174 protein-coding genes and 2 pseudogenes (1 of these 176 cut by a window edge) are annotated in these 230,686 nt (G+C 67.4%); 96 read left to right on the top strand and 80 right to left on the bottom strand.

Going from position 1 to position 230,686, the window contains the following annotated elements; all coding sequences use genetic code 11:
• From AB4Y92_RS00880 to AB4Y92_RS00850, 7 genes are all read left to right on the top strand, one after another.
• Positions 1 to 209: the end of a N(4)-(beta-N-acetylglucosaminyl)-L-asparaginase gene (locus AB4Y92_RS00880; RefSeq protein ID WP_441817926.1), read on the top strand. It extends 829 nt beyond the left edge of the window; 209 of the gene's 1,038 nt are visible here — the last part of the coding sequence; its start codon lies off the left edge, out of view; its stop codon occupies positions 207 to 209.
• Positions 210 to 213: 4 nt separating this feature from the next.
• Complete coding sequence (locus AB4Y92_RS00875) at positions 214 to 945, top strand: copper homeostasis protein CutC (protein ID WP_441817925.1); 732 nt, start codon at positions 214 to 216, stop codon at positions 943 to 945.
• Positions 946 to 963: 18 nt separating this feature from the next.
• Positions 964 to 1,287, top strand: coding sequence for a hypothetical protein (locus tag AB4Y92_RS00870; protein ID WP_441817924.1), 324 nt, complete (start codon positions 964 to 966; stop codon positions 1,285 to 1,287).
• A 519-nt stretch (positions 1,288 to 1,806) separates the two neighbouring features.
• On the top strand, positions 1,807 to 4,719 hold the full coding sequence (locus tag AB4Y92_RS00865) for a TonB-dependent receptor plug domain-containing protein (RefSeq protein WP_441817923.1): 2,913 nt from the start codon (positions 1,807 to 1,809) through the stop codon (positions 4,717 to 4,719).
• A gap of 75 nt (positions 4,720 to 4,794) precedes the next feature.
• On the top strand, positions 4,795 to 7,287 hold the full coding sequence (locus AB4Y92_RS00860) for a GH92 family glycosyl hydrolase (protein WP_441817922.1): 2,493 nt from the start codon (positions 4,795 to 4,797) through the stop codon (positions 7,285 to 7,287).
• A 213-nt stretch (positions 7,288 to 7,500) separates the two neighbouring features.
• Positions 7,501 to 9,915, top strand: coding sequence for a family 20 glycosylhydrolase (locus AB4Y92_RS00855; RefSeq protein ID WP_441817921.1), 2,415 nt, complete (start codon positions 7,501 to 7,503; stop codon positions 9,913 to 9,915).
• A gap of 165 nt (positions 9,916 to 10,080) precedes the next feature.
• Complete coding sequence (locus tag AB4Y92_RS00850) at positions 10,081 to 12,984, top strand: TonB-dependent receptor plug domain-containing protein (protein ID WP_441817920.1); 2,904 nt, start codon at positions 10,081 to 10,083, stop codon at positions 12,982 to 12,984.
• A gap of 281 nt (positions 12,985 to 13,265) precedes the next feature.
• Here AB4Y92_RS00850 and AB4Y92_RS00845 read toward each other — a convergent pair whose 3' ends face one another.
• A complete protein-coding gene (locus tag AB4Y92_RS00845) occupies positions 13,266 to 13,337 on the bottom strand; it encodes a DUF6053 domain-containing protein (RefSeq protein WP_441818263.1) in 72 nt (23 codons plus the stop codon).
• A gap of 139 nt (positions 13,338 to 13,476) precedes the next feature.
• Between AB4Y92_RS00845 and AB4Y92_RS00840 the strand changes: the two genes are divergently transcribed.
• The 5 genes from AB4Y92_RS00840 (at position 13,477) to AB4Y92_RS00820 (ending at position 23,153) form a co-directional block, all read left to right on the top strand.
• On the top strand, positions 13,477 to 16,152 hold the full coding sequence (locus AB4Y92_RS00840; protein ID WP_441817919.1) for a beta-mannosidase: 2,676 nt from the start codon (positions 13,477 to 13,479) through the stop codon (positions 16,150 to 16,152).
• A gap of 356 nt (positions 16,153 to 16,508) precedes the next feature.
• Positions 16,509 to 17,637, top strand: a protein-coding gene (prfB, locus tag AB4Y92_RS00835) for a peptide chain release factor 2 (protein WP_148648842.1) whose coding sequence is annotated in 2 segments (ribosomal slippage) — positions 16,509 to 16,583 and positions 16,585 to 17,637 — 1,128 coding nt in all. Because the reading frame shifts where the segments join, the coding sequence is not laid out codon by codon here.
• A gap of 404 nt (positions 17,638 to 18,041) precedes the next feature.
• The gene (gene lysS / locus AB4Y92_RS00830; RefSeq protein ID WP_441817918.1) at positions 18,042 to 19,559 is read left to right on the top strand and encodes a lysine--tRNA ligase; all 1,518 of its coding nucleotides are present in this window, start codon (positions 18,042 to 18,044) and stop codon (positions 19,557 to 19,559) included.
• Positions 19,560 to 19,897: 338 nt separating this feature from the next.
• Entirely contained in the window at positions 19,898 to 20,956 is a 1,059-nt protein-coding gene (locus AB4Y92_RS00825; RefSeq protein WP_057942810.1) for a response regulator, read from the top strand.
• Positions 20,957 to 20,960: 4 nt separating this feature from the next.
• A complete protein-coding gene (locus AB4Y92_RS00820) occupies positions 20,961 to 23,153 on the top strand; it encodes an ATP-binding protein (protein WP_441817917.1) in 2,193 nt (730 codons plus the stop codon).
• Positions 23,154 to 23,204: 51 nt separating this feature from the next.
• Here AB4Y92_RS00820 and AB4Y92_RS00815 read toward each other — a convergent pair whose 3' ends face one another.
• Positions 23,205 to 24,074 (bottom strand): crotonase/enoyl-CoA hydratase family protein, encoded by an 870-nt coding sequence (locus AB4Y92_RS00815; RefSeq protein WP_441817916.1) that lies wholly within the window; start codon positions 24,072 to 24,074, stop codon positions 23,205 to 23,207.
• A 180-nt stretch (positions 24,075 to 24,254) separates the two neighbouring features.
• Positions 24,255 to 25,934 (bottom strand): long-chain fatty acid--CoA ligase, encoded by a 1,680-nt coding sequence (locus AB4Y92_RS00810; protein ID WP_441817915.1) that lies wholly within the window; start codon positions 25,932 to 25,934, stop codon positions 24,255 to 24,257.
• 340 nt (positions 25,935 to 26,274) lie between these two features.
• Here AB4Y92_RS00810 and AB4Y92_RS00805 point away from each other — a divergent pair, with 340 nt between their 5' ends.
• On the top strand, positions 26,275 to 26,724 hold the full coding sequence (locus AB4Y92_RS00805; protein ID WP_441817914.1) for a hypothetical protein: 450 nt from the start codon (positions 26,275 to 26,277) through the stop codon (positions 26,722 to 26,724).
• Between the two features lie 263 nt (positions 26,725 to 26,987).
• Here the strand turns inward: AB4Y92_RS00805 and acnA are convergent, their stop codons facing one another.
• Positions 26,988 to 29,753, bottom strand: coding sequence for an aconitate hydratase AcnA (gene acnA / locus AB4Y92_RS00800; protein WP_441817913.1), 2,766 nt, complete (start codon positions 29,751 to 29,753; stop codon positions 26,988 to 26,990).
• A 375-nt stretch (positions 29,754 to 30,128) separates the two neighbouring features.
• Here acnA and acnB point away from each other — a divergent pair, with 375 nt between their 5' ends.
• The 3 genes from acnB to AB4Y92_RS00785 all read left to right on the top strand — a co-directional run bounded on the left by acnB (position 30,129) and on the right by AB4Y92_RS00785 (position 33,423).
• Positions 30,129 to 32,729 carry a bifunctional aconitate hydratase 2/2-methylisocitrate dehydratase gene (acnB, locus tag AB4Y92_RS00795; RefSeq protein ID WP_441817912.1) on the top strand — a complete coding sequence of 867 codons (2,601 nt, stop codon included), beginning with the start codon at positions 30,129 to 30,131 and terminating at the stop codon, positions 32,727 to 32,729.
• Positions 32,730 to 32,865: 136 nt separating this feature from the next.
• Complete coding sequence (locus AB4Y92_RS00790; RefSeq protein WP_441817911.1) at positions 32,866 to 33,099, top strand: hypothetical protein; 234 nt, start codon at positions 32,866 to 32,868, stop codon at positions 33,097 to 33,099.
• A gap of 33 nt (positions 33,100 to 33,132) precedes the next feature.
• Complete coding sequence (locus tag AB4Y92_RS00785; RefSeq protein WP_441817910.1) at positions 33,133 to 33,423, top strand: hypothetical protein; 291 nt, start codon at positions 33,133 to 33,135, stop codon at positions 33,421 to 33,423.
• 233 nt (positions 33,424 to 33,656) lie between these two features.
• On the opposite strand, the gene hflD is transcribed toward AB4Y92_RS00785, so the two are convergent.
• Genes hflD through AB4Y92_RS00765 form a run of 4 tightly spaced genes read right to left on the bottom strand, consistent with a single transcriptional unit; the run spans position 33,657 to position 36,511 of the window.
• Positions 33,657 to 34,268: a high frequency lysogenization protein HflD gene (gene hflD / locus AB4Y92_RS00780; RefSeq protein WP_441817909.1), complete on the bottom strand. Its 612-nt coding sequence runs from the start codon at positions 34,266 to 34,268 to the stop codon at positions 33,657 to 33,659.
• Entirely contained in the window at positions 34,265 to 35,416 is a 1,152-nt protein-coding gene (mnmA, locus tag AB4Y92_RS00775; protein WP_441817908.1) for a tRNA 2-thiouridine(34) synthase MnmA, read from the bottom strand. Before mnmA ends, hflD begins: the two co-directional genes overlap by 4 nt.
• A 5-nt stretch (positions 35,417 to 35,421) precedes the next feature.
• Entirely contained in the window at positions 35,422 to 35,916 is a 495-nt protein-coding gene (locus AB4Y92_RS00770) for an NUDIX hydrolase (RefSeq protein ID WP_057942826.1), read from the bottom strand.
• A gap of 1 nt (position 35,917) precedes the next feature.
• Positions 35,918 to 36,511 (bottom strand): hypothetical protein, encoded by a 594-nt coding sequence (locus tag AB4Y92_RS00765; protein ID WP_441817907.1) that lies wholly within the window; start codon positions 36,509 to 36,511, stop codon positions 35,918 to 35,920.
• A 157-nt stretch (positions 36,512 to 36,668) separates the two neighbouring features.
• On the opposite strand from AB4Y92_RS00765, the gene clpS reads away from it, so the two are divergent.
• Both clpS and clpA read left to right on the top strand, forming a co-directional pair.
• On the top strand, positions 36,669 to 36,989 hold the full coding sequence (gene clpS / locus AB4Y92_RS00760) for an ATP-dependent Clp protease adapter ClpS (protein WP_057942828.1): 321 nt from the start codon (positions 36,669 to 36,671) through the stop codon (positions 36,987 to 36,989).
• 90 nt (positions 36,990 to 37,079) lie between these two features.
• Positions 37,080 to 39,359, top strand: a complete 2,280-nt coding sequence (clpA, locus tag AB4Y92_RS00755) for an ATP-dependent Clp protease ATP-binding subunit ClpA (RefSeq protein ID WP_441817906.1) — start codon at positions 37,080 to 37,082, stop codon at positions 39,357 to 39,359.
• 344 nt (positions 39,360 to 39,703) lie between these two features.
• Here the strand turns inward: clpA and AB4Y92_RS00750 are convergent, their stop codons facing one another.
• Positions 39,704 to 40,048, bottom strand: a complete 345-nt coding sequence (locus tag AB4Y92_RS00750) for a DUF6491 family protein (protein WP_148648843.1) — start codon at positions 40,046 to 40,048, stop codon at positions 39,704 to 39,706.
• A 175-nt stretch (positions 40,049 to 40,223) separates the two neighbouring features.
• The gene (locus AB4Y92_RS00745) at positions 40,224 to 40,571 is read right to left on the bottom strand and encodes a hypothetical protein (protein WP_441817905.1); all 348 of its coding nucleotides are present in this window, start codon (positions 40,569 to 40,571) and stop codon (positions 40,224 to 40,226) included.
• Positions 40,572 to 41,007: 436 nt separating this feature from the next.
• On the opposite strand from AB4Y92_RS00745, the gene AB4Y92_RS00740 reads away from it, so the two are divergent.
• Both AB4Y92_RS00740 and AB4Y92_RS00735 read left to right on the top strand, forming a co-directional pair.
• On the top strand, positions 41,008 to 41,217 hold the full coding sequence (locus AB4Y92_RS00740; RefSeq protein ID WP_441817904.1) for a hypothetical protein: 210 nt from the start codon (positions 41,008 to 41,010) through the stop codon (positions 41,215 to 41,217).
• Positions 41,218 to 41,413: 196 nt separating this feature from the next.
• On the top strand, positions 41,414 to 41,602 hold the full coding sequence (locus tag AB4Y92_RS00735; protein WP_441817903.1) for a hypothetical protein: 189 nt from the start codon (positions 41,414 to 41,416) through the stop codon (positions 41,600 to 41,602).
• A 93-nt stretch (positions 41,603 to 41,695) separates the two neighbouring features.
• Here AB4Y92_RS00735 and infA read toward each other — a convergent pair whose 3' ends face one another.
• From infA to trxB, 5 genes are all read right to left on the bottom strand, one after another.
• Positions 41,696 to 41,914 (bottom strand): translation initiation factor IF-1, encoded by a 219-nt coding sequence (gene infA / locus AB4Y92_RS00730; protein ID WP_031372296.1) that lies wholly within the window; start codon positions 41,912 to 41,914, stop codon positions 41,696 to 41,698.
• A gap of 104 nt (positions 41,915 to 42,018) precedes the next feature.
• Positions 42,019 to 42,801: a leucyl/phenylalanyl-tRNA--protein transferase gene (gene aat / locus AB4Y92_RS00725; protein ID WP_441817902.1), complete on the bottom strand. Its 783-nt coding sequence runs from the start codon at positions 42,799 to 42,801 to the stop codon at positions 42,019 to 42,021.
• Positions 42,802 to 42,885: 84 nt separating this feature from the next.
• On the bottom strand, positions 42,886 to 44,058 hold the full coding sequence (locus AB4Y92_RS00720; RefSeq protein WP_441817901.1) for a GNAT family N-acetyltransferase: 1,173 nt from the start codon (positions 44,056 to 44,058) through the stop codon (positions 42,886 to 42,888).
• Entirely contained in the window at positions 44,058 to 44,654 is a 597-nt protein-coding gene (locus tag AB4Y92_RS00715) for a PIN domain-containing protein (RefSeq protein WP_441817900.1), read from the bottom strand. The genes AB4Y92_RS00720 and AB4Y92_RS00715 overlap by 1 nt, the downstream gene beginning before the upstream one ends.
• A 21-nt stretch (positions 44,655 to 44,675) precedes the next feature.
• Entirely contained in the window at positions 44,676 to 45,629 is a 954-nt protein-coding gene (gene trxB, locus AB4Y92_RS00710) for a thioredoxin-disulfide reductase (protein ID WP_235114946.1), read from the bottom strand.
• Between the two features lie 383 nt (positions 45,630 to 46,012).
• Here trxB and AB4Y92_RS00705 point away from each other — a divergent pair, with 383 nt between their 5' ends.
• The 5 genes from AB4Y92_RS00705 to lolA all read left to right on the top strand — a co-directional run bounded on the left by AB4Y92_RS00705 (position 46,013) and on the right by lolA (position 52,027).
• Complete coding sequence (locus AB4Y92_RS00705; protein WP_441817899.1) at positions 46,013 to 47,080, top strand: alanine dehydrogenase; 1,068 nt, start codon at positions 46,013 to 46,015, stop codon at positions 47,078 to 47,080.
• A gap of 135 nt (positions 47,081 to 47,215) precedes the next feature.
• Positions 47,216 to 47,992, top strand: a complete 777-nt coding sequence (locus tag AB4Y92_RS00700) for an SPFH domain-containing protein (RefSeq protein ID WP_441817898.1) — start codon at positions 47,216 to 47,218, stop codon at positions 47,990 to 47,992.
• Positions 47,993 to 48,230: 238 nt separating this feature from the next.
• Positions 48,231 to 48,686 carry a nuclear transport factor 2 family protein gene (locus tag AB4Y92_RS00695; RefSeq protein WP_441817897.1) on the top strand — a complete coding sequence of 152 codons (456 nt, stop codon included), beginning with the start codon at positions 48,231 to 48,233 and terminating at the stop codon, positions 48,684 to 48,686.
• A 134-nt stretch (positions 48,687 to 48,820) separates the two neighbouring features.
• Positions 48,821 to 51,184 carry a DNA translocase FtsK gene (locus AB4Y92_RS00690; RefSeq protein ID WP_441817896.1) on the top strand — a complete coding sequence of 788 codons (2,364 nt, stop codon included), beginning with the start codon at positions 48,821 to 48,823 and terminating at the stop codon, positions 51,182 to 51,184.
• Between the two features lie 207 nt (positions 51,185 to 51,391).
• Positions 51,392 to 52,027: an outer membrane lipoprotein chaperone LolA gene (lolA, locus tag AB4Y92_RS00685; protein ID WP_441817895.1), complete on the top strand. Its 636-nt coding sequence runs from the start codon at positions 51,392 to 51,394 to the stop codon at positions 52,025 to 52,027.
• A 92-nt stretch (positions 52,028 to 52,119) separates the two neighbouring features.
• Here the strand turns inward: lolA and AB4Y92_RS00680 are convergent, their stop codons facing one another.
• Together AB4Y92_RS00680 and AB4Y92_RS00675 are read right to left on the bottom strand one after the other, a co-directional pair.
• The gene (locus AB4Y92_RS00680) at positions 52,120 to 52,602 is read right to left on the bottom strand and encodes a GNAT family N-acetyltransferase (RefSeq protein WP_441817894.1); all 483 of its coding nucleotides are present in this window, start codon (positions 52,600 to 52,602) and stop codon (positions 52,120 to 52,122) included.
• 130 nt (positions 52,603 to 52,732) lie between these two features.
• Positions 52,733 to 53,269, bottom strand: coding sequence for a glycoside hydrolase family 108 protein (locus AB4Y92_RS00675; protein ID WP_441817893.1), 537 nt, complete (start codon positions 53,267 to 53,269; stop codon positions 52,733 to 52,735).
• 397 nt (positions 53,270 to 53,666) lie between these two features.
• Here AB4Y92_RS00675 and AB4Y92_RS00670 point away from each other — a divergent pair, with 397 nt between their 5' ends.
• Genes AB4Y92_RS00670 through AB4Y92_RS00660 form a run of 3 tightly spaced genes read left to right on the top strand, consistent with a single transcriptional unit; the run spans position 53,667 to position 55,596 of the window.
• Positions 53,667 to 54,950: a replication-associated recombination protein A gene (locus tag AB4Y92_RS00670; protein WP_441818262.1), complete on the top strand. Its 1,284-nt coding sequence runs from the start codon at positions 53,667 to 53,669 to the stop codon at positions 54,948 to 54,950.
• A 17-nt stretch (positions 54,951 to 54,967) separates the two neighbouring features.
• Complete coding sequence (locus AB4Y92_RS00665) at positions 54,968 to 55,198, top strand: DUF6053 domain-containing protein (RefSeq protein WP_441817892.1); 231 nt, start codon at positions 54,968 to 54,970, stop codon at positions 55,196 to 55,198.
• Positions 55,195 to 55,596: a fluoride efflux transporter FluC gene (locus AB4Y92_RS00660; protein WP_441817891.1), complete on the top strand. Its 402-nt coding sequence runs from the start codon at positions 55,195 to 55,197 to the stop codon at positions 55,594 to 55,596. The genes AB4Y92_RS00665 and AB4Y92_RS00660 overlap by 4 nt, the downstream gene beginning before the upstream one ends.
• Positions 55,597 to 55,766: 170 nt before the next feature.
• On the opposite strand, the gene AB4Y92_RS00655 is transcribed toward AB4Y92_RS00660, so the two are convergent.
• Positions 55,767 to 56,063, bottom strand: coding sequence for a hypothetical protein (locus AB4Y92_RS00655; RefSeq protein ID WP_215057941.1), 297 nt, complete (start codon positions 56,061 to 56,063; stop codon positions 55,767 to 55,769).
• A gap of 225 nt (positions 56,064 to 56,288) precedes the next feature.
• Between AB4Y92_RS00655 and AB4Y92_RS00650 the strand changes: the two genes are divergently transcribed.
• From AB4Y92_RS00650 to AB4Y92_RS00605, 10 genes are all read left to right on the top strand, one after another.
• Positions 56,289 to 57,038, top strand: a complete 750-nt coding sequence (locus AB4Y92_RS00650) for a SapC family protein (protein ID WP_441817890.1) — start codon at positions 56,289 to 56,291, stop codon at positions 57,036 to 57,038.
• Positions 57,039 to 57,328: 290 nt separating this feature from the next.
• Positions 57,329 to 57,625, top strand: a complete 297-nt coding sequence (locus tag AB4Y92_RS00645) for a hypothetical protein (protein WP_441817889.1) — start codon at positions 57,329 to 57,331, stop codon at positions 57,623 to 57,625.
• Between the two features lie 199 nt (positions 57,626 to 57,824).
• The gene (locus AB4Y92_RS00640; protein WP_441817888.1) at positions 57,825 to 59,417 is read left to right on the top strand and encodes a ShlB/FhaC/HecB family hemolysin secretion/activation protein; all 1,593 of its coding nucleotides are present in this window, start codon (positions 57,825 to 57,827) and stop codon (positions 59,415 to 59,417) included.
• Between the two features lie 145 nt (positions 59,418 to 59,562).
• Positions 59,563 to 61,398, top strand: coding sequence for a DUF2341 domain-containing protein (locus AB4Y92_RS00635; RefSeq protein ID WP_441817887.1), 1,836 nt, complete (start codon positions 59,563 to 59,565; stop codon positions 61,396 to 61,398).
• Complete coding sequence (locus tag AB4Y92_RS00630) at positions 61,395 to 61,799, top strand: ExbD/TolR family protein (protein ID WP_057942847.1); 405 nt, start codon at positions 61,395 to 61,397, stop codon at positions 61,797 to 61,799. The genes AB4Y92_RS00635 and AB4Y92_RS00630 overlap by 4 nt, the downstream gene beginning before the upstream one ends.
• A gap of 16 nt (positions 61,800 to 61,815) precedes the next feature.
• Positions 61,816 to 62,487 (top strand): TonB family protein, encoded by a 672-nt coding sequence (locus AB4Y92_RS00625; protein WP_441817886.1) that lies wholly within the window; start codon positions 61,816 to 61,818, stop codon positions 62,485 to 62,487.
• A 65-nt stretch (positions 62,488 to 62,552) separates the two neighbouring features.
• Positions 62,553 to 64,283 carry a putative porin gene (locus tag AB4Y92_RS00620; protein WP_441817885.1) on the top strand — a complete coding sequence of 577 codons (1,731 nt, stop codon included), beginning with the start codon at positions 62,553 to 62,555 and terminating at the stop codon, positions 64,281 to 64,283.
• Positions 64,284 to 64,299: 16 nt separating this feature from the next.
• The gene (locus AB4Y92_RS00615; RefSeq protein ID WP_441817884.1) at positions 64,300 to 64,983 is read left to right on the top strand and encodes a hypothetical protein; all 684 of its coding nucleotides are present in this window, start codon (positions 64,300 to 64,302) and stop codon (positions 64,981 to 64,983) included.
• Between the two features lie 80 nt (positions 64,984 to 65,063).
• Positions 65,064 to 65,411 (top strand): hypothetical protein, encoded by a 348-nt coding sequence (locus AB4Y92_RS00610; RefSeq protein ID WP_441817883.1) that lies wholly within the window; start codon positions 65,064 to 65,066, stop codon positions 65,409 to 65,411.
• A gap of 543 nt (positions 65,412 to 65,954) precedes the next feature.
• Entirely contained in the window at positions 65,955 to 77,963 is a 12,009-nt protein-coding gene (locus AB4Y92_RS00605; RefSeq protein WP_441817882.1) for a filamentous haemagglutinin family protein, read from the top strand.
• Positions 77,964 to 79,267: 1,304 nt separating this feature from the next.
• Here AB4Y92_RS00605 and AB4Y92_RS00600 read toward each other — a convergent pair.
• Complete coding sequence (locus AB4Y92_RS00600) at positions 79,268 to 79,474, bottom strand: hypothetical protein (protein ID WP_441817881.1); 207 nt, start codon at positions 79,472 to 79,474, stop codon at positions 79,268 to 79,270.
• Between the two features lie 562 nt (positions 79,475 to 80,036).
• Between AB4Y92_RS00600 and AB4Y92_RS00595 the strand changes: the two genes are divergently transcribed.
• Complete coding sequence (locus tag AB4Y92_RS00595; protein WP_441817880.1) at positions 80,037 to 81,353, top strand: substrate-binding domain-containing protein; 1,317 nt, start codon at positions 80,037 to 80,039, stop codon at positions 81,351 to 81,353.
• Between the two features lie 190 nt (positions 81,354 to 81,543).
• Here the strand turns inward: AB4Y92_RS00595 and AB4Y92_RS00590 are convergent, their stop codons facing one another.
• The 6 genes from AB4Y92_RS00590 to AB4Y92_RS00565 all read right to left on the bottom strand — a co-directional run bounded on the left by AB4Y92_RS00590 (position 81,544) and on the right by AB4Y92_RS00565 (position 86,852).
• The gene (locus AB4Y92_RS00590) at positions 81,544 to 81,684 is read right to left on the bottom strand and encodes a hypothetical protein (RefSeq protein WP_441817879.1); all 141 of its coding nucleotides are present in this window, start codon (positions 81,682 to 81,684) and stop codon (positions 81,544 to 81,546) included.
• Between the two features lie 166 nt (positions 81,685 to 81,850).
• Complete coding sequence (locus tag AB4Y92_RS00585; RefSeq protein ID WP_441817878.1) at positions 81,851 to 82,348, bottom strand: hypothetical protein; 498 nt, start codon at positions 82,346 to 82,348, stop codon at positions 81,851 to 81,853.
• A gap of 312 nt (positions 82,349 to 82,660) precedes the next feature.
• Entirely contained in the window at positions 82,661 to 83,446 is a 786-nt protein-coding gene (locus tag AB4Y92_RS00580) for an ABC transporter permease subunit (protein ID WP_215061212.1), read from the bottom strand.
• A gap of 26 nt (positions 83,447 to 83,472) precedes the next feature.
• Entirely contained in the window at positions 83,473 to 84,330 is an 858-nt protein-coding gene (locus AB4Y92_RS00575) for an ABC transporter permease subunit (protein WP_235115115.1), read from the bottom strand.
• 193 nt (positions 84,331 to 84,523) lie between these two features.
• Positions 84,524 to 85,699, bottom strand: coding sequence for an ABC transporter ATP-binding protein (locus tag AB4Y92_RS00570; RefSeq protein WP_057942857.1), 1,176 nt, complete (start codon positions 85,697 to 85,699; stop codon positions 84,524 to 84,526).
• Positions 85,700 to 85,703: 4 nt separating this feature from the next.
• Positions 85,704 to 86,852: a polyamine ABC transporter substrate-binding protein gene (locus AB4Y92_RS00565; protein ID WP_441817877.1), complete on the bottom strand. Its 1,149-nt coding sequence runs from the start codon at positions 86,850 to 86,852 to the stop codon at positions 85,704 to 85,706.
• A gap of 263 nt (positions 86,853 to 87,115) precedes the next feature.
• Between AB4Y92_RS00565 and AB4Y92_RS00560 the strand changes: the two genes are divergently transcribed.
• The gene (locus AB4Y92_RS00560; protein ID WP_441817876.1) at positions 87,116 to 87,904 is read left to right on the top strand and encodes a TorF family putative porin; all 789 of its coding nucleotides are present in this window, start codon (positions 87,116 to 87,118) and stop codon (positions 87,902 to 87,904) included.
• A gap of 1,129 nt (positions 87,905 to 89,033) precedes the next feature.
• Here the strand turns inward: AB4Y92_RS00560 and AB4Y92_RS00555 are convergent.
• Positions 89,034 to 89,960: a LysR family transcriptional regulator gene (locus AB4Y92_RS00555; protein WP_441817875.1), complete on the bottom strand. Its 927-nt coding sequence runs from the start codon at positions 89,958 to 89,960 to the stop codon at positions 89,034 to 89,036.
• Between the two features lie 92 nt (positions 89,961 to 90,052).
• On the opposite strand from AB4Y92_RS00555, the gene AB4Y92_RS00550 reads away from it, so the two are divergent.
• From AB4Y92_RS00550 to AB4Y92_RS00530, 5 genes are read left to right on the top strand one after another with little or no spacing between them, the layout of a single operon-like run.
• On the top strand, positions 90,053 to 91,300 hold the full coding sequence (locus tag AB4Y92_RS00550; RefSeq protein ID WP_441817874.1) for an acyl-CoA dehydrogenase family protein: 1,248 nt from the start codon (positions 90,053 to 90,055) through the stop codon (positions 91,298 to 91,300).
• Positions 91,297 to 92,145 carry an SDR family oxidoreductase gene (locus AB4Y92_RS00545; RefSeq protein WP_441817873.1) on the top strand — a complete coding sequence of 283 codons (849 nt, stop codon included), beginning with the start codon at positions 91,297 to 91,299 and terminating at the stop codon, positions 92,143 to 92,145. The genes AB4Y92_RS00550 and AB4Y92_RS00545 overlap by 4 nt, the downstream gene beginning before the upstream one ends.
• Entirely contained in the window at positions 92,142 to 93,227 is a 1,086-nt protein-coding gene (locus AB4Y92_RS00540) for a phosphotransferase family protein (RefSeq protein WP_441817872.1), read from the top strand. Before AB4Y92_RS00545 ends, AB4Y92_RS00540 begins: the two co-directional genes overlap by 4 nt.
• 1 nt (position 93,228) lies before the next feature.
• Positions 93,229 to 94,035, top strand: a complete 807-nt coding sequence (locus tag AB4Y92_RS00535; RefSeq protein ID WP_441817871.1) for a histidine phosphatase family protein — start codon at positions 93,229 to 93,231, stop codon at positions 94,033 to 94,035.
• A 14-nt stretch (positions 94,036 to 94,049) separates the two neighbouring features.
• Positions 94,050 to 94,805 (top strand): SDR family oxidoreductase, encoded by a 756-nt coding sequence (locus AB4Y92_RS00530; RefSeq protein ID WP_441817870.1) that lies wholly within the window; start codon positions 94,050 to 94,052, stop codon positions 94,803 to 94,805.
• 22 nt (positions 94,806 to 94,827) lie between these two features.
• Here the strand turns inward: AB4Y92_RS00530 and cueR are convergent, their stop codons facing one another.
• Positions 94,828 to 95,280 carry a Cu(I)-responsive transcriptional regulator gene (gene cueR / locus AB4Y92_RS00525; RefSeq protein ID WP_441817869.1) on the bottom strand — a complete coding sequence of 151 codons (453 nt, stop codon included), beginning with the start codon at positions 95,278 to 95,280 and terminating at the stop codon, positions 94,828 to 94,830.
• A gap of 23 nt (positions 95,281 to 95,303) precedes the next feature.
• A complete protein-coding gene (locus AB4Y92_RS00520; RefSeq protein WP_441817868.1) occupies positions 95,304 to 97,745 on the bottom strand; it encodes a heavy metal translocating P-type ATPase in 2,442 nt (813 codons plus the stop codon).
• Between the two features lie 202 nt (positions 97,746 to 97,947).
• On the opposite strand from AB4Y92_RS00520, the gene AB4Y92_RS00515 reads away from it, so the two are divergent.
• From AB4Y92_RS00515 to AB4Y92_RS00480, 8 genes and pseudogenes are all read left to right on the top strand, one after another.
• The gene (locus AB4Y92_RS00515; protein WP_441818261.1) at positions 97,948 to 102,393 is read left to right on the top strand and encodes a DEAD/DEAH box helicase; all 4,446 of its coding nucleotides are present in this window, start codon (positions 97,948 to 97,950) and stop codon (positions 102,391 to 102,393) included.
• Positions 102,394 to 102,815: 422 nt separating this feature from the next.
• Positions 102,816 to 103,199 carry a hypothetical protein gene (locus tag AB4Y92_RS00510; RefSeq protein ID WP_441817867.1) on the top strand — a complete coding sequence of 128 codons (384 nt, stop codon included), beginning with the start codon at positions 102,816 to 102,818 and terminating at the stop codon, positions 103,197 to 103,199.
• A pseudogene (locus AB4Y92_RS00505) lies at positions 103,196 to 103,612 on the top strand (low affinity iron permease family protein); the annotation flags it as partial. The gene AB4Y92_RS00510 and the pseudogene AB4Y92_RS00505, both read left to right, overlap by 4 nt.
• Before the next feature lie 295 nt (positions 103,613 to 103,907).
• Positions 103,908 to 104,768, top strand: coding sequence for a non-homologous end-joining DNA ligase (gene ligD / locus AB4Y92_RS00500; RefSeq protein ID WP_441817866.1), 861 nt, complete (start codon positions 103,908 to 103,910; stop codon positions 104,766 to 104,768).
• A gap of 224 nt (positions 104,769 to 104,992) precedes the next feature.
• A pseudogene (locus AB4Y92_RS00495) lies at positions 104,993 to 105,163 on the top strand (HupB); the annotation flags it as partial.
• Between the two features lie 113 nt (positions 105,164 to 105,276).
• Positions 105,277 to 105,645 (top strand): BON domain-containing protein, encoded by a 369-nt coding sequence (locus AB4Y92_RS00490; protein ID WP_441817865.1) that lies wholly within the window; start codon positions 105,277 to 105,279, stop codon positions 105,643 to 105,645.
• 214 nt (positions 105,646 to 105,859) lie between these two features.
• Complete coding sequence (locus AB4Y92_RS00485) at positions 105,860 to 106,474, top strand: GIY-YIG nuclease family protein (RefSeq protein WP_441817864.1); 615 nt, start codon at positions 105,860 to 105,862, stop codon at positions 106,472 to 106,474.
• A 70-nt stretch (positions 106,475 to 106,544) separates the two neighbouring features.
• A complete protein-coding gene (locus tag AB4Y92_RS00480) occupies positions 106,545 to 106,736 on the top strand; it encodes a hypothetical protein (protein WP_057942875.1) in 192 nt (63 codons plus the stop codon).
• A gap of 214 nt (positions 106,737 to 106,950) precedes the next feature.
• Here the strand turns inward: AB4Y92_RS00480 and AB4Y92_RS00475 are convergent, their stop codons facing one another.
• Complete coding sequence (locus tag AB4Y92_RS00475; protein WP_441817863.1) at positions 106,951 to 107,538, bottom strand: alpha-ketoglutarate-dependent dioxygenase AlkB; 588 nt, start codon at positions 107,536 to 107,538, stop codon at positions 106,951 to 106,953.
• A 117-nt stretch (positions 107,539 to 107,655) separates the two neighbouring features.
• The gene (locus AB4Y92_RS00470; RefSeq protein WP_441817862.1) at positions 107,656 to 108,945 is read right to left on the bottom strand and encodes an MFS transporter; all 1,290 of its coding nucleotides are present in this window, start codon (positions 108,943 to 108,945) and stop codon (positions 107,656 to 107,658) included.
• A 99-nt stretch (positions 108,946 to 109,044) separates the two neighbouring features.
• On the opposite strand from AB4Y92_RS00470, the gene AB4Y92_RS00465 reads away from it, so the two are divergent.
• A complete protein-coding gene (locus tag AB4Y92_RS00465) occupies positions 109,045 to 109,872 on the top strand; it encodes an AraC family transcriptional regulator (protein WP_235114912.1) in 828 nt (275 codons plus the stop codon).
• Between the two features lie 1,039 nt (positions 109,873 to 110,911).
• Here the strand turns inward: AB4Y92_RS00465 and AB4Y92_RS00460 are convergent.
• The 26 genes from AB4Y92_RS00460 to AB4Y92_RS00335 form a co-directional block, all read right to left on the bottom strand.
• The gene (locus AB4Y92_RS00460) at positions 110,912 to 111,604 is read right to left on the bottom strand and encodes an alpha/beta hydrolase (protein ID WP_441817861.1); all 693 of its coding nucleotides are present in this window, start codon (positions 111,602 to 111,604) and stop codon (positions 110,912 to 110,914) included.
• Positions 111,605 to 112,026: 422 nt separating this feature from the next.
• Entirely contained in the window at positions 112,027 to 114,294 is a 2,268-nt protein-coding gene (locus AB4Y92_RS00455) for a glycogen debranching protein (protein WP_441817860.1), read from the bottom strand.
• A gap of 213 nt (positions 114,295 to 114,507) precedes the next feature.
• Complete coding sequence (locus AB4Y92_RS00450; RefSeq protein WP_441817859.1) at positions 114,508 to 115,194, bottom strand: class I SAM-dependent methyltransferase; 687 nt, start codon at positions 115,192 to 115,194, stop codon at positions 114,508 to 114,510.
• The gene (locus tag AB4Y92_RS00445; RefSeq protein WP_441817858.1) at positions 115,191 to 117,941 is read right to left on the bottom strand and encodes a glycosyltransferase; all 2,751 of its coding nucleotides are present in this window, start codon (positions 117,939 to 117,941) and stop codon (positions 115,191 to 115,193) included. The genes AB4Y92_RS00450 and AB4Y92_RS00445 overlap by 4 nt, the downstream gene beginning before the upstream one ends.
• On the bottom strand, positions 117,938 to 121,114 hold the full coding sequence (locus AB4Y92_RS00440) for a phage tail protein (protein WP_441817857.1): 3,177 nt from the start codon (positions 121,112 to 121,114) through the stop codon (positions 117,938 to 117,940). The genes AB4Y92_RS00445 and AB4Y92_RS00440 overlap by 4 nt, the downstream gene beginning before the upstream one ends.
• A gap of 3 nt (positions 121,115 to 121,117) precedes the next feature.
• Positions 121,118 to 123,193, bottom strand: coding sequence for an ATP-binding protein (locus AB4Y92_RS00435; RefSeq protein ID WP_441817856.1), 2,076 nt, complete (start codon positions 123,191 to 123,193; stop codon positions 121,118 to 121,120).
• Positions 123,190 to 125,253 (bottom strand): hypothetical protein, encoded by a 2,064-nt coding sequence (locus AB4Y92_RS00430; RefSeq protein ID WP_441817855.1) that lies wholly within the window; start codon positions 125,251 to 125,253, stop codon positions 123,190 to 123,192. The genes AB4Y92_RS00435 and AB4Y92_RS00430 overlap by 4 nt, the downstream gene beginning before the upstream one ends.
• Positions 125,254 to 125,358: 105 nt before the next feature.
• Entirely contained in the window at positions 125,359 to 127,875 is a 2,517-nt protein-coding gene (locus tag AB4Y92_RS00425; RefSeq protein WP_441817854.1) for a vWA domain-containing protein, read from the bottom strand.
• Positions 127,876 to 127,889: 14 nt separating this feature from the next.
• Entirely contained in the window at positions 127,890 to 128,843 is a 954-nt protein-coding gene (locus AB4Y92_RS00420) for an IPT/TIG domain-containing protein (protein ID WP_441817853.1), read from the bottom strand.
• A 21-nt stretch (positions 128,844 to 128,864) separates the two neighbouring features.
• Complete coding sequence (locus tag AB4Y92_RS00415) at positions 128,865 to 130,220, bottom strand: hypothetical protein (protein ID WP_441817852.1); 1,356 nt, start codon at positions 130,218 to 130,220, stop codon at positions 128,865 to 128,867.
• 7 nt (positions 130,221 to 130,227) lie between these two features.
• Positions 130,228 to 131,667: a hypothetical protein gene (locus AB4Y92_RS00410; RefSeq protein ID WP_441817851.1), complete on the bottom strand. Its 1,440-nt coding sequence runs from the start codon at positions 131,665 to 131,667 to the stop codon at positions 130,228 to 130,230.
• A 57-nt stretch (positions 131,668 to 131,724) separates the two neighbouring features.
• Complete coding sequence (locus AB4Y92_RS00405) at positions 131,725 to 134,727, bottom strand: phage tail protein (protein ID WP_441817850.1); 3,003 nt, start codon at positions 134,725 to 134,727, stop codon at positions 131,725 to 131,727.
• Entirely contained in the window at positions 134,727 to 137,048 is a 2,322-nt protein-coding gene (locus AB4Y92_RS00400) for a hypothetical protein (protein ID WP_441817849.1), read from the bottom strand. Before AB4Y92_RS00400 ends, AB4Y92_RS00405 begins: the two co-directional genes overlap by 1 nt.
• Positions 137,049 to 137,058: 10 nt before the next feature.
• On the bottom strand, positions 137,059 to 137,454 hold the full coding sequence (locus tag AB4Y92_RS00395; RefSeq protein ID WP_441817848.1) for a GPW/gp25 family protein: 396 nt from the start codon (positions 137,452 to 137,454) through the stop codon (positions 137,059 to 137,061).
• On the bottom strand, positions 137,451 to 139,499 hold the full coding sequence (locus tag AB4Y92_RS00390; protein ID WP_441817847.1) for a hypothetical protein: 2,049 nt from the start codon (positions 139,497 to 139,499) through the stop codon (positions 137,451 to 137,453). The genes AB4Y92_RS00395 and AB4Y92_RS00390 overlap by 4 nt, the downstream gene beginning before the upstream one ends.
• 37 nt (positions 139,500 to 139,536) lie before the next feature.
• Complete coding sequence (locus tag AB4Y92_RS00385; protein WP_441817846.1) at positions 139,537 to 140,259, bottom strand: phage baseplate assembly protein V; 723 nt, start codon at positions 140,257 to 140,259, stop codon at positions 139,537 to 139,539.
• Positions 140,260 to 140,261: 2 nt separating this feature from the next.
• Positions 140,262 to 141,329, bottom strand: coding sequence for a phage late control D family protein (locus AB4Y92_RS00380; RefSeq protein WP_441817845.1), 1,068 nt, complete (start codon positions 141,327 to 141,329; stop codon positions 140,262 to 140,264).
• A gap of 31 nt (positions 141,330 to 141,360) precedes the next feature.
• Positions 141,361 to 141,528 (bottom strand): hypothetical protein, encoded by a 168-nt coding sequence (locus tag AB4Y92_RS00375; RefSeq protein ID WP_441817844.1) that lies wholly within the window; start codon positions 141,526 to 141,528, stop codon positions 141,361 to 141,363.
• A gap of 11 nt (positions 141,529 to 141,539) precedes the next feature.
• The gene (locus tag AB4Y92_RS00370) at positions 141,540 to 142,394 is read right to left on the bottom strand and encodes a CIS tube protein (protein ID WP_441817843.1); all 855 of its coding nucleotides are present in this window, start codon (positions 142,392 to 142,394) and stop codon (positions 141,540 to 141,542) included.
• Positions 142,395 to 142,404: 10 nt separating this feature from the next.
• Positions 142,405 to 142,869, bottom strand: a complete 465-nt coding sequence (locus AB4Y92_RS00365) for a phage tail protein (RefSeq protein ID WP_441817842.1) — start codon at positions 142,867 to 142,869, stop codon at positions 142,405 to 142,407.
• A gap of 1 nt (position 142,870) precedes the next feature.
• Positions 142,871 to 145,798: a hypothetical protein gene (locus tag AB4Y92_RS00360; RefSeq protein ID WP_441817841.1), complete on the bottom strand. Its 2,928-nt coding sequence runs from the start codon at positions 145,796 to 145,798 to the stop codon at positions 142,871 to 142,873.
• Between the two features lie 4 nt (positions 145,799 to 145,802).
• The gene (locus AB4Y92_RS00355) at positions 145,803 to 146,255 is read right to left on the bottom strand and encodes a phage tail protein (RefSeq protein ID WP_441817840.1); all 453 of its coding nucleotides are present in this window, start codon (positions 146,253 to 146,255) and stop codon (positions 145,803 to 145,805) included.
• A 15-nt stretch (positions 146,256 to 146,270) separates the two neighbouring features.
• Positions 146,271 to 148,181, bottom strand: coding sequence for a phage tail sheath family protein (locus AB4Y92_RS00350; RefSeq protein WP_441817839.1), 1,911 nt, complete (start codon positions 148,179 to 148,181; stop codon positions 146,271 to 146,273).
• A 54-nt stretch (positions 148,182 to 148,235) separates the two neighbouring features.
• Entirely contained in the window at positions 148,236 to 149,159 is a 924-nt protein-coding gene (locus tag AB4Y92_RS00345) for a hypothetical protein (protein WP_441817838.1), read from the bottom strand.
• A complete protein-coding gene (locus AB4Y92_RS00340; protein WP_441817837.1) occupies positions 149,156 to 149,740 on the bottom strand; it encodes a DUF4255 domain-containing protein in 585 nt (194 codons plus the stop codon). The genes AB4Y92_RS00345 and AB4Y92_RS00340 overlap by 4 nt, the downstream gene beginning before the upstream one ends.
• A gap of 1 nt (position 149,741) precedes the next feature.
• Positions 149,742 to 149,978: a hypothetical protein gene (locus AB4Y92_RS00335; RefSeq protein ID WP_441817836.1), complete on the bottom strand. Its 237-nt coding sequence runs from the start codon at positions 149,976 to 149,978 to the stop codon at positions 149,742 to 149,744.
• 11 nt (positions 149,979 to 149,989) lie between these two features.
• On the opposite strand from AB4Y92_RS00335, the gene AB4Y92_RS00330 reads away from it, so the two are divergent.
• Positions 149,990 to 150,268, top strand: a complete 279-nt coding sequence (locus tag AB4Y92_RS00330) for a hypothetical protein (RefSeq protein ID WP_441817835.1) — start codon at positions 149,990 to 149,992, stop codon at positions 150,266 to 150,268.
• Positions 150,269 to 150,416: 148 nt separating this feature from the next.
• Here AB4Y92_RS00330 and AB4Y92_RS00325 read toward each other — a convergent pair whose 3' ends face one another.
• From AB4Y92_RS00325 to cyoA, 8 genes are all read right to left on the bottom strand, one after another.
• Positions 150,417 to 151,850, bottom strand: a complete 1,434-nt coding sequence (locus tag AB4Y92_RS00325; protein ID WP_441817834.1) for a sigma 54-interacting transcriptional regulator — start codon at positions 151,848 to 151,850, stop codon at positions 150,417 to 150,419.
• A gap of 287 nt (positions 151,851 to 152,137) precedes the next feature.
• The gene (locus AB4Y92_RS00320; RefSeq protein WP_441817833.1) at positions 152,138 to 152,719 is read right to left on the bottom strand and encodes a response regulator transcription factor; all 582 of its coding nucleotides are present in this window, start codon (positions 152,717 to 152,719) and stop codon (positions 152,138 to 152,140) included.
• On the bottom strand, positions 152,712 to 154,094 hold the full coding sequence (locus tag AB4Y92_RS00315) for an ATP-binding protein (protein ID WP_441817832.1): 1,383 nt from the start codon (positions 154,092 to 154,094) through the stop codon (positions 152,712 to 152,714). The genes AB4Y92_RS00320 and AB4Y92_RS00315 overlap by 8 nt, the downstream gene beginning before the upstream one ends.
• Before the next feature lie 9 nt (positions 154,095 to 154,103).
• Positions 154,104 to 154,883, bottom strand: a complete 780-nt coding sequence (locus tag AB4Y92_RS00310) for an SURF1 family protein (RefSeq protein WP_441817831.1) — start codon at positions 154,881 to 154,883, stop codon at positions 154,104 to 154,106.
• Positions 154,884 to 155,059: 176 nt separating this feature from the next.
• Positions 155,060 to 155,467 (bottom strand): cytochrome o ubiquinol oxidase subunit IV, encoded by a 408-nt coding sequence (cyoD, locus tag AB4Y92_RS00305; RefSeq protein ID WP_441817830.1) that lies wholly within the window; start codon positions 155,465 to 155,467, stop codon positions 155,060 to 155,062.
• The gene (gene cyoC / locus AB4Y92_RS00300; RefSeq protein WP_057942884.1) at positions 155,464 to 156,099 is read right to left on the bottom strand and encodes a cytochrome o ubiquinol oxidase subunit III; all 636 of its coding nucleotides are present in this window, start codon (positions 156,097 to 156,099) and stop codon (positions 155,464 to 155,466) included. Before cyoC ends, cyoD begins: the two co-directional genes overlap by 4 nt.
• On the bottom strand, positions 156,092 to 158,098 hold the full coding sequence (gene cyoB, locus AB4Y92_RS00295) for a cytochrome o ubiquinol oxidase subunit I (RefSeq protein WP_441817829.1): 2,007 nt from the start codon (positions 158,096 to 158,098) through the stop codon (positions 156,092 to 156,094). The genes cyoC and cyoB overlap by 8 nt, the downstream gene beginning before the upstream one ends.
• A gap of 72 nt (positions 158,099 to 158,170) precedes the next feature.
• Complete coding sequence (gene cyoA / locus AB4Y92_RS00290) at positions 158,171 to 159,220, bottom strand: ubiquinol oxidase subunit II (protein ID WP_441817828.1); 1,050 nt, start codon at positions 159,218 to 159,220, stop codon at positions 158,171 to 158,173.
• A 439-nt stretch (positions 159,221 to 159,659) separates the two neighbouring features.
• Here cyoA and AB4Y92_RS00285 point away from each other — a divergent pair, with 439 nt between their 5' ends.
• From AB4Y92_RS00285 to AB4Y92_RS00275, 3 genes are all read left to right on the top strand, one after another.
• Positions 159,660 to 160,985, top strand: coding sequence for an MFS transporter (locus AB4Y92_RS00285; RefSeq protein ID WP_441817827.1), 1,326 nt, complete (start codon positions 159,660 to 159,662; stop codon positions 160,983 to 160,985).
• Between the two features lie 325 nt (positions 160,986 to 161,310).
• Positions 161,311 to 163,635: a hypothetical protein gene (locus AB4Y92_RS00280; protein ID WP_441817826.1), complete on the top strand. Its 2,325-nt coding sequence runs from the start codon at positions 161,311 to 161,313 to the stop codon at positions 163,633 to 163,635.
• Complete coding sequence (locus AB4Y92_RS00275) at positions 163,632 to 164,600, top strand: glycosyltransferase family 2 protein (protein ID WP_441817825.1); 969 nt, start codon at positions 163,632 to 163,634, stop codon at positions 164,598 to 164,600. The genes AB4Y92_RS00280 and AB4Y92_RS00275 overlap by 4 nt, the downstream gene beginning before the upstream one ends.
• Before the next feature lie 409 nt (positions 164,601 to 165,009).
• Here the strand turns inward: AB4Y92_RS00275 and AB4Y92_RS00270 are convergent, their stop codons facing one another.
• Positions 165,010 to 166,239: a pyridoxal phosphate-dependent decarboxylase family protein gene (locus tag AB4Y92_RS00270; protein WP_441817824.1), complete on the bottom strand. Its 1,230-nt coding sequence runs from the start codon at positions 166,237 to 166,239 to the stop codon at positions 165,010 to 165,012.
• 1,031 nt (positions 166,240 to 167,270) lie between these two features.
• The gene (locus AB4Y92_RS00265) at positions 167,271 to 168,872 is read right to left on the bottom strand and encodes an alkaline phosphatase D family protein (protein WP_441817823.1); all 1,602 of its coding nucleotides are present in this window, start codon (positions 168,870 to 168,872) and stop codon (positions 167,271 to 167,273) included.
• 498 nt (positions 168,873 to 169,370) lie between these two features.
• On the opposite strand from AB4Y92_RS00265, the gene AB4Y92_RS00260 reads away from it, so the two are divergent.
• From AB4Y92_RS00260 to AB4Y92_RS00225, 8 genes are all read left to right on the top strand, one after another.
• Positions 169,371 to 170,582, top strand: coding sequence for an MFS transporter (locus AB4Y92_RS00260; RefSeq protein ID WP_441817822.1), 1,212 nt, complete (start codon positions 169,371 to 169,373; stop codon positions 170,580 to 170,582).
• Positions 170,583 to 170,850: 268 nt separating this feature from the next.
• Positions 170,851 to 172,014, top strand: coding sequence for an efflux RND transporter periplasmic adaptor subunit (locus AB4Y92_RS00255; protein WP_441817821.1), 1,164 nt, complete (start codon positions 170,851 to 170,853; stop codon positions 172,012 to 172,014).
• A complete protein-coding gene (locus AB4Y92_RS00250; RefSeq protein WP_441817820.1) occupies positions 172,011 to 175,109 on the top strand; it encodes an efflux RND transporter permease subunit in 3,099 nt (1,032 codons plus the stop codon). Before AB4Y92_RS00255 ends, AB4Y92_RS00250 begins: the two co-directional genes overlap by 4 nt.
• Entirely contained in the window at positions 175,106 to 178,315 is a 3,210-nt protein-coding gene (locus tag AB4Y92_RS00245; protein WP_441817819.1) for an efflux RND transporter permease subunit, read from the top strand. Before AB4Y92_RS00250 ends, AB4Y92_RS00245 begins: the two co-directional genes overlap by 4 nt.
• Positions 178,316 to 178,323: 8 nt before the next feature.
• A complete protein-coding gene (locus AB4Y92_RS00240) occupies positions 178,324 to 179,724 on the top strand; it encodes an efflux transporter outer membrane subunit (protein WP_441817818.1) in 1,401 nt (466 codons plus the stop codon).
• Between the two features lie 485 nt (positions 179,725 to 180,209).
• Positions 180,210 to 180,617 carry a glycoside hydrolase family 16 protein gene (locus AB4Y92_RS00235; protein ID WP_441817817.1) on the top strand — a complete coding sequence of 136 codons (408 nt, stop codon included), beginning with the start codon at positions 180,210 to 180,212 and terminating at the stop codon, positions 180,615 to 180,617.
• A 95-nt stretch (positions 180,618 to 180,712) separates the two neighbouring features.
• A complete protein-coding gene (locus tag AB4Y92_RS00230; RefSeq protein WP_441817816.1) occupies positions 180,713 to 182,161 on the top strand; it encodes a hypothetical protein in 1,449 nt (482 codons plus the stop codon).
• A gap of 103 nt (positions 182,162 to 182,264) precedes the next feature.
• The gene (locus AB4Y92_RS00225) at positions 182,265 to 183,398 is read left to right on the top strand and encodes a M23 family metallopeptidase (RefSeq protein WP_441817815.1); all 1,134 of its coding nucleotides are present in this window, start codon (positions 182,265 to 182,267) and stop codon (positions 183,396 to 183,398) included.
• A gap of 10 nt (positions 183,399 to 183,408) precedes the next feature.
• On the opposite strand, the gene AB4Y92_RS00220 is transcribed toward AB4Y92_RS00225, so the two are convergent.
• Both AB4Y92_RS00220 and AB4Y92_RS00215 read right to left on the bottom strand, forming a co-directional pair.
• Positions 183,409 to 184,425 carry a transporter gene (locus AB4Y92_RS00220; RefSeq protein ID WP_441817814.1) on the bottom strand — a complete coding sequence of 339 codons (1,017 nt, stop codon included), beginning with the start codon at positions 184,423 to 184,425 and terminating at the stop codon, positions 183,409 to 183,411.
• Between the two features lie 231 nt (positions 184,426 to 184,656).
• The gene (locus AB4Y92_RS00215; RefSeq protein WP_441817813.1) at positions 184,657 to 184,986 is read right to left on the bottom strand and encodes a hypothetical protein; all 330 of its coding nucleotides are present in this window, start codon (positions 184,984 to 184,986) and stop codon (positions 184,657 to 184,659) included.
• Positions 184,987 to 185,156: 170 nt separating this feature from the next.
• Between AB4Y92_RS00215 and AB4Y92_RS00210 the strand changes: the two genes are divergently transcribed.
• Positions 185,157 to 186,233: a sterol desaturase family protein gene (locus AB4Y92_RS00210; RefSeq protein WP_441817812.1), complete on the top strand. Its 1,077-nt coding sequence runs from the start codon at positions 185,157 to 185,159 to the stop codon at positions 186,231 to 186,233.
• Here the strand turns inward: AB4Y92_RS00210 and AB4Y92_RS00205 are convergent.
• On the bottom strand, positions 186,190 to 186,879 hold the full coding sequence (locus tag AB4Y92_RS00205) for a helix-turn-helix domain-containing protein (RefSeq protein WP_441817811.1): 690 nt from the start codon (positions 186,877 to 186,879) through the stop codon (positions 186,190 to 186,192). The genes AB4Y92_RS00210 and AB4Y92_RS00205 overlap by 44 nt on opposite strands.
• 70 nt (positions 186,880 to 186,949) lie before the next feature.
• Positions 186,950 to 188,116, bottom strand: coding sequence for a benzoate/H(+) symporter BenE family transporter (locus AB4Y92_RS00200; RefSeq protein WP_441817810.1), 1,167 nt, complete (start codon positions 188,114 to 188,116; stop codon positions 186,950 to 186,952).
• 323 nt (positions 188,117 to 188,439) lie between these two features.
• Here AB4Y92_RS00200 and AB4Y92_RS00195 point away from each other — a divergent pair, with 323 nt between their 5' ends.
• From AB4Y92_RS00195 to AB4Y92_RS00125, 15 genes are all read left to right on the top strand, one after another.
• A complete protein-coding gene (locus AB4Y92_RS00195; RefSeq protein WP_441817809.1) occupies positions 188,440 to 189,951 on the top strand; it encodes an XVIPCD domain-containing protein in 1,512 nt (503 codons plus the stop codon).
• A gap of 128 nt (positions 189,952 to 190,079) precedes the next feature.
• Positions 190,080 to 191,318, top strand: a complete 1,239-nt coding sequence (locus AB4Y92_RS00190; protein WP_441817808.1) for a hypothetical protein — start codon at positions 190,080 to 190,082, stop codon at positions 191,316 to 191,318.
• Positions 191,315 to 191,941 carry a HupE/UreJ family protein gene (locus tag AB4Y92_RS00185; RefSeq protein WP_441817807.1) on the top strand — a complete coding sequence of 209 codons (627 nt, stop codon included), beginning with the start codon at positions 191,315 to 191,317 and terminating at the stop codon, positions 191,939 to 191,941. Before AB4Y92_RS00190 ends, AB4Y92_RS00185 begins: the two co-directional genes overlap by 4 nt.
• Positions 191,938 to 192,438 (top strand): hypothetical protein, encoded by a 501-nt coding sequence (locus AB4Y92_RS00180; protein WP_441817806.1) that lies wholly within the window; start codon positions 191,938 to 191,940, stop codon positions 192,436 to 192,438. Before AB4Y92_RS00185 ends, AB4Y92_RS00180 begins: the two co-directional genes overlap by 4 nt.
• Before the next feature lie 9 nt (positions 192,439 to 192,447).
• The gene (locus tag AB4Y92_RS00175) at positions 192,448 to 193,299 is read left to right on the top strand and encodes a DUF4198 domain-containing protein (RefSeq protein WP_441817805.1); all 852 of its coding nucleotides are present in this window, start codon (positions 192,448 to 192,450) and stop codon (positions 193,297 to 193,299) included.
• A 309-nt stretch (positions 193,300 to 193,608) separates the two neighbouring features.
• A complete protein-coding gene (locus tag AB4Y92_RS00170; protein ID WP_441817804.1) occupies positions 193,609 to 194,370 on the top strand; it encodes a response regulator in 762 nt (253 codons plus the stop codon).
• A gap of 15 nt (positions 194,371 to 194,385) precedes the next feature.
• Positions 194,386 to 195,789, top strand: a complete 1,404-nt coding sequence (locus AB4Y92_RS00165; RefSeq protein ID WP_441817803.1) for a sensor histidine kinase — start codon at positions 194,386 to 194,388, stop codon at positions 195,787 to 195,789.
• A complete protein-coding gene (locus tag AB4Y92_RS00160; protein ID WP_441817802.1) occupies positions 195,789 to 197,252 on the top strand; it encodes an efflux transporter outer membrane subunit in 1,464 nt (487 codons plus the stop codon). The genes AB4Y92_RS00165 and AB4Y92_RS00160 overlap by 1 nt, the downstream gene beginning before the upstream one ends.
• A complete protein-coding gene (locus tag AB4Y92_RS00155; RefSeq protein WP_441817801.1) occupies positions 197,249 to 198,388 on the top strand; it encodes an ABC transporter permease in 1,140 nt (379 codons plus the stop codon). Before AB4Y92_RS00160 ends, AB4Y92_RS00155 begins: the two co-directional genes overlap by 4 nt.
• The gene (locus AB4Y92_RS00150; protein WP_441817800.1) at positions 198,385 to 199,125 is read left to right on the top strand and encodes an ABC transporter ATP-binding protein; all 741 of its coding nucleotides are present in this window, start codon (positions 198,385 to 198,387) and stop codon (positions 199,123 to 199,125) included. The genes AB4Y92_RS00155 and AB4Y92_RS00150 overlap by 4 nt, the downstream gene beginning before the upstream one ends.
• Positions 199,125 to 200,063: an HlyD family efflux transporter periplasmic adaptor subunit gene (locus AB4Y92_RS00145; protein WP_441817799.1), complete on the top strand. Its 939-nt coding sequence runs from the start codon at positions 199,125 to 199,127 to the stop codon at positions 200,061 to 200,063. The genes AB4Y92_RS00150 and AB4Y92_RS00145 overlap by 1 nt, the downstream gene beginning before the upstream one ends.
• Positions 200,064 to 200,213: 150 nt before the next feature.
• Positions 200,214 to 201,107 carry an alpha/beta hydrolase gene (locus tag AB4Y92_RS00140; RefSeq protein ID WP_441817798.1) on the top strand — a complete coding sequence of 298 codons (894 nt, stop codon included), beginning with the start codon at positions 200,214 to 200,216 and terminating at the stop codon, positions 201,105 to 201,107.
• Positions 201,108 to 201,116: 9 nt separating this feature from the next.
• Entirely contained in the window at positions 201,117 to 201,476 is a 360-nt protein-coding gene (locus AB4Y92_RS00135) for a hypothetical protein (RefSeq protein WP_441817797.1), read from the top strand.
• Positions 201,473 to 201,856 (top strand): DMT family transporter, encoded by a 384-nt coding sequence (locus AB4Y92_RS00130; RefSeq protein ID WP_441817796.1) that lies wholly within the window; start codon positions 201,473 to 201,475, stop codon positions 201,854 to 201,856. The genes AB4Y92_RS00135 and AB4Y92_RS00130 overlap by 4 nt, the downstream gene beginning before the upstream one ends.
• Positions 201,837 to 203,102, top strand: a complete 1,266-nt coding sequence (locus AB4Y92_RS00125; protein WP_441817795.1) for a DegT/DnrJ/EryC1/StrS family aminotransferase — start codon at positions 201,837 to 201,839, stop codon at positions 203,100 to 203,102. The genes AB4Y92_RS00130 and AB4Y92_RS00125 overlap by 20 nt, the downstream gene beginning before the upstream one ends.
• On the opposite strand, the gene AB4Y92_RS00120 is transcribed toward AB4Y92_RS00125, so the two are convergent.
• Positions 203,095 to 203,961 (bottom strand): arginase family protein, encoded by an 867-nt coding sequence (locus tag AB4Y92_RS00120; RefSeq protein ID WP_441817794.1) that lies wholly within the window; start codon positions 203,959 to 203,961, stop codon positions 203,095 to 203,097. The two genes, AB4Y92_RS00125 and AB4Y92_RS00120, sit on opposite strands and share 8 nt — an antisense overlap.
• Complete coding sequence (locus tag AB4Y92_RS00115) at positions 203,942 to 205,012, bottom strand: GNAT family N-acetyltransferase (protein ID WP_441817793.1); 1,071 nt, start codon at positions 205,010 to 205,012, stop codon at positions 203,942 to 203,944. The genes AB4Y92_RS00120 and AB4Y92_RS00115 overlap by 20 nt, the downstream gene beginning before the upstream one ends.
• A 113-nt stretch (positions 205,013 to 205,125) precedes the next feature.
• Here AB4Y92_RS00115 and AB4Y92_RS00110 point away from each other — a divergent pair, with 113 nt between their 5' ends.
• Together AB4Y92_RS00110 and AB4Y92_RS00105 are read left to right on the top strand one after the other, a co-directional pair.
• Complete coding sequence (locus tag AB4Y92_RS00110; protein ID WP_441817792.1) at positions 205,126 to 205,410, top strand: acyl carrier protein; 285 nt, start codon at positions 205,126 to 205,128, stop codon at positions 205,408 to 205,410.
• Positions 205,411 to 205,437: 27 nt separating this feature from the next.
• On the top strand, positions 205,438 to 206,649 hold the full coding sequence (locus tag AB4Y92_RS00105; RefSeq protein ID WP_441817791.1) for a beta-ketoacyl-[acyl-carrier-protein] synthase family protein: 1,212 nt from the start codon (positions 205,438 to 205,440) through the stop codon (positions 206,647 to 206,649).
• 141 nt (positions 206,650 to 206,790) lie between these two features.
• On the opposite strand, the gene AB4Y92_RS00100 is transcribed toward AB4Y92_RS00105, so the two are convergent.
• Positions 206,791 to 208,272, bottom strand: coding sequence for an aspartate aminotransferase family protein (locus tag AB4Y92_RS00100; RefSeq protein ID WP_441817790.1), 1,482 nt, complete (start codon positions 208,270 to 208,272; stop codon positions 206,791 to 206,793).
• A complete protein-coding gene (locus tag AB4Y92_RS00095; protein ID WP_441817789.1) occupies positions 208,269 to 208,979 on the bottom strand; it encodes an MtnX-like HAD-IB family phosphatase in 711 nt (236 codons plus the stop codon). The genes AB4Y92_RS00100 and AB4Y92_RS00095 overlap by 4 nt, the downstream gene beginning before the upstream one ends.
• Before the next feature lie 717 nt (positions 208,980 to 209,696).
• On the opposite strand from AB4Y92_RS00095, the gene AB4Y92_RS00090 reads away from it, so the two are divergent.
• The 7 genes from AB4Y92_RS00090 to AB4Y92_RS00060 are packed head-to-tail and all read left to right on the top strand — an operon-like array spanning position 209,697 to position 217,955.
• Complete coding sequence (locus tag AB4Y92_RS00090; RefSeq protein ID WP_441817788.1) at positions 209,697 to 211,316, top strand: methyl-accepting chemotaxis protein; 1,620 nt, start codon at positions 209,697 to 209,699, stop codon at positions 211,314 to 211,316.
• Between the two features lie 47 nt (positions 211,317 to 211,363).
• Positions 211,364 to 211,828: a chemotaxis protein CheW gene (locus AB4Y92_RS00085; protein WP_441817787.1), complete on the top strand. Its 465-nt coding sequence runs from the start codon at positions 211,364 to 211,366 to the stop codon at positions 211,826 to 211,828.
• On the top strand, positions 211,825 to 213,105 hold the full coding sequence (locus AB4Y92_RS00080) for a CheR family methyltransferase (RefSeq protein WP_441817786.1): 1,281 nt from the start codon (positions 211,825 to 211,827) through the stop codon (positions 213,103 to 213,105). Before AB4Y92_RS00085 ends, AB4Y92_RS00080 begins: the two co-directional genes overlap by 4 nt.
• Positions 213,102 to 213,692 (top strand): chemotaxis protein CheW, encoded by a 591-nt coding sequence (locus tag AB4Y92_RS00075; protein WP_441817785.1) that lies wholly within the window; start codon positions 213,102 to 213,104, stop codon positions 213,690 to 213,692. The genes AB4Y92_RS00080 and AB4Y92_RS00075 overlap by 4 nt, the downstream gene beginning before the upstream one ends.
• Positions 213,689 to 215,929, top strand: a complete 2,241-nt coding sequence (locus AB4Y92_RS00070) for a hybrid sensor histidine kinase/response regulator (protein ID WP_441817784.1) — start codon at positions 213,689 to 213,691, stop codon at positions 215,927 to 215,929. Before AB4Y92_RS00075 ends, AB4Y92_RS00070 begins: the two co-directional genes overlap by 4 nt.
• Positions 215,926 to 216,945 carry a chemotaxis response regulator protein-glutamate methylesterase gene (locus AB4Y92_RS00065; RefSeq protein ID WP_441817783.1) on the top strand — a complete coding sequence of 340 codons (1,020 nt, stop codon included), beginning with the start codon at positions 215,926 to 215,928 and terminating at the stop codon, positions 216,943 to 216,945. The genes AB4Y92_RS00070 and AB4Y92_RS00065 overlap by 4 nt, the downstream gene beginning before the upstream one ends.
• Positions 216,942 to 217,955 (top strand): GGDEF domain-containing response regulator, encoded by a 1,014-nt coding sequence (locus tag AB4Y92_RS00060; protein ID WP_441817782.1) that lies wholly within the window; start codon positions 216,942 to 216,944, stop codon positions 217,953 to 217,955. Before AB4Y92_RS00065 ends, AB4Y92_RS00060 begins: the two co-directional genes overlap by 4 nt.
• Before the next feature lie 184 nt (positions 217,956 to 218,139).
• On the opposite strand, the gene AB4Y92_RS00055 is transcribed toward AB4Y92_RS00060, so the two are convergent.
• Both AB4Y92_RS00055 and AB4Y92_RS00050 read right to left on the bottom strand, forming a co-directional pair.
• Positions 218,140 to 220,368 carry a S8 family serine peptidase gene (locus tag AB4Y92_RS00055; protein WP_441817781.1) on the bottom strand — a complete coding sequence of 743 codons (2,229 nt, stop codon included), beginning with the start codon at positions 220,366 to 220,368 and terminating at the stop codon, positions 218,140 to 218,142.
• 365 nt (positions 220,369 to 220,733) lie between these two features.
• Positions 220,734 to 221,198 carry an Lrp/AsnC family transcriptional regulator gene (locus AB4Y92_RS00050; RefSeq protein ID WP_057942909.1) on the bottom strand — a complete coding sequence of 155 codons (465 nt, stop codon included), beginning with the start codon at positions 221,196 to 221,198 and terminating at the stop codon, positions 220,734 to 220,736.
• A 104-nt stretch (positions 221,199 to 221,302) separates the two neighbouring features.
• Here AB4Y92_RS00050 and AB4Y92_RS00045 point away from each other — a divergent pair, with 104 nt between their 5' ends.
• Together AB4Y92_RS00045 and AB4Y92_RS00040 are read left to right on the top strand one after the other, a co-directional pair.
• The gene (locus AB4Y92_RS00045) at positions 221,303 to 221,917 is read left to right on the top strand and encodes a LysE family translocator (RefSeq protein ID WP_441817780.1); all 615 of its coding nucleotides are present in this window, start codon (positions 221,303 to 221,305) and stop codon (positions 221,915 to 221,917) included.
• Positions 221,918 to 222,114: 197 nt separating this feature from the next.
• The gene (locus AB4Y92_RS00040) at positions 222,115 to 222,720 is read left to right on the top strand and encodes a LysM peptidoglycan-binding domain-containing protein (protein ID WP_441817779.1); all 606 of its coding nucleotides are present in this window, start codon (positions 222,115 to 222,117) and stop codon (positions 222,718 to 222,720) included.
• A 107-nt stretch (positions 222,721 to 222,827) separates the two neighbouring features.
• Here the strand turns inward: AB4Y92_RS00040 and AB4Y92_RS00035 are convergent, their stop codons facing one another.
• Positions 222,828 to 224,339 (bottom strand): discoidin domain-containing protein, encoded by a 1,512-nt coding sequence (locus AB4Y92_RS00035; protein ID WP_441817778.1) that lies wholly within the window; start codon positions 224,337 to 224,339, stop codon positions 222,828 to 222,830.
• Positions 224,340 to 224,597: 258 nt separating this feature from the next.
• Between AB4Y92_RS00035 and AB4Y92_RS00030 the strand changes: the two genes are divergently transcribed.
• Together AB4Y92_RS00030 and AB4Y92_RS00025 are read left to right on the top strand one after the other, a co-directional pair.
• A complete protein-coding gene (locus AB4Y92_RS00030; protein ID WP_441817777.1) occupies positions 224,598 to 224,744 on the top strand; it encodes a hypothetical protein in 147 nt (48 codons plus the stop codon).
• 237 nt (positions 224,745 to 224,981) lie between these two features.
• The gene (locus AB4Y92_RS00025; RefSeq protein ID WP_441817776.1) at positions 224,982 to 225,743 is read left to right on the top strand and encodes a metallophosphoesterase family protein; all 762 of its coding nucleotides are present in this window, start codon (positions 224,982 to 224,984) and stop codon (positions 225,741 to 225,743) included.
• 89 nt (positions 225,744 to 225,832) lie between these two features.
• Here the strand turns inward: AB4Y92_RS00025 and AB4Y92_RS00020 are convergent, their stop codons facing one another.
• The 3 genes from AB4Y92_RS00020 to AB4Y92_RS00010 form a co-directional block, all read right to left on the bottom strand.
• Entirely contained in the window at positions 225,833 to 226,795 is a 963-nt protein-coding gene (locus AB4Y92_RS00020) for an acyltransferase domain-containing protein (RefSeq protein WP_441817775.1), read from the bottom strand.
• Positions 226,796 to 227,135: 340 nt separating this feature from the next.
• Positions 227,136 to 227,411, bottom strand: coding sequence for a hypothetical protein (locus AB4Y92_RS00015; RefSeq protein WP_441817774.1), 276 nt, complete (start codon positions 227,409 to 227,411; stop codon positions 227,136 to 227,138).
• Positions 227,408 to 227,941: a hypothetical protein gene (locus AB4Y92_RS00010; protein ID WP_441817773.1), complete on the bottom strand. Its 534-nt coding sequence runs from the start codon at positions 227,939 to 227,941 to the stop codon at positions 227,408 to 227,410. Before AB4Y92_RS00010 ends, AB4Y92_RS00015 begins: the two co-directional genes overlap by 4 nt.
• A gap of 526 nt (positions 227,942 to 228,467) precedes the next feature.
• Between AB4Y92_RS00010 and AB4Y92_RS00005 the strand changes: the two genes are divergently transcribed.
• Positions 228,468 to 230,686: non-ribosomal peptide synthetase (locus AB4Y92_RS00005; RefSeq protein ID WP_441817772.1), on the top strand; the 2,219-nt coding region annotated here is incomplete at its 3' end.

Here is a 230,686-nt window from a genome sequence, read left to right as displayed (position 1 = left end):
ACGAAGCCTGCCGCGAGGCCATCGACCGCCTGGTGCGCAAGCGCCCGCAGGCCAGCAAGACCTTGCAGGTGTGCTTCCTGGCGATCAACAAGCACGGCGAAGTCGGCGCGCATGCGCTGCATCGCGGTTTCGTCTACGCGGTGTGCGATGCGAACAAGCGCGATGCGCTGCTGGATTCGCCGTCGGTCTACACCACGCAACAGACCTGACCCAATGACGACGCGAAAACTGCTGGAAATATCCGCCAATTCGCTGGCCTCGGCGTTGGCCGCGCAGGCCGGCGGCGCCGACCGGGTGGAGTTGTGCGAGAACCTGCGCGAGGGCGGCACCACGCCGTCGTACGGCACCATCGCGGTCGCGCGCGATCGCCTGCGCGTTCCGATGTACGTGCTGATCCGCCCGCGCGGCGGCGATTTCCTGTACGACGAAAACGATCTGACGGTGATGCGCGCCGACGTCGAGACCTGCGTGCGCCTGGGCTGCGACGGCGTGGTGATCGGTGCGCTGGACGCCGACGGCGCGGTCGATGCCGGCGTGTGCGCTGAGCTGATCGCGGCGGCGGGTTCGCTCGGCGTCACCTTCCATCGTGCCTTCGACGTCGCGCGCGATCGCGCCGCGGCGCTGGAAGCCGTCATCGCCCTGGGCTGCGAACGCATCCTGACCTCCGGCGGCGCGGTCGATGCCGAGCAGGGCGCCGACCACATCGCCGCGCTGGTGGCGCAGGCGGCCGGACGCATCGCGCTGATGGCCGGCGCCGGCGTCACCGTGCACAACATCGCCGGGCTGGCGCAACGCGCGCAGGTCGGCGAGTTGCATGCCTCGGCGAAAGCGCCACATGTGTCGGCGATGCGTTATCGCAACGACGGCCTGGCGGGTTTGTCGCCGGATTGGCTGCAAAGCGACGCCGACATCGTCCGCGCGTTGGCGCAAGCGCTGCACGCCTAGCAGCCGCGCAGCGCAGCGATGGGCTACGAATACGATGCGATCGCCGACGATGCCGGCGACTATCTGCGGCGGCGCGAGCGCCTGCTGCGCGAGGCCGCAGCTTTGCCGAGCTTTCGCCGTCAGGCCGGACCGCACGAAATCTGGCTGAGCGATCCGGCCGGCCCCGCGGACGGCTGGGACGAAGTGCAGTTGCTGTTCGGCGAGGCGCGCGTGCGCCTGACCTGCATGCGCCCGCTGAGCCCGGCGGTGCGCGCCGACCTGCGCGAACTGCTGCGCCTGATCGGCGGAGCGGGGCAGGCGCGCTATGTGGACGACGACGGTGAGCCGGCGCAGTTCTGGTGAGTCGCCGATAGTGGGCCCGGTGCGGACACGAGCGGCCGCGGCGAGTCGATCGCTGCCGGGATTCGCGCGCCCGCGCTCGCGGTCATGCGCTCGGCCCGCCACAAGCGCCGCCACCGCCACCGCAACGCAGCAAAGTCGCAGCCCGCCCCCGTTCCCCGTGCAACCGCGGATTTTCATCCGAACCCGATGCCGGGCCCGCCGATTCGCCGCCGCCGCACAAGCCGCGCCGCCAGATTCGGCAAAACAACCACTTAGCGTTCCCGCCCGCCGTCAGCACGCGGCCGGGAGCGGCCCGACTGTGCCGTAGCACAGGTGTATTGCTGCGCCGCGTCATGCAACGACAGGCCCGGTTGTGGTTAATTTAGATCGATCCAATTTGGGGATTGGATGTGCCGGAGAGGTCCTGAGGGGGGCGCTTCGGCGTTTGGCCTTAGATCGAGAGAAATCCGTTTCCAGTGTATTTCGGGACCACGGACCGGTCGCCATTGCAGTCCACTTTCCTTGGGGAGCACCGCGAAGATGAGAGATTCCACCCTGCAACGCAGCGCACTGACCTGCGCCTTGTTGTCGGCCCTGTTTGCGCCTTGGGGGGCGCAGGCGGCCGCTGCCGATCAGCCCGACCAGGCCGATCAAGCGCCGGCCGGCGCCGAAGCCGCCCAGGCCGCCGCCGCACGCAAGCCCACCGAGATCGACAAGGTCACCGTGACCGGTTCGCGCATCAAGCGCGCCGAGATCGAAGGCCCGGCGCCGGTGTTCACCATCACCGCCGCGCAGATCGAGAAAGAAGGTTTCAACACCGTCTACGACGCGCTGACCACCTTGACCGAAGCCATGGGCACGGTCGAATCCGATATCGCCTGGGGCCAGCACACGGTCAACGCCAGTCCGTTGAACCTGCGCAACATGGGCCCGGGCCGCAGCCTGCTGCTGATCAACGGCCGCCGCGTGGTCGATTACCCGCTGCCGTACCAGGGCAAGAGCAACTTCGCCAACTACAACAACATCCCGACCGCGATCGTCGAGCGCATCGAAGTGCTGGCCAGCGGCGCTTCGGCCATCTACGGCTCCGACGCGGTCGCCGGTGTGATCAACGTGATCTTGAAGAAAGATTTCCAGGGCGATCAGGTCAAGGTCCGCGGCGGCACCTCCACGCGCGGCGGCCGCGACGCGATCGATCTGTCCTGGGCCGGCGGCCGCAGCGGCGACAACTGGAGCGTCACCTACGCGCTGCAGTACTTCAAGCGCGAAGCGCTGCCGGCCGGCGAGCGCGAGTTCATGGATTCGGATTTCGACGCGCCGCCGCAGTCGCTCAATCCGCAGGACCGCAAGGTCGGCATCCTGCCCTCGGTCGGCATCCGCATGTTCAACGCCGACACCGGCGTGCGCATGGCGCCGCCGCCCGGCGCCTGCGACCAGTTCAACGGCGAGTTCTTCCTGCAGAACCGCCGCACCTACAACCGCAACACCAACACCATCAGCAACACCGGTTCGCAGTGCGGCCAGAGTGCGGTGTTCCAGCACTGGACCTTGCGCAACGGCAGCGAAGACCGCTCCGGCTACGTCTACGCCAACTACGATTTCGAAAACGGCATGCAGGGCTGGGCGACGCTGGGCGTGTGGAGCTCGCGCGGCACCAACATGACCTTCATGCCGGCGTGGAGCTCCAACGGCAGCTATTTCGACAGCGGCGTCGGCGCGAATCTGGACCTGGTGCGCTACTTCACGCCGCAGGAAATCGGCGGCGCCGAGAACGGCTACACCCATTCCGACGAATTGTCCTGGGACCTGTCGGCCGGCCTGCGCGGCAAGTTCGGCGAGCGTTTCGACTGGGACTTCAGCATCGGCCGCGCCGAGTACCGCGTCGATGAAAAATTCCCCGCGATCCTGACCGCCGAGGCCGATCGCTATTTCCTCGGCGCCAACCGCGACCGGATCGATCAGGGCCGCTTGTGGAACCCGATCTCGCCGCAGGACTACGCCTCCATCACCACCCGCGGCAAGAACCGCGCCGAATCCTGGTTGAGCTCGGCCAACTTCATCGTCAGCGGCGACCTGTTCGAAGGCTGGGCCGGACCGATCGGCTTCGCCGGCCAGCTCGAAGCAGCCAAGCAGGGCTACAGCCTGGCGCCGGACCCGAAGACGCTCGGCGACAACCGCCTGTACGACCAGACCGCCAACATCGATCTGGGCTCGGGCACGCGCAATCACTACGCCGCCGGCGTCGAGTTCAAGATTCCGCTGCTGAAGTCGCTGACCGCTTCGGTGGCCGGGCGCTACGACAAGTACGACGCGGTCTCCGGCGACGCCGCCAGCACCTACAACGCCGGCCTGGAATGGCGTCCCTTCAGCAACCTGCTGGTGCGCGGCACCTACGCCACCAGCTTCCGCGCGCCGGACATGCATTTCGTCTACGCCACGCCGAGCACCTCGGTCGCGGACCAGACCGATTACCTCAGCTGCCTGCGCGCGGGCCAGCAGGGCAATTGCACCTGGGACGCCGGCTTCAAGGTCGAGGACGCGGACATCTCGCGCCAGGGCACGCCGGATCTGAAGTACGAAACCGGCAGTTCGTGGACGGCCGGCTTCGTCTGGGACATCGCCGACGGCCTGTCGGTGTCCACCGACTACTGGCGCATCGAGCTTGAGGACGAGATCGACGACGTCGGCGCCAATGACGTGCTGCTGGACGAGGCCTACTGCCTGACCGGCAAGACCCCGACCGGCGAAACCCGTCTGAGCCCGCCCAGCGCCGACCGCTGCAAGCTGCAGCTGAGCCGCGTGACCCGCGGCGCCGATCCCGACGGCGCCGGCCCGCTGCTCGGCCCGGTCACCGAAATCCGCACCGGCCCAATCAACCGCGCCGCGCGCAACGTCGAAGGCATCGACGCGTCGCTGAAGTACCGCCTGAACACCCAGCGTTGGGGCGATTTCAGCTTCGGCTTGAACTACACCAACCTGCTCAAGCTGGAAACGCGCACCGACGACAGCGAACAGATGCAGGAAAAGCGCACCGGCGAGCCGCGCAGCAAGTTCCGCGGCAGCGTCAACTGGCAGCGCAACAAGTGGAACGCCACCGTCTACGCCGACCGCGTCGGCAGCGTGCCCAGCGTGCGCTTCGGCGGCTGCCGCGAGTTCGCCGACGGCTACGTGCCCAGCTCCGACAACTGCGTGGACAACGATACCGCCAGCCCGACCTACGGCCAGAAGACCGAGAAGTACTGGGGCCGCGTGGGACCGGCGATCACCTGGAACGTGAGCGCGGGTTATCAGATCACCGATAACGCCAAGATCAACGTTTACGTCAGCAACCTGTTCGACGAAGTCAACGAAGACAAGGACCCGTACAAGAAGGACTTCGCTTTCATCGCCGACCGCATCTTCAGCCCGGTCGGCCGCGAAATCGCCCTGGAATACGTGTTCGACTTCAAGTAAGCAACGCCGCGCCGCGGCGGCCGCATCGGGCCGCCGCGGCATTAGTTCACTCTTGCAGCAAGGACTCCACACACGATGGCTGGCACACCGGTTCGACGCAGGCGCGGTACGGTTTCCACGAAGGGCGCGGCGCGCTTGCTCGCCCGGATCGGGCCTCTCGCCGCGGCGTTGGGCCTGGTGCTGGTGTGCGGATCGGTCGCGCAGGCGGCACAGGCCGCGCGCGATCCGGTGCGCGAGGTCAACACCTTCATCGGCAGCAAGGACGACGGCAACACCTTTCCCGGCGCCTCGGCGCCGTTCGGTTTGATCCAGGTCAGCCCGATCGGCGATCACTACACCGGCTGGCGCTACGACGATCCGAAGATCCGCGGCTTCGGCCACTCGTTCCTGTCCGGCGCCGGTTGCTGGGAGCAGGGCGGCGTGTTGTCGGTGTTGCCGACCACCGGCGAGATCGGCCCGGGCAAGCGTTTCGACACGAAGGAATTCAAGTCCTTCGATCAGAAGACCTACGCGTCCTCGTACAGCCACGACGGCGAAGTCGGCCAGGCCGGCTATTACAAAGTGCGCCTGACCGGCGAAGCGGCCGGCGACATCGACGCGGAAGCCACCGCGCTCACGCGCGCGGCGGCCGAGCGCTACACCTTCCCGGCCGGGGCGAAGCAGGGCACGATCCTGGTCAACACCGGGCAGGCCAACGAGCGCCATCTGGTGGTCGGCAGCACCGTGCAGGTGGTCGGCGATCGCGCGGTCGAAGGCCGCATCACCACCAAGAGTTTCTGCGGCGGCCAGCAGTACACCACCTGGTTCCGCATGGAGTTCGACCGCCCCTTCGCCAGCCACGGCACCTGGGACGAAACCGGCGGCCATCCCGGCGGCAGCGACAGCATGCAGGGCGACACCCGTCCGCACGGCGCCTGGTTCACCTTCGATACCGCCGGCGGCCGCGCGGTGACCGCGATCAGCGCGATCTCGCACGTCGATGCCGAAGGCGCACGGCGCAATCTGCGCGACGAGGGCAGCAAGGCCGGCAAGCCGCTGAGCTTCGATGCGATGCGCAAGCAGGCGCAGGACATCTGGCGCAAGGAACTCGATTCGGTGCGCGTCACCGGCGGCAGCGGCGACGACCGCACCGTGTTCTACACCGCGCTGTACCACTCGCTGTTGCAGCCGTTGACCGGCAGCGACAGCGACGGCCGCTATCGCGGCTACGACACGCAAATCCACAAGGCCGAGGGCTGGACTTACTACGAGTATTTCTCGCTGTGGGACACCTATCGCTCGCAGAACCAGTTGCTGGCTATGCTGCGGCCGCAACGCGCGCGCGACATCGCCAACTCGGTGCTGAAGATCCATGAGCAAAACGGCTGGCTGCCGCGCTGGGGCTACGCCAACTTCGACAGCAACGTGATGACCGGCGATCCGGTCACTCCGTTCCTGGTCGATCTGTGGCGCTTCGGCGCGCTGGAAGGCCGCGAGCAGCAGGCCTACGCGGCGCTGCGCGAGAACGCCTACGGCACGCCGCCGGCGCTGGTGCGCAGCAACGGCCGCGCCGGCAATCCGAGCTATCTCAAGGACGGCTTCGTCCAGTACGACCGCGCGTTCCCGGCCAAGAGCATGGACGTGGACCCGCACCACGGCGGTTCGTCCACGCTGGAGTACGCGCTCGGCGATTGCTCGCTGTCGCAGATGGCGCAGGCGCTGAGCAAGAACGACGACGCCGCGACCTTGCGCGAACGCGGGCGCAACTGGCGCAAGGTCTGGGACAACGACGCCGCCGACGCCGAGCTTGGATTCAAGGGCTTTCCGCGTCCGCGCCTGGACGGCGGCAAGTTCTATTCGGAAACCGACGGCACCTACAGCCCGCGCTCGCACCATGGCTTCCACGAAGGCACCGCCTGGCAGTACCAGTGGCTGACCCAGCAGGACGTGCCCGGCGTGGTCGCGGCGATGGGCGGCGCCGAGCAGACCGGCAAGCGTCTGGATGCGTTCTTCGCTTACGACGCGTTGTTGGCCGATCCGCTCAATGCCGCGCGCAAGCAGTGGGTGGTCGGGCCGTACAGCTATTACAACCAGTATCGCTACAACCCCAACAACGAACCCGATCTGCACAGCCCGTGGATGTACACGCTGATCGGCCAGCCGTGGAAGACCGTGACCGTGCTGCGCTCGGCCCAGGCCTTGTTCACCAACGCGCCCAACGGCGTGACCGGCAACGACGATCTGGGAACCATGTCGGCCTGGTATCTGTTCAGCGCGATCGGCCTGTACCCGGCGGTGCCGGGCAGCGGCGAGCTGCTGCTGCACACGCCGCGTTTCGAGAAGGTCGAACTCGATCTGGGCCAGGGCAAGACCTTGACCATCGAGGCGCCCGGCGCGGACGGGCGCGGCCTGCAGTACGTGCAGTCGGCGAGTTTCGACGGCAAGCCGCAGGACAAGGTCTGGCTGGATTGGAGCGCGCTGCGCCAGGGCGGGACTTTGCGTTTCGCGTTGGACAAGACGCCGGCGGTGGGCGGGTGGGGGACCAAGGCGGAGGCGTTGCCGGTTTCGGCTTGCGCTTCGCCGAAGTGAGTAGGTGAGTAGACCCGCGCTGCCTCCCAGAAGCCGTCATTCCCGCGAACGCGGGAATCCAGCGACTTTCGGGCAGGACGCGGCAAGACACTGGATTCCCGCGTTCGCGGGAATGACGGTAGGAAAGAAGGTCACGAGGGTGAGGATCGTCAGCGTGCATCCAGGCAAGAACAGCAAGCGATTTATCGAAGCAGCAGAAAGGACCCAAGCCCGATGAAAGACGCACTGGCCAAATCAGGACGAACCAAACTGCATGCAGCGGTGCTCGGCCTGTTCGGCGCGGCGATCGGCGTGGTGCCGCTGGCGCAGAACGCGCACGCGGCGGCGACGACTACGCCCGCGGCCAATGCCGGCTCCGCCGTCCTCGCGCCCGAGCTGGTGCCGCTGCCGGCCAAACTGCAACGCGGCGAAGGCGAGTTCGCTCTCGACGCCGCGGTAACGATCTACGCCAACAACGCCGAAGCGCGCGCCGTCGCTCACTTGCTGCGCGATGAGCTGATCGCGACCCAGGGCCTGCAACTGCCGCTGCGCAGCGGCGCCCCGCAGGCGCGCAAGGGCGAGGCCGATCCCAGCCGCTACGTGCAGTTCGTCGCCGAGCCGGTCACCGCCAATGCCGATGCGCGTACCAAGGAACGCTATTCGCTGGAGATCACCGCGCTCGGCATCCGCCTGGCCGGCCCGCCGGCAGGTTTGTTCTACGGCTATCAAACCCTTCGCCAGTTGCTGCCGGCGACGCGCGGCGCGCAGCCGCTGCGCGTGCAGGCGCTGAGCATCGAAGACCAGCCGCGCTTCGTCTATCGCGGCATGCACCTGGATGTGGGCCGGCATCTGTATCCGCTGGCCTTCATCAAGCGCTATGTCGATCTGATGGCGCGCTACAAGCTCAATACCTTCCATTGGCACCTGACCGAAGACCAGGGCTGGCGCATCGAGATCAAGCGCTATCCCAAGCTCACCAGCGTCGGTTCCAAGCGCAAGGAAACCGTGCTCGGCCGCAACATCGAGCCCTATGTCGGCGACGGCCAGCCCTACGGCGGTTTCTACACCCAGGACGAAGTGCGCGAAGTCGTGGCCTATGCGCGCGCCCGTCACATCATGGTGATTCCGGAAATCGAGATGCCGGGCCATTCGCTGGCCGCGCTGGCCGCGTATCCGGAACTGGCCTGCACGCCGGGCCCGTTCGAGGTCGGCGGCAACTGGGGCGTGTACGACGACATCTATTGCCCGAAGGAAGAAACCTTCAAGTTCCTGGAGAACGTGCTGGACGAAGTCGTCGCGCTGTTCCCCGCGCCGTTCGTGCACATCGGCGGCGACGAAGCGCCGAAGACGCGCTGGAAGAGCAGCGAGGTCGCCCAGGCGGTGATGCGCCGCGAAGGCCTGAAGGACGAACACGAACTGCAGAGTTACTTCATCCAGCGCATGGAGAAGTTCCTGCATTCGCGCGGCAAGCGCATCATCGGCTGGGACGAGATCCTGGAAGGCGGACTGGCCGCGGACGCGACGGTGATGTCCTGGCGCGGCGAAGCCGGCGGCATCGCCGCCGCGCAGCAGGGCCACGACGTGATCATGACCCCGACCCAATGCTGCTACTTCGATTACGGCCAGGGCCCGGCCGTGCACGAGCAGTGGAACCTGGGCGGCGAACTGAGCCTGGACAAGGTCTACGGCTACGACCCGGTGCCGAAGGTGCTCGACGCCGCGCAGGCGCGGCATGTGCTGGGCGTGCAGGGCAATGTCTGGACCGAATACCTCAAGACCCCGGCGATGGTCGAGTACATGGTGTTCCCGCGCCTGCTCGCGCTGGCCGAGGTGGCGTGGACGCCGCAGCCCGATCGCGATTTCGGCGATTTCCAGCGGCGCCTGCGCGGCCAGTTCCCGCAACTGGATCGCGAGCACGTGGGCTATCGCATTCCCGCGCCGCAGGGCCTGACCGATGCGCTGCAGATCGAGCAGGGCGACGCGCGCGAGTACAAGCACCGCTTCACCCTGACTCCGGCCGTGCCCGGCGCCACCATCCGCTACACCCTCGACGGCAGCGAACCCGGCGATGCTTCGCCGATCTATCAGGGCCCGATCGAGATCGCCGTGCCGCTGGGCCAGTCGCGCGAACTGCGCACCGTGACCGTGCTCGCCGACGGCCGCCGTAGTGGGGTGCACAGCGCCAGCGTGCGTTATCGCAGTTATCTGCCGGCGATCTCCAAGCCGGCGCGCGCCGCAACCGGTCTGGGATATCGCGTGTACGAAGGTCTGTTTTCCAGCCTGGACGAATTCGAACGCGCCGACTCGCCGGTGGCGCAGGGCGCGGCCTCGTCGCTGGACGTGCAGGCCTTCGGCCGCAAGAACCGTTTCGGCGTGCGCTTCGATGGCTTCATCGAAGTGCCGGCCGACGGCGTGTATCGCTACGCCTTGCAGGGCGACGACCGCTCGGCCTTGTATATCGACGGCGAACCGGTGATCCGCAACGAAAGCTACGACCAGACCGTGGTCGCCTCGGTGCCGCTGCGGCGCGGTTGGCATCGCCTGCGCATCGACTGGTATCAGCGCGAAGGCGGGTTGGCGCTGAGTCTGCAATCGGCGGCGCCGGGCCAGGAACTGCGGCCGCTGGACGTGCGCGGGGCGGTGCATTGAACGGCTTCGCTCAAGCGCGCGAGTCAAGCCGCAACAGGTGTCGCGACGGGATTTTTTTGCTGTGATTTTAGATCGATCCAAATCGGGCGGCGCGGAGCACGCCAGTCCCGCACACACGAACGTAACCTTGGCCGAGGGTTCGGCCGCGATTGGGAGGGGTAGCCAGTGAGCCAGCATCAGAACCGCAAGCCGAACCAAGGCCATGCATCGCAACAGATCACGGGCCGTTCGCGCGGCTTCGCGCATCGCAACGTCCTGACCGCGGCGACGCTCGCGGCCTTGTACCTGCCGCTGCTCGCGCAGGCGCAGGACGCGGCGCCCGCCGCGGCGGGCGAAGTCAAGGCGATCGACAAGATCACCGTCACCGGTTCGCGCATCAAGCGCGCGGAAATCGAAGGCCCGGCGCCGGTCACGGTGATCACCACCGAACAGATCAAGCGCGAAGGCTTCGCCAACGTGTACGAGGCGCTGAGCTCGCTGACCGAAGTCACCGGCTCCGTCCAGGCCGACGTCAACAAGGGCCCCACGCCCAACGCCAGCCCGCTGAACCTGCGCAACCTCGGCCCCGGCCGCACGCTGCTGCTGATCGACGGCCGCCGCGTCGCCGACTATCCCTTGCCCTACGAGGGCCGCGGTAACTTCGCCAACTTCAACAACATCCCGATGTCGGCGGTGGAGCGCATCGAAGTGCTGGCCAGCGGCGGCTCGGCGATCTACGGCTCCGACGCCATGGCCGGCGTGATCAACATCATCATGAAGAAGAACTTCAACGGCGATGAGGTTCGGATCAAGGGCGGCACCACCACCCGCGGCGGCGGCGATTCCTACGACTTATCGTGGACGGGCGGTCGCACCGGCGATAAGTGGAGCGCCACCTACGGCGTGCAATTGAGCGGCCGCGAAACCATCTTCGCCGGCCAGCGCGGCTTCCTGGCTTCCGATCTGGAACCGGCCGCCACGGTGAAGCCGCTGGTCAACGATCCCTGGCCGTGGGTGTGGGGCGTGGAGCTGATCGACACCGGCGCCAGGCGCCGCGTCACGCCGCCGGCCGGCGCCTGCGACCGCTTCCAGGATCTGCCGCAGCACAACTTCCTCGGCAACGACGGCAACGCGCCCGAGTTCCCCGGCTACAGCTGCTCGCAGTCGCGCGGCAACTCGCTGTGGAGCCTGCGCAACGGTTCGGACAACCGCTCCGGCTTCGGCAACTTCACCTACGACTTCGACAACGGCATGCAGGCCTGGGTCAGCGCGTCGCTGTGGGACAGCGACGGCGAGTCGCGCCAAGACGAAGCGCTGCGCTTCGAACTCAACCGCGGCGGCGCGTTCTACGACCAGAACACCGGCCGCAGCTATCAGGCGCGCCGCGCCTTCACCGTGCCCGAAGCCGGCAGCCGCGATCCGTTCCTGTTCAACACCAGCGAGCGGTCCTGGGACCTCGCCGCCGGCCTGCGCGGCCGCTTCGGCGAACGCTTCAACTGGGACGCCACGGTCGGCCGCACCGAATACAAGGTCGACTTCAGCTTCCCGGGCATGCTGCAAGGCGCGGTCGACAGCTATTTCCTCGGGCCGCAACTGGGCACCAACAACGGTTTGCCGGTGTACGCGCTGGACCAGGGCAAGTTCTGGTCGCCGATGACGCCGGACACCTTCCGCCAGCTCACCACGCGCGGCAAGAGCAGCGCCGAATCGTGGATGAACCAGGCCCAGTTCGCGGTCACCGGCGATCTGTTCGAGCTGCCGGCCGGCCCGGTCGGCTTCGCCGGTGTGATCGAAGCCGGCTCGCAAGGCTACCGCCTCGACCCCGATCCGCTGACCTTCGGTCCGAACAAGCTTTACGACCAACCCGGCGGCACCAACCAGGGCGGCGGCGACCGCAAGCGCTACGCCGTGGGCGTCGAGTTCAAGGTGCCGGTCTTTAAGACCTTGAACGTGACCACGGCCGGCCGTTTTGACCGCTATGACGACGATGCGCGCAAGGAGAGCAACTTCACCTGGAACGCCGGCATCGAGTGGCGTCCGATCCAAAGCCTGCTGGTCCGCGGCGCTTACAACACGACCTTCCGCGCGCCGGACATGCATTACCTGTTCGCCACCAGCGGCACCGGCACTCAGGAAGATTCCGACGTGGCCACCTGCATCAACCGCGGGCTCGGGCCGGACTGCAGTTCGCAGGCGCTGTACTACCGCCACAACATCGCCCGCACCGGCAACCTCAAGCTCGACAGCGAGACCGGCAAGTCGTGGAGCGCCGGCCTGGTGTGGGACGCCGCCGAAAACCTGTCGTTCAGCGCCGACTACTGGCACATGACCATCGACAACCAGGTCCGCGATTTCGACATCGCCGACATCCTCGATCTGGAAAGCCAGTGTCGCAACGGCCGCACGCGCCGCGCCAGCGACCGCATGCAGGTCACCCCGGGATCGTCGACGTGCCAGGACATCGTCTCGCGCGTCACCCGCAGCGCGCCGGGCACCAATTCCTTCGGCGTGGCCGATCCGAATTATCCGATCGGACAAGTGGTGTCGGTGTTCAGCGGCCCGATCAACATCGCCTACCGCGAAGTGGCCGGTGTCGATCTGACCGCGCGCTACAAGATCCCGGAGACCCGCTTCGGCGATTTCAGCTTCCAGTTCAACTACACCAACCAGCTCAAGAACAACGAACAGCGTGACCCAGGTTCGCCGATGCAGGAGAACCGCGACAAGGAAGTGCGCACCTTCGCCCGCGCCAGCGCCAGCTGGAGCCGCGGCCCGTGGAACGCGACCTTGTTCGCCAACCGCATCGGCCACGTCAACGGCGACGGTTACAACGAGTGCGCGCCGATCCTTCCCGGCCAGACCGACACCACCTGCCACATGGTCGGCAAGCTCAAGGCGCCGGTGTATTTCAACCTGACCGCGGGTTATCAGCTGACCGAGCAGGCCCGGGTCAACCTGTACATCGACAACCTGCTCGACGAGGCCGACTACAAGGACCCGTACAAGAAGTTCTTCGCCTACGCCAACGAGCGCGTGTTCTCGCGCGTGGGCCGCGAAATCTCGGCGGAGTTCGTCTACAAGTTCGATTGATCGCAGCACCTCGGTATCGAGCGAGCGGGCCGCCCGGGCCCGTTCGATCGGCGGTAACCCCGTGGCGGAACTTGCGCGCACGCCCTCCAGTCGGGCGCGCCGGTTGCGTCGCGGACCTCCCGGGCAAGGCGGTGTACCCCCTCAAGGCGCGTTTGCAATACGCGTTCGCGAGGACTTGTCCGGTATCGGATCGGGAGCGCGGGAAGCGCGCTCCCGCTTTTTTATCGCGCAGTCGTGAAGTCTGTTGTAGGAGGGGCTTCAGCCCCGATGCCTTTTGTTCCTCAAGTTCCACGCAACCGCGAAGTCTCCGTGGGAGGGGCTTCAGCCCCGAAGCTTTTCGCTCCGATCGCAATGAAGCCAACTCATGTGACCGAGCCAGCAAATCGCTATCGCTCACCTCTCGCGCCGCTGCCAGCGCCGCTATCGTTCCGCAACGCTGACCGCTGAAGTCCCATAGCAACCCCGCAACACCCGCCATCCACAGGTGCCTGCATGCCCCTCGCCCGATCCTCGTCCGACTCCGTTTCGCGCCTGCGCAGCCTCGCCGCGATCGCCCTGATGCTGATCGCCGCGCTCGCGGCCTATGCCGCCCAGGCCGCGCCGCTAAGCAGCCGGCCGCTGCATGAGAACTGGCAATTCCGCCTGACCCCGGACGATCCGCAAGCCGCCGAACACAAGGACGCGACCGGCTGGCACGCCGCGACCATCCCCGGCCATGTGCACACCGACTTGCTCGCGGCGAAGCTGATCCCCGATCCCTACGTCGGCGCGCGCGAAGCGCAGCTGCAATGGATCGGCCTGGCGCAGTGGGAATACCGCAGTCAGTTCGACGTCGATCAGGCCAGCCTAGCGCGCGCGCACAACGAACTGGTGTTCGACGGCCTGGACACCTTCGCCACGATCTATCTCAACGGCAAGCAGGTCCTGAAGGCCGACAACAGCTTCCGCACCTGGCGGGTGCCGGTGGACGGCCAGCTGCGCGAGCGCGGCAACGAATTGCGCGTGGTCTTCGATTCGCCGATCCGCCGCCTGCTGCCGCAGGTGCAGGCGATGCCGAACAAGATCGCCGGCAACTATCCTTCGCCCTACGGCGACGAACCGCGCGATGCGATGACCGCCAACTTCGTGCGCAAGCCCGGTTATCACTACGGCTGGGACTGGGGCCCGCGCTACGTCACTGCCGGCATCTGGCGCGGCGTGCGCCTGGACAGCTGGGACCGCCTGCGCATCGGCGACCTGCACGTGCGGCCCGAGCATGTTTCCAGGCAGGCGGCGCAAACATCCGTCGAATTGGAAATCCACAGCGACCGCGCCGACGCGGCGACGATCGAGATCGAATACACCGACGCCCAGGCGCGCAGCAAGACTCTGAGCCAATCGGCGCGACTGCGTGCCGGCGTCAACCGCGTCGCCATCGCGGTGAACATCGCCGATCCGCAGCTGTGGTATCCGGTCGGCTACGGCGAGCAGCCGCTGTACACCTTCAAGGCCGTGGTCCGCGATCGCGATGGCGTGCAGGCCAGCGCGCAGCGCCGCACCGGCCTGCGCAGCGTCGAGTTGCGGCGCGAACGCGACGCGAAAGGGCAGAGCTTCGCCTTCGTGATCAACGGCATTCCGGTGTTCGCCAAGGGCGCCAACGCGATTCCGTTCGACGCATTCCCGGCGCGGGTCACGCGCGAGCGCCTGCGCCGCGACCTGCAGTCCGCGCGCGACGCCAACATGAACATGATCCGCAACTGGGGCGGCGGCTATTACGAATCCGACGATTTCTTCGAACTGACCGACGAACTGGGCCTGCTGGTGTGGCAGGACTTCATGTTCGGCGGCGGCATGCCGCCGGGCTACGACGCCGCCTTCCGCGCCAACGTGGTCGCCGAGGCGCGCGACAACGTGCGCCGGCTGCGCAACCATCCCAGCATCGTGCTGTGGTGCGGCAACAACGAAGAAGAAACCGCGTGGAAGGATTGGGGCTACAGCAAGAAGCTGACCGAGGCCGATCCGAAGTTCGCGCAGACGGTGTGGGAGGGTTATGTCGCGCTGTTCGGCAAGGACCTGCGCGCGGTCGTGGCCGAAGACGGCGCGGGTGTGCCGTATTGGTCGAGTTCGCCGAGCAACGATCTGGCCGAGAAAGCCAACGACTCCGACAACGGCGACAAGCATTACTGGGACGTGTGGGGCGGCCCGGCGCTGCCGGCGAGCGCGTACCTGGAGGAAACCCCGCGCTTCATGTCCGAGTACGGCCTGCAGGGTTGGCCGTCGCTGCGCACCATCGCCGCGTTCGCGCAGCCGGGCGAGCAGGGCATCGACACGCCGGTGATCCGCGCGCACCAGAAATTCCTCGCCGGCGACGGCAACACGCGGTTGCTCAAGTACATCCGCGGCGAATACGGCGAGCCGCGCGACTTCGCCGATTTCGTCTATCTCAGCCAGCAGGTGCAGGCCGAGGGCATCGAACTGGCGGCCTTGCATCACCGCGCCTCGCGGCCGCGCACGATGGGCTCGCTGTACTGGCAGTTGAACGATGTCTGGCCGGGCGCGTCGTGGTCGAGCCTGGATTATTTCGGCCGCTGGAAGCCGCTGCATTTCCACGCCAAGCGTTTCTTCGCCGAACTGGCGATCGCGCCGCTGCGTCGGGTGTCGGACAAGGACGGGGGCCGCACCGAGTTGAATCTGTTGTCCGATCGCATCGCGCCGGTGGCGGGCGAGTGGCGGATGCGGGTGATGGATTTCGACGGCCGGGTGCTGCGCGAGGAGCGCAAGCCGGCGACCTTGGCGGCGTTGGCGTCCACGCGCGCCGGGTCGTGGAGCGATGCCGAGCTGCTCGGCGGCGCCGATCCCAAACGCACTGCGGCGGTGTTCGAGTTGATCGTCGATGGCCGCACGGTGTCGCGGCGGGCGGTGTATTTCGCCGAGTCGCGGCTGCTGGCGTGGGCGGACCCCAAGCTGAGCGCGCGGTTGCGCCGCGACGGCGAGGGCTATGTGCTCAGCGTCCATGCCGACAAGTTCGCGCGCGCGGTGTGGGTGGATTTCGGCGATCAGGACGTGAGCCTGGCAGACAATGCGTTGACCTTGCTGCCGGGGGAGACGGTGGAGATCGCGGTGCGGTCGAAGGCGGATCTGGCCAGTTTGCAGAAGGGGTTGAATCTGCGGTCGTTGTATCGGCGTTGATGGGGAGTTTTGTCGCGCGTGGGGCAAATCCCCCGCGCTGGGGTGTGGCCTGACCTCGGGGATTCGCCGGGCGCTGGCCCCCTTTTTTAAAGGGGGCTCATTGACGTGCTTGGTGGAGGGCCTTCGGCATCGACAGCCGCCGCCTCCGGCCCCGTCCCTTCCACCCACCCCGTGCTGTTCCCCCCTTTGAAAAAGGGGGGCAGGGGGGATTTGCCTCAGCCGCGACGCAGGGCCAAGCCCCCACAGCCAAGACAGACTCCGGACCAGGCCGCTTGCGCACATCGCTTCGGTCAGCCAGGCCACCCCGCCCCCCAATTTGCTAGAATCGCCGGTTCATCCGCATCCAGACACCGGACATGATCGAACTCAATCCCGTCCGCCAGCGCATCGCCGACCTCAAGGGCCGGCTGGATTCGCTCAGGGGGTATCTTTGACTACGACGCCAAGGTCGAACGTCTCGAAGAAGTAAACCGCGAACTCGAAAGCCCGGACATCTGGAACAACGCCGAGCGCGCCCAGGGCCTGGGCCGCGAGCGCGCCGCGCTGGAAAAGGTGGTCAACGGCATCCGCACCCTGACCGAGGGCCTGCTCGGCGGTCTGGAGCTGCTGGAACTGGCGGAAATGGAAGACGACGAGTCCACCGCGCTGGCCGTGGTCGAGGACGTCGAGCGCTACGCGAAGGAAGTCGAGAAGCTCGAGTTCCGCCGCATGTTCTCCGGACAGATGGACTCCGCGTCGGCCTTCGTCGACATCCAGGCCGGCGCCGGCGGCACCGAGGCCCAGGACTGGGCGGAAATCCTCCTGCGCATGTACCTGCGCTGGGCCGAATCGCGCGGCTGGAAGGCCGAGCTGATGGAAGTCAGCGGCGGCGACGTGGCCGGCATCAAGTCGGCGACCTTCCGCGTGGAAGGCGATTTCGCCTACGGTTGGCTCAAGACCGAAACCGGCGTGCACCGCCTGGTGCGCAAGTCGCCGTTCGACTCCGACAACCGCCGCCACACCAGCTTCACCTCGGTGTTCGTGTCGCCGGAAGTGGACGACAAGATCGAGATCGACATCAACCCGGCCGACCTGAAGACCGACGTCTACCGTTCCTCGGGCGCCGGCGGCCAGCACGTCAACAAGACCGAGTCGGCGGTGCGTATCACCCACGTGCCCAGCGGCATCGTGGTCGCCTGCCAGACCGAGCGCAGCCAGCACGCCAACCGCGACCGCGCGATGAAGATGCTCGCCGCGAAGCTGTACGAGCTGGAAATCCAGAAGCGCAACGCCGAGCGCGACGCGGTGGAGGCGACCAAGTCCGACATCGGCTGGGGCAGCCAGATCCGCAACTACGTGCTCGACCAGAGCCGGATCAAGGACCTGCGCACCGGCATCGAACGCAGCGACACCCAGAAAGTGCTCGACGGCGACCTGGACGAATTCGTCGAGGCCAGCCTCAAATCGGGGCTGGAGGTCGGCTCGAAACGTACCGACGCGGTGTAAGGCCGCGTCGTTCCGCCGGGTTTTGTCGATTGGCGGTTTTTCCCCGACTGTCGTCGAGGTTCGCCATTCGATCCTGGTGGCATCAGTCGTCCGTTTCGCCGGTTCTCCGCGCCCTCTCAAGTCGTCATTCCCGCGAACGCGGGAATCCAGAGACTTCAGAGTCAAATCGCGGTGAAGCCCTGAATCCCCGCCTTCGCGGGGATGACGGGCAAAAACCGCGGCACGACGGTAGGTCAGGACAAAGCGGCCTGTAGCATCAAGGCACTGGATCCCCGCGTTCGCGGGGATGACGAGCCCAACCAGCGCAGCCCGCGTTCGGCCGCCGTCCGTCCAAGCACCGACCGCGCGACTTCAGTACTCTCCACCCCTCAAGCTTCCCCAAGCCCTACCCAAACGCCAAGACCATGACCGACGACAACAACCTGCCGCCCATCGACGAGAACCATCTGATCGCCGAGCGTCGGGCGAAACTCAAGGCCTTGCGCGGCGAGGGCATCGCGTTCCCGAACGATTTCCGCCGCGGCGACTACGTCGGCGACCTGCAGACGCGCTACGGCGACGCCGAGCACTGGACCCAGGAGGCGCTCGACGCCGAGGCGCAGCGGGTGGTGGTGGCCGGGCGCATCGTCGCCAAGCGGGTGATGGGCAAGGCCAGCTTCGTGCAGATCCAGGACGAATCCGGGCGCATCCAGCTGTTCCTGCAATCCAACGCGCTGGGCGAGGCCTACGAGGCCTTCAAGGGCTGGGACCTGGGCGACATCATCGGCGCGCAAGGCCCGCTGACCCGGACCAAGACCGGCGAGCTGTCGGTGCGCGCCGACCAACTGCGCCTGCTGACCAAGTCGCTGCGTCCGCTGCCCAGCAGCTGGTTCGGCCTGGCCGATGTGGAACAGCGCTACCGCCAGCGCTACGTCGATCTGATCGTTTCGCCCGACGCGCGCGAGGTGTTCGTCAAGCGCTCTCGCATCATCCGCTCGATGCGCGCCTGGCTCGACAGCCGCCGTTTCCTGGAAGTGGAAACGCCGATGATGCATTACATCCCCGGCGGCGCCGCGGCCAAGCCGTTCACCACCCACCACAACGCGCTGGACCTGGATCTGTACCTGCGCGTGGCCCCGGAGCTGTACCTCAAGCGCCTGGTGGTCGGCGGCCTGGAGCGGGTCTACGAGATCAACCGCAACTTCCGCAACGAGGGCGTCTCGACCCGGCACAACCCCGAATTCACCATGCTCGAACTGTACGAGGCCTACGCCACCTACACCGAGATCATGGACCTGACCGAGGCGGTGATCCGCCACGCCGCGCAGGACGTGCTGGGCACCACCCAGGTCGAGTGGGACGGTAACGCGATCGACCTGGGCCCGGGCTTCCGGCGCTGGTCGATGATCGACGCGGTGCTGGAGCACAACCCCGAGATCAAGCGCGAGGAGCTGCGCGACCTGACCGCCATGCGCGCCCACTGCGCGCGCCTGAAGGTGCCGGCCAAGGCCTCCTACGGCTGGGGCAAGCTGCTGCTGGAAATCTTCGAGAAGACCGTCGAGCACACCCTGATCCAGCCGACCTTCATCACCGATCATCCGGTCGAGGTGAGCCCGCTGGCGCGCGCCAACGATATCGATCCGGAGCTCACCGACCGCTTCGAACTGTTCATCGGCGGCAAGGAACTGGCCAACGGCTTCTCCGAGCTCAACGATCCGGAGGACCAGGCCGCGCGTTTCCAGGCCCAGGTCGAGCAGAAGGCCGGCGGCGACGACGAAGCCATGCACTTCGACGCCGACTACATCCGCGCGCTGGAAGTGGGCCTGCCGCCGACCGGCGGCCTGGGCGTGGGCATCGACCGTCTGGTGATGCTGCTGACCGGTTCGTCCTCGATCCGCGATGTGCTGCTGTTCCCGTACATGCGTCCGGAAAGCGGCGGTTGAGCCGTACAGGCGCGATCGGCCCGGACGGGATCGCGCCGGCTTGAGCGCGCCGGCCGCATCGGTCGCGCGGGTCGTTGTGGCCCGCCTGGGCCGCATCCGGCCCAGAGCGCGGCCGCAAAACGCAACCTACACTTCACCGCGGCCAACATCGGTTGGCCGTTTCTGCAGGCCGTTTGCGTGTAAACCGTGATGAACGGCGCGCATTGCGGGTCCGGATCAGGTGAACGCCGGCCCAAGCGAAATGCGCCGGGACTTTCGACGGCTGTCTTGGGCTACGCGGCGGGGTATGCTCCCAGGTCGGCCGCCGCAGGGGGCGGCCTCACTACGGGTACCGGTGTGTGAACGTCGTTATCGTCGATGACCAAACGTCCGCGCGGACGATGCTGCGCCATATCATCGAGGACATCGCGTCCGAGTTGTCCGTGCACGACTTCGGCGAGCCCGAAGCCGCGCTGGCCTGGTGCGAAAGCCACCAACCGGACCTGCTGCTGCTCGACTACCGCATGCCCGGCATCGACGGCCTGGAGTTCGCGCGCCGCTTCCGCCGCCTGCCGATGCACCGCGATATCCCGATCATCCTGGTCACCGTGGTCGGCGACGAGCCGGTGCGCCAGGCCGCGCTGGAAGCCGGGGTCATCGATTTCCTGGTCAAGCCGGTGCGTCCGCGCGAACTGCGCGCGCGCTGCCGCAACCTGCTGCAGCTGCGCCAGCAGTCCGAGAACGTCAAGCAACGCGCGCTGTCGCTGGAACAGCGGCTGCTGTCGAGCATGCACGAGGTCGAGGAGCGCGAGCGCGAGACCTTGTCGCGGCTGGCCCGCGCGATCGAATTCCGCGACGCAGGCACCAGCGCCTACCTGGAGCGCATGGCCCACATCGCCGGCCTTATCGCCGAGCAGTTGGGCATGTTCGAGGACGAGATCCGGGTCATCGAGATGGCCGCGCCGCTGCACGACATCGGCAAGATCGCCATTCCCGACGCGGTGCTGATGAAGCCCGGCCCGCTGACCGAGGAGGAGACGGCGATCATGCGCCGCCATCCCAAGATCGGCTACGAACTGCTCAGCGGCAGCCAGAACCGCTTCATTCAGGCCGGCGCCCTGATCGCCCTGCGCCATCATGAACGCTACGACGGCTCGGGCTATCCCGACGGCCTGATCGGCGATGAGATTCCGCTGGAAGCTCGCATCGTGGCGGTCGCGGATGTGTTCGACGCTCTCATTTCGCCGCGTCCGTATAAAAAAGCCTGGGACGTGGACGCCGCCTTGGGGTATATGTACGCCCAACGCGGGCGTCTGTTCGATCCGCGCTGCGTGGACGCGCTGATCCGCAGCCGCGCCCGACTCGACGAAATCTGCCAACGCTATTCGACGAGTTCTACCCGCCCCGGCTTGGAGTAGGCCGATGCTCGCCATTCTCGGCAAGGTCAGAAGGCGCCTGTCGCAACGACCCGACAGCGAGCATGCGCAGAACCTGGTGCGCGTGGTCATCACCGCCTTGTTCATCACCTACCTGGGTTGGCGCTACCTGCGCCAGGACGTCGGCGACACCTTGCCGGCGACCTGGCTGATCCTGATCGGCGAGCTCACCGTCGCGGTCGGGCTGATGGTCGCCATCGTGATGCGCCCCGGGGTTTCGCACGTGCGGCGCTGGATCGGCATGCTCACCGACTACAGCGCGATGGGCGCGATCATGTGCATCGAGGGCGAGCCGGCCTCGCCGCTGTACGCGGTCTACCTGTGGGTGACCATCGGCAACGGCATGCGTTACGGCAATCGCTATCTGCGCATCGCCACCGCGCTGGCGTCGTTGTCGTTCTTCAGCGTGATCATGATCTCGCCGTACTGGCGCGCCAATCCGTATCTGTCGTGGGGTCTGCTGATCGGCCTGACCGCGGTGCCGCTGTACTTCGATTCGCTGCTCAACGCGCTGACCCGCGCGGTCGAGGACGCGCGCCGCGCCAACGAGGCCAAGAGCCGGTTCCTGGCCAACATGAGCCATGAGTTCCGCACTCCGCTCAACGGCCTGGCCGGCATGTCCGAATTGCTGGCGACCACGCGCCTGGACAGCGAGCAGCGCGAATGCCTCAACACCATCCAGGCCTCCACACGCAGCCTGCTGTCGCTGGTCGAGGACGTGCTGGACATTTCCGCGATCGAGGCCGGCAAGCTGCGCCTGGATCTGGTCGAGTTCGAACCGCGCGAACTGGTCGAAGGCATCGGCCTGATCCTGCAGCCGCAGGCGCGGTCCAAGCAGTTGCGCTACGAATCGCGGGTCGCCGACGACGTGCCGCAGATTCTGCGCGGCGATGTGGTGCATCTGCGCCAGGTGCTGCTGAATCTGGCCGGCAACGCGGTGAAGTTCACCGACGAAGGCTCGGTCAAGCTGGAAGTGATGCTGGCCGGCGATGCCGACAGCGGCGGCCTGCGCCTGCGCTTCACCGTCACCGATACCGGTATCGGCATCCCGGTGGCGGTGCGCAAGCGGTTGTTCGAGGCTTTCGAGCAGGCCGACGTCGGCCTGGCCCGGCGTTACGGCGGCACCGGCCTTGGCACCACCATCGCCAAGGGCCTGACCGAGGCGATGGGCGGCAGCATCGGCTTCGAAAGCACCGAGCAGCGCGGCAGCCGGTTCTGGGTCGAGCTGCCGTTCGACAGCGTCGCCGCGCCCGTCGCGGACCCGTACAAATCCGCCGCGGTCGCCGGCGCCGATGCCGCGGTCAAGGAAACCCCGGAGAACGTGATCGCGTTTTCCGATCCGTTCCTGCGCCATCGCGCCCGCGTGCGCAGCCTGTCGCTGCTGGTCGCGGACGATCACGAAGCCAACCGCATGGTGATCACCCGCCTGCTGCAGAAGGCCGGCCATCGCGCGGTGTGCGTGGACGGCGGCGAGGCGGTGCTGGAGGCGCTGGCGAGTTCGGACTACGACGCGGTCATCGTCGATCTGCACATGCCCGGCGTCAGCGGCCTGGACCTGCTGCGCGAGCTGCGGGTGATGGAAGCCGGCAGCGGCGGCCGGCGCACGCCGGTGGTGGTGTTCAGCGCCGATGTCACGCCCGAATCGATCCAGGCCTGCGAACGCGCCGGCGCCCGCGCCTTCCTGTCCAAGCCGGTGGCGACCTCGCGCCTGCTCGACACCCTGGCCGATATCGCCTCCAGCGCGCGGGTCAACGGCCCGCTGATCGCGCCGATGACGCGCAGCACCTCGTACATGGGCGCCGACCAAGTGCTCGATGCGGCGATCCTGGACGAGTTGGGCGCGCTCGGCATGGGCGAGGGCTTCGAGCGCGAATTCGTCCGCCAGTGCCTGCGCGACGCGGAAGCCTGCGTCGGCGCGCTCGGCGTGGCCGGCGGGCAGGGCGATTGGGACCGGGTCCGCGAGCATGCCCACGCGCTCAAGGGCGTGGCCAGCAATCTGGGCTTGATCCGGCTGGCCTCGGCCAGCGGCGAGTTGATGCACTTGATCGACCAGCAGATGCCGCGCGAATGGCAATCGCGGGTGTCGGGTCTGGGCGAACGCCTGGCCCAGGGGCGGACGGCGCTCGACTCGCGCGAGCGGTCCCGTCACGCTCGCGACGACAGCGAGCGTTCCCCCTGATTCATCCCCCTGATGCGGCAGCGGCGGCGAGCGCGCGCTCCCGGACTGGCATCAGGCGGCTTCGATTCCGCGGCGCGATTGCGCGCGAACCAGGCGATCCATCGTGCGCAGCGACTTGTCGCCCAGCTGCAGCGCGGTATCGACCCAGATCTCGGTGATCCGCATCATCTCCTCCAGGCTTACGCCCTGGGCCAGTTCGCGTACCTGATGCATGGCGGCACGGGCGTGCGGTATCCGGCGATTGGCGCGGATCACGTCCTCGACCGCCTGCAGGCCCTGGCCGCGCGGGACGACCACATCGACCACGCCCATCGCGTGCAGCTCTTCGGCCGTGTACAGATCGCCTTCGAGCATCAGCCGCTCGGCCTGGCGCGGGGCGATGCGTTTGCACAGGAACGAATACGCGCCCATGCCCGGGAACAGGTCGAACAGGACTTCGGGCAGGCCCATCAGCGCGCCGGCTTCGGCGACGATGGTGTGGCAGCTCAGCGCCGCCTCGAAGCCGCCGCCGAGCGCGCTGCCCTGGACCAGGGCGATGGAGTGCACGCCCGCGCCGAGGCCGGCGTGGAAGGCGTGCACGCCGCGCACGCACTGGCGCGCGTAGTCGAGCAGGCCGTCGCGGTCGCGTTCGCGGATCAGCCGGCAGAACAGCTCCAGGTCGCCGCCGAGATTGAACACGTCGTGGTCCGACGCCAGGACCACGTGGGCGAGGCCGTGGCGGTCGTCCTGGCGCATCCGTTCGCCGAGATGACGCTGGTAGGACAGGATGTCGTCGATCAGCGACGGGGTGAAGCACGCGCGTCCGGGCGCGCGCGCCAGGTTGGCGTGCATGTGGCACCAGTACACGTCCCGATCGAACTCTTCGACGATGCGCAGAGTGCGGCCGGAATGCGGGCGAGGGAAGGGTTGTACGACGGACATGGCGGTATCTCCGGTAAGAGCCGTCCCGCCGGCCGCATCAGGACGGCTTGTGTGTAGTGGTGGGCTGCGTCCGGGACCGAGGATTCTATGCACCTAAAATGAAGCCCCCGCAAGGAGCAGATCCTTGCGGGGGCCTCGAGGTGCCGATCCGGAACCCAAAGGTCCCGGTCGGGCGCGGATTCAGTGTCCGGACGGCGGCGCGTCGCGCAGCTCCCGGCGCAGGATCTTGCCGACGTTGGTCTTGGGCAATTCCTTGCGGAATTCGACGAACTTGGGGTGTTTGTAGCCGGTCAGGTTGGCGCGCGCATGGGCCTTGACCTCCTCGGCGGTGAGCGCCGGGTCCTTCTTGACGATGACCACCTTGACCGCCTCGCCGGACTTGTCGTCGGGCACGCCGACCGCGGCGACTTCCAGCACCCCGGGCATCATCGCGATCACGTCCTCGATCTCGTTGGGGTACACGTTGAAGCCCGAGACCAGGATCATGTCCTTCTTGCGATCGACGATGTAGAAAAAGCCCTTCTCGTCCATCTTGGCCATGTCGCCGGTGTGCAGCCAGCCGTCCTCGTCGATGACCTTGGCGGTCTCCTCCGGTTTCTGCCAGTAACCCTTCATCACCTGCGGGCCCTTGATGCACAGCTCGCCGACTTCGCCCATCGGCAGGATGCGGCCTTCCTCGTCCTTGACGCAGGCGTCGGTGGAGGAGATCGGCAGGCCGATCGAGCCGTTGTACTCGGGCAGGTCCATCGGGTTGATGCACGCCGCCGGCGAGGTTTCGGTCAGGCCGTAGGCCTCGATCAGGGTGATGCCGGTGACCTGCTTCCAGCGCTCGGCGACCGAACGCTGCACGGCCATGCCGCCGCCCAGGGTCAGGTGCAGCTTGGAGAAATCGACCTCGGAAAAACCCGGCGTGTTGAGCAGGCCGTTGAACAGCGTGTTGACGCCGGTGATCGCGGTGAACGGGGTGTTCTTGAGCTCTTTCACGAACGCCGGCATGTCGCGCGGGTTGGTGATCATGTGGTTGAGCCCGCCGAACTTCATGAAGACCAGGCCGTTCGCCGTCAACGCGAAGATGTGGTACAGCGGCAGCGCGGTGATGATGATTTCTTCGCCCAGTTTGGCGTTGGCGCCGACCCAGGCCGCCGCCTGCTGCATGTTCGCCACCAGGTTGCGGTGCGTCAGCATCGCGCCCTTGGCGACGCCGGTGGTGCCGCCGGTGTACTGCAGAAAAGCGATGTCGCCCGGCGCGATCTCGATCTCCGGCAGCTTGTGCATCTGCCCCAGGGTGAGCGTGTCGCGGAAGCGCACCGCGCCCGGGATGTCGTAGTCGGGCACCATCTTTTTCACGTACTTCAGCACGAAGTTCATGATCGGGCCCTTGAGCCCGCCGATCATGTCGCCCAGGCCGGTGGCGATGACCTTCACGTCGGTGCCGGCGACCACGTCCTGCACGGTCTTGCCGAAGTTGTCGAGCACGAAGATCACCTTCGCGCCGGAGTCGTCGAGCTGGTGCTTGAGCTCGCGCGGGGTGTACATCGGATTGGTGTTGACCACGGTCAGGCCGGCGCGCAGCACGCCGAAGGTCGCGATCGGGTACTGCAGGCAGTTGGGCATCATGATCGCGACGCGATCGCCCTTCTTTAGCTTGAGCTCGCCGAGCAGGTAGGCGGCGAACTGGGCGCTGAGGCGATCGACGTCGCCGTAGGTCAACTGCTTGCCGAAATTGGAGAAAGCCGGGCGGTCGCGGTAATTCTCGATCGCGTTTTCCAGCACCGATACCACGGAAGGAAATTCCTCCACGTCGATCTGCGCCGGCACGCCTTGCGGATAGTGGGCAAGCCACGGACGTTCGAAACTCATCGCGATCCCCTCGTTAATCGCTCGTCGATTCTGATCGTAAGCCCCGCTGTGTGCGCCGGCGTACGGTGTTTTCTCGATTGGAGCATAGGCTCTACTGGCTGGCAAGGCGGCGCCCGTTCGCGCAGTCCCGGCGTTGTCCGCGGCACCTGGAACCTGTCAGGATCGCGCAGCCGCGACCGAGTCGAACGATCGTGCGATTACCCGACGACCTCCACGGAGAACACCCGCGATGACCCACGCACAGCGCTTCGTCGACACTGATCGGTCCGGGTTTGGACGCCACCCGAACCCGGCGAAGGTTCGCTGTTTTAGCGGGCCGGACGCGCACGGCCGGGCGGGGATGGGCGCGCTCGTCGTCCGCGTCCTGCGCGCGATGTGGCTGCCGGCGTTGCTGGCGCTGCTCGCCGCCTGCGGCCCCAGCGCGCCGCCGGAGCAGCGCCTGCGCGCGGCGATGGAGCAATTGCAGGGCTCGATCGAAAAACGCGACGCCTCGGCGATCGATGCGCAATTGTCGAAAGACTTCGTCGGCCCCGACGGCCTGGACCGCGCCAGCGCGCGACGGCTGGCGGCGGCGAGTTTTCTGCGTTATCGCGATGTCGGGATCAAGATCGTCGGCCTGCAGGTGAATCTGCAGCCCGGCCACGCCACCGTGCGTTTCAACGCGGCGCTCAGCGGCGGCTCGGGCCAGGTGCTGCCGGATGCGGCGCAGTTGTACGAAGTCCAGACCGGCTGGCGCGAAGAGGATGGCGAGTGGCGGATGACTTCGGCGCAGTGGACGCCGCGGTTGTAGCGCAGACTGCACGATGCGGAAATTCGCTGTCCTTCTCCCGCTTGCGGGAGAAGGTGCCCGATAGAGCCTGCCCCCGCGAAGGCGGGGGGCGGATGAGGGTGCGAGGCGAGGTGCTTGTACGGAATCGCCGCAGGCCCTCACCCCAACCCCACCCCGGCCCGAACGCATAGCGTTCGGGCGTTCGATGCCGCGCGAGCCGGTGGCTCGCAAGCGCGGCTTCTCACCCCGCAAGCGGGAGAGGGAGAGAAAGCCACAAGCGGGACTTAGGCTGCTTTCTTCGCCGCCAACTGCCGCAGCACGTAATGCAAGATCCCGCCATGCCGGAAGTACTCGACTTCCTTCGGCGTCAGCAGCAGCACCTTCACCTCGAACTTCTGCTCGCTGCCATCGGCCTTCCTGGCCACGAGGGTCGCGGTCTTGGCCTTGCCGTCCTCCAGGCCGATCACGTCGATGACTTCCGAGCCGTCCAGCCCGTGGCTCTGCGCGTTCTCGCCGTCCTTGAACTGCAAGGGCAGCACGCCCATGCCGACCAGATTGGAGCGGTGGATGCGCTCGAAGCTCTCGGCGATCACCGCCTTGACGCCCAGAAGGTTGGTGCCCTTGGCCGCCCAGTCGCGCGAGGAGCCGGTGCCGTATTCCTTGCCGGCGAACACCACCAGCGGCACGCCGTCGGCCTTGTACTTCATCGCCGCGTCGTAGATCGCCAGCTTCTCGCCCTGGCCGCCGCCCTTGCCGAAATACAGCGTGTTGCCGCCTTCTTCGCCGCCGAACATCAGGTTCTTGATGCGGATGTTGGCGAAGGTGCCGCGCACCATCACATCGTCGTTGCCGCGGCGGCTGCCGTAGCTGTTGAAGTCGGCCGGCTGCACCCCGCGCTCCTGCAGGAAACGGCCCGCGGGAGAATCCTTCTTGATGTTGCCGGCCGGCGAGATGTGGTCGGTGGTGATCGAATCGCCGAACAGGCCCATCACCCGCGCGCCGTGCACGTCGTCGATGCTGCCCACGTCCATGGTCATGCCGTCGAAGTAGGGCGGGTTCTTGATGTAGGTCGAGGACGAATCCCACTGGAACGACTCGCCGTCGGGCGATTCGATCTGGTTCCAGCGCGTGTCGCCCTTGAACACGTCGGCGTAGTTCTGCGCGAACAGCTCCGGGCCGACGGTCGCGGCGATCATGTCGCCGATTTCCTTATTTGTAGGCCAGATGTCGCGCAGGTACACGTCCTTGCCGTCGCTGCTCTTGCCGATCGGGTCGTGGGTGAGGTCGATGTTGACCGTGCCGGCGATGGCATAGGCGACCACCAGCGGCGGCGAGGCCAGGTAGTTGGCTTTGACTTCCGGATGCACGCGGCCTTCGAAGTTGCGGTTGCCCGACAGCACCGAAGCCACCACCAGTTCGTTTTCGGCGATGCCCTTGGACACTTCGTCCGGCAGCGGGCCGGAGTTGCCGATGCAGGTGGTGCAGCCGTAACCGACCACGTAGAAGCCTAGCTTCTCCAACTCGCTCAGCACGCCGGCTTTCTTCAGGTAATCGGTGACCACCAGCGAGCCCGGGCCGAGCGAGGTCTTGACCCAGGGCTTGGACTTCAGCCCCAGCCTGGCCGCGTTGCGCGCGAGCAGGCCGGCGCCGAGCATCACCGCCGGGTTGGAGGTGTTGGTGCACGAGGTGATCGCGGCGATCACCACCGAGCCGTCGGACAGTTCGGCGTCCTGTTCCTTGATGCGGATCTTCGAGACCGGCTTGGCCGCCAGTTGCTGCGCCTGCGGCTGGTCGCCGCCTTCGCCTTTGAGTTCCTCTATCGCGCAGCCGACCTTGGACTTGCGGTTGGCGACCAGCGGGCCGAGGTTTTCCTGGAAATTGGTGTGCACGTTCTCCAGCAGCACGCGGTCCTGCGGGCGCTTGGGGCCGGCCATCGACGGGCGCACGTCGCCCAGGTCGAGTTCGAGCGTGGCCGAGTAGGTCGCATGCGGCTGGTCGGGTTCGTGCCACAGGCCCTGGGCCTTGGCATAGGCTTCGACCAGGGCGATCTGTTCTTCCGAGCGGCCCGACAGGCGCAGGTAGGTGACCGACTCGGCGTCGATCGGGAAGATGCCGCAGGTCGCGCCGTATTCCGGCGCCATGTTGGCGATGGTGGCGCGATCGGCCAGCGGCAGGTGCTGCAGGCCGTCGCCGAAGAACTCCACGAACTTGCCGACCACGCCGTGCTTGCGCAGCATCTGAGTCACGGTCAGGACCAGGTCGGTCGCGGTCGCGCCTTCGGGCAGCTGGCCGGTGAGTTTGAAGCCGACCACCTGAGGAATCAGCATCGAGGACGGCTGGCCCAGCATCGCGGCCTCGGCCTCGATGCCGCCCACGCCCCAGCCGAGCACGCCGATGCCGTTGATCATGGTGGTGTGGCTGTCGGTGCCGAACACGGTGTCCGGGAACGCCTGCAGATCGCCATCGACCTCACGGCCCATGACCACGCGCGCCAGGTTCTCCAGGTTCACCTGATGGACGATGCCGGTGTTGGGCGGCACCACCTTGAAATTCTCGAACGACTTCTGGCCCCAGCGCAGGAAGCTGTAGCGCTCCTTGTTGCGCTGGAATTCGATCTTGCCATTGAGGTCTAGCGCTTCCGGGCTGCCGAACACATCGACCTGGACCGAGTGATCGATGACCAGCTCGGACGGAATCAGCGGATTGATCTGGCGGGCGTTGCCGCCGAGCTTGCCGACCGCGTCGCGCATCGCCGCCAGATCGACCACGCACGGCACGCCGGTGAAGTCCTGCAGGACCACGCGCGCGGGCATGAAAGCGATTTCCTGATCGGGCTCTTTTTTCGCGTCCCATTGCGCGACCGCTTCGATGTGTTCCTTGCCGACCGTCATGCCGCCGTCTTCGTGGCGCAGCAGGTTCTCCAGCAGGATCTTCATCGAGTAGGGCAGGCGGCTGATGTCGTAGCGCTCGCCCAGCGCTGGCAGGCTGAAATAGGTGTAGTCGCGACCGTTGACCGCGAGTTTGCGGCGGGTGGAATAGGAGTCGGGCATTGGGGTGGAGCTCCTTTGATGCGGCTGGCGTGCCAGGGGAGGTCGGCACGGTGGCTGGCGTTGCCGGCGATTATCGCTTTATCGGGTTCAGGTAGCGTGCAGACCATGGTCGCAAGCGCGCTACAGCGTTCCAGCACAAGCGTATGGACGGATCGCGCAAAGCCTTGCCGGGCCTGAGCGCGCGCTGGCCGCGCGCGGCCCCACGCGTTGCCCGCGAGCGCCTTTAAAGGCAAAATATGCGGTCGAGGCCAGCCCCTTTCGGGGCATCCAGCGGCCTTCCCCCGATCCGCAACGTAATCCGTCCCGGCCTGCGCCGCCGGCCGGACCACGCAGCAGGCGCGGCGTCTTTATCGCTACATTCCGACGGGACTCTCCATGCTCTCCAGCTATCGCCAACACGTTGCCGAGCGCGCCGCGCTGGGCATTCCGCCGCTGCCGCTGACCGCTCAGCAGACCGCCGAAGTCATCGAGCTGCTCAAAGCGCCGCCGGCCGGAGAGGATGCGTTCCTGCTCGAGCTGATCACCTACCGCGTGCCGGCCGGCGTCGATGACGCGGCCAAGGTCAAGGCCTCCTATCTGGCCGCGCTGGCCCTGGGCAGCGAGAAGAACCCGCTGATCAGCCGCGAACGCGCCACCGAACTGCTCGGCACCATGCTCGGCGGCTACAACATCCTGCCGCTGGTCGAGCTGCTCGACGATGCGCAGGTCGCGCCGATCGCCGCCGAAGCCCTGAAGAAGACCCTGCTGGTGTTCGACGCCTTCCACGACGTGCAGGAAAAGGCCGAGAACGGCAATGCCCATGCCCGCGGCGTGCTGCAGAGCTGGGCCGACGCGGAGTGGTTCACCAGCCGTCCGGAAGTGCCCGAAAGCATGACCATCACCGTGTTCAAGGTGACCGGCGAAACCAATACCGACGACCTCTCGCCCGCGCCCGACGCGACCACGCGCCCGGACATCCCGCTGCACGCGCTGGCGATGCTCAAGAACGCGCGCGACGGCATCGTGCCGGAAGAAGACGGCAAGCGCGGCCCGATCGCCTTCATCGAATCGCTGAAGGACAAGGGCCATCTGGTCGCCTATGTCGGCGACGTGGTCGGCACCGGTTCCAGCCGCAAGTCCGCCACCAATTCGGTGCTGTGGTTCACCGGCGAAGACATCCCCTTCATCCCGAACAAGCGCTTCGGCGGCGTGTGCCTGGGTTCGAAGATCGCGCCGATCTTCTACAACACCATGGAAGACGCCGGCGCCCTGCCGATCGAACTCGACGTGTCGCAGATGAACATGGGCGACGTGGTCGAACTGCGTCCCTACGAGGGCAAGGCGCTGAAGAACGGCGAGGTGATCGCCGAGTTCGCGCTGAAGTCCGACGTGCTGCTGGACGAAGTCCGCGCCGGCGGCCGCATCCCGCTGATCGTCGGCCGCGGCCTCACCGCCAAGGCGCGTGAAGCCCTCGGCCTGCCGACCTCGACCCTGTTCCGCCTGCCGACCAACCCGGCCGACACCGGCAAGGGTTACTCGCTGGCGCAGAAGATGGTCGGCCGCGCCTGCGGCCTGCCGGAAGTCGGCGGCGTGCAGCCGGGCATCCGTCCGGGCACCTACTGCGAGCCGAAGATGACCTCGGTGGGTTCGCAGGACACCACCGGTCCGATGACCCGCGACGAACTGAAGGATCTGGCCTGCCTGGGCTTCAGCGCCGATCTGGTGATGCAGTCGTTCTGCCACACCGCCGCGTACCCCAAGCCGGTCGACGTCAAGACCCATCACGATCTGCCGGCCTTCATCAGCAACCGCGGCGGGATCTCGCTGCGTCCGGGCGACGGCGTGATCCATTCGTGGCTCAACCGCATGCTGATGCCCGACACCGTCGGCACCGGCGGCGACTCGCACACCCGTTTCCCGGTCGGCATCTCGTTCCCGGCCGGCTCCGGCCTGGTCGCCTTCGCCGCGGCCACCGGCGTCATGCCGCTGGACATGCCCGAGTCGGTGCTGGTGCGCTTCAGCGGCGAAATGCAGCCCGGCGTGACCCTGCGCGATCTGGTCAACGCGATCCCGCTGGCCGCGATCAACAGCGGCCTGCTCACCGTCGCCAAGCAGGGCAAGAAGAACATCTTCTCCGGCCGCATCCTGGAAATCGAAGGCCTGCCGCAGCTCAAGGTCGAACAGGCCTTCGAACTGTCCGACGCCTCCGCCGAGCGCTCCGCCGCCGGTTGCACCGTCAAGCTCGATAAAGAACCGATCATCGAGTACCTGACCAGCAACATCACCCTGCTCAAGTGGATGATCGCCGAAGGCTACGCCGACCCGCGCTCGCTGCAGCGCCGGATCAAGGCGATGGAAGGCTGGCTGGCCAACCCGCAGTTGCTGGAAGGCGATGCCGATGCCGACTACGCCGCGGTCATCGACATCGACCTCAACCAGATCGTCGAGCCGATCGTGGCCTGCCCGAACGATCCGGACGACGTGAAGACCCTGTCGGCGGTGTCCGGCGCGGTCATCGACGAAGTCTTCATCGGTTCGTGCATGACCAACATCGGTCACTTCCGCGCCGCCGCCAAGCTGCTGGAAGGCAAGCGCGATATCCCGACCCGTCTGTGGGTCGCGCCGCCGACCAAGATGGACGCTTCCGAGCTGACCAAGGAAGGCCACTACGGCACCTTCGGCACCGCCGGCGCGCGCATGGAGATGCCGGGCTGCTCGCTGTGCATGGGCAACCAGGCGCAGGCGCGCGAGGGCGCGACGGTGTTCTCCACCAGCACCCGCAACTTCCCGAACCGTCTGGGCCGCAACACCAACGTGTACCTGGGTTCGGCCGAGCTGGCCGCGATCTGCTCGCGCCTGGGCCGCATCCCGACCCGCGAGGAGTACATGGCGGACGTGGGCGTGCTCAAGGCCGACGGCGACAAGATCTACCGTTACATGAACTTCGATCAGATCGAAGACTACAAGCAGGTCGCCGACACCGTCGCCGCGGCCTGATCGCGCAGGCGGATCGCAGCCCTCCGGCGCGTTCGGGTCACCGACGCGCCGGCCGGGTGCAAGCTATGGACGGGTACGTCGGGCGATATCCCGGCGTACCCGTTTTCTTTGGACAGGACCCATAAGGACATTGGACATGACCCGATCGCTCTATCGCCTCGCCACGCCCGCGCTGCTGGCGATGGCCCTCGCGCTCCCGCTGGCCGCCGTCGCCGCCGACGACGCGCCGTACAAGGACAAGGCCGAACTCCAGGCCGAACTGACCAAGGTGCTGACCTGTCAGGCGACCCGCGCCGAATACATGCGCTTTGCCAGCGCCCTGACCGACGTCTACTACGACAAACCGGCGCAGCCGGCGTTGGCGGGATGAAAGAAGGTCGAGGACGCGAACGCGTTCGTCGCCATGATCGACATGCCCGAACCGGTGACGGTGTACGGCCACAAGAGCCGGCAGCTGATGCTGGCGGGCCAGGGCATGCTGGCGGTGGTGGACGGCGATCATGCCGACGCGCTGGCGAAGCAGCTCAAGCTCGGTGACAGCGGTGAACCGCTGGCCGGCCACATCCGCGTCCGCGACGTGCGCACCGAGGCCCTGGGCGACGGGGTCGAAGCCAAGATCGTGCAGACGGTCAGCACCATCACCACCCATCCGGGCAAGACGATGGTCGGTTGCGAGTATCGGGTGAATTACTGAGGACTCAGGCCGGCGTGGGCGCCGCGCCGATCGTCTGCGTAGAGGCTGCGTGAGCTGCGGCCGCGACTGAGCGGCTGCGGCGAGCGTTCCGGTGCGGGCGATACCTCGCGGCTCGCGCCGGTACTACCGGTAGCGGCCGCAGGTTGCGCAGCCCGTGCGCTTCAATCTGAAAGCCGGCCATGGCAGCCGCAACCGCGACGACGCGGCTGCGGCCAAGCTTTCGCGGCCGCTCCTCAACCCAACTGCGATTCGACCGAATCCACCATCGCCCGCTTGCGCAGCAGCAGATCCCAGTAGCTGCCGCCGAGCTGGCGCCACAGCACCGCCGAGCGCACCGCCGCCAGCAGCACCGCGCGCACTTCGGCGACCACGCCGGGCTGGCCGAGGTAGTGCGGGTTGCCCTGCACCAGCACGCGCGGGCGCAGGTGGCTCAGGGTGTCGGCGTACAAGGTGCCCAGCGCCGCGATCACGTCCGGATGGCTGCTGCCGAGCCGGTGCGCGGGGTTGGCCTGTTCGTGGATGCCGCGCAGCACTTTCTCGGTCATCGCCGCATCGCGCACGAAGCGGCGCTCCAGTTGCATCACCGCCAGGGTCAGGCGCGGCAGGTGTTCGTCCTTGGCGCGGTGGGTGAAGTAATCCTGCATCAGCATCAGCCCGGGACGCAGATTGTCCAGGCCGCCGTAGACCGCGGCGGGCGAGGAGGCGTCGATGCGGAATACCGAGTCCAGGGCGGTGCCGAGCACGGCCGCGTTGGCCTGGCCGGTGTCGGCGATGCGCCGCACCTGGGCCAGGGCCTGGGCGAGGCCGGCGAGGGCGAGGACGCGTTGCGAAAGTTCGGCCATCAATGGGTCGCCGTGAAAGAAGAAGTGGAATTCGGAAGTAGGTCGGCGCCCGCGGCCAGCGCCGGCGCGTCGGTGGCGGCGATCACCGCGCCGCCGAGGCAGACTTCGCCGTCGTACAGCACCAGCGATTGCCCCGGGGTGACCGCGCGCTGCGGCTGATCGAAGCGGACCTGCAGCGTGCCGTCGTCGCGCACCTGCACCTCGCAGTCCTGGTCGGACTGGCGATAGCGGGTCTGCGCGCTGCAGCGAAACCGCGCGGCCGGGGCGGCGCCGGCGATCCAGTGCGCGGTTTCCGACTGCAAGGCCTGCGACTGCAGCCAGCGGCTGTCGCTGCCCTGATCGACGTAGAGCACGTTGGCGGCCACGTCCTTGCCGACCACGTACCACGGCGCCGGCTCGAAGCCGCGCACGCCGCCGATGTTGAGGCCTTCGCGCTGGCCGAGCGTGAAATAGAACACCCCCGGATGAGCGCCGACGACACGCCCGTCCGGCGTGCGGATCTCGCCCTGTTTCGCCGGCAGATAGCGCGACAGGAACTCGCGGAAATCGCGCTCGCCGATGAAACAGATGCCGGTGGAGTCTTTCTTGGCCGCGGTCGGCAGGCCGGCGGCGCGCGCCATCTCGCGCACGTCGCGCTTGAGCAGTTCGCCCAGCGGGAATTTGGTCGCGCTCAACTGGGCCTGGCCGAGCTGGTGGAGGAAATAGCTCTGGTCCTTGCCGCCGTCGCGCGCGCGCAGCAGGCGGAAGCGGCCGCCGGCCTGATCGACCCGCGCGTAGTGGCCGGTGGCGATGTAGTCGGCACCCAGTTCGCGCGCGGCGTCGAGGAAATACTTGAACTTGATCTCGCGGTTGCACAGCACGTCGGGATTGGGCGTGCGGCCGGTCGCGTACTCGGCGACGAAGTGCTCGAACACGCCGGCCCAGTATTCGCCGGAGAAATCGCGGAAGTGGATCGGCAGCCCGAGCCGGCCCGAGACCGCGACCGCGTCGCGGCGGTCGTCCTCGGCGCGGCAGTCGCCGCTGCCGTCGTCGGCCCAGTTCTGCATGAACAAACCCGACAGGGCTTCGCCGCAGTCGCGCAGCAGCAAGGCGGCGACCGAGGAATCGACCCCGCCCGACATGCCCACGATGGTGTTGGCCGACCTGGACATCTCGATCACAGCGCTTCGGGCGCGACCGAGTGCTGCAGCAGGTCGAGCGAGTGGCGGCGGCCGCCGAGGTAATCGGCCACGACCTGCCACACCAGCGGGCTGCGGTGCTCGGCCGAGCGCGCCTGCAACTGCGCCGGGGTCATCCACAGCGCCTGGACGATGCCTTCGTCGAGCGCGCGCCCGGCATGGTGGCGCTCGGGTTCGGCGGCGAAGGCGAAGCGCAGGTAATGGCGGCCGCCGGAGCCGTCGGGCTGCACCGGGGCCTTCCACTGATAGGCGCCGACGAACGCGGTCAGGCGCACGTCCCAGCCGGTTTCCTCCAGGGTCTCGCGCAGCGCGGCGTCGCGCAGGCTTTCGTCCGGCTCCAGATGGCCGGCGGGCTGGTTGATCACCAACCGGCCGCCGACCGATTCTTCGACCATCAGCAAACGCCCGCCCTCGACCACGATGGTGGCGACGGTGACGTCGGGTTGCCAGAAACGGCCTTCGCGGTAGCTCACGTCAGAATTCGTCCTGGTCGGGGGTGAGTTCGGCTTCCATCTTGTCGGCCGCGCGCACCACGTAATCGATCGCGTCGTCCAGATCGTCCTGGGACGCGCCGGCGTCGATCTTGACCACGAACACGGCCACGCCGTCCTGCTTGACCCAGCCGCCCATCTTGCTGAGCTGGCTGTCCTCCAACAGGCGGTTGGCGACATCGCCCGGCAGCTGGCTGTCGCCGCCGCGGTAGCCCGGCGACCAGATTTCGCGCACCTCCAGCTTGCCGTAGCGCTGGGTGCCCGACAGCACGTAGGCCATCTGGCTGCGCTGCTTGTCCAGGGCGAAGGTCAGGACGAAATCGCCGTCCTTGTCCACCTCGTACTTGTAGCCCAGGCCTTCGAGCTGGGCGCGGATGCGCGGATCGCCGCCCTTGGAGACGCTGTGGTCGGGCTCGACCCGGGCCGGATCGTTGCGGTCGGCCTTGGCCGGCGCCAGCTTGGCCGGGCCGGCGGCCGCGGCCGGCGCCGTATCCGTGCCCGGCGCCGGGCCGGCCAGCGCCGACAGCGGCACGGCCGGCAACAGCAGGGCGGACAAAACGGAACGGATCAGGCGCATGACGGTCCTTGAATTCTTGGACATCGGCGCAATCTGGACCGACGGCTCCGCACTAGATGGCGGCGCTGCGGCATTTTGCAATGCAGCCGTGCACGCGTCCATGTTGCGGGCGCGATCGTATCCACGTCCCCTCGGGGCAGGCGTCTATAATCGCAAAATGGCAAAACAGACCGATCACGAACACAGTCACGGCGTGCTGGTGGAAGCCGGCAAGCCCGAAGTCGCCCGTCCGCCGCTTTATTCGGTACTGGTGCTTAACGACGATTACACCCCGATGGACTTCGTCGTCGAGGTGCTGATGCGCTTTTTCCCGATGAACGTCGAAAAAGCTACGCAAATCATGCTCCACGTCCATACCCGCGGCCGCGGCGTATGCGGCGTCTTCACGCGCGAAGTGGCCGAGTCCAAAGTCGCGCAGGTGAATGAATTTTCAAGACTGCATCAGCACCCCTTGCTGTGCACGATGGAAAAGGCCTAAAAGGGAGCTGAGCACCGCCTAGGGGGCGGGGCATGGAAAAGCCGGCGAGCGCCCCCACGTAGCGTGCATACGTCCTGGAGGCTCCGCCCCATGTTCAGCAAGGATCTCGAATACAGCATCGGCCAGTGCTACAAGCGCGCCCGCGAGGCGCGCCATGAGTACATGACGGTCGAACACCTGCTGCTCGCACTACTCGACAACCCGTCCGCCGAGGCCGTCCTCAAGGCCACCGGCGCGGACTTCGCGCGATTGCGCAGCGATCTGGAACAGGCCATAGCGACCTCGGTCCAGGTGTTGCCCGACGACGTCGATCGCGACACCCAGCCCACCCTGGGCTTCCAGCGCGTGCTGCAACGCGCGGTCTACCACGTCCAGTCCTCGGGCAAGAAGGAAGTCACCGGCGCCAACGTGCTGGTGGCGATCTTCGGCGAGAAGGACTCGCACGCGGTCTACTTCCTCAATCAGCAGGACGTGGCCCGCCTGGACGTGGTCAATTACCTGTCCCACGGCATCGTCAAGCACAGCGGCGAGGAGGGGCAGGGCCACCACGAGGAAGAATCCAAGCCGCCGGAGGGGCCGGATGTGGATGGCAAGTCCGATGCGCTGGCCGAATTCGCCAGCAACCTCAATCAGCTGGCGCGCGAAGGCAAGATCGACCCCCTGGTCGGCCGCGCCGACGAAGTCGAGCGCACCATCCAGGTGCTGTGCCGCCGGCGCAAGAACAACCCGCTGTACGTCGGCGAGGCCGGGGTGGGCAAGACCGCCATCGCCGAAGGCCTGGCCAAGCGCATCGTCGATGGCGAAGTGCCCGAGGTGCTGCGCAACGCGACCATCTTCGCCCTCGACCTGGGTGCCCTGGTCGCCGGCACCAAGTACCGCGGCGATTTCGAAAAGCGCCTGAAGGCCGTGCTCGCGCAGCTCAAGAAGCAGCCCGAGGCGATCTTGTTCGTCGATGAGATCCACACCATCATCGGCGCCGGCTCCGCCAGCGGCGGCACCATGGACGCCAGCAACCTGATCAAGCCGGCCCTGTCCTCGGGCGAGCTGCGCTGCATCGGTTCGACCACGTTCCAGGAATACCGCGGCATCTTCGAGAAGGACCGCGCGCTGGCGCGGCGCTTCCAGAAGATCGACATCGTCGAGCCGACGGTGGGCGAGACCTACGAAATCCTGCAGGGCCTCAAGCCCAAGTACGAGTCGCATCACGGCGTCACCTACGCCGACGAGGCGCTGCAGGCGGCGGTGGATCTGTCGGTCAAGCACATCGGCGACCGCCTGCTGCCGGACAAGGCCATCGACGTCATCGACGAGGCCGGCGCGCGCCAGCGCCTGCTGCCGGAGAGCGCGCGCAAGCAGCTCATCGACATCGAGGAGATCGAGACCATCGTCGCCAAGATGGCGCGCATCCCGACCAAGCAGGTGTCGGCCAGCGACAAGGACGTGCTGCGCAATCTCGAACGCAACCTCAAGATGGTGATCTTCGGCCAGGACCCGGCGATCGAGACGCTCGCCTCGGCGATCAAGCTCGCGCGCTCGGGCCTGGGCAATCCGGACAAGCCGATCGGCAACTTCCTGTTCGCCGGCCCCACCGGCGTGGGCAAGACCGAGGTGACCAAGCAGCTCGCGCTGCAGCTGGGTATCGAGCTGGTCCGCTTCGACATGTCCGAGTACATGGAGCCGCATTCGGTCAGCCGCCTGATCGGCGCGCCTCCGGGCTACGTCGGTTTCGACCAGGGCGGCCTGCTCACCGAGAAGATCGTCAAGACCCCGCACTGCGTGCTGTTGCTGGACGAAGTCGAGAAGGCGCATCCGGACATCTTCAACATCCTGTTGCAGGTCATGGACCGCGGCACGCTGACCGATACGAACGGTCGCGAAGCCAACTTCAAGAACGTGATCGTGGTGATGACGACCAATGCCGGCGCGGCCCAGGCCTCGCGGCGTTCGATCGGCTTCACCAAGCAGGACCACTCCACCGATGCGATGGAAGTGATCCGCAAGGGCTTCAGCCCGGAATTCCGCAACCGCCTCGACGCGGTGGTGCAGTTCCAGGCGCTGGGCTTCGATCACATCCTGCGGGTGGTGGACAAGTTCCTGATCGAGCTGGAAAGCCAGCTGCACGAGAAGAACGTGACCCTCACCGCCACGCCGACCGCGCGCGACTGGCTGGCCCAGCACGGTTTCGATCCGCTGATGGGCGCGCGCCCGATGGCGCGGGTGATCCAGGACCAGATCAAGCGTCCGCTCGCCGACGAACTGCTGTTCGGCAAGCTGGTGGGCGGCGGCCGGGTCACCATCGACGTCAAGGACGATCAACTCGTGGTCGACGCGCAGGCCGAGCCGGAGAAGCTGTTGCCGGCGACGGTTTGATTCGCGGCGTTATGCGACAAAGAAAAGGCGGCCTTCGGGCCGCCTTTTTTTATGGTTGATTGTTTGTCGTCAAGCCCGGCTGATTGTTTGCTTCGGCGCCATCTTCCAGTCGGCGACGTCCCTACGGTCCGTCATTCCCGCGAACGCGGGAATCCAGTGCCTTTCGTGCGAGAACGTTTGAAGTCGCTGGATTCCCGCTTTCGCGGGAATGACGGTAGGTGGGTGCGCTGTTACCTAATCCCGAATTCCGAATTCCGAATTCCGAATTCCGAATCCCGAATCCCGAATCCCGAATCCCGAATCCCGAATCCCGAATCCCGAATCCCGAATCCCGAATCCCGAAATCACCGCCCGCCGAACTTGCGATACGCCGCTTCGTCGATCTTCTCGACCTGCGCCACTTCGCAGTTGTCGCGGTTGGTGCGCACGCGCGTGCCGGTCGGGCAGATGCGGCCTTTCTGTTTCTCGGTGGACACTTCGAATTGCTGCGTGAAGCTGAGGTCGTAGCAGGACTTCACGTTCAAGCGGTAATAGCTGTCGCTGTCCTTGACCAGCACGGCCTTGTCGCCCAGGCGCGAAATCTTCGGCTTGGCGCCCAGATCGACGCAGGCATCGATCGGGTCGGCGAATGCCGCGCTCGCGGCGAAAGTGAGCAACGTGGCCAACGCAATCCTTGTGGGCAACAACATGGGGGCATCCTCGGCAGGGGCTCGGAATGAGCTCGCAGTGCAATGTATCGATCGCTGCGAGCGCGCAAATCTGGAATAAGTCGTGGTGACCTTCGTCATGGCATGACCTTCGGCCTAAACCGTTCGACGCCGGCGTGCATCTGTTGTTCTTAATCGATGCATGCACGGCGTGGGTTTATCGATGACGCCGATAACGTTCGAACGCATCGGCGTCGATGGTTTCGATGCCGGCGACCGCGCAATCGCCGCGTCGGGTGCGGATAAGCGTGCCGCTGGGGCATAGTCGATTTTTGCGTTGCTCGGCGACGACTTCGAGCGTCGGCGATGCGCGCAGATCGCCGACGCATCCATCCTGCAAGCGCAGTCGATAGCGGTCTTCGCCGTGCTTGAGCAAGACCGAGTCGTAGCCTCGCGCGATCTGCGAAGAGCGATCCAGATCGATGCAGGCATCGAGCGCCTGCGCGCAGGCGGGGCCGGCCGACAGACAAAGCGCGGCGGCCAGAACGATTTCGTTAGGCGGCATGAGGTTCTCGTTTGCGGCTCGAAGCGAGCACATCGATACGGATGACGCCGGGGGAAGAATCGTCTAGGTCGAAAGTCATGGGCGCGCGCGATACGTGCATTTATTTGTCCGCGCCGCCCGATGCGCGGCGCGAACCCGCGCGCGCATCGCCTCGCGGGCGCGCGCGATCGCGCACGTCTCGCGCGATCCGCTGTTTCCAATCGGCAGTTGCTAGCGCGCGCTGCGACCTCGCGCACATCTTCAGCGCTTGCCGCGGCGCAGCGCGATCGGCGCGACGGGCCGGTGCTAGCGTCGCCGTGGCCCGCGCGGTGCGCGGGCTGTAACCGTCTCGGTCGATCCCGTGTCGCCGAGGCTCGCCACTGCGTCCGCGTGCGCGGCGCAGTCACTCAATGCGGGACCCCCGTCCCGCGTCGATCCATGGAAAAGGAGCAACACCATGAAGTTACGCAAGCTCGTCGTCGCGGCCGTCGCCGCGTTCGTCTTCGCCGGCGCCACCGCCGCCCTGGCTCGCCCGCCGCTCACTCCCTGCCAGGAATGCCGGATCGCCTACAACGTGTGCCTGTATGAAGGCCACGGGCAACGTGATGCCGAATGCCTGGTGGAATACAACAGCTGCCGGGCCGAGAACGCTTGTCCGCTGGAGTGAAGGCCGATTCGCCCGCAGCCCCGCGTTGAGACCTCGCCGCCGGACATCGCCGGGCGCCCGCGCGCCGTGGCGAAGTGGGCGAGCGATCACGGGCGCTGAGGGCGATCGGGCCTAGGCTCGCCGGTCCGCAGGTTTCTGTGGACCGGCGGCCGCCCAGGCGGCCGCTGCGCCACTGCAGGGAATAAGGAGGTTCACCATGAAGTCGAAGCAGTTGTCGCTGTCGGCCCTGGCCGCGTTCGTGTTCGCCGCCTCGCTGGCCGCGAGCGCCACCCCGGTGGAAACCCCGTGCCAGCGCTGCGAGCGCATATTCGAGCAATGCGGCACGACCCAGGCCTGCGTCACCGCATGGAACCGGTGCATGCGCGCCAACGGCTGCCCGTTCTGAGCGACGGCGCGTGCCGGGTCCGGCGCCGCGACGGCGGTGGCCGGACATGAAAAAGGCGGCCATAGGCCGCCTTTTTTCAACGAGTTACCGCTATTACTTCATGCGGTAGGTGATGCGGCCCTTGGTCAGGTCGTAGGGCGTCATCTCAACCTTGACCTTGTCGCCGGTCAGGATGCGGATGTAGTTCTTGCGCATGCGACCCGAGATATGGGCAATGATTTCGTGCCCGTTTTCGAGACGCACGCGGAACATGGTGTTCGGAAGAGTTTCCGCCACCGTGCCCTCGAATTCGATCACGTCGTCTTTTGCCATGTGTCTCTCAAAAAGGTGGACCGGAGCGGTCCGCAAGGATCGGGCGTCGCGCGCCCGCGAAGCCGCGCATTCTGCCACGTGAGCGCCCTGGGAGCAAAAAACCGTTAATCGGGCCGGCGTTGAGACGCGGCCGGGGACGGCGCGGGCAGCGGCTCGGCCAGCTGCGCGGCGCGCATTTCGCCGAACCGGGCGGTCCACGAACCGGGCGCAAACCCAGGCTGGGCCGCGAGTTCGCCGGCTCGGGCCAGGAACAGCCCGCGCGGCAGGCTGATCGCGCCCAGGCTCAGCAGGTGCGGATTCTCGACCTGGGCGTCGAGCAGCGGCCAGCCCCAGCGATGCAGGCAATGCGCCAAAGCCGCGAGCGCCACCTTGGACCCGCCCGATCGCCCGCTGAACATGCTTTCGCCATAGAACATGCGACCGATGGCGATGCCGTAGATGCCGCCGGCCAGATCTTCGCCGTCGTAGACCTCGACCGAATGCGCGTGGCCCAGGCGGTGCATCTCGGCATAGGCCTGCAGCATCTCGTCGCTGATCCAGGTGCCGTCCTGGCCGGGCCGCGGCGCCTGGGCGCAGGCGCGCATGACCGCTTCGAAGGCGGTGTCGGCGCGCACGGTCCAGTCGCAATGGCGCAGGCCGCGGCGGAATCTGGACGACAGGCGCACGCCGTCGGTGCGGAACACCGTGCGCGGGTCCGGGCACCACCACAGCAGCGGATAACCGTCGGAGGGCCAGGGGAAGATGCCGTGGCGGTAGGCGTTGAGCAGCCGCGGCGGCGTCAGGTCGCCGCCGATCGCGAGCAACCCGTCCGGATCGGCCAGCGCCTGCCCGCCGGGCGGAAACTCGGCGTCGGGGTCGGGCGAGAGCAGGAACGGAAGACGCCTCATCGGGACGGGATTCGGGATTGGAGATTCGGGATTCGGGATTCGTCGAAGCCTAAAGCAGAACTTGCTTTTGCGAATCCCGAATCCCTAATCCCCACTCACGGCCTTGAACGGCGAATGCTCCGCCAGCGTGCGCGCATAGCGCCGCACCGAGGCGGCTTCTTCGCGGCACCACGGCCGCAGCGCATCGCGAAAGCCGGGGTGGGCGATCCAGTGGCGGCTGCGCACCAGGGTCGGCAGGAAGCCGCGGGCGAGCTTGTGCTCGCCTTGCGCGCCGGGTTCGAACACGCTCAGGCCTTCGCGCAGGCAGTACTCGATGCCCTGGTAGTAACAGGTCTCGAAATGCAGGCCGGGCAGGTTCTCCTGCGCGCCCCAGTAGCGGCCGTACAAGGTGTCGCCGCCGCGCAGGCACAAGGCGCCGGCGATCGGCTCGCCGTCGCGCTGGGCCAGGAAGAGCACCAGCGATTGCGGCATCTCGCGCGCCAGGTGGCGGACGAATTCCAGAGTCAGCGCGGCATGGTTGCCGTATTCGGCGAAGGTGGTGAGGTAGAAGCGATGCATCGTCGCCAGATCCGCGTCGCTGGCGTCGCGGCCTTCCACGACCCGGAAGCTGACTCCGGCGCGCGCGACCTTGGCCCGTTCCTGGCGGATATTCTTGCGGTGCTTGTGGTCGAACGCGGCCAGGAACTGGTCGAAGTCCTGCCAGCGCCGGCCGTCGGCATCGGGCTCGTTGCGCCAGTGGTACTGGACGTCGATGCGTTGCAGCCAATCGCCGCCGGCATCGTCGTCGTCGAAGGCGCCGTCTTCCTCGTCGCGATGGAAGTTGACGTGCGCCGACGACAGCTTCTGCCGCTCGCACAACTGCGCCATCGCCGCCAGCAACAACCGCCGGTGCTCGGGCGTGCGCGCCAGCAGGCGCGGGCCGGTCACCGGCGAGTAGGGCACCGCCGCCAGCCACTTGGGGAAGTAATCCAGGCCGTGCTGGGCGTAGGCATGGGCCCAGGCGTGGTCGAACACGAATTCGCCGTGCGAGTTCTGCTTCAGATACGCCGGCATCGCCGCGATCAGCGAGTCGCCGTCCCACACGGTCAGATGATGCGGAGTCCAGCCCCAGTCTTCGCGCAGGCAGCGATGCGTTTCCATGCCGTGCAGGAAGGCGTGCGCTACGAAGGGATTGCGGCCGTCGTGCAGGCCGTCCCACTGCGCGGGCTGGACTTCGCCAAGCGATTCGAGCAGCGAGATACGGAGTGCTTGCGTCATCAGTCGGGCAGGGCGTACTGAACTTTGACGCCGTCAAGGCGGATGAATTTGCGTTTGAGCAATTCGGCGATGATGCGTTCCAGGTCCGATTCGTTGAGCTTTTCGCCAAACCAGACCGAAATCATCGTTCGCAGCGTTTTATCGCGCTGCGGGCGGCTCTTGGGCATTCCCTTGAGCTTCGACACGACGGCATCGACCTGTTCGTCCTTGCTGGCTTCCAGCAGCGGCCGGAGCACCGGAATGTCGTTGAGAGCGTTCGAACGCTTCGAAAGCACGCCCTTGGACTTGAGGTGCGCGATCAGCGGATCGAAGCCGGTATCTTTCGAAATGATATGGAAGAACGCGGCAGGTTCGGTCTCTACCAGGCGGCCGATGTAATAAGCGATGTGGAAATCCAGGGCGTTGGAGCCATTGCCCGAAATCTGGATGTACTCCGCCCTTTCGCCGAGGCCTTGCATGGCGGTGACCAGTTCGACCGGGAGCTTGGATTGATTGGCGCCGATGAAGATCTTGACCCGAAAATGCGTTTCAGCCAGCAACGCGATGTTCTTCGGTTGCACATTCTCGTAATCGACCAATACGTAGTTGATCTTCATCGGCGTCCCGCCCTTCCGGGCTCAGGCGTCCTTGTCGAGAAACTTCTCCGCATCCAGCGCGGCCATGCAGCCGAAACCGGCGGAAGTGATGGCCTGGCGATAGACCTGGTCGGCCACGTCGCCGGCGGCGAACACGCCTTCCACCGAGGTGCGGGTGGCGTTGCCATCCAGGCCGGTCTGGATCGTCAGGTAGCCGTTCTTCATCTCCAACTGGCCTTCGAACAGGCTGGTGTTGGGGGTGTGGCCGATGGCGATGAACAGGCCGTGGATGGACAGGTCCTTGCTCGAACCGTCCTGCACCGACTTCACCCGCAGGCCGGTCACGCCGGCATCGTTGCCTAGCACTTCATCGACGGTGTGATGCCACACCGGCTCGATCTTGCCGGCCTGGATCTTGGCCTGCAGCTTGTCCTGCATGATCTTCTCGGCGCGCAGCGTGTCGCGGCGATGCACCAGATAGACCTTGCGCGCGATGTTGGACAGATACAGCGCTTCTTCGACCGCGGTATTGCCGCCGCCGATCACCGCCACGTCCTGGTCCTTGTAGAAGAAACCGTCGCAGGTCGCGCAGGCGGACACGCCGCGGCCCTTGAACTCTTCTTCCGACGGCAGGCCGAGATATTTCGCGGTCGCGCCGGTGGCGATGATCAGCGCGTCGGCGGTGTAGTCGCCGTTATCGCCGGTCAGGCGGAACGGACGCTTGGACAAGTCGGCGCTGTGGATGTGGTCGAACACGACTTCGGTGTCGAAGCGTTCGGCATGCGCCTGCATGCGCGTCATCAGGTCCGGGCCCATCAGGCCGTGCGCGTCGCCGGGCCAGTTGTCCACTTCGGTGGTGGTCATCAGCTGGCCGCCCTGCTGCAGGCCGGTGATGACCAGCGGCTTCAGGTTGGCGCGGGCCGCGTAGACCGCGGCGGTCCAGCCGGCCGGACCGGAACCGAGGATGACGACGCGGGAGTGCTTGGTAGGGCTCATGTATATAATCGCGGCCAGTTGGGAGTGCGCTGCGCACGGAAGGAATCTTCAAGCACATCAGGGCCATACGCCTGCGTGTTGAAGATTCCGAAGCAGGGCATAGCTTGGAGGCGACGTCCCGGCAAAACAAGGCATGGCCGGCGGATGCAACGTTGCGTAGCGTGCGCGGCTGCGCGAACCGCCAAACGGCAACTGGCGCATCGGCGGGCGCGGGCGTACAAAGCCGGGGTCGACGCGGCGAGTCGCGGGCCGGTTCAGGGCCGCGCACCGCGCCTTACAGCATTCAACGCAGCACGTTCACCCTCACGACAACCGCTTAAAACACAACATGGCTTGGGGCGCCGCATATGCGGCGTTTTTTCTGGGCCGCACTGGAGATAGCAATGCGTATCGGCGTACCGAAGGAAACCAAGACTCTCGAAGGGCGCGTAGCGCTCGTTCCCGCCGCGGCCGGCGACCTGGTCAATCGCGGCCACGAGGTCTGGCTGGAACAGGACGCGGGCATCAAGAGCGGCTTCAAGGACGCCGACTACACGCGTCTGGGCGTGAAGATCGCGCCGGACGCGGCGGCGCTGTACGAAAAGGGCGAGCTGATCGTCAAGGTCAAGGAGCCGATCGCCGGCGACCTGCAGCACCTGCGCAAGGATCACCTGCTGTTCTGCTACCTGCACCTGGCCGCCGAGCCCACCCTGACCAAGCAACTGCTGGACATCGGCCTGACCGGCGTCGCCTTCGAGACCGTCGAGCTGCCCAACGGCGATCTGCCGCTGCTGGCGCCGATGTCGATCATCGCCGGCAAGATCGGCGTGCAGGTCGGCACCCACCTGCTGCACCAGCCCATGAGCGGCAAGGGCAAGCTGCTGGGCGGCCTGCCGTCCACCGAGCGCGGCAAGGTGGTGGTGTTCGGCGCGGGTCAGGCCGGCGGCGCCTCGGCGGCATTGGCCGCGGCCGGCGGCTCCAACGTCACCGTGTTCGAAATGCGCCAGGACCGCATGGAGCAGATGATGCGCCTGGGCAACAACGTCACCACGCTGTTCCCGTACGTGGACGTGGTCGCGCGCGAAGTGGCGTCGGCCGATCTGGTGATCGGCGCGGTGCTGGTGACCGGCGCGCGCGCCCCGCACGTGCTGACCCGCGAAATGCTCAAGGGCATGGAAGACGGCAGCGTGGTGGTGGACATCTCCATCGACCAGGGCGGTTGCTTCGAGACCTCGCGTCCGACCACCTGGAAAGAGCCGACCTACGTGGAAGAGGGCGTGACCCACTTCTGCGTGACCAACATGCCCGGCGCGGTGCCGCAGACCTCCTCGCAGGCGATCTGCGCGGCGATCCTGCCGTGGGTCAACAAGCTGGCCGGCGGCGACTGGCGCGGCAACCAGGCGCTGGTGCGCGGCATCAATGTGGAAGGCGGCAAGCTGATCCATCCGGCGCTGCAGGGAATGAAGCTGTAAAGCCCGCAGCCGAGCCGGCTTGCAGCTCGTAGTTCAGTCGTATTCCTTACTCCACGGACGGGAGATCCAGCGACTGCGTCGGCCCTGCCGCGCAGTCGCCGGGTCCTGCCTTCGCGGACCAGCAAGGGGCGTGAAATGGCATATGTCGTGTTAGCCGCCGCGGCGATAGTCGCGATCCTGCTTGCGCTCAGCGGTCTGCGCATCGCCAACCAGTACCAGCGCGCCGTCGTGTTCCGGCTCGGCAAGCTGCAAGGGCTGCGCAATCCCGGCCTGTACTGGCTGATTCCCTTCGTCGAATGGCAGCGGATGGTGGACATCCGCACGATCACCGCCTCGGTCGAAAAGCAGGAAACCATCACCGCCGACAATGTGCCGATCAAGGTCACGGCGGTCATCTGGTACGCGACCGTGGACCCGGTGAAAGCGGTGGTGGACGTGCGCGATATCGACGACGCGGTCATCCAGGTCGCACTGACCTCGCTGCGCAACATCATCGGCCGCCACACCCTGGACGCGGTGTTGAAGGATCAGGAGCGGCTGTCCAGCGAAATGCGCCTGGCGATCGACCTGGCCACCGAGCCCTGGGGCGTCAAGGTGACCCGGGTGGAAATGCGCAACGTCGAAATCCCCGCTTCGATGCAGCGGGTGATGGCGCAGGAGGCCGAGGCGCTGCGCGAAAAGCGGGCCCGCATCATCAAGGCCGACGCCGAACTCGAAGCGGCCGAAACCCTGGCCCGGGCCGCCGCGGTCATCACCGCGAACCCGGCCGGACTGGAACTGCGGCGCATGCAGATGGTCACCGAGGTCGGGGCCGAGCAGAACACCACCACCATCATTCTGATGCCGAGCGAATTCGCCTCGATGGCCCGCGGAATCGCTCAGATCGCCGATAAGTACGTTGAAAAATCGTAGCGAAATAGTCTGGATGCGGCCGCAATCCGATCCGGCGGCTCCCCGGCGACGATCGCGCCGCGGCTGCCATACCTGCGGGCCAGATTGGGATTTGGGGACTGAGCCGAGTCCCGATTCGCCGCGGGGGCGGTCAGGCGGGCGGGTGGCATTGAGTGCTACCGTTCGCGGGCCGTTCCCGTTTTTCGTTTTACCGGCATCGCAGCCCAGACCGACAACGCGCCATAAATCGGGGAAATACATGCGTTCAGTGGCTTTCACCATCGCCCTTGCGACCGCATCGACCGCGGCCGCGGCTTCCTCCGATACGATCGAGCCCAGCGCCCGCGATTCGATCGAAGCGACCTGTTTCGACTACGTCGATGGTCAGCTGGAAGGCGATCCCGAACGCGTCGCCCGTTCGCTGCATCCCGACCTCGCCAAGCGGCGCGTGCTGGGCGAGACGGCCGACGAAAAACTGGGCCTGCGGCGCATGACCCGCGAAGAGCTGGTCGATCTGACCCGGCGCGGCGCATTGAAGACGCCGAAGGAACAATGGGATCGTTCGTGCAAGGTGCTTGACGTCGCCGGCAACGTGGCGGTGGCGCGGGCGGAAACGCCGTGGTTCGTGGATTTCTTCCACCTGGGCAAATTCGGGGACCGCTGGGTGATCGTCAACGCCCTGTGGTACTCAAAGCGCAAGGAAACGAAGAAGTAAGCCCGCGGCCGGCTTGAGCCGGCGGGGCGCAGGACCGTTCCAACCTTGCCGTTTTTTGTCAATTTCTTCCCATATTGCGCTATTTCGCTGTATATTCAACGACTAACGGTACCAACCTAAGGCAGCACATCACGGTGGCATCCGCTCCAACCGCCAGTCGTAAGAAGGCCAAGCCAACCGAAGCGACGGTCAGCGCACCGTCGCCGAAGCGACAGCGCCTGATGCGCGACATCTCGCTGATCATCATCGCCCCGTTGCTGCTGTACCTGCTGGCCAGCCTGGTCACTTTCTCGCCGAGCGACCCCGGCTGGTCGCATTCGGGCTCGATCACCGCGCCGCTGCACAACCTGGGCGGGCGCGTCGGCGCCTGGATCGCCGACGTGCTGCTGTACCTGTGCGGCTATATCGCCTTCCTGCTGCCGGTCATGCTCGGCGCGATCGCCTGGATCGCCTTGTTCGGCATGGATTCCGACGGCGATGGCGACGCGGACCTGGGGCCCGCGCTGCGCCTGGTCGGCATCGTCGGTTCCCTGGTGTCCCTGACCGGCCTGGCGCACCTGCGTTTCGGCGTGGCGGAAAATTTCTCCGCCGGCAGCGGCGGCATCCTCGGCCAACTGGTCGGGCGTTCGCTGTACTCCGGTTTCGGACCGGTCGGCGGCAATCTGTTCCTGGCCGCCTTGTTGCTGATCTCCTTCACCTTGGCCACGGGCGTGTCGTGGTTCGCGCTCATGGACTGGCTGGGCCGCTGGACCCTGGCGCTGGGCCCGGTGCTGAGCAAGCTTTTCCGCCGCGGTAGCCAGCAGGCCACCGAATGGCGCCAGACCCAGGTCATGCGCGAGGAGCGCGAGGAAGCGCGCAAGGTCGATACCGAGCTGCGTTCCAAGCGCGAGAAGGTCAAGATCGAGCCGCCGCCGGCGCCGGTGGTGGAAAAGAGCGAACGCGCCAAGCGCGAAACCCAGATCCCGCTGTTCAACACCGGCGATGGCAGCGGCCTGCCGCCGCTGGCGCTGCTCGACGATCCCAAGCCGCAACCCAAGGGCTACAGCGAAGAAACCCTGGAAACGCTGTCGCGGCAGATCGAGTTCAAGCTCAAGGATTTCCGCATCGATGCGCAGGTGATGGGCGCCTATCCGGGCCCGGTCATCACCCGCTTCGAAGTGCAGCCGGCGCCGGGCGTCAAAGTCAGTTCGATCAGCTCGCTCGACAAGGACATCGCGCGCGGCCTGTCGGTGAAATCCGTGCGCGTGGTCGACGTGATCCCGGGCAAGTCGGTGATCGGCCTGGAAACGCCGAACACCACCCGCGAGATGATCTTCCTGTCCGAGCTGCTGCGCTCGAAGGAATACGACAAGTCCGGCAGCCCGCTGACCCTGGCGCTGGGCAAGGACATCGCCGGCCGGCCTACGGTCGCCGATCTGGCGCGCATGCCGCATCTGTTGGTCGCCGGCACCACCGGTTCGGGTAAGTCGGTCGCGGTCAACGCGATGGTGCTGAGCCTGCTGTACAAGGCGTCGGCGAAAGAACTGCGGATGCTGATGATCGATCCGAAGATGCTCGAACTGTCGGTCTACGAGGGCATTCCGCATCTGCTCGCGCCGGTCGTGACCGACATGAAGGAAGCCGCCAACGGTCTGCGCTGGTGCGTGGCCGAGATGGAGCGGCGCTACAAGCTGATGTCGATGGTCGGCGTGCGCAACCTGGCCGGCTTCAACAAGAAGGTCCGCGACGCGGAGGAAGCGGGCCAGCCGATGATGGACCCGCTGTTCAAGCCCAATCCGGACCTGGACGAAGCGCCGCGTCAGTTGGAGACCTTGCCGTTCATCGTCATCTTCATCGACGAATTCGCCGACATGATGATGATCGTCGGCAAGAAGGTCGAAGAACTCATCGCCCGCCTGGCGCAGAAGGCGCGCGCGGCCGGCATCCACCTGATCCTGGCGACCCAGCGGCCGTCGGTGGACGTCATCACCGGCCTGATCAAGGCCAATATCCCGACCCGCATCGCCTTCCAGGTGTCGAGCAAGATCGACTCGCGCACCATCCTCGACCAGTCCGGCGCCGAAACCCTGCTGGGCCACGGCGACATGCTGTACCTGCCGCCGGGCACCGCCATGCCCGAGCGCGTGCACGGCGCGTTCGTGTCGGACGAGGAAGTGCATCGCGTGGTCGAACATCTCAAGCAGATCGGCGGCCGCCCGGATTACATCGAAGGCGTGCTCGACGAAGTGCAGACGATGGGCGACGGCACCGTGGTCGGCGCCACCGGCCTGCCGGAAACCGCCAGCAGCGGCGGCGACGAATCCGATCCGCTCTACGACGAAGCCGTGCGCATCGTCACCGAGACCCGCCGCGCCTCGATCTCGGGCGTGCAGCGGCGCCTGAAGATCGGCTACAACCGCGCCGCGCGCCTGATCGAGGCGATGGAGGCGGCCGGCATCGTGACCCCGCCGGAGCACAACGGCGACCGCAGCGTGCTTGCGCCGCCGCCGCCGAAGTAACCGCAGCGGCGTACGCAAGCGCGCCGTCCGCAGTAGGCGCCCTGCAAGCGTTCAAGGCTGGAGCGCTAGGGATACACCGGTTTCGGATCGCAGGCCGGCAATCGCCCCCTGCGCTGCCAAACCGCCCGCTGACCGGCTCCCCCCCGTCGATACCGTGTTCAGGATTCCCTGCGCACACTGCCGCCATCGTTTTATGAGGAGCTTGCCGTGAACCGTCTCGTCCGCCACGCCGCCATCGCGCTCTCGCTGTCCACGGCCCTGTTCGCCGGCGCCGCCGTCGCCGGCGCGCGCGACGACCTGGGTGCGTTCACCCGCGGCCTCAAGGGCCTGGACGGCCAGTTCGCCCAGCAGGTGTTCGACACCAACGGCAAGCTCAAGGAATCCTCGACCGGCCAGGTCGCGCTGTCGGCGCCGCGGCTGTTCCGCTGGGAGTACGTCAAGCCGTACCCGCAACTGATCGTCGCCGACGGCAAGAAGGTGTGGGTGTACGAGCCCGACCTGCAGCAAGTCAGCGTGCGTCCGCAGGGCGCGGAAGAACAGAACAGCCCGCTGGCGGCGCTGATCGACCCGGGCAAGCTCGACAGCATGTTCGTGGTCAAGGACGCCGGCAGCAACGGCGGCCTCAACTGGCTGACGCTGGAACCGAAGAACCAGGGCGAGGCGAGCTTCCGCAACGCCAAGCTGGGGTTCAACGCCGCCGGCCTGAGCAAGATGGAAATCGTCGACGCGCTCGGCCAGAAGACCGAAATCAGCTTCAGCGGCTGGAAGCGCAATCCCAGCTTCCCGGCCAGCACGTTCAAGTACGCGCCGGGCAAGGGCGTGGATGTGATCGGCGAGGGTTGATGCCGGTTTGGAACCGCGGCGAGTTGCTGCGCATGGCGTTTGAATTTCGATAACCCAGCGCAGCACGCGCTGCATTGGCGGCGAAACCGCGTCTACAGCGGCTTTTCGTAGCGGATCGTAGTCAGCCCGCTGTTCCATTCTTCATCCGGATAACGCGCGACTTCGCGATAACCCAGGGCGAGATACAGCGCCTGGCTGCCGGTGTTGAAGGTGTCCGTTTCCAGACTGGAGAGCGTCAGGCTTTCGGCGCGCATCGCCGTTTCCAGCGCCTCCATCAACGCCCGCGCGACGCCGCGCCGGCGGCCGCGCGCGGCGACGTGCAGCGCATCGACGAAGCCGCCGTCGCGATGGGCGAAGCCCAGCACCTCGCCGTCGATCTGCGCGACCACGAAACGCGGCCATTGCGCGGCGACGAAATTTTCCGCGACCTGCCGCTCGTGGTAATCGGCGATGGCTTGTGCGGTGAGTTGCTCACGCCAGGTGTCCTCGAAAGTTTCCGCGAGCAGCGCCAGCAGCGCGGCGCGATCGTCGGCGACGGCGGGGCGGATCAATACGGCGGCGGGCGCTGGGTTCATGAGCGGAATCGTGTCGGAGCGGGCAGGGATGCGGCGGCGCGCCGATGCAGTATCGCCGGCCGCACCGACGCGGATGTAGCGATCCTTTGGCGGTTGCGCGGCCGCCGCGCGGCGTTCGATCGCCGATCGATCAAGTCCCCGCCGGCAACTGCGGCGGAAACCAGTTCGCCCGCGCCAGCCACCCGGACAGAAAACGACGCAGCAGCGGATGGCTCGCGGCCAGGTTGTCGTAATAGTTGATCCGGCCCTGGCGATACAGCGCGTATAACGAGGCCTGTTCGGCGTGCTGCACGGCGGCGAGCGTTTCCGGGCCGAAATGCCCGTCGGCGGCCAGCGGCGGGCCGAGCAGGTTCTGCAGCAGCAAGATCGCGTGGAAACCGGCGTTGACGTAGAAGTCGAACACGATCGCGGCCAGCTCCTGCGCGGCGATCGAGTCGCCGTAGATCGCGTCCCAGTACAGCGCCTTGTACAACACCGCGGCCTGCTCCCGGCTCAGGGCCTGCAGATTGGCCAGGGTGGGGGCGACGCCGAGCAAGGTCTGCGCATGCGCCTGGAAGGTCTGCAGGGTGATGCCCATATTGGTCGCGCCGCCCGGATCGTAGGGGTCATCGACATAACCGCCCTCGAAGATCAGCAGTTGCGGGAAGTAGTCGTTGAAGTCGGCCATTGCAGGTCTCCGGAAGATGCGGATGCGGCGGACGCGATCGCGCCTGCCGGTCGGGAAAACGGGGATCGCGCGGCATCGCTGCGCGCGGCGGGGCCGCACGGCCCGCACGGTTGAGGCAAACGCCGCCGCCCGGGCCTTGTGAGGCGCTTGGGCGCCGGGGCCAACCGTGCCGAGATCGCGCCCGCGCCGCCTTACCGCCGGCTGACGGTTTGCAAAATCCCGTTGGATCAAGCTGTTGCGGCCGCGGGCGATTCGCCGCCGACGCGATCTTGGTATCGTGGCGGTCGATACTCAGCCCGGAATTTCCCCGTAAGTGGCCCGTCGAACCGCCCCCTCGCAGGACTCGCGCGATCTGCTCAGCGTCGATAACGACGGCCTGCGTCCGCTGGCCGAGCGCATGCGCCCGCGCAGCGTCGATGAAATGGTCGGCCAGCGCCGCCTGCTCGCGCCGGGCTCGGCGCTGCGCCGCGCGGTCGAATCCGGGCGCGTGCATTCGATGATCCTGTGGGGCCCGCCAGGGTGCGGCAAGACCACCCTGGCGCTGCTGCTGGCGCGCTACGCCGATGCCGAGTTCAAGGCGATCTCGGCGGTGCTCTCGGGCCTGCCCGAGGTGCGGCAAGTGTTGGCCGAAGCCGCGCACCGTTTCGCCGACGGCCGCCGCACGGTGTTGTTCGTGGACGAGGTGCATCGCTTCAACAAGACCCAGCAGGACGCGTTCCTGCCGCATATCGAGCGCGGCACCATCATCTTCGTCGGCGCGACCACCGAGAACCCGTCGTTCGAACTCAACTCGGCGCTGCTGTCGCGCTGCCGCGTGCACGTGATGGAAGCGGTCTCGCCCGACGATATTCGCCACAGCCTGCGGCGCGCGCTGGAAGACGAAGAACGCGGCCTGGGCGCGCAACCGGTGCAGGTCGGCGACGACTTGCTGCTGCAGATCGCCACCGCCGCCGACGGCGACGTGCGCCGCGCGCTGACCTTGCTGGAAATCGCCGCCGAACTGGCCGCCGACGAAGACGGCCAGATCACCGCCGCGACCCTGGCGCAGGTGCTGGCCGACCGCACCCGCCGCTTCGACAAGGGCGGCGAGCAGTTCTACGACCAGATTTCGGCGCTGCACAAATCCGTGCGCAGTTCCAACCCCGACGCGGCGCTGTACTGGTTCGCGCGCATGCTCGACGGCGGCTGCGACCCGCACTATCTGGCGCGGCGGCTGACCCGCATGGCGGTGGAGGACATCGGCCTGGCCGATCCGCGCGCGCTGCAGATGTCGGTCGATGCCTGGGACACCTACGACCGCCTGGGCAGCCCGGAAGGCGATCTGGCCCTGGCGCAGGTGGTGATTTATCTGGCCAGCACCGCCAAGTCCAACGCCGCCTATGCCGCCTTCAACGCGGCCAAGGCCGATGTGGTCGAGCACGGTACTCAGGATGTCCCGCTGCATCTGCGCAATGCGCCGACCAAGCTGATGAAGCAGCTGGGGTATTCGAAGGGCTACCAGTACGACCACGACGCCGATGGCGGCATCGCCCTGGATCAGACCGGGTTTCCGGATGCGATGGGCGAGCGGGTGTATTACCAGCCGGTGGAGCGCGGGCTGGAACTCAAGCTCGGCGAGAAGCTTGCGCGGCTGCGGGCGCAACGCGCGCAGGCGCGCAGCGAGGGCGGCGATGGCGAGTGAGTGCGTAGCCGGACTGTGTGAGGTCTTTTGTGGGAGGGGCTTCAGCCCCGATGCTTTTCGCTCAGATCGCCGGAATCGATCCCATCGGATCGAAAAGCATCGGGGCTGAAGCCCCTCCTACAAAAGACTTCGGGCTTGCGCGGCGGTCGGCGCTGGCGCCATTGTCTGTATCGAGTCCATCGCTCATGCCTGCATCGACGCCGCGACCGGCGCCATGCAGGCCACTTCACGGAGCCCGCAACCGATGACCCGCGCCGCCTTGCTGCAACTGCTCGCTGTCGGCCTCGGCGGCGCATTCGGCGCGATGCTGCGCCACGGCGCCAACCTGCTGCTGCCGCGCGCGGCAGCGCCGTGGCCGGCGCTGTCCACCCTGTGCGTCAATGTCGTGGGCTGCCTGTGCGCGGGCCTGCTGCTGGTGTGGCTGGGCGGGCGCGAAGACGCCGATTTCTGGCGCGCGCTGCTGCTGACCGGGGTGCTCGGCGGCCTGACCACGTTCTCGGCCTTCGGCGTGGACCTGCTGGCGCTGCTGCGCGCGGCCCGCTACGACTGGCTGGCGCTGACCATCGCTGCCCATGTCGGCCTGGGCCTGCTGGCGATCGTCGCCGGCTGGCGTTTGGGGCAGTTGGCGTGGCCGGGGCGGATCTGAGCCCAGGCCGATCCGGGCCAGCGGGAACCGGGCGACTGCCGATCCCGCAACGGCGCGACTTTCAATCGGCACCGATCTGAACCGGCACGAATCCGAACCCGCACCTTTCAAGGCGACCGCGGACCCACACCGCAAGATCCCGAGCCGGCGCCGACCACCCTTAGCGCGATCTACTCCGCCCGCGGATTCACCGGCAACCGGGTCATCCGCAGCACCTCGTCGCTGGGCGCCGACGACTTGTTGGACAACACCTGCTGCAGCGATTCGACCTCGGCCCAGACCATGTGCTGCAGCGCCTGCAGCAGGGTCGAGCCGGCGTCGGACAGGCTCAGGCGGCCGTCCAGGCTCAGGGCCAGTCCGTCCTCGATCAACGCATGCTTCATATGGCTGGTTTCCGGCTGCACCCCGCGCTGCAACCCCACCAGGACGCTCAGCAGAGCGTGCTCTCGCAGTGACACCTTGAACAAAATACTTTCCCCTATCCGCACCCGGCACTTGTCTTTTGTGTGCCTGAAATCACGATATGGGAAGCGGTGTGATGACAGCTTTGACAGGGCTTAATGCGCGTCAAAGTGGCACTCATAATGTGCCGGCGGTGCCGCCGGCGCTGCTTGTAACTGTCACCTCGATGGCTCATCTTCGCCGCTGACCCGGGCTGACCCCGGGCCGCCGCCACCAGGAACCGGACCTCCATGCTGATCTACGACCGCGTCGTACCGCTCAACCGCCACACCCACCGCCGCCTGCGCCTGCGCTCGGCCCAGCACAACGCCCGTTTCGCCGCCGAGCTCAACTCGGTGCCGCTGACCACGGTCGAATTCCCGCACGCCGCCTCCGAGTACGCGATCGTGTTCGCGCGCCTGGAGAACGGCGACTTCCTGCCGGCGGTCGTGGTCGGGCTGCGCAACCAGCAGAACCTGTACGTGGACGAGAACGCGCGCTGGAAACGCGGCTACGTGCCGGCGTTCCTGCGCCAATATCCGTTCATGCTCGCCGAGGACCGCGACAGCGGCACGGTCACCGTCTGCGTCGATATGTCCTACGACGGCCTGTCGGAAGAAGAGGGCGACGCGCTGTTCCAGGAAAACGGCGACGACAGCGAGAACCTCGGCCGCGCGATGACCTTCCTGCAGGACCTGCACGGCGAGTTCAAGCGCACCGCCGCGTTCACCGCCAGGCTCAAGGAACTGAACCTGCTGGACCAGCAGGTGATCCGCTTCGGCGGCGAGGGCGAGCCGCAGCGCGAGCTGGGCGGCGTCTACGTGGTGTCGGAAGAGCGCCTGCTGCAGCTCGACGACGCGGTGCTGCCGGAACTGCTGCGCTCCGGCGCGATGGGCCTGATCTATACCCACCTGGTGTCGATGCGCAATCTCGACCGCCTGTCCGAACTGGCCCAGCAGGACGCGGCCAAGTCCGCCGCCGCTCCCTCCGCGGTCAACTGAGCCCGCCGCCCGGTTCGCGGGCGGCCCCGGGCTTCATCGGCGCGACCGCGACGGTCGCGCCGCATCGGCGGCTTACGGCTGCCGATCGTGTCTGCATGATTCGTGCCTTCACGAATATGTTCCGGTGATGAAACACGACGGCGACGGCCTTCGTCACGGACTTGGCTTTGTCTTATCGAAATCGGGCCGTCCGCGCGTGCCGCGGTGACCTTGCTGCGCCCAAACTGGTCTGCGAACCGACCTGCATGACAGCGCGCAGTGCGCGTTGCGATTGCGGATGGCGAGAGTCGATGTCGACGGCGATGCTGATGTTTGCGACGTCGGCCGCTACCGGCAACCGCCTCGCCAACGCCATCGATCGTCTTCGATTCTCGCCAGCGCGACTTGCGAGCGATGCGCCGACGATCGCGAAAATATCCGACGAATCAGCGCGCGCCACTCGCACTCGCGAGTTCGAAATCGGGTGCACAACACCGAAGACGCAAGCGCGAACCACACAACCGCCAACGCGGTCGATCGACATCGAAACCGCGCAACCGCAACGCGCGCCTTTTCTCACCTGTGTGATACCGCTCATCCGCGAATGAGATGACAAGTGACGTGCTGCGTAATTCCGATGTCATCGCAGCGACTTGTGACATTCGGTGCCTGCGATTGACAAGCGCATGACCGCATTCGTGTGCCTTGTCATGCAGTAGTTCAAACATCGTCACATAGCGCACCTAACGTGACGCGGTCTGCCGACCCCGTTCGCCGGGTCGGCGCAACAGGGATGGTTCCGGGTCGATGCATCTACGCCTTATCGCAGCCGTTGGTCTGACGTTCCTCGGGCCGACGGGCTTGCACGCGCAGGAAACCGCCCAAGGCGCGCAGGCCGCGCCGGCGCTCGCGCGTTTCGATGTGATGGCCTATCAGGTGCTGGGCAACACCAAGCTGCCCACGCTGGATATCGAGAAAGCGGTGTATCCGCACCTGGGCCCGCAGCGCAGCGAGCAGGACGTGGAAGCCGCGCGCGCCGCGCTGCAATCGCTGTACGACAAGAGCGGCTATCCGACCGTCAGCGTGGTGATCCCGGAACAGGACGCGTCCACTGGCCTGGTCACGCTGCAGGTCAACGAACAGAAGGTCGGCCGCCTGCGGGTCAACGGCGCGGACTATTTCTCGCCCGACGACATCGAGCGCGCCGCGCCGTCGCTGGCGCAGGGCGCGGTGCCCAACTTCAAGGACGTGCAGCGCGACATCGTCGCCCTCAATCAGCTGCCCGACCGCCGGGTGACGCCGGAGATCAAGGCTGGCGCCACGCCGAACACCGTCGATGTCGATCTAAACGTCGAGGATTCACTGCCGCTGCACGGCTCGCTCGAGATCAACAACCGCAACAGCGCCAACACCACCGAGCAACGCGTGGCCGCCAGCGTGCGCTACGACAATCTGTGGCAGCGCGGCCACAGCGCCAGCCTGTCGGTGCAACTGGCGCCGCAGCGGCGCGCCGACGCGGAAGTGTTTTCGGCTTCCTACCTGGCGCGCTTCGGCTCATCGCCGTGGTCGCTGCTGGGTTACGCGGTGCGCAGCAAGAGCGACATCGCCGTGGTCGGCGATCTCAACGTCATCGGCAACGGCACCCTGGCCGGCGTGCGCCTGATGCGCTCGTTCGCCGCGCGCGAAGGCTTCTTCCACTCGCTGAGCGTGGGCGTGGACTACAAGGACTTCAACGAAGCGCTGGTGCAGGGCGCCGATCGCGGTTCGGTGCCGATCGAGTATTTTCCGTTCAGCGTCAACTACAACGCCGACTGGATCAAAGAGCATTCGGTCAGCGACCTGGCCTTGTCGGCGGTGTTCAACCTGCGCGGCGTCGGCGACGGCCGCGCCGCCTTCGACGCCAAGCGCTTCCAGGCCCAGCCGAATTTCTTCTACCTGCGCGCTTCGGGCTCGCACACGTGGAAATTCGCCAACGACGCGCAACTGATGCTGCGCCTGCAGACCCAGTTCGCCGGCGAGCCGTTGATCAGCAACGAGCAATTCAGCATCGGCGGCCTGGACAGCGTGCGCGGCTATTACGAATCCGAATCGCTCGGCGACACGGGCGCGGCGGCGACGCTGGAAGCGCGCACGCCCTCGTTCGCCGACTCGCTCGGCGAGGCGTTCCAGGAAATGCGCCTGCGCGCCTTCGTCGATGCCGGTTATGCGCGCATCAACGACCGGCTGCCGGATCAGCTGCGCAGCGAGACCTTGGTCAGCGCGGGCCTGGGCGCGTCGCTGAAGGTGTTCGAGCATCTCAACGGTTCCATCGATGTGTCCCACCCGCTGTCCAGTCCGAACGGCAAGGACCGCAAGCCCGATTCGATCGAACTCGGCGTGCGGGTTTGGGGCGAGTTTTAAGCAGGCAAGGAAGAACCCTGTGGCGGGGGCTTGAGCCCCGACGCTTTTGTTTCAGCTCGCCGGGCCTGATCGCGGCGGATCGAAAGGCGTCGGGCCTGAAGGCCCTTCCATCCAGGCCATACCGAATATTTCCGGGGAAAGTGTCGTGACTCAATTGCGCGTGTTGCTGGTCTGCTTGTTCCTGTCGCTGATCTCGTTGCCGGCATCGGCGGCGTCGTGGTGGGACGGTAAATGGAACTACCGGGCCAAGATCGATCTCAACACCACCTCGGCCGGCGCCGCGGTCAGCGAGCCCGGCGGCCGCGCCCAGATCCTGGTGCGCCTGCATTCGGGCAACTTCAACTTCGCCGACGCGAAGGAAGACGGCAGCGATGTGCGCTTCATCGCCGCCGACGACCGCACGCCGCTGAAGTACCACTTCGAGAAATACGACGGGCTGGTCGATCAGGTCGCGCTGGCCTGGGTGGACGTGCCGAACCTGGAGGCCAACGCGGCCTCGTCGGTCTATGTCTACTTCGGCAATGCCGAGGCCACGCCCGGCGGCGACGCCAAGGGCAGTTACGACGCGGACAACATCGCGGTCTATCACTTCGCCAACCAGGGCACGGCCGGCAACGACCAGACCGCCTACGCCAACAACGCGCAGGCGCCGCTGACCCTGGCCGAATCGGCGCTGATCGGTTCGGGCCTGCAATTGAACGGTCAGGCGCCGGTGACGGTGCCGGCGTCGTCGTCGTTGAATCTCGCTGCGGCGCAGCCGTTGACCTTGTCGGCGTGGATTAAACCCACCGGCGCCAACGCGACCGGCGTCATCGCCTCGCTGCCCGGCGCGCTGACCGTGGGCGTGGACGCGGGCGTGATCTACGCGGAAACCATCGGCGCCGCGGGCCCGCTGCGCACCTCCGCCGGCGCACCGCTCACCAGCGAAGGCTGGGCCCACATCGCCGTGCGCGCCGCCGACAACAAGCTCGCCGTTTACGTCAACGGCGCGCCGGCCGGCGAAGTCGCGGCGGCCTTGCCGCTGGCCAACGCCGGCCTGCTGATCGGCGGCGAACGCGCCGTCGCCGGCGCCGCGGCGCGGCCGAACTTCATCGGCCTGATCGACGAACTGCAAGTCTCCAAGACCGCGCGTCCGCTCGGCCTGATCCAGGCCGCCGCGCACAGCCAGGGCCTGGACGCGCGCTTGCTGACGTTCCAGCCGGTCGAGCAGCGCTCCGGCGACGGCGGCCACAACTACTTCGGCATCCTGTTCAGCGCGCTGACCGTCGATGCCTGGGTGGTGATCGTGATCCTGGGCTTCATGGCCGCGATCTCGTGGTGGGTGATGATCGGCAAGGGCGTGTTCGTCAACGTCACCTCCAAGGCCAACGAGCGCTTCCTGCAGGCGTTCCGCAAGTACGCCGGCGAATATCCGCTGCACGACATCGCCTGGGTCAAGGGCGCGGAAGGCGACGGGCCGCTCAACGGGGAAAAATCCAATCTCGCCCGCCTGCTCGCGATCGGTCTGGACGAATTGCGCAACCGCGTCGCCGCCGCCGGCGGACGTTCGGTGGTGCGCACGCAGTCGATCGCCGCCATCCGCTCGGCCCTCGACGCCGCCGCGGTGCGCGAGAGCCAGCGTTTGAACAAGTTGATGGTGCTGCTGACCATCGCCATCTCCGGCGGCCCGTTCCTGGGCCTGCTCGGCACCGTGGTCGGCGTGATGATCACCTTCGCCGCGGTCGCCGCGGCGGGTGACGTCAACATCAACGCGATCGCGCCGGGCATCGCCGCCGCGCTGCTGGCGACGGTGGCGGGCCTGGCCGTCGCGATCCCGGCGCTGTTCGGCTACAACTACTTGCTTAGCCGCACCGAGGCGATCGGCGCGGACATGCAAGTGTTCGTGGACGAACTGGAAAAGCGCATCGCGGAGGATTACGCCGGCGACGCGCCGGTACCCGCGCACCTGTCGCGCAGCGTGTCCACGGAGTCGCTGCCGTGAAGGTCCAGGGCAAGAAACCTTACGACGACATCAACATCACGCCGATGCTGGATCTGGCCTACGTGCTGCTGGTGATCTTCATCATCATGACCACCGCGGCGGTGCAGGGCATCAAGGTCGATCTGCCCAAGGCCAGCGCCAGCCAGCCCTTGTCGGTGCCCAAGACCAAGGTCATCGCGATCGACAACGCCGGGCAGGTCAGCATCGACGCGGTGCCGGTCAGCATGAGCGAACTGGAACAGCAGCTGCGCAACGCGCTGGCCAACGACGCCGAGTTGCCGGTGATCCTGCGCGGCGATCGCGCCGTGCAATACGAAAAGGTCATGGCGGTGCTGGACCTGTGCAGCAAGCTCGGCATCTCCTCGATCGGACTGGCGTCGCAGCGCCAGGCCGCGGGCTGAGCGGGTCCGCGCGCGCATGTCCGCACCCACGACCTATGGCCGTCCCTCCCGGCTGTCGCGCGCGCTCGGCGTCGCCGGCGCGCTCGGCGTGTTCGCCGTGCTCGCCTGGCTGGTGTGGTCGCTGATGCAGGACGGCCGGCCGATGCCCAAGCGCACGCCGCCGCGCATCACGCAGGTGATCCTGCCGCCGCCACCTCCGCCGCCGCCTCCACCGCAACCGGACAAAGTGCAGGAAGAGGAAAAACTGGTCGAGAACACGCCGTTCGAAGCGCTGGACAAGCCGCAGGAAGATTCGCCCGAACCGCCCGGCGATCCGCTCACCGCCGAAGCCGGGCCGGGCAGCAACGAGTTCGGTCTGCAGGCCGGCAACGGCGGCGGCACGCGCATCGGCGGCAAGGGCGGCGGCGGTAATCCGTATGCCGGCTATGCCTCGATGGTGCAGCGCTCGGTGCAGCAGTACCTGCAGCAGGCCGACAAGACCCGCAAGGGCCGCTACAGCGCCACGGTGGCGATGTGGTTGAACGCCGACGGCACGATCCAGCGCTCGCAGGTGATCGCCTCCACCGGCAAACCCGAACTCGATGCCGCCATCGTCGCCGCGCTGCAGGGCCGCTCGCTGCCGCAGCCGCCGCCGGCGGAAATGCCGCAACCGATCAATTTGCGCATCGGCGCGATCGCGCCGGGATGACCGGCCGCACCGACATTCGCGCCCGACCGCTTCGCTTATCTGTTTCGCTTACTGGGACTTTACGCATGACCGCATCGCCCAATCCGCATCGCCGCACGTCCGTTCGTGTGTTGACCCTGGCCCTGGCCGCGCTGTGCGCGGCACCGGCGCTGGCCGCAACGCCGGTGGACGCGTCGAAGATCAGCCCGGAAGTCACCCTCAAGCTCATCGATCTGCTGGTGGCCAAGGGCGTGATGACGCGTCAGCAGGCCGACGACATGATCGCCGAGGCCACCGCGAGCGCGGCCGCGCGTCCGGCGCCGGCGCTCGCGGCGCAGCCTGCGTACCAGACCCAGCCCGGCGCGGTGGTCGTGCCCTACATTCCGGAAGTGGTGCGCCAGCAGATCAAGGACGAACTGCGCGCGGAAGTCACCCAGCAGGCCAAGAGCGAAGGCTGGGCGGCGCCGAACGCACTGCCGGAGTGGACCCAGCGCATCAACGTCTACGGCGACGTGCGCGCGCGCGCCGAGGACGTGCTCAACGACGGCGAGAACTACACCGACTTCCCGAACTTCGGCGTGCTCAACGCCGGCAGCGGTTACGACGTCAACGACCCGCTCAACAATCCGCTGCCCACCGTCAACACGACCAAGAACCGCGGCCGCATGCGTCTGCGCGCACGGCTGGGCGTGCACGCGCAGATCGCCGACTGGGTGGAAGCGGATCTGCGCATGGCGACCGGCAGCGACCGCAGCCCGGTGTCCACCAACCAGACCCTCGGCGCCGGCGGCAATCTGTCCAAATACTCGCTGTGGCTGGATCGCGCCTACATCCGCCTCAAGCCCAGCGACTGGCTGACCGCCGACATCGGCCGCGCGCCCAATCCGTTCTGGACCAGCGAACTGTTGTTCGACAACGACCTGAGTTTCGACGGCGTGGCGATCAAGACCGAGTTCGACACCGGCGGCGATTTCAAGCCCTTCGTCAATGTCGGCGCGTTTCCGATATTCAACACCGATTTCGATTTCGGCTCGACCCAGCGCCTGGACAAGGCCAGCAGCCGCGACAAGTGGCTGTACGGCGCGCAGCTCGGCGCCAACTGGAAGTTCAGCGACGATGTCAACCTGAAGCTGGGCCTGGGCTATTTCCTGTTCGACAAGATCAACGGCGAGCGCTCCACGCCGTGCGTGGCGCCGACATCCAAGGACGTGTGCGATACCGATCTGTCGCGGCCGCAGTTCCAGCAGTTCGGCAACACCATGTTCGCGATCCGCGACATCGTCCCGGCCAGCGGCGCGCCCGACGGCCCGCAGTTGCAGTACTTCGGCTACGCGAGCGAGTTCGGCGTGGCCAACCTGCACGCGGCGCTGGAGATCGCCAGCTTCGACCCGGTCAAGATCGTGGTTGAGGCCGATGTGGTCAAGAACCTCAAGTACGACGCTAACCGCATCCGCGCGCTGGGCCCGTTGAATAACTTCAAGCCGCTGCGCGATCCCAACGATCGCACCTTCATTTTCGACGGCGGCGACATGGGCTATTACATCAATCTGCTGGTCGGCCAGCCGAAGATCGCCAAGGCCTGGGACTGGAACGCCAGCATCGGCTACAAGCGCCTGGAATCGGACGCGGTGCCGGACGCCTTCACCGATTCGGACTTCCACCTGGGCGGCACCAACTCGCGCGGCTTCATCCTCGGCGGCGCGCTGGGCCTGGCGCGCAACACCTGGCTGGGACTGCGTTGGCTCAGCGCCAACGAAGTCAGCGGCGCGCCGTACTCGGTCGATGTGGTGCAGATCGACTTGAACACCGAATTCTGAGCACGGAGCCCGGATCATGAGCTTGCCACCCATCCGTCATAGCGCACTGCGCAGCGCCCCGTTGCTGGCCGCGCTGTGGTTCGCCGCTTCCGGCGCGCATGCGCAGAACGGCAACGAAACCCGCCTGCGCGATGCGCTGCGCGACACCGGCGCACGCCTGCGCACCGCCGAAGCCGCGCTGGCCGCGCAACAGGCCGCCACCGCCGCGGTCGAGCGCGAGCGCGACGCGCTCAAGGCCGCCTCGGCCAAGGCGCCCGCGCGCGAGGACGGCGCGCGGCTGACGGCGTTGCAGCGTCAGCTCGGGCAGGCCTCGGCGGCGTCCGATCAAGCCCGCGCCGATGCGCAGAAGTGGCAGAGCGCGCAGCAGCAAGCCGCGCAGGCCGCGCAGCAGAAAGAACACGAACGCGCCGCGCTGGCGGCGCAGCTGGCCAGCGTGCAGGCGCAGTCGGCGCGTTGCGCCGCGGCGACCGAGGCGGTGTATCAGGCTGGGCGCGAGTTGGCGCAGTTGTATCGCGATCCGGATTTCATCGATTCGGTGCGCGGCCATGGGTTCTCGCCGCTGGGGTTGGGGCGGGTGAAGAAAGAGAACCGGGTGCGCGAGCTGGAGGACAAGCTCGATCAGCAGCACGATCAGGCGGCGCAGTGCGCCAGTGGCGATGCTGCTGCGCGCACGGCCGGTAACGGGACGGCGTCGAGCTGATGAGGCATGCGGCCGCCCGGGTTGCGATGAAGCCGCGCGGGTTCGCGCGGCGGTGTTCGTGCGGGCGGTCGATTCGGGCGGTGTTGTCGTTGCTGGGGGTGTGCGCGGTGTTCGCTTCGGCCGCGCAGGCGCAAAAACGCATGCTGCCGGCCTCGCAGCCGCAGGCCACGCCGTGCGTGCAGGTGCGTATCGGCAATGACGAGGCCGGGCGGTGGTCTTGTCTCAACGAAGCCTTGAAAGCCGAAGTCGATAAGACCGCGCCGGTGGTCAATACCGATTCGCCCGGCGAACGCCTGGCGCCGATCGGGCAGGGCTTGGCGACGCCGGCGGCCACGCGGCAGCGGCTGGGAGATCAATACGGCAAGTCGGTCCGGCCGCAGCGGCCGGCGCAGCCGTTTCCTGCTTCGTTTCCGAAACCGGTGCGCTGAGGATATGTCCAGTCGAACAGCCATCTGCTTTGTCGTTGTCGCCCGGTTGGGTGGGCGTCGGTGCGCTGCGGGGGCGTTTGTTCGAGCAACGGCAACGGCAAAATCAAGAGCAAATCCCCCGCGTTCGCTTTGCGAACGCCGCCCCCTTTTTCAAAGGGGGCAATGGCACGGCGCAGGATCGTTGTCGTTCAGTCGCGCCGGGACCATTCGCCCCTTCGACGCCGGGACCGTTCTCCCCTTTGATCGCGCAACAGTTCCCCCCTTTGAAAAAGGGGGGCTAGGGGGGATTTGCTTTTGCTTGGATCGACCGTCGCCGACGACGATTGAGGCAACAGCAACAGCAAATCCCCCGCGTCCGCTCCGCGAACGCCGCCCCCTTTTTCAAAGGGGGCAACAGCGCGCGGCTTTGCCGGGCCGTGACGCCAACCCGTCCGCCCAGACTCTGATCCGCGCCCGCACCACCACGCCTGTCCCCAATCCCCGCGTCGTCGCATCGCGCGACGTCATCGCCGCGCCGTCACGCCGCACGCAAAGGAAGCCGTCATGACCCGCAAGCCCGCCGAATCCCGCAATTCCCTGCGTGCGCGCAATCCGGTGCGACTGCTCGCGCTGAGCGCGGCGATTTCGCTGGCGCTGCTCGGCGGCGCGGCGCACGCCGATCCCAATCCGTTCGCGCGCCGCGGCGTCGATCCGGCCGCGCAGGCCGCGCGCAGCGCGCAGCAACAGGGGCTGCAGTCGGTGCGCGCGCAGCAGATGGCGCAGCGCTCGCTGGCCGCGTTCGGGCAGGCCGCGCAGGTGCGCGCCGCGCTCGATACCGCGCAGGTGGCCGCGCGCCTGGCTGCGGCCAGTTCGGCGGCGGCCAATCGGGTGCCCAACGGGCTGGGCGAGGGCGGGCTCAAGGTCGCCGCCGGGGTCAAGTTCGAACCCGGAGCGATCTCCGCCGAGGATCCGCGCCTGGGCCAATCCAAGCTGTGGCTGGGCGCCAAGGGCCCGACCCAGAACGTCGATGCCGGCAACACCACCGTCACCATCGAGCAGACGCAGAAGAAAGCCATCCTGAGCTGGGAGACCTTCAACGTCGGCAAGCAGACCACCGTCTACTTCGACCAGCGCGGCGGCAATCTGGCCGGCGGCGGCAACGATTGGATCGCGCTCAACCGCATCGACGATCCCAGCGGCCGTCCCAGCCAGATTTTCGGCCGGATCAAGGCCGAAGGCAGCGTCTACCTGCTCAACCGCAACGGCGTGCTGTTCGGCGGCACCAGCCAGGTCAACACGCGTTCGCTGCTGGCGTCCTCGCTCAACTTGTTCAACAACGACATCGCCCGCAGCAACCGCACCTTCATCAGCGGCGGCATCGGCCGCGGCAACGGCTCGGATTTCGTCCTGACCTCGGACGCGGCCGCGTACAGCGGCGGCGCGCGGCCGGCGATGGCCGGCGACATCCGCATCGAGGCCGGCGCGCAGATCAAGACTGGCGCCGGCGGCTACGCCCTGATCGCCGCGCCCAATATCGACAACGCCGGCAGCGTGCAGGCCGAAGACGGGCAGGTGCAACTGGCGGCGGTGATCGGCGCGCAATACGGCGATCCCAAGCTCGCCGCCGAGAACAAGGTCGCGCTGGAATTCGGCTTGATCGGCGCCACCCTGGGGCGCGAAGCGCCGGACGAAATCGGCTACGGCCGCCTGACCAACACCGGCATCATCGCCAGCAAGCGCGGCGACGTCACCCTGACCGGCTACGACATCGCCCAGGACGGTTATGTCGGCACCACCACCGGCGTGAGCCGCCCGGGTACGTTGTCGATCCTGGCGCTGGAATACGCGCGTTCCTCGGACGACGAAGTCTTCACCCAGAGCCGGGGCGGCCGCCTGCGTTTCGGCAGTGCGTCGGCCACCACCATCCTGCCCGAGCACGACGGCGAGACCACCACCAGCGCCAAGAGCGCCGATCAGGCCTTCCAGCCGCCCAGCGCGCGCCTGGCCGCGGCGCAGATGTTCTTCCAGGAAAACTCGCTGGTGCTGATGCCCGGCGCCAAGCTCGATGTGTTCGGCCTGGACGCGGCGGTCTTCGTCGACACCGGCGCGCGCAGCGCCTCGCGGATCCTCATCGACCGCGGCGCGACCATCAACGTCGCCGGCATCGCCGATGTGCAGCGGCCGATGTCGGACAACATCGTCAAGATTCCGCGCATCGGCGAAAACGAACTGGCCGATTCGCCGCTGCTGCGCGGCGGCGGCCTGTATCGCCAATCGACCGCGATCGACGTGCGTAACAAGGGCGTGACCGCCGACGGCCGCGCCTGGGTCGGCACGCCGCTGCTCAACGCCGCCGGCTACGCCGACCAAGTGCTGCGCGGCATCGACCAGATGTTGATCGACGGCGGCAGCATCAACATCCAGGGCCGCGAGCTGATCGCGCGCTCGGGCTCCACGCTGGATCTGTCCGGCGGCTACGTGCATTACCTGGGCGGCATGATCGCCGCGCCGCGCCTGCTCGGCGCCGACGGCCGCATCTATCGTCAGGCCGATGCCGATCCGAACATCGCCTACGTCGGCTTCGCCGGCGACTATCTGCTCGATCACCAGCGCTGGGGCGTCAAAGAACTGTTCATTTCTCCGATGACCTCGGCCGACAGTTATTTCGATCCGGACTATGTGCACGGCGGCGATGGCGGCCAGCTCAACGTGACTCTGACCCCGGATTCCAACCTGGCCAAAATCGATGCTGGTCTGGTGTTGGCCGGGGATATCCACGCCGACGCCGAATCCGGCCGCTATCAGATCAAGAACGGCGAGCTGGCCCACGGCGGCTCGCTCAAGATCGCCACCGGCGACGGTTTCGAATTCACCCGCTGGCGGCTGCAGAGCGCGCCGGTGGCCGACGTGCCGGACGGCTTCAACATGAGCTCGCGCTTCGCCGATCTGGCGGCCGCGGCCAAGGACGCGTTCGGCCTGCGCACCACGGTGTTGTCGAGCGACCGGCTCGACGCCGCCGGGTTCTCTTCGATCACGCTCAGCGACAGCTGGGGCCGCATCGAGGTTGCCGCCGACGCCCATGTCAAGGTCGAAGACGGCGGCAGCATCGCCTTGAACGGGCGTCAGGTGCAGGTGGACGGCACCCTGGAAGCGGTGTCGGGCCAGATCGATCTGGAAGCGCAGTCGCGGCCGATCCCGCAGCGCCCGCAAGAGCGCGGCGACATCGTGCTCGGCGCGCAGGCGCGGTTGCTCGCGCGCGGCGCCTGGGTCAACGACGGCGAGGCGTTCGACGACGGCCGCACGGGCGCGGCGCACATCAACGGCGGCGCGATCAATCTGCGCACCCATGAGCAGATCATCGGCAGCGGCGATGCGCTCGTCGATGCCAGCGGCTCGATCCTGATCGACCCGAACGCGCGCCTGGACGTGTCCGGCGGCGGACGCATCCTGCCCAACGGCCAACTGGCGCAGAAGAACGGCGTGGCGCTGGGCCGCGGCGGCGACATCAGCCTGCGGACCTATGTCGGCGCCGGCACCGAGATACAGCCCACGTTCCCGCCGGCCTACTACGCCGATGCCGGCGGCGCCGGCCGCCTGCAGTTCTCGCGCGACTCGCTGGTCGCGCACAACCTGGGCGGCGGCGGCACGCTGCGCCTGGACGCGCGCGACATCCGTATCGGCGGCGACGCGCCGAGCGACTCGCGCAGCTTGCACCTGGGCGCGGATTTCTTCGCCGACGGCGACTTCGGCGCCTACGACCTGCGCGCCGAACTCGACGGCAGCATCGCCGCCGGCAGCGATGTGCGCGTGTCGCAGCGCAGCTTCCTGGCCGATGCCGGCGCGCTGCGGCAACTGGCCAGCGGCGGCGATATCTACGCCGCCGGCTTCGGCGCGTTCGGCCGCCTCGACGATGCGCATCGGACGGCGGCGGATTTCTCCATGGCCGCCGGCGGCTCGGTCGGCACCGCTTCGCCGAACCTGCCGCTGGCGCAACTGCGCGATGAGTTGCGGGTCGAGCAGGGCGCGCGCCTGAGCGTGGATGCCGGCGGCGACGTGCGCCTGGGCTCGCGCGGCCAGGTCACCGTGCTCGGCGAAATCAGCGCGCGCGGCGGCAGCATCACTTTGTCCGGCGATACCACCACCGACGGCCTGTCCAGGCCGTTGGGCGAGATCACGCAGGAGTATTGGTCGCGCGACAAGTCGGTGTGGCTCGGCGCCGACAGCAAGCTGGACGTGTCCGGCATCGCCCTGATCGACACGACCCTGAAGCCGCGCGCCGACGGCAGCGTGCCGCGCGACGGCAAGTTGCTCGACGGCGGCAAGATCGTCTTGAGCAACGACGGCGGCTACGTGGTGGTCGAGCAGGGCGCGCAGCTCAAGCTCGACGGCGCCGCCGATAGTTTCGAAGTGCGCGACGGCGTCGCCGCGCCCGGCCGCGATCCGTTCCGGCCGACCGCGGTGTGGAGCGACGGCGGCAGCCTGACCATCGGCGCCGCCGCCGGCCTGTTCTTCGACGGCGACATCAGCGCCCACGGCGGCGCCGCGCAGGCGCGCGGCGGCGTGCTCGAACTGGTCGCGCTCGGCGACAACCAGCGTCCGCTCGGCGATGGCAGCTTCAGCGCGCTCAACGCGAGCGAGTTCGTGATCGACGCCGGCGGCTCGCACCTCGCCGCCGCGGCGCGTCCCGGGGATGCGATCGAACCCGACCGCGTCGCGCCGTCCGGGCAATTGCGCTTCGGCGCCGACCGCCTGCAGGGCAGCGGCGTGGACACCTTGCAGATCGGCCGTCCTGGCGGTATCGCCTACGTGCCGATCGTGTTCGAAGGCAATGTGGATCTGCACCTGGACCGCGCGCTGGTCATGAACGCCAGCGGCTACAGCGTGCGCTCCGCGCCACGTCCCGCCGGCGCCGAGGCCGCCGCCGCGCAGGCGAAGCTGAGCGCGCAGTACGTGGCCTTCAATGGCTTGCGCGGCATCGGCCGCGGCGCCGCGCCGCTGGCCGATCCGGCGCGTCCAGGCGACAACCGTCTCGACGTCAGCGCCGGCTTCATCGATTTCGCCGGTCAAGTGCGCCTGGACGGCATCAAGGTCGCGAACTTCGACAGCGCCGGCGATATCCGTTTCTACACGCCGGCCGAATTCCGCACCTTCGTGCCGCAAGGCGCGACCCTGCCGGCCGATCTGCCCGGACAATTGCTGACCGGCGGCGATCTGAGCTTCCGCGCCGCGCAGTTGTATCCCGGCACCGGCGAGCGTTTCATCATCCGCGCGCTCGGCGCGTCCGACGGCGCCGGCGGGCGCGACGCTACCCGCATCAGCATCGCCGGCAACGGCGCCGCCGCGGCCGCGCCGCTGTCGGCCGGCGGCGCCTTGCTGCTGGACGCGAGCGCGATCGAACAGGGCGGCGTGCTGCGCGCGCCGGGCGGGCAGATCCTGCTCGGCGTCGCCGATCCTAACAACGCCGACAGCCGCGCTGCGTTCGGCAACGTCAACCTCACCGCCACCCAACGCGTCGAACTCAAGCCCGGCAGTCTGACCTCGGTGTCGCTGGACGGCCGCGTCGTGCCTTACGGCGTGACCGTCGATGGTCTGCAATGGCAGGCCTCGGCCACCCAAACCGATCTGGCCGCGCCGCCGCGCAAGCAGATCACCCTGGACGCTTCTTCGATGTCGCTGGCCGACGGCGCCGTCATCGATCTGTCCGGCGGCGGCGATCTGCAGGCGGTGGAATGGGTGCCCGGCACCGGCGGCAGCCGCGACGTGTTGTCGCGCTACAACACCAGTTACGCCGACGGCACGCCCAAGCAAGTGCCGCTGTATCCGGACGAACGCGAGGTCTACGCGATCGTGCCGGGCGCGCAGCCGATAGTGGCGCCGAACGATCCGAACTTCGGCAGCGTCGCGGTCGGCAAGCAAGTGCAGATCAGCGGCGTGCCGGGCCTGCCCGACGGCGTCTACACCTTGCTGCCGGGCCGCTACGCGACCTTGCCGGGCGCGTTCCGCGTGGTCCAGCGCAGCGGCGCGCGCGACAGCCAGTCGGGCCCGGCGGTGATCGCGCCCGACGGCACCGCGGTGGTCGCCGGTTACATGGTCGATGCGCTGAGCGGCGCGCGCGACGCGCTCGCCAGCAGCTTCGAAGTGCAATCGCACGACACCTGGAGCCGTTACTCGCAATACGCTACGACCAGCGCGGACAAGTTCTTCACCGATCGCGCCCAGCGCGCCGGCGCGGTCGCGCCGCAACTGCCGCGCGACGGCGGCCAACTGGTGCTCAACGCCGGCCAGACCCTGGACCTGGGCGCGAGCCTGAAAGCCGCGGCCGCGCCGGGCGGCGCCGCCGCGCAGGTGGACATCGCCGCCAAGGCGATCCAGATCCTCGGCGCCGGCCATGCCGCGCGCGATGGCTACGTGCAACTCGACGCGGACAAACTCAATCGTCTCGGCGCCGGCAGCCTGCTGATCGGCGGCCAGCGCCGCGATCGCGCCGACGGCGTGGCGGTGGACGTGCGCGCCGACAGCGTGCTGCTCGACAACGACGCCGGCTCCGCGCTCAAGGCGCCGGAGATCACCCTGGTGGCTACGCAAGACGTGCGTGTGTCGCAAGGCAGCGTGTTGAGCGCGCAAGGCCAGCTTCCGGGCAGCAGCGACAAGCCGCTGCTGATCGGCGAAGACGCTATCGCCGCTCAGCCGGGCCAACCGGGTCAGGCCGGACGCAGCGGCGATGGCGCTTTGCTGCGCGTGTCCAACGCCGGCCCCGCGCAAGTGCGCCGGCGCAATCTGCCTGCGCTTGAGAACAGCCATGGCGTGCTCGCCATCGACGCCGGCGCGAACGTGGACGGCGGCGCCTCGCTGACCCTGGACGCGGCGCGCAACACCTTGATCGACAGCCGGGCCCTGCTGCACGGCCGCGACGTGCAGGCCAACAGCGGCCTGATCGTATTCGCTGGCGACGGCGCCGCCGCCGATCTGGACGGCTTCGTGATCGGCCGCAACACCCTGGCCGGTTTCGCCGATGCGCAACGCATCGGCCTGCGCAGCTACGGGCGCATGGAATTCCACGGCAAGGTCGATGTGAATGTGGCGCAGGAACTGGCCCTGAGCGCGGCCGCCTTCGCCGGCGACGGCGGCGACGTGCGTCTGCGCGCCGATCGCCTGAGCCTGTCGAACGAACTCGGCGCCTCCGTCGCGGCCAAGTCCGGCAGCGGCGGCACGCTGAGTTTGTCCGGACGCGAAGTGGTGTTCGGCAGCGGCGACAAATCGCTGGACGGTTTCGGCCGCGTCGATGTCCAGGCCGATCAGCGCATCGCCGTCAGCGGCAAGGGCGGCTTCGATTTCGGCGCCGCGCCGCTGAGCCTGCGCGCGCCGCTGATCCAGGCCGACGCCGCCGCCGACGGGCGCCTGAGCAGCCAGGGCGAGATCTCGCTGGCACGCGGCGCCGGCGCGGTCGCCGCCGACGGCGCGCAGGGCGGGGCGATCGAACTGTCCGGTGGGAGCATCGTCGGCGACGCGCTGATCCGCGCCAACGCCGGCCGCATCAAGCTCAACGCCAGCGGCGATGTGCGCCTGGACGGCAGCGCCACGCTCGACGTGTCCTCGCGCGGCAAGACCTTGTTCGACCAGAAGCTGTTGCCGCCGGCCGGCCGCATCGAGCTGGGTTCCGACCACGGCTCGCTGAGCCTGGGTGCGAACACGTTGCTGGATTTCTCCGCACCCTCCGGCGGCGACGCCGGCGGGCTGCGCGCGATCGCCGGCGAAGGCGCGATCGATCTGGCCGGCGCCTTGCGCGGCGGCAGCGCTAACGGCCGCGGCGGCAGCATCGAACTTGACAGCGCGCAGGCGCTGGCACTGGACCCGCTGGCGCAGCGCCTGGCCGCCAGCGGCATCGACCAGCGCATCGCCGTGCGCACGCGCAGCGGCAATCTGAGCCTGTCGGCCGGACACAGCCTGAAGGCGCGCGAGGTCAGCCTGATCGCCGACGCGGGCGCCGGCGTGCGCGGCAGCGATGCCGGCAACGGCCACGTCAACATCGCCGGCGATATCGACGCCTCAGGCACGTCCGGCGGCACGATCGAACTCTACGGCCGCCAGGGCGTGGACGTGGACGGGCGCCTTATCGCCACCGGCAGCGACGCCAAGCGCCGCGGCGGCGAAATCCGCATCGGCGTCAGCGGCGTCGGCGACGGCACGCTGAATTCGAATTACGGTTACCAGAACGTGCAGCGCGAAGACTCCGGCGCGATCCGCATCGGCGCCGGCGCCGTGCTCGACGTGTCCGGCGGCCGCGCCGGCGGTCTGTCGGGCGGACGCGTGGACTTGCGCGCGCCGCTGCTCACCGACGGCGACGTGCGCGTGGACATCGCCGACCCGGCCTCGATCCGCGGCGCGCGCGAAGTCGGCCTGGAAGCCTATGCGGTGTGGAGCGCGGCCGACGCGCAGGACCCAGCGCATCCGGAATTGCATTTCGACGGCATCGTCGATCCGGCCGGCTGGTACGACGCGCAGGGCAAGCTGTTGGCGGGGCAGTGGACCGACGCCGCCGGCAATGTCCTGGCGGCGCCGCAGAACGCGCAGGAACTGGCCCAGTACCTGAGCAAGCATTACTTCGCACCCGACGCGGCCAACGCCGCCCACCGCAGCTTCTACGGCTATCGCGACGGCAGTCCCGCCGACGCGCCGTTGCCGGGCACGCTGATGGGTTTCGTGCAGAGCCCGGGCTTTACCTTCGAACAACGCTTCGCCGGCGTGAGCAACTTCCGCGCGCGTCCGGGCATCGAGCTGCGCAATCCCGACGAAGGCATCAACGGCGGCGCGATCCGCGTGCTGACCAACTGGAACCTCAACTCCGGCACCAACCAGCGCCTGGACTTCCGTTACGGCGACAACGCGCCGGTGCTGGGCTTGCGCGCGGTCGGCGAGATCGAAGTCGCCGCCAGCGTGTCGGACGGCTTCTACGATTTCAGCAAACTCACCGGCGGCGTCAGCGGCACGCTGGACGGCAGCAATGCGCTGTATCGCGGCATCGTCGAAAGCCAGGGCCTGACCTCGCTCGACGGCATCTACATCACGCTGCCGCAAGAACCCGACCCGAGCCAGTACAGCGCCGAGCAGATCGCGCAGTACTACGGCCAGTACGACCAGCTGATGCAGGAGCTGTCCAAGCCCGATCCGACCTTCGCCGCCGACGGCAACTTCTGCGGTTACGCCTGCAGCCTGCTGCAGTTCCTGCAGACCTTCTACGACATCTCCTCGGGCACCTCACCCGATCCGGCCCTGCAGCCGCCGCCGGCGCCGACCTCGCCGGCCGACTACGACGCTTACCTGGTGGCGTATCGCAAGTACGTGGTCGCCATCGCCAGCAACGCGTTCTACGGCACCGGCGAGTTCCTCGGTTACGAGTCGCCCAAGCTGCCGGTCCCCGGCGCGCTGTTGCCGCGCATCGGCCCGGACGACCGCACGCCCAGCCTGCAAGCCTCCGCGTCGAATCCGGCGCCGTTCGCCAGCCGCACCCTGGCCGGCGGCGACAGCAGCTCGCTGCGCCTGATCGCCGGCGCCGACAGCGCCAGCGCGGCGCCGACCGCGCTGCGCGCGCAGGCGGTCGCCGCCGATATCCGCTTCACCGGCCACACCACCGTGGCGCGCTCCGGCGGCCGCGAACTGCTGCTGCCCAACGTGCTGCGCACCGGCACCGGCAAGATCGAACTGGTTGCCGCGCGCGACATCAAGCTGGACGACGCCGACGCGCCGGCCAGCGTCTACACCGCCGGCCGTCCGGGCGAAGGCACGACGGCTTCGCAGACCCCGGGCCAGATCAGCGCGCTCGGCACCGGCCGTCCCGAGTTGATGGTCACCGGGCAAGTCAATCCGGAAGCCGCCGGCGACCTGATCCTCAGCGCCGGCCGCGACATCGTCGGCAACCGCCGGATCTTCGACAACGAGCAGGGCACCCGCAGCGGCATCGCCGGCACCTATCTGGGCCAGTACTGGTGGCCGTGGATGCAAAGCGGCAACACCCTCAGCGACGACGGCCGCACCGTGCTGGCGTCGTCGATCAACTTCGGCGGCTTCGCCCAAGGTTTGCTCAGCGTCGGCGGCAACGTATCGGTGAGCGCGGGCCGCGACATCAAGGAACTGTCCGTGTCGCTGCCGACCACCTGGAGCAAGCAGGGCGGCGGCACCGCGCGCAGCTTCGGCGGCGGCGACCTGCGCGTGGACGCCGGCGGCGATCTGCTCGGCGGCGATTACTTCGTCGCCAAGGGCGAAGGCGACCTGCGCGCCGGCGGCCGCATCGGCTCGGCCTTCGACTTCAAGGCGCCGGTGTACTTCAGCGACAGCGGCGACCGCCTGCAACTCGATACGCCGGTGGCGCCGATCCTGGCGATGCAGGACGCGCGCATCCGCGTGCAGGCGGCGCAGGACGTGGAACTGGGACGGGTGCTCAATCCGTCCTACGTCACCACGCCCGATGGCGTGACCGGCGATTCGCAGGCCTATGGCAGCGACGCCGAACTCAACGTGTTCTCGGTCGCCGGCTCGATCGCCTTCGACACCTTGAACGTGGGCGACGCGCTGTTCTCCTACGGCCTGCGCCTGAGCGGTTTCGAAGGCAAGCCTTACGACGTGCGCATCAAGCCGATCTTCATGCAGGCGCTGCCGGGCCGGGTGCTGGCCACGGCGATGGACGGCGACATCACCCTCAACAACGGCGGCGCGCTGTTCCCATCGCAACGCGGCCAGCTCAGCCTGCTGGCCGGCGGCGACCTGCTGCTGTCGGCCGACCGCCTGCCGCGCGGACAGGGCCTGAGCCTGATCGATCTCGACCCGAACTGGATGCCGAGCGTGGACAACCAGATCGGCAAGCTGCTCGGCGAAGGCAACGGGCCGCTGGTGTTCACCAACATGGTGCTGAGCAACGGCAGCGAGCGCAGCTACCGCGCCAACCTGCATCGCGACGATGCCGATCCGGTGCGGCTGTACGCCGGCGGCGATATCGTCAGCGGCCGCCAACGCGACGGCGTCAGCCTCAATCCCTTGACCATCGACGTGCCCAAGCCGGCCTCGATCCGCGCCGGCCGCGACATCGTCGATCTCAACTTCCGCGGGCAGAACTATCGCGAATCGGATCTGACCCGGATCGAGGCCGGCCGCGATCTGTACAACAACCCGCTGCGTCCGAACGCCGGCGGCGCGGTCAACACCAACTACTCGTGGCTGCAGCTCGGCGGCCCGGGCACCTTCGAATTGCAGGCCGGGCGCAACTTCGGCCGCATCACCTCGGCCAACGAGGCGTTCCAGAACGGTTCGCTCAACAGCGACGGCGGCGGCGTGCGCACCATCGGCAATCGCGACAACGCCGGTCTGCCGAACGAAGGCGCCGACATCGTGGTGCGCTTCGGCGTCGGCCCGGGCGTGGCCACCGATGCGTTCGCGCAGCGCTATCTGGACCCGTCCAGCAATGATGCGAACAAATACCGCGAGTGGCTGGTGGCTTTCGTCGCCCAGCTCGACGCCGATCGCCGCCAACGCGGCGGCACTGGCGCGGACGCAGCGCCGATGAGCGTCGAGCAGGCCTGGCAGGCGTTCCTGCAGCAGCCGGCCGAGCAGCGCCAGTTGCTGGTCGATCGCGTGTTTCTCGACGTGCTTGAACGCGCCGGCAAGGAAAACAAGGATCCGGCCAGCCCGAACTTCGGCAAGTATTCGCTCGGCTATCAGGCGATCAACACCTTGTTCCCGGCCGCGGCCGGTTACACCGCCAACCGTCTGGAGGGCGGCGCGAACGGCGCCGATCGCCTGGTCGCGACCGGCCAGTTGGACATGCGCGGCTCGACCATCCAGACCCAGCGCGGCGGCGACATCCGCATCCTCGGCCCGGGCGGCGACGTGCTGGTCGGCAGCGTGAGCGCGCCGCCGCTGGTGCGCGACAGCCAGGGCGCGGTGCGGATCGGCCCGAACCAGCAGGGCATCCTGGCCCTGGAGCAGGGCGACATTGGCATCTTCACCGACCGCAGCGTGCTGCTGGCGCAGAGCCGCATCTTCACGCAGCAGGGCGGCAAGATGCTGATCTGGAGTTCCAACGGCGACATCAACGCGGGCAAGGGCGCGAAGACATCGTCCGACAAGCCGCCGGTGGCGTACGACTGCGATCTGGACAATTACTGCCGGATCGACGCGAAGGGTCTGGTGACCGGCGCCGGCATCGCGACCTTGCAGACCTTGCCGGGCGGCAAGGCCGCCGACGCGGTGCTGGTGGCGCCGCGCGGCACCATCGACGCGGGCGATGCGGGCATTCGCATCAGCGGCAATCTGATTCTGGCGGCGCAGACGGTGGCGAACGCGGACAACATCCAGGTCGATGGCGATTCGATCGGCATCCCGGTGGCGCGCGGCGTGGACGGCGGCGCGTTGGCGGCGGCATCGTCGGCGAACGCGGGCGTGGACGCGGCGGCCGACTCGATGGCGCAGCAGCGGCCGGCGGTGGCGACGCGGGATATTCCGGCGTTGATCTCGGTGCAGGTGATCGGGTTCGGGCGCTGCGGGGTGGACGACAGTCGGTGCATGAATCCGCCGCCTCCGTGAGTGGGGGGGGTAGGGGGTCGTTGCTGCGATTACTGTAGTTCCTGGCCGCGACTGCTGTTGTGCAGTCGCTTCGAATGCCTTTGCTTCTGATCATGCTGTTGCTGTTGCTGTTGCTGTTGCCGGGCGCAGCTTGTAACTCGCGAGACCAGGGACACCCGGAGGGCGGCGCACATGGACGTGCGCCGGGTGCCACCTTGGGCAGGATGCCCAATGTGGCACCTGCCTGCGCAAGCACCGCACTCGTGGCTCTTGATTCGAAACAGCCTAAAGCTCTTTCTTTGGTTACTTTCTTTGTGGCTTTGGACAAAGAAAGTGACCCGCCGCTCTATGGCGGAAGCGTTTAGCGTTTGATCTTGCTTGAGGCTTCTGGTCTTGCTCGAAGCTTCTGATCTTGCTTGAGGCTTCTAAGAGCCCAACATCCCTGATCGAAACAACCAGCCCTGCGCACTCCCACCTACTGTCATTCCCGCTTTCGCGGGAATGACGACGGGGAAGGGTCGCGCTGAAGTCACTGGATTCCCGCCTTCGCGGGAATGACGACCTGAGAGATGACGCTGAAGGCCCGGATTGAACCCGCCAGATCCGCAGATACCTACCTACCGTCATTCCCGCGAACGCGGGAATGACGACGGGGAAGGGTCGCGCTGAAGTCTCTGGATTCCCGCCTTCGCGGGAATGACGGCCTGAGAGATGACGCTGAAGGCTCGGATTGAACCCGCCAGATCCGCAGCTACCTACCGTCATTCCCGCGAACGCGGGAATCCAGTGCTTTTCGTGCGAGAACGCCTGAAGTCACTGGATTCCCGCTTTCGCGGGAATGACGACGGGGAAGGGTCGCGCTGAAGTCACTGGATTCCCGCCTTCGCGGGAATGACGACCTGAGAGATGACGCTGAAGGCCTGGATTGAACCCGCCAGATCCGCAGATACCTTCCTACCGTCATTCCCGCGAAAGCGGGAATCCAGTGCTTTTCGTGCGAGAACGCCTGAAGTCACTGGATTCCCGCTTTCGCGGGAATGACGAGCAAAAGAAGCCTCAAGCAAGAGCGGGAGCAAGAACAAGAGCGAGAGCGAGAGCGAGAGCAAGATCAAACGCCTAAAGCTTCCGCCATGGAGCGGCGGGTCACTTTCTTTGTCCAAAGCGACAAAGAAAGTAACCAAAGAAAACGCTTTGGCTGTTTCGAGTCAAAAGCCACGAGTACGTAGCTTGCGCAGGCAGGTGCCACATTGGGCATCCTGCCCAAGGTGGCACCCGGCGCACGTCCATGTGCGCCGCCCTCCGGGTGTCCCTGGTCTCGCGAGTTACTAGCCGCGCCCAGCAACGGCAACAACAAAAGAAAAGCCGAACCACAGCAAAGCCGAGACAAAGCAGAATCTCGGCAACGGCAACGGCAACGGCAACGGCAACTGCAACTGCAACTGCAACTGCAACTGCAACTGCAACTGCAACTGCAACTGCAACTGCAACTGCAACTGCAACTGCAACTGCAACTGCAACAACAGCCCGGTCAACCGCTCCGAAAGTGCCGCATAGAAAAATTACAAGCGCCGCACAGTCATCACGCGCACTTCATGTCGCAAAGCCGCGTGCGCCAAACAATCGCGATCACCAGTTGAGCCGCGTACTACTCGAAGTAGCAGTTGCACGCAAAAACAACCGCCGCTTATCGATATCACCACGCGCCGCATTCCACCGCCGCGCACACACGCCTGTCGCATCACCGCAAAACCATGCGCAATCAGTGCGCAGTCGCAACGCGAAACGACACGTCAATCCCATGACGATCCTGGACGCGTCTGATCGTGAGATGACAGCCGTCACGCCCACTGTCACGCAAGCCCCGATCGCATGACATTAAAAATAATTCGACAGAAAAATGCCGCGTAAATGCGCATCGCGTCGCACGTTCAATGCGAGGTTTCTTGAGTAACAAATGTGTACCCGCGCGGTCGTCGCCATGGAACACACGCCAGCGAATCTAGCCAGGCGTCGGATAGCAAATTAATGGACGCAACACATCGCTAAATGGATTAGTCGGATACACGCCACACAACCTCTTCTAGGAGAAGTCACGTGCATCGCAACACGCTCTCGCTTTCCCGCATCGCTTTCGCCACCGCGCTGGTCATCGCCGCCGGTTCCGCCACGGCCGCCGATCTGTACGGCGGCGGCGCCACTTTCCCGGCTCCGGCCTACGTCGGTGACGCCTACAACTACACCACTCCCAAAGCCCGCCTGTCGCGCGCCGCCGGCGTCACCACGCCGGCCGTCGCGTTCTCGGTCGCCGGTCTGAGCAACAACGCCGCCGGCCCGAACGCCGGTCTGATCCCGGTCTTCGCCACGCCCGCCACCGACGGCCTGTCGTACTGCCAGACCGGCAGCGGCACCGGCAAGAAGGTGCTGAACCAGGACACCCTGGTCGCCACCGGCGCCTGCGGCGACGCCTCCAGCACCCCCGCGACCGGTTTCAGCGCGCTGTCGCCAACCCCGGACTTCATCGGCACCGACTCGCCGACCAGCACCGCCGACTACACGACCTTCAACACCAACATGCACGCCACCCGCGGTGCGATCACGCAGATCCCGGTGCTCGCCGGCGCGGTCGCGGTTCCGTACAACAAGGCCGGCGTCCCGGCCCTGCTGGCCCTGAACGCCGAGAAGGTCTGCAAGATCTTCGGTAAGGTCATCACCACCTGGAACGACCCGGCCCTGGGCCTGAGCGGCGTGAGCGGCCCCATCAAGGTCGTCTATCGCACCGACGGCAGCGGCACCTCGTTCGCGTTCTCCAGCTACCTCGCCACCGCTTGCTCGGCTTGGAGCATCACCGTCACCCCGAACCAGAACTTCGCCACCGCCGTCGGCGGCGCGGGCGCGGGCTGGATCGGCGCCAACGGCAACGGCGGCGTGGTGAGCACCGTCAAGTCCACCGACGGCACGATCGCTTATGCCGACCTGGCCGAAGTGATCGCGCAGGCCGCGAACTACGCCACCGTCAACGGCTACAACCCGACCGGCCTGCCGGCGTCGCTGAACCTGGCGACCGGTAGCCTGGTCCAGGCCCGCGTGCTCGACGGCGCGACCCAGAACCTGATCCCGACCGCGACCCCGCCGCTGACCACCGCGCAGCAGAACTGCCTCAAGCTGGTTCCGCCGAGCACCACGGTGTCGAACGCGTATCCGATCGTCGCCTTCACCTACATCAACACCTACTACAGCGGTCACGCCGCCACCCAGGCGACGGCGCTGAAGAACCTGCTGAAGACCTACTACACCGTCAACGCTTCGGGCGCTCCGACCGGTCCGGCCCTGCCGGTCGGTTACTCCTACCTGAGCGCCAACGCCGGTTTCCGCGGTCTGGTCAACAGCGCGATCAACGGCTGCGTCAACTGATCCACCCGGGCGCGGCGGCAAGGGCCGCCGCGCCATGCACTAACGGATACGGCGGTCGGGCACGAAGCCCGGCCGCCGCGGTATCCGGCGACAGCGCAACACGATCGACCCATCAGCTCACGCTCGGCGCGCAACGGGTTGATGGACGCCGCCGTGCTACCTCTTCTATGGACAGGAGACGTTACGTGCATCACAACGCGCTTTCCCGCATCGCCCTCGCCGGTGTTCTGATCGCCGCCGCCGGTTCCGCCGCGGCCGCCTGACGCAAACGTTGCCGTCGGCTAAACGCGGTGTTCCGCGTCGGCGTCAACACCGCGATCAACAATTGCATCAACTGCTCGGTTTCATGTCGCAGTATCGACAGGATCGACAGCGGCCCGCCGCACGACCGGCGGGCTTTTTCGTTTCAGCCGCCGGCACCGCCCCGGCCGCGGACGAAAAAAAAGCTCCCCGGCGAACCGGGGAGCCTGGCAGGGGCGAAGCCGCTGCGATTCGACTCAGGTGCCGCAGAAGCAGGTGGCGTTGGCGCCGACCGAAGAACCGGCGGGCGCATCCACGAACACGCTGCACAGCGAGCTGGTCGCGGTGCCCTTTTCCGGAGCGGCGACGACGGTGTTGTTGCAGGTGCTGGCGGTGACGCCCTTGCGGGTGCCGACGTTGGTGGTCTGGCAATTGGCGATGATGTCTTCGCCGCCGCTCAGGTGCGCGGTGTTTTCCACGGCCACGTAGGCATTCGGCGAGGACGACAGACCGCCGCCGAACACTTCGACCTTGTTGGTGCCGGCCGGGCAGGCGACGCTGGCGCTGCACAGCGCGTTGTCGCCGGCGCTGGCGTCGGTGGTCACGGTGGCGTACACCTGCACCACGCCCGGGAAGAAGTTCACCGTCTTGCACTGGCCGGCGGCGTGCGCCTGCGGGGCGGCCAGCAGGCCCAGGCCCAGCGCGGCGGCGATGACGAGAAGCTTGGCGCCAGCGGCGCGCATTACGTAGTCCATTGCGTATCTCCTTAGGAAGTTGGAATGAGTCCGGCGTGGATGTGTCGCATCCCGGGGAGTGGAGACGTTCGGGCATGGCAACGGCCGCGTCGGGCGGCCGCAGATAGCTGCAGATGGGTGGCCAAAGGGCCGCGTCGTGCCGGCGGCGGCCCGTTAATGCAATGCGGTGTGTCGCGGGCGCTCCTTTCCCCGTCGATAGGAGAACAGGTGCACGTGTCGATGCTGTTGCATGCACGTGAATGCGTGTGAGCGCGTAGGCATTCGCGCCGATGCGGCACATCTGCGCTGGCGGTCGGCCGCCGGCGCGCGCGGTCAGTCGCCGGCGCGCGCCAGCTTGCGTTCGCGCCGGTGCATCAGCACGCCGGCCACGGTGACGCCGATCGTCACCAGCATCACGATGATCGTGGTCAGCGCGTTGATCTCCGGCGTCACCCCGATCTTCACCTTCGAATACACCAGCATCGGCAAGGTGGTCGAACCCGGGCCGGAGGCGAAGCTGGCGATCACCAGATCGTCCAGCGACAAGGTGAAGGCGAGCAGCCAGCCGGCCAGCAGCGCCGGCGCGATCAAGGGCAGGGTGATGACGAAGAACACCCGCCACGGTTTCGCGCCCAGGTCCATCGCCGCTTCTTCCAGGCTCGCGTCCATCGAGGTCATGCGCGAGCGCACCACCACGGTCACGTAGCAGGCGGTGAGGGTGATGTGGGCCAGGGTGATGGTGGTCATGCCGCGCTCGGGCCAACCGAAGACCTGCTGCAGCCCGACGAAGAGAAGCAACGAGGACAGGCCCAGCATCACATCGGGCATCACCATCGGCGCGGAGTTGAGCAGACTCAACACGCCGCGCCCGGGAAAGCGCCCGAACCGCGACAGCGCCAGGCCGCTGGCGGTGCCCAGCGCGACCGCGGCGGTGGCCGAGATCGCGGCGATGGTCAGGCTGCGCCGCGCCGCTTCCAGGATCTGCTCGTTCTGCGCCAGCGCGGCGTACCACTGCAGCGAGAATCCGCCCCAGGTGGTGGCGCGATCCGAACCGCTGAAAGAAAACACGATCACCGACACGATCGGCAGGTACAAGAACGCATACCCAAGCGCCATCATCGTATACAGCGCGAACGGACGCCGGTTCACGACTGCGCCTCGCGCGCCACGCGGCGGTTTTCCACGTATTCGAACAACAGCGTCGGCAACACGATCAACAACAGCATCGCCACCGCGATCGCCGCCGACAGCGGCCAGTCGCGGTTGGTGAAGAACTCCGTCCACAGCACGCGGCCGATGGTCAGCGCGTCCGGGCCGCCCAGCACATCGGGAATTACGAATTCGCCCACCGCGGGAATGAACACCAGCAAGGTGCCGGCGAGGATGCCCGGCAGCGACAGCGGCAAGGTCACCCGCACGAACGCCTGCCAGGGTTTCGCGCCCAGGTCGGCGGCGGCTTCCAGCAGGGTGAAATCCAGGCGGATCAGCGTCGCCGCCAGCGGCAGGATCATGAAGGGCAGGTAGTTGTAGGTGATGCCGATGTACACCGCTAGATCGGTATGCAGCACCGCTTCGCCGGGCTCGATCACGCCCAGCCACGCCAGCGCCTGGCTGACGATGCCGTTGGCGCGCAGCAGGCCGATCAGCGCGTAGGTGCGCAGCAGCGAACTGGTCCAGAACGGCAGGATCACCAGCACCAGCAGCAATAATCGCAGCATGCGCGGCGCGCGCGCGATGCCGTAGGCGATGGGATAGCCCAGCAGCAGGCAGCACAGGGTCGAGATGCTGGCGAACAACAGCGATTTCAGATACGCGGCGATATAGAGCGGATCGGCCAGCAGCGCGGCGTAGTTGGCGATATGCAGGCGCAGCGAAGTCGCGCCGTCGGCGGTGGTTTCCAGCAGCGGCGTATACGGCGGCACCTGCCCGAACACGGCCTGGGCGAAGCTGATCTTCAGCACGATCAGGAACGGCACGCAGAAGAACAGCGCCAGCCACAGCATCGGGATCGCGGTGACCAACAGGCGGCCGCGGCGGGTGCGGAATTCGTCGCCTACGGCGCGGAACCAACCGAAGAGGTTATAAACGACATCACCCCAGAAACCCCAAACCCCCCGGTCTTTCTCCCTCTCCTCGCGCGCGCTCACAACCGAGCCCTCGCAGCAGCTCCCACGACGACGCTCACGGCCGAAGCGTTCATGACGTCAACACCACCGCACTCCCCGCATCCCAAGACAACCACAAAGTATCGTCCCAGTCGTAATGCGGCTCGGAGCTGCGCGCCACATGCGTCTCCTGCACGCGCAAGGTCGCGCCGGCCTCGGTCTGCACGTGATAGATCGAGACATCGCCCAGATAGGCGATATCGCGAACCTTGCCGGCCACCGCGTTCTCCATCCCCTCCGGCCGGGTCTCGTGCACGTCGATCTTTTCCGGTCGCACCGCGATGCCGACCGCGGTACCTTCCGGCAGCGGATCGGGATGGCGCGCCAGCAGTTCCTCGCCGACCCCGTCGCACTGGATGCGCAACAGCCCGGTGCTTTCGTCGTGCGACAGCACGCGCCCGTCGAGCAGGTTGATGCCGCCGATGAACTCGGCGACGAAGCGGGTCGAGGGATATTCGTACAACACCGCCGGCGTAGACACCTGGACGATGCGGCCGGTGTCCATCACCGCGATGCGCGAGGACATGGTCATGGCTTCTTCCTGGTCGTGCGTGACCATGATGAAGGTGGTGCCGACACGTTCCTGGATGCTGACCAATTCGAACTGAGTATGTTCGCGCAGTTTCTTGTCCAGCGCGCCCAGCGGCTCATCCAGCAGCAACAGCTTGGGTTGCTTGGCCAGCGCACGCGCCAGGGCCACGCGCTGGCGCTGGCCGCCGGAGAGCTGGTCGGGCTTGCGATTGCCCAGTTGCGGCATGCGCACCAGTTCCAGCATGGCCTGCACGCGGTCGCGGATTTCGCCGGCGCCGAGCTTGTCCGCGCTGGAACTGGAATGCTTCAGGCCGAAGGCGATGTTCTGCGCCACGCTCATGTGCGGGAACAGCGCGTAGCTTTGGAACATCATATTGACCGGGCGCTGATACGGCGGCAGATCAGTCACGTCGATGCCGTCGATGAGCACGCGCCCGCGATCGGGCGACTCGAACCCGGCCAGCACCCGCAGCAGCGTGCTCTTGCCCGAGCCTGAACCGCCGAGCAGGGCGAAGAACTCGCCGCGGTACACGTCCAGGGAAATATCGTCGCAGGCGTAGACCTTGCCGAAGGTCTTGGTCACCCCTTCGATGCGCACGAACGGCTGCGCGGCCGGATCGCGCCAGGGTTCGCGCGCGGCCGGCGCGGCGGCGGAGCGGGGGACGGGCGCGGACACGCGCTCAGTGCCCGCTCTTGATGCTGGTCCAGGCGCGCACGCGCTGACGCTGCACGTCCTCGGGCAGCGACTTGGGATCGACCAGCTTGGCGCGCACCGACTCGGGCGGATACACGCCCTGATCCTGCGCGATGGCCGGATCGACCAGACTGGTCGCGTCCTTGTTGGCGCTGGCGTAGGCGACGTGATTGCTGATCTGCGCGGCGACCTTGGGATCGAGCAGATAATTGATGAAGGCGTGGGCGTTGCCCGGATGCTTGCTGTCCTTGGGCACCGCGATCACATCGACCCAGCGGATCGCGCCTTCCTTCGGAATGACGAAACGCAGGTTCGGCAGCGGCGTGCCGGCCTTCTTGGCCGCATCGAAGGCATCGGTGCTGGCCTGGGCGATGTCGCCGGAATAGCCCATGACCAGACAGGCATCGCCGTTGGCGAAGGCGTCCTTGTATTCGGCGTTGTTGAAGGTGCGCACGAACGGACGGATCGCGGAATAGACCTTGCGCACCGCGTCGATCTCGTCGGCGGCGCCGGCGTTGGGATCGCGGCCCAGCCAGATCAGCGCCGCGCCGAAGGTTTCCTGATCGTCGTCGAGCACGGTGATGCCGCACTTCTGCAGCTTGGCCGCGTTGGCCGGATCGAACAGCAGCGACCACGAATCCAGCGGCGCGTCGGCGCCGAGCGCGGCGCGCACCTTATCGACGTTGACGCCCAGGCCGGTGGTGCCCCACATGTACGGCACCAGGTGGGCGTTGCCTGGATCGATCGCGGCCAGGTTCTCCAGCAACTGCGGGTCCAGATGGTTCCAGTTGGGCAGCTTGCTCTTGTCCAGCGCCGCGTACAGCCCGGCCTTGACCTGGCGTTGGGCGAACGGCCGCGCCGAGGGGAACACCACGTCGTAGCCCGAGGCGCCGGCGCTGAGCTTGCTTTCCAGGGTTTCGTTGGCGTCGTAGACGTCGTAGTTGACCTTGATGCCGTTGGCGGTCTCGAAGTTCTTCACCGTGTCGTCGGCGACGTAGTCCGACCAGTTGTAGACGTTGAGCACCTTCTGCTCGGCCCCGGCCGGGGCCGCGGGAGCGTCGGCGTCGGACGGCTTGCCGCCGCCGCAAGCGGTGAGCAACAGGGCGCAGGCGAGCGGGGCGAGGCGCAGGTTCACGGTGAATCTCCTGGAAGCAGGCACGGGCGGCCGGGTACTGGCGAGGATGTTCGGAGCCTGTTCGCGCGGTGTCAACGCGAAGGGGCGATCGCGGGGCGGTGAGCGCCCGGGCCGGGCCCGGTGGGTTGCCCGAGGTCGATCTTGCGCAAGCGGGTTGCTCATTTTCGTTCGCGGGCTGCGCCGGCGCGTTCCCTTGCGTCGGTTTGATGTGCAGTATCGTCATCGGCTGCCGTCCGTCGGCGGCGTTGAAGGGAGAAAACGTGATGCCGATCGTCTTGCAACGCCGCTCGCCCGCGCCGCGCCGGCGGGTGTTCACCGTGCTGATGGCCGCGGCCCTGGCCCTAGCGCCGTCGTGGGCCGCGGCGCAGGACGCCGCCGAGACCGGCGAGGCACGGCCGTGGTCGGTGCGCGGCGGCGTCAGCGTGCTCAGCGACTACATCTGGCGCGGCGTGTCGCAGACCCAGGAAGACCCGGCCTTGCAGGCCGAAATCAACCTGGAACACCGCAGCGGTTTCTACGTCGGCCTGTGGGGTTCGAGCATCGACTTCACCGCCGCCGACGAAGAAAACGACGGCATCCATTACGAACTCGACGGCTACATCGGCTGGGCCGGCGAACTGCGCCCCGGCCTCGAGTTGGACGTGGTCCTGACCCGCGCCGCCTATCCGGGTGCGCGTTCGGGGTTCGACTACGACTACACCGAGCTGGAAGGCACGTTGAGTTTCGCCGAGTACTACCACGTGGGGCTGGCGTACTCGCCGGACATCTTCGGCCTGGGCGGCAAAGGCTATTACTGGAACGCCGGCGGCGAGTGGCCGCTGGGCGAAAGCGGTTTCGGGCTCAAGGCGCAGATCGGCTATTACGATCTGGAGGATGCGGCGGGCGACAGCTACAACGATTACCTGCTGGCATTGACGAAGGATTTCGGGCCGGTGCATGCGGAGTTGCAGTACACGGACACGTCCAGCTATGGGCCTGAGTTGGCGGAGGCGTTGGATGATGCGAAGTTGGCGGATGGGAGGTTGGCGGTAACGGTGGGGTGGAAGTTTTAGAGGGTGATTGGGCCGCGATGGTTTTCGCGTAGCTTCAGCACCGCGATCCGCGAAGTCTGTTGTAGGAGGGGCTTCAGCCCCGATGCTTTCCGCTCCGATCGCCTTGATCTCCACCGGCTGCGATCGTAACCGTCGTGTTTCGTTGTTGCGGTTGCTGCCGACTGTGCAGTCGCTTTCCTTCGCCTTTGCTTTTGCCTTTGCTTCCGTTTTCGCTTTTCCGTTCTTGCTTTAGCTCTGGCCTGGCGCCGCTAGTAACTCGCGAGACCGAAGGACACCCGAAGGGCGGCGCACATGGACGTGCGCCGGGTGCCACCTTGGGCAGGATGCCCAATGTGGCACCTGCCTGCGCAAGCACCGCACTCGTGGCTTTTGACTCGAAACAGCCAAAGCGTTTTCTTTGGTTACTTTCTTTGTCGCTTTGGACAAAGAAAGTGACCCGCCGCTCCATGGCGGAAGCGTTTAGCGTTTGATCTTGCTTGTAGCGTTTGATCCTGGTTGAAGCTTCTAAGAGCCCAACCGCCCTGATCGAAACAACCAGTCCTGCGCACTCCCTCCTACCGTCATTCCCGCGAACGCGGGAATCCAGGGCCTTTCGTGCGAGAACGCTTGAAGCCGCTGGATTCCCGCTTTCGCGGGAATGACGAGCAAAAGAAGCCTCAAGCAAGGGCGAGAGCAAGATCAAACGCCAAACGCTTCCGCCATAGAGCGGCGGGTCACTTTCTTTGTCCAAAGCCACAAAGAAAGTAACCAAAGAAAGGGCTTTAGCTGTTTCGAATCAAGAGCCACGAGTGCGGTGCCTGCGCAGGCAGGTCCCGCAGTGGGCATCCTGCCCACGGCGGGACCCGGCGCACGTCCATGTGCGCCGCCCTCCGGGTGTCCCTGATCTCGCGAGTTACAAGCGACGCCCGGCAACAGCAACAGCCGAAGCACAGCAAAGCGAAGCCAAGGCAAAGCAAAATCTCGGCAACGGCAACGGCAACGGCAACGGCAACGGCAACGGCAAACGGCAAACGGCAACGAGCCGCGCCGCAGCCGCAATCAGCTCCGCAACTTCAAGTGTGGCTTTCAGCAAACGGCAATCGAAAGATGGATTCCGGCAGGCGCCTCGACGCAAGCGCGCCGCGCCACCTCACCCAAACAACCCCCGCTCGCAGACCCCAATCACCACCTCGCGCAACCACCGATTCGCCGGTTCGAACTCGCTGTTGGCATGCCAATACAAATGCAGTTGCGCCGCCGGCAGCACGAACGGCACCGCCACCCGCCGCAAGTGCGCGTTCGCCGCGATGCGTCCGGCCAAGCCCGCCGGCATGGTCAGCAAGGCATCGGATTGAGCGACGACTTCGCACGCCGAGTGGTAGTTCTGACAGCGCAACGCGATGACCCGCTGCAAACCCAGGTTGAGCAAGGCGATGTCTTCGATCACCTGTCCGCTGGCGCGCGTGGACACCGCCACGTGCCGCGCCTGCAGGTACTGCTTCAGGCTCAGGCGCTTCGACAGCGCATGGCCCTCGCGCATCATCACGCAGAAACCGTCCTGGAACAGCGGCTGGTGCCGTACCGGTTCGCTGATCGGCAAGGCCACGTCCACGGCCAGATCGACCTGGCCGGCGGCGAGTTCGCGGCCCAGCTCGCGCCGCGCCACCGCCACGCTGGCCAAGGTCGCGCCGGGGGCGTGCGCGTGCAGGGTCTGCGCCAGCGCCGGCAGCAGGGCGCTCTCGGTCGCGTCGGGCATGCCGACGCGGAAGGCCTGGCGCGTGTGCGCCGGGTCGAAGCGGTCCCAGTGCTGCAGCAGTTCGCGCAGCCGGGTCAGGGTGTCGATCAGTTGCGGAGCGATGCGCTGACAGGACGGGGTCGGGCTCATGCGCCGGCCGTCGCGCACGAACAGCGGGTCGCCGAAGTGCTGGCGCAGCCGGGTCAGCGCGTGGCTCACCGCCGACGGCGTCAGGTACAGCGACTGCGCGGCGCGGCTGAGGTTCTGCTCGCGGTGCACGGCCTCGAACACCTTGAGCAGGTTGAGGTCGAGCTGGTCGGTCCGGGTATGAATCTGGTTCATAGCCGGACGTTAGCAAATATCACTTCATTCATGCCGGTCCGGCGCCTAGGATGGTCCGCAGCCGGGCCGTTCCGGCGTTCGGGATTTCCGTGATGGACTTCGCACCCAGTGCGCGCACCCAGGACTATCTGCAACGCCTGCAGGCCTTCATCGCCGAACACGTGGCCCCCTTCGATGCCCAGTACCGGCGCGAGAACGCGCAGACCAACGCCGGCGCCGACTGGCGGCAATGGCGCGTGCACCCGCGCATCGCCCAGCTCAAGACCTTGGCGCGCGAAGCCGGGTTGTGGAATCTGTTTCTGCCCGACGCCGAACTCGGCGCCGGCCTGTCGGTGCTGGAATACGCGCCGCTGGCCGAGGCGATGGGGCATTACGAATTCGCCGCGGAAATCTTCAACTGCAACGCGCCCGACACCGGCAACATGGAAGTGCTGCACCACTTCGGCAGCGACGCGCAGAAAGCGCAGTGGCTGCGGCCGCTGCTGGACGGGCAGATCCGCTCGGTGTTCTGCATGACCGAGCCCGATGTGGCGTCTTCCGATGCCACCAACATGCAGGCCGAAGTCAAAGAGGACGGCGACTGGTTGGTGTTGAACGGGCGCAAATGGTGGTCCACCGGCATCGGCCATCCCGAAGCCAAGCTGGCGATCTTCATGGGCCTGTCCGATCCGCAGGCCGCGCCGCACGCGCGCCATAGCATGGTGCTGGCGCCGCTGGACGCGCCGGGCGTGCGCATCGAACGCATGCTGCCGACCTTCGGCGAATACGATCCGCCCTACGGCCACGGTGAGGTCGTGTTCGACAACGTGCGGGTGTCGCGCGATCAGCTGATCCTCGGCCTGGGCCAGGGTTTCGCCATCGCCCAGGGCCGGCTCGGGCCGGGCCGCATCCATCACTGCATGCGCGCGATCGGCGCGGCCGAACGCGCGCTGGAACTGATGATCCGCCGCGGCAGCTCGCGCGAAGCCTTCGGCCAGCCGATCCTGCGCCTGGGCGGTAATCTGGAACGCGTCGCGCAGGCGCGCATGGCCATCGATCAGGCGCGGCTGCTGACCTTGTATGCGGCATGGAAGATCCAGAACTTCGGAGTCAAGAACGCGATGACGGAAATTTCCGCGATCAAGGTGATCGCGCCGAACATGCTGCAGACCATCGTCGATCAGGCGATCCAGATCCACGGCGGCGCTGGTGTCTCGCACGACGTGCCGCTGACCGGATTGTTCATGATCGCGCGCGCCTTGCGCATCGCCGACGGTCCCGACGAGGTGCACAGCGCGATGGTCGCGCGCATGGAACTGGCCAAGTACGGCCTCGGCCGTAGCCGCAAGGAGGCCGCATGAGCACCGCGGGCCAAGGACAACGCGTCTTCATCACCGGCGGCGCCTCCGGCCTGGGCCGCGCGCTCGCCGAAGGCTATGCGCGCGAAGGCGCGCGCGTGTGCATCGGCGACGTCAACGCCGCGCGCGGCGAAGAAACCCTGGCGGCGTTGCGCGATGCCGGTGCGCAGGCGCACTACCTGCATTGCGACGTGACCCGCGAGGAAGACCTGCAAGCCGCCGCCGATTGGCTGCAGGCGAACTGGAACGGCGTGGACCTGGTGGTCAACAACGCCGGCGTCGCCGACATGGGCCCGGTAGAGGCGATGCCGATCGCCGACTGGCAGTGGATGATCGACATCAACCTGCTCGGCGTGGTGCGCGGCTGTAAGGTGTTCGCGCCGCTGATGCGCAAGCAGGGGCAGGGCACCTTGCTCAACATCGCCTCGATGGCCGGGCTGATCCATCCTCCCTATGCCGGCGCCTACAACGCGACCAAGGCCGCGGTGGTGGCCTTGTCGGAAACGCTGAAGGCGGAGCTGGAATCGGCCGGCATCCGCGTCAGCGTGGCCTGTCCGGCGTTTTTCCGCACCAACCTGAGCGAAAGCCTGCGCAGCCGCGATCCGCGTTATGCGCGCTGGATGCGCAAGCTGGTCGATGAGTCCTCGATCGGCGCGGAAGAGATCGCGGCCAAGATCCGCGCCGGCGTAGCCCGCGGCGAGTTCCGCATTCTCACCCACGCCTCGGCGCGGCGTTTCTGGATGCTCAAGCGGTTGCTGCCTTACAGCTTGTACGAAGCGGCGATGCGCCGCGCCGGCAAGGGCGGGTCGGGAAAGAAGCAGGCGCAATCGGCGGGCAGCAAAGGATGAGTGCGGCCGCCGGCGGCAACGGGCCGCGCGAGGACGCGCGCGCCGCGCGCAGCGGCGAGGAACTCGACGGCGTCGCGGTGGATGCCTGGCTCAAGGCGCGCATGCCGCATCTGCGCGGCGCGCCGCAGGTCACGCAGTACACCGGCGGTGCGTCGAACTGGACCTATCGGCTGCAGTACGACAACGACGATCTGATCCTGCGGCGCCCGCCGGCCGGTAAGAAAGCCAAGTCCGCGCACGACATGGGCCGCGAGTTCCGCATCCAGCGCGCGCTGATGCCGGTGTATCCGTTCGTGCCGGAGATGTACGCGCACTGCGAGGACGAGTCGGTGATCGGCGCGGAGTTCTACGTCATGCAGCGCCTGGACGGGCTGATCCTGCGCAAGAACCTGCCGCGCGGGCTGGAGTTGTCGCCAGAGCAGGTGCGCAGCTTGTGCACGCGCGTGCTCGACACCTTGATCGCGCTGCATCAGGTCGATCACCGCGCCGCCGGCCTGGAGCAGCTCGCGCCCGGCGCCGGTTACACCCGGCGGCAGATCGAAGGCTGGAGCAAGCGTTATCGCGATGCGCGCACCTGGAACGTCCCCTCCGGCGGCAAGATCATCGACTGGCTGCAGGCGAACCTGCCGCAGGACGAAACCATCTGCCTGACCCACAACGACTTCCGGTTCGATAACGTGGTGCTCGACGCCAACGATCCGACCCGGGTCGTCGGCGTGCTGGACTGGGAACTGGCGACGCTGGGCGATCCGCTGATGGACGTGGGCAATCTGCTCGCGTACTGGGTCCAGGCCGACGACGATTTCCTGGCCCGCGACACCCGTCGTCAACCCACCCATCTTCCCGGCATGTTCACCCGCCGCGAGGTCATGGACTACTACAGCCAGCGCACCGGCCTGCGTCCGCGCAGTTGGGCGTTCTACGAGGTCTACGGCCTGTTCCGGCTGTCGGCGATCGCGCAGCAGATCTATTACCGCTATCACCACGGCCAGACCCGCAACCCTGCGTTCAAGCGCTTCTGGCTGTCGGTGAATTACCTGCACTGGCGTTGCCGGCGCGCGATCGCTCGCGAGCGCGGCTGAGATGGCGACGACGATCCATCTGATCCGCCACGGTCAGGCCGCGTTCGGCGCTGCCGATTACGACGAACTGAGCGCGCGCGGCCGCGAGCAATCGCGCCTGCTCGGCGCCGCGCTGGCGCCGTTGGCGGGCGAGGGCGATGTCGCGATCTGCGGAGGGATGCGGCGGCATCGGCAGACGGCGGAGGAATGTTTGCGCGCGATGTACGACGCCAAGTCCCAGCACTCGCCGTCAGTAGCATCCTCCGATCAAGCACAACTTAGCCCCTCTCCCGCTAGCGGGAGAGGGGTTGGGGTGAGGGGCCCCCAGATCGCCGCACCACCCAAATCAACCCCACACATCGACACTCGCTGGAACGAATTCGACCACGCGCAAATCATCGCCCGCCACGCTCCCGACTACGCCGATCACGACCATCTGGTGGCCCACCTGAGCGCCCAACCCGACCCGCGCCGCGCCTTCCAGTCGCTGTTCGCCGCGGCGATGACGCGCTGGTGTTCGGGCGACTTCGACGCCGACTACGACGAAACCTGGTTTGCGTTCCAGCAGCGCTGCCTGGCCGCGATGCACGCCGCCGCCGAAGCCGGCGGCGGCGCGGCCAATGTCTGGGTGTTCACCTCCGGCGGCGCGATCGCGGCGGTGGTACAACAACTGCTGGAGGTGTCCGACGCCCAGGCCATGCGCCTGAGCTGGACCCTGGTCAACACCGGCGTCACCCAATTGCACCTCGCCCGCGGCGGCGTGCGCCTGTCCACCTTCAACGGCCACGCCCATCTGTACGGGCGCGATGGCCTCGTCACTTACCGCTGAGCCGGAGACCTTTCATGCGCAAGCGCATCCTCATCACCGGCGCCAGTTCCGGACTCGGCCGCGGCATGGCCCGCGAATTCGCCCGCGCCGGCAGCGACCTGGCCTTGTGCGCGCGGCGCATCGACCGCCTGCAGGCGCTGAAGGCGGAACTGGAAGTCGCGCATCCGGGCATCCGAGTCGCCATCCGCAGCCTGGATGTCACCCAGTACGACGAAGTCTTCAGCGTATTCCGTTCGCTGCGCGATGAACTGGGCGGCCTCGACCGGGTCGTGGTCAACGCCGGCATCGGCCAGGGCGCGCCGATCGGCAAGGGCCAGTTCGCCTTGAACCGCAGCATCGTGGAAACCAACTTCCTCGCCGCGCTGGCGCAGTGCGAGGCGGCGATGGAGATCTTCCGCGATGCCTCGCAGGGCCATCTGGTGCTGATTTCCTCGATGAGCGCGATGCGCGGCATGCGCGGCGGCCTGACCGCCTACGCCGCCAGCAAGGCCGGCGTGGCCTCGCTGGCCGAGGGCATCCGCACCGACATGCTGCGCAAGCCGGCGATCAAGGTCAGCACGATCTTCCCCGGTTACATCCGCACCGAGATGAACGACCAGTCGCCGGCCAAGCAGACGCCGCACATCATCGACGAAGCCACCGGCTGCCGTTTGCTGGTGCGCGCGATCGACAAGGAAAAAGCCAAGGCCTACGTGCCGTGGTGGCCGTGGGCGCCGCTGGGCTGGCTGATGAAGCGGATGCCGTTGGCTTGGGTGGCTAAGCTCAACTGAGTGGCGCGCCTGCCTCGGCGAATCAACCGCGGTGCTTCTGCGCCAAGTCTTCCAGAATCGGACACTCCGGCCGATCGTCGCCATGGCAGCGCCGCGCCAGTTCCTCCAAGGTGCGCTGCATCGTCTGCATCTCGCGAATCTTCGCCGCCAGCTCCGCGGCGTGATCCAGGGCCATGCGCTTGACCTCGGCGCTCTCGCGCGAGCGGTTGTCCCACAGGCCCAGCAAGGTCTCGATCTGCTTGATCGAAAACCCCAGCGAGCGCGAGCGTTTGACGAAGCGCAACCGGTGCAGGTCGCTGTCGCTGTACAAACGATAGCCGGCGACGCTGCGATGGGCCGCCGGGATCAGGCCGATGCCTTCGTAGTGGCGGATCATCTTCGCGCTCACGCCGCTGAGCTGCGCGGCTTCGCCGATGTTGTGCAGGCCGTCGGCCTTGGCCTGGGCGAGTTCGGGGGCGATGGCGCTGTGGTTCACGGGCGGCTTCCTCTTGATCGGGTTCATGCCGGCCTCCAGCGGCGCAGCAGCAAGGTATTGGCGAGCACGGTGACGCTGGAGAAGGCCATGGCCGCAGCGGCGACCACCGGGTCCAGCAGGCCCAGCATCGCCAGCACGATGCCGACGACGTTGTAGCCGAAGGCCCAGAACAGATTCTGGCGGATCTTGCCGGTAGTGCGGCGCGAAATCGCGATGGCGTCGGCGATCAAGCTCAGTTGCGCGCGCATCAGAGTGATGCCGGCCGCCTGCATGGCCACGTCGGTGCCGCTGCCCATGGCGATGCCGACATCGGCCGCGGCCAGCGCCGGCGCGTCGTTGACGCCGTCGCCGACCATCGCCACGCGGCCGTCGCGGGCGAATTCCGCCACTGCTTGCGCCTTGTGTTCGGGCAGCACGTCGGCGCGCACGTCGTCGATGCCCAGTTGCGCGGCGATGGCCTGCGCGGCGCCGGCGTGGTCGCCGGAGATCATCGCGGTGCGCAGGCCCATCGCGTGCAGGCGCTCGATCGCGGCCCGGGCGCCGGGGCGCGGCGTGTCGGCGAAGGCCAGCAGGCCCAGCACGCGCGGCGCGCCGGCGTCCTGCGCGGCCAGCCACGACAGGCTGTGGCCGCGTTCGCGCAGCGTCTGCGCCTGGGCGCGCAGCGGCGACAGATCGGCGCCGGCCTCCTCCAGCATGCGGGTGCTGCCGAGCAGCAGCGCGCGGCCTTCGACTTCGCCGCGCAGGCCGCGTCCGGGCACCGCGCGCACGGAGGTGGCGGCCGGGATCGCGCCGCCGTCGAACGCGCTCAGCACCGCTTTCGCCAGCGGATGCTCGCTGCCCGATTGCAGCGCCGCCACCGCGCGCAGCAGCGCATCGCGATCGCCGTCGATGGCGATCGACTCGCTCAGCACCGGCTTGCCTTCGGTCAGCGTGCCGGTCTTGTCGAACGCGACCCGCTCGATGCGATGGGCGATTTCCAGCGCCTGCGCGTCCTTGATCAAAATGCCGTGGCGCGCGGCGACGCCGGTGCCGGCCATGATCGCGGTCGGCGTGGCCAGCCCGAGCGCGCAGGGGCAGGCGATCACCAGCACCGCGACGGCGTTGAGGATGGCGCGGTTCCAGTCGCCGGTGGACAGGCCCCAGCCGAGCAGGGTGAGCACGGCCAGCACGACCACCACCGGCACGAACACCGCGCTGACCCGGTCCACCAGATGCTGGATCGGCGCCTTGCGCGCCTGCGCGTCTTCGACCAGACGGATGATCCGCGCCAGCGCGCTTTCCGCGCCGACCGCGAGGGTTTCCACCACGATCCGGCCTTCGCCGTTGACCGCGCCGCCGGTCACCCGGTCGCCTTCGCCGCGCGCGACCGGCAGCGATTCGCCGGTGATCAGCGATTCGTCGGCATGGGTGCGGCCTTCGACGATGCGGCCGTCGGCGGCGATGCGTTCGCCGGGACGCACGACGAGATGATCGCCGACGCGCAGTTGCGCGATCGCCACCTCGTGTTCGACCCCGTCGCGCAGCACTCGCGCGCTGGCCGGGCGCAGCGCCTGCAGGGCGCGGATGGCGGCGGTGGTCTGGCGCTTGGCGCGCGCTTCCAGCCAGCGGCCGAGAAGGATCAAGGTGACGATGGCGGCCGAGGTTTCGAAGTACAGCGCAGCGCTGTCGCCGCGCAGCAGGTGATACAGGCTCAGGCCGTAACCGGCGCTGGTGCCGAGCGCGACCAGCAGATCCATATTGCCGCTGCGCGCGCGCAACGCGCCCCAGGCGGCGCGATAGAAGCGCGCGCCCAGCCAGAATTGCACCGGCGTGGCCAGGGCGAACTGCAACCAGCCCGGCAGCATCCAGTGCTGGCCGAACGGCAGCGCCAGCATCGGTGCGATCAGCGGCGCGGTCAGCAATGCGGCGATCAGCAGGTGGCGGGTTTCGCGGGTGACGGGCGAGGTTGCGCTCGCGCTCGCAGCGATGTGGATGTCGCCAGCGGCCGCGACATCATCAGCAGGCTCGGCGCCCGCCTGCGCGGAATCGGCCAAGGCCGCCGCATAGCCGGCGTGTTTCACCGCATCGATCAACGCCGGCACCTCGGTGCCCGCGACCACCCGCACGCGTGCCTGCTCGGTGGCCAGATTGACCGAGGCCTCCAGCACCCCGGGCACGGCCTTGAGCGCTTTCTCGATCCGGCCGACGCACGAGCCGCAGTTCATGCCGGCCAATCGCAGCGCGATTTCTTCGCTTACCAGGGTGTAACCGGCGACGCGGACCGCCTGCTCGATCTCAGCAGGTGAGACGGCGTCGGTGAAGGCTACCCGGGCGCTTTCGGTGGCCAGATTCACGCTGACCGAATCCACGCCCGGCACGGCCCGCAGCGCTTTTTCGACCCGTCCCACGCACGAGCCGCAGGTCATGCCCGCAATGGGCGCCTGCAGCTGGCGCAGGCCGGGGAGGGAGGAGGCAGTCGCATTCATGAAAGACATCCAGGAGACTCGATGCCAGCCAGGGTGGGCCTTGCCATGATGGGAAGGTCAAGCGTCGGCCGGCGTGAGCGCGGCTGAACCGTTCACCGCTTCGAACCGGTCGCGCGCGCCGCGGCCGTTCAGGCGGTAGGCAATGCCACAATCGCCCCCATCTGGAGACGATCCTTCCGGTCTGCCGGAGTACCGCACGATCATGGTGCTAGACGACTTCCATCCCGCCATCGCCGCCTGGTTCCGCGCCGCCTTCCCGGCGCCGACGCAGGCGCAGGAACTGGCGTGGCCGGCGATCAAGGCCGGCCGCAACACCCTGGTCGCCGCGCCGACCGGTTCGGGCAAGACCCTGACCGCGTTCCTGGCCGCCATCGACGAGTTGGTGCGCGAAGGCCTGGGCCCGGACAACGCCGGCCAGGGCCTGCGCGATGAAACCGCGGTGGTCTACGTCTCGCCGCTGAAGGCGCTGTCCAACGACATCCACCTCAATCTGGAAGCGCCGCTGGCCGGCATCGCCGAGCAACTGCAGCGCATGGGCCTGCCCGATCCGGGCATCCGCACCGCGGTGCGCACCGGCGACACTCCGGCCGGCGAGCGCACGCAGATGCGCAAGCGGCCGCCGCATATCCTGGTGACCACGCCGGAATCGCTGTACGTATTGATGGGCTCGGAATCCGGACGCGCCATGCTGTCCACGGTGCGTTCGGTGATCGTGGATGAAATCCATGCCGTTGCCGACGACAAGCGCGGCAGCCATCTCAGCCTGACCCTGGAGCGCCTGCGCGAACTGTGCGCCACGCCGCCGGTACGCATCGGCCTGTCCGCGACGCAGAAGCCGATCATCGAAGTCGCGCGCTTCCTGGTCGGCAGCGAGGCGGTCGATGCGAACGGCGTGCCCGATTGCGCCATCGTCGATATCGGCTACGCCAAGCAGCGCGATCTGGCTCTGGAACTGCCGGCCTCGCCGCTGTCGGCGGTGATGTCGCACGAACAATGGGACGAGGTCTATACGCGTCTGGCCGCGCTGGTCGGCGAACACCGCACCACCCTGGTCTTCGTCAACACCCGGCGCATGGCCGAGCGCGCCGCGCGCCATCTGGCCGACCGGCTCGGCAAGGACGCGGTTGCCGCGCATCACGGCAGCTTGTCGCGCGAATTGCGCCTGGACGCCGAGCAGCGGCTCAAGCGCGGGCAACTGCGGGTGCTGGTCGCGACCGCGTCGCTGGAGCTCGGCATCGATATCGGCGATGTCGATCTGGTCTGCCAGCTCGGTTCGCCGCGCGCCATCGCCGCGTTTCTGCAGCGGGTCGGGCGCGCCGGCCACCATGTCGGCGGCGTGCCGAAGGGGCGGTTGTTCCCGCAGTCGCGCGACGATCTGGTCGAATGCGCGGCGCTGCTCGACAGCGTGCGCCGCGGCGAACTCGACGCCCTGCAGATTCCGCCGGCGCCGCTGGACGTGCTGGCGCAGCAGATCGTCGCCGAAGTCGCCGCGCGCGAGTGGAGCGAGGACGCGCTCTACACCTGGGTGCGCCGCGCCTGGCCGTATGCGCAACTGGCGCGCAAGGACTTCGATGCGATCGTGCGCATGCTGGCCGACGGTTTCACCACCCGGCGCGGCCCGCGCGCGTCCTACATCCATCGCGACGCCGTGCACGGGCGCGTGCGCGCGCGGCGCGGCGCGCGCCTGACCGCGGTGATGTCCGGCGGCACCATTCCCGATACCGGCGACTACGCGGTGCTGCTGGAACCCGAAGCGCAGGTGATCGGCAACGTCAACGAGGATTTCGCGGTCGAGAGTCTGGCCGGCGACGTGTTCCAGCTCGGCAACGCCAGCTATCGCATCCTGCGGGTGGAACCGGGCCGGGTGCGGGTCGAGGATGCGCAGGGCCAGCCGCCCAATATTCCGTTCTGGCTCGGCGAAGCGCCCGGCCGCAGCGATGAGTTGTCGCACAGCGTGTCGCGTTTGCGCGCGCAGGTGGAGGCGCTGCTGAGCGAGGCCGCCGATGCCGCCGGCGCGGCGCGCCAACTCAGCGAGGCCTTGGCACTCGACGCCGAAGCCGCATTGCAGCTGACCGACTATCTGGCCCGCACGCGGCAAGTGCTGGGCGTGGTGCCGACCCAGGAAACGCTGGTGTTCGAGCGTTTCTTCGACGAATCCGGCGGCACCCAGCTGGTGATCCATTCGCCTTACGGCAGCCGCATCAACAAGGCCTGGGGACTGGCGCTGCGCAAGCGCTTCTGCCGCAAGTTCAATTTCGAACTGCAGGCGGCCGCGACCGAGGACGCGATCGTGCTGTCGCTGTCCACCGCGCACAGCTTCGCCTTGGAAGAGGTGGCGCGTTATCTGCATTCGGCCTCGGCGCAAGACGTCCTGATCCAGGCGCTGCTCGATGCGCCCTTGTTCGGCGTGCGCTGGCGCTGGAACGCGACCACCTCGCTGGCGTTGCCGCGCTTCGTCGGCGGCCGCAAGGTGGCGCCGCAGTTGCAGCGGATGAAGAGCGAAGACCTGCTGGCGACGGTGTTCCCGGATCAAGTCGCTTGCGCGGAAAATCTGGTCGGCGAGCGCGAGGTGCCCGAGCATCCGCTGGTCGCGCAGACCCTGCACGATTGCCTGTTCGAAGCGATGGACAGCGCCGGCTGGCTGCGCATGCTGCAGCGGCTGGAAGCCGGCGAGATCCGCGTGGTCGGCCGCGACGTGACCGGGCCGTCGCCGATCGCGGCCGAGGCGATCAACGCCAAGCCCTACGCCTTCCTCGACGATGCGCCGATCGAAGAGCGCCGCACCCAGGCGGTGATGGCGCGGCGTTACGCCCAGGCCGACAGCGCCGACGATCTGGGCCGGCTCGATCCGGAGGCGATCGACGCGGTGCGCCTGGAAGCCTGGCCGGAAGTGCGCGATTTCGACGAAATGCACGAAGCGCTGATGGGGCTGGGCTACGTCACCGCGGAAGAAGCCCGGGCGCCCGGCTGGCAGGGCTGGTTGTGCGAGTTGGCCGACAGCGGCCGCGCCACCGCGCTGCGCTTGAACGCATCCGATGCTGAGCCGTCGTGGTGGGTCGCGACCGAAGGCCTGCCGCAGGCGCTGGCGCTGTTTCCCGATGCGCTGGCGACGCCGCCGGTGCGGGTGCCGGAGGAATACGCGCAGGCCGAATGGACCGCCGAATCGGCGCTGATCGATCTGTTGCGTTCGCGCCTGACCGCGCTGGGCCCGACCACCGTCGCGGTGCTGGCGCGCGACAGCCGCCGCGATGCCGGCGAGATCGAACTGGCGCTGCTGCGCCTGGAATCGGAAGGCTATGTGATGCGCGGCCGCTTCAGCCGCGAGAGCCTGCTCGGCGGCGATGAACAATGGTGCGAGCGGCATCTGCTGGCGCGCATCCACCGCTATACCGTCGGCCGCCTGCGCCGCGAGATCGAACCGGTGGCGCCGCGCGATTTCGCCCGCTTCCTGGCCGACTGGCAGCATTTGTCCAAGCGCGCGCGCATGAGCGGCCCGCAGGCGCTGCAGGCGGTGCTGGAGCAACTGGAAGGATTCGAAGCGCCGGCCTGCGTGTGGGAAAGCGAACTGCTGCCGGCGCGCATCGCCGATTACGAATCCAGCTGGCTCGACGAACTGTGCGCCGCCGGCCGGATCACCTGGGCGCGCCTGCGTCCGAACGCCAACGCCGCCGGCGGCGACAACGCCGCGCCGCAGGGCGTGCCGAGCGTGCGCCAGACCCCGATCGTGCTGCTGCCGCGCCGCGCCTTGCCCGACTGGCGCGCGGCCGCCGACCGCAACGCCGATCCGGCGCCGGTGTCCTCGCGCGCGCAACGCGTGCTGAGCGTGCTGGAATCGCGCGGCGCCTCGTTCTTCGACGAACTCGAACACTCCGCGCATCTGCTGCGCACCGAACTGGAAGAAGCGCTGGGCGAACTGGTCACCCGCGGCCGCATCACCTGCGACAGCTTCGCCGGCCTGCGCGCCTTGCTGGTGCCGCCGTCCAAGCGCGCCTCGACCCACGGTCATCGCCGCCGCCGCGCGATGCTCACCGATCTGCAGGACGCCGGCCGTTGGTCGCTGACCGCCGCCGCGCCGCTGCCGGTCGCCGATGCCGTGAGCGCTCCGGCGCAGGCCGCGCGCGACGCCGAAGCGATCGAACACATCGCCTGGCGCCTGCTCGAACGCTACGGCGTGGTGTTCTGGCGCCTGATCCAGCGCGAAGCCGGCTGGCTGCCGCCGTGGCGTGATCTGTTGCGGGTTTATCGCCGTCTGGAAGCGCGCGGCGAAATCCGCGGCGGCCGTTTCATCGCCGGCATGACCGGCGAGCAATACGCCTTGCCCGACGCGGTCAACGCCTTGCGTCAGGTGCGCCAGCGCGAACACGACGGCGAAATCGTCTGCGTGTCCGCGGCCGATCCCTTGAACCTCACCGGCAGCGTGCTGGCCGGGACCAAGGTCGCGCGCATTCCCGGCGCGCGCATCGCCCTGCGCGACGGCGTCGCGGTGGCGAGCCTGCTGGCCGGGCAGGTGGAGGAAATCGAAACCCTGCAGGCGCAGGATCAGCGCGAAGTGCACCGCCTGCTGGTGCGGCGGCCGGGCAGCGCGAGCGCAGCGGCGGAATCGAGCATCGATCAGGCGCTGCGCAATCTCGCCGCGCGTTCGAGTTGATGACTGCGGCTATCTGACCGGTTCAGGCTCAAACCGTGACGACGGTCGGACGGGTTAAAAGCGCGTAGACCCAACGTAACGGCCGCGTATGCAACAGGCGCCGCCCGGCGAACCAATCCGCGCGCCGCGCGCGCGTTGTTCCAATCCCATCGCGCGTGCGCCGCGCATCGTCCATGCGCGGCGCGCGGCCGCGTTGACGCAACTGAACGCTTGGACAATCCGCTGCTCTCGCACTGACGCGGTCTTCGCGCGCTGCGATGGCAAGGTACGCCAGGGGTCCGTGATCGACCGAATGCATCCGGACTCGCAACCGCACGCCGTGCATCCACCGGGCGCGAAAGGGTTGCAAGTCTGAAACATTCGCCCATGCCACCCACGCACGCGATCGCAAACGCGCCGCGGTGCACCGCAAGGAGTCAAGCATGCGCTTCGAAAGCCATCGTACCCATCACAGCGGTTTCGTCGTTTCCTCCAGTGCGATCGGCGCCGGCCGTTTCTCCAGGCCGCTGGATTCGATCCTCTCGCCCGACGCCGTCGATCTGGATGCGGAGATGTCGTACTGGCGCGGCCATCACCGCGGTCTGATCGATCGCACCGGCCTGCGTTTTGGCGACTACGAGCCGGCCTTGAAGCTGGGCCTGGACGCGTACATGCGCGGTCACGGCCGCAGTTTTTCCGAGATGGAAGAAGAATTGCGCGGATGTTACCGGCGCGTGCGCGGCGCCTCGCGCCTGGACTGGGACGAGGCGCGCGTGGTCGTGGCCGCGGCCTGCGAACGCCTGCGCCTGCACCGGCGCGCGCAATGAATGCATTGCACCGGGCCTTCGAGCGCGGGGCCAAGGCGGCCGCGCGCTTCACCGGGCAACCGCTGTGTTTCGGCCTCGCGGTCGGGGTGGTGCTGGTATGGGTGATCACCGGGCCCTTGTTCGGTTTCAGCGACACCTGGCAACTGGTAATCAACACCGGCACCACCATCGTCACCTTCCTGATGGTGTTCCTGATCCAGAACTCGCAGAACCGCGACTCCACCGCGGTGCAGATCAAGCTCGACGAACTGATCCGCGCCACCGAGAGCGCGGAGAACAGCCTGCTGGATCTGGAAGAACTAGACGAAGTCACGCTGGAAGAGTTCCGCGCGCGTTACGAATTGCTCGCGTGCAAGGCGCGCGAACTGCTGGAGGAGACGAAGCGGGCGCAGGACGCGGACAGCGACGACGATCGTCCTGATCCCGCCGCGCATGGCAACCCGCGCGTTTCCGGCGACCGCGAAGACGCGCCGCGGCTTGGCGCTGCGATTGAATCGCGCGCCGCCGCCGAGCGTCGGCCCACCGAGCCAAACCGGCCGCGTCCGGTCTGGCCCACCTCCGAGGATTGACCATGGCGCGCTTGATCTGAGCGCGCGCGATCGCAAGGCGGAATGCAAAGGCGACTGCAAGGTCGAAATGCGAAGCCGAGTAGCGCGGAACCGCCCGCTCGCGCCGCATCAGGCCGGATCTCGGATCAAGGAGTCGAAGATGGCGCCTACGAACATCACCCATCCCGAACGCATCGTGTTCCCCGAGCCGGGCATCAGCAAGGGCGAGGTCGCCGACTACTATCGCGCGGTCGAGCGATGGCTGCTTCCGGAGTTGATCGACCGGCCGATCTCGTTGCTGCGTTGTCCCGACGGCATCGCCTCGCAGTGTTTTTTCCAGAAGCACCACAGCGACAGTTTCGGCCCGCACGTGCATGCGGTGAATCTGCGCGAGTCCGGTGGCAAGGCCGATTACGTTTATGTGCGCGACATCGAGGGGGTGATGGCGCTGGTGCAGATGAATACCCTGGAATTCCATCCCTGGGGCGCGCGCCGCGACAAACCGGACCGGCCCGATCGCATCGTTTTCGATCTCGATCCGGCCGAAGGCTTGGCCTGGAGCGAGATCAAGCGCGCCGCGCGCGAGGTGCGCGACCGCCTCAGCGAGATCGGCCTGGACAGTTGGGTGCGGCTGTCCGGCGGCAAGGGCGTGCATGTGTGCGTGCCGATTCGCCGCGGGCCGGACTGGGCCCGGGTCAAGGCTTTCAGCGAAGCTTTCGCCGGAGCGATGGTCGAGCAATCGCCGCTGCGTTACCTCGCCACCGCGTCCAAGGCCGCGCGCAAGGACCGCATCTTCATCGACTGGCTGCGCAACGCCCGCGGCGCGACCAGCGTCACCAGCTGGTCGTTGCGCGCGCGCAGCGGCGCGCCGGTGGCGATGCCGCTGCGTTGGGACGAATTCAGCCGCAGCCGTGCCTCGACCGATTTCGATCTGGCCAAGGCCAAGCGCCGTGCCTCGCGCCTGAGCAGCGATCCCTGGGAAGGTTTCGCCCAGGCCGAACAGACGCTGCCCGACTTGTAGTCGCTGCGGCTGATCGCCGATTCGAAGCGTCATCACCCTCGCATTACGAGCATGAACACAACACGTCGCGCTAACACCACGCTGCGGACGGCTTAACTTCGCCGCGCGTAGCGTCGTCGCCACGGAAACGCGACGACTTTCAACGGCCCGGTGAGACGTGCCGGGACACGAGAATCCACCCACAACCGCTGAGAGAACTGACCAGAACGAACAGGAGAGTCCCCATGCCCCGCGGCGACAAATCGTCCTATACCGACAAGCAGAAACGCCAGGCCGAGCACATCGAGAAAGGCTATATCGAGGAAGGCGTGTCGAAGAAGGAAGCCGAGGAACGCGCCTGGCGCACCGTCAACAAACAAGATCACGGCGGCAAGAAATCCGGCTCCGGGCGCAAGTCGCATCACTGACGCACCGCATCGCCGATCCGCGCGAACCCCATCGCCGTAACGCTTGAATCCCGCAGCCGCGCCGCTATCGGGCGCCTGCATCGATCACCAGAGGATGCCCCATGAAAACTCCGATCATCGCAACTCTCGCTCTGACCTTCGCCCTGTCCGGCGCCGCCTGGGCCGCTCCGCAGACCGCCGGCACCAAGGCCGACGCGACCGATCCGGCGGCGGCCGCCGCCACCGGCGATTCCAAGCAGCCGGTCAGCGACACCTGGATCACCACCAAGGTCAAGGCCGAACTGATGGCGTCGAGCGACGTCGCCGGCACCGACATCAATGTCGAAACCGTCAACGGCGTGGTCAAGCTGTCGGGCAATGTCGACAAGACCCAGGCCGACAAGGCCGCTTCGATCGCGAAGAATATCGATGGCGTGAAGAAGGTCGATACCAGCGGCCTGGTTTCGGCCAAGAGTGCGCACCACAAGTAAGCCGGGCATCGCTGAGCGGGTAGGTGCTCAGCGGTCCGCGGCCGGCCGTGCGGTTCACTGCGCGCGGCCGGCCGATGCGCAAGCGCTTACGCCGGCCTCGCCGCGGTTCGCGGCAAGGCTGCGGCAGCGCCGCCTCCGACCGGCGGTCGCCGATATCCGCCGATTTGCGCAGCCGGCATCACCCGATGCGACATTCCCGCGCGATCATGCCCGCATGTCGTTCCTGCGCAGCGCCGAGCCGGAGAAGGTCCACAGCGCCAGCCAAGGGCGTTGCTATCTCTACGTGCTGCCCTGCGCCTACGAGGATCTGCTCAAGCTGGGGTTTTCGCGCAATCCGCTGTCGCGCGCGCAGCAACTGCAGCCGCGCTATTTCGAATTCTTCGATCTGGATCGCGCCTTCGCGGTGCAGACCGACAGCGTGCGCGAGGCGCGCGCCATGGAACTGCGATTGCGCCGCGCCCTGATCGAACACAACGCGCCGGCGCCGCTGACCATCCGCGTCGAGGCGGCCGGGCACAGCGAGTGGTATCGCGGCGCGTACGCGATTTTGGAGGCGCAGGCGCAGATCATGCAGGCGCAGGGCCACCTCGTGCATCGTCCCTTGCGGCCGTGGCTGGGCCGGGAACTGGCCGAGCAGGGCGATCTGCTGTTTGCCCGCGCCAGCGAACTGCTCAGCCAGTTGCAGGGCGAGACCGGACTTCTGGATCAACCGCCGCTGGCGCGGCTGCGGCGCAACCTGCTCGACACCCTGGACGCGCACGCGGCCCTGGGCATCGATCTGGCCCCGCGTTTACCCGAACCCTTGTTGCACTGGTACCGGCGCGACTGAGCCGTGAACGACGGTGGCGGTAGCGATCGGCGGCACTGTGTTCTATGGCGTTCTACTCTGGGAGACGACCATGACCCGACTCGACAAACCGATACGGCGCGAACTGGAAATCGAAGGCAAGCTGTACACCCTGACCATCGACCCGGACGGCTTGAAGCTCTCCGAGAAAGGCCGGCGCAAAGGCCTGGCCCTGAGCTGGACCGAGCTGGCCTCGGGCGACGCGGCGCTGGCGGCGGCGTTGCAGGCTTCGGTCGAGCCCTGATCGCGGCGGCCTGAGCCGCTCAAAGCTCGCTCGAGTCTCTGCTTCGGGGCCGGGCGAGCCTCCGCGTCTTTTCGCTCGTCATTCCCGCGAACGCGGGAATCCAGTGACTTTGACGTTCTCGCACGAAAGTCACTGGATGTTCGGCTCCGCCGAAGTAATGCGGAGCCCGCGTTCGCGGGAATGACGGTTTGTTTTTTTCGAGATCTTGAACGGACTAAGGATGCCGCACCCGCAAAGCAATACTGATGCGCGGATCGACCACCCCCGGCGATTTGGGAATGCCATGGTCGTAGTGATGTTGCGAAGCATGACTCATCACCACCAGGCTGCCGGCTTCCAGCTCCATATGCCACTGCGTATGCGGCGCGCGCTTGGCGCGGATGGTCATGCGCCGGGTCGCGCCGAGCGACAGCACCGCGATGGGCTGGCGCGGCGCCAGATCATGCAGCTTGTCGTTATGCGGGGCGACGCTGTCGCGGCCGTCGCGATAAAGATTCAGGCCGACGCTGTTGAACGGCGCCGCCAGCCGCGCGCCGATCCGCTGCGCGGTTTCCTCCAGCATCGGCGGCAACCGCTCGCGCTCGCGGTCGAGCCGGTAGGACGCCATGCGCCGCGGCACCTCGACCAAGCGCTCGTACATCATCCGCTGCTGGCTGTTCCACTCGGCCTGATGCCACAGCACTTCGAACAGGCGCTCGCACCAGTCGCGATCGAACACGCCCGGCAGATAGCGCACGCCGCCTTCGGCGTCGTCGATCGGGTGCTGCGGATCGGAGGTGTCGAACAGCGAATTCTGGTGCATGGCCGCGTGAGGATGCCCGGGGCCGGTCGCGCCGGTTGAGACGCGCCGGCATCGAAACGGTCCTGCTCAGATGGCGCCGGATCGCGCCGCTTGCAAGTGCGCGACGGCGATGCGGATTCAGCCCGCGACCGCGTCGCGCTTCTCCAGCTTCGGCAGGAACCACGCCAGCAGGCCGATCGCCGGCAGATAGGCGCAGATCCGGTACACCGCCTCGATGCCGATATGGTCGGCCAGCTGTCCCAGCGCCGCCGCGCCCAGCCCGCCCATGCCGAAAGCGAAGCCGAAGAACAGGCCGGCGATCACGCCGGTGCGGCCGGGCACGAGTTCCTGCGCGTAGACCAGGATCGCGGAGAACGCCGAGGACAGGATCAGGCCGATGATCACCGTCAGCACCGTGGTCCAGGCCAGATTGGCGTGCGGCAGTATCAGCGTGAACGGCAGCACGCCCAGGATCGAGAACCAGATGACGTAGCGGCGGCCGATGCGGTCGCCGATCGGCCCGCCGGCCAAAGTGCCCAGCGCGACCGCGCCGAGGAACACGAACAGATGCACCTGCGCGCTCTGCGCGGTGACGCCGAACTTGTGCATCAGGTAGAAGGTGTAATAGCTCGACAGGCTGGCCATGTAGAAGTATTTGCTGAAGATCAGCAGGCCCAGCACGACCATGGTCGCGACGATGGTCTTGCGCGGCAGCCGGGGCGCGGCGACCGCGCGCGCGCCGGCCTTGCGCTGCGCGGGAATCTGTTCGCGATACCACAGGCCGATGCGGCTGAGGATCACCATCGCGGTCAGCGCCGCGAACGCGAACCAGGCGACGCTGCCCTGGCCGCGCGGCATGACGATGTACGCCGCCAGCAGCGGCCCCAGCGCCGAACCCAGATTGCCGCCGACCTGGAACAGCGACTGCGCCAGCCCGTGGCGTCCGCCGGAGGCCATGCGCGCGATACGCGAGGATTCGGGATGGAACACCGACGAACCCGAGCCGACCAGCGCCGCGGCCAGCAACAGCATCGGGAACGTCGTCGCCCGCGACAGCAGCAACAGGCCGCTGAGGGTGAAGCCCATGCCGATCGCCAGCGACCACGGCATCGGCCGCTTGTCGGTGTAGATGCCGACCAGGGGCTGCAGCAGCGAGGCGGTGACCTGGAAGGTCAGGGTGATCAGGCCGATCTGGCCGAAATCGAGCTGGAACGACTGCTTGAGCAGCGGATACAGCGCCGGCAGCAGCGACTGGATCATGTCGTTGAGCAGGTGGCAGACGCTCAGCATCGCCAGGATCGGCAAAGCGATCTTGTTCGCGGCTTCGGCGGCCGGCGCCTGGGGGGCTTCGAAAGCGGGAATCTGCGGCGTGGTCGCCGCGTCGGCCATCTCGGCCGGCGCGGTCGCGGTGGAATCCAGAGTGGTCATCGGTCGCAGCGAGTGGGGAGGGGCTGAACCTGATCAGTAGACGCCGCCTTTATCCTGCCCGCACTATCATTCAGGTCAACAATCTTCGAGAACGGGCCAATGCGCAACGTCCTTGCGGTCCAGGCCGACAGTCTGCCCGGGCGCATCGTCGCGACGTCGAACGAGTACCCGACCCACCACCGCATCGCCCGGCACGATCATCGGCGCTCGCAGCTGCTGTATGCCGCGCACGGGATCATGGTGGTCGGCACCGAGACCGGCCGCTGGATCGTGCCGCCCGAGCGCGCGGCGTGGATTCCGGCCGGCATGAGTCACGACGTGCACGTGCTGGCGCAGATCAGCACGCGCAGCATCTATGTCGAACCCGAAGTCAGCGCGGCCTTGCCGCGCGACTGCCGGGTGATCGGCGTGTCGCCGCTGATGCGTCATCTGCTGCTGGAAACCCTGGATCTGCCGTTGCTGGTCGAGGCCGGCAGCGGCTCGCGTCCGGACCTGATCTATTCGCTGATCGTGCATGAGATCGAACGCGCGCCGGTGTTGCCGCTGGACATCCCGTTTCCGGCCGATCCGCGTTTGGCCAAGCGTTGCCGCGCGTACCTGGCGCATCCCTCGCCGCACGACAGCATCGACGACTGGTGCCGCGACCTGGCGATGAGCCGTCGCACCTTCACCCGACGTTTCCGCGCGCAGACCGGTACTAGTTTCGCCCAGTGGTGTCGGCAGGCGGCGATCTTCGCCGCGTTGCCGCGGTTGGCGGCGGGCGAGGCGATCACTACGCTGGCGCTGGATCTGGGCTATGAGAGCGCGTCGGCGTTCACGACCATGTTCAAGCGCTTGATCGGCATGCCGCCGAGCCGCTATCTGGCGATGTCGCAGCCGTTGCCGTCGCCGAGTTTGCGGGCGGCGATCGCGTCGATAGATGGTTGAGATGTTGACGTTGCTGCTGTTGCTATTGGCATTGCTGTTGCTGTTGCTGTTGCTGTTGCCAAGATTTTGCTTCGGCTTTGCTCTGGCTTTGGCTGGGCGCCGCTAGTAACTCGCGAGACCAGGGACACCCGGAGGGCGGCGCACATGGACGTGCGCCGGGTGCCACCTTGGGCAGGATGCCCAATGTGGCACCTGCCTGCGCAGGCAACGCACTCGTGGCTTTTGACTCGAAACAGCCAATGCGTTTTCTTTGGTTACTTTCTTTGTCGCTTTGGACAAAGAAAGTGACCCGCCGCTTTATGGCGGAAGCGTTTAGCGTTTGATCTTGCTTGAGGCCTCTAAGGCCTCTAAGGCCTCTAAGGCCTCTAAGGCCTCTAAGGCCTCTAAGGCCTCTAAGGCCTCTAAGGCCTCTAAGGCCTTTAAGGCCTTTAAGGCCTTTAAGGCCTTTAAGGACCCTGAAGTCCCTGATCGAAACAACCAGACCTGCGCACTCCCTCCTACCGTCATTCCCGCGAACGCGGGAATCCAGTGCCTTTCGTGCGAGAACGCTTGAAGTCGCTGGATTCCCGCTTTCGCGGGAATGACGAGCAAAAAAATGCAGAATCGGAGCAGAAACAAAGCAGAAGAAAGATCAAACGCCTAAAGCTTCCGCCATAGAGCGGCGGGTCACTTTCTTTGTCCAAAGCCACAAAGAAAGTAACCAAAGAAAGGGCTTTGGCTGTTTCGAATCAAAAGCCACGAGTGCGATGCCTGCGCGGGCAGGTCCCACATTGGGCATCCTGCCCAAGGTGGGACCCGGCGCACGTCCATGTGCGCCGCCCTCCGGGTGTCCCTGATCTCGCGAGTAACAAGCTGCGCCCAGCAACAGCAACAGCAACAGCTACAAAAGCAAAGCCGAAGCCTAAGCAGGGCATGGCAAAGCCAAGCCAAGCCAAGCCAAAATCTTGGCAACGGCAACGGCAACGGCAACGGCAACGGCAACGGCAACGGCAACGGCAAAGCAACCGAGGCTGCTGCTCAGATCGCGATGATCAACCGCTTAACCCACCGCCTGCGCCGCTTCATCGATCAGCGCCGCCACCTCGGCCGGACGCGAGGCCAGCGAGGCATGGCCGGCATCGAGCGTGATGACCTTCTTCGCATTCATGCGCGCCGACATGCGCTGCTGATTCTGCGGCGCAATCATGCGATCCTGGCTGGAGATCTGATACCAGCTCGGTTTGGATCGCCACGCCGGCTTGGCGACGGTGTCGCCGAAGGCGCTGGCCAACGGCGCCTTCTGGGTCACGCCCATGATCAGGCCTTCCTCGGCGCTGAGATCCTGGCAGAAACTCTCATGGAACTTGTCCGCCTTCAGCCACAGATAACCGTCGCTGTCCGGCGCCAGATTCGCCGCCGCTTCCGGCACGTGTTCCTGCGTGATGCCGCCCGGGCTTTCGCCCGCGTCCGGCGCGAATGCGGCGATGTAGACCAGCCCGACCACGTTGTCGTGATTGCCGGCCTCGCTGATGACCGCGCCGCCGTAGGAGTGGCCCACCAGCAGCACCGGCCCGCCGACCTGAGCGACCATCTTGCGCGTGCGCTCGGCGTCGTCGGCCAACGAGGTCAGCGGCAGCTCGACCGCCTTGATGTCGCGATAGCCCTTGCGCGACAGCTCGGCGATGGTCTTGGCCCAATGCGCCGCGCCGCCCCAGAAGCCGTGCACGAGAACGATGGTGGGTTTGGCGGACATGGCGCGGCTCCTCTGAAGGCCCTGGGGTAGGGCGGGTGGGGCCTAACTTAGTCCCGGGGGTGTCATGGCGACGTTACCGGAGGGCTTCGATATGGTGTCTTGGCGCGAGACAGGTCGAGTCGCCGTAAGGAGCAAATATTTTCGGTTCAACCACGGCGCAGTGACATTCGTGTACGAATCCCCCAAGACCGTCGTTCCCGCGTTCGCGAGACAGGTCGAATCGCCGGACGGGGAAAATCCTTTTGGGTTCAACTACGACGCAGTAAACGTTCGTGGGCGAATCCCTCCAGACCGTCATTCCCGCGAACGCGGGAATCCAGGGCCTTTCGGGCGAGAACGTTTGAGGTCTCTGGATTCCCGCCTTCGCGGGAATGACGAAGTGGAAGACTCCCGCTTAAGTGTGGCCGAGCAGCAGCGCCGATCTACTTCGCAATCAACAACAACACCGACCGCGCCTGCAGCCCATAAGTCACATTCTCCCCGCCAATCAACGTCTCGCTACCCGGCACAGCCACCGCATTAGGCCCCTCGTTCCAGGTCGCCGTATCGGTCACCCGATACCACTGCTTACCATTGCCCGGCCACGGCAGAACGAAATTCACCGGCCCCGACCAGCCGTTGTAGGCGACATAGATCGCACTGGCGCTGTCGCCGAATTCGCTGCCATCGACACGCCAGGCCAAGGCGTGACTGTTGGCATCGTTGAAATACGCCGTGTCGGCCTGCGCGCCGTCGGGTTTGAACCAGCGCAACTGCTCCATCACGTTGCCGTTGCCGTCGGTGCCGGAATAGAACCCGGCCGGGCGCAAGGCCGGATGCGCCTTGCGGAATGCGATCAGGCGCCGGGTGTAGGTTTCGTGGTCGGCCTCGATCGCGCTGCGCGTCCAGTACAGCCAGTTCGCCGCCGAATCCAGGTTGTAGGTATTGTTGTTGCCGAACTGAGTACGCAGGGCCTCATCGCCGCCAGTGATCATCGGCACGCCCGCGCTCAGCATCATGAAAGCAAGACCGGTGCGCGCGGCTTTGCGTTGCTCGGCGACCACGCCGGCCTGATCCCAGCTGATGTTGTTGTCTTCGCCGCCGTCGGACGGGCCGTAGGGCCAGGGCTGATTGTTCTGCTTGCTGTTGTAGGCATACAGATCGTTCAAGGTGAAACCGTCGTGGGCGACCATGAAGTTGATCGAATGCCAGGGCTTGCGGCCGTCGTCGCCGTACAGATCGCTGGAGCCGGCGAAGCGCGAGGCCAGGGTTCCCGGCGTCACCGTCTCCACGCCGAGCTTGTTCTGCTTCTTGCGCAGCGCGTCGCGGTACAGGCCGTTCCATTCCGCCCAGCCAGCCGGGAAGCCGCCGACCTGATACGAATTGCCGCCGATCGCCCAGGGCTCGGCGATCAGATCCAGACCCGCGCCGCCCGCGGCCGGACGCGGCGGCAGTTCGGCGACGATGCGGTTGAGGGCGTTGCCGCTGTCGTTCTTGTCGAAGTTGAAACATCCGTGCTGGCAGCTGTTGCCCAGCACCGAGGCCAGATCGAAGCGGAAGCCGTCCACCCCCAGGCTGTCGCGCCAGTAAGCCAAAGAATCGACGATCAGATTCTGCGCGGTCGGATGGCGGGTGTTGTAGTTGCCGCCGACGCCGGTGTTGTCCCAGGGATGTTGATAGTCGCTGCTGAGCGAGTAATAGGCCGGGTTGTCGAGTCCGCGCCACGACAACAGGTTGTAGACCGTCAACCCGTCGGTGCCGCCCCACGGCCCGCCTTCGCCGGTGTGGTTGTAGACCACGTCGATATACACCTTGATTCCGGCGTCGTGATAGGCCTTGACCATCGCCTTCCACTCGCGTGTCGGCCCACCGGGCGTCTTGTCGTAGGCGTAGCGCCGATCCGGGGCAAAATAATTCAGGGTCATGTAACCCCAGTAATTATCGTCGGCGGTCGAGTTCGGCGCGACGTCGTTCTGATCGTTCTGGGTTTCCTGCACCGGCAGGAACTCCACCGCGGTGACGCCCAGCGCGGCCAGCGCCGCGGCCTTGCGCGCCGCGCCCTTGTAAGTGCCGCGTTCGGCCGCCGGTACGCTGTCGTCGTTGCGGGTCAGGCCGCGCACGTGGACTTCGTAGATCACTTCGTCCTTGAGCGCGCGCGTGGGCTTGCTGCCGACCGCGCTGGTGTCGGGCAACAGCGCGATGCTCTTGCTCGCGCACGCGCCGCTGTCCTTGTTGCGGTGAACCGCGCCGGTGGCGTAGATCGTGCCGTCGGTGCAGGCGGCGGTATTGGGGTCCTGGCTGATTTCGCGGGCGTAAGGATCGATCAGCAGCTTGTTCGGATTGAAGCGGTTGCCGGCGCTGTCCACATCGCTGAGGAAACCGCTGCCGCTGCCCTTGGTCCAGGCGGCGTTGTACGGCCAGTTCGGTCCCCAGGCGCGGTAACCGTAGTAGACCGTGCCGGTGATGCCGTAACTGGTCTTGATCGTCGAGACCGGCACCGACAGCGACCACACCTGGCTGGCCGCGTCCTTGTTGAGCGACAGCCGCGCGACTTCCTGCGCGCCGCTCGGGCTGGCGTACAGGAACACTTCCACGCGGCTGGCGCGCGAGGAATACACGCGGAAGTTGAGATTGCTCTGAGAGGCGTCGTAGCGCGCGCCCAATTGCTGCGCATCGACGGCGGCGCGCGCTTCAGGCGCGGGCGCGGCCATCAGCACCAATCCAACAACCGCGCCGGCGCTCGCCGATCGCATGCTCAACCCACGCAAACCCTTGCCCATCGCCGCGTACTCCCTTCGAGGTCGGAACGCGCGTCAGGCGCGCGTGCGGGCCAACTCTACGCTCGCGCCGGGGCGCACAATTTCGATTGCAATCGTATTCAATGGATGCCGGGCGCCGCCGCGGGCGCGCATTCGCGGCTTGCCTCACAGTTCGTTGAGCACCCGTGGGGCGGCCGGCTGGGTCCAGCGGATATCGTCGATGCGGCCGTCGAAGCCCTGCCTGACCGGCATCGGAAAGAAGCGCGCGAGCCGCTCGATATCGCCGACATCGTGCCGCAGCGGCGGCAACTGTGCGCGCTGCGCCGGAACGATTACCGAGATGTTGTAGCCGTATTGCTTGACCCGCGCCTCGCGGCAATCGATACCGGCGACGATCAGGTTGTACAGCAGCAGCCCGGCGTTCCACACGGTGAGGTGGCCGCCGACGATGGCCGGCCGCGCCGGCGGCACGGTGATCGCCAGCCAGCCGCCCGGCGCGGCGAAGCCGAGCAGGCGCTGCAGGAAATCTCCGACGTTTACCTGATGTTCTAAGGCATGCGAACACCAGACCACGTCGAAGCGCTCGGCGCTGTCGAAATCGATGAAATCGCCGACGAAATCGGGCTGGTGGCCGGCGTAGGCCTCGAACGAGATCGTGGTGACGCGCTTGCCGTGCGCGGCGAAATGACGGGCCTGACGGCCGTCGCCGCAGCCCACGTCGAGCACGCTGTCGAACTCGTATTCCCGCAACAGCAGCGACAAGGCCTGATCGCCCAGCCAGGGCGGCGCCGGTTCGCGCCGGCGCGCGGCCTTGCGCGATTTGCGCTTCAACGCGGGCGAGGGCGTTTTCATGCCACCGCCCGCACGTCCTGGGCGATGTCGCCGTCGCCGGCCAGTTCGAGCATCAGCCGCAGATTCGCCTGCGCCCACGCGGCCATGCCGTAGTCCACGCATTGCGGCGCGAGCGTCGCCCGGCGCTGCGTCCACTGCGCGCGTTGCGCCAGCACGTCCTCGATCGCGCGGGCCATGCCGTCGCTGTCGTCGCACAGCACGCCGCAACCGCCGTCGGCGAGCAGGCGCGGCGCCCAGCCGGTACGTGCGGCGACGACCGGCACGCCGGCGCGGATCGCGTCGAACAGAGGCCACGGGCCGCAGTCGGTGGTGCCGGTGACGGCGACTGCGTCGAAGCGCCCGATCCATTCCGCGCAGCGCGCCAGCGGACATTGCGTCAGCGTCCAGTGCGCGCAGTCGATGCCGGCGCGCTTGAGTTCGCGCAACGCCGGCTCCAGCCGTTCGCCGACCAGCACCACCCGCGCGCGCATGCGCAAGCCGCGCACGGCGGCGATGAAGTCGGGCAGGCCGCTGGCGTCCGCGCCGCCGTCGTCGCGGCGCGCGACCGGCCGGCCGATCCAGGCCACGGTCGGCAACGCCGCACCCAACGCCGGCAACGGCGAGCCCGCGCTCCAACCGACCGGCTGCACGGCCCAGCGCCGCTGCGACAAATCGATGCCGGCCGCTTGCAGCGCCTGAGCCTGATCGGGGTGCGCCAGCATCAGCGCGGCGCAGCGCGCGACATCGGCGCGGGCGCCGTCGCGGCGGTACATCGCGGCCTCGCTGAAATCGTGCAACTGCACCACGGTGCGCATGGGATCGGGACTGCGCCCGGCCTCGCCGGCGCGCAGGAACATCCACGCGCGCGCCTGCGCCAGCGGCCGCTCGGTCGCGACGATGCGATAACCCGGCACGGCTGTCTGCGCCAGCGCCTGCTTCCAGCGCTCGAACAGCCAGCCTTTGTTTTCCGCGACCACATTGAGCGTTGGCAGGCTCGGCATTTGCGTTGCCGCCGGGCGCGAAGCCTGCGGCCGCGGCACGATCCGCGGAATCACCGAACCGGTGCGCGGCAGCGGCCGCTCGCGCAAGGCGAGTTCCAGCAATTCGGCGACGCGCTGCGGCTGCGCGGCTTCGGCCAGACTGAATTGATGCGAGATCAGATGCCAGGCGTAGGCGCGGCGGCAGGCGATCGAGTCGGCGTCGCGCACGCTGTGCAGCAACTGCGACCAGTCGCTCGGCGCCTGGGTCAGGAACGGTTTGACCGCGCCCTGCGCCGGCCACACATTGCGGCCGAGCACGATCGCCGGCACGTCCCACAGCAGGCCGTCGTGGGCGACATTGCTGTTCAAGGTAAGAATGCCGCTGCATCCGCCGCTGCGCAGCATCTGATGGATGTTGCCGCGGGTGTGCGGCCACAACAGATCCTGGCGCCGGCGCAGTTGCAGGCGCAGATGGCGGTTGCCGGTGCGCGAATCGGCCGGATGCTGCTTGTAGATCACCGGCCACGGCGGGTCCAGGCGCGAGACGTGATCGATCAGCGCCTGCATCGTGCGCAGCCGCGCCGGCGCGTGGCGGATGATGTTGGTGTCGGATTCGATCTGCAGCGGCACCAGCAGGAATTGCGGCGGCAGCGTCGTCGGCACCGGACGGTTGGCCTGCATGTATTGGTAATAGCCGCTGAAATCGGCGGATTTGATCGCCTCCAGGCGACGGCCGAGTTCGGCCTCGTGCTCGGCGCTCAGCGCCTGCCCGTTCCAGACGAAGGGCGCGGCGTGCGAATCGGCGTTGATGCCGCGCGGACTGATCTGATAATCCGAACGCGGCAGCCAGCCGTGTTCGCAGAACAGGGTCGGCCCTTCGGTGGTGTAGCCACGGCCGTTCCAGACCACCGACAGCACCCGCGGATTGCGCGCGCTGGCGCGCGGATCGCGGCTGACGGTATGGCCCAGCGCGGCGGCCGAGCGGGCGAGGGTATCGAGCAGATCGCCGACTAAACCGGGCGAGCGTTTTTCGATCGCGATTTTCATGGTGGATTCCCTGCGGGGAGCGGTCGCGGCAACGTCGCCGCGCTCAGGCGATTGGACGGCGTCGACGTGTTCGATGAAGGCATGGGTTTGCGCGGAGGCGGCCTCAAACAGCTCGCGGGCGGACCAGGAGCCGTCCGCGGTGGTGCGCGCCAATGAAGTCAGCCGGCTGATCGGACTGAGATTGACCAGTTCGACCCCGTGTTTCGCCAGCGCCGCGGCCAGCCGTCCGTACTGACCGTCGATCTCGCGCAGCCGCGCCGCGAGCGGATGCCGGCCGGTGGCGGCGAAGAAATGATCGTCGGTGAAATCCACGCCGATCAGGCCGATCCGGCGCGCGCCCATGTACGCGGCCAGGCAGACGGCGACGTAAGGCGAGTTCTGCGTGTAGTGCAGGACATCGCCTGCATGCGGATCGGTGCCGGCGTACTGGCCGAGGCGGAAACGTACCTGCGGCGGCCGCGTCCGACCGAGTTCGAGCTGGGTGAACAGTGCGCGCGCATCGGAGCGTTCGACGAAGGCATAGCGATCGCCCTTGAACTGCTGGCGCGGGTTGAGCACGACCAGATAGGTCGGATCGAACAATCGGCCGACATCGTTGACGCCGATGAACAAGGCCTGCGGCGGACGCACGAAATCCAGCAGCGACGGCCCGCAGCCGCAGACCACGATGTCGGCGCCGGCATGGCGGCCGCGGTAGTCGCTCAGGCGCGTGGCGGCGGGCGCGGGCAGGGCGGCGTTCATCCGGCCACCACCCACACCACGGTGATGTTCTTGACGCCCTTATCGCGCAGCACGCCGACGATGTAGTCCTTGGTGTCGTCGGTCGGCTCGCGCGGGGCGACGAAGTAGTACGTGATCGGCGTATCCGGGCCGTACTTGGCGATCAGGTTCGATACGGTGGTGAAGTACTGCGTGATCTTGTGCAGGGCGAACTTGTCCGGCTTTCCGCTCGCGTCGGTCTTGTGGAAGTCCTCGACCACGGTGAACTCGAACAAGATCACCTTCGCCACGGCCTTCGGGGTGCCCGGCTGCGTCATGATCTCGGCGGTGGCGTCGGGGCGGTTGCTGAAAGTCGCTTCGGCGACCAGGTTCTTCTCGTAGTTCAGCCGCGCCTCGTACTGGGCCGAAGGCATGTTCTTGAACTGATCCTTGGGCTTGATGACCGCGCCGACGCGTTGCTCGATCTTGATCAGCATCAGCTTGTCGACCAGCTTCTTCGCCGCGGCGGCCCAGATCTTGCCGCGATCGACCACCGCGTCCTTGGCCCGCGCCAGCAAGCCCTTGACGTTGGGGTCCTTGACGCTGACCTTGACGATCTTGAGAACGCCCGAGCCCTTGTGCGCGCCCTTGTGCTGCTTCTTCGGGCTGGCGACGTAGTCGTAGTTCCAGTCCTCGCTTCCGTCCACCACGGTGATCGACTTGAGGATCTTGTGCGCGCCCTTGACCTTGACCGCGACGGCCTTGGCCTCTTTTTCCTCGATACGCCCCTTCTTGCTGCGCGCCTGGGTTTCGCTGGTGAGCATGGCGAGCGCGGCGGTGACCGCCTTCTTGTGTTCCTCGCTGCCTTCGGCCGGCGGCTCGCCCTTCTTTCCGGTCAACTTGCCAAACATCTTCTTGACGAAGTCGGCGGCCTTCTTGAGCACCTTGTCGATGGCCTGATCGACCTTGCCCTGCACCTTGGTGATGAAGCCCTTGATCTTGGCGCTGATGCCGCCCAGGCCGATCATCGAGGCCAGGAAGCCGATCAGGATCGGCACCGCGTTGCCCAGCGCCTGCTCGACCTTGCTGATCGCGCCGCCGATCGAGCCGGTGGCGATGGCGTGGATGGAGTTGATCACCGATTCGACGAACTCCATGATCTGCGCGGCGCGTTCGATCACGAACATCACCACGTTGATGATCATCATGATCGCCTGGATGATCGCGCCGGCCGGGTTGAACATCGACACGACCTTGGCCACCGCCTTCTGCACGATGGTGGTGACGATCCAGTCCTGGATCGCGCCGATCACCATGTCCTTGAGGCTGGCCAGATCGCCCTTGACCTGCTCCCACAGCGCGGCCGGGCCGCCGCCGATCAGGGTCTGCAGGTAGCCGACCAGTTTCTCGATCACCGTCACCGCGGTCGGGCCGAGCAGCTTCACCGCCTTGGCGCGCATGCGTTCGTAGGTGATGCCCAGCACGCCCAGCACCAGCTTGAGGATCGACACCAGCGACAGGTCGCCGGGAATCTCGATGCCGGCGCTGCTGAGCGCGCCGAACAGCCACTTCATGAAGCCCTTCTTGAGGTGGTCCCAGATGCGGCCGGCGAAGGCCGAGAAGCCGCCCTTGACCGCGGCGATCAGGTTGGACAGGAAGCCGCCGGGGTTGTCGAGGATCAGGTCGATGGTTTCCTGGCCCTTGCGCAGGATGCCCATCAACTTGTCCTTGAACTCCATCAGCGCCTTGGCGACCTCGGCGATCTTCTCCTTGGCCTGAGTGACCAGGCCCTTGTTCGCGTCCTGGATGGCCTTGAGCGCTTCGTCGGCCTTGTCGAAGGCTTCCTTGTATTTCTGCGCCAGGCCTTCGGCCAGTTGCTGCTTCTTGTCGTCGATGCCGGACTTGAGTTCGTTGAACTTGTCCGCGTACTCGGCGGTGAGCTGGGCGCCGCGCGCCTGCACCGCCGGCGACAGCGCGGCCTGGGCGGCGGCGATCTTGCCCTGCGCCTGCGCGACTTCGGCCTTGGCCGCGGCCAGTTCGCGTTCGACCAGATTGGCGACCTTGACCGCCAGGGCGTCCATCGCCGAGGTGAACAGCGTGCGGCCGGCTTCGTAGAAGCGGTTGACCTCCGGCGGCAGGTCCATGATCTGGTCTTTGATCCACAGCAGCGAACCGCCGGGCATCAACAGGTAACGCTTGAGTTTGTAGTCGAACAGCGCGTCCTCGACGTAACTCTTCATGCTGGCCAGGGCCGCGTCGGTGCCGGCGTCGAAGAGGCTGTTGACCGAGGTCTCCAGATTCTCCAGGCGCTTGTCCACCGAGGCCTTGCAGGCGTTGAAGGTGTTGACGACGAAGCTGGTGAACTTGCTCAGTTCCAGCTCTTCGCGCGCCTTCTGCTGTTCCTGCTTGGAGGCGACCTTGGTCTTGCTGCCGGTCTTGGACGCGAGCAGGGCGCTGACACCCTTGCCGGCCACGCCCTTGGCCTGCGCGGCGGCCTTGGACAGGCTGGCCTTTTCGTTGCCGCGGTATTGCGCCGGGCCCGCGTCGGCCTGCTTCTGTACGGCTTTTTCCGCACTCATCACCGCGGAGAAGCGCGGGTCGTTGGCGTTCTTCAGGCGCGTGTCGGTCTGCTTGGTTTCTTTCTTGGCGTCGCTGACTTCGGTCTTGCTGTCCTGCAGCGAGATCTCCGCGTCGGGCTTGGGCGCGGGCATGGCCGCGGCGGCGTCGACCTGCGGCGCGGGCGCGCCGGGCTCGGGCGGGATCGGCGTGACCGGCTTGGCCGCGACGCCGGCTTCCGACGGCGGCGCGTTTGAGGTCTGCTTGATGTCGCCGGTGGCGGCGTCTTTCTGATTGGCGACTTCGCCCTTGAGCGAGCCCTTGATCTGATTGCCCGAGCCGCCCTTCATGAATTTTTCGGTATCGCCGAGAGTCTTGGGCATGACCTTGGCGATCTCGGCGCGCAGCATCGCGAGGAAACTCGCGGTCTCCGGCTTCGGGGTCTTGCTGTCTTCCAGCTTATCGACCTGCTTGGCGCGCGCGCCGGCGGCTTTCTCGTTCGGCGGGCCCTTGGCGGCCTTGTTGGATTCGTCGGATTTCTTCGACGGCGGCGGATGCTGCTTGAGCTTGCGGCCGTCGGACTCGAGCTTGTCGACGACCCGCTTGTAGCGCGGGTCCGAGCGCGGGTCGGCGCGTTTGAGCGCGCGCGCGACGGCCATGATTCAGCGCTCCGCGCCGGTGGCGCGCAGCGGGCAACTGCCGCCGACCTTGCGGTACTCGCGCATCAAGGCATCGTGCAGATGCGCGGTGGCCAGCGCGCGGCCGTCGCGCAGGGCGAGCAGGCGCGCGTGGGCGACGACATTGCGCCACTGGCCGCCGCTGAGCGCGCAGCGGCTGGCCGCGTCCTGCAGCCAGTCTTCGTCGCACTGCGCCTCGCCCAGATGCAGGCGCAGGATTTCGTAACGGCGCCACGGGTCGGGCGCGCGGAAATTCACCACCACATCCATGCGCCGGGCGAAGGCGCGGTCGATGCGGTCGGCGGCGTTGCTGGTCACCACCAGCAGGCCCTGGAACGACTCGATGCGCTGCAGCAGGAAATTGGTTTCCAGGTTGGCGTAGCGGTCGTGCGAGGAGCCCACGTCGGTGCGATTGGCCATCAGCGCATCGCCTTCGTCCAGCAGCAGCACCACGTCGAGTTCTTCCGCGGCGCTGAGCGCGCGGTCGAGGTTCTTCTCGGTTTCGCCCAGATATTTGTTGACCGCGGCGGCCAGGTCGATGCGATAGACATCGCGGCCGAGTTCGGCGCCGAGCAGGCGCGCGGCCAGGGTCTTGCCGGTGCCGCTGGGACCGGCGAATAGCGCGCGCACACCGACGCCGCCACCGGCGACATCTTCGGCTTCCTCGGCCAGGGTTTCGCGCCACAGGCAGCGCGCCACCAGCGATTGCAGTTCTTCGCGCGCGGCGTCTTCGACGATCAACTCGTTGAGCGCGCCGGCCGGCGGCAGACGCATCGCCAGCGTTTCCAGGCGCGCGGTCGGCAGGGCGCGACAGGCGCGGCGCAGATCCTCGCGTTCGGGAAGTTCGCGTCCGTCGAGTTTGGCGAGCGCATCGGCGCCGGCCGCGACCTGACGTAGATGGCCGCTGGACAAGCGCCGGCATGCGGCCAGATCCGCCAGCGCTTGCGCCGGCAAGCGCGGCAGGGCCGCGGCCCAGTGCGCGCAGCGGCGCGCGGGCATCGGCAGCGGCAGTTCCAGATCGAGCATGGCGCGGCCGCCGACGCGGTTCCAGGCGCCCTGGCGCTGGGTGATCAACAGCAGAGGTGCGTCGGTCAGCGGCAACGGCGGCAAGGCGCGGCTTTCGCCGGGCGCGCCTTCGGCTTCGATCGCCGGCACCGCGTCGAGCAAGGCCGCCAGCGCGCCGAACTGGCGCCAACGCGCCTCGTCGTCGAGCACGCTGTCGTCGGCCAGCAGCAAATCCTTGCCGAGCTCGCGCGCCAGCGCGCCGGCCAGGGTCTTGCGGCCGTTGCGCAGCGGGCCGCGGATCAGCAGCACCGGCGCGTCGTTGCGCAGGGCGTGCAGCAGCGCGTCGAAATGCAGATCGTCGTTCGGCGCGATGTAGTCGCGCAGTTGCGGCAACTGCGCCAGCGGCACATGGCGCAGGCCGCGCGCGCCGCTGAGTTCGCCGCGCAGCGCGTCCCAGATCGTCAGCGATACGCTCGGCGTCCAGTCCGGGCGTGGCGCGTCGGGGTTGGGCAGTTGCAGCAGGCCGAGCTCGATCAGTTGTTGCAGACCGCGGCGGACCTCATCGACGCGGTCGCGCTCATCGTCCTGGCGCCACCAGGCCATCAGCAGGCCGAAACTCGGACGGCCGCCGTGGGCGATCGGATAGTCGCTGGCGCTCGCACGGCGCTGGGCCTGCTCGAACACCTGGCTGAAACGCGGGTCTTCTTCGATCAGGCCGGCGGCGAGCAGCAGTTCGGTCTGCAGGGTGCTCAGGCCGGTGTGTTGCAGCGCCAGCAAGGGCAGGCGCGCGCCGTGCTGTTGCGCCTCGCGCTCCCATTCGCGCAGCGCTTCGCGCCAGCGCCGCGCCGGCGCGTCGTGCGCGTCGAGTTCGGCGCGGATTTCGTCCAGATAATCGGCCAGGAACGGATGCGCCTGCACGGTCGCGTCGTCGCTGCCCTCGGCGCAGGATTCGATCACCGTGGCGATGACCGCGTACAGCGACAGCCGCAGGTGTTCGCGCGCGTTGTGGGGATGATCGGACAGCGGCGCGGGGCGCAGGGCGAGCAGGGCGTTCATGCGCGATCTCCGGCCTGCGCGGCGGCGAAGTGGAAACGGATGCCGTGGCCGGCGGCGGGAATCCAGCCCGGATCGCGATCCAGGCCGGCGCAGCGCAGCGCCAGCGGCAGATCGGCCAGCGACAGGTGCACGTCGATCGAGGTCGGGCCGCGGCGCACTCGGGCGCGGTGGCGGCAGACCAGGTCGGGCAGGTGGGGGGATGCGGCGTCTATGCCGAGCGCGCGGGCCAGGCGTTGTTGCAGATAGGCCGCGAGATAGAGCAGCCAGCGTTGGCGGCGGCCGCGTGCGGGCGCGTTCGCGATGGAGGCGATGGCGAGGGTCGCGTTGCTCAGCTGCGGATACCCGGCGCACAGGGCGGTGGCTTGCGCGCGCGGCGTCAGCGCGGGATCGCGCGGCAGGTCGAACAGGACGAAGCCGGCCGGATGGTGGATTCGCAGGCGTCCGTGGCCGGCGCGATAGCCGATGTGTTCGGCCTCGCCCCAGGGCTCGAGCCAGTCCGGATCGATCCGCCAATCGCGCGGCGGGTCGAAACCGGCGCCGGGGCGGCGACGCGGCGCACGGCCCGCGCAATCGGCGAGCAGACCGTGCAGCGGATCGCGTAGGTACTCCTCGCCGAACCAATGCTCGCCGAGCAAGGCCAGCCAGTCCCATGGGTCCAGGGCCAGATTGCGCGCGCGCGGAGCGGTGAAATCGCCGTACAGCTCCAGCGCGAGGGCGACGTTGAGCAGGTAGAACAGGCCGCCGAAATCGGTGTCGATGAGGGTTTCGTTGGAGGCGTAAGGGATCTGGGTTGGTGCTGGGGCGCTTTCGTTCGCTTGGCTGGATTCGTCGGTTTCGGTGGCGATCTCGGCTGTCGCGGGTTCGGCCTGTTTGGCTTCGGAACGTGTAGGGGGGCTGTCTTCGCTGCCGACGTGCGAGACATCGTCGCGTATCGCGTTCCTGGACGTTCTCTTCGCAGGCGTTATGACGAAAGTTTTGGCGATGGGTTTGGATTCCGGATCAGACAGATCGGCGGGGTATATCGCGCCGCTAAGGTGCGCAGGTTCGGAAGCGTCGATTGGCGCTTTGACGGATTCAGGCGTTGGCACGATGGACCGTTTTTCGACGGCCGCGCGGATTTCGCCGATGTCAGTAGGCGGATCGACACGGCTGTTTGTCTGTGGTCGTTCGGGCAACTGCGGCTTCAGTACAGGCCGCGAGTCCGATGCCGGTGAAAACGCGCCGGCCGACGTCGCCTTGCGCACGATCCACGCCTCAAGCGCCCGAGCAGTTTCGCCACTGCGCAACCGCGACGGCGCGCGATGCGCGGTCAGTGCATAGCTCAGCAGACGCAGGGCTGGCGGTCCTAGCGTGGCGGACCGCAGTTCCGGCACGATCGCAAGCAGGCGCACCACAGCGGCCTGCACGGCCGCCGGTGTAGTCGGAGACGAATCGCGATGCGATGGCGGCTGTTTCGTAACCGCCAGAGGTACAACCGGATCATCCGGTACATCAACGGATAGCTCAGCGTTCTCGCTGCCGAACACGTGCGGCGATGCTTCATGCCCCGCATCGGCCGCATCGGCCGCCGAGCCAGCCGGCACCGCGTAGTCGCGCAACAGCGCCGTCAACGCGCGCCCGGCATCGGCGTCGGACACCCGCGCCAGCCACGTCACAGCCTCACCGCGCTGAGCCAGCAACACGATCAGCGACACCACACTCTCGCCGCAATCGAACACCTGCTCGCGCAGCCAACCCGACGCATCGCGTCCGGCCAGCAGACCGCGCCACCACCAGTGCCGGCCGATGCGCCCATGCAGATCGTCGCGCGCCAGACAGGCGGCGAGTTCGCCATGATCGAACCAGACCGCTTCGGCATCGGCCGCGCCCGGATCGAGCCACGGCCGCCGCGCGCTGCTGCCATGGGCATGCAGCGCGCTTTGCACCCGATCGGCGAAACCGCTCGCCGCCGGCGCGCGGGCGACCAGACGGCGCACGCACAACAGCGCGTCAGCCGGCAGTCCGGGCGCGGCCCAGTTGACCGCGCCCAACTCGCGTTCCAGCCGCAGCCGCGCCAGCAAGGCATCGCTGCCGCCGCCGCGCAGCTTGACCCTGCGCAGCAGCTTGAGTTCGCGATACGCCTGGATTTTCGGCATGCCGGTCTCGCTCGATCGCTTCCTGGGCGTTTACTTGCGGCGCAGCAGGAACAGCAACAACAGCACCAGAATCAGGATCACCCACCACCAGCGCTGCCACCACGGCTTGGGTTCGCCCGGATTCTGCGGGCCGGTGGAGCTGTCGCCGCCGCCGGGTTTGGTCAACGTTGCCAGCGAACCGTCGCGCAACACTTCGCCGGCGAACACGATCCGCACCTTCGGATCGTCGTCCGGACGCAGGCCGGTGATGCGGATGCGGTACTGGCCGCTGAGGTTTTCGTCGCTGGGCGGGCCGGCGATTTCGCCCTTGCCGACCACGACGCTGAAATCGCGCTCATGGCCCGGGCCGACGTAATTGCCGAAGCTGTCGCGCGGAGTGACCAGGATCAACGCATCGCCGGTCTTGCGGTCGCGGGTGACTTCCACCGTGGTGCTCTGCGCACCCGGCAGCACCGGCACCTGACGTTCGACGTACTCGCGCCGGCGGATCTGCCCGGTGCGCTTGTCGGTCCATTCGAAATCCACGCGGATGCGATAGCGCCCGCCGATCTTGGTCTCGCCGAAGCTGCCTTCGTAGCGGCCGTTGCCGACGTGCTTGAGCTCGATGCCCTTGCTGGTCGCGCGCGGTTCGATCTTGTCGAGCAAGCCTTCCTTGACCAGTTGATCGAACTTCATCGCCAGCGGCGAGGTGTCGCTGCGCGGCTTGTCGCGGATCGGCTGTTGGCCGGCTTCGAACATGATGTTGCCCAGGTTCTGGCCGGGGCGTTCGATCACCGCGCGCACCGCTCCGGGCGGCAGGTCGGCGAGCACGCCGTTGTCCCAGCCGATTTCGGCGACGATCTTGATCGGCGCGCCGGTGGACAGGCGCGGGGATTCGGTCACGCGCGAGCCCAGCATGGTTTCCACGCCGTAAGCGGAGAGCTGGTACTTGAAGGCATCGCTGCCGCCGAAACGGCGCACCGTGACTTTCCAGTCGCCGGCGCGGCCCTGCGAAGGCAGGTTGACGGTGGCGACGCGGAAATTCGGGCCGCCGCTGGCGTGCGCGGGCGTGACCAGGTGGCCGTCGGGATCGCGGATTTCAAGCCCGGCTTCGCGCGCGCTGCCTTCCCAGCTCAGCACGAAGGTGGCGCGGCTCAGCGAGGGATCGACGATGAAGGTCATCGGCGCCGCCGGCGCGGTGCCGGGCGGCAGCGTGGCGATCGTGCGATCCATCAGCGAGACCGTGCCGCCCTTGAGATTGTTGACCAGGCCATCGACGAACGAGGTGTCCATCGCCACGCCGTTGTTCGGGAACGAGGCGGTGCCGGCGGTCTCCTTCGAGATTTCTTCCAGCATTTGCGCGCTGGCGGCCATGCCGCCTTCGCCCAGGCCGATGGTGAAGACCGGGCCGCGCGGCGCGGTCTGCGCGAGCACGGCGCCGTTGAGCATCAACTCCTTGGCTTCGGGCTCGGCCGCGGCGACCGTGCACTGGTCCAGGTAGGTGACGCCGGGCTGGCCCGGATACGGCTTGCTGGTCGGCGACAGCACTTCGTCCTTGCGGATGATGCACGGCGGCGTGTTCTGTTCGCCGTCGGTGAACACCACCATCGCGGTGTCGCCGGTCAGTTGATCGACGGTGTTGAGCTGGGTCAGCCCTTGCGCCGAGCCGGCGCCGACCGAGGTGCCGCCGATGAAGCTGTTATCGGCCAGCGCGGCGGTGACCGGCGCCGACCATGGCGCCACGTCGGCGCCGCGCAACTTGAAGAACGTGCCGCCGCCGATCGAGGCATCGACGGCGCTGCCGCCGAACAACACCATGCCCAGGCGATCGTTGGCATTGCCTTCGGAGGACTGCGTGGCCGGCGGCGGCGGAGCGCCGACGGCGTCCCACACCGCGGCGAACAATTGCACCGAGGACTTGAGACGGTCCCAGCGGATATCGGGCGAGCCGGGAATGGTCCAGGCCATGCTCGGCGATTTGTCGATCACCAGCACCAGATTCAGTGGCAGGCGGCCGAGCTTGGTCAGCGGATCGCCGGACAAGGACGGCCGGCTGGTCGGCACGCGCGCATACGGAATGTCGCAGGACGCGTCCGACGGCGACATGAAGCTGGTGATGCGATAGCCGTGGCCGGCGCCGAAGGTGAAGCCGCTGAGCGAGACCGGGAAACTGATGCCGCCCGGCCCGATCGACGGCGCGCAGAAGTTGGCGCCGAACACGCTCAGATAGGTGATCTGCAACTGCACGAGCTGGGTGCCGCTGATTCGCGTCAGCACCAGATCGTCGCCGCCGGCGGTACTGTCGGTGCTCTTGCAGGCGTTGCCGACGCAGCCCGGCGCCGCCACCGCCAGGATCTTGCCGTCGACGGTGACCGTGGCGCCGCCGGCGATGGCGGCGGCGTCGAACTCGATCGTGGTCGCCGCGGTCTGGCTGGCGCCGGCGCCGCGCGAGGGCACGTTCAAGGTCAGGTTCTGCGCCGCCAATGGCGGCGCGAACAGGGCCATCAGCGCCAGCAGCGGACCTGCGATCCGCGGCGCGTTGGGGGAGGAACGGGAAACGCTGCGCATGGTGGCTCTCCTGTTCAATTTCCGCGAACGCGGAAGGTGCCGGCGAATGCGGCATCGCCGAAGCCGGTGATCGAAACCACCACCGACGCCGCCACCGGCGGGCCGGCGATGATGTCGGGGAAGTCGGGCACGGTCGCGACGATGGTGGTCGGCGTGGTGCTGACGATCGCGGCGACGACGTTGCGGATGCGCACTTGCGCCGCGGCGGTGAAGTTGGTGCCGGTGATGGTGATGTTGCTGCCTTCGAACTGGGTCAGCGGCGCGATCGAGCTGATCGTCGGCTGCGCCGCCATCGGCGCGGTCACGGTGACCGTGGTGACCGCCGGGGTTCCGTTCGGCGTCAGCACGCGCAGGCTGACGTTGCTCAGCGGCGGATCGCCGCCGTTGACCGGCGCGCCGGGAATGCCGGCCGGCACGACGATCTGCAGGCGCCGGGTCGGATCGGCCGGATCGGGCGTGACCGAGGCCGCAGGCACGTTGTTGAAGGTGACCGTGTTCTGCGAGGCGGTCGCGTTGAAGTTGGTCCCGACCAGCACCAGCGTGCCGCCGACGGCGAAGCTGGTGGTGATGGTGCCGCCCGCGGTTTCGGTGCGGCTGATGGTCGGCGGATCGCCGCCGGGATTGGGATTGACCACCGACGACAGCGACACCACCAGATTCACCGGCGTGCCCGGCGCGACGCGCGCGTCGGCCGGCGGATTCTGGTTGAGCACGATCAGATTGGCGTTGGCTTGCGCCAGCGGATCGATCGCCGCGCCGCCCACATCGTAGGTGAAGCCCAGCGCGAGTTGCCGGCTGGGTTGCTGGATGATCGCGCGCGCCTCGCTGAGGAAGGCGCCGAACAGATTCGGCACCGTCTGGGTTCCGCCCGGCGTGCCCTGCAATTGCGCCAGCGCGTCGAGAATCGCGTTCATCAGCTCCGAGCTGATCACGTCGCCGGGCTGGACCTGGATCGGTAGCGTTGCCATGAGAACTCTCCTGGTGGCGGCCTACAGCGCGCCGCAGCAGCTGTCGAAATTGCTGTAGTCCAGACGCGCCATGTCCCAGCGCGCGACCGCGACCTGTGGTAGTTGTCCGCTGGCGAAGGCCAGCATCAGCTGCACCGGCCGTCCTTCGCGGTATGCCTGCACGTTCTGCCAGGGCCGCCACACCCACAGCAGTTCGTTCTGATCCAGATCGCCGGGCGCGTGCGCCAGCGCCTGTTGCTGCACCGCGCCGAGCTGGCGCACGTCGATGAACGGTGTGCTTTGTCCGGAGCCCGGCGCGGGTCGGCGCGGGATGCCGGCGAAGAACTGGCTGTCGTCGAAACCGCGCAGCGGCATGCTCTGCAGCGGCACCACGCCGAACGGCGGCAGATAGCGGAAATGCTGTTTCGCCGCGAGCACGGTCGGCGCGGCGCTGGCGGCAAGCAGGTCGGCCAGCTGCTGCTGGAACTGCGCGCACATCGCCTGCGCCTCGACCAGCCGGCGCGCGCGCGCCAGGAACGCGAACGAGGACAGTTCGGCCGGGTCCAGCGGGTTGCGCTGGAACGAAAATCCCGACAGCGCATCGGGTTCGAGAAGTTTGCGCCGCACCGCCCAGGTATCGACGAAGTTGATCCCGGCCGAGGTCCAGTAGATCAGCGCGATCGGCACCTCGCAGTCGCTGAGCGCGCCTTCGCGCAATTCATCGACCAGGCCGTAGCTGGGCGGATCGACCCGCCACGGATCGAAGCCGCTGGCTTCGCGCGCTTCGATGCCGAAGCAGCGATAAGCCAGGCGATTGCGGAACAAGGGCGAAGACGGGTCCAGATCGGCGAAGCGCAACGGATTGATCGCCAGCAGGCGGAACTGCACCGCCTCGACCGTGGCGTCGGTGTTGCAGCGCACGTTGGACGGATCGAGCCCGTTGCTGGGCGCGCGGCCTTCGCTGGACTGCGCCGGGGCGATGGTCAGCACGTACACGCCGGCGCCGGCCACGTAGACGCCGTCGGCCATCGGATTGCATTGGGCGAACACGCATTGGCAATCGCCGCCGTCCTCGCCGTCGAAGCGGCGGGTGAGGGCGACGCTGGTGTCGGCGTTCAGGCGCAAGGTGGCGCCGGCGCGATTGATCGCCAGCCCGGCGCGCACCCGCAGCACCGGTGCGTTGGCTTGATCCAGGTCGGGATCGCGCGCCGCCTCCAGGCCGAAGGCCACGCCGTCGCCGATCGCCAGGCCCAGGCGCGCATCGGCCTGGCGGTGCGCTTGCTGCTCGCGCGCCAAATCCTTGCCGGTGAGCAGACGGCCGTTGAAGAAATTGACGTTGCGGATGCCGCCGTCCTTCAAGGGCTGCTGCAACTGCAGGACGTTGTCGAGAGTGCTCATGGCGGCCTCAGGCGATCGCGATCGAATACCACTGCCCGGCGCCGTCGGCGACCAGGGTCACGGCTTTCTTTTTCTTGACCGCCAACTGGCTGAGCCCGTCGATGCCGTCGCCGTTGGGCGCATCGGCATGCAGGGTCAGGCTGCTGGCGTCGGCGTTCTTGATCACCAACTGGCGCCCGGCGTTGACCGGCACCGACGGCGGCAAGGTCACCGCGAGTTTTCCGCCGCCGCGCGCGATCAACACCTTGGCGTCGTCGCCCAGGGTGGTGTCGGCTTCGAGGAACTCGATCAGCGGCGGTGGCGGCTGCGGCGGTTCGGAAATCAGCGGGACGATGGGCCCGGCGAACATTTCCGACAGCATCGATCCGCCGAAGGCGGCATCGCTGCCGCTGCCGGCGCAATCGCAGCCGCACAGCGACCATTCCTGCAGCATGCGCAGATGCAGCAGATACGGCCGCGCGCTTTCGTCGATCTGGGCGCTGGCCGGGCTGCCGTCGATCTGCCACGCGCCGCTGGGCGAGCCGCCGATCCAGCTGACCTGGAAATTCACCCGCGCCAGCAACAGGCAATCGCTATCCGGGTACTGCGCCCGATGGCAGCGCATCGCCATCCACAGCGGCCGCAGTTCGCTGATCCAGAAGCCGAAGGCGATGCGCAGGAATTCGCACTGATGCTCGCGCGCCAGTTGCAGGCGCGGCGAGCCCAGGTCGAACAGGTAATCGCCGAGGGTCTGGAACGAGGCCGGCGGCGACATCGGCGGCGACATGGTTTGCGCATCCAGCCACGGCTGCACCGCGCCGCGCAGCCCGGCCAGCCACGACGCCGGATCGGCGGCCAAGGGCGGGCTGGTGTCGAGGATGGAGACGTTGGCGCGCAGCCAGCGCACGAAATCGCGCAGGGCGTCTTCCTCGACCTGGGCCGGCGCGTGCTCGCGCAGTTCCAGGCGGAAATCGTCCGCAACCCGCGAGGGCTTCATCAACTCATCTTCCGAGCGGCACGGTTCGCCGGGAATCGGCACCGGCCGGGTCTGGCAATCGGCGTAGCACAGAGTCAGGTACAGCGACACCGCGCCGGAGGTGATCACCGGCGGCGAGTTCGGCGGCAGGCTGGGATCGAGCATGCGCGCGATCAGCGCGGCGTTGTCGGGCTTGGCCAGCCAGCGGTTGAGGATCGCGCACTGGTCGGCGCCGACGCAGATCATGCGGCCGCCCGGCGTCAGCGCCGTGCCCGCGCTCACGTGCAGGCGCGGGCCGTCGCTGCCGGCGTCCTCGAAACGCACGCGCAGGCCGCTGAGCGTGCCGTAGCCCAGCGCTTCGCGCGCCAGCCATTGATCGCGTCCGGACAGATAAGCGAATTCCTGTTTGAAGTCGTCCACCCCGAGCACCATCCCGCGCTCGTAATTGACGTGCTGCGTGGGATCGGCGGGCAGGCCCGTCAGCGTAGTCACCGGTTCGTTGCAGCAGCCCATGATTCAACTCCCTTGGTCGGTTCGCGGCGCGCGCGCTCAGCAATCCAGCGACAGCCGGTCGCGGCCGTGAATGCGCGCGCGACCGCCAACGAAACTGGCACCGAGGTAGGCGCGGCCCACCACGGCATCGGGGATCAGCTCGCTCGCGCGGCTGCCGGCACCCAGTTGTGTGTCCAGGCCCAGTCGCGCCTCGCCGACGCGGTTGAAGGCCCAGTAGTAGCGCACGTCGAAAACGGTGTGCGCGGGTTTTTCCAGTTCGACGATGCGCCGCGCCAAGGCCAGCTTCTGCTCCAGCAGGTACGGATCGGCGACGACGCTGGCGACCGGCAGCAGCACCGAGAAGCGGTGCGCGGTGCGATGCATCGCCAGCAACTGGCGCTCGAACTGCAGCCAGTCGGTCTGCGCGTCGAAACTCGCCGGCACCACATCGGGCAATGGCACTTGTTCGAAGTCGTCCCAGGCGGCGCGGTGCGCCGCGCGCAGGCGTTCGATACGGCGATAGCGGCGGGCCAGGAAGTCCTGCCACAGCCGGCGGTCGCGCGCATCGGCATTGCGAGTGCAGTGATCGAGCCAATCGCTGCGCGCGGCCGGCGCTAGCGGCGGCGCGGCGGGCAGGCGGATCTGGCCGAAGTCGGTGTAGGCGCTGGCGTGGGCGCGGTTGAGCGCATCGAGCGAGAGGTAGCGCGACTGCAGCAAGGCCTGCCAGCGCTGGCGTTCGGCGGCGCCGGCGGCGGGCACGAAGCCGAGCGCGGCGGTGCAGAACGCGCGCCAGTCCTGCGCGGCGGCGTCGCCGGCCGGCGGCGCCAGCGAGAACGCGGTGATCTGTTCCAGCGCGCTCGCGCTGCGTCCCTGCCAGGCGGCATAGCGATCGACCAGGCCGGCGTTGCCTTCCTCGGGCGTCCACAATGTTTGCCGCTGCACCGCGCGCGGGCCGTCTTCGCTGCCGGGCGCGATCGCATTGCTGCTGGCGATCAAAGTCTCGACCAGCCGCGTTTGATACGACTCGACCAGACGGATGCGGCCGGCGCCTTCGTCGCTGGCGCGCGGGCCGTCGAACATGGCCGCGTCGAAATCGGCTTCGAACGCCAGCGACAAGGCCAGCCGCAAACCGTGCACGGTGCCGCGCCAGCGGAAGAAGTCCATCGCGTGCTGCACCAGCAGGCGATGACGGCGCTCGTCCCAGGCCGGGTCCAGGGCCAGATCGAACCACGCCGCCAGCCACGGCAGCGCGTCCTGCGGAACGCTGCGCGCGTCGAACAGCGACTCGACCTGGGTGATGCGGTCCTCGATCTGGGTCAGGGTGCTTTCGCAATTGGCCAGCCAGCGTTCGAGCAAGTCGCCGTTGCCGTCCTCGCGATACACCGCCGGCAGAAACCGCTGCGGATAGGAAAAACGCGGCGCCCACAGGCGCAGCGCGCGCAGGCGCGGGGTGCCGGTGCCGTTGCGGCTGATCAGACTGATGCGCAGCTGCAGATAGCGGCCGCGCGCGCGCTGCAGCAACAGCTCCCAGGTGCCGGCGCCGGCTTCGCGCCGGGTTGCGCGCGCGGCTTCGCGGCGCAGCCATGGCAGTTCCGGGCCGTCGCCGCGCAGGCGCGGGGCCGGTTCGCGCAGCCAGTCGCCGATCACCTGCGCATCGAGCGTGGGTTGCGATGCACCTGCGAACCAGCCGTCGAGCTCATCGCCGGCGCGGCTTTCCACGATCACTTCCGTATCTGGCGGCACGCAACCGTCGAACAACAATTTGTCCCAGACCGTGCCGAGCTCATCGCTGTCGAACGCGGCGGTGATCAGCACCGCGCGCGCGGCGTAGTGCTGGCGATGCTGTTGCACCACCGGCGTCCAGCGCGGCTGGTTGGGGCCGCTGTCGTAGTGCGCCAGGCCGGCGACGGCGACCAGGGCGCGGCCGCCGTAGCGGCGCAGCGGATACAGTTCGGCCGGCGCGCGCAGGCTGAAAGCGCCGTCGTGGTCGATCACTTCGAAAGCATGGACCTGATTGCCGATTTCGCTGGCGATGAACAAGCGCGGCGCGGCGCCGCCGTCGCCGTGGCCGAGCCCGGCCGCGTAGACCATGTCGTGCGCCAGCGCCGGCAGCATGTCGAGCCATTGCGAGGCGTCCACGCTCCAGGCCGAACCCTCGCGCAGCAGCCGCACGACTTGCGAGCGCTGCTGCACCAGATCGCGATTGAGCACCATCACCCGGCCTTCGCCATGCGATTGCACCGCGATCGGGTCCAGCAGCGGCGTCGCGGTCTTGGCCAGATCCAGGCCGCCGGGGAACAGGGCGATCGGCTGCAGCCGCGGCGGGCCGTCCAGCGGCTGGAAATCGTCCACCGGCGGCAGATTCAACGTGTGCAGGGTCTGGCCGCTGTTGACCACGGCCAGGGTGCAGTCGAGTTCCCACAATTGCCGGTGCGCGCGATCGAGCACCCAGGCGCCGCCGCCGTGGCGCGCGCACATGTCGTAGGGCTCGAACGGAATTTCGACCGGCCACTGCGTTTCCAGCGGCGGGCCGCCGGAGATCAAATCGAAGCTCATCAGCCCGCGCAAAGTGCCGCGGGCGAAGGCCACGACCAGATAATCGTCGACCGTGGCGGCCACGGCGAGGTAGCGGTCGGGCTCGCCGGGCGGCGGCGCGGCGTGTGGCTCGAACGAAGGCCTGCGTGCGGCGCGGGCGTCGGCGCAATCGTCCGGCGGCGGCCAGAACAGGCTCTCGTTGCCGCTACCGGCCGAGGTCACGCGCAGCGAATGCGCGTCGTCGGCGATGCGGTAGATATTGCCGTTGCGATCGGCGCCGGCATCGCGCCGCGCATCCACGGTCAAACGGGTTTCGCCGCTGGTGGCCGGTAGTTCGATCAGTTGCGGGCGCAGGCTCAGTTCGCTGCGCGCCTCGTCCCAGGCCGGCAGATCGTCCGGCGGCTGCGGCATCGGGCTGGCGTAGGCGTCCCACCACAGCGACAGCGGCTGGCCGTCGCTGCTGGCGCAGCGCGACCAGTCGTCGCGGCCGAACAGCATCTGGAAGCGCGCGCCGTTGACGTTCATCAGCAGGTCTCCGGCACGATCGGCACCGGCAACATCGGCGCGCCGCCGCTGCCCGAACCGCTGCCGCCGGCGCCGCTGCCGGCGCCGCCGCGCAGCGCGTCGATCGCGACCGGGTCGCCGACCACCACCGAGATGCCGAGAATCCGCGGCAACTGCAGGCCGTTCATTTCGATCACGTCGCTGGCGGCGCGTTCGCCTTCGGCCAGCAGCACGTCGGCGACCGAGGTCACGCCCGACACGCGCGCCACTTCGGCCAGCAGCACGCGCGCGGCGACCGCGGTGCGCAGCGGCCAGCCGCGCGCCGGGTCGTTGCCGCGCGGCGTGAACAAGGCCGCGTCGCGCGGCTGCGCGCCGGCCGGGCCGATCGGCGCCAGCACCTCGCGCAGGCGGCGTTTGACGTCATCGACCACTTGCGCGATGGCGTAGCCGGCCGCGGCCTCGATGCCGACCGAGATCCACAGGCCTTTGTAATCGGCGCCGCGCACCACCAGTTCGGTGGTGACCAGACGGCGCGGGTCCAGATGCCGACACAGCGCGTTGAGGAACAGACGGTCGGCGCGCGGCGCGTCGGGCTGGCCAGGATCGGTGCGCGGGATCGCCAGCACCGTGACCACGCCCGGCGCCGAACCCGGTTCGTTCGGAGCCAGATCCGGATGGAACGCCGGCAATATTTCGATGCGGCCGATCTGCACGCCGGGCGCGCGGCAGGCGACGGATTCGAAATCGTCGATGCTGACCATGCGGTCGCGGTGCTGCAGATAGCGCCGCACCTGCTTTTCGCCGCTGTCGGTGCTTTCCGCATCGGCGCCGCCCCAGGTGCGCACCGGATTGCTGATGGCGAAGCCTTGCGGCAATTGCGGCGCGTTGTTGATCGCAAGCTCGGCGACGTTGCCCTGCGCGCCCAGGCAGAAGTCGTAGCCGGCGTAGACGCGCGCGCCCAGCGGCAGGCGCCGGCCGCGCAGGCCGTCGCCGAAACGCAGTTCGCCGGCTTCGGCGTCGAGTTCGAACACGTCGGTCAGCGCCGAGGGCTTGCACGGGCTGCCGTTGCCGCCGGGTTGGCGCGGATCGGGCACCGGCACTTCCGGCGCGGCCGCGGCGAGATCGTCGATCTCGCTCCAGCGCTGCGGCGCGGCGTTGCCGATGCGGGTAAGCAGGCTGACCGAGCCGCGCAGCACCGGCCGGCGGGCGAGGCGGCGGCTTTGATCGGGACGGCCGTCGCCGTCGGCGAGCGGCTCCGAAGCGATGCGCTGGATCTGCCGCACCGGCGCTGCGTTGATGCCGGCCCAGCGCAGGCGCGCCTGCGCGGCGCCGTCGGCGCGCACGCGCAGCCAGGTCAGCGTGCGCGCGGCCAGCGCCGGATCGTCCAGGCTCGGCGGCATGTCGCCGACGCCGCCTTCCAGCGGATCGACATCGCGCCACATGCGCAATTGATCGGCCGGCGGCAAATTCAATTGCACCACCCCGGGCACCGACAACAGATCGACTTCGGTGCGCGGCTCCAGCTGCCGGTAAGCCGGCGCCGGGCGGTCGTCGCCGTCGCGCGGCACGCGGCCGTCGGCGGGCACGTTGGGCAGTTCGAAGCGCAGCAGTTGCCGGCTCTGCGCGTTGCCGGCCGGCGACAACTGCGCGCTGACCGCGTCCAGCGCCGGCACCAGGCCGAGGGTGAGCGTGCGGCCGCCGAGCGCATCGCGCAGCGGCTTCCACGGATCCTCGCCGTCGGCCGGCGCGTCGCTGTCGCGCGCGAGCAGGGCGATCCACAGCGAGCGATCGACGGTGTCGGCGTTGAGATCGACGCTGTCCACGATCTTGCGATCCAGCGCCATCGTCTTGTACAGCTGCACGTCGCTGGGAAAGTCCAGCTGGTAGGAGGCGTAGAGCAGCTTGTAGTAGTCCAGCAGTTCCTGCGTGGGTTGTTCGATGCGGCGCTTGAAGTAGACGCGCGCCTCCACCGGCAGCACGTCCAGGCCCAGTTGCGTGCGGAACGGCACCGCGCCGGCGCGCACTTCCAGATCGGCGGGCAGGGTGCGCACGCTGGCGTCGCCGCGCAGGTTGTCGATCGCCACCAGCCCTTGCGCGGCCGACGCGCTGGCCAGCGGGATGCGCAGCATTTGCAGGAATTTGAGGCGATTGCGTTCGGGCGTGAGGTTGGCGCGGTAGAGCAGGTTCTCGGTCAGGAACGAGAACAACTGCACCAGGGTCACGCCCGGGTCGCTTTGATTGAAGTTGGTCCACTCCGGCGTGTGCACGCTCGCGCGCGCCAGCGTGTCTTCCACCAGTTGGGCGTAGCGGCGATCGTCGATGGGCGGGGGCGCGAGCGGCATCGGGGCGGCCTCAGTTCACGGCCAACGGGATCGCGAGGCTGATGCGCTCGCGGCCGGCGGTGGCGACCAGGCGATAGGTGATCGTCGCCAGTGCGGTTTCTGCTTCGCCCGGATGGGCGATCACGCTCACGTCCTCGACCTGGATGCGCCGCTCCCAGCGCGCCAGCGCGCGCTGCATGGCATCGCGCATGCGCGCGTGGGTGCCGGCGTTGTTGGGTTCGAACAGGAACTGCGCCAGGCCCGCGCCGAATTCGGGCAGGCCCACGCGCTCGCCTGGCTCGGTCTTGAGGATCAGGGCGATCGACTCGCGGATGTTGTCCTCGCCCGACGACCACACGAAGCGGCCGTCGCTGCCGACCCGCGGCGGGAACGACAGGCTCTGGCCGAATACGCTGCGCGCGCTCATGGCAGCTCCTTCTTGCCCTTAAGGCCGGGCACCGGGAAGCAGAAGACGAAGTAGGGCAGCCAGCGGAAGATCAGGTCGAACAGCGAGACGATGATGATCAGCAGGATCAGCGCGCAGATGGTGATGATCGGTATCGACAGCGAACAGATCATGCCGATGTTGATGCCGCCGCTCTGGCACGGGCCGCCGTCGCCGGCGGGAAGATCCTTGTGGAACGGCCACGGCAGCACCGACAGCACCAGATCGACCAGGCCCATGCCCTTGGCGCGCTGCACTTGCCCGCACAGCATGTCGCTCATCACGAAGGCGGTGTTCTTCTGGTATTTGCGCAGGCCCGCCGGACTGGTATCGACCGGCAGCGAAATGCGGATCGGCCGCGCCGGCGCGTCGGAGTCGAAGAAACTCGCCAGACGGAAACGCTGGGTGGGCGCCGACAGCAGCGGCGGATGCAGCGGGCCGCAGTCGCGGCGGCCGTGGACGAAGCGCAGCACGAACCAGCCGCCGTCGCCGAGGTTGGCGCCCAGGCTGTTGCCGAGCGCGTTCTTGACCTGCAGCGCGAACGGCACCGGCGGCGCGTCGGTTTCCGTCGTCGCCACCAGCGCGCGCGCGTACAGGGCGACGAAGCGATCGACCTTGCGCGCGACGTCCTGCCCCGGCACGGTGCCGGCGACCGGATCGGGCTCGACCTGGGCGTCGTCACCCAGTGTGTCGAGCGCGGTGTACGGGCCAGTCGCGGCCAGCGCCTGGGTGACGCCGGCCAGACAGAAGTGGAAGCGCGGCCATTCCGGCAGCCCGCGCGTGTCGCTGGGGCCGGCGGCGTAAGTCGCGGTGGTGGCTTCGAGTTTCTCGCCCACGCCCGGAGCGCGGATCGCCTTGAGCGCGGCGCGCATCGAGGCCATCACCGGATAGCTGCCCAGCGGCTGCAGCGCGGTGACCAGCGGATTGCCCATGGTCACCGTGCCGAGCCAGTCGTACAGCGCGCGGCGTTGCGGCGACAGCGCGCCGTAGCCGGCGCCGTTGTGCTCGATCGCGTTCCACACGTCGGGCAAATAAGTAGCGAGGTTTTCCGCGCAATCGAGCAGCACCAGCCACGACTGGCTCTGCTGCTGCAGATTGAAGTTGAGCGCGCGGATGGTGCGCGCGCCGGCGCTTTCCTGCTCGCCGCCGATGCTCAGTGGCGCGGCTTCGGCGGCGGCCAGCTTGAACGCGGCACGGATCAGGTTCTTCCACGGCTCGCCGACATCGATCTGGAACTGGGCCATGCGCGCGAGCTTGGAATTGGCCGGCGCCGGCGTCGCGTTGCCGCCGACGCTGTCGCGCTGGGCGAGGGCGAAGTCCGCCACCGGCGTCGGGTCCACGCGCACGCCGAGGTATTCCTCGCGGCGCCCGACCGGAACGGTGCCGGCCCACAGCGCGCGGCGCCGCTGCGCTTCATCGAGATAACTCAGCGCGAACGCTGGCAGGCGTTCTTCGCCGGCGACGAACGCGCTTTCGTCGCAGCGCTGCCAGCGCGCGCCTTGCGCGTCCTTGATGTAGGCGAACTCGTGCAACGCGTCGGCGGCGCCGCCCGGCAAGGGCAGCAGGCGCCGCAGCACCATGCCGACTTCTTCGCCGCCGCCCGCCACCAGCGCGTGCTCGGGCAGGCCATGGATGCCGCAGACCAGACTGGCGGTGGCGAGGTAATGGCGCTGGTGCGCGGCCTGATACAGCTTCAACGGCGGGGTTTGCGCCGGTTCGGCGGCGATCTTCGGCTGCGCCGCCCTGGCCGTGGTCGCGCGGTGCGCGCTCTGCGCCAGCCGCGGCAGCGGCGTGCGTTCGACCAGGTCCGGCGGGTCGCTCATCGGCTTGCGCCAGTTTTCGTAACGCGCGATCAGCGCATCGATGCGGGTCGGATCGCGCGCCAACGTACCCAGCAACTGCTGCATGAACTCATCGTTGGAAAAACGCAGGATCGCCGGACGCGTCTGCTCGGCCGCCTGCGCGCCGTCGGCGAAGCGCGACCACAGCGGCTGCGGCGCTTGCCAGCGCAGCGGATGGTGGTTCATGGCGAGCTCCGTGTGCATGCGTCGGCGTTCATCGCGTTCACCAGATATTCCCCGCGCCGGGCGTGTACGACGCGCTGACGATGCTGTTGCAGATGACGGTGTCGGCCTTGAGCACGCCGGAGAACGTAGACATGCCCGCATCGACCGTGACCATGCCGGCGCTGACCGCGACCTGGCTGGCGTTGACGGTGACCTTGGCCGCGGCGGTGACGGTGATGCCGGCGGTTTCCAACTTGATCGAATTGCCGTTGCTGTCGGCGATCTCCACCGCGCCGGGGCCGTCCTTCAGGGTGAAGGTCTGTCCGCCCGGGGTTTCCAGCAGCAGTTGCTCGCGGCCGTCCTGATCGTCGAGGGTGATCTGCACGCCGTTGCGCGAGCGCAGCACCTTCTTGTAGTTCTTGCCGGCGCCGTCCATCGAGGCCGGCGGCTTGTCCTTGCCGTTCCACAATCCGCCCAGCACGCACGGCCGGCGCGGGTCGCCGTGTTCGAACGCGACCAGCACTTCGTCGTCCACGTCGGGCACGAACCAGCTGCCGCGGTTGTCGCCGCCGAACAAGGTCGCCAGCCGCGCCCAGCCTTCGTAGCGCTGACCGCCGGCATCGGGCGACCAGGGCAGGGCGATCTTGACCCGGCCCTGGTTGTCCGGGTCCTTGATGTCGGTGACCAGGGCCACGAACACGCCGTGCCAGCGTCCGCCCCAACCGCTGGGCTGGCGCTCGCTGAGCAGGGATTCGTAGGCCGGCAGATCGACGATGCGCATGCTCAGGCCCGTCCTATCGCGGGACGGTCGCACCAGAACTCGGTGCGCAGGCCCAGTTTGGATTCGAAACGGATTTGCACCTCGGTCACGGTGTACTCGCCTTCGAACAACGGCCCCACGCCCTTGATGGTCAGGCGCGTGCCGACCCGCAGCGAGGCCTTGCTCTCGGCCACGCCGTGGCCGGTGACGAAGCGCCGCGCCATGTGGCGGAAGGCGGATTCGGCGAACACGCGCGCTTCGCTGTCCGACAGCGGCAGCGCGTGGGCGAAGGTATCGGCGCGGCGGCCGAAGGCCTGTTGCAGGGTCTGCGCGCCGCTGGACTTGCCGCCCAGCTCGGCGCTGATCGCCGCTTCGTCGGCTTCGTGTTTGGTCGCGTTCTTGTCGGCCACACTCCAGCCCGCGCCGATCAACTGCGTGCGTTGATTGGCCAGATCGGCGCAGACCTCGAATTCGCGCAGCGGCCCGGCCCAGTTCAATTCCAGGCTCGGCCCGTTGCGACGGCTGCGCTGGGCCGCGTGCAGCTTGTCGCCCTCGACCCAGACCTGCGCGTCTTCGCGCCGGGCCATGTCGCGCAGGAAGGCCAGATCGCTTTGATTGACCTGGGCCAGCAGCTTGTGCGTGTCGCCGCTCAGATCGACCTGCGCCTGCAGGCCGTGATCGCCGGCGACGGCATTGATCACATCGGCCAGCGAGGCGTCGGCGAAGGCGCGGGTGCGCCGGGTCATGCGCAGATCCTGCAGGCGGTCTTCCACGCACACGCCGATCTGCGGCGTGCCGCCTTCCGGGAAGCGCGCGTTGATGGCGAAGATGCGGCCTTCGAACAACACCGCATCGCCCAGCTTGATCTTCAAGGGCTTGCCGAATTCGAGCAGATCGCGGCCGAAATGCTGGAAACCGGGTTGATCCGGGCCGCCCCAGTTGCCGAACCACAACTCGCAGCGCGCCAGACCGGCTTCGCATTCGGCCAGTTCCATCGTCATCAACGAGCTGGTCAGCGTCGCCTGCGCGCGGCCGTCGATCTCCACCGAAGGACGCGAGGCTTGCACCGGCAGGGTGGGGGTATCGCCCATGAGTTCGTTCGGCTCCTGATGCGGATCGGTGTCAGTGCGCCCACAAGCGCAGCGCGCAGCGTTCTAGTTCGCGCTGCGCCACTTGCAGGTCGTGCAGGTCGATCTTGGCCGGCGCTTCGCCTTCCTTGCCGGCCTCATCGGCCTTGGCCGCGCGTTGCGGCTCGGCCAGCACTTCGAATTCGTTGATGACGACGCCCATGGCCTGTGTCCTTATCCGAACGAGATCGATCCGTCGGCGCTGCCGCCGAGGGAAGCGTTGATTCCAACCGAAGCGGTGCTCGACGCGGTTCCGCCGAAGCCGATATCGGCGCTCAAACCCACTCCCACGCCGCCGCTGACGCCAATCCCCGCATCCACGCCCACGCCGAACCCGCCGCCGATGGACGCGCCCGCGGACAAATTCAGATCCACCAACTGCCCCGGCGCCATCCGCAGCGGGTCTTCGATGCCGTTGGCCGCGGCGATCCCCTGCCAGTCGCCCTTGCCGTTCTTTCCCGCCATCGATTGCAGGCTGTCGCCTTGCTTGGCGCTCTTCAGCGGCGCCTGCCCGGGCTGATTGGGCACCTTGCCGTCGCCCTTGAATTCGGCCGAAAGAATCTTCTGCTGCGACAAGGTCATGGTGATGCTCGAGCGCAGCGGCTTGCCGTCTTCGGAGAAGAACTCCAGCGTCTCCTCCATGCCCTCGACCATGCCGTCGAACAGGAAACTGCCCCAGTGAAAACGCACGCCGGGCGGCGCGAGCTTCTTCGGGTCCTGGTCCGAGGGCTGCGGCGTCATGAAATACACCACGTCCGCGGTAAGCCGGCGCACGTCGTCCACGGCGTCCTTTTCCATCGCGGTCACATCGAACCACAGCTGCAGCGCGAGCTTGGTGGTGCCGGCGCCGACGAACTGGCGCCCGGCGTTGCCGGCGGCCTGATCGCCGCCCTGCGGCTGCACGATCTGATTGGCGAAGGTGACCTTCAGCGTCTCCGGATTGAACTGCACCTCGACCTTGCGGCCGTCGGGCTTTTCGTTGGCGAAGCTCTGGTCGAGTTCGTACAGGTTGGCTTTCTGCAGGCTCACGCGCGCGTCCTCACTGCTGGTCCGGACGCTTGAGCGTCAGGGTCTCGTAGGCCATCTGCAGCTCTTCGATCGCGATCTGGCCGTCGCGCGCGTTCAACGGCGGCGCCTTGAGCTTGACCGGCACGCAGCGCGACAGCACGAAGCGCGCGCGCACGGTGTTGCCGTCGGGCGCGAGCAGCACCACCTCGGCGTTGGCGCGCAGGCGCGGGTCGGCGATGCTGTCGCGGAACCAGTCCCACAGCTCGAAGTTGTCGCTCATGCCGCGCTTGAGCACCAACTGGCCGTAACTGGTGCCGCCGTTGAGACGGATCTGGCGGCCGTTGGCGCCGCCCTCGCGGATGGTCTTGACCTCCATGCTCATCTCCAGTCCGTCGCACTCGGCGAAGGCGGCGTTGACCAGCGGCTTGGCCTCGCCGCCGCGATTGATCTCGACGGAGAAATTGAAGTTGGTGAACGGATAGGCGGGGCCGGCCATGTCAGAGCTCCTCCTTGACCGTGAGCCGCTCGCCGCTCTGCGCCAGGCGCACGGCGATGAAACGCATCGGCAGCGACGGCGCCACCCGCAGTTCGACCACGAAGCGCCCGGCCTCGACCGATTGCGGCGTGTTCACGCCTTCGTCGGTGACCACCCGGAACGACTGCTCGGGCGTGGCGCCGGCGAAGGCGCCGCGGCGGTGCAGATCGCCCAGCAGCAGATCGAAACCGCGCTGCACCGAGCGCCACAGGGTCGGCCCGTTGGGCTCGAATACGTAGCTGCTGCCGCGGCGCAGGGCGATGCGGCGCAGCAGGATCAACAGGCGGCGCACGTTGATCGCGCGCAGGTCGGTGTCCAGCGCCAAGGTGTCGGCCGACAGCGCGAAGAAGCCGCGCGGATCGTCGCGCAACAGATTGATCTGCGCGTCCTGCAAGGCCTGGCGGTCGAGGGCGTCGACGCGCGGGGTCAGCGCGATGACGTCCTTCATCGGTTCGTTGGCCGCGGCGATCCAGGCGCCGCGGCGCCAGCCGCGGGCGGCGAGCACGCCGGTCGCGACGCCGTCGGGCGGCACCACGCGCGGGCGCTGTTGCGGATCGCTGTCGCCGCGCTCGTTGGCGGCGGCGCGGGTGCGCACGTCGGATTGCAGCCACGGGAAGTACATCGCGCCGTAACTGAGCGCGCGCGCTTCGCCGAAGGCCAGCGCCAGCGGATCGGCGACGCCGTCGATGCCGCGGATCTCGCGCAGGCGGCGCACATGGCGCAGCGCCTGCGCGGTGCGGAAATGCCGCGGCATCGACAGCACCGCGAACAGATCGCCGCAGCTCGCGGCCAGGCGCAGGGCGGCGCGGTGGATCGCCAGCCATTCGTCTTCCAGCGCGGCCTCGGCCGCGTGCGGCTCGGCCTGCAGCCAGTCCTGCGCGCGCAGCCGCACCGTCACCGGGTTCGACGGCAGGCTGCTTTGCGCGCCGACATGGGCGATCACGCGATAGTGGTAATCGCCCTCGCGTTCGTTGCTGAGCACCAGTTCGGTGAGCGCGCCGCGGTGGATTTCGCGTTCGTCGCTGAAGTCGGCCAGCCCGGCCTCGAACACGGCGTAGACCGCGCCGGCCTCGCTGAGCGTCCAGCTCAGGCGGTAACGGCCCGGCGCCATCGGCGCATCGGGGCCGTCGAGCAGAGGCGCGGCGATCGCGCGGGTGTCGCAGTCGAGAAAGCGGCCGAAGTCGGGTTCGAGCAACGGCGGCGGCAGCGGTGCGTCTTGGTCGCCGTCGCGCGCCGCGTCGATGCAGGCGCCGCGATGATCGCGCCAATGCGCCGGCGTGGCCGCATCCGGCACCGCGTTCGGCGCCTCGGTTTCATCGCCGCGGCGCTGCCAGCCGATATGCGCCGCGTCCGGCAGACAGAACAGGCTGGCTTCGTTGAACAAGCCGCCCGCGCCGATGCCCAGCGCCGCATGCAGGCCGAACAATTCGCGCGGCGATGCGCGGATCAGGCGGATGTCTTCCGCATGGTCGAGCAGGCCGTCGACGCTGTCGCCGGCCAGATCCGGGTCGAGAAACAGGTCGCGGTCGTAGCGCGACAGGCCGTCGCGTTCCAGCGCGGTGCCGCCCAGCGGCAACGGCGCGACTGCAGCGCCGAATGCGCCGCTCGCGGCCAGGGGCAGCCATGCCAGCGGCCGCGGCGCGTCGTCGGGCGCCAGCGCGAAGCGTTGCAGCTCCGCCGGCGCCAGCGATGCGAGGTCGTCGCGTTGCCGGTAGTAATCCTGATCGCGCTGCTGCTGCCAGAAATTGCCGCCGCGTTCGGGCGTGAGCGCGAGCGGCCGCAGCCGCGATTGCGCGCCGCCGCCGTCGGTGGCGCGCAGTTCGAGCTGCAATTGCTGGGCCGAATCGATCGGCCCGAACGCCAGCGCGGCCACATCGAGTTCGCGCCAGGCCGGGCCGCGCGCGGCGATGCGCACCGGCACCGGGCCGGCCACGGCGGGGCTGGCGGACAGATCGGTGCTGCGTTCGATTTCGTCCACGCGCAGCCAGATCACCTCGCCGGCACCGGTGAAGCGCAGCCATGCGCCGATGCCGAACGGTTCGCTGTTCAGCGCCTCGTGCAGTTCCAGCCGCGCCCACGCCGCCGGATCGCGCGCTTGCGGCTCGAACAAGGTGGCGGCGAGTTCGTCGGCATGGCCGGCGATGCGGACCAGCCCGTTGCCGATCTGCGGCGGACTGGCGCCGGCCACGGCCGCGAACGCGGCCAGGGCCTGCACTTCGATCCGGTACGGCGCGCCGGGCACGCCGCCGGCGGCGACGTTTTCGGTACGCGCGTACAGGCGCAGGTCCAGATCGTCGCCGAGTTGCAGTAAGTCGCCGCGCTGCAACGCCTGCCGGCTCAGGAAGGCGTAGCGCCCCGAGGCCGGTGAGCCCATCGCCGACCAGGCATCGACGGCGAAGCCGCGTTGTTCCAGGGCCAGATCCACGCGCAAGCCGTCGGACCATGAGCCCTCGCAACGGGCCGCGACGACGGCGGCGGAAATCGATCCGTCGGCTTCCAGCGCGAGCACGCCGGGCAGGGCATAGCGATTGCTGCGCGCGATATCGTCCGGCAACGTCGCCTGCTCACCCAGCCGCACGCGTTCCAGCGCCGCGCTGCGCGCGACCCGGATCACCCAGCAGCGGCGTCCGCCGTTGGCGAAGAACGCGCGCACCGCCGGGCCGAGCTGGGCGAACACGCGTTCGCCGTGCAGGCCGTCCCAGGCCAGGGTGGCGTCGGCGCCGAACACCGCCGCGTACTGCGCGCAGCTCTCCAGCGCGACCGGCAAGTGCAACGGGCCGGTCGCGGCGAAACCGACGAACACCGCCACGTCCAGGCGCGGCAGCGCCTCGGACGCGGCCTGCGGCGCCACGTCGATCTGGATGCCCGGCAGCCGGCGCACGTCGCCCACGGCCTTACTCCATCTCCAGCCGTTCGTAGGCCAGCACCAGCTCTTCCATCGCCACGTCGGTGCCCTTGGCGTTGAACGGACCGCTGGTGTGCTTGATGATCCGCGCGCGGATCAGCTTCCAGGTCTGCACGATCTGGGTGTGGTCCTCGTTCTGCAGATGGATGTTCACATCGCGCATCGCCAGCTGGTCGCCGTTGCGGATCTGGTTGAGCCACTGGTACAGATTCAGAACGCCGATGACCCCGCGCTTGAGGGTGACGTCGGTGGACTTGTTCATGCCGGTGATCTTCATCACGCTGTTTTCTTTCGCGTTGCCGGTGCGGTATTCGGACACGGTGACTTCCATGCCGATGCCGCTGACTTCCTGGAAGCCGGCCTGCGGTTTGTCGGTGACTCCATCGCCCAGATCGACGAGGAAGTTGAACTGCACATAGGGACGATCGCGTTCTTTGGCCATGACGATGTTCTCCGGTCAGACTTTGCGATCGGCCGTCCACTGGCCGATGCGGAAGATGACGAATTCGGCCGGCCGCAACGGCGCCACGCCGATCAGGCAGACCAGACGGCCGTTGTCGATATCGTTCTGCGACATGGTCGAGCGATCGCATTTGACGAAGTACGACTTCTCCGGCTTGTCGCCGAGCAGCGCGCCGTTCTGCCACTCGTTGAGCAGGAAGCTGTCGATGGTGCGGCGCACGTTGTCCCACAGCTGCTCGCCGTTGGGTTCGAACACCGCCCACTGGGTGCCCTTGTCGATGGAGCGTTCCAAGTAGGCGAAGTAGCGCCGCAGGTTGACGTACTTCCATTCCGGGTCGGAGCTGATGGTGCGCGCGCCCCACAGCCGCATGCCGCGGCCTTCGAAGTAGCGGAAGCAGTTGATGCCTTCCGGGTTCAACACTTCCTGCTGGGCTTTGTTGAGGAAGCGTTCGAAGCCCAGGGCCAGGTTCACCACTTCGTTGGCCGGCGCCTTGTAGACCGCGCGGTTGATGTCGTTGCGCGCATAGATGCCGGCGACGAAGCCCGACGGCGGCAGGTTGATCTCGCGCTGGCTCAGCGGATCGAGCACGCGCACCCACGGGTAGTACAGCGCGGCATGCTTGGAATCGAGCTGGGCGCGCATCTCGCGCACTTCGCTGATGGCCTGGTTGTCGCCGCTGTCGAGCACGGCGATGCAGTACTTCATGCGTTCGGCGTGGCGGATCAGGGCGCGCACGATCGAGCGCGCGTTCAGGCCGTAGCTGTCGCTGCCGTAGCCGAAGGTGGAGCCGGGCGCGGCGACGATCGAGATGTCTTCCAGATCCTCGAACTGCTTCAGGCCGGTCTTGCGTTCCGGGTCCGGATCGCCTTCGTAGTCGCCGGCGGTCGGGCGGCGGCCGTCGTTGCCGTCGTCGAGCAGCACCGTCACCGTGCGTTCGGCCGGAGTGCTGTCCAGGCGTTCCAGCGCGCCGCTCAAGCCGTCCGGCGGCGATACGCCGCTGCTGGGATCGGCATCGAAGAACGCGCCGAGCAGCTCGGTGCCGGTGTTGATGGCGGCGACATCGTCGGCGCGGATCACGATCGGCACGGTGCGGGCGCGGCTGATGCTGGCCGGGTGTTCGGCGAAATACGCGAACAGCGAATCCGGGCTGCCGGCGCGCTGATGCTTCGGGTCCAGCGACAGATCGGGCGCGACGAACACGTCGCCGCCGCCGATGGGCTGCACGGTCACCGTCGCGGTGATCACCCGCATTTCGTAGGCCGCCGCGCTCAGATCGGTGAGGTTGACCTCGGCGCTGGCGATGTCGTCGCCGCTGGCGGTGAAGCGCCAGCTTTCGCTGGCCGCGTCCCACAAGGCCAGGTAATAGCCGTCATCGACCGCCGGCGAAGGCGCGCCGGCGCGGGCGCGGATCCAGACCACGTCGCGCGGCTGCAGGGCGTTGGCGAAGGTCACGCCGTTGACGTCCGACAGCAGGCTCTGGCCCAGATTGAAGGTGAAGCCGACGCGCGCGTTGCCGGCGCGGCCGGGGAAGCGCGCGAACACGCGCATCGCCGAAGGACTGCCCGGCAAGGCGCCGCGGGCGCAGCCGGGGCGCTCGTCGGTGGCGTCGATGGGGGTGAACACGCGGCTGATGTACAGCCGCTTGCCGCCTTCCTCGAAGAACGCGCGGGCCGCGTGCCACAGGTAGTTGTCGATTTCCTGCGGGCCGTCGAACACGAGCTTGTCGCGGCCGCCGTAGGTGCGTTCGAACTCGACCAGGCTGGTGACGATTTCCGGGTCGATGTCGAGCGGACCGTAGCGGGCCGGGCCGACGAAGCCGGTGGTGGTGGTGCTGACGCCCTCGATCGACTTCGCGCGGAAGGAGACTTCTTCGACGAAGACACCGGGAGCCAGGTACTCAGACATAGCAGTTCTCCTTGCCAAGAGCGGCATACGAAGCGGCACGCGGGCGCGGTGCGCTCATGCGGTGGACAACAACAACCAGGACGCGTCCGCCGCGCTCTGGCCTTCGGTGCGCGCGGTCAGCGCGCGGCGGTAATCCAGGCGCCGTCGCGGCGCCGGCGAGGACAGCGAGTCCACGACCGTGCACGGCGTCGCCAGTTGCATCAGCACCTGCGCCAGATCGGCGACCGGCGGTGGGTCGAGCGGCGGAGAGGTCGGCGACCAGTACGCTTCCAGTTCGACCGTCCAGCCGAAATCGCTGCGCTGCGCCGGCGGCGAGGCCAGCGGCGCGCGTTGCGGTTCGGGGTAGGCGAACATCACCGCGACGCGGCCGGCGCGATCGGCCAGACCGATGCCGCAGCGTTGTCCGCCGATGGATACCGCGAGCAGGCTCCAGGCCGGAATCCGCCCGCTGCCGGCTTCGCGCAACTGCGCGTACACCACCGCCAACGTCGACGGCGGCGCGCGGTTGGGCGTGGAGAACAGCGGGATGCGTTCGATCAGCCATTGCGGCGGCGAGCCGGTGTCGCCCGGCCAGACCAGCGCCTGCGGCGGCGAAATCCACGGCGCCAGCCAGTTGAACACGCCGCGCGCGGGCAGTTCGGCGTCGAAGGCGATCGGCAGATAACGGCCGGCCGGATCGCTGACTTCGATGCGGTAGCCGCGGGTCAGCGGCGGCGATCCGGTTTCGGCGCGGACCCAGGGCTCGCCCGCAGGTTCGCTTTCATCGAACTCGAACGCCGACAGCAGATCGAGCCGGTGCGCGACATAGATGCCGCTGGGACCGGGCAGGGCGCGCTTGCGCGCGGCGGGGTTGGCGCGCGGGAACACTTCGACCAGCAGGCCTTCGATGGCCGAAGTCGCCGCCGCCGCGTCCCAGAAACGCAGGCCGAGCGCGGCATTGCGCTGCAGCACTTCGCCGCCGCGCAGCACCGCGCTCACAGCGAAGTCTCCATCTCGAAGCGGCGGGTCTGCACCGCGGCGCCGTCGTCGATGGTGACGTCGGAATCGATCAGGACCATGCGCAGCGCGTAGGTCGCCGAGGGCGGCAGGCGGCGCAGGCGGTCCCATAAAGTCAGATGGTCGGCGAGATTGAGCGGATCGCAGATCAGCTCGATGCCTTCGTGCGCGGCGAAGGTATCGGTCTCGGGCATGTAGTGATTGAGATGACCGGCGCTGAGCACACCGGTGTCTTCGATCATGCGCATCGCCCAGCCGAGCATGCGGTGCTGGCGTTCGGTGTCCTGCGCCCAGGGCGTGATCATGTAGTACAGGTCCAGCGGCAGCGAGGGGCGAAAACGCCGGCCGTCCGGCGAGCGGCGCTGGACCAGGTTGCGGATGGTGCCGTTGATGCCGGTGCGGTACAGATAGACCGAGAAGCCGTCCTGCATCGGCGATTCGAAATCGCGGCTCTGATACAGGCTGACGTCCAGGCCGCTGCCGAACTCATCGCGCGGATAGCGATCGCGCAGCAGCCCGGCCAGGGCGTTGCTGGTGGCGGCGATGGCGCGATAGTTGGCCATGTCAGCCCGCGTCCGCGGCGTCGATCAGCGCTTGCAGGCGTGCATCGCCCGCCAGCCGTCGATAGCGTCGGCGGCCGTCGGCGGCGAGGATTTCCTCGACCACGCCGCGGCGCTTCATCCACTCCAATGCATCGAGCAGTTGTTCCATCTCGACCTCATGCTCCGAATCGAACCACCAGCGGCGGATGCCTTCGGCGGTATCGCATGCTTGCGGATTGGCGCGCAGATAACCGGCCAAGCTGCGTACACATGCCGATGCCGCGCAGTCTTCATCCATCGCGTGCGAGCCTCTATGCGCTAAGGCATCGCAAGAGTGATGCCAAGTCGCGCGGGCTGGCCGAAGCCTTGTTATTGCTGGAACGCGGCTTGTGGAGCGGGAGCGCGGTGGGATGTTTTTATCCGGGCCGGATGATGTCGCCGGTCACGCTGGCGCGGTTATCGGTCTATTTCGCCGAGCGGCGGCGGCAGGATTTTTTTGTCCTGGCGCGGGCGGGGTTTGTCCTGGCTTGGGGGTGTGATGATGGGTGAGCAAGCGTGGGGTTGAGAGTCAGGCAGTGTCGGATCGAAAAGCATCGGACCTGAAGGCCCTCCCACAACAAACCTCGAAGCCATGAGGTCTCTTGTGGGAGGGCCTTCAGGCCCGATGCTTTTCGATCAGCGCAGGCAAATATCCGGCTTAGCCCGGCTCAGCCTCGAACGAGCGAAACCGCCCCGGCTCGATCCGATGCTTGCGCATCAATTCGAAGAACGCCCGCCGGTCCTTCTGCGCCGCCAGCGCGGCATGAGTCACATTGCCGCCATGCGCGGCCAGCAGGCGCTCGACATAACCACGCTCGAAGTCCTCCACCACGCGCTGCTTGGCCGCGCGAAACGAGGCGCGGTCGGCATCCGAGGGCGGCGCCTGGACATCGTCGTTCGCGGTGTCGATCTGGATATCGCCGGCGGTGAGCATGCGCGCACCGGCCAGCAGCACCGCGCGTTCGACCACATGCTTGAGCTCGCGCACGTTGCCCGGCCAGTCGTGACGCAGCAGCCGGTCCAGCGCCGCCGAGGAAAAGCCGACATCGTCGCGGCCGAACTCGCGCGCGAAGTAGGTGGCGAAATGCCGCGCCAGCAAAGCGATGTCCTCGCGCCGCTGCCGCAGCGGCGGCAGATGCAGATTGAGCACATTGAGGCGGTAATACAGGTCCTGGCGGAAGCCGCCGCTGTGCGAGAGCGCATGCAGATTACAGTTGCTGGCGGCGATCACGCGCAGATCGGCGCGATGCACGGTGTTGGAACCCACCGGCCGGTACTCGCGTTCCTGCAGAAAGCGCAGCAGCTTCGCCTGCGCCGACAGCGGCAGGCAATCGACATCGTCGAGAAACAAGGTGCCGCCCTCGGCCTCGCGCACCAGCCCGGTGCAGGCGCTGTGGGCATGGGTGTAGGCGCCTTTGACATGGCCGAACAATTCGTTCTCGACCAGTTCCAGCGGAATCGCGCCGCAGTTGACCGCGACCCAGGGACGGTCGCAGCGCGGCGACAGATAATGAATCGCCTGCGCGCAGACTTCCTTGCCGGTGCCGGTCTCGCCGACGATCAATACGCTGGCGTCGCATCGCGCCAGCACCGGCAAGCGCTCGGCGATCGCGGCGCAGGCCGGGCTGGCGTGGACGAAACCGCGGACTTGCGGGGTCGCGACCGGAGCGAGAGCGTCCGCACGCGCGAGCGGCGCGGCCGGTTCGCGCGGCGCGGCGATCTCGGGCAAGGCTTCGCAACTGGCGCGCAGCAGCCGCGCGCCCCATTCGGCGGCGCCGGCCGGCAGCGAGACGAAGTCGGAGGCGCCGGCGCGGATCACCGAATCGAGTTCGAATTCGTTCGCGTCGCAGGCGGTCACCACGATCGGCATGCGCGGGCGTTCGCGGCGGATCGCGGCGATGCATTCGGGCGCCGCGCCCAGGCCGTCGTTGCCGGGGACCAGGACGATGCCGTCGGCCTCGCGCATGGCCGTCTGCAGGTAACCGCCGGGCAGCAGGCGCACGCCGACGCATTCGGCCAGGGCCGATTGCACCGCGCGCAACTGCGCCGGGGCTAGTCCCAGCGGAACCACGGCCCAACACGGCACGTCCATCCCTGCCTCCCTGTCGGTGCGAGTCCACTGCTGACGCCCCGGCCGTCCGGGCCGACGCGGCGGCCCGGTTCGCATGGTTTTCGGGGTGTTGCAGCACGATCAACGCAGCACCCGGCGGCGGGCGGTCACCGCGCGGTGTGCGGATATGCAACATTCCCGCGCGGCTGCGACGGCCGTCGCTTTAAGGCGCGGGCCCGCGGCTGCCGGGGGATGCGAGTTCTCGGTTCGGACGCGTCTTTTGCCGTTGGCGCAAACGATGCCGGCGGCGGACGAACGGCGACGCCGACTTACTTCACCCGATGCTTGCCGAGCTTGCGCGCCAGGGTGCGGCGGTGCATGCCGAGCCGGCGCGCGGTCTCGGAGATGTTGAAGTCGGTGGCGGCCAGCATCTCGTGGATGCGTTCCCATTCCAGGGTCTTGATCGAGGTCTGGCGCTCGGTGAGTTCCACCGTCGCATCGCCCTCGGCGCGGCCGAAGGCGGCCTCGATGTCGTCGGTGTTCGACGGCTTGGCCAGGTAGTGACAGGCGCCGAGCTTGATCGCCTCCACCGCGGTGGCGATGCTGGCGTAACCGGTCAGCACCACGATCAGCATGTCTGGATCGTGTTCGTGCAGCGCCTGCACGCAGGTCAGGCCGGAATCGCCGCCGGCCAGTTTCAGATCGACCACGGCGTAGCCGGGGCTGTGCTCGCGCAGCAGCGCTTCGACTTCGCTCAGTTGCGCGGCGTTGTGGACGATATAGCCGCGGCGCTCGAACGAGCGGCTGAGCGTGCGCGCGAAGGCGGCGTCGTCCTCGACGATCAGCAGGCGCCGCGGTTCGTCGTCGCTTGTTTCGTCGCGATCGCCGTCGCGCGGATCGGTGTCATTCATCGCCGGCCTCGCTCAGGGTCAGGGGCGACAGCGGCAGGTTCATGGTCACCACCGCGCCGCTGGGTTCGCGATTGCGCGCGACGATGCTGCCGCCGAGTTGGCGGGCGACGTTGAGCGCCAGGAACAGGCCCAGGCCGCCGCCGGGGCGGCCCTTGCTGGACTGATACGGCTTGCCGAAATGCGACAGCATCGCCGGCGCGAAACCCGGGCCGGCGTCGCTGACGCGCAGCACCAGCTTGTCGCCGTCGCGCCACGACTCCAGGCCGACCCAGCCGGGCGAGGCCTCCAGCGCGTTGTCGAGCACGTTGCAGATCATCTGCTTCAGGCCGGAATCGGAAATGATCGCCACATCCTCGCCGAAGCCGTTCTCGTAGTCGAATCCGCGCACCGGGCGGGTGCCGCGCCATTGCGCCACCAGATCGTCGAGGAAAGCCACCACCGTGGTCTGCGCCGGTGCCTCGCCGCGCGCTTCGCCGGCCGACAGCAGGATGCCGGTGACGATGCTTTTGCAGCGGGTCAGCTGGGTCTGCATTTCGTCGAGTTCCTGCAACAGCTCGGGCTGCTGCGTGAACGGCGGCATGCGCCGCCAGTCGCCGAGGATCACCGACAGCGTCGCCAGCGGCGTGCCCAGCTCGTGCGCGGCGCCGGAGGCGAGCAGGCCCATGCGCACGATGTGTTCTTCCTCGGCGGCGCGTTGGCGCAGATCGGCCAGGCGCGCGTCGCGCGCGCGCAGGATGCGGCCGATGCGGGTGATGAACACCACCAGCAAGGTCGCGTTGAGCACGAAGCACAACAGCATGCCCTGCACGTAGGGATCGGCCAGGCCGCGGGTCGGATCGGCCGGGATCACCACTGGGCCGGCGAACGCGGTCAGAGCGATGAAACACAGACTGGTGACCAGCACCACCGCCCAGCTCGCCCAGGTGCGCAGCAGCACCGCGGCCAGCACCACTTGCAGCAGATACAGGAACACGAAGGGATTGGCCGCGCCGCCGCTCAAATACAACTGCGCGGTCAGGGTCAGGATATCGACCAGCAAGGCCAGGAACAGCGCGCCGTTGGTGACTTCCTCGCGGCGGCGCCAGCGCAGCATGCTGACCAGATTGAACGCGGCCAGACAGGCCAGCACGATCGCCATCGGCATCAGCGGCAGCTTGATGTTGAAGCCGAAATGGACGAAGACGATGGTGGCGACCTGGCCGATCACCGCGATCCAGCGCAGCTGGATCAGCTGGTGCATGTTCTTGACGCCGGCGTTGTCGCGGGTGCCGGAGTCCGCGCGCGACGGGCCGGGCTCGGCGTGTGGGCCGCCCTCATCGGACGACGGCGAGGCGAGGCGGACTTCAGCGGCGCGGGAAAGCGGTGTGTCGCGCATCGGCGAACCTCATTGAAGCCCATCGGGCGAGCGCGCGGCGCGGCGCAAGCGGCGTTCTTCCAGCGCCACGCGCGCGGCGGCCGCGACCACCATCAGCGCCAGCGCGAACCACGTCAGCGCGTATTGCAGGTGATTGTTGGGAAACTTTATCACCGTCAGGCCGCCGACCGGCCAGGCCGGCTCGACGCCGGGATCGCGCGGCAGCGGCGCGGCGCGGTCGGCGTCGATGAAGTAGGGCGCCACCGGGCGCAGGCCGCGCGCGGCGGCGATGGCCTGGACATCGCGCGAGTACCAGCGGCCCTGGGCCGGCGCGTTGTCGCGCAGGAAACCGCCGCCGGGTTCGCTCAGGCGCAGCAGGCCGGTGATTTGCGTGTCGGTGGGCGGGGGCGAAGCGGCGGCTTCGCGCGCGTTCGGCACGAAACCGCGATTGACCAGGACGATATCGCCGTCCTGGGTGCGGAACGGCGTCAGCAGCCAGAAGCCCGGGCCGAGCTCGGTCACCGCCTGGGTCAGGGTGTCGTGCGCGGGCAGGTAGCGGCCTTGCAGGCGCACGTGCCGGTACTCGTCGCGCGCGGCGCTGACGGTGGGCCATTCGGCCGGACCCGGCGCCGCGCCGGCCGGCGCGTGCACGCGCGCTTCCACGCGCTGGATCAGGTCGAGCTTCCAGGCGCGGCGTTGCACTTGCCACGCGCCTAGTGCGATCAGGCCCAGGAAGGCGGCGATGAAGACCAGCGACAGGACCGTCAGCGCGAAGCGGCCGCGGGGGCGCTTGGCAGGGTTCGCGGTCATGAGGATGGCCTCTTAAGTAGTCGCCGGTGGTGCGTTGGTTTGGCTTTTTCCGTCATTCCCGCGAAAGCGGGAATCCAGTGACTTCAAACGTTCTCGCATGAAAAGCCCTGGATTCCCGCTTTCGCGGGAATGACGAGCAAAAACATACTCCCGAATCCCGAATCCCGAATCCCGCCTCAGGGCATATTCCGCATATCGTGCATCATCGTCGGCATCATGTTCGCGTTGAGGTGATGCATGACCCACAACGAGCCGGCCAGCATGATCACCACCAGCACCAGGGTGAAGATCAGCGCGAGCATGTTCCAGCCGCCCTCCGACTTCGTGTTCATGTGCAGGAAGTAGACCATGTGCACGACGATCTGCACGACGGCGAAGGCCAGGATGACGAACGCGGTCAGGCCCGAACTCGGGATGACCTTGGCCATCACCAGCCAGAACGGAATCGCGGTCAGCACCAGCGACAGCGCGAAGCCGATGCTGTAGCTGCCTACGCTGCCGTGGGCACCGTCGTCGTGATCGTCGTGGCCATGCTCGTGATCGTGGCCGTTGTCGTGGTGTTGCGTGGCGACCGGTTGGCTCACGGCAGCACTCCCATCAGATAGACGAAGGTGAAGACGCCGATCCACACGACGTCGAGGAAATGCCAGAACATCGACAGGCACATCAGGCGGCGACGGTTCTCGACCGTCAGTCCGTGCTTGCCGACCTGCGCCATCAGCGTGACCAGCCAGACGATGCCGAAGGTCACGTGCAGGCCGTGGGTGCCGACCAGGGCGAAGAACGAGGACAGGAACGCGCTGCGCTGCGGGCCGGCGCCCTCGTGGATGAGGTGCGCGAACTCGTACAGTTCCAGGCCGATGAAGGCCAGACCGAACAGGCCAGTGATCGCCAGCCAGCCCTGCACCGCGGCGATCTTGCGCTTCTGCATCGCGATCATCGCGAAGCCGTAGGTGATCGACGACAACAACAGCATCGAGGTGTTGATCGCCACCAGCTGCAGATCGAACAGATCCGCGCCCGACGGGCCGGCCGCGTAGTTGCGGCCGAGCACGCCGTAGACGGCGAACAGGCAGGCGAACACCAGGCAGTCGCTCATCAGGTACAGCCAGAACCCGAGCAGGGTGCCGTTCTGCGGATGGTGCTTGCCCTTCAGATCGAGGAACAGCGGGCGTCCCTCGGCGGTATGGGTGGCGATGGCGTGTGCGTCAGACATGGGCGGCGGCCAGTTGTTGCGTGCGCGCGGTTTCCGTGGCGGTCACTTGCTCGGCCGGGATGTAGTAGTCGCGCTTGTAGTTGAAGGTGTGGACGATCGCGGCGATCAGCATGGCGGCGAAGGACACGCCCGCGACCAGCCACATCTGCCAGATCATCGCGAACGCGCACAGCGTGCTCAGGCCGGCGATCACCACGCCCGCGCCGGTGTTCTTCGGCATGTGGATCGCCGCGAAGCCCGACTGCGGGCGCTCGAAGCCGCGCTGCTTCATGTCGTGCCAGGCGTCGTTGTCGTGCACGACCGGGGTGAAGGCGAAGTTGTAGTCCGGCGGCGGCGAGGACGTGGACCATTCCAGGGTGCGCGCCTGCCACGGGTCGCCGGTTTCGTCGCGCAGCTCGTGGCGGCGGCGGATGCTCACCGCGAACTGGATGATCATGCTGAGGATGCCCAGCGCGATCAGCACCGCGCCGAAGGCGGCGATGACGAACCAGATCTGCAGCGACGGGTCCTCGAAGTGGTTCATGCGCCGGGTCACGCCCATCAGGCCCAGCACGTACAGCGGCATGAAGGCGAAGAAGAAACCGGTGATCCAGAACCAGAACGAGCACTTGCCCCAGAACGGATCGAGCTTGAAGCCGAAGGCCTTCGGCCACCAGAAGTTGATGCCGGCGAACAGGCCGAACAGCACGCCGCCGATGATCACGTTATGGAAGTGGGCGATCAGGAACAGGCTGTTGTGCAAGGCGAAGTCGGCCGGCGGCACCGCCAGCAGCACGCCGGTCATGCCGCCGATGGTGAAGGTGACCATGAAGCCGATCGTCCACAGCATCGGCACTTCGAAGCGGATGCGGCCGCGGTACATGGTGAACAGCCAGTTGAAGATCTTCGCGCCCGTCGGGATCGAGATGATCATCGTGGTGATGCCGAAGAACGAGTTGACGCTGGCGCCCGAGCCCATGGTGAAGAAGTGGTGCAGCCACACCAGGTAGGACAGGATGGTGATGACCACGGTCGCGTAGACCATCGAGGCGTAGCCGAACAGGCGCTTGCCGCTGAAGGTCGAGACGATCTCCGAGAAGATGCCGAAGCACGGCAGGATCAGGATGTAGACCTCCGGGTGGCCCCAGATCCAGATCAGGTTCACGTACATCATGGGGTTGCCGCCCAGATCGTTCGTGAAGAAGTTGGTGCCGGCGTAACGGTCCAGCGACAGCAGGCCCAGCACCGCGGTCAGCACCGGGAACGCGGCGACGATCAGCACGTTGGTGCACAGCGAGGTCCAGGTGAACACCGGCATCTTCATCATGCTCATGCCCGGCGCGCGCATCTTGACGATGGTCGCGATCAGGTTGATGCCCGACAGCAAGGTGCCGACGCCGGCTATCTGCAACGCCCATATGTAGTAATCGACGCCGACCCCGGGACTGTAGGCGATGCCCGACAGCGGCGGATACGCCAGCCAGCCGGTCTTGGCGAATTCGCCGATGAACAGCGAAGCCATCACCAGCGCCGCGCCGCAGGCGGTCATCCAGAAGCTGAAGTTGTTGAGGAACGGGAAGGCCACGTCGCGCGCGCCGATCTGCAGCGGCACCAGATAGTTCATGAAACCGGTGACCAGCGGCATGGCCACGAAGAAGATCATGATCACGCCGTGGGCGGTGAAGATCTGGTCGTAGTGCTCCGGCGGCAGGTAGCCGGCGTTGTCGCCGAAGGCCATGGCCTGTTGCAGGCGCATCATGATCGCGTCGGCGAAGCCGCGCAGCAGCATCACCAGACCGAGGATGATGTACATGATGCCGATCTTCTTATGATCGATGCTGGTGAACCACTCCTTCCACAGGTAGCTCCACAGCCTGTAGTAGGTGACCGCGCCGAGCACGGCGATGCCGCCGATCACGACCATGGCGAAGGTGGCGATCAGGATCGGTTCGTGCAGCGGGATCGAATCCCAGCTGAGCCGGCCGAAGATCAGCGAGGCTTGGTTGGACGGTTCAGACATCTTCACTCCAAAAGTCCGCTCACGGACTCGGCGCGCGCGGCGCGCGCCTGTTGAATGCGTTGCTAAGTCGGATCAGGGCGCCAGGGTGGCGACGCCCCAGTTCGGCGTGGCGGTGGGTTCGGTCACGCACATCGCCGAGGTCACCACCGGGCCGCCGCGCAGATCGCCGCGGCGGCGCGGCGCCAACGCGTTGGTGTTCAGTCCCAGGCCGCCGCCGGCGTCGATCGCCATCATCTCGTCCATGCACATCTTCGAGGTGTCCACGCAACGGTTGAGGATGGCCTTGTACAGGCCCGGCGCGACCGCACCGTAGCGGCGCACCGGTTCTTTCTCGCTCGGGCGTTCGAGTTCGAGGTAGTCGGCGCGCTGCAGGGTCTGGCCGCTGGCACGGTTCTGCGCGACCCAGCCGTCGAAGCCGGCCTGGCTCATGCCGTGGAAACGAAAGCGCATGTGCGAGAAGCCTTCGCCGCTGTAGTTGGCGGAGAAGCCTTCGTAATTGCCCGGCTGGTTCATCACCGCGTGCAACTTGGTCTCCATGCCCGGCATGGCGTAGATCTGGCCGGCCAGCGCGGGAATGTAGAACGAGTTCATGACCGTGGAGGCGGTGATCTTGAACTGGATCGGGCGATCCACCGGCGCGGCGATTTCGTTGACCGTGGCGATGTTCTGTTCCGGATACAGGAACAGCCATTTCCAATCCAGCGCCACCACTTCGATCACCAGCGGCTTGGCGTCGGCGGCGACCGGCTGGCCGGGCTTGATCCGGCTCAGCGAGCGGTAGGGATCGAGCGTGTGCGTGCTGACCCAGGTGATCGCGCCGAGCACGATGATGATCAGCAGCGGCGCGGCCCAGATCAGCAGTTCGAGCTGGGTCGAGTGATCCCAGTCGGGCTTGTACACCGCGGCCTTGTTGGAGGCGCGGTAACGCCAGGCGAAGATCAGGGTCAGCGCGATCACCGGCACGATGATCAACAGCATCAGCACGGTGGAGACGATGATGAGATTGCCTTGCTGAGCGGCCACGTCGCCGGGCGCGTTCAACAAGAGCATGTTGCAGCCCGTCAGCGGCAATAGCGCGCTGGCCAGGAGCAGGGGACGGAGCAGGGCTTTGAGAGCGTTCATCAACCTGACGCCGGTACACGGCAAGGCCGCGACAGCCGCGGCGATGCGCGCACTTTAGGCCGCGCGGACTGTGACGACGATTGGACGTTTTGTCCTATGGCAGTGCCGGGCCGGTGGTGGGAAGCTAGCGCCGTTCCCGGGACTCGGGGCGATGGGTGTTGGGCGGGCGGCGGTAGGTTGTCGCGCCTGCGCATGCTTCCAGCCGTCATTCCCGCGAACGCGGGAATCCAGGGCCTTTCGTGCGAGAACGCCTGAAGTCACTGGATTCCCGCGTTCGCGGGAATGACGGTCTGGAGGATTCGCCGCGATCCATCCCGCGGGATTCGGCACAGTCGTCCGAGTCCATATATAAGTCGTCCCAAGTCGTAACTGAACGTCCCCGCCTGTTTAAGCAAACACCGCAGGCCCGATCGCTCCACGCACCACAGCCGACCCAACGATGCATACGCCAAATCACGCAAACCCGGATTCCTCCCAGACCGTATCGGTGCACTCCACCGGTTCGCATGCCGAGGTGGCGCCGGGCGATATCGCTGTCGGCGTGGTGATCGGCCGCGCTTCGGAGTACTTCGACTTCTTCGTCTACGGCATCGCCTCGGCGCTGGTGTTCCCGTCAGTGTTCTTCCCGCACCTGGGCAAGCTCGAAGGCACCTTGTGGTCGTTCGCGATCTTCGCGCTGGCCTTCATCTCGCGGCCGTTCGGCACGATCTTGTTCATGTGGATCCAGCGCCGCTGGGATCGCAGCACCAAGCTCACCATCGCCTTGTTCCTGCTCGGCACCTGCACCGCCGGCATCGCCTTCCTGCCGAGTTTCAGCAAGATCGGCGCGCTGTCGATCGTGCTGCTGTCGCTGTTCCGGCTGGGCCAGGGCATCGCCCTGGGCGGTTCCTGGGACGGCCTGCCGTCGCTGCTGGCGCTGAACGCGCCGAAGCAGCGCCGCGGCTGGTACGCGATGCTGGGCCAGCTCGGCGCGCCGTTCGGCTTCATCATCGCCGCGGCGCTGTTCGCCTACCTCAACACCGCGTTGCCGCGCGCCGACTTCCTCGACTGGGGCTGGCGCTATCCGTTCTTCGCCGCCTTCGCCATCAACGTGGTCGCGCTGTTCGCGCGCCTGCGCCTGGTGGTCACCCACGAATACGAACGCGAGCTGGGCGAGCACGAGCTCGAACCCACGCCGGTGCTGGAGCTGTTCAACGCCAAGGGCCGTCACGTGGTGATCGGCGCCTTCGCCGCGCTGGCCAGCTACGCGCTGTTCCATATCGTCACGATCTTCCCGCTGTCGTGGATCCTGCTGTATTCGGACCAGTCGGTGACCCAGTTCCTGATGGTGCAGATCCTGGGCGCCGTCCTCGCCGCCGGCGCGGTGGTGGCCTCGGGCTGGATCGCCGACCGTTTCGGCCGCCCGCGCACCCTGGCGGCGCTGGCCGCGGCGATCGCCATGTTCAGCGGCTTCGCGCCGACGCTGATGGCATCCGGCGACCTGGGCCAGGACGTATTCATCCTGATCGGCTTCGTGCTGCTGGGCTTGTCCTACGGCCAGGCCGCAGGTTCGGTGACGGCCAACTTCGGCTCCAAGTACCGCTACACCGGCGCGGCGTTGACCTCCGACCTGGCCTGGCTGATCGGCGCCGCGTTCGCGCCGCTGATCGCGCTGGGGCTGAGCGCGCACTTCGGTCTGGCTTTCATCGGCGTGTACCTGCTGTCGGGGGCGATCTGCACGATGGCGGCGCTTGGGGTGAACCGGATGTTGAACATCCGCAGCTGAGGCGGGTGGGGCGATCGTTACGAAAAGAGCCGGCCCAGGCCGGCTCTTTTCGTGGGGTAGCTTCGCGACCGATGTAACTGCGCTCGGTAACTCGCTTACAGGAGACGGCCAGGCGCAAAGGGGCAGGGGGCGTTGGGCGCTGCATCAGCGGGGCGCCTTGTGTTCATCTGGCGGCCGGTTTTTGGCGCCGAGATGAGCCTCGTAGCGTTATGCTGGCGGCCCCGACTAGACGACCTGAACGCGCGCGGGCCATGGTCCTTGCGATGGGGACCCCGGGCGCGTGTCCGGCGAGGCTATTCACGCCTGTTTCCATACGGATGGAGTTATGGTTTTCCTTTCCAGTGCTGAGAGTGCGCGCTGCCTGCGGCGCCCACTGATCATTCTGTTTCTGTCCGTTGCAGCCGTTGCCGTCGTCTATTTCCCTTACCTGTCCTCGCAAATCAACGCGACTTCCGACGGCCAGTTCGCGCAGTTTTTCGAAAGCAATTTCGGCTGGAGCGATTTGTACATCGGTGGGTGGCCTGTATACGCCGATCCCAATTCGATGTCGTTCTATCCGTTGCGGTATCTGTTCCCGGCCACTCGCGAGGCGTTTGATTATTTTGTTCTCGCGGCCCCGCTGATTTTCACCGTAGGCAACGGCTTGCTTGCCTGGGCGTTGACGCATTCGCGCCGCTCAGTGTTGTTGGCGGTGGCCGCCGCGCCCGGATTGGGTTTTTTCATCGCCCATGCCGGCCATACTTCGATGTTGCATGCCGCCTCGTACGCACCGTTCATGGTGCTCGCCAGCCTGAAGCTGTCCCAGCGTGGAGCCGACTGGGCGCTGTGGGTGGCGCTGTTCGCGGTCTCGACAGCCCTGTCGCTGCTGGCGGGCCATCCCCAGGTAACGGTGTATGCATTGGCGGCGTCGGCGCTCATGGCGGCTCCGATCGGGGCCAAATTCCGTGATTGGGTGGCGGTTTATCTGAAGAGCGCCGCCGGACTCGTGCTGGGGTTGGGACTCAGCGCCATCTACCTTCTGCCTGCCGCCAAGTTCGTCGGCGAATCGCTGCGCAGCACGATGTCCGCGGATGTCCTGCGGCAGTTCAGTCTGAGATGGTTCGAAGTCGGATTCGACGTGTTTCCATACCTTGCCGGCGGCGACTGGGAAGGCCAAAGCCAGGTTCCCTATATCGTCGCCGACGCGACCAACAGCTGGAGCGAAAACCTCGCCTATGTGGGCGTCGGTATCTTCTGTCTGGTGATCGTCGGATTGCGCGGATTCTGGGCCGACCCGGCCAATCGCAAGATAGTGATCGGGTTGATCGTGGCGTCGTTCTTGGCGGTGGCGCCGTCTCTGCCTGGCAGTGCGGAAATTCTGGTGCGCATACCGGTCCTGTCCATGTTCCGCGCATGGAGCCGTTGGCAGCTGGTCTCGTCGGTGTTCGCCCTGCAGTTGGCCTGCATCGCCTTGGCTCAATTGGTCGGCAGGCAAACGACCGCGCGCAGCACGGTCCTGGATCCCCTCATCCCCTGGCTGATCGTGCCGGCGGCGTTGCTGGTGATCAGCGTCTCACGTGGACTGCGAGGCAAGATCGGTATCCACGATCTGTTCCAAGGAGAAACGCTGATCCAGGTCGCGGTATTTGCGGCCTTGACCGTGACGATCTTCGCGCTGCGCAGCGAATGGGGACGGCGATCCACGGTGCTGGCCGTCCTTCCCGCGGTATTGGTCGGAGGCGAGTTGGCGTATCTGTCGCGCCAGGCCACCTGGGCCAATGCTCACAGCGGGCCGGCCACGGCGGCGCAGATCGAGACGTTGTCGAAGACCAAGGGAATTCTTGCGCAGACGCACGGCCGCATACTCGCCATGTCCGGTTGGGAAAGCCCGTATTTGTCTGCCGATTACACAAGGGCTGCGGACATGCCTTCGTTGAACTGGTACGGACCGTTGCTCAACGCTCGCTTCGCCGAACTTTCCGGGATCACTTCGGGAGGGTGGACCCGTCCAGAGGTTCTGAGCGAACGCAACCAGGTTCTGGATATCTACGGCGTCTCCGTCATCGAGCCCTATCCAGCCGAGGTAACGCCCACAAGCGCGAGTCGGGACGAGCTCTATCCTGCGCAACGATGGAAACCGCTGCCATCGCCCAATCCGCGTGAATTGCTTTTCAACACCCGCAGCCTGCCCAGGATCAGGCTGGTCAATCAAACGGTCCACGTCAGCGACGAAGGCGCGTTGGCGGCGCTGAAGACCTCCAGGCTTCCCGATGGCCGCCCTTTTCACGCTCGCTCGATGGCTTTGGTGAACGAACTGGGGCTGCAGATAACCGGCAAAGCCGAAATTCCCCGGTATACGGCTGATTCGACCGGTGACAGCGGTTTTTCCGTGAGATTCGATGCGCCTGTCGCTCATCCGCTCATGCTCGTGATCGGCGACAATTTCTCGCGGAACTGGCATGCCCAAGCGGATGGGAAAAAGCTCGAAACCACGCGCGTCAATTACAACCAGATAGGCGCGTTGTTGCCTGTCGGTACCCGCAAGGTCAGTATCGGCTACCACGACCTGCGGCTGACCAAGGGGATCGTGGTCAGTGTCATATCCATTTTTGCACTATGTGCGTTGGTCTTCTTCGGAAGGGCGCGCGCGGATCGCAGGAAAATCACATGAATTCGATCGCTTCCCTAGCGCTGGTCGTGCCCATGTTCAATGAGGCGCAGAACATCGACCGGTTTATCGACCGCACCGGGCTTGCGCTTGCACAAACCGGCTTGCGGATAAGCTTCGTCTTCGTCGATGACGGAAGTTCCGACGACAGCGTCGCGCGGGTTTCCGCCCGACTGCCGGATCTGCCGGGTTCTGTCGTGGTCCAGTTGACTCGCAATTTCGGCAAGGAAGCCGCGCTGCTCGCCGGGCTTGATGCCGCCATCGGCGGTGACTGCGACGCGGTGGTCATGATAGATGCCGATCTTCAGCATCCGCCCGAGGCCATACCGATGATGATCGAGGAGTATCGCAACGGAAACGATGTCGTGATTGCCTCGCGCGCATCGCGCACCGGCGATTCACTGCTCAGGCGCGGCTTTACCAAGTTGTTCTACAAAAGCATCAACTGGCTGGCGGATATCCCCATCGTCGATGGGGACGGCGATTTCCGCTTGCTCGGACGGGAGGTGGTCGAAGCCATCTGCAGCCTCAGGGAGCAGCATCGGTTTACCAAGGGTCTGTACTCCTGGGTCGGCTTCAGGCAGCTCAGAATTCCGGTGGAATACGAAACTCGCAACGCCGGTTCAAGCAAATTCCGTTACGGCCATTTGCTGGCCTTGGCCCTGAACGCGATAACCAGCTTTTCCGCGAAGCCGCTGCGTGTGGCGTTGGTGGTCGGTTTCGTTATCGGCGCTGTCTCGCTGACCTACGCGATATGGATCGCGTTGCAAACGATAGGATTCGGCAAGGATTTGCCCGGCTATGCATCGATTTTCTGCGGAATGATGTTCTTGGGCGGTATGCAGCTCATCGGCATCGGTTTATTGGGCGAATACGTCGGTAGAACCTATATCGAATCGAAAGCCAGGCCGCCTTACTTGGTCAGGCGCGTCGTTTCGAAAAGGACCGGCGAAGCCGCTGGCAGCTGATGCCCCGCGATCTCGCTACTCCATGCCGGTGAGTAGACGTTGCCGGCCGGTGTCGTATCTGCTGACGTTTGGAACTTATGCTTACGCAATCACTTGCTCCATACCTTTCGATGTCGATATGGATCCGTTTAGCCCTGTGTATCGCGTTCGTTCTGGTTAGCGGCTGTCACAGGCATGCGCCTGCCGATGTCAGCCCGCCTGCCACGACTGTTTCGGCGCGGCCTGTCGTCGATCCCGTAACTGGCTCGGTACCCGCGCTTCCTCGAAGCGCGAGTATCGAGCCGCGGTTGATGAGGCGAGCATAGGTGAATGAGGAAGAGCGAGCGGGTGCTGGCGCTGGCTCTTCTCGTTTCCTCCGGCTCAGGCCGCCCCGCCTCCACTCACCCTTCAGCTGCGAGCGCTTGCATCTCTAGCTTCCAGCCCGCTGCGCGCAGCGCTCCAGGTCTTCCAGATACGCCTCAACCCCTTGGTCGTGCACCGGCGTCACCGTCATGTGCAGCGCGGCCGGGTTCAACAGCCGGCTGATATGCCAGCCGCGCGCTTGCATCGCGTCGCCGACGCTGTGGATGTCGAATTCGTCCGAGCCGAATGCGATCACGCTCAGGTGCGGCACGCCCAGCACGTGCAGGCCGCGGATGCGGCCGATGCCTTCGATGTAGCGATCGCGCAGATGCATGACCCGCTGCGCCAGCGCGCGATAGCCGGTTTCGCCCAGGTAATGCATCACCGCCCAGGCCGCGGCCACGGCGCCGCCGGGCAGGGTGCCGGATAGGGTCTCGGTGCGGTACAGACCCTTCGGCCAGTCGCTGTATTCGAAGAACTGATGGGCCTGATCCTCGGTGTCGGCGTATAGCACCACCGAGGCGCCGTTGGCGGCGTAACCGAACTTGTGCAGATCGGCCGACAGCGAACGCACGCCGGCGATGCCCAGGTCGAAGCGCGGCACGCCGGTCATGAAGCGCGCCACGTGCGGCGCCAGGAAGCCGCCGATGCAGGCGTCCACATGCAGCCAGACATCGTGCTCGCGGGCGACGCGGGCCAGTTCCTCGATCGGGTCGATGGTGCCGAATGGCAGCGACGGTGCCGAGGCGACGATCATCATGGTCTCGTGCTCGATGCACTGCGCCAGGGCCTCGACGCTGGCGCGGTAATCGCCGCCGATCGCCACCCGGATCACGTCCAGCCCCATCACCTCGGCGGCCTGATCGTAGGCCGGATGCGCGCTGGCCGGCAGCAGCAGGTGCGGGCTTCGCACGTGCGGGCGGCGCGAGCGGAACGCGCGATACGCGCTGCGCACGGCCAGCATCACGCTCTCGCTGCCGCCGGAGGTGACGGTGCCGCAGGCGTCGCGGCCGCCGCCCAGCAGCGACAGCGAGATCTGCACCAGATCGTCCTGCATCTTGCGCAGGCTGGGGAACATGGTCGGCGCCAGCGCGTTCTCGCTGATGAACATCCCGTAGGCGCGGCGGGCGACATCGAGCACATCCTCGCCGGCGTAGTAGACGTGCAGCGAACCGCGGCCCTGGCGCCAGTCGGCATCGCCGCTGCGCAGATCGGACAGCGCTTCCTGGAGTTCGCTCCAGGGTTGGCCGCGGGCGGGCAGGGTCTTACGTCCTTGGACGTTGAACGAGGACATCATGGGCGCGGTCTCGTAAGCGGATGTGGATGAAGGAGGCAGGCGTTATGCGTCGTGCAGTGACGTTGCGCGTCATGCGGCCTGCATATGGCGCAGCGGATACGGCAGTGGTTTCGTGGTTTCTCATCGACGCGTCCCGACGATTTCGGCGCGCACGCCGTCCGGGCCGCGGCATGCGGTCCATCTGCGTTGCGATCAGCGGCATAGGTTTTATGCCGAGGCGATCACCGATTCGAGCGTGCGCGATGCGCCGCGACGCAAGCCGGCGATGAAGCGAGACTTGCGACGCGTGCGGGTTGCGCTACCGCGCGCAACTCATGCGCGACACGGTTCGTCCGCGATCGCCGCACGGCCTGCGCCACGCATGCGCGCGCCGCGCGCAGCGCCGGAGAAAATCGTTGTTTCGGGCGGGCCGCCATGCGGTCGCGTCAGGTTGGGGCTGAAGTTCTTCAATGGACTTGCTCCGTGTCACGAAGAAGGGTCGCGCGAAAAGCGCAGATCGGCCGACGAATAGGTGCGCGTTTGTTTTAGTCGGTATGCGCGAGGTCGGCGGTTGCGACGAAATCGTTGGAATCAAACTGCCAAGACAGTGTTACGTCCCGGTGTCGTATCGGTCAACGATCGCGCGACATCGGTTGTTCAAGTAGCGATGCGTATCGCACTGCGCCTCGCGGAGGATCACACAATCGCGAGCGATTGCGTTGCATGCAGGCGATAGCAAGCGTGTCCGCGTGCGTTGCGAATTTGCCTGTATTTCAAGACTAATTGCGATGTGTGATCGCAGTTGTGAAGCGCGATGCGTGCCCGTATGCGCGACAACGCACTTTGCCGCGACAGGCCGTTGCAGTGAGCTTGAGTGAGAGATGTATAGCGCGCGTGATGCGCGGCTTTCCGATGCATGACGATACCGGTGCGTACACGGTGATCGTCGAAGCTGAAGCGATGCGGTTTTTGTTCAGGCTCGCGGCGCGCGAGCGAGGCCGCTGCGTCCGCGTTCGATCCGCGATGCGCGGATCGAACGCGGATGCGAGCGCTCAGGCCGCCTGCAGCACCTGGTTGAACACGCTGGCGCCGTCGAGGTCGCGCAGATCGACGCTGAGCGCGCGGCTGTCGGGATCGATGTTGACCTCGCCGAAGAACTGATAGCCCGCCAGCGGCGAGGCGTTCGGCGCCGGCGGCGCCTTCTGGAACACCACCTTCGGGCCGAAGCTGGCGTCGAGCGCGTTCGGGCCGAAGGAGCCGGCGTTGAGCGGACCGGCGACGAATTCCCAGAACGGCGAGAAATCCTGGAACGCGGCGCGGCTGGGATCGTAGTGATGCGCGGCGCAGTAGTGCACGTCGGCGGTCAGCCAGACCACGTTGTCCACGCCGCGGATCGCGCGCAACAGCTCGGCGAATTCCAGTTCGCGGCCGCGCGGCAGGCCGGGATCGCCGTTGGCCACCGCTTCCCAGCGCGGCCGGCCTTGCGCGTCGGTGCCGTCGGGGACTTGCAGGCCCAGCGGCATGTCGGCGGCGACGATCTTCCAGGTCGCGCGCGAACGGCGCAGGCCTTCGGCCAGTTCGCGCGACTGGCGGCGGCCGAGAAAGGCGGTGTCGGCGCCGGCCGCGGCTTGCAGGTTGTCGGTGTTGGGGCCGCGATAGCTGCGCATGTCGAGCATGAACACATCCAGCAGCGGCCCGTAGTGGATCACCCGATCGATGCGCGTGCCACGCGGATCCGGACCGCGGCGTTGCGGCGAATATTCCAGGAAGGCCTGGCGCGCGCGGCGCACCAGCACGTCGATGTCCTTGACCGTGTAGCGCGGATCGGCGCGCAGATCCTTCGACGGCGACCAGTTGTTGACCACTTCGTGATCGTCCCACTGCCACAGCTGCGGCACCTGCGCGGCGAAGCGGCGCAGATTCTCGTCGAGCAGGTTGTAGCGATAGCGGCCGCGGTATTCGTCCAGGGTTTCGGCGACCTTGTGTACGCCTTCGGCGACCAGATTGCGCCACACCCGGCCGTTCTCGGCCGGCGCCTCGGCGGCGATGGCGCCGTCGGCATAGATGGTGTCGCCCGAGTGCAGGAAGAAATCCGGATCGCGCAGGCGCATGGCTTCGAAGATGCGCATGCCGCCGATCTCGGGATTGATGCCCCAGCCCTGGCCGGCGACATCGCCGCCCCAGACGAAGCGCACCGGCCGGGTGCGCGCATGCGGCAGAGTATGCGGCGCCGAGCGCAGGCGGCCTTCGCTCCAGGCGCTGCGCACGCCGCTGCGCGCGTCTTCGAAAGCGACGCGGACTTTGCGCTGGCACGGGCCGGGCAGGCGCGGAATGTCCAGGCGCGCGGTGAAGTCGCTGGCCTCGGTCGCCAGCGGGCCGCGCAGGCGCAGGGCGCGGCGGAAACCGTCTTCGTCGCCGATCTCGACCCACAGGCGCGCGGCGCGATCGCTGCGCGCCCACACCGTGGCGCCGCGTTCGCCGACATCGCCGAACTGCAGGCCGTAGGGCAATTGCGGCCGCGCCGACTCGGCGGTGATCGGCGCGGGACCGGCGATGGCGGGCAGCAGCGGCAGGCTGGCGCTGAGCGCGCCAAGGCTGAGGGCAGTGCCGGATCGGGACAGGAAGCGGCGGCGGAAGGGATCGTGATCGTGCATGGCGTCGGCTCGGCACTTGGGGGAAATTCGACCCTAGCTCGCGCAGATGGCAGCCGTATGGCCGTCGTTGGCGCCCGGATCGCGCTTGGGCCCGCAAAAGATACAAACGATTCCGCGGCATGGACGCGGCCTCGAAGTCTCTGTGAGAGGCAGCTTCAGCCCCGACCGAGGTCTGGCCTCACCTTCAAACAGCCTCGCCACCATGGTTCGCAGTCGGGCCTGAAGGCCATCCCACAAAAGACTTCACAGCACCAACGCACGCATTGCCCACGGCCAACCCGCCGGCTACACTGCCGCGGTCGAAAAAGGCAGGTTTGGTTTAGGTAGGCCCAAACCCTTCCGTTCGCGGAAGATCTGTTCCTTTCCCGGCGGCGCGCGTTCAGCGCTCCGCCTGCGCATGAGAACCCTCGACGAATCCCGGCGCCACGGCGTCTCGGGTTCGTCCTGTGTTCGCGCCCGACGCGTCGTTCCCGGATGAGCCCTGTCCAGGAGCTTCACGTGTCCAACCTCTCCGCTTTGTCTTATCCGCACCTGTTGCGCGGCCGCATCGGCGTGATCGCGGTATCGGTGTTTCTCAACTTCGTCGGCTTCACCCTGGTCATTCCGGTGATGCCGTTCCTGCTGGCCGGCCACACCCGCCATCTGGCGTTCGCGGTCGGCGCCGTCGTTTCGGTCTACGCGCTGTGCGAGTTCATCGCCGCGCCGATCCTGGGCGCGTGCAGCGACCGCTACGGCCGGCGCCCGGTGCTGCTGTTGTCGCTGCTGGGCTCGGCGGTCGGCTATGTGCTGATCGGCATCGGCGGCAGCCTGTGGATGATCGTCGCCGGCCGCGTGATCGACGGCTTCACCGCCGGCAGCATCAGCGCCTTGTTCGCCTACGTGGCCGATGTGGTCGAACCGCAGCAGCGCAGTCGCGTGTACGGACTGCTGGGCGCGGTCGGCGGCCTGGGCTTCATGCTCGGGCCGGCGATCGGCGGCGTCCTCGGCGAGGTGTCGCTGAGCTGCCCGGTGTTCGTCGCCGCCGCGTTGAGTCTGGCCAATCTGTACTGGGTGCATCGCGCGGTAGCCGAAAGCCTGCTGCACGAACGCCGCAGCGCGCGCTTTCATTGGCGCGGGCTCAATCCATTGACGCAACTGCGCTCGGCGTTGACTGGCAAGCATCTGCGAATCTTGTTCGCCGCCGCGTTCGGTTTCTGTCTGGCCGCGGCGATGTGGCAAAGCAATCTGCCGGTGTTCCTCAAGCAAGCGCTCGGCTCGGGCCCGTTGCAGATCGGACTGTTGCTGCTGGTCGTCGGCGCGCTCGACATCGTCGGCCAGGGCGTGCTCGCCGGTTGGTTGCTGGGCCGTTACGGCGAGCGCCGCGTGGCCGGCGCGGGTTTGCTGCTCAATGCATTGGGCTGCGCCTTGACCGCTTCGGTGCTGATGATTCCGTCGTGGTGGTGGCTGGCGTTGGTGGTCGCGGCGTTCACTCTGGGCGATGGCTTGTTCCAGCCTTCGATCGGCGGATTGATCGCGAACGCGGCGCCCGACGACATGCAGGGCTCGATCCAGGGCGCCAACCAGAGTCAGCAGGCGATGGCGCGCATGATCGGCCCGTTGCTGGCGGCCGGCCTGTTCGGCTGGCATCCGGCCTTGCCGTATGCCGGCGGCGCGCTGGCGTTGCTGGCGGCGCTGACGGTATTGCTGGGTCTGCGCAATCGCCGCGCTTGAATGACGCGCCGCCGGCCGGTGGCGCCGATTTCGCCACAACCGGCGGCTGCGGCAAAGCCAGCCACCACATAACGTTCACGCCGTCTTCCGAACATTGGCAGCGAATTACCATTCTGTAATGCGGACAACCGAAACCGGCTTCGCGCGTTAGCTTTATCCGAATCTCACGAATCAAGCGGATGCAGGCAGGCCTATGGGCACGACGCGGGAAGCTCAATCGGGCGATGCGGCCCCTCGCCGAGGCGGATGGCGGCGCCATCAGGGACTGTTGCTGACCCTCCTGGGTGTGCTGGTGCTGATCGCGTTGGTGTGGTGGCTGGTGCACGGGCGCGCCGCCGAGGACCGCGGCAATCGCCGGCCCACCGCGACGGTCGGCACCGCCACCGCGGCCAGCGGTTCGATCCCGATCACCATCGAAGCCCTGGGCACGGTCACGCCGCTGGCGACGGTGACGGTGCGGCCGCAGGTCTCGGGCAACATCGTCGATATCGCCTTCAAGGAAGGGCAGACGGTGAGCAAGGGCCAGGTGCTGCTGAGCATCGACCCGCGCCCGTTACAACTGGCCTTGCAGCAGGCGCAGGGCAGTCTGGCGCGCGATGAGGCGCAGTTGCGCGTCGCGCAACTGACCTTGCAGCGTTATCAGACATTGGTGTCGCAGGATTCGATCGCGCGCCAGGACTTCGACACCCAGGCTGCGACCGTGCGCCAGTTGACCGGCGTGGTCGCCACCGATCAGGCCGCGGTCGGCACGGCCAAACTCAATCTCGACTACAGCCAGGTCAAGGCGCCGATCGCCGGACGCGTGGGCCTGCGCGTGGTCGATCTGGGCAATTACGTCACGCCCGGCGATGCCGCGGGCGTGGCGGTGATCGCCGCGGTGACGCCGATCGATGTCGAATTCACCGCGCCGCAGGACGATCTGCCGCGCATCCAGGCGCGGTTGGCGAAGGGCGACGCGCCGGCGGTGACGGTGCTCGATCGCACCCGCACGCAAGTGCTCGGGCAAGGCCAGTTCCTGACCCTGGACAACGTGATCGATCCGACCACCGGCACGGTCAAGGCCAAGGCGCGTTTCGGCAACGCCGACGCGCGTTTGTTCCCGAGCCAGTTCGTCAACGTGCGGGTGCTGCTGGATACCTTGAACAACGCCATCGTGGTGCCGTCGGCGGCGCTGCGCAGCGGTCCGCGCGGCGATTTCGTCTATGTGGTCGGCGCCGATCGAAAGGCTTCGCTGCGCATGGTGAAACGCGGGCCGGCCTCGGGCGACAGCGTGTCGATCGCGCAAGGCTTGCGCGCCGGCGAGAAGGTGGTGATCTCCGGCGGCGACCAACTCACCGACGGCGCCGAAGTGCGTTTGCCGGAAGACACGGCCAAGGGCGGCGCCGGCGCGCAGCAGGGCGAACGCCGCGGCGGCCGCCGTAGCGCGCAATGAATCCTTCGCGCCCCTTCATCCTGCGGCCGGTCGCGACCTCGCTGCTGATGGCGGCGATCGTGCTCGCCGGCCTGGCCGGTTTCCGCCTGTTGCCGCTGTCGGCGTTGCCGGAAGTCGATTACCCGACCATCCAGGTGCAGACGCTTTACCCGGGCGCCAGCCCCGAGGTGATGGCGCATACGGTGACCGCGCCGCTGGAGCGGCAGTTCGGGCAGATGTCCGGATTGCGGCGGATGAGCTCGACCAGCGCCGCCGGCGCGTCGGTGATCACGCTGCAGTTCGATCTGGACGAAACGCTGGATGTGGCCGAGCAGGAAGTGCAGGCCGCGATCAACGCCGGCGGCAATCTGTTGCCGGCCGATCTGCCGGCGCCGCCGGTGTACGCCAAGGTCAATCCCGCCGACGCGCCGGTGCTGACCCTGGCGGTGACCTCCGACACGATCGCGCTGCCGCAGGTGCAGGATCTGGTCAATACGCGTCTGGCGCAGAGCATTTCCCAGGTCAGCGGCGTCGGCCTGGTGTCGTTGAGCGGCGGCAACCGGCCGGCGGTGCGCATCCAGGCCGATCCGCAGTTGCTGGCTTCGTATGGATTGGGCATCGACAGCCTGCGCACGGTGATCGCCAGCGGCAACGCCAGCGGCGCCAAGGGCAGTTTCGACGGGCCCAGCCGGTCCTACACCATCGACGCCAACGATCAGCTCACCAACGCCGAGCAGTACAAGCAGTTGATCGTCGCCTATCGCGACGGCGCGCCGATCCATTTGCGCGATGTCGCCAACGTGATCGAAAGCGCTGAGAACGTCCGCCTGGGCGCCTGGGCCGGGTTGACGCCGGCGATCATCGTCAACGTGCAGCGCCAGCCCGGCGCGAACGTGATCGCCACCGTCGATGCGATCAAGGCCAGGCTGCCCGAGTTGCAGGCCGGATTGCCGGCCGGTCTGAAGGTCGATGTGCTCAGCGACCGCACCACCGGCATCCGCGCTTCGGTGCGCGATGTCGAGTTCGAACTGGTGCTGGCGATCGTGCTGGTGGTGGCGGTGATCCTGGTATTCCTGCGCAGCCTGGCGGCGACGGTGATCGCCAGCCTGGCGGTGCCGATCTCGCTGATCGGCACCTTCGGCGCGATGTATCTGCTGGGTTTCAGCCTGGACAACCTCAGCCTGATGGCGCTGACCATCGCCACCGGCTTCGTGGTCGACGATGCGATCGTGATGATCGAGAACATCTCGCGCTACATCGAGCAAGGCGAGCCGCCGTTCGAGGCCGCGCTCAAGGGCGCGCGCCAGATCGGCTTCACCATCATCTCGCTGACGGTGTCGCTGATCGCGGTGCTGATCCCGCTGTTGTTCATGGGCGACGTGGTCGGGCGCCTGTTCCGCGAGTTCGCCATCACCCTGGCGATCACCATCGTGATCTCGGCGGTGGTCTCGCTGACCCTGACGCCGATGCTGGCCGCGCGCTGGCTCAAGCCGCATACGCACGGCGGCAAGGACGGGCAGGGCGAACGTCCGGATGTGTTCCAACGCGTGATCGACCGTTACGGCGTGGCCCTGGACTGGGTGCTCGACCGCCAGGGCGCGACCTTGATCGTCGCTGTCGCCACCTTGGCGCTGACGGTGCTGTTGTACGTGCTGATTCCCAAGGGACTGTTCCCGGTCCAGGACACCGGCCAGTTGCAGGCCGAAGTGCGCTACAGCTTTGATGTGTCGTACGCCGGCATGGCCAAGGTCCAGCAGGACGTGGCGCGCGAACTGCTGCGCGATCCCGACGTGGCGTCGCTGAGCGCCTACATCGGCGTGGACGGCGCCAACACTACGCTGCTGTCGGCCGGACGCATGCTGATCAATCTGAAGCCCGAGCGCGACGGCTCGCAGGAACAGATCATGCAGCACCTGCGCGACCGCGCCGCCGCGGTCGCCGGCGTGACCTTGTATGTGCAGCCGGTGCAGGACCTGACCATCGACGCCGAGACCGGGCCGACCCAGAACCGCTTCTCGATCCAGGGCTCGGACCAAGTCGCGGTGGATCGCACCGCCAACGATCTGGTCGCGCGATTGCGCGGCTTGCCGCAGTTGCGCAACGTGATCACCGATGCCGGCGCGACCAGCTCGGCCGCGTATGTATCCATCGACCGCGACAGCGCGGCGCGCCTGAACATCAGCGCCTCCACCGTCGATGAAGCGCTGTACAGCGCGTTCGGCCAGCGCATCGTGTCGACCATCTTCAACGAGACCACGCAGTACCGGGTGATCCTGGAAGCCTCGCCGGGACTGGCGTCGCAACCGGCCGATCTGGGCCGCCTGCACCTGCCGACTTCGGGCGCGCCGACGCCGCTGGCGGCGATCGCGCAGATCCAGGAACGCGCCGCGCCCTTGCAGGTGAATCACGTCGCCCAGTTCCCGGCGGCGACGGTCGGCTTCGACACCGCCCCGGGCGTATCGCTCGGCGCGGCGGTGGATGCGATCCGCAAAGTCGCCAGCGAGGCCGGATTGCCGGCCGGCGTCAGCCTGTCCTTCCTCGGCGCGGCCAATGCCTACGAGGCCTCGCTGCAGAACGAGCTGTGGCTGATCCTGGCCGCGGTGATCTGCGTCTACATCGTGCTGGGCGTGCTGTACGAGAGCTACATCCATCCGCTGACGATTCTGTCCACCTTGCCCTCGGCCGGCGTCGGCGCGTTGCTGGCGCTGATGCTGACCGGCTCGGACCTGGGCGTGATCGGCATCATCGGCATCATTCTGCTGATCGGCATCGTCAAGAAGAACGCGATCATGATGATCGACTTCGCCATCGACGCCGAGCGCGAGCAGGGCCGCGCGCCGCGCGAGGCGATCCATCAGGCCGCGCTGCTGCGCTTCCGCCCGATCCTGATGACCACGCTGGCGGCGCTGTTCGCCGCGCTGCCGCTGATGCTGGGTTGGGGCGAGGGCTCCGAGTTGCGCCGTCCGCTGGGCGTGGCGATCTTCGGCGGATTGATCCTGAGCCAGATCCTGACCTTGTTCACCACGCCGGTGGTGTATCTGGCTTTCGATCGTCTGGCCAAGCGCCGCGGTGAGACGCGCGGCGTCGAAGCCGGCGCCGCGGAGCCGCAGCCGTGAATCTGTCCGCGCCGTTCGTGCGCCGGCCCATCGGCACGGTGTTGCTGACGGTCGGGCTGGCGCTGAGCGGCATCGCGGCGTTCTTCAATCTGCCGGTGTCGCCGCTGCCGCAGGTGGATTTTCCGACCGTGTCGGTCAGCGCCAATCTGCCCGGCGCCAGCCCGGAGACCATGGCGTCGAACGTCGCCACGCCGCTGGAGCGACGCTTGGGCACGATCGCCGATGTCACCGAGATGACCTCGCAAAGCTCCACCGGCCAGGCGCGGGTGACTCTGCAGTTCGACCTGAGCCGCAGCATCGACGGCGCCGCGCGCGACGTGATGGCGGCGATCAACGCCGCGCGCGCCGATCTGCCGGCGACGCTGAAGAGCAATCCGACCTATCGCAAGGTCAACCCGGCCGACGCGCCGATCATGATCGTGGCGATGACCTCGCACAGCCGCACGCCCGGGCAGATCTACGAGGCCGCGACCAATATCGTCCAGCAGACTTTGTCGCAGGTCGAAGGCGTGGGCGATGTCGAGATCGGCGGCGGCTCGCTGCCGGCGGTGCGGGTGGAGATCGTGCCGTATGCGCTGTCGCGCTACGGCATCGGCCTGGAGGACATCCGCGCGGCGATTTCCGCCGCCAACGCCAACCGGCCCAAGGGCGTGGTCGAGACCGGCGCGCGCGCGTTCCAGATCTACACCAACGACACCGGCCAGACCGCGGCGGATTTCCGCGATCTGGTGGTCGCCTGGCGCGGCGGTTCGCCGGTGCGCCTGCGCGATGTCGCCAAAGTCATCGACAGCGTCGAGGACGTGCATACGCTGGGCCTGTTCAACGGCCAGTCGGCGGTGGTCGCGGTGATCAGCCGCCAGCCCGGCGCCAACATCATCCAGACCGTGGACGGCGTGCGCGCGGCGCTGCCGGTGTTGCGCAAGCAACTGCCGGCCGATATCCAGCTGGATATCGCCTCGGACCGGACCACGACCATCCGCGCCTCGCTGGAGGAAGTCGCCGCCACGTTGGTGATCGCGCTGGTGCTGGTGATCCTGGTGGTCAGCGTGTTCCTGCGCAGCTGGCGCGCGACCATCGTGCCCGGCGTGGCGGTGACGGTGTCGATCCTCGGCGCGGTCGGGGTGATGTATCTGCTCGGCTTCAGCCTCAACAATCTCAGCCTGATGGCGCTGACCATCGCCACCGGCTTCGTCGTCGACGACGCCATCGTGGTGCTGGAGAACACCAGCCGACACCTGGAACGCGGCATGGACCGCTTCGAAGCGGCGCTGCTGGGCGCGCGCGAAGTCGGCTTCACCGTGGTGTCGATCAGCCTGTCGCTGGTGGCGGTGTTCATCCCGTTGTTGTTCATGGGCGGGATCGTCGGCCGGCTGTTCCGCGAATTCGCCGTGACCTTGTCGGCGGCGGTGCTGATCTCGCTGCTGGTCTCGCTGACCACCACGCCGATGATGTGCGCGTATCTGCTCAGGCCGCATTCGCAGGACAAACCGCCGGGCCGCATCGGCGCGTTCTTCGATCGCCAGTTCGACCGCGCCCACCGGACCTACGGCGCCAGCCTGCGCTGGGCGCTGGATCATCCCGGCCTGATGCTGGCGACCCTGGTGCTGGTGATCGGGCTCAACGGCTATCTGTTCGTGGCCATTCCGAAGGGTTTCTTTCCCGAGCAGGACACCGGCCAGTTGAACGGCGGCCTGCGCGCGGACCAGAGCATTTCCTTCCAGGCCATGCAGGGCAAGCTCAAGCAGATCGTCGATGTGGTGCGCAAGGACCCGGCGGTGGCGACGGTGGTGGGCTTCACCGGCGGCTCGCGCGCCGGCGGCGGTTTCGTGTTCGTCACCCTCAAGCCCAAGCCGGCGCGCAAGGACAGCAGCGAGCAGGTGATCGCGCGATTGCGTCCGCAGCTGATGAAGATCGCCGGGGCCACCTTGTTCCTCAATCCGGTCCAGGACGTGCGCCTGGGCGGGCGGCAAAGCAATGCGAGTTATCAGTACACGCTCAAGAGCGACAGCTCCGACGCTCTGCGCACCTGGGCCGACAAGCTGGCCGCGGCGATGAAGCAGCAGCCCGAGCTCACCGACATCGATTCCGACACCCAGGCGCACGGGGTGGAGTCGTTCGTCGATATCGACCGCGCCAGCGCCTCGCGGTTGGGCATCACGCCGGCCGATATCGACAACGTGCTGTACGACGCCTTCGGCCAGCGCCAGGTGTCGACGATCTACAAAAACCTCAACCAGTACCACGTGATCCAGGAAGTCGATCCGGCCTACGCGCGCGAGCCGTCCGCGCTCAACGACGTTTACCTGCCCGCGCATGCCGCCGCGACCGCCGCGACTACCGGCGTGCAGGCGCAATCGGGCCCGACCGCCTCGCCGGTGCGCAACGCCTCGCAGGGCACGGCGCTGACCCAGAGCGCGCGGCAGATGGTACCGCTGTCGGCGATCGCGCGTTTCTCCGACAGCGCCGCGGCGACTTCGATCAATCACCAGGACGGGCAACTGGCCACCACCGTGTCGTTCAATCTGGCTCCGGGCCATTCGCTCAGCGACGCGCAGGACGCGATCGCGCGCGCGCAGGCGCAGATCGGCATGCCGGCCAACGTGCACGGCAGTTTCCAGGGCACGGCCAAGGCCTTCCAGGACACCACCAAGAGCCAGCCGATCCTGATCCTGGCGGCGCTGGTGGCGATCTACATCGTGCTGGGCGTGCTGTACGAAAGCATGATCCATCCGATCACCGTGCTGTCCACCTTGCCTTCGGCCGGCATCGGCGCGGTGCTGGCGCTGATGTTGTTGCGGATGGAGTTCTCGGTGATCGCGCTGATCGGGCTGGTGTTGCTGATCGGCATCGTCAAGAAGAATGCGATCTTGATCATCGATTTCGCGCTGGAGAGCGAACGGGCGCGCGGGTTGACAGCGCGCGATGCGATTTATGAGGCTTCGATGTTGCGGTTCAGGCCTATCTTGATGACGACTCTCGCCGCGGGTCTGGGCGCTCTGCCTCTTGCGGTTGGCTTCGGCGAAGGCGCCGAGCTGCGCCAGCCGCTGGGCGTGGCGATCATCGGCGGCCTGATGGCGAGCCAGGTGCTGACCTTGTTGACCACGCCGGTGGTCTATTACTACCTCGACCGTCTGCGTCGCCCGGGCAAGAACGAAGCCTGGTTGTCGCGCCTGGGCGACGACGGCTTGCGCGCGCACGGCGCGTAGGAGATTCGATGCGCATCCGCGTTGCAACCATCGCACTGGCCTTGACCGTATTGAGCGGCTGCGCCGCCGGCCCGGATTACGTCCGGCCGAATGTCAGCGTGCCGGCCCAGTACAAGGAGGCCGAAGGCTGGAACCGCGCGGTGCCCGCCGATGCGCTCGATCGCGGCAGCTGGTGGAGCCTGTTCCAGGATCCGGAGCTTGATGCGTTGATGGGGCAGGTCGAAGTCTCCAACCAGAACCTCGCCGCCGCCGAGGCCGCATACCGGCAGGCGAGGGCGCTGGTGCGCGAGCAGCGCGCCTCGCTGTTTCCCACCGTGAGCCTGGACGGCTCCGGCACGCGCGCACGTAGCGCCGGCAGCAGCGGTTCCAGCGTCGGCCAGACTTATCGCTACGACATCGGCGCGAGTTGGGAGCCCGATCTGTGGGGCCGCATCCGCCGCAACGTGGAAGGCGCCAGCGCGCAGGCCGATTCCAGCGCCGCCGATCTGGCCTCGGCCCGGCTGGCCGCGCAAGGCGAACTGGCGGCGAATTATTTCCAGTTGCGCGAAAGCGATATCGAAACCCGCCTGCTGCATGCCACGGTGGAGGCGTACCAGCGTTCGCTGAAGATCGCCGGCAATCGCTATGCCGCGTCGATCGCGCCCAAGAGCGACGTGCTGCAGGCGCAGACGCAGCTGGCCAACGCGCAAGCGAATCTGGCCAATCTGGGTCAGCAGCGCGCGCAACTGGAACATGCGATCGCGGTGCTGGTCGGCCGCGCGCCGGCCGACTTCGCCCTGGCGCCCGATCCGGCCTGGCATGCCAGCGTGCCCGAGCTGCCGCCCAGCGTCGCCTCCGACCTGTTGCAGCGCCGTCCCGACATCGCCGCCGCCGAACGTCGCGTGGCCGCGGCCAACGCGCAAGTCGGCGCGGCGCAGGCGGCGTTCTTTCCGAGTTTCACCTTGAGCGCCTCGCGCGGCGGCGGCGCTTCGCAACTGGGGCGCTTGTTCGATGCGCCGTCGAGCCTGTGGTCGCTGGGCGTGGCGTTGGCGCAGACCTTGTTCGACGGCGGCGCGCGCCGCGCCGGCCGCGACGCCGCGCGCGCCGGCTACGATCAAAGCGTGGCGCAGTATCGGCAGACCGCGTTGACCGCGTTCCAGGACGTGGAGAACCAGTTGGTGGCCACGAACGTCCTGGTCGAGCGCGCCCGCTTGTTCGCGCAGGCCTCGCAATCGGCCGACGAAGCCGAGCGCATCGCGCTCAACCGTTATCAGGCCGGACTGGTCGCCTACACCGACGTCGTCCTCGCCCAGGCCACGGCGTTGTCGGCGCGGCAGTCGCTGGCGCAGGCCACGCGCGACCGGCAGACCACGGCGGTCGCGTTGATCCAGGCGCTCGGCGGCGGCTGGCATGCGGAGCAGGGCGGATAGGCCGGACGCAGCGGAATCGCGAGCGCGGTTCCGATTTCGACAACGCGCACATCCGCTTCTCGCGTAAGCGACCGATTCGACAGGTGAGCGACAGCTTGCGGCCCTAAGGTCGCGCCGGTCTCCCAGCGGATGCGAATCCATGACCCGATCGATCAAGCCCGCCGCCGTCGCCGCGGCCGTGCTGACGTTCGCGCTGCCTGCCTGGCAGGCGCAAGCGCAGACCTACGTGTTCAACGACGAATTCAGCGGCGCCGCCGGCAGCCAGCCCGATCCCGCCAAGTGGGAGCAGCAGACCGGTTGCGAGTGGGGCGGCGGCGCCGAAGACCAGTGCTACACCGACGGCGGACGCAACGCCAAACTCAATGGCGCAGGCCAACTGGTGATCACCGCCCGCCGCGAGGACTACAACGGCTACCGCTACACCTCCGCGCGCCTGATGAGCAAGCAGTCCTACGCTAAGGGCCGCGTGCAGGTGCGCGCCCAAGATGTCGGGCTGGCAGTCCGGCGCGTGGCCGGCGATCTGGACGCTGGGCCAGCCCGAAGCCTTGTGGCCCAGACACGGCGAGCTGGATCTGATGGAGAACGGCCTCAACGGTTCGCGTTGGCGCCCGGAATATCACGTGCATACCGAGACTTCGGGCGAAGGCGGCGAATACGCGATCGACCCAAGTCAATGGCATGTCTATGAAGTGCGCTGGAGCCCCGGCGCCTCGGCCAAGGCCTCGTTCTATGTCGACGGCCGGCTGGTGAAGACCTTGCCGTATGCGGTGCCGGCGAACTCGCCTTCGACCGTGCTGCTCAACATCGCCGTCGGTTCCTACGCCGGCAGGCCCGATCCCGCGCTCAACAGCACGATGACCATCGACTACGTGCGCGTTTCCGCGCTGCCCTGACGCCGCGGCCTAGGGGCCAGAAGATTTCCACGAGCCTCGGCGGCGTCGCGCAAACCGCCGCCGGGGCGTTCTTTCCTCCAGCGCAAGGATTTCCCATGCATCGAGCTGTTTCCACGCCCCGCCGCCGTTTGTTGAGCGGTCTGTTGAGCGCCGCCTTGTTGGGGCTGTCGTTATCGGCCGTCGCGTCTTCCGCGACCGATGCGCCGCGTGCGGCCGCACCGGCCGCGAACGTATTCGTCGATTTCACCGCCCATGGTCAACCGACTTCGACGTATTCGCTGGGTTCGACCATCTCCACTTTCGCCGAAGGCGGCAGCAATCTGATCAAGGGGCCCGACAGCGGCCAATGGCGGCAGTACCTGGCCGACCTCGGCCCGCTGGTGTGGCGCATTCCCTTGTTCCATCACGACGGCCAGGTCGGATCGTCGGCCGGCGGCATCCACGGCGGCAATGAGGGCGAGGCCTACATCCGCGCGATCAAGGGCATCAACGGCATTCCGATGATCGCCGTCGGCGGCAGCAGCAACGACAACGACATCCGCACCAGCGACGCGGCGGCGCTGGTGCGCTACTTCAACGACAACGGCGGCCAGCACGGCGGGCCGGTGGCCGACTACATCATCGGCAACGAACCCGACAACGGCTTCGGCATGGACCCGTACATCTTCGGCGGCAACGGCAGCGACGGTTTCCACGCCATCGCCACGTCGATGCGCCAGGCCAGTGCGCAGCCGCTGTCGCTGGCCGGGCCGTCGCTGGTGACCTGGGCCGATTACAAGTACGGCGACTTCCGCAAGTTCTTCGCCGCCAGCCACGCCGACACCGACGTGGTCGATTTCCACAAGTACGGCAGCGGCAGCGCGCTGGGCAATCTGGGCACCACCGCCGATTACGGCGCGGCGATCACTTGGCTGCGCCAGGAGATCACGCAGTATTTCGGCGATCGCGCCAACGGCGTGGCGATCCAATTGGGCGAGTTCAACTACAACTCGTGGTATGACTCAAGCTGGCGCGGCTCGTTCTACACCTCACGCAACACCGTGCACACCGCTTCGCTGATCGGCCACGTGCTGCGCGCCGGCGGCAGCGCGTATCAGTATTCGGACAACAACGGGCCGCTGGGCTTGATCAGCGACGGCACCGATCGCAACGACCAGCCCGCCGGCAAGTGGCTGCGGTTGCCGGCGTATTGGGGCCTGTCGGCCTGGAGCGGCGGGGCGTGGTCGCGGCGCTACGGCGAGTTCATGGTCGGCGCCAGCACCCAGGTCGCCGATCTGGAAGTGTTCGCCACCGACAACGCGAAGAAGATCGTGCTGGTCAACAAATCGGAGAACACCGACCGGCAAGCGGTGATCGCGCTGACCGGCAGCACCAGCGGCCGTTACAGCGCCTGGCGCTACACCCGCGGCATGGATCCGGCGAACTTCGGCAGCGGCGCGCAGTACCAGCCGCCGGCGCGGACCGCCAACGCCGCCGCGTTCTCGCAAGGGCGCATCACCGTCGCGGTGCCGTGGATGAGCGTGGTGGTGATCGATGTGAACTGAAGCGCGGCGTCGGCGGCGCCGGTGACAAATGGCATGGGACGGCGCGGCGGCGCTCGCGGAAGCTGCCGTCCTCGCCGTTCCATCGCCTGCCCAGGACCGCCGCATGCCGCGTTCGCTCGCTACAGCCTTGCACCTGCTCGTGTTGCTGAGCGCCGCGGCAGGGGCGCGCGCGGCCGCGCCGTTCGACAGTTTCGAGCTGAGCGTGCCGCAACCGCCGGCGCCGGTGCAGGTGGAAGGGCGGGCGCGGCTGATCTACGAATTGCACCTGAGCCATTTCGGCGACCGCGAGCTGACGCCCTTAATGCTGCGCGTGGTCGATGCCGACGGCGGCGCCATCCTCGCCAGTTTCAGCGGCGAGGAACTGGCCGCGCGCAGCCGGGTGATCGGGCGCAAGAGCGGCGACGCCGGCGCGATCCGGCCGGGCGAGCGCGAAGTGATCTATCTGGAATTCGAGCCGCAGCGCACGCCCAAGCGCTTGCGCCATGTCCTGGAATTCAAGGCCGCCGGCAGCGACGCGCCGGTCGCCGTCGAAGGCGCGGCGATCGCGCTGTCCGCCGCGCCCAGGCTGCAACTGGGCCCGCCGTTGCGCGGCGGGCCGTGGATCGCGATCTACGCGCCGCAGTGGCCGCGCGGCCATCGCCGGGTGTTCTACGCTCTGGACGGGCGCGCGCGTTTGCCGGGGCGTTACGCCATCGACTGGGTCAAGCTCGACGACCGGGGCCGCACCAGCCGCGGCGATGAAGACCTCACCGCCGACTCGCTGGGTTACGGCGAACCGGTGCTGGCGGTGGCCGACGCCACCGTCGCCGCCGCGCGTGACGGCGTGGCCGAGACCGCACGCGTATCGCTCAATCCCAAACACGATTTCGACGAAGCCGCGGGCAATTACGTGGTGCTGGCGCTGGCCGACGGCCGCTACGCGACTTACGAGCATCTGCGCCCGGGCAGCGTGAAGCTGCGCGAAGGCGACAAGGTGCGCATCGGCCAGACCATCGGCGAGTTGGGCTTCACCGGCGATTCCACCGGCCCGCACCTGCATTTCCATCTCGCCGACGGGCGCAAGCCGCTGGCCTCGGAAGGCGTGGGCTACGGTTTCGCCGGCTTCCGCCTGCTGGGCCATTACCCGCAGCTCGATCGCCTGGGCAAGCAGCCCTGGCAGGCGCTGGAGGCGGGCATCGCGCCTGAGCGCCGCGGCGAATTGCCCGCGTCCAACGCCGTGGTGGAATTTCCGCGCTGAGCGCAGCGGCTCAGTCGCGGCGGCGGCCGAACGCGGCGTAGGCCAGGATCGCGGTCAGCACGAACAAGGCCACCACCACCGTCCAGAAGCCGTGCCTGCTCTCGGCCAGCGGCATGCCGCCGACGTTCATGCCGAACAGGCCGGCGATCAGATTGATCGGCAACGCCAGCACGGTGACCACGGTCAGCACGAACAAGGTGCGGCCGGTCTGTTCGTTGACCAGCGCGGCCAGTTCTTCCTGGATCAGCTTGACCCGTTCCACCAGCGCCGCCGAATCGCCGATGGCGGTGGAGAATTCCTCCGCCGCCTGCTGCAGGTCCTGGATGTCGTCGTGGCTGATCCAGTCCGGCGGGCGGTTGAGCAGGCGGAACAGCGCGGTCGGCTCCGGCGCCAGCAGCCGCTGCAGCCGCACCAGACTGCGCCGCAGCGAGCCCAGCTGGGTGCGGTCGGTGGAGATGCGGTTGGCCAGCAGGCGGTCTTCGATCCGATCGACCTGCTGGGTGGACTTGCGCAGGATGTCGCCGAGCACGCTGGCCTGGTCGCGCAGCAGATGCGCGAGCAGTTCCACCGGCGAGCGGAAGCTCTGGCCCGAACGCACCGCCGCGCGCAGCTGATCGACCGAACGCAGCGGCCGCAGGCGCGCGCTCACCAGCAGGCGCGGGCCGATGCACAGGCTGGTGGTGCCGACCTCGGAGGCGTCGAAGCTGGAATCGAACAGGACATCGTGGATGACCGCGATCAGCGCGCCGTCGTCCAGCTCCAGCCGGGTCGAGCCGACTTCGCTGCGCAGGCTGTCGTAGAACGCGTCCGGCAGTTCCAGGGCGCGGCGCAGGTAGCGCTCGCTGCCGGTGTTGGACAGCGAGAAGTGCAGCCACAGGAAGCCGCCGCCGCTTTCCTCGGCCGGCGCGGCGAGGAATTGCGCGACCGCGTTGGTATCGATGGACTGCGCCGGCTGCTCCGGTTCGAAGCGGTAACCCCAGATCAGGCCGTCTTCGTTGGAGCCGTAGCTGGCGTCGGTGATTCGCATTGCTGAAACCGCGCGGGCGGGAGGTTGCCGCATACGCTAGCGGAAAGGGGCGACTGCGTCATTGCGGGCGTGTTTTCAGCTTGGCCCGGCCCGAGCGCACAGCGTTCGGGCGTTCGGTGCCGCGCGAGCCGATGGCTCGCAAGCGCGGCCCCTCACCCCGCTGTGCGGGAGAAGCTGCCCGAAGAGCCTGCCCCCGCGAAGGCGGGGGGCGGATGAGGGCCCGAGGCCCCGTCAGCAATGCCCGGCCGACGAATAACTGCTCCCTTGCTTGCGCACCCGCATCCCCTGCACGCAGCGAAATTCCACCGCTTCCACGACCACTTCCTGGCCGGTCACCGGATCGACGCGAATTTGAGCGGGGACAGGCTGCGTTCGCGCCCGCGCCGCGTCGGCGGCCGGCAGCGCCGACAGCGTGGTCTGCGGGGCCGGGTCGCGCTGCAGCAGATAGACCGAGGCCAGCAGCGCCGCCAGCAGCGCCAGCGACAGGCTCACGATCAGGCTCGGACTGAGCCAGTTGATCGGCGCGGCGAGTACGACAGGCCGATGTTCGCTCGCTTCCATGCCCCGTTCTCCCGGATCGATTCGCCGGAGCATAGCCGGCGTCCGCCTGCGACAACGCGAGGTATTGCTCAGTTTGGACGAAGCCGCCGCCCGCGCGGATGCGCCGTTCGTTCAAGCCTCGCGCCCATGCGGGCGCGGACACTGCCGCTCCCCAGTCGCCGGAGCCCTTCATGCCCAGTCCCGCACCCCTCGGATACGCGCCCGCGCAAGCGGCCGCGCCCGCATCCGTCGTTCCCGAGTGCGTTGCCCCCGATCCAAGCGAGCGCGACCGGGTTCAGCGCGAACCTGCGCCAGCCGAGAGTCGCCTGTCGCAGCTCTTCGCCTGCCTGTACGCACCGCTGTACTGGGCCGGCTTCATCGGCGCCGCCGCATGGTGGGTGGGCGAACGCGGCGCCTCGCCGTGGTGGCTGCCGCCGTTGCTGTTGCTCGCCATCGCCGTGTCAACGCTGGCCGAGCGCTATCGCCCCTACCGCGCGCACTGGAACCGCGATGCCGGCGACGGCCGCCGTGACATTGCCCATGCCCTGGTCAACGAGTCGTTGAACATCCTCGGGCTGGCGGCGATCCCGCTGCTGGCCGCGGCGTTGCCCTGGGCCGGCGTGTGGCCGACCCAGGCGCCGTTCGCGCTGCAACTGCTCGGCGCCATTCTTGTCGCCGATCTGGGCCTGACCGCGATGCACATGGCTAGCCATCGCTGCCGCCCGCTGTGGCGGCTGCACGCGGTGCATCACAGCGTCACGCGCATGTACGGATTCAACGGGCTGATGAAGCATCCGCTGCACCAGATGATCGAAGCCGCGGCTGGCGTGGTGCCGCTGCTGTTGCTGGGCATGCCGGCGACGGTGGCGGCAGTGCTGGCCTTCGCCATCGCGATCCAGCTGCAGTTGCAGCACTCCAACGTGGATATGCGCCTGGGCCTGCTGCGCCATGTGTTCGCCTGGGCGCCGCTGCATCGCTTCCATCACATCAAGTACGGCACCTCGGGCGATGTCAACTTCGGCCTGTTCTTCAACCTGTGGGATCGCTTGATCGGCACGGCCTTCGATCATCCGCAGTACCCGCTCGACAGCGACGACCTGGGCATCGGCAGCCAACCCGATTACCCGGGCGGCTACCGCGCGCAGTTGCTGGAACCGTTCCGCGACCGGCCCTCGCAGCCGGTGCCGCCCACGCCGCCGGGCCTGCCGCGCCCGCGCGAAACGGCTACGGCGGCGGACGCAGCGAGCGCACGATCCGCGAAGGACTGACGCCGAACAGGCTGCGCATGCTGCGGCTGAGGTGCGCCGAATCGGCGAAGCCGGCCGCGTGCGCGGCGCGGGTCAGCGAGTCTCCGTTCCAGGCCAGATGCAAGGCCAGACGCAGCCGCCGCCACAGGATCAGCCGCCGTACCGGCAGTTCGACCTGAGCGCTGAACAAGCGTTCGAGCTGGCTCAGCGACAGCGCCGCCTCACGCGCCAGCGCGGCGGCGTGGACGCGTTCGCCCAGAAGGGCGTCGATGCGCTCCAGGGTCGCGGCGACGCGCGGATCCAGCGGGCGCGGCTGCCGAACATCGAGCACCGCCTGCGCGATCGCCGGCAACGAAGCCGGCGCCCGCGCGACGGCCTGGTGCAGCGCATCGGCCGCGAACGCCAGCGGTTCGGCGAACACCAGCCAGCACGGCGCGGCGTTGATCTGCAGGCGGTGGCGGGTCTGCGACGGAATCAGCACGCACGGGCCGCCGACCTCGCCGTGCTCGGTCCAGGCCTGGATCGCCTCGCCGCGCGCGACCTGATGGCAATAGTGGCGATGCGCGACCGCATCGCCGATGCCGCCGTACAGCACGGCGAAATCGCCGGCCAGATGCAGGCAGCCGTACCAGTCGCCGGTCTCCGGGGCGTCGCCGCCGACCGTCATCGGCGCGGCCCCGCGCGGCGACTGGAGCGATATTCGTTGCAAGCGTGGCGAGTGGGGACAGGCATTGCCTTTATTTCTTGTAACGCGCGATGCCCAGCGCCAACAAGCCGGCAAGCATCCCCCAGAACACCGAGCCGATCTGGAACGCGCTGACGCCCGAGGCGGTGACCAGGAAGGTGATCAGCGCCGGCTCGCGTTCCTGCGGATCGTGCACCGCCGCGGCCAGTCCGTTGCCGATGGTGGTGAACAAGGCGATGCCGGCGATCGCCAGCACCAGCGGCTGCGGGAAGGCGGCGAACAGCGCCGCCACGGTGGCGCCGAAGATGCCGGTCAGCAGATAGAAGAATCCCGCGGCCACCGCCGCCATATAGCGTTTGCGCGGGTCTTCGTGGGCGTCGTGGCCCATGCAGATCGCCGCGGTGATCGCCGCCAGGTTCAGCGCGAACGCGCCGAACGGCGCCAGCAGCAAGGTGGTCAGCCCGGTCCAGCCGATCAGCGGCGACACCGGCGTGTCCTGGTAGCCGTGCGCGCGCAGGATCGCGATGCCGGGAATGTTCTGCGAGGCCATGGTCACCACGAACAACGGAATCGCCACGCCGACGATCGCCGCCAGCGAGAACCGCGGCGTCACCCATACCGGCGTGGCGATGGCGAACTTCAGCCGCTCAAAGTGCAGCTCGCCCTGCGCGGCGGCGATGACGATGCCGACCGCGAGGGTGATCACCACCGCGTAGCGCGGGCTCCATCGACGCGCCAGCAGCCAGCTCAGGAACATCGCTGCCACCAGCCAGAAGCGTTGCTCCATCGAGGTGAACACGTTCAAGCCGAAGCGCAGCAAAACCCCGGCGAGCATGCCCGAGGCCAGGCTCACCGGCAGCCGGCTGAGCGCGCGTTCCAGCCAGCCGCTGAAGCCGAGCAGGGTGGTCAGCAAGGCGCTGACCAGGAACGCGCCGATCACTTCCGCCAGCGGCAGCCCGGCCACCGCGGTGATCAACATCGCCGCGCCCGGCGTGGACCAGGCGGTGACCACCGGAACCTTGTAGCGCAGCGACAGGCCGATGCAGGTCAGGCCCATGCCCAGGCCCAGCGCCCACATCCACGAGGCGATCTGCGCCTCGTCGGCGCCGGAGGCCTGAGCCGCGCTGAACACGATGGCGGCCGAACTGGTGAAGCCGACCAGGACGGCGACGAAACCCGCGACGACCGCGGACACAGACAAATCGCGCAACACACGCATGCAGGGAGCGGCCGGCGGGGAAGGCCGCCATGATGCGGCAATCGCGGCGGCCGTGCGTAGCCGCGGGAGATTTTCGCAAGCCGCGCGCATCGCCCGCCGGTTATCGGCGCCGCCGCGCGACCGCGGTCACAGTGGCGGGGCCGCGACGCGGCGCGCGGCGGTTGCCGTTGCGAACCTTGGCATCGCGCACGAACCGTGACCGCGGCCGGCGAACGTTTGCGCCGCCGCCGCGATCATGAGCGCCGCTCGCGCGGCCGGCGCATGGCCGCCCGCGTCCGCATCCTGCGTTCGTGCTGACATTAAAACCGAAGGGAAACCGCGCAATGGGAACGTACCAGCAATCGCTCAGCGGCGGCCGTCAGGTGGAATTGGCGCGATGGGACGATCTGAGCCCGCCGGCCCACGGCGAGGATCTGCGGCAGCGCCCCTGGAACCCCAACGACAGCCGCACCGCGCTGGCCTTCTACGATTCCACCGTGCATTACATGCGCAACGACTGGGCGCGCGACAACATGGACGTGCTGCCGGTGAGCGCGGGCCAGCACAATCTGCTGCTGTACCGCAATCGCGAAACCGATACCTGGCATACCGCCGAAGCGCTGGACATCGACCACGTGCAACCGTGGAAGCAGCATCTGCACGACGTCGGCACCCGCAGCATGGCCGACGCGCATCAGGCCTATAACGATGTGAGCAATCTGCGCGCGCTGCCGGCGGTGATCAACCGCGCCCGCACCAGCGCCGAACGCGCCCTGGACCAAGGCGTGGATTCGCCGGCCTGGCAGGACTGGTCGCGCGAGCATTTCCACTACGATCCGGCCGCGCCGCATCCGCCGTTCGATCCGGCCCGCGACGGCGCGCGCCGCACCACCACGCGCGATCAGGCCTGGACTCTGGAAGACGGCCGCGCCGGCCTGAGTTTCGACACGCGCGTGTCCGGCAAGTGGTTCGAGCATCAGCTCTCCGAACGCTACGCCGGCAGTGTTCCGATCAACGGCGAGGACGGCTATTCGCGGCAGGTGCCGTTGTTTCATTGCCCCGCGACCGGGCAACTGGTGACCCGCGACGCCTTCGACATCGATCACGTGCGGCCGTTCGAGGACGTCGCCCGCGAGCGCCTGGAGCGCGCCGGCGGCAGCATCAGCAAGGCCGACGCGCTGGACCTCTACAACGACACCGGCAACCTGCGTCTGGTGAGCCGCAGCGCCAACTGCTCGCACGAATGGGAACTCGACGCGCGCGGCGAATTCCGCGACCGCGAAGCGCCGGAAACCGAGCACGACCGCGCCTTCGTCGAGCACGGGCCGGTGACGCGCGAGGATCAGCAGGCGCTGGACATGCTGCCGGGCCTGCTCGATCGCCGGCCGCGGCCGCTGCACGCCGTCGATCCCGACGCGCCGGTGCATCAGTTGCAACCGCGCTACGTGCTCAGCGACCCGCGCAATCCCGACAACGGTTTGTTCGAACAGGCCAAGGGCCATGTCGGCGCCTTGAACCGCGATCACGGCCTGGGCATGAACGCGGCTCAGCTCGACAACGCCTCGGCCGCGCTGGCGCTGGCGGCCAAGCAGAACCGTCTGCCGTCCATCGACGGGGTGACCGATCAGCAGCCGGGCAAACTGTTCGCGATCCACGGCCACGGCGAGTCGATGCAATGGGCCGGGGTGACCACCGCCGAAGCGACGGCCAAGCCGATCCAGCAAAGTTCGCGCGAGGCCAGTCAGCTCGCGGCGAACGTGCCGGCGCCGTCGAACCCGCAAGCGCAGAGCCAGGTCTCGGCGATGCAGACCGATTCGCAACAACAGGTACACCCGGGACGCCATCCAGGCCAGTGAGCCCGGCCGTTTGCGACGACGCGGCCGCCGCCCGCGCCGCCCGCGCCGACAGCGATCGCTAAAGATTCCGATAGCGGGCAAACCGCGCGGATTTTCTACTGGCATCCTCCCAGTCCGGCGAGAATGCCATGCTCAGTCCCTTCCGATCCTTGCGATGCCGCGGCCGGTTGGCCGCGTTGTGCCTCAGCGGCGCCTTGTTCGCCGCGATGGGCGCGGGCCCGGCGCGCGCCTCCGACCATCTGGATTCGCCCAGCGTGATCGCCGATGCGCGCGCCGACATCGGCGACATGTACGCGTGGATGGACCCCGACGGCCGTCACCTCAATCTGGTCATGGCCATCGTCGGTCACAGCTTCTCCGACAAGCTCGATTACGTGTTCCATATCGAAAGCGTGAAGCATTTCGGCCGCAGCGGGCACGAGCTGCGCATCGTCTGCCGGTTCCCGTCGGCCGATCGCGCGCGCTGCGAGGCCGGCGATATCGATTCGGTGGAAGGCGATGCGCGCGCGGAGCAGGGCATCTGGGGAAAGAACCGGCGCCTGCGCGTGTTCGCCGGTCTGCGCGACGACCCGTTCTTCAACAACGTCAAGGGCACGCGCGCGGCGTACATGGTCGCCGACGCGGCTTTGAAGCACGGCGCCGCGGTCGATGCGGCGCATTGCCCGCAGTTCGATGCGGCGACTTCGCAAGCGATCTTCGAACAGTGGAAACACACCGACGGCGGCCCGGCGCGCAATTTCCTCGCCGGCTGGACGCCGGCCTCGATCGTGATCCAGATCGATCTCAAAGCGGTCAACCGCGGCGGCAAATACCTGGCGGTGTGGGGCGCGACGGTGTCGCCCGAACGCCAGATCGACCGCGCCGGCCGCACCCTGACCGGAAACGCGTTGCTCGGCACGCTGGACGGCGAGGAGGTCAGCGACAAACTCAAGGAGCGCTACAACGCCGCGACCCCGGCCGACGGCGCGCAGTTCGCGGCGGAGATCGACAAGGGGCTGGGGCTGTACGACGGATTCGACGGCCAATGCGGCAATCAGCTGCTGGCCGAACACAAAGGCGCGGCGGAGGATCGTTATCGCCGTTTGGCCGCGCTGCTGGCCGACGACCGTCTGTGGATCAACAGCGCCTCGGCGGTGTGCGCGCAACCCTTCGCGGTCGAACTGGCGCAGGCGGCGGGGCGGCGGGCCTATGCGCGCGACTGCGGCGGGCGCACGCCGAACCACGGTGCGATCAATGTCTATCGCTCGTTATTGGTCGATGGCAGTACCGACCGCGTGGACGACGGGGTCCAGCGCGACGAGAAAGTGCATTCGATTTCGCGGTTTCCGTTCCTGGCGCCTGCGGACGGCGAGGGTTACTCGCGATGAACGCCGATCCGGTCCGGGGCGACGGGGCGTCGCGCCGACCGGCGGCGATCGCGTCGGCATGCGCGTTGTCGCTGATCGCCGTCCCGGCCTGGGCGCATTCGGGCACGGGCCTGGCCGGCGGCTTCGTCGAAGGCTTCGCACATCCTTTCGGCGGCGGCGACCATCTGCTCGCCATGGTCGGCGTCGGGCTGTGGGGAACGTTTCTCGGACGGCCGCTGATTTACCTGTTGCCGGTGATTTTCCCGCTGATGATGGTGGCCGGTGCGATCGCGGCGATGTTCGCCGTGCCGCTGCCGCCGGTGGAGACGGGAATCGCCGTCTCGGTGCTGGCGTTGGGCGCGTGCATCGCGTTCGCATGGCGCGCACCGGCCTGGGCGGCGATGACGATCGTGGCGGTCTTCGCCGTGTTTCATGGCTGCGCCCATGGCCGCGAACTGCCGTCGGCGGCCGATCCGATCGGCTACAGCCTGGGGTTCGTGTTCGCGACCGGCCTGCTGCACCTGTTGGGCATCGGCCTGGGCGAATGGGGGCGTCGCGCCGGGCAGGCGCGCGCGGTGCGGATCGCCGGGGCGGCGATCGCCATGTTCGGCGCCATGTATCTGTTTCGGGCGCTGCCGGTGTGAACGTCGATACGGCCACGATCGCACTGGTCTGCGCGGTGCAGGGCCTGGCGTCGGGATTCGTGCCGGGGCGACGGCGTTGGCTCTGTCTGGCGATCTTCGGCGCGGCGATGCTGGCGGGCATGGCCGTCGCCGCGAGCATCGCGGATCGTATTTTTCCGCAGTGCTCCGGTGGGGTGCGCGGATGGGCCGCGCTCGCGGCGATCGGCTGCGCGGTGAGCACGCACCTCGCCGACAGCGCGATCCGCCGCGCCGCGCCGTTGTTCGCGCTCAACGCCGGGCTTTGCTGCGGCGTCGCCGCGATCTGCGCCGGCGCATCGGAACTGGCCTGGGCGCTGCCGTGGCTGTCGCTGGCGTTGCCGGCGCGCTGGGCGGTCGAACGCGGCGGCGCGCTCGCGGTGAAGATCGTATGCAGTTGGTTGCTCGCGGTGCTGGTGCTGGCCGCGGCGATGTCGTTCATGGCCGTTACACCCGGTTACATGCCGGATCATCTGGAATAGGGGCGTGGCATGTTGAGCATCGAACTTCGCCGATTGCGGCGTATCGCCATCGCCATCGCCGCCGCCGCGCTCGGCGCATGCCTGCCCGCCGCGGCGCACGATTTCTGGCTGCAGCCGCAGACTTATCGGCCGTTGCCGCAGGCGTCCACCGCGCTGACCCTGCAAGTCGGTCACGGCCGCGACCGCCAGCGTTCGGCGATCGCGCTGCGCCGGATCGTGAGTTTCGAAGCGATCGGCGCGGACGGCCGCCGTACCGATCTGCGCGAGCGTTTGCATCCGGGCGCGCAAGACGACGGCAGTTTCGCCTTGCCGGTCGGTTGCTACGTGCTGGCATTGCAGACCGACGCGGGCGCGCAAAGCCATTTGCCGGCGATCCGCTTCAACGACTATCTGCGCGCCGAAGGCCTGACGCCGGCCTTGCGGCATCGCCTGGACAACGCGCGCATGGACGCGGAGGGTTCGGAAAGTTACAGCCGCCGCACCAAGGCGATCGTTCAGGTCGGTCAGGCCGGCGCTTGCGCGCGCGACTGGCTCGCCCGGCCGGTCGGAATGCCGTTGGAGATCGTGCTCGACAGCGATCCTTACGCACAGCCGCGGCCGGCGCGCCTGTCGGCGCGGGTGATCTACCAGGGCCGGCCGCTGGCCGGCGCGTTGGTCAAACTCACTCATCTGCAGGACGATGCCGCGCCGGCCGACGCGCAACGCAGCGACGCGGCCGGCCGCGCGGACTTCCGCATGCCCGCGCAAGGCGACTGGCTGCTGAACGTGATTTGGACCCGGCCGTTGCCGGCAAGCGCCGAGACCGAGTACGAAACTGTGTTTTCCAGCCTGAGTTTCGGCTTCGCCGACGCGGTGCGATAAGCATCACAAGCGCGCCGCGCAAGGCGCACGCCGACAGTGCGACCGCGTTCGCGTCGTGTCCGCGTCGATTCGCATGCTTGCCGGCCTCGCGCGCATCCGTCGCCGGTCGTAGCCGCGCCTCGACCAAAAGGCGGAGTTCGGATTGCTTGCCAACCACTACAGTGCCGTCGTTGGCGCAAAAAACGACGGCAGCGCTCCGACACTTTTCCGACATTACAATTCAATTAGTTAACGGAAACTTCTAGCGCGCGCTGCCATACTCGCCGCAATCGCCCGACATAGAACGCCGGGCATATCCCGCAGGTTGGCATGCGCATTCTGATTGCCGAAGACGATCCCGCCATCGCCACCGGTCTGGCCGAGGCATTGGTCGAAAGCGGACATGCGGTGGATCGCGTCAACCGCGGCAACGACGCCGACGCGGCATTGCGCGACGACACTTACGATCTGGTGGTGCTCGATCTGGGCTTGCCGGTACTCGACGGATTGACTGTGTTGCAACGCGCGCGTTCGCGCGGCGCGAGCGCGGCGGTGCTGGTGGTGACCGCGCGCGAAGGCGTGAGCGAGCGGGTGCGGGCGCTGGACTCGGGCGCCGACGACTACCTGATCAAGCCGTTCGTGCCGGAGGAGTTCGCCGCGCGCGTGCGCGCCTTGTTGCGGCGGCGAGTGAACCAAGGCATCCCTTTGTTGTCCATTGGCAAGCTCAGCATCGATCTGGCCGGCCGCCGCGGTTGGAACCGGGGCGTCGCCCTGGACCTGACCGGCCGCGAGTTCGCGCTGCTCGATGCCTTGTTGAGCCGGCGCGGTCGCCTGGTCAGCCGCGAGCAACTGACCCAGACCCTGTGCAGTTGGGAGCAGGACATCACCAACAACGGCCTGGATATCGCCATCCATCGCTTGCGCCGCAAACTCGAAAGCAGCGATGTCATGATCCGGACCATCCGCGGACTTGGTTATGTCGTGGAAGAAGCGGTCAATGGCGAACGCTCGGCCGCGGCGGACGGGTCGGGTTCCGGCGCGTCCAGCTTCGGCGAGGAAGGGGCCGCGGCGGCCGGACCCGGCGCGGCTTGATCCGGCCGCCCGCGCATGATCGCTCCCCCGCGCGCGGCACCCACGCGCAACAGCCTGCGCCGCCGGTTGCTGCTGTTCCTGCTGGTGCCGGTCGCGGTCACCGTCGTCCTGGTATCGGTCCTGGTTTATGTCATCGCTTCGAATTATGCCGATCGCATCCATGACGACAGCCTGCTGGAAGACGCTTACGGCCTGGCCAAGATGCTCAAGTCGTCCGGCTCCGACGGGCAGTTGTCGCCGCAGGCCAGTTTCCTGCTCGAGTACAGCAAACAGGGGCATAACTATTATTCGGTGCGCAGCCTGCGCCGCGGCACGATCAGCGCCAGCGGCGAGGCGATCGCGGCCGGCGCGTTGCCGTCGCGCTGCGGCGCGCCGGTGTTCTACGACACGCGCATCGCCGGCGTGCAATCGCGCGCGGTGTCGGTGGCGATCCGTGCGCCGACCGATCCCAGCGATACCCTGGTGGTCACCGTCGCCGAGACGGTGCTCGACCGGCAGCTGCGCGCCCGCCAGATCTTGATCATGTCGATCCTGCTGCAGTTGGTCCTGACCACGGTGCTGCTGGCGCTGATGTGGCGCGGCGTCACCCACGGGCTGCGCGCGCTCGATCCGCTGATCCAGCATCTGGCGCGGCACGGGCAGGAGCTGGTGCCGATCGGCGACATCGAGGTGCCCGCGGAAATCCGGCCGTTGAGCTGGACCATCGACGCTTTGCTCGAGCGCATCCGCCGTTTGTTCGTGGTCCAGGAGTATTTCATCGCCGACGCCGCGCATCAGCTGCGCACGCCGCTGGCCGGACTGTCGCTGCATGCCGATCGCGCCCGCACCAGCGCCAACGAGAAAGACCGTTCGGCGGCGCTGGCGCAGGTGCAGATCCTGACCATGCGGGTCGGGCGCATCGCTTCGCAATTGCTGGCGCTGACCCGCGCGCAGGCGCCGGCCGATCCGGTCGCGCGCATGCAACCGCTGCGGCTGGACCGGCTGCTGCCGGACATTCTGGCCGGCCACGTCGATCGGGCCATGCACGGCGACATCGATCTGGGCTACGACGCGCCGCCGGTCGCGGTGACGATCCGCGCCGATCGCTACGCCCTGCACGACGCCATCGATAATCTCCTCGACAACGCGCTGAGTTACGTGGCCCGCGGCGGCACCGTCAACATCGCCTTGAGCGTCGATGGCGATCGCGCGATTGTCAGCGTCGAAGACGACGGCCCCGGCGTCGGGGACGAAATTCTGCCGCGCCTGGGCGACCGGTTTTTCCGCGCTCCGGACGCGATCGAGGGCGGCACCGGACTGGGACTGGCGATCGTGCGGCGCATCGCCGACCGCCATGACGCCCAGGTGCGTTACCGTCGCTCGGCGTTGGGCGGGCTGCGCGTCGAATTGGATTTTCCCATGATCGTGGATCGGTCCTGATGCGCCGGCTGATCGTGCGCGAAGCCGCACCGCCGACGCGCGCCGGCGCGCTCGCGCGGAACCTAGCCGTGGCGGTGTTGGCCGCGATCGCGCCGCTGGCCGGTTGCGTTTCCACTCCGGTCGCCGACGCTACCCCGCCGTTGCCGGCGCAATGGCGCAATGCGGCGCAGGCTCAGACCGCGGCGGCGCCGGACCCGCGCGCCTGGTGGAGTGCGTTCGCCGATCCGCGCCTGGACCGGCTGGTCGATGAGGCGCTCAGCGCCAATCTGGACGTGCAGCAGGCGCGCTGGCGCCTGCGCGCCGCGCGCACCCTGTATCAGCGCGCCGGCAGCGTGCTGCGTCCGGAACTGCGCGCGCGCACCGCCAATCCGATTGATCCCGACGCCAGCGCCTCGTTCTTCGTCGCCGGCCTGGACGCGACCTGGGAACTGGGCCTGTTCGGCCGCAGCGAAGCGATCCATCGCCAGGCCGACAGCGAACTGGCGGCGGCGCAGGCCGAATTGCGCGAGGCGCGCTTGTCGCTGTCCGGCGAGGTCGCGCGCAACTGGATCGAGCTGCGCGACGCGCTGGAATGCGCGCGCCTGCACGAGGCCGTCGTCGCCGCGCGCAAGCGGCAGTTGCAGTTGCAGACGGTGCGGGTGGAACTCAGGCTCGCCGCGCGCGACAGTCTGGAAACCGGCAATGCCGCCATCGCCCAGGCCGAGGCCGCGCTGGCCGAACCGCGGCAGCGCGCCGTTGCCGCCGAGCAGGCGCTGGCGGTGCTGCTGGGACGCGCCGAACCCGATCCGGATTGGCGCCAAGGGCCGTCGCGCGCGCCGCTGGCGATGCGCGCGCTGGCCAGCGCGCCGGCCGATCTGCTGCGCACACGGCCCGATGTCGCGCGCGCGCAGGCGCAGGTATTGCGCGCCGCCGCCGATCTGGGGCTGGCCAAGGCCGACCAGTACCCGCACATCGCCTTGGGCGGATCGATCCAATGGTCGATCAACATCACCGCCCATCGCCGCACCGAGGCCGAAGGCATCGGCGTGTTCGGGCCGATGATCGACATCCCCTTGTTCGATTGGGGTCTGCGCCGCGCCCGCGCCAGCGCCAAGGGCGATGAAATGCAGGCGGCGGCGCTGGCGTATCGCAAGACCGTACTGACCGCGGTGGCCGAGGTCGAGACCGCGCTGGGCGCGCTGGAGCAACAACGCCAGCGCGAGGACGCCGATCGGCGCGCCTGGCAGGCCCTGGCGCGCGCCGGCGAAAGCGGGCAGGTGCGTCGTCGCCTCGGCCTGGCCAGCGAACTCGACATGACCGGCCTCGACATCGACCGCGATCAGGCCGCTATCGAACTCAATGCCGCGCGCAACGCCCGCGCAATGGCGTATATCGCCCTGTACAAAGCGCTGGGCGCGGCGCCCGACCGCGACGCGACCGCGCGCGATGCCGACGCCCTGGCCGGCGGGCGGGTCGCGCCATGACCTCGCTGGCGCGCCAGACCTTGTTGTTCGAATGGCGGCGGTTCTTGCCGGCGGTGCTGGCGATCGGTTTTTCCAGCCTGCTGCTGTTGCTGCAGGCCGCCCTGGTGCTGGGTATCTTCGGCAGCGCCAGCGTGTACGTGTCGGGATCTTCCGCGGATTTGTGGCTGGGCTATCCGGGCACGCAGAGCGTAGACCAAGGCCGGCCGGTCGATCCGGGGCTGATGTCGTTGCTGTTGATGGACCGGCAAGTCGAACGCGCCGAACCGTTCTATTGGCTCGACGCCGACTGGCGCGGTCCGGCCAAGGACACCGGCGGCGTGTCGGTGTACGTCTCCGGCATCGATCCGGGCCCGCGCGGGCTGATGTTCGCGCGGGCGTTATCGCCGCAACTGCGGCAACGCCTGATGTTGCCCGACAGCGTGATCGTCGATCGCTCCGAACTGGACAAGCTCGGCGCCACGGTCGGCAGCAGCGCCTTCGTCAACGGCCACCGCGTGCGCGTGGTCGGCGCCAGTTCCGGATTGCGCGCGCTCGGCGGCGTCAACATCGTCGCCTCGCTCGATACCGCGCGGCGGCTGCAGTCCGGCAGCGGCGGCGGACCGGCCTGGCCGGCGTACCTGGTAGCGCGCCTGCACGATCCGGCGCAAAGTCGCGCGGTGGCGCGGCGTCTGAGCGGGCAATCGGGATTCGGCCGTTACCAGGTCTGGACCGCGCACCGGTTCGCGCGCCAATCGATGCTGTTCTGGATGTTCGACACCGGCGCCGGCGCCGGCGTGCTGTTCCTGGCCGGTATCGTGCTGCTGGTCGGCGCGGTCATCACCAGCCAGGCGCTGGTGGCGGCGGTGACCGGTTCGGTGCGCGAATACGCGACCTTGAACGCGCTCGGCATCAGCATGCGCGCCCTGCGCTGGGTGGTGCTGGAGCAGGCGGTGTGGGTCGGCGCGATGGGCGTGGTGATGGCGACCGCGCTGGGCACGGTGCTGATCGCGTTGGCGCGCAGCCGCGATGTGCCGGTGATGTTCAATCTGCAAGTCACCGGCCTGTGCGTGGCGGTGGTGATGGTGTTGGCCTGCGTATCGGGCGTTTCGGCCTTGCGCAGCCTGCGCCGCGCCGATCCCGCGGTGTTGCTGCGATGAACGCGCCCCATTCTCCGCCGACCCTGGTCGCGCACGGTATCGGCAAATCCTTCGCTTCCGGCGCCTTGAACACCACCGTGCTCGACGATGTCTCGCTACGTATCGACGCGGGCGAATTGACTTTGATCTCCGGCCCCTCGGGCTGCGGCAAGAGCACTTTGCTGTCGGTGCTCAGCGGTCTGCAGCGGCCCGACCGCGGCCGCGTCGTCGCCCTCGGCCAGGAACTGGGCGGGCTGGACCTGCGCTCGTTGGAGGCTTTTCGCCTGCAGCACACCGGTTTCGTCTTCCAGGGCTTCAACCTGTTCCCGGCGTTGACGGTGGCCGAACAGGTCGAATTGCCGCTGCATTACCTGGGCCTGAGCCGGCGCGAACAGCAGCGCCGCGCCGCGGCGGCGCTGGATGAGGTCGGCATGACCCGGCGCGTGCGCCTGCGCCCGGCGCAGTTGTCCGGCGGCGAAAAACAACGCGTCGCGATCGCGCGCGCGCTGGCGAAGGAGCCGACGCTGTTGTTCGCCGACGAACCCACCAGTTCGCTCGACGCCGCCAACGGCCAGATCGTCATCGACATCCTGCACGGTATCGCCCGGCGCCACCGCACCTTGGTGTTGTGCGTCAGTCACGACCCGCGCCTGATCGGTCACGCCGACCGGCTGTTGACGATGGAAGACGGGCGTATCCTCAGCGACCGGCGCGAGCCGGCCGTCGTTATCGAATCCTCTGTGAGCGTGCGGCCTTGATGACCCGATCCGTTTCGCGTTTGCTGCGCTGCATGTTCGCCGTGTCGGTCGCGGTTTGCGCCGGCTGCGCCGGCAATGCCGATTCCGCCGCCGATGCTCCGGCGCAGGACGGCGTCGCGGCGCGCGGCGCGGGGCAGGGCGCTTATGCCGCGGTCGCGCGCGGCCGCATCGACGTGGAAGGCGGGCCGCTGAAACTGGCGATGCCGGTCGAAGGCACGCTGAGGCAAGTGGCGGTGCGCGAAGGCGATGAGGTGAAGCGCGGGCAAACGCTGGCCGTGCTCGACGCCACCGCCGCGCGCGCCGAGAACGAGATCGCCGCCGCGCGCCTGGATCAGGCGCGCGCGCAGGAAAGCCTGCTCAGGCAGCGTCTGCAACAGGCGCGCACGCGCGCGCGGCGGCTGGCCGAAGCGGCGGCGGCCGGCGCCGGCGACGGCCAGAGCGCCGACGATGCCCGCGATGCGCAGGCGCAGTTGCAGGCCGAACTCGACAACGCCGCCGCCGCCACCCGGATCGCCGCGGCGCAGCGCGAACAGACGGCCTTCGCGCTCGACCGGCACACGCTCAAGGCGCCGATCGACGCCGAGGTCGCGCGCGTGTCGGCGCAACCGGGGATGAGCGTGTCGGCCCGCGACGGCGTCTTGTTCACCTTGTTGCCGCGACAGCCGCGCATCGTCCGCGCCGAGCTCAACGCGGCCTATCTGGATGCGGTGCGGCCGGGCATGCGGGCGCAGGTGATCGACGACAGCGACTCGCAGCGCGTGCTCGGCGGCGCGCGCGTGCTGAGGCTGGCGCAATCGTTCGGGCCTTCCACTCAAGAGGACGATCCGGAAGTCCGCGCCAACGAGCGCACGGTCGAATGCGTGCTGGCCTTCGACCGTCCCAACAATCTGCGGCTGGGTCAACGCGTGCTGGTGCGGTTTCTCGGCGCGGCGCCCTGACCGCGGCTGAACCGGCCGCGCCGGAAGCGGCGGGCGAAAGGTTGCTGAAACCCCCGGACGGCAGACTGCGGCCATGTCGAATTCAATGCGCGCGCCCTCGAACGGCCATGGTTGCGGACGCCGGCGCGCGCGCCGCGAAGGCGGGCGCCGATGATCCGCAACGCCGATTTCCATTTCCCCGGCGGGCGCCAGGGCGTCGTGCTGATCCACGGCCTGACCGGCACGCCCAGCGAGATGCGCCTGCTCGGCAAGGGCCTGAACCGCCAGGGTTTCACCGTCCACGGCATGCAACTGGCCGGCCACTGCGGCGATGAGAGCGATCTGCTCGCCACCGGCTGGCGCGACTGGTACGCCAGCGTCGAAGCCGCCGCCGGAGCGATGCGCGGGCAAGTCGATCACCTGTTCGTCGCCGGTTTGTCGATGGGCGCCCTGTTGGCCCTGCTGCTGGCCGCGGAAAAGCCGCATTGGGTGGACGGGGTCGGCGTGCTGGGCGCGACCTTCCGCTACGACGGCTGGAACATGCCGGCGATCGGCCGTCTGTCGTTCCTGTTGCCGGCGCTCAAGCGGCTGGGCCTGGCGCGCGGCCGCAGTTTCATGGAGCAGCCGCCGTATGGCCTGCGCGATGAACGCATCCGCGCCCAGGTCAGCGGCGCGATGTTGAGCGGTGACAGCGCCGCGGCCGGATTGCCGGGCAATCCCTGGCACTCGCTCGCCGATCTGCATCTGCTGTCGCGCCAGGTGCGGCGGCGGCTGCCGCGGGTGCAGGCGCCGTGCCTGATCGCCCACGCCACCCACGACGACGTAGCCCATGCGCGCAACGCCGAGCTGGTCGCCCGCCGCGTGTCGGCGCCGGTCGAGATGCTGTGGCTGCCCGACAGCTATCACATGATCACCCTGGATCGCGAACGTCGCCGCCTGATCGACGGCGCCGCCGCGTTCTTCTCGCGCCTCGCCGCCGCCGCGCCGGCGATGACGGCGCCGGCTGCGAACCCGGGCGCGGCGGCCGTGGCGTCGATCGCGCCGCCGCATGCGCGCGCCGGCTAGGAGCGCGCGATGACGCCGTGGATCTGGGGGCTCTGGCTGGTCACGGTAGCGCTCGATACCGCAGGTCAACTCGCCTTCAAGGCCGCCGCGAGCGATCCGGCCGCCGGCGACGGCATCGCCCGTTGGCGGCATATGCTGAGCCGGCCGTGGCTGTGGCTCGGCGGGGCTTGCTACGTATTCGAATTCCTCGCCTGGATCGCGTTCCTGTCGCTGGTGCCGCTCGGACGCGGAGTTTTGCTGGGCTCGATCAACATCGTGGCGATCATGCTCGCCGGCCGCTGGTTGTTCGGCGAGCGGCTCACGCCCTTGCGCCTGGCCGGGATGAGCCTGATCGGCCTGGGCGTGGCCTTGGTCGGAGCCGGCGCATGAGGCGATTTTATCTGTGGGGCTTCGCGCTGCTGATGGCGTTCGACACGCTGGCCCAGGTCAGTTTCAAGATCGCCGGCGCGCACGCGTTTCCGCCGCAGGCCAGCCTGGACTGGCTCGCGCGCTTGTTCGGGCAGCCATGGATCTACGGCGCGCTGGCCGGCTACATCGGCGCGTTCTTCACCTGGATGGGATTGCTCAAGCACGCGCCCATCGGCCCGGCCTTCGCCGCCTCGCACCTGGAGGTGGTCAGCGTATTGATTTTGTCCGCGTGGCTGTTCGGCGAGCGCTTCGGCGGTTTGCAGATCGCCGGGGCGATCGCGATCGTCGCCGGCATCGTTTGCCTGGCGCTGGGTGAGCGCGATGAGCCGGCCGCGAGCTGAGCCGGCGCCGCGGCGCGAGTTGCCGCCGAGCGCGGGCCTGCCGCTGCGTTGGAGCGACTTCGCCGGCTCGCGCGCGCCGTCGTTGAGCGAGCGCCTGGCAACGCTAGTCGGAGTGAGCGCGGATCGGCTGATCCTGACCTGCTCGGGCACCGCCGCTCTGGTGATCGCGCTGAGCGCGATGAAGCAGCGCAGCCGCCACCGCCGTGAAGTGATCGTGCCGGCCTACACCTGTCCGCTGGTCGCGCTGGCGGTGGCCCACTGCGGTTTGCAATTGCGCGTATGCGACGTGCGGCCGGGCCATTTCGAATTCGATCCGGCCAGCTTGCGCGGTTTGTGCGGACCGCGGACCCTGGCGATCGTCGCCACTCACCTGGGTGGCCGGCTCGCCGACATGGACGCGCCGATCCGCTGCGCGCGCGGCGTCGGCGCCTGGGTGATCGAGGATGCGGCGCAGGCGCTGGGCGCGCGCCACGCCAACGGCGCGGCGGCCGGCACGCTCGGCGACGTGGGCATCTTCAGCCTGGCCGCCGGCAAGGGCCTGAGCATCTACGAAGGCGGCGCGGCGGTGACGCGCGACGGCGCGATGGCCCGGCGGCTGCAGGCCGCGGCGCAGGAACTGCTGCCGCGCGATCGCTGGTGGGAATCGCGGCGCGTTCTCGAATTGATCGGCTACGGCCTGTTCTATCGCCCGAGCCGATTGCGCTGGGTGTACGGCGACGGCGTGCGCCGCGCGCTCGGCCGCGGCGATCCGGCGGCGGCCGCGCAGGACGTTTTTTCGCCGCGCATTCCGCTGCATCGGGTCGGGCGCTGGCGCCAGGCGATCGGCGCGCGCGCTTCGTTGCGGTTGCCGGAGTTTCTCCAGGCCTCGCGCCGCCGCGCCTTGATGCGCAGCTCGCAGATGCGCGGGATCGAAGGCGTGCAAGTGCTCGGCGACCGGCCGAACGAACACGGCACCTGGCCGGTGCTGATGCTGCAGTTGTCCGACCCGGCCGCGCGCGAGCAGGCCCTGAAGCGTTTGTGGGGCGCCGGCCTGGGCATTTCGCCGATGTTCGCCCATGTCTTGCCGGATTACCGTTACCTGGGCGATGCCGTGGCGCCGGCGCGGATCCCCAATGCGCGCGATTTCTGCGCGCGGCTGCTGTGCATCGGCAACAGCCAGTGGCTGGACGATGCGGCGTTCGCGCGGATCGTCGAGGCATTGCAGGCGGTGTTGCCTCGCGGGGCGGGCGGCGCCCGGATCAGCTGACCACGGCGATCGCGCGCAGGATGCGCCGGTTCAACGCGTGCTGCTGCTCTTGCCAGACCCGCAGCTCGGCCGGATCGGGCGGGCGTTGTCCGTCCGCCGCCGCCAGCAGCCGCTTCCAGCGTTGCCGATAGGCGGCGATGGAGATCTCGCCGGTCACGTCGCTGCCGATCAGCCGCGGCCGCAGGCTTTCCACCGCCGCCAGCATCGCCTCGGCGCGCATGCGTCCCTGGTCCCAGTTGGTCATCGCGTCCTCGGGCCGCAGCACGTCCTTGTCGATACTCAGATACAGCGGATCGCCGCAGTCCGCGATCTGCGCGAGGAAGGCCTCGAGCAAGGCGTCCACGCTGGCGAAACCGCGCACCGACGAGGCCAGGCCCACGGATTTCGCCCAGCGCACCGACACTGCGCTGGACCAGTAGCACAGGCGCTTGCGGTACAGCGGCGCCAGGCGGTTTTCCCAGGCATGGCCCAGGCCGATATCGGCCGAGGTGATGCCCACCACGTGCACGCGCGCGACCTGCGGCAAGGCGGCCACGCGCGATACCCACGAGCCGCAATGCACCGCGAACGGAAAGCGCATGTTGTCGGGATGGTTGTCGAACACCACGACCTGCATGCGCGCCACGCCGCGCGCGGCGCGTTCGATCAGCGGCAGGCTGAGGTGATGGAAATCGCCGCTGCCCATGAACACAGTGCCGTGGCGGTGCGGCAATCGCGCGTCCAGGGTCTCGGCGAATTCGCCCAGCGCGCGGCGCGAGCAGGCGAAACGCAGGCGGTCGTGCCAGCGGCGCAGGTCGATGGTGGTGGCGCCCTCCAGCGCGCCGACCGAACCGTCGAGGTCAAGGACGACCGGCTTCATCGCACAGCGCCAGCAGCGAACGATCGGATTCGAACCACGGCGCGAGCCGGCGCAGCGCCATGCGCAGCAACGGATTGCGCGCGTAGACCGCATGCCGGGTGAAGGCGAAGCGCGCGCCCAGGGCGCGCTTCGCCTGCGGGTCGGTCCAGCCGGCGACGTAGGCGCTCAGGCCGCGCCGGCGCGCGTAGTCGAGATTTTCGAACCAGCTCACCGTGTAGAGATTGTGTTCGCGCGCTTGCGGATAGGCCAGGCCGATGTATTTGTCGATCAGGCGGCCCTGGTATTCGTAGCACAGGTTCCAGCCGATCATGCGGCCCTCGTGGCGATAGACGAACACGATACCGCCGCTGCCGGCATCGCCGAGCAGGGCGCGGAAGTAATCGCGGCTGAGCCGGTCGAAATGCAGTTCGCTCTGGTCATAGACCTGCAGATACAAGGCGTAGAAGGCATCGAGCGCGGCGGGCTCGGAAAACACCGCAGCGCCGGTCTCGATGATTTCGACCTGCAGATCTTCGCGCGAACGCAGCTTGCGGCGCAGATCGCGGCGGCGCGCGCGCGAGCGGCGCGCCAGATAGTCGTCGGCCGAGGCGAAGTCGATCGGCACCCAGGCCAGGGCCTGGCCTTCGACCATCACGAAGCCCGCCTCGGCGCAGGCCCGGGCGAAGGCGGCGGCCTGGGCATTGCCGGCGGCCGCCAGCAACGGCGATTCGTCGGGCAGGTCCTTGACGATCAGCAGGGCGCAGTGGCGGCCTTCCTCATCGCGCAGGCGCCGCGCCAGCGCGGCCGGGTCGGTTTCCGGCAGCCACAGGTATTCGGTACTGGTGGCGCCGATGAAGCGCGTGCGCAGGCGCAGCCAACGGCGCCAGTGGCGGTAGCCCGGCCAGCGCTCGATCCGCCGCCGCAGGGCCGGTTCGGCCGTGGTCAGCAGATCGAACGGCGCGGTGAACGCCGGCATGGCCTCGGCGGTGCGGCCGGCGCGGAAGCCCTCTGGCGGATGGGCCAGGAAGTCCCTGAGCAGGGCTTCAGGTTCGAGCCGGGTCACGAAAGGCATGTGCAAGATTCGCCGGCTACAGTCGGGTTGAGCAACGCCGCGCGCGGTTTCGCCGCCGAGTGATCGGCATCCGCCGCCGCCGCGGGCCCGACCGAACCGACAGGAGCGCCACGATGAGCGAACAGGCCAGCATCGAACGACAGGTGTACGACATCGTCGCCCGGCAGGGAAAACTCGATGTCGCCGCGATCACGCCGGAGGCCACCTTGAAGGATCTGGGCATCGATTCCTTGGAGGCGATCGAGATCATCTTCGACATCGAAGAACATTTCGGCGTGACCTTGCCCGACCGCGCTCCGGATTTCGACAGCGATTCGGTGCAGGGTTTGTTGAACGCGGTCAAGCAGGCCGTCGACGCCGCCGCCGCCGACAAGGCATCCAGCGCCGGCAGCGCCTGAGCGCGCCGGCGCATCAAGGACTATTCGATGCGCAAAGTGGTGATTACCGGCATGGGCGCGATCAGCGCGCTCGGCCACGACGCGGCCGCCTGCTGGCGCGAAATGCTGGCCGGGCGCAGCGCGATCGGCCCGATCCGGGCGGTGGCGGGCGAATTGCTCAGGGCCCCGGTCGCCGCCGAGGTGAGCCGATTCGATCCGGCCGCGCATTTCGACAGCAAGCGCCTGCCGCTGCTCGACCGGGTCTCGCAGTTCGCCGTGGTCGCCGCGCGCGAAGCGGTGGCCCAGTCCGGCATCGATTTCGAACAGGCCGACCTGCGCGAGCGCACCGCGGTCATCGTCGGCACCGGCGTCGGCGGCGAGACCAGCAACGACGAAGCCAACCGCCGCATGTATCGCGACAACGGCCGCGTGCATCCGTTCACCATCGTCCGGGTCATGGCCAATGCGCCGGCCTGCCATATCAGCATCGAATACGGCCTGACCGGCCCGGCCTTCGCGGTGGTCAGCGCCTGCGCCTCTTCCAATCACGCGCTGGCGCAGTCCCTGCAGATGATCCGCGCCGGCGGCGCCGACGTGGCCGTCAGCGGCGGCACCGAGGCCTGCATCACTCTGGGCCTGACCCGCGCCTGGGAAGCGATGCGGGTGCTCGCGGACGACACCTGCCGGCCGTTCTGTCTGCAGCGCCGCGGTCTGGTGCTGGGCGAAGGCGCGGCGATGTTCGTGCTGGAAGAGTACGAACACGCCCGCCGTCGCGGCGCGACGATCCTGGCCGAGTTCGCCGGCGCCGGCATGTCCTCGGATGCCAGCGACATCGTGCTGCCCTCGCAGAGCGGGGCGGCCAGCGCGATCCGCCGCGCGCTCGCCGACGCCAGGCTGGCGCCGGAGGCGATCGGCTACATCAACGCGCACGGCACCGCGACGCCGGCCAACGATCCGACCGAGAGCCGCGCCATCCGCGAAGTGTTCGGCGCTCACGCCGATGCCGTGGCGGTGTCCTCGACCAAGGCCGTGCACGGACATGCGCTCGGCGCGGCCGGCGCCCTGGAACTGGTCGCCGCGATCGGCGCGCTCAATCATCAGGCGGTACCGCCGACCGCGAATTTTCTCGATCCCGATCCGGAATGCGACCTCGACTATGTGCCCAACACGGCGCGCGAACGCCGCGTCGATGCGGTGCTGTCGAATTCGTTCGCCTTCGGCGGACTCAACGCGGTGCTGGCGCTGAGCCGCTTGGCCTGAAGCCGGTCGCATCGAAGACGGACAGCGGCCGCGGCCGTCTTCGCCCGCCGCGCGCCCACGAGCCATCGCGCTTGCGGCGCGACGGCCCGAGGGCGGCGTAACGATGGCGCGATGCGAATGAAACGCCATCGTCGCTTGCGCCTACAGCGAACGCTTGGCGCKGGTCAGCAGCTGATCGAGCAGGCTCAGGCTCAGATCGATTTCCTGCGGCGTGATATGCAGCGACGGCGCCAGGGTGATCACGTTCTTGTAGTAACCGCCGACGTCGAGCACCAGTCCCATCTTCTTGCCGTTGTGGTCCAGTTCGCCGGCCAGGCCGATGTCGGCCATGCGGTCGAGCAGCTTCTTGCTCGGCGTGAAACCGTCGTCTTCGCAGATCTCCGCGCGCAGCGCCAGCCCCAGTCCATCGACATCGCCGATCTGCGGATGCCGCTTCTGCAGATCCTTCAGGCCGGCGAGGAAATGCGCGCCGCTGGCCATGACCATGCTTTCGTAGTCGGTTTCGGCCAGCATCTTCATGGTTTCCAGGCCCACGGCGGTGCCCAGCGGATTGGATGCGAAGGTGGAGTGGGTCGAGCCCGGCGGAAATACGCTTGGATTGATCAGCTCTTCGCGCGCCCAGATGCCGGCCAGCGGATTGAGCCCGTTGGTCAGCGCCTTGCCGAACACCAGCACGTCGGGCTGAACGCCGAAATGCTCGATCGACCACAGCTTGCCGGTGCGGAAGAACCCCATCTGGATTTCATCGACGACCAGCAAGATGCCGTACTTGTCCAGCACGCGCTTGAGGCCGGTGAAGAAGTTCGGCGGCGGAATCACATAGCCGCCGGTGCCCTGGATCGGCTCGATGTAGAACGCCGCGTACTCGCACTGGCCCACCTTCGGGTCCCATACGCCGTTGTATTCGGTCTCGAACAGACGCTCGAACTTGGCCACGCAATGCTCGCCGTATTCTTCCTTGCTCATCCCCTTGGGGCCGCGGAAGTGGTACGGAAACTCGATGAACTGAGCGCGGTCGAAATGGCCGTAACGGCGGCGGTAGCGGTAGGAGGAGGTGATCGCCGAAGCGCCCAGGGTGCGGCCGTGATAGCCGCCTTCGAAGGCGAACATCAGGCTCTTGCCGCCGCTGGCGTTGCGCACGATCTTGAGCGAATCCTCCACCGACTGCGAACCGCCGACGTTGAAATGCACGCGGCCCTTGCGCCCCCATTTTCTCTCCGCGTCCTGGGCGACGATCTTGGCCAGCTCGATCTTGGTCGGATGCAGGTACTGGCTGGCGACCTGCGGCAGAGTGTCGATCTGCTGCTTGAGCACTTTGTTCAAGCGCGGATTGGAATAGCCGAAATTGACCGCCGAATACCACATTTGCAGGTCGAGAAACTCGGTGCCGGCGGCGTCGTACAGATAACTGCCTTCGCAGCGGGTGAAGATTTTCGGCGGATCGCTGTAGTGCACGGTGTCGCCGAAGGAGCAGTACGCCGCTTCGTCGGCCAACAACGATGCATCGCTCGGCGCCGGCGCGCTCACGGCCCGCAGATGCGTCGGCTCGGCGGCGGCGTGATTTTGGACCGGTGACCGGGCATAGCCGGCCGCCGGATCGGCGAGCAGGGGGGTATCGCTCATGGAGTACGGCCTCGGGTGGTGAGAACGGGGGCGTGGCTTCGCGGTTGGGCCTGGAACAGTCCGTCGAGCAGCGCCGGCAACAACGCCACCGCCTCGAGGAAACCGCCGATGGGCGCGTGCGCGATGCGGTGGTGGCGGCAATGCTCGATCAGCTTGCCTTTGGCGAATACGAAGTCGGCTTGCGCGGCGACGCAGAAATCCGATTGGCCGTCGCCGATCAACAGCACGCGCTTGCGCGATGCCGCTTCATCGGCGGCGCAGGCGCATTTGCAGGTGCCGCTGCGGCAGTCGGGCCGGGCGTTGGGGAATTCGATCCGCCATTCGCGCGCGCCGGTCTGCCTGAGGTGGTTGGCGATCACCGGAAGGTCGCTCAGGCCGTTGCGGGCGAGGATGCGCGCGATGGCGTAGTCCAGTCCGTCGCTGACCACGCTCAGATCCAGGCCGGCGCGGCGCGCGGCGCGGACGAAATCGGCGAACGCCGGGTCGATGCGCAGCGTGTCGAGCACGGCATCGATCTGCTCGCGCCCGGCATCGATCAGGGCGACCTGTCCGCTCATGCATTCGCGCGAGCCGATGCGGCCGGATTTCCAGGCCGCCTCGATCAGTTCCCAGCCGGGACGGGCGAAGGTTTCCAGCAGCGTATCGGTGACGTCTTCGAGCGCGATGGTGCCGTCGAAGTCGCACAGGATGCTCCAGCCAGGGCTCATGCTCGATTCTTGCGCAGCGGCGATGTGCGCAGCCTAGGCGCGCTTCCTTTCGGCCTCCTTTCCTATGGCCGATAGCGGCGCTGTCCGTGCCGTTGCGTTCAGCTGCGAGGCCCGGCAGCGTCTTTGAGACACAAGCCCGGCGGCGCGGCGCATGCGGCGAGGATGCGCGGGCGAGGGGTATAGGAGGGGACGGGGATTTCAGCTCGTTCAGCTAAAACGGGCCGCGGTTGAATACCGCGGCAATATCGCGATGGATGCCGATAACCCGTGGCCGCCGGGCGTTCTCGATACCTGCCGGTCACCGGCCGCGCCGGAGCCCCGGCGGTTTTCCTCGTTGCCGCTTCGATTTATCCGCGGCCCGGACAGCCGGCCATATTGCCCGGAAAACCGCGACGATCGCCGCCGCGTCATTGCCGGTGCCGGTCGATATTTGAAAAGTGCCAGGCAATATCTGTAAATGTGCCTGTATCGTTCCAAGAAGTGTAAATTAAGCCGTCGGCCCGTTCATAACCGGTTACCGCGAGGCTGTCCGGGTGACCAGGGGAGATCGGATTCGATCCAGTCGCCGATGTCGGTCCAGCTGTTATCGCCGTCGCGGCGATGCCGGACGGGTCAGGCATGCGCGCTTGCGCCATCGCCCGGCCATCGTGGCGCGGGCGGGTTGCGGCCGGCATTCATGCAAGGCCATTCGTTTCATGCGTCTCACGAGAACCAGCCATGAGTAATCTGACGATTCGCCAGCGAATCATGTTGAGTTTCGCGGTGATCATCGCGGTCATGCTGCTGATGGGCGGTATCGCCTTGCAGCGGTTGAATCACATCCAGGCCGAAGAAAGCCGGCTGCGCAGCGACTCCATCCCCGGGTTGTATGCCTCCGGACAGATAGAAACCCAGTGGCATTCCTATAACACGGCCTTGAACGGGCTGGCCTCGCCCAACGCCAAGGACCGCGCCCAGGCCGCCGAGCGCATGCGCGCGCGCCGCGAGGCCTTCGATGACGCGATGAACCGCTATCGCGTCACCATCAACGACCCCGGCGACCGCCGCAATTTCGATTCGCTGACCAGCATGAGCACGCAGGTGTTCGCGCTGCAGCCCGAGCTGATCAAGCTGGGCGAATCCGATACGGCCGCGCTGCAGCAGATACTCAACGCGCAGGTCACGCCGACCTTCAACAAGTCGGTGGAGCTGATCAGCACCATCATCAAGTTCAACTACACCCAGGCGGTCGCCTCGGGCAAGCGCATCGACGATGCGGTGGTCTCGGCGCAAATCGGGATCACCGTCACCTTCGCCGGCGCGCTGCTGCTGGCGATCCTGGCCGGGTTCTACCTGTGGCGCGCGATCACGCTGCCGCTGGACCGGCTGACCCGCGCCTCCGGAATCATGGCCAAGGGCGATTTCAGCCAGCGCCTGGGCTTTACCCGCGCCGACGAGTTCGGCGCGGTCGCGCAGGGCTACGACCGCATGAGCACGGATTTGTCCGAACTGGTCGGGCAGATCCAGACCTCCGGCATCCAGGTCAATTCCTCGATCAACGAAATCACCGCCACGCTGCGCGAACAGCAGGCCACCGCCGCGCAGATCGCCGCGACCACCACCGAGATCGGCGCGACCTCGCGCGAGATCGCCGCCACCTCCAAGGAACTGGCGCGGACCATGGGCGCGGTCGCGACCAGCGCCGAGCAGACCGCGATGCTGGCCGGCAACGGCCAGGACGGGGTGGCGCAGATGGAAGAGACGATGGGCCGCATGATCGACGCCACCGCGGCGATCAGCGGCAAGCTCGCGGTGCTGGCGGAGAAGGCCAGCAACATCAGCCAGGTCGTCACCACCATCACCAAGGTCGCCGACCAGACCAACCTGCTGTCGCTCAACGCCGCCATCGAGGCGGAAAAGGCCGGCGAATACGGCCGCGGGTTCTCGGTGGTGGCGGTGGAAATCCGCCGCCTCGCCGATCAGACCGCGGTGGCGACATTGGACATCGAGCAGATGGTGCGCGAGATCCAGTCGGCGGTGTCGGCCGGCGTGATGGGCATGGACAAATTCTCCGAGGAAGTGCGTCGCGGCACCGGCGACGTGCAGCAGGTCGGCGGCCAGTTGTCGAAGGTGATCGAACACGTGCAGGCGATGGTGCCGCGTTTCGAGACCGCCAACGAAGGCGTGCAGGCGCAGGCCGCGGGCGCCGAGCAGATCAATCTGGCGCTGGTGCAGCTCAGCGAAGCCGCGCAGCAGACGGTGGATGCGCTCAAGCAGTCCAATCAGGCGATCGACGAGTTGCATCAGGTCAGCGCCGGACTGCGCGACGGAGTCTCGAAGTTCAAGTTGCAGGCCTGATCCGCGAACGCATGGCCGGGCAAGCCCATTCTCTGGAGAACGATGCTGTGTTGCTGCTCGTCTTCCATCTGGACCGCGACCGTTACGCCATCGACGCCGCGCAGGTGGTGTCGGTGTTGCCGCTGATGCAGGCCAAGGCGATCCCGCAGGCGCCGGCGGCGGTGGCCGGCGTGTTCGATTACCGCGGCGAACTGGTGCCGCTGATCGATCTGTGCCGGCTGGCGCTGGGCCGCGACGCGCGCGCCCTGCGCAGCACCCGGGTGATCGTGGTGCATTACCCGATGGACGACGGCGCCACGCGCAAACTGGGCCTGATCGCCGAGCAGGTGCTGGAAACGGTGCGGATGGACCCGGCCGCGTTCGAAGCGGCCGGCGTCGATCATCCGCAGGCTCCGTATCTGGGCGAGGTCGCCAGCGATGCGCGCGGCCTGATCCAGCGCGTGCGCGTGCGCAGCCTGCTGCCCGAGTCGGTGCAGGCGATTCTGTTCCAGCCGACGGTCGCCGACGTATGACGCCGGAAGGTTTCCAGCAATGGCTCAAGCACACGATGGGGCTGGACGCGGCCAGCATCGGCCCGGGCGTGGTCGAACGCGCGGTGCAGCGGCGCATAAGCGCTAGCGAGCGCGCCGACCTCACTGCGTACTGGCATCTGCTGCGCGCCTCGCAGCTGGAGCAGCAGGAACTGATCGAAGCGGTGGTGGTGCCGGAAACCTGGTTCTTCCGCGACAACCAGGCCTTCGCCGCGCTGAGCCATCACTACGATCCGCTGTGGGCGGCCAGCCATCCGGGCGAACGCCTGCGCGCGCTGAGCCTGCCGTGCTCCAGCGGCGAAGAACCGTACACGGTGGTCATGGCCTTGCTCGATGCGGGATTCCCGATCGACCGCTTGGACGTTGATGCCGTCGACATCAGCGAACGCGCGCTGAGCAAGGCCCGTCACGGCGCCTACGGCAGCAACTCGTTCCGCGGCCGCGAGCTGGGCTTTCGCGATCGCCATTTCCATCTCGAAGACGGCGCCTGGCGCTTGCCGGCGTCGATCCGCTCGCGGGTGCGCTTCATCCAGGGCAACGTGCTCGATATCGCCTTCCTGCCCGGCGAAGCGCTGTACGACGCGATCTTCTGCCGCAATCTGCTGATCTATTTCGATGCCCAGACCCAGGTGCGCACGGTCGAGATTCTGCGCCGGCTGTTGCGGCCGCAGGGCTTGTTGTTCGTCGGTCCTTCCGAAGCGAGCCTGATGCTGGCGGAAGGTTTCGTCTCCGCGCAATTCCCGATGGCGTTCGCCTTCCGCAAGGCGCCGCCCAAGCCCGCGGTGGACATCGCCGCGCCGGCGCCGCGCAAGACCGTCACCGCGATCGCATCGGCCCGGCCCGCGCCGTTGCCGCGCGCGCTGTCGGCGGCGGTGCGGCCAACGCCGCCGGCGCGGCCCGCACCGCCGCCGTCGCCCGCGCAGGCCGTGGACGAATCCTTGCTGGACCGCGCCCAGGCCCTGGCCGACAACGGCCGCTTCGCCGAGGCGGCGACGGCGTGCGAGGCCTACCTGCAAACCCATTCCGCGTCGGCGCGCGCGCTGTACCTGAGCGGCCTGATCCACGGCGCGCTCGGCCGCGACAGCGCCGCCGAAGACCATTTCCGCAAGGTCCTGTACCTGGAGCCTTGTCATGAAGAGGCGTTGATGCACCTGGCCCTGCTGCTCGAAACCCGCGGTGACGCGGCCGGCGGACGCGTGCTGCGCCTGCGCGCGCAACGCTGCCGCAGCGCCGCCGTCGGCAGGCAGGAATCGCAATGAACGACAAGCCCGCGAGCGAAGCCGCGCAAAGCGCCGTCGCCCGGCTGCTCGGGCGCGCGCCGGAAGGCGATGAACTGCAGCAGGCCGCGCGCCACATCGCTACCCGCGCCGAAGACCTGCGCGCCCTGACCGGTTCGCTGTTCGTGTTCCGCCTGGGCGGCGAATGGCTCGGGCTGCCGGCGTGGATGGTCGATGAAGTCATCGAGCCGCGGCCGATCCATAGCCTGCCGCACCGGCGCGAAGGGCTGGTGCGCGGTCTGGTCAACGTGCGCGGCCAGCTCACTGTGTGCGTCGCTCTGGAATCGCTGCTGCAGCTCGATGTGAGCCAGCCGGCGCCGGAGCGCGGGCGCAATCTGCTGAGCAAACGGCTGGTGGTGCTGTCGGCGCGCGAGCAGCGGCTGGCGTTCGAATCCGACGAAGTGCACGGCTCGCATCGCTACGATCCGGCCGGCGTCGGCAACGTGCCGGGCACGGTGGCGTTGTCGGATTCTCCCTTCAGCACCGGCGTGGTGGCCGTCGGCGAACGCAAAGTCGGCCTGCTCGACGGCGATCTGGTGTTGAGCGCGATCAACCGGCGGCTGGGATGAGCACAGGCAATCTCCAGGATTATTCGCTGCACGACCTGTTCCGGATGGAAGTGGAAGGGCAGGCGCAGGTATTGACCGAAGGCCTGCTGGTGCTGGAAACCCGACCCGGCTCGGCCGCGGAGCTGGAGTCATGCATGCGCGCGGCCCATTCGATCAAGGGCGCCGCGCGCATCCTGGGCCTGTCGGCGGCGGTGGCGGTCGCGCACGTCATGGAGGATTGCCTGGTCGCCGCGCAGGAGCGGCGGATCGTGCTGGGCCATCAGGCCATCGACGCGCTGTTGAGCGGCGTGGACCTGCTCAGCCGCATCGCCGCCACGCCGCCGGAGGAATCCGAACCGTGGATGCGCGACGACGCGCCGCAGGCGCAAAGCTATTGCGCGACCTTGGCCGCGGCGCTGACGCCCGAGGCCGAGTCCGCGCCGCCATCGGCGCCCGCCAGCGAAACCGCGGCCGCGGCCGATCCGGCGCCGGCCGGCGATCAGCCCGGCGACGAGCGCGTCCTGCGCATCACCGCGCGCAGCCTCAACCGCCTGCTCGGACTGGCCGGCGAATCGCTGGTGGTGTCGCGCTGGCTGGACCCGTACATCCGCTCGCTGAGCCGGCTCAAGCGTTTGCAGCGCGACAACGCGCTGGCGTTGGACAAGCTGGCCGATACGCCCGGGCTGTCGCGCGATCAGCGCGCCACCGCCTTGTTGATGGAAGCGCGCTCGCTGGCGGCCGAATCGCAGCGAATGCTGACCGACCGCATCGCCCAGCTGGATCTGTTCGAACGCCGCACCGCCAGCGTCGCCCATCGTCTGTACGACGAAGCCCTGTCCAGCCACATGCGCCCGTTCGCCGACGGCACCCACGCCTTCAAGCGCATGGTCCGCGATCTGGCGCGCGAGTTGGGCAAGCAGGCGCACCTGGAAATCGTCGGCGCCAAGACCCAGGTCGATCGCGACGTGTTGGCCAAGCTGGAAGCGCCGCTGGGCCATCTGCTGCGCAACGCGGTCGATCACGGCATCGAATCGGCCGAGCAGCGCGGCGCCGCCGACAAGCCGGCCGCCGGCACCATCCGCCTGGAAGCGCACCACGTCTCCGGGCTGCTGGAAATCACCGTCGAAGACGACGGCCGCGGCATCGACCTGGAACGCATTCGCCAGATCGTCGTCGCCCGCCGTCTGGCCGACGAAGCCACCGCCGCCCAGCTCAGCGAAGCGGAGTTGATGGAATTCCTGTTCCTGCCTGGCTTCACCCTGCGCGAGGTGGTCACGGAAATCTCCGGACGCGGCGTGGGCCTGGACGCGGTCCAGAACATGGTCAAGCAACTGCGCGGCAGCGTGCGCCTGTCCTCGCGGCCCGGCGGCGGCTCGCGTTTCCAGTTGCAGTTGCCGCTGACCACCTCGGTGCTGCGCGCGCTGGTGGTGGAAATCGGCGGCGAACCGTATGCGTTCCCGCTGACCCAGATCACCTGCACGGTGATGGTGCCGCGCGATGAGGTGCGCATGCTCGAAGGCCGCCAGCACTTCCAGTTGAACGGCCGCAGCATCGGCCTGGTATCGGCCTCGCAGGTGTTAGGCGGCGCCGACGCGCAGACTTCGCCGGAGCAACTGCAGGTGATCGTGGTCGGCACCGCCGGCAGCGTGCACGAATACGGGCTGGCCGTGGATCGCTACCGCGGCGTCAGCGAACTGGTGGTGCAGCCGCTGCCCGGCCAGTTGGGCAAGGTCAAGGACATCAGCGCCGGCGCCTTGCTCGACGACGGCACGCCGGTGTTGATCGTCGATGTAGACGATCTGGTGCGCTCGGTCGAGCGTCTGGTCTCCACCGGCCGACTGGCCCAACTGCGCTATCAGGATCACGCGCAGATGGCCGAACGCAAGCGCGTGCTGGTGGTGGACGATTCGCTGACCGTGCGCGAACTGGAACGCAAACTGATCGAGAACGGCGGCTACGCCGTCGAGGTGGCGGTGGACGGAATGGACGGCTGGAACGCGGTACGCACCGGGCATTTCGATCTGGTGGTCACCGATATCGACATGCCGCGCATGGACGGCATCGAGCTGGTGAGCCTGATCAAGAAAGACCCGCGCCTGCGCGCGGTGCCGGTGATGATCGTCTCCTACAAGGACCGCGAGGAAGACCGCCGCCGCGGCCTGGAGGCCGGCGCGGATTTCTATCTGACCAAGGGCGGCTTCCATGAAGAAGCGTTGCTGCAGGCGGTGGTGGACCTGATCGGCGAGGCCGCGCCATGAGGATCGGCATCGTCAACGATCTGGCGCTCGCGGTGGAGGCCTTGCGCCGCGCCATCGCCCAGCGCCGCGAACACAGCGTGGCCTGGACCGCGTCCAACGGCGAGGACGCGGTCAAGCGCTGCGCCGAGGATCCGCCGGATCTGGTGCTGATGGATCTGCTGATGCCCGGCATCGGCGGCGTCGAGGCGACCCGGCAGATCATGGCCGCCAGCCCGTGCGCGATCTTGATCGTCACCGCCAGCGTCGGCGGCAACGCGCCGCTGGTGTTCGAAGCGATGGGCTACGGCGCGATGGACGCCACCGACGTTCCCAGCCTGGCCAACGGCGATCAGGCCGGGGCGATGGAACTGCTGGCCAAGATCGACCTGATCGGCCGGCTGGTCGGCGATGCGCCGGTGCGTCGCCCGCACCGCGCGCCCGCGCGCGCCAACGGCACCAAGCGCCTGATCGCCATCGGCGCCTCCGCGGGCGGCCCGGCCGCGCTGGTGGAACTGCTGGGCGGATTGCCGGCGAACTTTCCCGCCGCGATCGTCATCGTCCAGCACATCGACGAAAAATTCGCCTTGAGCATGGCCGACTGGCTGAACCGTTTTTCGAGCAATCCGGTGCGCCTGGCGATTCCGGGCGAACGCCCGGTCGCCGGCACGGTGCTGTTGGCCGGAACCAACGAACATCTGGTGATGGAAACCGGCGGCACCCTGGAATACACCCGCGAACCGGTCGATCAACCCTACCGGCCCTCGGTCGATGTGTTCTTCGACAGCATCAACCGGCAGTGGTCCGGCGAAATCGTCGGCGTGCTGCTGACCGGCATGGGCCGCGACGGCGCCCGCGGCCTGGAATCGCTGCGCCTGCGCGGCCATCACACCATCGCCCAGGATCGCGCCAGCAGCGCCGTGTACGGCATGCCCAAGGCCGCCGCCGACCGCGGCGCCGCGGTCGATATCCTCGCGTTGAATCAAATCGCCTCAAAGCTGCGGATGCTCTGCGCAGACACCAGGAACGTATCCAAATGACCGTACCTCCCTTGAACCGTCCGTCCGGATTGCCGCACGAACGCCGCTGCCGCGTGCTGCTGGTCGATGACCAGCCGTTCATCGGCGAAGCGGTGCGCCGCGCCATCGCGAAAGAACTGGACATCGAATTCCACTACTGCAGCTCGGCGGCCGAAGCCATCGCCATGGCCGAAGCGCTGCAGCCCACGGTGATCATGCAGGACCTGGTGATGCCCGACGTGGACGGCATGACCCTGGTGCATCTGTACCGGGTCCACGCCACCTTGCGCAACGTGCCGATCGTGGTGCTGTCGAGCAAGGAAGACGCCGCGGTCAAGAGCCAGGCCTTCGCCACCGGCGCGGCCGACTATCTGGTCAAGCTGCCCGATCCGATCGAGCTGATCGCGCGCATCCGACATCATTCCCAGGCCTATCTCAACCAGGTCGAGCGCGACATCGCTTATCAGGCGCTGCGCGAGAGCCAGCAGATGCTGCTGGAATTGAACGAGACCCTGCGCCGGCTCAGCGACGTGGACGGACTCACCGGGCTCAACAACCGGCGTTATCTCGACAGTTACCTCGATCAGGAATGGCGCCGGGCCGCCAACGAGCGCCGCGATTTTTCCATCCTCATGATCGATGTGGACAATTTCAAGGTCTACAACGACATCTACGGCCATCTGGCCGGCGACGAAGCGCTCAAGGCGGTCGCGCTGGCGATCCAGCGCTGCGCGCAGCGTCCGGCCGACGTGGCCGCGCGCTACGGCGGCGAAGAGTTCTCGCTGATCCTGCCGTCGACCTCGTTCGAAGGCGCCAGCCGCGTGGCCGAGCAGATCTGCACCAGCGTGTACGAGCTGGGCATTCCGAACAAGGGCGCGACGACCGAGCGCATCACCGTCAGCGTCGGCGGCGCCTCGTGCGCGCTCAGCCGCATCGATTCTTACGGGCCGTTGCTGGAGAGCGCGGATCTGGCGTTGTACGAGGCCAAGCGCCTGGGCAAGAACCAGGCGGTTCTGCGCGAGTTGGGCTGAGCCGGCGCGGTACGGCGCGAGGCGAGGGCGGGGCGGCGCTACGGCAGCGACGGCGCGTCGGTCGCCTCGCACTCGACTTCGAGCAACTGCGTTCGCCGCTTTCGCCGGCACGGTCTATCGTCGGCCATGAAAAAGGGGCGATCGCCGAAGCGACCGCCCCGTTGTGGATCGATACGCGGATCGGTCAGCGCTGGCCGGTCAGGAACAGCCACGAACCATCGTTGCCCGTCTGCTGCAACGCCGTGGCGATATGCGCGCTGAAGTTCTGGAAGCTGCCGGCGCCGTCGAGCACATGCGCTTCGGTCCGGCCCGAGCCGCCCTGGCGGGCGATGGCGTACAAGTCCAGGGTGCCGTCGCCGTTGTAGTCGCCCAGATCGAAGCTCCAGCCCAGATCGCTGCCGGTCTGGTGCAAGCCCGTCGCCAAGTGGGCGATGAAACTCTGGTAATTATCGGCGCCGTTGAGCACATGCACCTCGGTCTTGCCCGACGCGCCCTGTTTCGAGAACGCGTACAGGTCGAGCACGCCGTCGCGGTTGTAATCGGCGACATCGAAGGCCCAGTCGTTGCCGGCGCCGGTCTGCGACAGCGCGGTCGCGGTGTGGGCGAGGAAGGTCTGGAAGCCGTCGGCGCCGTTGAGCACGTGGACCTCGGTCTTGCCCGAAGCGCCCTGGCGGGCGATGGCGTACAAGTCCAGCGTGCCGTCGCGGTTGTAGTCGCCGACGTTGAACAGCCAGCCGGCATCGTTGCCGCTCTGGCTCAGGCCGGTGGCGATGTGGCTGAGGAAGCTCTGATACCCGTCGGCGCCGTTGAGCACGTGCACTTCGGTCTTGCCCGAGGCGCCTTGCTTGGCGATCGAGTAAAGATCCTTGACGCCGTCGCCGTTGTAATCGCCCAGATCGAAGATCCACGACTGATCCACGCCGGTCTGGCTTAGAGTGGTGGCGGTGTGGGAGAGGAAGGATTGATACCCGTCGGCGCCGTTGAGCGCATGCACCTCGGTCTTGGACGATGCGCCCTGCTTGTAGATCGTGTACAGCGTGGGCGCCTGCGGCGACACCGCATTGACCGCGGCAGCGGCGTTGACGATGCCCGCGCCGCAACCGCCCGCGCACGTGCCCGGCAAGGCGCGAGCGGTCGATTTCAGGATCGATTCGACTTCCGCCGGCGTCTTGTTGGCGCGGCTGAGGATCAGCGCGGCCACGCCGGCGACGTGCGGCGCCGCCATCGAAGTGCCCTGGTACCAGCCGTAGTTGCCGCCGCCGACGGTGGACAGCACGCCTTCGCCGGCCACCGCGGTTTCGCCGCCGGGCGCGGTCACGTCGATGCCGGCGCCGTAGTTGGAGTAGTACGCGCGATTGCCGCCGATGTCGTTGGCCGCGATCGCGACCACGTTGGCGCAATTGGCCGGGCGGAAACCGGACACGTCCGAGTTGCTGTTGCCGGCCGCGATCGCCAGCACCGTGCCGCGCGAAACCGCGGTGTTGATGGCGTTTTGATACACCGCGTCGCAAGCGCCGCCACCGCCGAGGCTGAGGTTGATGACCTTGGCCGGATTGGCATTGGCCGGCACGCCGGGCACCGCCGCGCCCGAAGCCCAGACGATGGCGTCGGCGATATCGGACAGGCTGCCGTAGCCGCCGTTGCCGAGCACGCGCAGCGGCGAAACCTTGGCGCCGAACGCGACGCCGGCCACGCCGACGCCGTTGTTGGTCGTCGCCGCGATGGTGCCGGCGACGTGCGTGCCGTGCTGGACGTTGGACGAATCGGTCGGGTCCGCGTCGCGGCCGTTGCCGTCGCCCGAGCCGCCGTTGCCGGCGCTGGTGGAGCTGACGAAATCGTAGCCGGCGACGAGGTTGGCGTTGAGATCGGCGTGGCCGAGGATGCCGCTGTCGATCACCGCGACCGTCACGCCGCTGCCGTTGGCGATGTCCCAGGCAGGCGGCAGGTTGAGGCCGCCGGTGGCTTGGTAGTAATGCCATTGCTGCGGGTACAACGGATCGTTGGGCGTGAACAACGCATGCATCTGCGCGTCGGCCTGCACCGATTCGATATTGGGATCGGCGGCGAGGCGGCGGATCAGCGCCTCGGCGGCGACGCTGTCGAGTTCGCGATCGCTGCGAATCACGTCGTAGCCGATCGCCATGCGCCGCTTGTGGCTCAGGTTCACCGCGCGGCCCTGGAGCTTGCCGAACGCGCCGGCGATGCCGTCGAGCCCGCGCTTGCGCGCGAGCGCGTCGCTGCGTTCGGCCGCGCCGTCCTTGTATTTGACGATGAACTGATTGAAGTTCGCGCCCGGCGTGACGCCGGTCAGATTGGCCTGGCCGGCGGCGGCCGGCAGACACACGAGCAACGACAAGGCCGCGCCGGTGGCGAGCGCAAGCGCGTTCAGAGGTACGGAACGATGGTCGGACATGGGTGATCCCTCGTGCATGGACTGAGAATTCCCGCGGGGCGCGGGCAGCCATTCGAAGGCGGCAGGCGAGTGTGGCAATCCCTTGCGCGTCTCGAATCCTGGAGGCGACGTGATCCGTGTCGCCTTGATGGTTCAAGTCTAGATTCGCCCGGTCGCAACGGCAGTGACGCAGGTGGCGAATCCATGTCGGCGAGGCGTCGCGCGGTTCATCGATATAAATTCAACGCGCGGCGCGCTGTTTCGAGTTCGCAAAGCGTGAGCGCGCGGGACTGTCGCAACCGCATCATCCAGCGATGGCGACGCAGCGCTCGCTCAATGTGTGAGCGAGGTTGACGAACGGCTGTGCGCGCAAACACCGCGCACGTTCACAACGGCAACGCGTAACTCTGCTTGACGATCTGGCTGGGCAGATCGGTCTTCACGTTCTGGATGCCGTTGGCGCGGGTCAGATGACGGGTCTGGAATTGCCGGTAACCATCCAGGTCTTCGACCACCACGCGCAGCAGCGCGTCGCTTTCGCCGAGCATGATGTAGCACTCCATCACCTGCGGCAGCCGCTTCATCGCCTCGATGAAATGCTCGATGGTGTCGGCGTCCTGCGCGGTCAGCCAGACGCGGGTGAACAAGGTCATGCCGATGCCGACCTTGGCCGCGTTGAGCACGGCGACATAGCGCTCGATCACGCCGGCTTCTTCCAGCAGCCGCACCCGCCGCAGGCAGGGCGAGGGCGACAGTCCGACTTCCTGCGCCAGCTCGGTGTTCTGCTGGCGGCCGTCGCGTTGCAGGGCGCGCAGGATGCGCCGGTCGATCTCGTCCAGCTGGGTTGGCATCGGATTATCCCCAAAGATAATAGATTGGCACTAAATGCCAATTTATCAGTATCTGGCGCAATATTCGCAACCCGATTGCGGGCCTTGCCGCGTACGCTATCGGCATGGAACCGACCCCGCTGCTGCTGTTCGCCGTCACCGTGCTCCCGCTGATCTGCACGCCGGGGCCGGACATGCTGTTCATCGCCTCGCAGGCCCTCAACGGCGACGCGGCCGCGGGCCTGCGCGCCACCGCCGGGGTCTGCACCGGTTATGCGGTGCATTCGCTGTTGGTGGCGCTGGGACTGGCGGCGATCATCGCCGCCTCGCCATGGTTGTTCGAAGCGCTGCGCTGGATCGGCGTGGCGTATCTGGCCTACCTGGCCGTGCGCCTGATCCGTTCGGCGATGAAAACGGGTTCCCTCGGCCTGCAAGCGGCCGGGCGCGGCGGCCAGTTCCGCCGCGGCTTGCTGACCGCGGTGCTCAATCCCAAGGGCATGATGATCTACTTCGCGATCCTGCCGCAGTTCATGCGCGCCGACGAACCCGCCGCGGCGCAGGCGATGGCGCTGTCGGCGATCTTCATCGCGTTGTGCGCGCTGGTCTACGCCGGCTTGAGTGTGTTGCTGGGATTGCGCCGCGGCCGCGGCGGCGGTTTCAGCGATCGCCGGCGTCGCTGGGTGGAAGGCGTATCCGGCGGCATGGTGGCCATCGCCGCGCTCGTATTGGCCCGCGATTGACGCGGCGCAATCGCGCTGAAGGCAGAGTTTCGCCGCTGCGAGCCATTGGATGTGCACAGACATTCAACAGCGCATCCCGATGCGCGCATTCCTTGAAAACTAGGGTTGTCCCCAGCTGTGTGCTGTGACACCCATCGGCTGAAATGTCGCCAGCCGGACCTCCCCAGCTCACTTCTCCCAACAATTCGAGGCAACGCATGACGACTTTGAATGGCCCGTCTTACTCGGGCCCGCAATTGGGCGCGCTGGTCAACACCAAGTCCGAGATCGAAACCGGGCAGGTCGCAACGCCGGCGGGCATGAAACCCATCGTGGTGCAGCCGGGCGACAACCTCACCCAGATCGCCGCCGCCAACGGCGTGTCGCTGGAGCAGTTGCTCGCGGCCAATCCGCAGTTCAGTCAGGACCCGGCGTCGAACCCGGGCACGCGCAATCCCGATCTGGTGTATCCGGGCGAAGTGGTGTTCGCGCCGGGCCCGGAATCCAAGGCCACCGCCACCGCGGCGGCGAACTACGAAGCCGCGCTGGCCGACGACAAGACGCCCAACACCAGCCGCCAGGACGCGCAGGACAAGGCCGAGGCCACCACATCGACGCGGCACGAATTCAGCGAAGCGGTGCAGGCCGAGATCGAGAGCAGCGCGGCCTTCACCGGCAACAGTCGCGAAGCCTATGGCAAGGCAGCGGTCGCCCTCGGCGAGCAGATCGCCCAGCGCTACGAGGCGCAAGGCAAACCGGAACTGGCGAAGGTCGCGCGCGAAGCGGCGCAGGAGCGTTCCAACGAGATCAACAACGAATTCTGAGCGCACCGCGCGAGGCAAACGGCAAACGGCGCGCTCATGGCGCGCCGTTTGTTTTCGGGGACGCAGCGCCGGCCGCCCGCGACGGCGGCCGGCGCGTTTTCATGCGATCAATGCTCCAGCACGCTCACGCTGGTGACGTACTGCGAGTCGGCGGTCCACGGTGAAGGATTGCCGACGCTCAGGCCGACCTGCAACGTCTTGCCGGTGATGTCGCCCAGATCGAAATAACGCATCGGCACCAGCGCGCCCGGGCACCAGCTCCTGGGATTGGTGGTGTTGTTGTTGCGGAAGATCCCCGGATTGCCGCGCGGGCTGAATTGCTCGTAGTTGGCGCAGTCGATCTTGGTGCTGAAGGTGGCGATCTGCGCGCCGTTGAGTTTCACCGCGATATTGGTGTTGGTGTACTCCTGGCCGCCGGAGGCCGCGCCGTAGCCGGCGATGCTGACCGCGAGGGTCGCGATGCCCAGGTTGGCGGTGTGCGCGGTGGTCGCTGTGGCGATGGCATCGTCCTTTTCAGATGAACGCGACAGCAGGCCGATCACGTCCGGATCGCTGCCCGGGGTGAGCGTCTTGGTCGAGACCAGCGCCAGCGAATACTTGAAGCCGACCTCGGCGATCGCCGGATCGGTCACGCCGTGCTGTTCGCAGGCATCGCCGCCGTACTGCGGATTGGAGCCGCCGCTGATGCCGACCCAGATGTCGCGATCGGGATTGGCCAGCGCCGCGGCATACGGGTCCATCGGCGCGTCGGGATACACCCGGGTCGCTTTCGCGCCTTGCCACATGTCGCTGAAGGGCGAGATGAAATCGGTGAAGGTCACCCGCGGCGTATCCACCGTCGGCTCCACACCCTTGGCCGTGCTGATGAAGAACGCCGAAGCGAAGCGATCGTAGGGATCGCATTGGGCGTGATAGGTGATGCGCAGGGCGACGTCGTCGCCGATCTTGGCTTTCTCCGCGTCGCTGAGCTTGCGCGCGAACTCGGTGCCGCGCTTCCACATCAGCACGCCGGCCGGCGGGGTGTAGGTGGTCGGCTCGGTGCTGCGGTAGATGCCGAATTGCGGCACCTGATCCAGCACCTGCACAAGCTTCTCCGTCGCCGGCGGCGCGTCGTTGACTTCGAATTCGTAAATGCGCGCCGCGCTGTCGCTGGTCTGGGTCGGGGTGGTGATGTTGAGGCGGACGTAGCGCGCGCTGATCGCCGCGACAGTGTGGGTGCTGACGTTGGCGGTGTTGTTGCTGACGGTGACCGCGGTGCTCCAGGCGCTGCCGTTGGCCGAGGTCTGGATGTTGAAGTTCTTGCTGTTGAACGACGCCGGCTCGCCGCCGGCGCCGGCATGCTTGATCGTGAAGGCGGAGATCGATTTGCTCGAACCCAGATCGACCTGCAGCCATTTGCTGCTGGCCGACGAGCAGAACTTGTCGCTGTTGCCGCCGCCGGTGCTGCCGTTGAAGGCCTTGGCCGGGCCTTCATTGGCGTTGCACGAGGCCGAGCCCGTGGCGGGTTTGTTCAAGGCCAGATTGGCGGCGCTGGCGGCATCGACGACGCCCAGGCACAGCAGCAGCGCGCTCGCGGCTTGCAGGCGTTTGGATGGAGTAAGACGGTGGCTCGGTTTCATGCAAGGTCCTTTTCACTTGGAAGGAATGGCCGGCGGATGGATCGGGTGCCGTGTCTTCCGGCGCGGCGGGGCGGCGAAGAAGGCGCGTATTCAGCGACTTAGATCGATCCAAACAGCAGATTAAGCAGAGCCAGGGCAGGCCGATGCGGCCGCTCGGCGTTCGCGGACGCGAATTCGGAGCATTGGTTCGCAGTTCTCGCTCCGCGTTGTCGCGGGCGGCTTGCGGGCGGCAGGGAAGGTGCGACCTGACCTCGTAGCATGCTCAACAGCCTGGGCAGCGACTACGGCGGCGAATTGCTCAGCAATATGGGCGATGTCGCGCACAAGGTGCTCGACAGCGTCGATGGCGATCTGAGCAAGCTCAACGGCGCGCCCTTCAACAGCCAGTTGCAACAGCCGTGCTGAAATATGGGCGCGGCAGAATGGGGTGACCTTACCGCCCAGGTAAGCCGCGTGCATGCCGTGGCCTGGACCCGTCGCACGGCGTCGGTGCCCAGGTCCGGCCCACGCCGATGGATTGTCCGGTTCCGCACACACGCACCGGGATGGCGGTGTCGTTCGGCCGTCGCGCAGCGATGCATAGAAAGGCTATAACGGGTACTTCTATCCCGATCAGTCGCCGGCCGGCGATCCAGCGACGCGATGCGCATATTTGCTCTGTCCGATGTCCATGTCGATCACGACGACAACGCCAAGTGGCTGCGCGGCCTGTCCGCCGCGGACTATCGGGGCGATCTGCTGATCCTGGCCGGCGACATCACCCATCGCCGGCCGCTGCTGGCGTGGTGCCTGAGCGAATTCGCGCAGCGCTTCGCCCAGGTTTTGTTCGTCCCGGGCAATCACGATTTGTGGGTGATGGGCGAGGCGCCGGGCAAGACTTCGTTGCAGAAGTTCGACGAAGTGGTCGCCACCGCCGCCGACTGCGGCGTGTCGATGCGTCCGTACCTGGCCAACGGGACACTGATCGCGCCGCTGCTGGGGTGGTACGACTATTCCTTCGGCGAACCCGGCGAAGACCTGCTGCAGCGCTGGAGCGACTTCTATGCCTGCCGCTGGCCGCCCGGGTTCGATCCGGCGAACGTCGCCGCGCATTTCGCCGCGATGAACTTGAGCGAAGCGCCGGCCGGCGTCGATCGCGTGATGACGTTCTCGCACTTCCTGCCCAGGCTCGATCTGGTGCCGTCATATGTGCCGGCCCACCATCGCATCCTCGATCCGGTGCTGGGCAGCACGCGGCTGGACGCGCAGCTGCGCCGGCTCGGATCGGTGGCGCACGTCTACGGCCACAGCCACATCAATCGCAAGGTCCGCATCGATGGCGTGGAGTACTTCAACAACGCCTTCGGCTATCCGCACGAAGATATGATCACCGCCAAGCAACTGGTCTGCATAGGAACGTTGTGAGCTCGTGGGCATGCGCGTGAGGACGAGGCGGTGCCGCAGCCGACCTGTGGCCGGCGTTGCCGGTGATCCGGTCCAGGACGCGCGTTGCGTCAAGTCGAGACGGCCGACCCCGTGCACGCGGCCCGCAACGTCGCCATGTTTTTCAAGTCCTGCCCATACGGCGTCAGCGCCGGATGCACCGTCGATGCGCTGCCGGCGGGCAGGGCGTACTTGGCAAAGGTCGCCATGGTGCCGGACGGGCCGACATCGATATAGCGATGCGGCCCCTGGCTTTCCAACTGCGCGATGGTGTCGCGCAGGCGGATCGGCCGGCGCACCGCGCGCCAGAAGAAATCGTCCGGCAGGTCCGTCAGCACCGCCGCCTGTTCGCAGCACACCAGCGGCAGGTGCCCGCGGCCGCGCGGAACCGAATGCATGAACGCCTCGAACGTGGCCTGCGCCGGATCGATCCAGCGCGAATGGAAAGCGAACGACACCGCCAGACGCTGATGAGCGAGGCCGCGCGCACGCAGTTGTTCTTCGATCTCGTCCAGCCGGGCCTGCGGCGCGGCGAGGGCGAAATGGGTGGCGAAGTTGTCCGCCGCCAGTTCGGCGTGGCCGCGCAGCCAGTCCTGCTCGAACAGCTCGCGTCCGGTCAGGACCGCGATCATGCCGCCGCGCTGGCAGGTCTCTTCCAGGGCGATCGCCTGCTGCACGACCGCGGCCAGGGCGTCTTCGACACCAAGATGGCCGGCCACCGCGGCGGCGGCGAAGGAACCCAGGCTCGCGCCCAGCACCAGGTCGGGCTCGATGCCGTCGCGGATCAGGCACTGCGCGAGCGAGTATTCGAGGATGAAGATCGCCGGATGGGTCTTGAGCGTGCGATCGAAGCTGTCGGTGCGCGGCGATGCATACACCGCATCGATCACCGGCGTTCCGGCCATTTCCCGCGCCAGCTTGTCCAGGCGAATCATCCAGTGACGAAAAACTTCACTGGTTTCGAATAACTGTTTGCCCATCTGGAAATATTGCGACCCCTGCCCGGAAAACATGAATACCGTCTTGGCCGTCATTAATCTGTCCTGGATGCGGGCGGTGGCGAGCGCAGCAGGATAACCGTTGCCGATGGCCGCTACGAGGGCGGATGCAAGGGCAAGTCCCTTTAATCAGGGGTATCTGTGCGTATGCCGTGCTGCTCTGATGCCCGGGATTACTGTGACACGGCAGCACAAATCATTTTGTGATTCGGCTGATTTTGCGGGTGCCGGCCAGGACAGGGCGCGCGCCGGGTCGATTCCGGCACGGCCACGAAATTCGCCGCGGGTCGCGCGTGGTGTGTTCGGTGCCGGCACCGCTGCATCTGTTCCAAGGCGGCCTTGTTCGGCGCGGTGGTGAATTGGATGGCTGATCGCGTCACACCGATGCCTCACTTTTGTTGCGACCCGGCGCGCTCCTTCGTCGAGCAATCGCGCAAGCTGGTGCGCGGCTCGCAGCGATCGCGTGGATGCCGTCGTATCGACAGGTATGCAGGTTCTGTCGGTTCTTGTCGTAGAAATGTAACTCGCGGGCGCCGCCGCGCGAGGCAGCGGCATCGCCGCCGTCGCGCGGCGCTGTCACGACCAGACACAAACTCATTGAAGCGTATGCTCCATCCGGAGCAATGCCGACGCGCACGTCTCCGGCGATCATCTGCCGCGCGTTCTTGTTGCTGAACGACAGGCGGCGCTGCGCCGGAAACCGGTGTTTTCCCGGGTATTTCTTCCATTTGTCGCCCGGCGATGCCGGTGCCGATAGCTTGCGGCTGTCGGCCAGCTGTCGCTTCTCGCAATGAAGTGATCATTGTCATCGCGACCATGTGCGCATGGGTAAATCGCGATGCGCGCACATCGATGACGCATGTGTCGTAACCGCTGCGACAGCGCTCGGCTCGCGCGATGAAGATGCGAAAGTTCGCGCGCGACCTCACTTGGGTAGTCTTGCATGGTGCGTGTGCGTGCGATCACGCCTCGAAGAATCGATGTGTCATGCCGCCTTCGATTCTTGAAGTCTTTCACAACGCTGTCGTTGCGACTCATCGTATTCGCGAAGCGATCATCGCGTGATGCTTTCATCAACCTTTCAAGCAGCGATGCATCTAACGCGTTGTCATGTTCAATCACTACTTTGACAGCTATCACAGCAAAAACTGCAGCGGAAAGGCCAAACCAGAAAGGCATCACACAACATGTGATTCCATAACTTTATATTTAATTCCGTAGAGCGCGATGTACTGCATGGACAAACACCCAGCGGATGGGGAGACCGTTGCGACGGTCGCCGGCTTCTCGCGCAGCCGGAAATTCGGTTTCATCCCTCATCCCGAGCGTTAGATATTTATCTCGATTTCCGGGGCTTTTCCAGGCCTCCGGATGGTTTTATGCGCGCCGCGCATTCGCGCGGTTTCTTTCGGCATGATCAAATTTCGAACTCTCATGATTTATGTACAAGACAGTGTCATGTAGCGACATGCACCATTAGTGCCGGGCGCTGGCCGCCGCAATCACTAACCGATCGATAAATCCTTCCCGGGTTCGCGCCTGCACACCGAGTGCGCGCGCCTGACGGCGGAGTGTTGTCCGGATTTGCCAAAAGCCCGGTTTTTCAGGGGTTTTCGCACACGAAACGACTCGAAACTTGCAATCCATACCTTATTGCCACGGCGATGGCTGTACGGCGGGAGGTGCGGAGCCACTTAATGGAAAATCGATGAGAACGGACACCAACCGTCAGAAAGTTCTGGCCGACCCGATTGACCGGGATCAATCCCCTCGCGAGTATCCGTGCGCGCACGAGCTGTTCGAGAGGCAGGTCGAATTGGCTCCATCGAGTATCGCGATCCAGCACGACGGACGCGATCTGAGCTATGCCGAAGTGAACAGGCGCGCCAATCAGCTGGCGCGCCACCTTCGCGGGCTCGGTATCGATCCCGACGATCGCGTCGCCATCTGCATGCCGCGCTGCGCGGAAATGATTATCGCGATGCTCGCGGTGACCAAGGCCGGCGCGGCTTATCTGCCGCTGGACCCGGCCTATCCGCGCGAAAGACTGAACTACATGGTCGCCGACAGCGGCGCCAGGATCTTGCTCACCGTGCAGGCGCAGAACGATTTCGCGCCCATGCCGGCCGGGCCGATCGCCGTCGCGCTGGAACAGCCGCAGCGGCCGTGGGAGCAGTTGCCGTCGCACGATCTTGCGCGCGAGGAATCCGGCGCCGCGCATGAGCATCTGGCGTACGTGATCTACACCTCCGGCTCCACCGGTCAGCCCAAGGGCGTGATGGTGGAGCATCGCAATCTGCGTAACCTGATCGAGTGGCACTGCCAGGCGTTTCCACTGCAGCGCAACGAACGCAGTTCGTGCATGGCCGGTCTTGCTTTCGATGCCTGCGCGTGGGAAATCTGGCCGACCTTGTGCATGGGCGCCACGCTAGTGTTGGCGCCGGCCGCGCTGGCCGGCGATCCGATGGCCTTGCTGCAATGGTGGCAATCGCAGGATCTGCACAGCAGCTTTCTGGTCACCGCGTTCGCGGAGATGGCGATGGCACGCGCGCAGCCGGGCAAACCGCTGCGCCGTCTGCTGACCGGCGGCGATCGTCTGAGCCGTCTGCCCGGCAAGGATCTGCCGTATGAGCTGATCAACAATTACGGCCCGACCGAAACCACGGTGGTGGCGACCTCGGGCCGCGTGCGCGCCGACGACAAGGTGCTGCACATCGGACGTCCGATCGCTAACACTTCGATCTATCTGCTGGACGCGGACGGAGCGCAGGTGGCCGCAGGCGAAGCCGGTGAAATCCATATCGGCGGCGCCAGCGTGGCGCGCGGCTATCTCAATCGCCCCGAACTGACACGCGAGCGTTTCCTTGCCGATCCCTTCGCCGGCCGTGCTGGCGCGCGGATGTATCGCACCGGCGATCTCGGCCGCTGGTTGCCCGACGGCACGATCGAGTTTCTCGGCCGTAACGATCATCAGGTCAAGATCCGCGGCTTCCGCATCGAGCTGGGCGAGATCGAAGCGCAGCTGGCGAAGCTGCCCGGCGTCAGCGAAGCGGTGGTGCACGCGCGCGAAGACAGCCCGGGCGATAAGCGCCTGGTCGCGTATCTGGTCGGCGATGCGTTGCCGCAGACCGCGGGCCTGCGCGCCGCGCTGGCGCGCGAACTGCCCGACTACATGGTGCCCGCGGCTTATGTGACGCTAGAGCGCCTGCCGCTGACGCCGAACGGAAAACTCGACCGCCGCGCCTTGCCGGCGCCGGAAGGCGACGCCTACGCGCAGCGTGCGTATGAAGCGCCGCACGGCGCGGTGGAAACCGCGCTGGCGCAGATCTGGTCCGAGCTGCTGCAAGTCGAACAGGTCGGCCGTCAGGATCATTTCTTCGAACTCGGCGGCCACTCGCTGCTCGCGGTGCAGTTGATGGAGCGCATGCGCCATCAGCAGCTGTACGCGGATATCCGTACCTTGTTCGCGCAGCCGACCCTGTCGGCGCTGGCGCAGGCAGTGGAGCAGGCGCGGCAGCGCGACTGGCGCGAAGTGCCGGTGCCGGCCAACGGCATTGAGCCGGGCTGCACCGAACTGACCCCGCAAATGCTGCCGCTGGTGGCGTTGGATGCCGAGCAACTGGCCCGCATCGTCGATGCCGTGCCCGGCGGCGCGGCCAATATCCAGGACATCTATCCGCTGGCGCCGTTGCAGGAAGGCATCCTATTCCATCACTTGCTGCATCAGCAGGGCGATCCCTATCTGCTATCGACCACGCTCGCCTTCGACTCGCGCGAGCGCCTGGACGGCTTCGTGGAAGCGCTGCAGACGGTGATCGACCGTCACGACGTGCTGCGCACCGCGGTGCAGTGGGAAGGCCTGCCCGAACCGGTGCAGGTGGTCTGGCGCGAAGCGACGATCGAGGTGGAGACGCTGGTGCTGGACGG

It is taken from the genome of Lysobacter sp. TAB13 (genome assembly GCF_052113885.1).
Taxonomy (GTDB): Bacteria; Pseudomonadota; Gammaproteobacteria; order Xanthomonadales; family Xanthomonadaceae; genus Lysobacter; species Lysobacter gummosus.
Note: the sequence above shows the minus strand (reverse complement) of the source record. Positions and strands in the feature narration are given on the sequence as shown.

What these genes read in the sequence shown, in the direction of transcription:
- AB4Y92_RS00875 (WP_441817925.1), top strand. Translation starts at nt 214, where the DNA reads ATGACGACGCGAAAACTGCTGGAAATATCCGCCAATTCGCTGGCCTCG.
- AB4Y92_RS00870 (WP_441817924.1), top strand. Translation starts at nt 964, where the DNA reads ATGGGCTACGAATACGATGCGATCGCCGACGATGCCGGCGACTATCTG.
- AB4Y92_RS00865 (WP_441817923.1), top strand. Translation starts at nt 1,807, where the DNA reads ATGAGAGATTCCACCCTGCAACGCAGCGCACTGACCTGCGCCTTGTTG.
- AB4Y92_RS00860 (WP_441817922.1), top strand. Translation starts at nt 4,795, where the DNA reads ATGGCTGGCACACCGGTTCGACGCAGGCGCGGTACGGTTTCCACGAAG.
- AB4Y92_RS00855 (WP_441817921.1), top strand. Translation starts at nt 7,501, where the DNA reads ATGAAAGACGCACTGGCCAAATCAGGACGAACCAAACTGCATGCAGCG.
- AB4Y92_RS00840 (WP_441817919.1), top strand. Translation starts at nt 13,477, where the DNA reads ATGCCCCTCGCCCGATCCTCGTCCGACTCCGTTTCGCGCCTGCGCAGC.
- lysS (WP_441817918.1), top strand. Translation starts at nt 18,042, where the DNA reads ATGACCGACGACAACAACCTGCCGCCCATCGACGAGAACCATCTGATC.
- AB4Y92_RS00820 (WP_441817917.1), top strand. Translation starts at nt 20,961, where the DNA reads ATGCTCGCCATTCTCGGCAAGGTCAGAAGGCGCCTGTCGCAACGACCC.
- AB4Y92_RS00815 (WP_441817916.1), bottom strand. Translation starts at nt 24,074, where the DNA reads ATGTCCGTCGTACAACCCTTCCCTCGCCCGCATTCCGGCCGCACTCTG.
- AB4Y92_RS00810 (WP_441817915.1), bottom strand. Translation starts at nt 25,934, where the DNA reads ATGAGTTTCGAACGTCCGTGGCTTGCCCACTATCCGCAAGGCGTGCCG.
- AB4Y92_RS00805 (WP_441817914.1), top strand. Translation starts at nt 26,275, where the DNA reads ATGGGCGCGCTCGTCGTCCGCGTCCTGCGCGCGATGTGGCTGCCGGCG.
- acnA (WP_441817913.1), bottom strand. Translation starts at nt 29,753, where the DNA reads ATGCCCGACTCCTATTCCACCCGCCGCAAACTCGCGGTCAACGGTCGC.
- acnB (WP_441817912.1), top strand. Translation starts at nt 30,129, where the DNA reads ATGCTCTCCAGCTATCGCCAACACGTTGCCGAGCGCGCCGCGCTGGGC.
- AB4Y92_RS00790 (WP_441817911.1), top strand. Translation starts at nt 32,866, where the DNA reads ATGACCCGATCGCTCTATCGCCTCGCCACGCCCGCGCTGCTGGCGATG.
- AB4Y92_RS00785 (WP_441817910.1), top strand. Translation starts at nt 33,133, where the DNA reads ATGATCGACATGCCCGAACCGGTGACGGTGTACGGCCACAAGAGCCGG.
- mnmA (WP_441817908.1), bottom strand. Translation starts at nt 35,416, where the DNA reads ATGTCCAGGTCGGCCAACACCATCGTGGGCATGTCGGGCGGGGTCGAT.
- AB4Y92_RS00765 (WP_441817907.1), bottom strand. Translation starts at nt 36,511, where the DNA reads ATGCGCCTGATCCGTTCCGTTTTGTCCGCCCTGCTGTTGCCGGCCGTG.
- clpS (WP_057942828.1), top strand. Translation starts at nt 36,669, where the DNA reads ATGGCAAAACAGACCGATCACGAACACAGTCACGGCGTGCTGGTGGAA.
- clpA (WP_441817906.1), top strand. Translation starts at nt 37,080, where the DNA reads ATGTTCAGCAAGGATCTCGAATACAGCATCGGCCAGTGCTACAAGCGC.
- AB4Y92_RS00750 (WP_148648843.1), bottom strand. Translation starts at nt 40,048, where the DNA reads ATGTTGTTGCCCACAAGGATTGCGTTGGCCACGTTGCTCACTTTCGCC.
- AB4Y92_RS00745 (WP_441817905.1), bottom strand. Translation starts at nt 40,571, where the DNA reads ATGCCGCCTAACGAAATCGTTCTGGCCGCCGCGCTTTGTCTGTCGGCC.
- AB4Y92_RS00740 (WP_441817904.1), top strand. Translation starts at nt 41,008, where the DNA reads ATGAAGTTACGCAAGCTCGTCGTCGCGGCCGTCGCCGCGTTCGTCTTC.
- AB4Y92_RS00735 (WP_441817903.1), top strand. Translation starts at nt 41,414, where the DNA reads ATGAAGTCGAAGCAGTTGTCGCTGTCGGCCCTGGCCGCGTTCGTGTTC.
- infA (WP_031372296.1), bottom strand. Translation starts at nt 41,914, where the DNA reads ATGGCAAAAGACGACGTGATCGAATTCGAGGGCACGGTGGCGGAAACT.
- aat (WP_441817902.1), bottom strand. Translation starts at nt 42,801, where the DNA reads ATGAGGCGTCTTCCGTTCCTGCTCTCGCCCGACCCCGACGCCGAGTTT.
- AB4Y92_RS00720 (WP_441817901.1), bottom strand. Translation starts at nt 44,058, where the DNA reads ATGACGCAAGCACTCCGTATCTCGCTGCTCGAATCGCTTGGCGAAGTC.
- AB4Y92_RS00715 (WP_441817900.1), bottom strand. Translation starts at nt 44,654, where the DNA reads ATGAAGATCAACTACGTATTGGTCGATTACGAGAATGTGCAACCGAAG.
- trxB (WP_235114946.1), bottom strand. Translation starts at nt 45,629, where the DNA reads ATGAGCCCTACCAAGCACTCCCGCGTCGTCATCCTCGGTTCCGGTCCG.
- AB4Y92_RS00705 (WP_441817899.1), top strand. Translation starts at nt 46,013, where the DNA reads ATGCGTATCGGCGTACCGAAGGAAACCAAGACTCTCGAAGGGCGCGTA.
- AB4Y92_RS00700 (WP_441817898.1), top strand. Translation starts at nt 47,216, where the DNA reads ATGGCATATGTCGTGTTAGCCGCCGCGGCGATAGTCGCGATCCTGCTT.
- AB4Y92_RS00695 (WP_441817897.1), top strand. Translation starts at nt 48,231, where the DNA reads ATGCGTTCAGTGGCTTTCACCATCGCCCTTGCGACCGCATCGACCGCG.
- AB4Y92_RS00680 (WP_441817894.1), bottom strand. Translation starts at nt 52,602, where the DNA reads ATGAACCCAGCGCCCGCCGCCGTATTGATCCGCCCCGCCGTCGCCGAC.
- AB4Y92_RS00675 (WP_441817893.1), bottom strand. Translation starts at nt 53,269, where the DNA reads ATGGCCGACTTCAACGACTACTTCCCGCAACTGCTGATCTTCGAGGGC.
- AB4Y92_RS00670 (WP_441818262.1), top strand. Translation starts at nt 53,667, where the DNA reads ATGCGCCCGCGCAGCGTCGATGAAATGGTCGGCCAGCGCCGCCTGCTC.
- AB4Y92_RS00660 (WP_441817891.1), top strand. Translation starts at nt 55,195, where the DNA reads ATGACCCGCGCCGCCTTGCTGCAACTGCTCGCTGTCGGCCTCGGCGGC.
- AB4Y92_RS00650 (WP_441817890.1), top strand. Translation starts at nt 56,289, where the DNA reads ATGCTGATCTACGACCGCGTCGTACCGCTCAACCGCCACACCCACCGC.
- AB4Y92_RS00645 (WP_441817889.1), top strand. Translation starts at nt 57,329, where the DNA reads ATGTCGACGGCGATGCTGATGTTTGCGACGTCGGCCGCTACCGGCAAC.
- AB4Y92_RS00640 (WP_441817888.1), top strand. Translation starts at nt 57,825, where the DNA reads ATGCATCTACGCCTTATCGCAGCCGTTGGTCTGACGTTCCTCGGGCCG.
- AB4Y92_RS00625 (WP_441817886.1), top strand. Translation starts at nt 61,816, where the DNA reads ATGTCCGCACCCACGACCTATGGCCGTCCCTCCCGGCTGTCGCGCGCG.
- AB4Y92_RS00620 (WP_441817885.1), top strand. Translation starts at nt 62,553, where the DNA reads ATGACCGCATCGCCCAATCCGCATCGCCGCACGTCCGTTCGTGTGTTG.
- AB4Y92_RS00615 (WP_441817884.1), top strand. Translation starts at nt 64,300, where the DNA reads ATGAGCTTGCCACCCATCCGTCATAGCGCACTGCGCAGCGCCCCGTTG.
- AB4Y92_RS00605 (WP_441817882.1), top strand. Translation starts at nt 65,955, where the DNA reads ATGACCCGCAAGCCCGCCGAATCCCGCAATTCCCTGCGTGCGCGCAAT.
- AB4Y92_RS00590 (WP_441817879.1), bottom strand. Translation starts at nt 81,684, where the DNA reads ATGCAATTGTTGATCGCGGTGTTGACGCCGACGCGGAACACCGCGTTT.
- AB4Y92_RS00585 (WP_441817878.1), bottom strand. Translation starts at nt 82,348, where the DNA reads ATGGACTACGTAATGCGCGCCGCTGGCGCCAAGCTTCTCGTCATCGCC.
- AB4Y92_RS00580 (WP_215061212.1), bottom strand. Translation starts at nt 83,446, where the DNA reads ATGATGGCGCTTGGGTATGCGTTCTTGTACCTGCCGATCGTGTCGGTG.
- AB4Y92_RS00575 (WP_235115115.1), bottom strand. Translation starts at nt 84,330, where the DNA reads ATGCTGTGGCTGGCGCTGTTCTTCTGCGTGCCGTTCCTGATCGTGCTG.
- AB4Y92_RS00560 (WP_441817876.1), top strand. Translation starts at nt 87,116, where the DNA reads ATGCCGATCGTCTTGCAACGCCGCTCGCCCGCGCCGCGCCGGCGGGTG.
- AB4Y92_RS00555 (WP_441817875.1), bottom strand. Translation starts at nt 89,960, where the DNA reads ATGAACCAGATTCATACCCGGACCGACCAGCTCGACCTCAACCTGCTC.
- AB4Y92_RS00550 (WP_441817874.1), top strand. Translation starts at nt 90,053, where the DNA reads ATGGACTTCGCACCCAGTGCGCGCACCCAGGACTATCTGCAACGCCTG.
- AB4Y92_RS00545 (WP_441817873.1), top strand. Translation starts at nt 91,297, where the DNA reads ATGAGCACCGCGGGCCAAGGACAACGCGTCTTCATCACCGGCGGCGCC.
- AB4Y92_RS00540 (WP_441817872.1), top strand. Translation starts at nt 92,142, where the DNA reads ATGAGTGCGGCCGCCGGCGGCAACGGGCCGCGCGAGGACGCGCGCGCC.
- AB4Y92_RS00535 (WP_441817871.1), top strand. Translation starts at nt 93,229, where the DNA reads ATGGCGACGACGATCCATCTGATCCGCCACGGTCAGGCCGCGTTCGGC.
- AB4Y92_RS00530 (WP_441817870.1), top strand. Translation starts at nt 94,050, where the DNA reads ATGCGCAAGCGCATCCTCATCACCGGCGCCAGTTCCGGACTCGGCCGC.
- AB4Y92_RS00520 (WP_441817868.1), bottom strand. Translation starts at nt 97,745, where the DNA reads ATGAATGCGACTGCCTCCTCCCTCCCCGGCCTGCGCCAGCTGCAGGCG.
- AB4Y92_RS00515 (WP_441818261.1), top strand. Translation starts at nt 97,948, where the DNA reads ATGGTGCTAGACGACTTCCATCCCGCCATCGCCGCCTGGTTCCGCGCC.
- AB4Y92_RS00510 (WP_441817867.1), top strand. Translation starts at nt 102,816, where the DNA reads ATGCGCTTCGAAAGCCATCGTACCCATCACAGCGGTTTCGTCGTTTCC.
- ligD (WP_441817866.1), top strand. Translation starts at nt 103,908, where the DNA reads ATGGCGCCTACGAACATCACCCATCCCGAACGCATCGTGTTCCCCGAG.
- AB4Y92_RS00490 (WP_441817865.1), top strand. Translation starts at nt 105,277, where the DNA reads ATGAAAACTCCGATCATCGCAACTCTCGCTCTGACCTTCGCCCTGTCC.
- AB4Y92_RS00485 (WP_441817864.1), top strand. Translation starts at nt 105,860, where the DNA reads ATGTCGTTCCTGCGCAGCGCCGAGCCGGAGAAGGTCCACAGCGCCAGC.
- AB4Y92_RS00480 (WP_057942875.1), top strand. Translation starts at nt 106,545, where the DNA reads ATGACCCGACTCGACAAACCGATACGGCGCGAACTGGAAATCGAAGGC.
- AB4Y92_RS00475 (WP_441817863.1), bottom strand. Translation starts at nt 107,538, where the DNA reads ATGCACCAGAATTCGCTGTTCGACACCTCCGATCCGCAGCACCCGATC.
- AB4Y92_RS00470 (WP_441817862.1), bottom strand. Translation starts at nt 108,945, where the DNA reads ATGACCACTCTGGATTCCACCGCGACCGCGCCGGCCGAGATGGCCGAC.
- AB4Y92_RS00465 (WP_235114912.1), top strand. Translation starts at nt 109,045, where the DNA reads ATGCGCAACGTCCTTGCGGTCCAGGCCGACAGTCTGCCCGGGCGCATC.
- AB4Y92_RS00460 (WP_441817861.1), bottom strand. Translation starts at nt 111,604, where the DNA reads ATGTCCGCCAAACCCACCATCGTTCTCGTGCACGGCTTCTGGGGCGGC.
- AB4Y92_RS00455 (WP_441817860.1), bottom strand. Translation starts at nt 114,294, where the DNA reads ATGGCCGCGCCCGCGCCTGAAGCGCGCGCCGCCGTCGATGCGCAGCAA.
- AB4Y92_RS00450 (WP_441817859.1), bottom strand. Translation starts at nt 115,194, where the DNA reads ATGAAAACGCCCTCGCCCGCGTTGAAGCGCAAATCGCGCAAGGCCGCG.
- AB4Y92_RS00445 (WP_441817858.1), bottom strand. Translation starts at nt 117,941, where the DNA reads ATGAACGCCGCCCTGCCCGCGCCCGCCGCCACGCGCCTGAGCGACTAC.
- AB4Y92_RS00440 (WP_441817857.1), bottom strand. Translation starts at nt 121,114, where the DNA reads ATGGCCGTCGCGCGCGCGCTCAAACGCGCCGACCCGCGCTCGGACCCG.
- AB4Y92_RS00435 (WP_441817856.1), bottom strand. Translation starts at nt 123,193, where the DNA reads ATGAACGCCCTGCTCGCCCTGCGCCCCGCGCCGCTGTCCGATCATCCC.
- AB4Y92_RS00425 (WP_441817854.1), bottom strand. Translation starts at nt 127,875, where the DNA reads ATGCGCAGCGTTTCCCGTTCCTCCCCCAACGCGCCGCGGATCGCAGGT.
- AB4Y92_RS00420 (WP_441817853.1), bottom strand. Translation starts at nt 128,843, where the DNA reads ATGGCAACGCTACCGATCCAGGTCCAGCCCGGCGACGTGATCAGCTCG.
- AB4Y92_RS00415 (WP_441817852.1), bottom strand. Translation starts at nt 130,220, where the DNA reads ATGAGCACTCTCGACAACGTCCTGCAGTTGCAGCAGCCCTTGAAGGAC.
- AB4Y92_RS00405 (WP_441817850.1), bottom strand. Translation starts at nt 134,727, where the DNA reads ATGAACGTCAACGGCGCGCGCTTCCAGATGCTGTTCGGCCGCGACGAC.
- AB4Y92_RS00400 (WP_441817849.1), bottom strand. Translation starts at nt 137,048, where the DNA reads ATGCCGCTCGCGCCCCCGCCCATCGACGATCGCCGCTACGCCCAACTG.
- AB4Y92_RS00395 (WP_441817848.1), bottom strand. Translation starts at nt 137,454, where the DNA reads ATGAGCGCGCGCAGCGTATTCGGCCAGAGCCTGTCGTTCCCGCCGCGG.
- AB4Y92_RS00390 (WP_441817847.1), bottom strand. Translation starts at nt 139,499, where the DNA reads ATGAACCACCATCCGCTGCGCTGGCAAGCGCCGCAGCCGCTGTGGTCG.
- AB4Y92_RS00385 (WP_441817846.1), bottom strand. Translation starts at nt 140,259, where the DNA reads ATGCGCATCGTCGATCTGCCGGCCTACGAATCCCTGCTCAGCGAGCGC.
- AB4Y92_RS00380 (WP_441817845.1), bottom strand. Translation starts at nt 141,329, where the DNA reads ATGGGCGATACCCCCACCCTGCCGGTGCAAGCCTCGCGTCCTTCGGTG.
- AB4Y92_RS00375 (WP_441817844.1), bottom strand. Translation starts at nt 141,528, where the DNA reads ATGGGCGTCGTCATCAACGAATTCGAAGTGCTGGCCGAGCCGCAACGC.
- AB4Y92_RS00365 (WP_441817842.1), bottom strand. Translation starts at nt 142,869, where the DNA reads ATGGCCGGCCCCGCCTATCCGTTCACCAACTTCAATTTCTCCGTCGAG.
- AB4Y92_RS00355 (WP_441817840.1), bottom strand. Translation starts at nt 146,255, where the DNA reads ATGGCCAAAGAACGCGATCGTCCCTATGTGCAGTTCAACTTCCTCGTC.
- AB4Y92_RS00350 (WP_441817839.1), bottom strand. Translation starts at nt 148,181, where the DNA reads ATGTCTGAGTACCTGGCTCCCGGTGTCTTCGTCGAAGAAGTCTCCTTC.
- AB4Y92_RS00340 (WP_441817837.1), bottom strand. Translation starts at nt 149,740, where the DNA reads ATGGCCAACTATCGCGCCATCGCCGCCACCAGCAACGCCCTGGCCGGG.
- AB4Y92_RS00330 (WP_441817835.1), top strand. Translation starts at nt 149,990, where the DNA reads ATGCCGATGCCGCGCAGTCTTCATCCATCGCGTGCGAGCCTCTATGCG.
- AB4Y92_RS00325 (WP_441817834.1), bottom strand. Translation starts at nt 151,850, where the DNA reads ATGGACGTGCCGTGTTGGGCCGTGGTTCCGCTGGGACTAGCCCCGGCG.
- AB4Y92_RS00320 (WP_441817833.1), bottom strand. Translation starts at nt 152,719, where the DNA reads ATGAATGACACCGATCCGCGCGACGGCGATCGCGACGAAACAAGCGAC.
- AB4Y92_RS00315 (WP_441817832.1), bottom strand. Translation starts at nt 154,094, where the DNA reads ATGCGCGACACACCGCTTTCCCGCGCCGCTGAAGTCCGCCTCGCCTCG.
- AB4Y92_RS00310 (WP_441817831.1), bottom strand. Translation starts at nt 154,883, where the DNA reads ATGACCGCGAACCCTGCCAAGCGCCCCCGCGGCCGCTTCGCGCTGACG.
- cyoC (WP_057942884.1), bottom strand. Translation starts at nt 156,099, where the DNA reads ATGTCTGACGCACACGCCATCGCCACCCATACCGCCGAGGGACGCCCG.
- cyoB (WP_441817829.1), bottom strand. Translation starts at nt 158,098, where the DNA reads ATGTCTGAACCGTCCAACCAAGCCTCGCTGATCTTCGGCCGGCTCAGC.
- cyoA (WP_441817828.1), bottom strand. Translation starts at nt 159,220, where the DNA reads ATGAACGCTCTCAAAGCCCTGCTCCGTCCCCTGCTCCTGGCCAGCGCG.
- AB4Y92_RS00285 (WP_441817827.1), top strand. Translation starts at nt 159,660, where the DNA reads ATGCATACGCCAAATCACGCAAACCCGGATTCCTCCCAGACCGTATCG.
- AB4Y92_RS00280 (WP_441817826.1), top strand. Translation starts at nt 161,311, where the DNA reads ATGGTTTTCCTTTCCAGTGCTGAGAGTGCGCGCTGCCTGCGGCGCCCA.
- AB4Y92_RS00275 (WP_441817825.1), top strand. Translation starts at nt 163,632, where the DNA reads ATGAATTCGATCGCTTCCCTAGCGCTGGTCGTGCCCATGTTCAATGAG.
- AB4Y92_RS00270 (WP_441817824.1), bottom strand. Translation starts at nt 166,239, where the DNA reads ATGATGTCCTCGTTCAACGTCCAAGGACGTAAGACCCTGCCCGCCCGC.
- AB4Y92_RS00265 (WP_441817823.1), bottom strand. Translation starts at nt 168,872, where the DNA reads ATGCACGATCACGATCCCTTCCGCCGCCGCTTCCTGTCCCGATCCGGC.
- AB4Y92_RS00250 (WP_441817820.1), top strand. Translation starts at nt 172,011, where the DNA reads ATGAATCCTTCGCGCCCCTTCATCCTGCGGCCGGTCGCGACCTCGCTG.
- AB4Y92_RS00240 (WP_441817818.1), top strand. Translation starts at nt 178,324, where the DNA reads ATGCGCATCCGCGTTGCAACCATCGCACTGGCCTTGACCGTATTGAGC.
- AB4Y92_RS00235 (WP_441817817.1), top strand. Translation starts at nt 180,210, where the DNA reads ATGTCGGGCTGGCAGTCCGGCGCGTGGCCGGCGATCTGGACGCTGGGC.
- AB4Y92_RS00230 (WP_441817816.1), top strand. Translation starts at nt 180,713, where the DNA reads ATGCATCGAGCTGTTTCCACGCCCCGCCGCCGTTTGTTGAGCGGTCTG.
- AB4Y92_RS00225 (WP_441817815.1), top strand. Translation starts at nt 182,265, where the DNA reads ATGCCGCGTTCGCTCGCTACAGCCTTGCACCTGCTCGTGTTGCTGAGC.
- AB4Y92_RS00220 (WP_441817814.1), bottom strand. Translation starts at nt 184,425, where the DNA reads ATGCGAATCACCGACGCCAGCTACGGCTCCAACGAAGACGGCCTGATC.
- AB4Y92_RS00215 (WP_441817813.1), bottom strand. Translation starts at nt 184,986, where the DNA reads ATGGAAGCGAGCGAACATCGGCCTGTCGTACTCGCCGCGCCGATCAAC.
- AB4Y92_RS00210 (WP_441817812.1), top strand. Translation starts at nt 185,157, where the DNA reads ATGCCCAGTCCCGCACCCCTCGGATACGCGCCCGCGCAAGCGGCCGCG.
- AB4Y92_RS00205 (WP_441817811.1), bottom strand. Translation starts at nt 186,879, where the DNA reads ATGACGGTCGGCGGCGACGCCCCGGAGACCGGCGACTGGTACGGCTGC.
- AB4Y92_RS00200 (WP_441817810.1), bottom strand. Translation starts at nt 188,116, where the DNA reads ATGCGTGTGTTGCGCGATTTGTCTGTGTCCGCGGTCGTCGCGGGTTTC.
- AB4Y92_RS00195 (WP_441817809.1), top strand. Translation starts at nt 188,440, where the DNA reads ATGGGAACGTACCAGCAATCGCTCAGCGGCGGCCGTCAGGTGGAATTG.
- AB4Y92_RS00190 (WP_441817808.1), top strand. Translation starts at nt 190,080, where the DNA reads ATGCTCAGTCCCTTCCGATCCTTGCGATGCCGCGGCCGGTTGGCCGCG.
- AB4Y92_RS00185 (WP_441817807.1), top strand. Translation starts at nt 191,315, where the DNA reads ATGAACGCCGATCCGGTCCGGGGCGACGGGGCGTCGCGCCGACCGGCG.
- AB4Y92_RS00175 (WP_441817805.1), top strand. Translation starts at nt 192,448, where the DNA reads ATGTTGAGCATCGAACTTCGCCGATTGCGGCGTATCGCCATCGCCATC.
- AB4Y92_RS00170 (WP_441817804.1), top strand. Translation starts at nt 193,609, where the DNA reads ATGCGCATTCTGATTGCCGAAGACGATCCCGCCATCGCCACCGGTCTG.
- AB4Y92_RS00165 (WP_441817803.1), top strand. Translation starts at nt 194,386, where the DNA reads ATGATCGCTCCCCCGCGCGCGGCACCCACGCGCAACAGCCTGCGCCGC.
- AB4Y92_RS00160 (WP_441817802.1), top strand. Translation starts at nt 195,789, where the DNA reads ATGCGCCGGCTGATCGTGCGCGAAGCCGCACCGCCGACGCGCGCCGGC.
- AB4Y92_RS00155 (WP_441817801.1), top strand. Translation starts at nt 197,249, where the DNA reads ATGACCTCGCTGGCGCGCCAGACCTTGTTGTTCGAATGGCGGCGGTTC.
- AB4Y92_RS00150 (WP_441817800.1), top strand. Translation starts at nt 198,385, where the DNA reads ATGAACGCGCCCCATTCTCCGCCGACCCTGGTCGCGCACGGTATCGGC.
- AB4Y92_RS00145 (WP_441817799.1), top strand. Translation starts at nt 199,125, where the DNA reads ATGACCCGATCCGTTTCGCGTTTGCTGCGCTGCATGTTCGCCGTGTCG.
- AB4Y92_RS00140 (WP_441817798.1), top strand. Translation starts at nt 200,214, where the DNA reads ATGATCCGCAACGCCGATTTCCATTTCCCCGGCGGGCGCCAGGGCGTC.
- AB4Y92_RS00135 (WP_441817797.1), top strand. Translation starts at nt 201,117, where the DNA reads ATGACGCCGTGGATCTGGGGGCTCTGGCTGGTCACGGTAGCGCTCGAT.
- AB4Y92_RS00130 (WP_441817796.1), top strand. Translation starts at nt 201,473, where the DNA reads ATGAGGCGATTTTATCTGTGGGGCTTCGCGCTGCTGATGGCGTTCGAC.
- AB4Y92_RS00125 (WP_441817795.1), top strand. Translation starts at nt 201,837, where the DNA reads ATGAGCCGGCCGCGAGCTGAGCCGGCGCCGCGGCGCGAGTTGCCGCCG.
- AB4Y92_RS00120 (WP_441817794.1), bottom strand. Translation starts at nt 203,961, where the DNA reads ATGAAGCCGGTCGTCCTTGACCTCGACGGTTCGGTCGGCGCGCTGGAG.
- AB4Y92_RS00115 (WP_441817793.1), bottom strand. Translation starts at nt 205,012, where the DNA reads ATGCCTTTCGTGACCCGGCTCGAACCTGAAGCCCTGCTCAGGGACTTC.
- AB4Y92_RS00110 (WP_441817792.1), top strand. Translation starts at nt 205,126, where the DNA reads ATGAGCGAACAGGCCAGCATCGAACGACAGGTGTACGACATCGTCGCC.
- AB4Y92_RS00105 (WP_441817791.1), top strand. Translation starts at nt 205,438, where the DNA reads ATGCGCAAAGTGGTGATTACCGGCATGGGCGCGATCAGCGCGCTCGGC.
- AB4Y92_RS00095 (WP_441817789.1), bottom strand. Translation starts at nt 208,979, where the DNA reads ATGAGCCCTGGCTGGAGCATCCTGTGCGACTTCGACGGCACCATCGCG.
- AB4Y92_RS00090 (WP_441817788.1), top strand. Translation starts at nt 209,697, where the DNA reads ATGAGTAATCTGACGATTCGCCAGCGAATCATGTTGAGTTTCGCGGTG.
- AB4Y92_RS00080 (WP_441817786.1), top strand. Translation starts at nt 211,825, where the DNA reads ATGACGCCGGAAGGTTTCCAGCAATGGCTCAAGCACACGATGGGGCTG.
- AB4Y92_RS00075 (WP_441817785.1), top strand. Translation starts at nt 213,102, where the DNA reads ATGAACGACAAGCCCGCGAGCGAAGCCGCGCAAAGCGCCGTCGCCCGG.
- AB4Y92_RS00070 (WP_441817784.1), top strand. Translation starts at nt 213,689, where the DNA reads ATGAGCACAGGCAATCTCCAGGATTATTCGCTGCACGACCTGTTCCGG.
- AB4Y92_RS00065 (WP_441817783.1), top strand. Translation starts at nt 215,926, where the DNA reads ATGAGGATCGGCATCGTCAACGATCTGGCGCTCGCGGTGGAGGCCTTG.
- AB4Y92_RS00060 (WP_441817782.1), top strand. Translation starts at nt 216,942, where the DNA reads ATGACCGTACCTCCCTTGAACCGTCCGTCCGGATTGCCGCACGAACGC.
- AB4Y92_RS00055 (WP_441817781.1), bottom strand. Translation starts at nt 220,368, where the DNA reads ATGTCCGACCATCGTTCCGTACCTCTGAACGCGCTTGCGCTCGCCACC.
- AB4Y92_RS00050 (WP_057942909.1), bottom strand. Translation starts at nt 221,198, where the DNA reads ATGCCAACCCAGCTGGACGAGATCGACCGGCGCATCCTGCGCGCCCTG.
- AB4Y92_RS00045 (WP_441817780.1), top strand. Translation starts at nt 221,303, where the DNA reads ATGGAACCGACCCCGCTGCTGCTGTTCGCCGTCACCGTGCTCCCGCTG.
- AB4Y92_RS00040 (WP_441817779.1), top strand. Translation starts at nt 222,115, where the DNA reads ATGACGACTTTGAATGGCCCGTCTTACTCGGGCCCGCAATTGGGCGCG.
- AB4Y92_RS00035 (WP_441817778.1), bottom strand. Translation starts at nt 224,339, where the DNA reads ATGAAACCGAGCCACCGTCTTACTCCATCCAAACGCCTGCAAGCCGCG.
- AB4Y92_RS00030 (WP_441817777.1), top strand. Translation starts at nt 224,598, where the DNA reads ATGCTCAACAGCCTGGGCAGCGACTACGGCGGCGAATTGCTCAGCAAT.
- AB4Y92_RS00025 (WP_441817776.1), top strand. Translation starts at nt 224,982, where the DNA reads ATGCGCATATTTGCTCTGTCCGATGTCCATGTCGATCACGACGACAAC.
- AB4Y92_RS00020 (WP_441817775.1), bottom strand. Translation starts at nt 226,795, where the DNA reads ATGACGGCCAAGACGGTATTCATGTTTTCCGGGCAGGGGTCGCAATAT.
- AB4Y92_RS00015 (WP_441817774.1), bottom strand. Translation starts at nt 227,411, where the DNA reads ATGATCGCCGGAGACGTGCGCGTCGGCATTGCTCCGGATGGAGCATAC.